The sequence below is a fragment of the Cellvibrio sp. BR genome (assembly GCF_000263355.1).
Lineage (GTDB): Bacteria > Pseudomonadota > Gammaproteobacteria > Pseudomonadales > Cellvibrionaceae > Cellvibrio.
In genome coordinates this window covers 57672-288357 of record NZ_JH668202.1, presented here as the reverse complement: position 1 = coordinate 288357, position 230686 = coordinate 57672, and the positions used below count along the sequence as shown (strand labels likewise).

Below are 230686 nucleotides of genomic sequence, written 5' to 3'. Positions count from 1 at the left end.
GGGTGGCGATACCAGCCTGCACGTACAAATGACCGCCGAACCCGACGGCCACTTCCAGCAGATGGCAACCAACCTGAGTGCGGTGAATGGTCAGGCGTTTGTGCTCGGTCGTCGCGTACATCACACCTCCTTTATTAACGGTGGTCACGACGAGAACCCGGAAAACGGTGTTTTCAGTGAGATGGTGGGTAAATCCGGCACCCGTTATGTGAGTGATCGCTGCTCGCACTGCCATGAACGCAATGGCCGCGCACCCGTGGCGGCGGTAGGTGAGGCGCTGGATCGCTGGGTATTTAAAGTCGGCAATGCGCAGGGTAATCCGCATCCACAAATGGGCCGTGTTTTACAACCGCAAGCCAATGGCGGTGCGACCAGCGAAGGCACTCCGTCCATCGCCTTCTGGACTGAGTCAGGCGGTTTGCGTTCACCCAACTACCAGTTCACCGGCTTGCGCCCCGAGACTTTCTCCGCCCGTTTGGCGCCGCAGTTAGTGGGTATCGGCCTGCTGGAGGCGATTCCCGAATCCACCATTCTCGCCCGTGAAGATATTAACGACGCCAATGGTGATGGTATTTCTGGTCGCGCCCAGCGCATTGCCGATCCGGTCACCGGGCAAACCCGTTTGGGTCGCTTTGGTTACAAAGCCGGCACTACCAGCGTGAAGCATCAAGTGGCATCGGCGTTTAATACCGACATGGGGGTGATGACCAGCGTATTGCCGAACCCCGATTGCGGCAGCAGCCAAACCAATTGTGGCCCGAGTGGTTCGGAACTGGCCAACCAACATTTGGATAATTTGGTCAAATACGTTGCCTTGCTCGGGGTTCGCCCACAGCGCGACTACAACAACGCGCAGGTCATCAATGGTCGCACCGTGTTTAACAATATCGGCTGCGCTGGCTGCCATGTGGAGAGCATGACCACCAGCCAATACCACCCCTTCGCGGAACTGCGCTCGCAAACCATTCGCCCCTATACCGACATGCTGTTGCACGACATGGGCCCCGGCCTTGCCGACAATTTGGGCGAAGGCCAAGCCAGCGGCGCCGAATGGCGTACCGCGCCACTCTGGGGCTTGGGTGTTTCTGCCTGCGTCACCGGCGGTGTGACTGGTCAACCGGGCGGTGTACCTTTTGGGGTGGATGGCAACGAAGTTTGCGTACCTAAAGCCAGCTACTTGCACGACGGCCGCGCCCGCACGATTGAAGAGGCCATCCTCTGGCACGGCGGTGAAGGTCAAAACGCCAAAAACAATTATTCGGCCTTATCCGCCAGCCAAAAACAGGATCTGCTGCGCTTCCTGCAATCGCTGTAAATTTTCTGCTAGTGATTTTCTCCCTTGTGCCCCGGCTTGCCGGGGCTTTTTTATCTGTCTGATTAGCTTTGTTACATTTATCCGCCGCTATCGGTGATTTCTGTCACTCATGTTTTGCTAGGCTGAGGTGGTAAGTTGTTTTCACCCTAAATCACGGAGAGAGATCATGAGTACTGAGAACCCCAGCATCATTTCGCATCTATCCATAGGCACTAACGATTACGAAAGCGCACGCGCGTTTTACGATGCAGTGCTGCCATCACTCGGCATTCAGGTGATTATGGAGCACCCCGGCGCTGTCGCTTATGGGCGACTCTACCCCGAGTTTTGGGTGCAACTGCCACACGACGGCAAACCCGCCACCGTCGGCAACGGCTTCCATATGGGGTTTATCGCCCAAACCAAACAACAAGTGCACGATTTTTACGATGCAGCCATCGCCGCAGGCGCCACTTGCGATGGCCCACCCGGCCCGCGCCCGCTGTACGGTGAACCCTATTACGGCTGTTTCGTGCGCGACCCCGAAGGCCACAAAATTGAAGCCGCGTTTTGGGGTGAGGCGCTTGCAGAAATACTCGCGGGTAATTAATTTTTTGCAGGTGTGATTTTCCGCGATAAATATTTGCACGCATGATCAATAATGTAGCGAGCCGAGTTACATCGCCAAACAAGGCAGCGCCATTCGCATGGATTGGAAACCGCGCGCGCCCGAACACTACGCACTCTATTTCAATTGCAAAACCACACTCGCCGAAACCTTTGAAGCACTTTACGGTAATTTATTTTGCTATGAAGGGAATAGGGCGATCATCTTTGCCCGCCTTGAACTCGTTCCCGTTAAACAGCTAAAACACTGCATCAGTCTCGCCTTGCAGTACCATCGCCTTAAACATTTGCCTCTGCTTGGTTTCAACAGCAATTTGAAACTTTGTTAACCCGAAGCCCCGTACAGTCCCCTATAATGCGCCCCATCAATGGATTACCTAAGGTCGGGTGTAAAAAATGAGATCAATTTATAAATGGGGAGCGGTATGTATGTTGGGCTTTTTAATCAATTCAGTATTGGCAGATCCTGCAGAAGAATATCCCCGGCTTTCGGCAAGCGAGTCGACATCACAGGATTATGAGATCGTCAAATTGATTGACGGTCCTATCGATGCGCTTTACCAAATTAATAACCAATCCCTGTTTATTGCGCAGAGTAATCATGACCTATGGAAGATCAATGCCGCTGGAGAGGTGATAGACCATTTCAGTACCAGCGATTTATATTCATCTGGACTGATATTGGAGGAAGAAGGGTTTATAGATTGGGTTTTTACCAGAGACAAACAGCAAAAAAACTACGGAGAAAAGATTGATGCTTCCGGTTATTCCGAGCAGCAATTGCTGGATGCATTTAACGATGCTGAGATAGTGGAATTTCTAGACAAGAATGACCAAGGCTCGGCCTATCTCTATCAAAACGGGAAGGTAAATTTATTAGATATCTCAAACCAGCGCGAGAAAATTACTGATCTGGTTTATATGTCTCACAACATTCGACGTGAATATAATATTCATCAGGGTGAAACCGAAATCAACGGCAATCGCTTCGAGAACTATAATAAAAAACCGCCGTTATTTGCATTTATCAAATCGCAGTCATCCTTGCCTCGTTATGCAGCAATCACAGGTTACGAAAAAATTGCCTATCACCGGCCATATAGCATTGCAAATACTTTGCTCGAAAACATTTTAGGTGCAATATTTGTAAGCAATCACCGAACTAGAGAGTTTGGCTATGAAGTTGGTTATAGCCATATGGAACTGAAAATCAAAGACCAAGTTTTAAAGTTTTCGGTTTTAAGCGACGAGCAATATAGCTCGGGGCGAAGCCACGACATAAACTGGTTAGATCCGGATTCGGCTGATCCAACGGGATTAAAATTTATGGCGGTGAATTACCGTCGAAAGAACCTGGCAGAGCTTAACGAAAGAAGTTTGCTCCCCTATTATGAAAATGACATCGGGCTTTATGTGTTGCGGGCGAAAACCCCGCATAATCAATTTGCACAGACGGCGTGGCAATTAAGTTATAGCGGCCTGTATTCCTATAATCCGATTTGGGGTTATTTGAAGTTTGTACAAACCGATTTGGCTCCCGCTTACTATTGGTTTCGCAAAAGCCGGCCTCTCCCGTCCTCCGCAATAATGGGTGATTATGGGCGCCGTGCCGATATCGTAAGTCCTATCTTAAAAGCATTGCCAAAATCATTGACCTTCAATTGGGTGGATTTTAAAGATCGCAGCTTCCGTTTGGTAATCAACAGTCGCGATGCATTGTTTTATAATCCTGAAGATACTCTGGTGGCAGTAAAGCTGGAATTTGATTCTGCTGAAATGGAGCAGGCATTCCAGAAACTTGAGAAAATGCCGGGACTTAGCCAGTTAACTTTGCACATGGTTGAAAAGCCTTACGGGGCCGAACTAAAGGTGTACTTACAAAATTCAAGCACACAAGTTCCCTTGAAAAAGATTCACTTCGATTATCAAGAGCAAGCCTACACGCCGAAGTCCCCCCATCTAACGCAAAGTGATGGTCAACTTGAGTTGTTTGCTGCATATGAGGATTCATTACTTACGTCTGAACCCAACGATTTTTTAGAGAAAACCCAAGAGTTAATTGAAAAAGGGGAGTTATCGCAGTTCGCCCCTCAGGTGAGTTATTACTTCGCACAGTTGAGTTATCAGTTCAGTATTAATAATGCATTAGATGAAAATACTGTGTTGATGGATTTTTATTTCGAAAAAATACACTCGCTGATTAATTACAATCAACGGGAGGAATTGCAACACAAGAATCTTATAGTGTTTGCATCACAAGTCATCTATACAGGGTCAAATACAAATAACCCTGTGTTAACAGAAAAGGCAATCAATACATTCGTGGAGCAGGATTTTGATTTGGAGAAGGAAACTGATCGTGCCTTTTTATTTAATGTTGCCTGCTACTACGCCCGCAATCATGTCAAGGACCGAATGTTAAAAATTATTAACAGGGCAATAGCCTTGGGGCGAGATCCGCAGACTTTTTTAAAAGACAGCGACTTTTCGCATTATTGGCAAGATACGGATTTCCTTGATGCGCTCAAACCGGTGGCCGTGACTGCTCCCTGATACGGTTGTATTCACGTATAATGCGCGCCTTTTCCAATTCCCAATTTATCGATTCGCACAAAAGGCCGTTTCATGTCTGAAGTCCGCACCCGTATTGCCCCATCGCCCACTGGCGACCCCCACGTAGGCACCGCCTATATCGCCCTGTTCAACCTGTGTTTTGCCCGTCAACACGGTGGCAAATTCCTGTTGCGCATTGAAGATACCGACCAAACCCGCAGCACCCCCGAATCCGAACAAGCGATTCTGGACAGTCTGCGCTGGTTGGGTCTGGAGTGGGACGAAGGCCCGGACGTGGGCGGCCCGCACGGCCCCTATCGCCAAAGCGAGCGGATGGATATCTACGGCAAATACGCGTTCGAGCTGGTCGAGAAAGGCCATGCCTTTTATTGCTTCGCCACCGCTGAAGAGTTGGACGATATGCGTCGCGAGCAACAAGCACGTGGTGAAACGCCCAAGTACGACGGCCGCGGTTTGAAATTATCGCCCGCCGAAGTACAAGCCAAGTTGGATGCGGGCGAGCCTTATGTGATCCGCATGAAAATCCCGGAAGAGGGCGTGTGTGAAATCGACGATATGCTGCGCGGCAAGATCGAGATCGAATGGTCGCAAGTGGATATGCAAGTGCTGCTCAAAGGCGACGGCATGCCCACCTATCACCTCGCCAACGTGGTGGATGATCACCTGATGCAAATCACCCACGTGATTCGCGGCGAAGAGTGGATCAACTCAGCACCCAAGCATTTGAAGCTTTACGAATACTTCGGCTGGCAAGCGCCCGTGTTGTGCCATTTGCCGCTGCTGCGCAACCCGGATAAATCCAAACTCAGCAAACGCAAAAACCCCACCAGCATCCTCTATTACAAGCGCATGGGCTATTTGCCGGAAGCCATGCTCAACTACCTCGGTCGCATGGGCTGGTCAATGCCGGACGAGCGCGAGAAATTTACCCTCGCCGAAATGCAGGAACACTTTGACCTGCTGCGTGTGTCATTAGGCGGCCCGATTTTTGATGTGGAAAAACTCAACTGGCTCAGCAGCCTGTGGATTCGCGAGAACTTCACCGTCGAACAACTTGCCGAGCGTTTGCACGGTTGGGCACTCAACCAAGAAACCCTGCTGCAAGCACTGCCACACGCCCAATCGCGCATGACAACGTTGAGCGATTTCGCACCACTGGCCGGCTTTTTAGTCAGCGGCATGATGCCCGTGAGCGAAGCGAGTTTCGCCGGCAATAAGCTGGATATCGAAAGGCAAAAAGAATACCTGCAATTCGCCCTCTGGCGCTTGGAAGCCTTGCGCACCTGGGAGCGCGACAACCTGTTTGCCGAACTCAAACTGCTCGCCGACCAAATGGGCATCAAGATCAAAGACGCCCTCGCGCCGGTCTTCGTCGCCATCGCAGGCACCACCGCGAGCTTCTCGGTAGTGGACTCCATGCAGATCATCGGCCCCGACATGAGCCGCGCCCGCATCCGCCACGCAATCAACGCCTTGGGTGGCTTCGGTAAAAACAAACAGAAAGACTTGGAGAAAATCTTCGACAAGTTAGGCACAGCCCAAGAAGAGCCAGCGGTTAATAGTTAACCGCTTGATTTCCCAATAAAAAACCGAAGTACAAGCCCAAAACTTTTGCTTGACACTCCGGAACCGGCTGCATAAAATGCGCGCCACTCAGAGACAGGATGTCAACGATTCTGGGGCTATAGCTCAGCTGGGAGAGCGCAACACTGGCAGTGTTGAGGTCAGCGGTTCGATCCCGCTTAGCTCCACCAATAACTCTTTGATTTTCAAAGAATTTTCAAAAAGGCCGACTCGAAAGAGTCGGCCTTTTTGCATTTGGGGTTAGCTATGGGTTAGCAGATCGCCAAGTCTAATTTGCCTGATCGCCATTTAGTTGTTTGCGGGATAAATTTTTTGGATTGGATGCTTGGGGGGCTCATAAATGGAACGCCAATATTTATGTTGTGCTGTCAGAATATTCCAAAATGTCTCTCCTGATTCTATTGGAGGAGCATAAAAATGTTAAATGATCATTTGTACCTTACTGTGGATGAGCTTGCTCATGTATCAAGACTTTCGCGGCGCACAATCTATAACAAGCTTTCTGCTGGAGGGGTGGGCTTGCCTCCCAGCATAAAATTTGCTGGCAGTCGTAGAGTGCTGTTTCTTGTGGCGGATGTTGAGCGTTGGATTAATCAGTCTCCAAAAAAAACCTCACCAACGATGTAATTTTCTGCTGACTTTATAGTTCTCTTTAGCGGGATTGAATATAGGTTGCATATGCTTGGTCAGAGCTGCGAGTTATTGGAGAGTATTAAAATGTTTTGGTGCGACATTTATAGGTTCTCTCGCCGCGCTTGCCTAGCAACATAAAATGCCAAAATAAATCAAAAAATTGAGAAGCCTATCGGTAGTAATAACCCTTATAAATTAACAACATATAATCATTATGTTGCAGATGATATTTTTGATAGATAGGATTTAATCTGATCTGCTTTTTGCGTTTTATTCGTTTTCACGAATTTTAAAAAAGAGGTGAGATATGTTACATCCCGGCACAGACAAAATTCTGAGCAATACCTATTTGTATGGCGCCACATGGGATGGTGTTGTGTTGCTGCAAGGCAGGCTTACCACTGGCTTGGTATTTAACATCGCGAGAAAAGAAAAGGATGGCAGAAAAGATCGTGAAAAATATTTAGCAAAAGCAAAATATCGCGCTGTTGGTGGGTTTGAACTTGCGATGCAAATTGTTAAAGCTCAAGGTGATTTAAAGTCCTCCGCGCCCTTGATTTTTTCAGCCTGGGCTGATTACGTGGCGCATACCAAAAAATATTACCAGTTAAATGAGTACCGTCACACTGAGGGTGTTCATATTGTTTTTGTAGGGTGGTACGGCCCTGACGGTGCAATACACTTAGAAACTGAAATGGCTTTGCATGATAGAGCGCTTACGAGTGATCAAGTGGGGCATGTCTGTCACTGTACTATGTCAACAATTTCTTGCACTAATCCAGCGATCTTGCCACAAGCTTGGATTTCCTTACCAAGTCCTGGTGGCTCGACTACGCTCTAAAACTCAATTAGTAAAACGCCATAAATCTACTTTAAAAGTCTTTATTGGATGCCGGCATCAGTGTTTACGGTGATTAATTTTTAAAGTTACACGCTTAAATATGGGGATGTTGATTTGGGCCCTAATTTGACCCGCTTTTGCATTGAATTTTGACCCATAGCTAATAGCTGCAAAGCTAAATGAGGTTTGAGTTTCTGCACGTTTTTTCAGGGTCATTTTTTGGATGCATAGGTGGGTCAAATTAAGGTGCAAATCAACACAATGATGAAATGCCTAAGTAATATGAAGTAATTGACATATCAATACACCTGTACCATGTTTAGCCCCAAACCAACCCCCTAATGGAACCATGGAAGCAATGAATGCACTCCGCACTATCCTCAGCTCACTTGTAATTGCACTTCTCTATCTATCGCCCTCTACACAAGCAGCAAACTTGCACGGAAAGGTTGTCGGCATCAGCGATGGTGACACGATTACAATTCTTACTACAGACAAGCAAAGCATAAAGATTCGCTTGATAGAGATTGATGCTCCTGAAAAAGATCAACCTTGGGGACAAAAATCAAAGCAAGCGCTTTCTGACCTAATTTTTTCACGCAACGTCACCGTCGATTCAACAGGCAGCGACAGATACGGAAGAACGCTTGGAACAGTTTTTCTGAGCAACAGAAATATCAATAAGCACATGGTAGAAAATGGCAATGCATGGGCTTACACAGAATATGTCCGAGATCAAAACTATTTTGAACTACAAGAGAGAGCAAAATCAAAACAACTCGGTTTGTGGTCCTTGAGTAAGGAGCAAACAATGGCACCTTGGGAATGGCGAAAAAATAAAAAGTAGTGCTGAAGGTCAGAAACGTGCCCAAAGCGGAAGTTAAATTTTTAATCTGGCCCCAATATTCTAATATGGCACCCTATGAAAAATCATGTTTATAGTCACTCATCGTTATCCAGAAGTTTCAGGGCAGAAGATTTTTACAAGGATGCCCGGTTGCGTGACGATGAGGCGTATAAAAACGAAATTATTGAATCAGCTATCAGCTTAAGCCGCGCGGGAGTTGCTGATATTTCACTTTCAAAAACCATTGCAAAAGGAAAATCGTGCTACTCGACGTCATTACTCAGTGAGAGAATATTATTTAGGTTATGTGCTTCTTACCTCAAGAAAAGTTTTGGTATTTATCAAAAAAACAGAAATAAGATAGTTGACGAATTGGTTAATTATCTCAAGGATGGATCAGCCTGCCGAATCTATAGATTAGATATAAAGTCTTTCTATGAGTCTTGCGATAAGGATAAGGTGTCTAAAGCAGTAGAGGAAAATAGGAGCCTCTCATTTCAAACCAAATACTTGGTGAAGTCATTTCTTGAGCTTTGTAAGAAAAATACTCTTCTCGGCGTTCCAAGGGGAGTGGAAATAAGTTCGATTTTGGCTGACATTTCGATGAAGGAGATAGATTCGATAATAAATAAGAACGAAAGTGTTATCTATTATGCAAGATATGTAGACGACATGCTTATAGTTACCACGTCTTATGAAGATGAGCAGCACTTTGTAAGTGATATTGAGGAGAAAATGTTTATCCATGGATATACTCTAAACACAAAAAAGCAGAAAATTTTATTGTTAGAAAAAATTGATACCGCTGCCGCTCAAATATCTTTCGAGTTTTTGGGTTATGAGTTCAACATTAACAATCCTGGAGGAAATGCAAATCGCAAAAACCCAAGAAATGTAGAGATTGATATATCCGAGGATAAAATAAAAAAACTTAAGCTAAAAATATCAAAATCTTTTTATAGTTTTAATAAAAATAATGATTTTGACATGCTCATTGATCGGCTAACATTTCTTTCAACTAATAGAAAGTTGAAGAAAAATAGAGATCCGCAAGTTCTATCAGGAATATTTTATAATTACGCAAGAATTAATAAATCAGACACCTCAATTAAAATGCTTGATTATTTTGTTTTGCAAAATACTCTATGCGTATCTAGCCGCCTTGCCAAAATGCGCCCCCCGTTCACACCAGAGCAAAAAGAAAAACTACTTAAAATAAGTTTTATAAATGGACACAAAAAAAGAGTATTCAAAGAATTTAGCGCTAATAGAGCTCATAAAATAGGGAAAATCTGGAGATGATACGATTAGATAAAAGCGATTATGCCAGGGCTTTGCTAACGGATACATCTCCGTCAGATGTCCCTATCATTTTTTCAAATGATGGACTCTATATTAATTTCCGAGCCAGTGAATCCAAAGCACCTGGTGTGTTTGACTTTTGCAATTCAGTTTTTGAGAAAATTATAGGTGCTGATGCCATTGCAACAACCCCCTTTGAGTACAAAATTTATAAAAATGAAATAAAGTTCAGATCCTTAGGGTTAATACATCCTTCATCGCAGTTTCGCTACATAAAAATATATAAAGATTATTCTCCCGCCATCATCTATCTTTGCTCAAAAAGTAAGTTTTCAATTAGGCGGCCGAGACGAGTTTCAAATTCACTCTACATCAAGGGGTCGGATTCAAAATTTAAGTATAAGGAATTTAATATAGATACAATCCAAGAAGAAATACACCGTAAGCATGCAAATTCATATTTCTCATACTCTGGTTTTGATCGTGCATATAAGCTTTATCAATCACCTCTTTTTTTGAAACTGGAAAAGACATACCCCATACTATGGAAATTAGACGTATCAAATTGTTTCGATAGCATTTATACCCACTCAATAGCATGGGCAATAAAAAACAGAGAATATATAAAAGCAAATTTACAATCTCCGCGTGCGCATCAATTTTGTAATGATATTGATCAAGCAATGCAGAATAGTAATAACGCAGAAACAAATGGAATACCAATCGGGTCAGAGTTTAGTAGAATCTTTTCCGAGATAATATTTCAATCAATTGATTTTGAAACCGATTATGAAATTGAAAAAAGATACGGTTTTGTATGCAGAGTAGATTACACAATATTAAGGTATGTCGATGATTACTTTCTTTTTTCTAAAAGTGATGATTTAGCCAAAAAAATATCACTGGTTCTCGCCGAGAAGCTATCCGCATACAATCTATATCTTAACGAAGGAAAATTGGAAAAACATGAAAGGCCTTTTATAACAAAAAAGACATCAATACTGGGTGCCGTTGAGTTGGCCGTAAATAAGCTCATGGATAGACTGTACTCACTTGATGATGAACAAGCGATAAATCTTAAAAAAATTAATGATAGATCAAAATTTACAAGTGGATTCATACGAGAAATCAAGAGTACAATTTCTGTCTGGGGTGGGAATTATAGTGATATAGCTTCTTTTTTGATTTCGGTCATATCAAAGCGAATTGAACGGCTTACAAATTCAAAAATTCACATCCATGATGAACATGAAACCCCCTTACAAACAAGGGATTGCATTTGTATTTTGGTCGATATAATTTTCTTCTTCTATACAATATCCCCATCTGTTATGGCATCCAATAGAGTTGCCAGAAGTGTTATTATTGCAGATAAATTTATTGTAAAAAAACATCCAAGACAAAGCTCATACTACAGATCAGAAATTATGAGACATATTCAGGATGTAATGCTGAGTTTTGATAAGGCTGTCCCAGAAAACTATATATTTCTTGAACAGTTAAATATTTTTCTCGCAGTTGCTGAGTTTGGATGCGAACATTCAATACCACCACAACACTTTGAATATATTAAGACATCAAAGGTTAACTATTTTGAAATAATTTCGCTTCTCTACTATTTTAGAGGGAGAGCCAAGTACGGCGAACTGATTGCTCATATCGAAATATTAATTATGGATAAACTATCAAAAATTGATTCTTTAAGGAAATCATCTGAGAAACTGCATCTTTTTTTGGATATTCTTTCATGTCCCCATGTCTCTCAGGTTACAAGATCATACCTCTTAGATAAGTATCTCGCTTTTTACGAGCCGGCCGTTGTGTTGGATGCGGCCGCTAAGGTAGCTATCCTCGATAAAATGCTCCTTAAATATTGGTTCGTAAAATGGAATGAGCTGAACTTACTTCATCTGCTAGAGCGAAAGGAGTTGAGGTCAACATATTAGACTTGTTATAGTGGAGTTGGAAGGTAGAGTGGCAATATTGCTTTTGATTCATTTTCGCGTTAAGTTTTGAGGTCGAAATCAGACCACAAAATTTGAATTGCTGAGGGCGAAAGCCCACACACCTGATGCTGAGCCCTCTACCGACCATTTAATTTTGCCCTTCCTAATTTGCTTCTTCTCTTCGAAAGTTGCGCCCCGACACTTGCTATTTAGCCCTAACCAAAAACAATACTGCTATTCATTGCAACCTCAACTTCCGCTATTGGCCGAACACTGAAGTAAATTTTTTAACCAAACTTTCTATTCGTTACGTAATAAGGATGCGACCCTGGTTGAACGCCAGGGGCCCGAACCACTACGGCAATACCTCCACATCCGACAACACACGTAAAGCCTACCGTTCGGCCATTCGACAATTTGAAAAATGGGGTGGTCGCCTGCCCTCGGATCGGGATACTGTCGTGCGTTACCTGCTGGCCAGAGCCGAATCGCTTAATCCCCGAACCCTGGATCTGCACCTGACCGCTATTAGCCAATGGCACCATTATCAAGGGCTCATCGATCCAGTAAGTGATCCGTTGGTCCGCAAAACCATGGAAGGCGTTCGTCGTACCCATGGCCAACCCAAGCGCAAAGCCAAGGCATTGCGCTTGGAGCACGTCGCCCAAATGGTGAATCATTTGCGGCAACTACCAACCACCAAAAAGAAACTGAGGGATATCGCGCTGGTGTTGACCGGCTTTTTCGGTGCCTTTCGCCGTAGCGAATTGGTGGCCATTCGCTACGGTGATCTGGTGTGGGAACCTGAAGGACTTCTCATCCGGCTGTCTAGTTCCAAGACCGATCAACAAGCCTCCGGCTTAGTGCGAGCATTACCTTTCGGTGCACCAGACTGCTGTCCTGCTACGGCCATGAAAAACTGGATAGAACTGGGTGGCATTAATGAAGGTCCGGTTTTTCGCCCCATTAACCGGTGGGATAAGATTCAGCCTAAAGCGTTGAATCCCAGTGCCATTAATGAATTACTCAAGACTTTGGGTAACGCCTGCCAGTTCGATTTTGTACCGGAATTGAGCAGCCATAGCTTCCGGCGCGGCCTCTCTACATCGGCAGCCCGAGAACGAGTTGATTTTGAGTTGATTAAAAAGCAAGGCGGATGGAAGAGCGATGCCACCGTCTGGGAGTACATTGAAGAAGGACAGCAGCTCTCCAATAACGCTACCCATATATTGATGGAGAAAATGGCGGTTCTTATAGATACCGTTCGGGTAAAAGAGATATGAACATGACAAGAACTATCAGTAAAGTTGCCAAAGAACTGGCTATCAATATAGAAACCGTTCGCTTCTATGAGCGTCGTGGATTAATAGAGCAACCGCCAAAACCCGAGTTGGGCTACCGCCATTATCCCGATGAAACGGTTAATCGCATCCGGTTCATTAAGCGGGCGCAAGAATTGGGGTTTACCCTGGAAGAGATCGCCAACCTGCTAAGCTTGAATGACCGCCCATGTGCTCAGGTGCAGGAGCTGGCCGAGTATAAACTCAGCGCCGTCATGGAAAAAATTGCCGATCTGAAGCGGCTCGAAAGCGCACTCAAGGCATTATTGACGCAATGTCAGAGTAATAACGATGACTCACATTGTCCCATTATCGACTCCCTGCAACCTTAATTAGTTTTACACGGGCATCACAAAAACGTTTGACTCCGTACATCGGTACGGAGATTACACTTGCTCCATACACTGAAATCAGAGGAGTAAGTCGTGTCACAGAAAGAATCCAATCTACCTATTATTGGCGGCGTTATCGCGGCTGTTGGCGCTGGCCTGTGCTGCGCTGGTCCTTTCGTGTTGTTGCTGCTAGGCGTGAGTGGCTCCTGGATTGGTAATTTAACCTTGTTAGAACCTTATCGTCCCATTTTTATCCTGCTGGTTTTAGCCTTATTTGGCTTCGCAGGCTGGAAGGTCTATCGCCCCGTTGAGGACTGTGAGCCAGGCACCGCCTGTGCAGTTCCTCAAGTGCGAAAACGCCGGCAGGTGATCTTTTGGTTAACGGCACTGACTGCGTTGGTGCTAGTCACCAGCAATTATTGGATTGTCTGGTTTGCCTGAATACTTTCTTACCGCTCACTTTTATTAATGACTTAATACGTTACTGGAGAAAATGATGAAGAAAATTGCCTTGTTGTCTTTGCTAGCCTTGACCAGCCTGACCGCTTTTGCTGCGCCGAAAACAGTTACTTTGGAAGTTCCAACCATGAACTGTGTGACCTGCCCCTTTACGGTCAAAAATGCCTTAAAAAATGTTGAGGGTGTGAGTAAAGCTGAAGTCACCTTTGAAACCAAATTGGCAGTTGTCACATTCGACGACGAAAAAACCACAGTAAAAGCACTGACCGAAGCCACCACTAATGCGGGTTATCCATCAACGCTCAAGGAGTAAAGCATGGAAATGCTAATACAGTTACTGACCCGTTTCGGCGATAAGATTAGCTCATTGGGCGCGCTGGTTTCTGCTATGGGATGCGCCATGTGTTTCCCGGCCATCGCCAGCCTGGGCGCTGCGGTCGGGTTGGGTTTTCTCAGCCAATGGGAAGGTTTGTTTGTTAATACCCTGTTACCGTTGTTTGCCTGGATTGCCCTGGTACTCAACGGACTTGGCTGGTTCAGCCACCGGCAATGGCACCGTAGTGCGCTGGGTGTGGTCGGCCCCATTTTATTGCTGTTATCGCTCTATCCGTTTTTCCAATACGGCTGGAGCAGCTATGTCACCTATTCAGCGTTAGGCCTGATGGTTGCCGTATCGCTTTGGGATATTTTTTCACCCGCGAATAAACGCTGTGATGATGACAGCTGTGCTGTTTAACACGACGCAATGCCTGACTACTATTTGAGGAAAACGAATGATCTTACTATCGATAGAAGGGATGACCTGTCCAAGTTGCGTCGCTCACGTTAAAGAAGCGCTCGATGCGATCGAAGGCGTGAATAAGGTTGAAATATCTTATGAAAACGCCAGCGCAACGATCACCACAAACGGTGGGGTCAGCGTAACCGATCTCATTGGAGCGATTGAAGCCCTGGGTTATACCGCAAAAGAAAACCCCTTAGCGGAAAACACAGCACCGAACGCCTACTGTGACAACGAAAATACCAGCAACACAGAAAGCAACCGAACTCAACATGTGGCGATTATCGGTACGGGTTCCGGCGCTTTTGCCTGTGCTATCAAAGCCGCTGAAGGTGGTGCCAAGGTCACTCTTATTGAGGGAGCCGATGTGATTGGCGGCTGTTGCGTGAATGTCGGCTGCGTACCCTCAAAAATTTTGATCCGCGCCGCTCAATTGGCACAGCAGCAACGCAATAATCCCTTTGCCGGACTGGAAAATCATGCGCCCCAATTGAGTCGAGCCTTGTTGGCTCAGCAGCAGACCGCTCGAGTCGAAGAGCTGCGCGCTGCAAAGTATCAGAATATTCTAGAGACAAATCCTGCGCTTAGTTTACTTAAAGGTTGGGCGCAATTTAAAAATGCAAACACCCTGATAGCCAGAAAAAATGATGGCACTGAGCAGGAAATCTTTGCTGATAAAATCCTGATCGCCACTGGCTCCACGCCAACCATTCCTCCCATCGAGGGGCTGGCCGAAACGCCTTACTGGACCTCTACCGAAGCGCTGTTTGCCGAGGAATTGCCGCAGCACCTGGTGGTGATTGGTTCATCGGTCGTGGCGCTAGAAATTGCCCAGGCTTACCGACGATTGGGCAGTGAAGTCACCGTGTTGGCAAGACACTCACTACTTTACAGTGAAGACCCCATAATCGGTGAAAAACTGGCAGGCTGTTTTGAAAAAGAAGGCATTCGAGTTTTAAACAACACGCAAGCCACCCAAGTGACCCACGATGGAAATCAATTCACCCTGAACACTAATGCAGGCGAGCTCAGTTGTGATCGTTTGCTGGTAAGCACCGGGCGACACGCCAATACCAGCCAACTCAATCTGGACGCGGTGGGTGTCACCACCAACAAAAAGGGCGAAATCGTTGTTAACGAACGCATGGAAACCAATGTTGCTGGTATTTACGCTGCCGGTGACTGCTCTAACATGCCGCAATTTGTCTATGTCGCCGCGGCCGCCGGTAGCCGTGCTGGTATCAATATGACGGGCGGCGACGCCAAACTGGATCTGTCCACCATGCCCGCCGTGATCTTTACCGATCCACAGGTGGCTACCGTCGGACTGACCGAGGAGCAAGCCAGGGCTCAGGATATTGAGACCGACAGCCGCGTACTGGGTATGGAAAATGTCCCACGTGCGTTAGCCAACTTTGAAACCGACGGTTTTATCAAACTGGTCACAGAGAAGGAAACGGGGTTGTTGCTAGGCGCGCAGATCCTGGCTCACGAAGGCGGCGAACTGATCCAGAGTGCGGCTTTAGCCATCCGCAACCGTATGACGGTGACGGAATTAGCCGACCAGCTTTTCCCTTACCTCACCATGGTGGAAGGTTTGAAGCTCTGCGCGCAAACCTTTAACAAGGATGTCAAAGAACTGTCCTGTTGTGCAGGATAAGAGAGGGCAGTATGGGAACGGCACCCGCCACGCATTCACTGACAGCCCCAACGGTCAATGCGTTGGCGGATGGATTGAACAAGGGTGAATTCGTTCCTTTTTACCAGCCTCTATGGGATGTTCAACACCAATGCTGGGAAGGCGCTGAAACGCTCATTCGCTGGCAACATCCAACTGAAGGATTGATCCAGTCAGACACCTTTATTCCCGTTGCCGAACAAAGCGGATTAATTCTGGAACTGGGCGCGTTTGTCTTACGGGCGGCCTGTCAACAGATGATGCATTGGCGTCAACGCGGTTTACCCGAGGGTATCATCGCGGTCAACGTCTCTGCCTTACAAATCCACCAACCTGACTTTGTCGAAGACCTTGCCAGGATATTGCGTGATACGGGACTGCCTGCTCCGGCATTGGAACTGGAATTAACCGAAACACTGGCCCTGGAGGATACGCCAATCCTGATCGAAAACCTGCATCGCTGCCAGGCGCTGGGCATTCGCCTGTCCATCGACGATTTTGGTACCGGGAGTTCGTCGCTGGCACGCTTGCAATGCTGCCCAGTGACCCGCCTAAAAATCGACAAAACCTTTGTCACGCATATGACAACCGAGCCAAAGGATCGCGCCATTACCGAAAGCGTCATCACCCTTGGCCATAACCTGAATTTATCCATCGTCGCGGAAGGGGTTGAGACGGCCACTCAACAACAACTTTTAGAGAAGCTTGGCTGTGATGTATTACAGGGCTATCGGCTGGCGCGGCCAGCCGATGCCGAAACGACTGAAGCGTTGTGGCCAGGCCGCAGTGTTTGAAACGAACGGAGACAAACCCATGTCAAAAGCCGCCGTGTCAAAAGATGTGTCACGATACTTTGAGGTGATCCCCGACTTTGCGGCATTCATGGATGCCGATGGGCAGGCACTCGAATTTCCCCTGACGATCTCGCAACTGGCGAAAGCCGCGCAAACCACAGTGCATACCGTCAGGAATTACGTCTTGGAAAATTTGGTACTTTGCCCAGAGCATTCCGCGGGTGGTTTCGGTTTATACAATCAATGCGCTTTAAACCGGCTGCGCTTCATTCGCGCAGCGCGTGCGGCGGGCCTGCTGATCCTGGATATAAAACCCTTGCTCTACGCCATCAACGAAGGCGACCAGCAAGCCTGTGAAGCCGCCATGCGCGAACTGCAAACCAAAATTGATGAACGCCAGGCTTACTTGCAGGCATTGGATTCACAGCTGTCGGAGCTGCGCCAACTGGCCTGATCGCCATAACAAAGGAGTATACGATGTCAGAAAAATGTGAAACCGGCCCCCACGACTGGGTAGCCAATAAAGGCCGATTTATTCTCACCTGGGTATTGCCAGCGATACTCATAGTGATTACCGGCATGATGTGTCGTTTTCAGAAGACGGCTGCACTGAACGTCAGAAGCCGACTGCACTATAGCAGCGGAGGGGTTGGATCCATCAGGCAACGACGGGCTGCTGCCGGCCATCAGCGGACGCAGGGAGGACTTTCCGCAACCGGCCGTTCGATGCGGCACCGATGGCCTTCGCGCAGGGGTAGTGAATCCGCCAGGATTGACTTGCGCTGCCCTACCTCTCACTAGTGAGGGGCGGCAGCGCATCAAGCGGTGAGCGCACTCCGGCACCGCCAACTTTCAGCACATGCGTGTAAATCATCGTCGTAGAGACGTCGGAATGGCCGAGCAGATCCTGCACGGTTCGAATGTCGTAACCGCTGCGGAGCAAGGCCGTCGCGAACGAGTGGCGGAGGGTGTGCGGTGTGGCGGGCTTCGTGATGCCTGCTTGTTCTACGGCACGTTTGAAGGCGCGCTGAAAGGTCTGGTCATACATGTGATGGCGACGCACGACACCGCTCCGTGGATCGGTCGAATGCGTGTGCTGCGCAAAAACCCAGAACCACGGCCAGGAATGCCCGGCGCGCGGATACTTCCGCTCAAGGGCGTCGGGAAGCGCAACGCCGCTGCGGCCCTCGGCCTGGTCCTTCAGCCACCATGCCCGTGCACGCGACAGCTGCTCGCGCAGGCTGGGTGCCAAGCTCTCGGGTAACATCAAGGCCCGATCCTTGGAGCCCTTGCCCTCCCGCACGATGATCGTGCCGTGATCGAAATCCAGATCCTTGACCCGCAGTTGCAAACCCTCACTGATCCGCATGCCCGTTCCATACAGAAGCTGGGCGAACAAACGATGCTCGCCTTCCAGAAAACCGAGGATGCGAACCACTTCATCCGGGGTCAGCACCACCGGCAAGCGCCGCGACGGCCGAGGTCTTCCGATCTCCTGAAGCCAGGGCAGATCCGTGCACAGCACCTTGCCGTAGAAGAACAGCAAGGCCGCCAATGCCTGACGATGCGTGGAGACCGAAACCTTGCGCTCGTTCGCCAGCCAGGACAGAAATGCCTCGACTTCGCTGCTGCCCAAGGTTGCCGGGTGACGCACACCGTGGAAACGGATGAAGGCACGAACCCAGTGGACATAAGCCTGTTCGGTTCGTAAGCTGTAATGCAAGTAGCGTATGCGCTCACGCAACTGGTCCAGAACCTTGACCGAACGCAGCGGTGGTAACGGCGCAGTGGCGGTTTTCATGGCTTGTTATGACTGTTTTTTTGTACAGTCTATGCCTCGGGCATCCAAGCAGCAAGCGCGTTACGCCGTGGGTCGATGTTTGATGTTATGGAGCAGCAACGATGTTACGCAGCAGGGCAGTCGCCCTAAAACAAAGTTAGGCATACCAGATAGCACGCACCTACTAACCAACAAGCCATCATCTAAAAATGCAGGAAACAACGTACCCTAATCGGATTGACATTGGAACGCTCCAAGTTGCGGACACATGGAAGAAAAAATTCCGCGCTCTTGAGCAGGCGGGCGGCCCAAAGCTCCCACACCTCAAGACGCTGCCATTCAAGGAGCGATTCAGCGTTACCTTCAACTTTCTTGGATTCATATTCGGACCGTTGTATTATTTGGCCAAGGGCATGTGGAAGAAGGCGCTATTTCTGTTTGCCGCCTGCGTTGCAGCCGTTCTACTTATCGGCTCAGCCTTAGACATGGCCGGGTTACCCGAGGTGGCCAACTCACTAGGGTATGGGGTCTCAGCATTCTTTGGGGTTCGGTCAAATATCGACTACTACAAAAAAATGGTGTTGGGTGAGAATGGCTGGTGGTAACATTAAAAATATCCGAAACTTTGCCCATGCCTAACTGGGCGTTCAACGTGGACGCCAACAGCGGCCATGCCTTCGGCATTTTATTGGCCGCTGTTGGTGCCCTGCGCCCCTGCGGGGCTCCGGCGCCAGTTAACTAATTCGTTAGACATCATGAGGGTAGCGGTGACCATCGAAATTTCGAACCAACTATCAGAGGTGCTAAGCGTCATTGAGCGCCATCTGGAATCAACGTTGCTGGCCGTGCATTTGTACGGCTCCGCAGTGGATGGCGGCCTGAAGCCATACAGCGATATTGATTTGTTGGTTACTGTGGCCGTAAAGCTTGATGAAACGACGCGGCGAGCATTGCTCAATGACCTTATGGAGGCTTCGGCTTTCCCTGGCGAGAGCGAGACGCTCCGCGCTATAGAAGTCACCCTTGTCGTGCATGACGACATCATCCCGTGGCGTTATCCGGCTAAGCGCGAGCTGCAATTTGGAGAATGGCAGCGCAATGACATTCTTGCGGGTATCTTCGAGCCAGCCATGATCGACATTGATCTAGCTATCCTGCTTACAAAAGCAAGAGAACATAGCGTTGCCTTGGTAGGTCCGGCAGCGGAGGAATTCTTTGACCCGGTTCCTGAACAGGATCTATTCGAGGCGCTGAGGGAAACCTTGAAGCTATGGAACTCGCAGCCCGACTGGGCCGGCGATGAGCGAAATGTAGTGCTTACGTTGTCCCGCATTTGGTACAGCGCAATAACCGGCAAAATCGCGCCGAAGGATGTCGCTGCCGACTGGGCAATAAAACGCCTACCTGCCCAGTATCAGCCCGTCTTACTTGAAGCTAAGCAAGCTTATCTGGGACAAAAAGAAGATCACTTGGCCTCACGCGCAGATCACTTGGAAGAATTTATTCGCTTTGTGAAAGGCGAGATCATCAAGTCAGTTGGTAAATGATGTCTAACAATTCGTTCAAGCCGACCGCGCTACGCGCGGCGGCTTAACTCCGGCGTTAGATGCACTAAGCACATAATTGCTCACAGCCAAACTATCAGGTCAAGTCTGCTTTTATTATTTTTAAGCGTGCATAATAAGCCCTACACAAATTGGGAGATATATCATGAAAGGCTGGCTTTTTCTTGTTATCGCAATAGTTGGCGAAGTAATCGCAACATCCGCATTAAAATCTAGCGAGGGCTTTACTAAGCTTGCCCCTTCCGCCGTTGTCATAATCGGTTATGGCATCGCATTTTATTTTCTTTCTCTGGTTCTGAAATCCATCCCTGTCGGTGTTGCTTATGCAGTCTGGTCGGGACTCGGCGTCGTCATAATTACAGCCATTGCCTGGTTGCTTCATGGGCAAAAGCTTGATGCGTGGGGCTTTGTAGGTATGGGGCTCATAATTGCTGCCTTTTTGCTCGCCCGATCCCCATCGTGGAAGTCGCTGCGGAGGCCGACGCCATGGTGACGGTGTTCGGCATTCTGAATCTCACCGAGGACTCCTTCTTCGATGAGAGCCGGCGGCTAGACCCCGCCGGCGCTGTCACCGCGGCGATCGAAATGCTGCGAGTCGGATCAGACGTCGTGGATGTCGGACCGGCCGCCAGCCATCCGGACGCGAGGCCTGTATCGCCGGCCGATGAGATCAGACGTATTGCGCCGCTCTTAGACGCCCTGTCCGATCAGATGCACCGTGTTTCAATCGACAGCTTCCAACCGGAAACCCAGCGCTATGCGCTCAAGCGCGGCGTGGGCTACCTGAACGATATCCAAGGATTTCCTGACCCTGCGCTCTATCCCGATATTGCTGAGGCGGACTGCAGGCTGGTGGTTATGCACTCAGCGCAGCGGGATGGCATCGCCACCCGCACCGGTCACCTTCGACCCGAAGACGCGCTCGACGAGATTGTGCGGTTCTTCGAGGCGCGGGTTTCCGCCTTGCGACGGAGCGGGGTCGCTGCCGACCGGCTCATCCTCGATCCGGGGATGGGATTTTTCTTGAGCCCCGCACCGGAAACATCGCTGCACGTGCTGTCGAACCTTCAAAAGCTGAAGTCGGCGTTGGGGCTTCCGCTATTGGTCTCGGTGTCGCGGAAATCCTTCTTGGGCGCCACCGTTGGCCTTCCTGTAAAGGATCTGGGTCCAGCGAGCCTTGCGGCGGAACTTCACGCGATCGGCAATGGCGCTGACTACGTCCGCACCCACGCGCCTGGAGATCTGCGAAGCGCAATCACCTTCTCGGAAACCCTCGCGAAATTTCGCAGTCGCGACGCCAGAGACCGAGGGTTAGATCATGCCTAGCATTCACCTTCCGGCCGCCCGCTAGCGGACCCTGGTCAGGTTCCGCGAAGGTGGGCGCAGACATGCTGGGCTCGTCAGGATCAAACTGCACTATGAGGCGGCGGTTCATACCGCGCCAGGGGAGCGAATGGACAGCGAGGAGCCTCCGAACGTTCGGGTCGCCTGCTCGGGTGATATCGACGAGGTTGTGCGGCTGATGCACGACGCTGCGGCGTGGATGTCCGCCAAGGGAACGCCCGCCTGGGACGTCGCGCGGATCGACCGGACATTCGCGGAGACCTTCGTCCTGAGATCCGAGCTCCTAGTCGCGAGTTGCAGCGACGGCATCGTCGGCTGTTGCACCTTGTCGGCCGAGGATCCCGAGTTCTGGCCCGACGCCCTCAAGGGGGAGGCCGCATATCTGCACAAGCTCGCGGTGCGACGGACACATGCGGGCCGGGGTGTCAGCTCCGCGCTGATCGAGGCTTGCCGCCATGCCGCGCGAACGCAGGGGTGCGCCAAGCTGCGGCTCGACTGCCACCCGAACCTGCGTGGCCTATACGAGCGGCTCGGATTCACCCACGTCGACACTTTCAATCCCGGCTGGGATCCAACCTTCATCGCAGAACGCCTAGAACTCGAAATCTAACGTCCGTTCGGGCATCGAGGTCCATGTCGGGGTGGGACGGGCCCGTGGCTTCAAGATCACTTGCAGTCCGACCGCGATGTCTTGGTTGCGCGAGAGGTTGTCGATATCCTCCACTTCCATCATCAACCCTGGATAATGCCGCCGCCGTCATCGCCGCCGACGCCCGTGCCGGGCTTTTCGGGCCTGTCAGGCTTGCTCGGCCTTCAGCCTGCCTGGGCGAGATCTCCGGCGGACGGATTAACGGCGGAGCTTCGCCGCCTTTCGTGCGTGTGAAGGCCGAAGATAGTTCTCTCAAAAACATCCGTTTATGAGAGATACCAAAGCCGACAGTCTGCCGAAGGTTGAAGGTCTCTCAAAACTGCCTCTCGCTTCCGATCTCTCACCGATCTACGTTTCTAAGTGTTTTGAGAGGAGAACAGCATGTTGGTGGGGTACGCCAGGGTTTCGACACGTGATCAAACCCACGCCAGAGCCAGTTGCTCCATTTCCGGCAACCGTGGGCGTGGGCGCAGCGGCGCGCCCATCGCGGCGAGCAGCGCGACGTAGAAGCGGATCACGGACGGCTCGGACGGCATCTGCACGACCAACACCGGGATGTGCTCCTGGTCGGCGTCGGAGCTGGCCGGGTGGGTGCGGCGGAACTTCTCGACGATCATCGACTTGCCATTGTTGGTCGGGCCAACCAGCAGCAGGTTGGGCATGCGTTGCTTGTTTGGCCACGCATAAAGGGCTTCCAGCCGGTTCAGCGCCTCGACTGCGCGCGGATAGCCGATCCAGCGGTCGGCGCGAAGGCGCTGGATGCGCTCGTCCGCCGGAAGACGGGCCAAGCCCTGGGCCGCCGGCAGCAGGTGGGACAGGTCGATGATGGGATATTCGTCCACGGCTACCACTCCTCAATCTGGTCGAACGGTTTGGCGGGTGGCAAGTTGTCTGCCTGCGGGTCGGCAATATCCGTATCCGGCGGAACGGGCTTGTCCGGCCGAGCTGATGTCTTGAGGTGCTGGCGGCGATCCGCGTCACGCCGCGCCTTGCGTGTGGCCTTCTGCGCGCTGGTCACAATCTCACGCATCTGGCCGATCATGCGGAACAGCGCCGACTCATCCACCTGTTCGCGCCCTTGCTGCCGCAGTTTCGCCAGCGCCTGCCGTTGTTCCCAGAGGGTGACAGCCGGATGCGACAAGGTACGGTAGGGAATTTCCAGGTAATGCTGTCCCTCCGGTTCCAGGACCCAGATACGGCTGATGTCGCGCGGATCGCGCCGGATCAGAAAGGACGGCCAGCGTTCACGCCGCGCAATCCACGGCTTGAGCGCATCGGCGTAGTAGTGGATGTGGTCGATGACAAAGCCGGTGCGGGTCAGCGTGCGCCGGAGGATCGGCAGAAAATCGACCAGGAACGAAGTAGCGCGTGTGACGACGGCCGGTACGCCGACACGCGCCACGGCCTCGGCCCAGCGCGCGGCCGGCGGTTGGAGCAGGCCGTTGTGCACCGAACCGTGGTAGGTGCCGACCGCCAATGTGAGCCAGCGCTCTAGCTCGCGCAGCGTCAGGGCGGCCTTGTTTTCGGAATCGTAGTCGCCGCGCTGGTCAGGGTTGGAGAAGGTCGTTCCCGGCAGTTCGTCGTGAATCATCTGCATCGCCGTGCCGATGATCCGTTCCACGATGCCGCCATAGTGCGGCTGTCCCAGCGGGCGATAGTCCAGCCGGATGCCATGCTGCTCGCAACCCCGGCGCAGGGCCTCGCTCTTGAACTCGGCCGCGTTGTCTAGGTAGAGCAGCAAGGGCTTGCCGCTCATCTGCCAATCCATTTCCACGTTCAGTCCTTCCAGCCAAGGGCGCTTGTCGCAGGCGACATGCACGAGGCACAGGCCAACCGAAACGGCAGACGGCGCTTCCAGCGTGACGACCATGCCGAGCACGCAGCGGGTGAACACGTCGATGGCGAGGGTCAGGTACGGGCGGCCAATAGGTTGCCGGTCGCGGTCATCGACCACGATCAGGTCGATGACCGTATGGTCTATCTGCACCTGCTCCAGCGGCGCGGTCACGGCAGGAGGCTCGCCGCCCACACCTTGTAGGTCACGAGCGGCATCCTGGCCTTCCCGCCGGCGGATGACCTTGCGCGGGTCAAGGCTAGCGATCCGTAAGGCCACGGTATTGCGCGCCGGCACTCGCAGTTTTTGAGCCTTGCACACCTGAGTGACTTCGCGGTGAAAGGCCGCTAGGCTGCGCTTCTGCTTGGTCAGGAACCGCTTTTGCAGTAGCTCGTGGATGACGCGCTCGACCGGTTCCGGCAAGCGCCCCTTACCTTTACCTCCACCGGACTGGCCGGGCACCAGATCCGTCACGAGGCCGCTGCCTTGCCGGGCACGCCGGATCAGAACGTATACCTGGCGCCGAGACAAGCCCAGCGCCTGAGCCGCCATATCGGCCGCTTCGTGCCCGACCGTCTCCGACTGCGCCAACGGACTGATGATCTCCGCACGACGGCGCGCACGCTCCCAAGCCTCATCAGGCAGAGTGGCCACGCCTTGTTCTGGAATCCGTGGGGTGTCCGTCGCCATGCTCACCTCGCTTTGGTGCACACGAGTATTGAGCATAGTCGAGATTGGTGCAGATCACTTCTGATATTGAACTGTCAGGAGCTGGCTGCACAACAGCCATTACGCCCAATCAACTGGTGCAGTCGTCTTCTGAAAATGACATGATGCAACTTGCACCGTGGATGACCGGCAGTATCTGGGCGATCGCTTTAAGTTGGATGGGATATGCCTGTTTAAGAAATGCGCGTCAATGTGGGCGAATGCATTGTTTTTTCAGCGGGCCATTTTTTCTGGGTTCCGCCATGTTGGCATTAGGCATTGGGATGCAGTGGATACAATGGCTCACCTTTAACGGATTAGGACTCTTTTTACTGATCGGTACACCACTGGTTTGCGTGTTACCGGAGATGTTCTGGGGAACTTACAAAGTTGCGACAAACGGCAAAGAAGAATGAATGCGATAGTGAAGCGCGCTACAAACTCTATAAAACGCCTCTGGTCACTTGTAGTGTATGCATTTCAATCGCCGGTTCAGGATTCTCACTCAAAACGGCGTACCGCGATCCTCTTTAGTCTGGTGCTGGTCGTCCACTTGGTTGTCCTGCCAGCGCATGAACTGGGTTCCGATATTGGCTTGCGTTCTTTTGCACATCTTAATCTGAGAATCGCGCTATTTGCGTTTTTGTTCGCAACGCTGGAGAGCGTTCTCATCAATTTATGGGTTCAACTGATACGCAAGAAGACCCATTGCAGAACGGCACCAGCGGCGGGCGGCATAGTTATCGGGATTGTAAGCCCCCTGTTGTGTTGTACCCCGCTGCTGCCGACCATCTTAAGTTTTATCGCCATTTTGTTTCCTTCCGCTGTTTCTGGTATGGGTCTCAAAATTCAGTATGCGGTCAATGTGTATCAAACCGAACTGTTGCTGTTGGCGTTGGTATTACTGTTGTTTGCGATTGTTCAAAATGCTTGGCATCTCAATTCAGGCGACGTAATGGCAGGCCATCACAAGGAATAAAGCAATGAAAGCCACTTGCGACTAATCTAGGCATATCCAAATGACGACTAGAAACCTGATAACTATAACGCGATGCTTTTACACAATAATGCATCTATCAGAGAAAATTTAAGTCGATGGCCGCTATCTATCAGACAGCTTATCCACGAATTAAATCTGATATCACCGAAGATGAGTTAGGGGATGTCTATACACCTACGCCGGAAGATCAGAAGTTTGCACTGCGTCACTGTAAACGAACCAGCGCATCCTTTTTGGGGCTCCTGATTCAGCTAAAAATCACGCAGCGATTGGGCCGGTTCGTAAACCTGGGTGAAATACCAAAGGTGATCATCACGCACATTAAAAATCAGTGCCGTTCGCGGGTGACACTGAAGGATCTCCAAACCTATTACACATCGGGCGCGAAGGATCGTCACGTAAAGCTGATTCGGCGCCATCTTAATATAAAAGCCTACGATGCGGCCAAGACCTCTGAATTGGCACAGATTTGGGCACTTGAGGCAGCGACTACCAAAGAAGCATTACCGGATATCATCAATGTCACGTTGGAATATTTGGTCAAAGAGCGATACGAGTTACCGGCGTTCAGTGTACTTGAGCGGATATGTCAGGCGGCCAGGGCCGAAGTCAACACTCGGTATTACGATCAATTGTGTGGCTTTTTAGAGTCTGAAAGTCGCCAATGCATCAACGATATTCTTCGATCTAGCACAGGACTGAATGGTTTTGGTTGGAGCACGCTGAAAAATGAACCCAAACGCCCGACCCCTCGCAATATCCATGCGTACATCCAATACCTGGAATGGCTTACATCCCTGCAAACACTTTTGCCCACGGATTTGGGGTTGCCGCCAGTTAAACACCAGCAGTTTATCAACGAGGCCAAGGCCCTGGATTACGCCGAATTGATGAAACTAAAGCTGAACAAGCGACTCGCACTCGTCATCGTTTTAATCCGGCACCAATACGCACAAACACTGGATAACGCCGCCGATATTTTTATCAAGATGTTGTTAAAAATGGATCGCTCGGCGCAGAAGCTGTTGGAGAAGTACCTTGCAGACCATCAAAAGCAAACCGATCATTTGATTTCTGTGTTGTCTGGGACGGTCAAGGTGTATCTTGATAAACCCGATTCGGTGGCAGCTTTTGATCCGATACTGGGAAAGAACAGTGATCAGCTAATGCAAATGTGCGAACAATATATGGCATTCGCAGGCAACAACTATTTGCCGTTTATGGTTCGACTCTATAAAAAGCAACGATCCACCTTGTTTCGTACGATTGAAATACTCAACCTGGCATCGGCCACGGAAGACAAGGACTTGCTCAATGCGTTCCAGTTTATTTTGACGCACAAAAAGCGTCGCACGGAGTTCCTGTCAATTCAAAGCGATCCGAACGATCCCTCTTCCAGAAATGTCATTAATATTCGCTGGATTCGCGAAAGCTGGTGGAAATTAGTCACGGGAAAATCAACCAAATCAGCACAGGTGTCGGAGGTTAATAAAACCTGTTTTGAGCTGTGTGTGTTTGAACGGATCGCTGAAGAACTAAGTACCGGTGACTTGTTCATTCCCTACAGTGAAACCTTCGATGATTACCGGGAGCAGATGATCACCTGGGAAGAATACGAAGCGCAGTTGCCTACCTATTGCGAGGAGGTAGGGCTCGTCGCCGGTGATACTGAATTTACAACAACGCTGAAGAAGTCCATGGAAACGAGCTGCCGGAAAGCTGACAGCCAATTCCCGGAGGACGAACTGGTTCGTATTGAAAACGGGAATCTGATTATCGGTAAACCAAAGCCTGATCAACCCTTACCTGAAGTCGAAGAAATTGGAGCGCTTTTGCGCGATCGGTTGGACAAAATCAACCTGCTTGATGTGATTATCAATGTCGAAAAGTGGCTGAACCTGAATAAACATTTTGGCCCGTTGTCGGGCTTCGAATCACGTATCAGCGACCCGGAGTTACGTTTTGTCCTGACCGTGTTTTGTTACGGTACCAACATTGGTCCCACCGAAACCGTGCGATCTGTGCAGGGCGTTTCTCGCAAGCAAGTCGCCTGGCTTAACTTAAAACGCACGACGGAAGCGCGTCTCGATAAAGCTATTGCGAAGATCAATAGCGAGTATAAGAAATACCGGCTCATTGAGTGTTGGGGATCAGGCAGCAGTGTGTCCGCTGATGGAAAGCTTTGGGATCTCTACGAAGATAATTTGCTATCTGAATACCATATTCGGTATGGCAGCTATGGCGGCATTGCCTATTACCACGTCTCGGACACCTATATTGCATTGTTCAGCCGGTTTATTCCCTGCGGTGTCTACGAGGCGATTTATATCTTGGACGGCCTACTCAACGATGAATCTGATTTTAATCCGGACACCGTTCACGGCGATACACAGGCGCAATCCACACCCGTCTTTGGCCTGGCGTACTTGCTGGGCATAAAGCTCATGCCCCGTATCCGAAATATCAAAGATCTCAGCTTTTATAAGCCTGATCGCTCCATGGTACTCAAGCATATTCAGTCTTTGTTCAAGGAGCCGATCAAGTGGGATCTCATTGAAAAGCACTATGCGGATATGATGCGAACGGCCATGTCAGTTAAAGCAGGGAAAATCACCGCTTCGACAATCCTGCGCCGGTTCGGCACCAAGAACCGGAAAAACAAGCTGTACTTTGCGTTCCGTGAACTCGGGCGCGTGGTCAGAACCATGTTTTTGCTGAAATACATTACCGACGTTGATCTGCGCAAAACAATCCAGGCAGCGACCTGTAAGAGCGAAGAGTTCAATGAGTTTGCCCGGTGGTTGTTTTTTTGCTAATGGCGGGAAAATTCCTGCAAACTTGAGACACGAACAAAGCAAAATCGTTAAATACAATCATTTGCTGGCCAACTTCGCGATCTTATACAACGTAAACGCGATGACCGAAGTGTTCAATCAATTGAAGTCGGAAGGGTACAATATTACCCGCGACATTATGGCCGAATTCTCACCGTATCATACCGAGCATTTGGGGCGGCTAGGAAGTTTTGGGCTGGATCTAACCAAGCAGGTTAAGCCCATGACTTTTGAACTGCTGGTTGATTAATTCATAATATTCAATCGGTTACGTTAGAAGTGGCTAAATTCAACGCTTTTACCGCCGGACCTCATATTGACGCCTCATGTCTCGAATTTCGCGACATTCTATCTTGTCTCTATTATCGAGACAATGAAATCATCTCCTTATTCCTCTCATTACGAAAAGCTGAGAACCTGGCTGAAAGAGCAACGGGATGAGAGTGGTTTGTCTCTAAGGGATGCTGCCGATGTGCTGGGGAGGCATCATTCCGTTCTGGGGAAAATGGAACAGGACCGTCGCAAAATCGAGATCCTTGAATTTGTGAGGTACTGTCAGGTGATCGGCGCTGATCCCCATGAAGGACTGGATGTCTTAATTCAATCCCTCCAATCCGACCGCTGAGTTCGATCTCTCATTCTCTTCACCGCATATGCTCCCTGACATAGTACATTTCATCCGGGACAATTCCGTCCCGCTCGAATCAGATTCTCCTCATCAATGAGGTTGCCGATGAGTAACCACGCGACCTTATCTCAACATGCCTGAAACGTTTTCGAAATTCGGTTTTCCAAACGAAACCGGACTGCCGGATTACTGCGCCATAGGTGCAAAGCAGCTGTACGCTCTTAGCGACACCATTCAAGGTAACTAACAGCATTCACGTATAAAACTCTACACATTCACACCATTGTCATCACGACAACATTTGATGAGGATACGACTATGTCTCATACCGCCATGCATTCCGATTGCGCTGATATTTGTTCTTCCTGTTCCGCCATTTGTTATTCCACCGCTCTTAATCATTGCTTGGAGATGGGTGGGAAGCACGTCGAACCCGAGCATTTTAAGCTTATGCTTAATTGCGCCAAAATTTGTGAAGCCTCGGCGTGCCTAGAGTTAAGTGGGTCGTCATTCAGCGCACAGTTATGTGGAATTTGCGCCGATATTTGTGAGGCTTGTGCAAAAAGTTGTGAAGAGGTAGGTGAAATGGAAGCTTGTGTGGAAGCCTGTCGTAAGTGTGCAGAAAGTTGCCGGCAAATGGCCGCTTGATGTCATTGAAATAACGGCCTTTTCAATAGATCGTTGTTGGATAAAATTAAACGCTACATCGCATCTTCAAACCAATCCATTTTTTACTAAGTGCTATGTAGCGTTTAATTGACTAAGCGAATTGCTGAAACGTAAGCAAAAACGTTTCCATATCGCGAGGTGGCCAGCGCACAGCCACAGAAACCTCATGGACCATTAATTCAATTTCGCTTTTTCTACCGCATTATTGCGCGTGTTAACCCAGCTAATACCGAAGCCTCCCAAGGCGATTAGGGCAACAATTACCTGTGATGTTAATGTCTCCAGTGTTGGATAGAGTCCGAGCCATTCCACTCGTGGAATCGTAATGAGCGTCACACCTATCCATCCGGCCTCTTGCAAAGCTGATACGCCCTTGCCAGTTAACACTACTGCAAGCACGACCACCAAAATGGATGTGACAGAGAAGAATGTTCCCAACGGCATACGTGCGCTTGTGCGCAACAATACCCACGCGATGACTACTAATAACAATAAGGCTGTGAAAAAACCTGCTATCAATGCGCCGCTATTACCGTCCGCTGCCAGTGCGGAATAGAACAAAACGGTTTCAAAAACCTCGCGATACACCGCGATAAAAGCCAGCGCAAATAATGCCCACGCTGAACGTTGCGACACTGCTAGAGATAATTTTTCTTTCAAATAATCTTGCCATTTGCCAGCGCTACTTTTCTGGTGCATCCACAATCCAACGCTAAGCAAAACGACTGCTGCGAGTAAAGATCCGATCCCCTCAGTCACCTCACGGTTAGCTCCGCTAATGCCGATGAGATAAGTGGCCACGACCCATGTCAGCACGCCAGCAAGCAAGGCGCTTATCCACCCTCTGTGGACATGGTGAAGCACTTCAGGCCTGTCTGTCTTTTTCAAGAAGGTAATCATGCCGATAACAATCAACAACGCTTCTATACCTTCGCGTAGGAGAATCGTGAGCGCACCGACAAACGTTGTCCTAGGGTCGGCCTTAGCGTCTTGCATCAGCCCATCAACTTGCACAAAAAGTTGTTCCAATTGAACTGCCGCCGCCTCCACTTGTTCAATGGTTCCTTTTGCGACTGCCGAGCGATAGGTGAGCATCGCGGTTTCCACGGCAATCAACAAAGATCCGTTGCGGGTATTTACTATCGGCTCAAGCGGCTCGAATCCATCCAGGTATGCTGACAGGCTCAAACGCGTCGCGAGATTCCGGTCTCCGGCTCGCGCAGCGGCCAGGCTTTCTGCAAGGCGCAATCGAGATAACGCCAACCCCACAGGTTTATTTGTTTCTACAACTTTGGGATGACTTCGTAAGTAGGCAGTGACAGAGCGAGCATTATTTTCCGGTATTGTTTCGGCCAGTGCCGCTTCGGTAACTGTAGTAAGCGTGGCCAGATCAGTGAAGCGGCCCTTTATTTGTCCATCATCGTTCCACAAATGCTTACCTTGTTCGCGCATGGATTCGTTGAAGGAAAGCGTACCGATATAAAATGCGAGCGCCCATCGATCTTCTTCAGGTAGAGCTTTAAAACTTACCATTGATGTACCTTCCACGCCTTGGGAAATCACCTGATATAAAGCGATCAAGCTTCGCGTGCGAGCGCGTTCAGGATCTGTAAATGCAATCGGTTTGGGTTCCAGGTTTTCAGCGAGCGGACCGTCACCGTTTCCGGCCACACCATGGCATGTAGCACATTGCGCTGCATAAAGAGTCTGTCCGCGAGCAAGGTCGGGTACGTTTTGTGGAGCGACTGGAAATGGATAGGCAGTTATCAAGGATGCATTAGCCACATGTGCAAGCCGGGAAACTTCGTTGCTTGCCTCTTTACGTAGGACAGCTGCGCGCAACTCGGCAATTTTGTCGGCAATAGTGGGTTTGGATTCATGCTCTGGAAGAGATTGTAATAACGTGCCTGCATTCTCCGTAAAATCCAGCATCTCAGCGTACTCAGCCTCGCTGATGATGGCACCATCGGCTACAGCTCCGCTGTAATCGACCGCAACATAATCAAGCAGCTGCCACAGCTGTTTGACATCTCCCGATCCACCGGGTTGTGCGAATACAGAGCCTGAAATTAAAATCCATGCTGCAACAACACTGATGATTCGTGTAAAGAAACCCTTTTGATTATTCACTTTTATTTTTGGCTCCAAGTTTAGAGATCAAGCGGATATAAATCAGCCCGAGTGATGCATCACTCATAATTTTTTAATAGGTAGGCGCAGGCCTGAAACTGCAACACCACCTTATTTTAATAATAAGATGCGTCTGGCGCCGTTTAATACAATTAGGCTGATGATGATACCGATAACCAAATCGGGTAATTGGGACCCGGTCACCGCCACAAGGATTCCCGCAGTAATGACCCCCACGTTAGCCAGCACATCATTTGCAGAAAATATCCAGCTCGCTTTCATATGAGCGCCTTGGTTACGCGATTTAAAGATCAATAACAAGCACGTAATGTTAGCCATCAAGGCGACCGCACCAATACCCATCATCAGCGTAGAAACGGGTTCGCTCCCATAGATCGCGCGTCTAATCACCTCAAATAGAACGCCAAGAGCAAGCGCTACCTGTAGCCAACCGGAAATATGAGCCACTGTAAGCTTCAGTTTTGCGGCCTTGCCAACCGCATACAAGGACGCGCCGTATACGGCGGCATCAGCAAACATATCCAGCGAGTCAGCGATAAGTCCGGTGGACTGCGCCACAATGCCTACGCCAAACTCTATCGCGAACATCATAGCGTTGATGGCCAGTAACCATCGTAATACACGCGCTTCTTGTACCTCACTGGATTGCGTAGCGTGCTGAGCTTGCTGAACGGCTTCGTGATCCGCCGACTCAGACGACTCCAACTGCGCGCCGAGCCCAACCGACTTCATGATCTGGGTCACTTTCTCTACTGTATCGCGGTGATACACACGCACCTTGCGATTAGCGAGGTCAAACTCGAAGGTAGGTGAGTCCTCAACGGTAGCAAACGCAGTGCGAATCAAGTTCTCTTCTGAAGGGCAATCCATCTGAGGAACCGTAAAGACGCTCACGTAAGTCACGTCAGCCTGCGCACTTGCTTCCGGCCTTTGCCCAATCGGTCCAGCGTTGTTAGGATTAACTTCAGGGCCTGGCTTCAACTCGACTGACATAGACGCCTCCTCCAGATTAAAATCGTACTCGAACGCCGCCATTGATCACACGGCCATCCAGCGGTGCATAGATATCCCGGAAAACCGGATCAGCCAAACTACCGCTATAAATATTTTCATAGCGTGTTTGACGGCTGTCCGTGAAATTCTCAAAGTTCAGGAAGGCCGTGACCTGTTCGCTGAGTGTTTTTTCCATCATCAAGCCGAAGGTCCAATAGCTCCTTCCCGCAGTATCGTTTTCCCGATTCTGCTCGCTGAAATAGTAAGCTTCAAAACCCACCCGAAAATCGTCCTCCCGCTCCCACATAACGACTTGGTTAACACGATGCTGTGAGACAAGTGGTAAATCGACGTCACCTGATGCTGTTTCCTTTCGTGCATCAACATAGGTATATCCAAACAAATAACGCAGTTCGCTGAAGCTTAACGTCAAGTTCAATTCTGCGCCGTCCGTTTTAACGGCAGTATCAAGTTGATTGAATCGATAAATCTCACCACTCTCTACGATTTCCAATGCATCATCAATCTGTGTGTAGAACACAAGGAAGTTGGTGCTGAGACTCAGTTCTTCGGTTATCTCAAGACGATGATTGATGTCAAAGTTCACGCCTTTAGACGTTTCTCCCTCAAACAGTGCTGGATCTATTGGTTCCAGATTTCTGAAGTGTATTTCTTCTGCTTCGGTGATGAACAAGTTAGGCGTTTTGTAACCGTAACCTCCGCCAATGCGCATCGTAAGGTCGTCCATAGGCAACAGGAGAACGGAAATTCGAGGCAATATGAAGCTACCATAATCCGAATGGGAATCGGCTCGCAGCCCACCTTCGAGAACGACGAGCGATGACAATTCGCGCGTATACTGCCCAAAGGCCCCAACAGTTTCCTCTGAATAATCGTGGTTAAATCCGACTTGGGCTTGGTCCTGATCAAACTTTTCGGTGACCGCATTAAGCCCTAAAACCCAGCGTCCTTCGCCCTCATCATTCGCTAACGTTAACTCATTAAAAGTGGATGTCTGCTTTCCAGAAAAGACGAAGTCCGGGATTTCCAAACTACGATCAAACACACTATAGGCACTCTTCAGTGTCAGCCGTAGGCCGCTTTCCAAGGCGTGATTCAGGTTAAGGCGGGAATACATTCTTTGGGTATCGTTGGATTCGAAATACTCATCGGGCGCTCGACCTTCAACGTAATCAATGCTGCCGCCCAGACGACTTTCATCGATAAAACCTATGCCGACATCCAGGTCGGTGTCGTCAGAGACGGTATAAAACCATTGCGGCGTGACAGTGACTCGCTCGAACTCCGGGATGGCCGTCAACCCATTGTCAGCTGGATCATAAGCGTCGCCGCGATTGTAACTTCCAAAAAGGGTAAAACCATGCGAGTCCGATTGACGCGAATGAAAGCCGGAAACATCCAAGCCACGGGCTGAGGTTCCGTTTAGCATCAATGAAGTTTCGGGTGTCTCACCAGGTCGCTTTGAAATCAGGTTTACTAACCCGGCGATAGCGCCCCCACCATAAAGTGTTGAGGAGGCTCCTTTGACGACTTCTACCTGTTGTAAATCCAATGGTGCGATTTGCAGAAGACCAAGGCTACCTGAGAATCCCGAATAGATGGGCAAACCGTCACGAAGCAGTTGTGTATAGCGCCCATCCAGACCCTGGATGCGAATGCTTGAATTAAAGCTGGTGGGAGAAGTTTGCTGTACCTGTATCCCCGTACTCTCGTTAAGCACCATACGGATATCGCCAGGCTTCATATTGGCTTTTTCGTACAGCTCCTCTTCGTTAAGCACTTGCACACGCATCGGTGAGTCGTCGAGTGTAGCCTTCGTGCGTGAAGATATTACGAGAACTTCTTCGATATCATCGTCGTCCGCAGAAGCCATTGGAACATTCATCAAGGTCGCCGCCTGTAACGATGCAAGCAACATCAAATTTCGTAAATTATTTTTTTTAAAGAGAGAATGGGACCGCATCAGTTGATTATTCCTTAGTCAGGTTTTTTGATAATTTAAAACATGAGCCGCAATCACGCATGGCAACATTGTCGTTTGTATTAAATTCAATGACCTCACTATAAACTCTATAGCTACTAGAGGGTCAAGCGAGGTATTCACATGAAAATTGGTGCCCTGGCGAAACAAACGGGCGTATCTGTCCAAACGATCAGATTTTATGAGCAGGAGGGATTGGTATCCGCTCCGCATCGAACGGAAGGTAATTATCGATTGTACGACGCGGAGTCACTACGGCAGTTGGGATTTATCAAACAGTGCCGGAATCTCGGACTCACGCTCGGTGAAATACGTGAATTGATTAAGTATCAGGCAACACCTGAAAAAGCGTGTGAAGAGATCAACCATATCGTTGATACGCATGTACAGGAAGTCGATGCGCGCATTGCCGAACTCACCGCGTTACGGGGACAACTCGTGGGTCTGCGTACCCAATGCAATAACAATCGAGCCGTTAAAGACTGCGGGATTTTACAGGCGCTAACGAAGTTGGAATAACGTTCGTAGTGGCGAAGGACGACGAAAAGCGGGCACCAAGGTGTCCTTGCCACCTCCAATGATGCAGAAGTAACACCTTGTACGTGCCTCTATCGTCTGAAGATGGCGCTGCGTACGATGCTAATCACCTGCGAATTTAAAACTTGGAATAAGGTGGTCGTGCACAGCCAGATTGCCATGTCTGATAAAACCAGTATGGCAATTTTCATTCGTAATATAGCGTTGGCGCTCCCCTCTGAGGTGATTGCGCAATACCAGCGATAATTGGACAATCGGGGCGCTCATTGCCGTGACAATGAGCGACTAGTCCCTGGATAACGTCCCGCATCTGCGTCAGCTCGATAATTTTAGTATTAAGCGCGTCGAGATGATGTTGAGCCAATACTTTCACGTAAAAAGTGCTTTGGAACTTGCCAATCAGGAAGCAGGTACCACTGTTTGGTTTGCGATAAAACTCAGCTCATCCAGATTTGGAATATTTGATGCTTTTCCTGATGAGGCAAGTCGCGAGGCTCACCTTGCTGGCCCCATAGCGGCCGCACTCATGGCGAATGCGACAGAACTCTTAGCGGAGCCTCCAATTATTTAGAAGGCAGACGTACTGGCTGCAAAGCTGACTAAACAGTAAAAGGGCTTGATCTCAATATCCAAGAGAAGTATCAGGCTCAGCAAATTGTCATGGTCTGAATTCGAATATATTGAGGTCCGCTTTTGGCCGAATTCATCAAGAAACTCTAAAAGCTCACTAATTTAATTCGCCATTTGATCGCCTGATGATCTTCGCCTTTTGCCCCGCTACCGGCATGCTTACTCCCCATGGATAAGGCGGATTTTGACCATTTTCATATTGCCAAACAGTTAGCGCCGGAAGGTTGCGCTTATCGTAAATACGACCAAAACGAATAACTACGCTGTTAGGAGCCGCGAGAATCAAATTTACGCGTTTGACGTTCGTACCGCACAACGCACGTGCAGTATTAAAAAATTCTTGAGCGAGAGCAGCTTGTTTTGCTTCCGACCAATGGCCATCTGTCGACGGTATCGTCAACGTCATTGATACGATGGGCTGCCCCGAGAATGTACTGGTTACAGCAGTTAAGTTGGTGTGATATGAAACTGAGGCGCTTAGGACGATTTCTTCAGCTTCACCAACTTTATCCATACCACTTACTACAAAACGACATCCATCATCCTTCCCGTCAAGTGCGCGCCAATAATTTCCGTTGCGATCCCAATCCATAAGTGTCACGCCACTTTCATCATCCAATTGAATGCCCATAAGAAAGCTAAAAGGTACAGGTGCAAGACCACCAGCAACAAATGCAATATCAGTACGATCAACACCGGCTTCGATATTAGCCATTGATGTTGGCAAATGAATAATTTGCTGAAGAGCTTCCTCAGGATCGAGAATGCGGCCATCTGATCGTATGATATTTACCAAGATTTGATCTCTGCGTCCGAGAATGTTGCGCGGAATTTTGTCTTTCAGCGCTTGCCCGGTTGTGTAACGCAGACCCCGCAGTTCTATCGCGATAGCCCGCTTCTTACCAAGGTTACGTTCTTCGAGGATTAGCAGGATTATTCCTACTACAAACAAAATAACAGTAAGTACTAGTGAGACGACAATCAAATATGCTGGTATCCCTTGATTCATATCAAATGCAACTTGAAATGTGCCAGATGGGGATGGAACAATAATTTTCATTGCCCAGCTGGTTCCTAGCAATGCCAGTAGTACGGTGATACTAATTCTTATCAGAGTAAGACCTGGGGAACGTTTGCGCCAAAGCCAATCAATGGCTCCTGCTATAAAGTTGTCTAAATGGCGCTGCATTAAAGCTCCTTGTTAAATCGGTGAAATTTAATAATTGGATTGAATTGCTTCTTGACCATCAAAAATAAGTTCAGGGTTTTCAAACTTTCTTTGGACTACATGACGACCACCACCTGCCCATTTTCCTGTTGCAATCCAAAACTCATAATTTATCAACCATCGTTCTGTCCAAGGAATAGTGGTTTCTGCAATAGAATCTTCAGGCGTCCATTCATTCGCATCAGAATCAAAAAGGCATAAGTATGGCAGCAATGGATTTTCATCGTTTCGATAAACGTGAGGTGTTGGGCCTTCTTCAAAATCGTAGTGTCGTTCCAATATGGGAGACAACACCTGAACACGCGGTTGAATACCCGCAGTAAATATTTCAGGCACTATTGGGGGACGATAATATATGGAAATGCAAAAGGTCTTTTGATTTGGCCGAATCCCTCCGAACCAAATGCAAGCACGATCAGATTGTCGTACAACAGGTAGGTTGGGATAAGCTATTTTCATAGCTTCAATTTGTTGATCCAGGCTTAATATCATGCTGGGAAATCACCTCCCATATTAGTATTAGCCTTGGCTCCTCGCATGAGCGAGGATGTTGTAGCACCCAATAAAATTCCGCCACCAATTTTATGACCCGTTGACCCTGATCTTGTGGCATTACCTACCATTTCTTGAGTTGCACGAATCGCTGCTTTAACTGGAAATTCTCCGAATAAATCAGCGAGCAAATTTTGGATTTGGTCAATTGAGAGTTCAGAGCTCTTTAATTTTTTAAGAGAATCTAATAAATAATTTAAATCCGAAATAAATTGCCGTTGTTCGCTTATCTTCAATGGCCACCGATCAGTAAAACAATCTTCTTCACATGTCGGATTTACTTCATGAATCAACTTGAAAGTACGATCAGCTCCTACAAGTTGCTGACGAATAAAAGTTGTGTGATAAATTAAAGCGTCCACAAGGGAATCCATTGGATTAGCTGCATCATTTACGAACTTTGATAATAATATCGATGGCGGTAGCCGTTCTTCCCGGTTGCTATATTGGATATTTCTAAAACGTTTAATTAACTGTAATGCAACAACATCTGAGGACTTTCTTGAAGGATCTTCCTGAGGATCAACTTCTTCTGTTTCGGCCTTTGCTAAAACATCAAAAGTACGGACACTTCGGCTATATCTGTCAGCAAAGGAGGTGGTATCTGCTGTGTTGGCCTTAAAGAGAGTACAGAACCCCCATGCGTTCATCAGCAATTTTGCCGGTTCTTCATATGGTTTATCTGGATCATCGTGAAAGAGATCGCTTGTTCTCTCTGGGTATGAGCTTTGTAAAATTACCGGTGTTACATCAAGGTGCATTCCATCTTCGTAATAAATGGTCACGCAGCGCGTGCGCCTTTTAACCATATCGTAATACCTGCTGCCCTTCTCCCCCTTTATAGCCGTATACAGGGTATCTAATACGATCTTGGGGGGCGTATCACTGGGCAATAAAAGCTCCCCTACTATGTCAATGTCATATTCTTGGTCATGGCCCCTAGAAGAAATAGTTGCTCCTATAGCCATGCTACCTTGAGGATAAAAGCGTGCAATCTGGTCCTTAAGGGGGCTTCCATCGCGCTCAAGATAATCAGCAATGGTTTTGTAACGCTCGCAGGCAAGTCGGTACTTACTTGGTGGGAGCTGAATGCGAATAGCTATCTCTGTAAATATGTCTTCAAGCATGTTATTTGGGGGCAATTGAGTGCTCATTAGCTCTCCAGGTATGGTCTAAATAGTTGTATATAAGGTGTAATGTTCAAAAAACACCCGTTCTACTATCATTTACTGACGACTTTCAAAAAGTGGCGATTTTTTTTGCCACTTTTCTGATTTCAGGAGTATCACCCTAGGAAAACCAATAAATGAACATGATGGACAAAGATGCACAACAGCATTTTTCGGATATAGAAGTACAGGACAAACTGGCAGAACTCACCGAACTTGAAATAGCCAGAATCTGTCAGATTTATCGCCAGGATGGCTGCGAAGGGAGAGCAGGAATGTCCGACTCAGATGTCATAAGTGAAGTGATAACCAAGGTACTGGCTTGTGAACGACGCTGGCCAGTGGGAGAGCAAATGGTGCCTTTTTTAGTTATGACTGGACGTAGCATCATTAGCAATGAAGAAGAAAAGCGATCACTCATGACATACACGGATAGCATGGAGAATATAATTGATGGCGACATCGAAATGCCTATAGCTCCGCTCATGAAATTGTCCAGTGCACCAGCAGAACAGCCGATAGAAGAAATGGAATCTGCAAAGATCATTTCAAATTGGATAACTAAAATAAATGAAATTTTCGAAACCGATGAAGATGCTATGTGTTATTTAAAAAACCATCTTGATAAAGTGGTTAAATCAAAAATTCTTACTATATGTAACTTTACGGATCAGGTTTATCGCAACGTTGAAAAGCGTATAAAAGACAAAATGCGAAAACGTTTCCCAGAAGGAATTAAATGGTGGAAGATCACATCATGACTAAAGCATATCTTCGCTCATTAAATGAGCTAATTATTCAGTCAACCCTAGAGGCAAGTGATGAAGAGACATCTTCATTAATTAATTCGCCTCATGGCATTTCGTATGAAAAAATTACTGCCATACGTAAGGATATTAATGTTCAAATTAAAAAATATCGCGATGCTCGCCTAGAACAGCTTAAACAAGATTTTATGGAATCACAACGCCAACAACAAAGCTCAGTAGAAAAAGCAGCTGCTAATGTAACGATTGATTCTATGTTAAGAAGTATAGCAGCAGTAATGAATCGCTCAGAAAGTTTACCGGAAGGCTTACTTTTAGCGTTTAGAGAGCAAAGTGGACAGGTAGGTGATGAGGCTATCATTGAAGCTTGGAAAAATTTGGTTGAATTGGGATTGATTGATCCAAACGACATAGAAAATTGATATGCGATATATGCAGAACCCTGAGGATATATTAAAAAGATTGGGCATCTACGAGCCAAGTGATATAGATCTGGATCTAATAGCTTTCTCTTTAAATGCGCAAGTTAAACGAGTCGCTTTAACTGAATGCGAAGGCAGCATTATTGGTACCACAGCAAAGGCCATAATTTCAATTAACAGTAACGCGCATCCTAAAAGGCAAAGATTTTCATTAGGACATGAACTTGGGCACTGGGTAAATGACAGAGGACCCAAAATGCCATTTCGCTGTGATACAAATGCCATGCGGCAGCGAGAAAATCGTCCCGGTGACTTTGGGCAACATAGAGAAGTTAGAGCTAATGCTTTCGCAGCTGATTTAATGATGCCTGTATTTATTTGGAAAAAATATTGCGAAGCGCTAGATGTTACGTCAGATTCAATACGGTGCGCAGCAAATATGTTCAATGTCTCTTTGACTAGTGCTGCTATTAGGCTGGTCGAAAAGAGTATCTATCCGTGTATGATTATTTGTTGGGATAGGTATGGAAAACGCCAATGGTTTTCACGAAATTCAAATGTGCCAGAAAATATTTGGCCGATTGAAAGAGTTATTCATCCGAATAAATATTTCGTTACATCTAATGCTTTACAGATTGATGCAGATAAATGGATAGAATCTGAAAACTCGAATGAATACACCTTAATTGAAAGTGTGTTTACTAATGGAACTGATTTTATCGTTGTTTTGTGGTGGAAGGATGAAAAGCAATTATTAATAGAAATTAATAATTGATAAGCGTTGAAAATCATCCTAAATCTTCCCGCAGCCAGAAAATCACATAACGAATAGTTAAAAAATTAGCCACTGGTGCGCGTCTCGTTGTTCTGCTGTGAGGAAGAATATTATATGCATATCCACTACTACAGCTAAATTGTACAGGCTCAGGTCAGTTCTGAGGCGGGAAAATTAGGGCATTGAACTTCCGCTATTGGCCGATGTCGGACTGTGTCACAAAGCTCTTTTTAGTTCAGATCAGCGCCTAGATTTTTTGATTTAGAGTATTTACGATTAGATTTTGGGGCAAAAACAATCACATTGAAAAGGAGTTCAAAATGCTCGTACTCACCCGCCGCCCGAACCAGGTTATCCACATTCACACCAGTGATGGCTTAATCAAAGTTCATCTCAATGATTGCAATACCTATCAAGCGAAACTTGGTTTTGTAGCGCCCGCCAGCGTGAAAATTTTGCGAGAAGAATTAGACGAACTCCATGGGAGTGCACAGTACGCCAGCAAGCCAGAAGATCTGGTGCAACCTCAAAGAAACACGACGCCTTCCTTGTTGCGAGCATTATTCACTCGCGGATCAACCGGACGCCAGTGAAGCCCTGCTGACTGCCCAAGCAATTCCTGAAGGAGACTTTTGACATCCTCTTCAGGATTCATCCAGCGGGCAATCTGCTCTGCGTTCAGTGACAGAGGCATCCGATCATGGACTTCTGCAAATGACTCACTTGCCGCTTGGGTAATCATTGCGGTACTCCACACCTGGTTCTGCCAGCACTCCCACATCGCGGCAACTGCCAGCGTCTCTCCGGAGGCAGCCTGTACATAGAACGGCTGCTTTTGTTTGTCCTGGGTTTTGAATTCCACAAAGCCAGACACAGGGATTATCGCGCGCCTGTGGCGCACCGGCCCCTGAAATGCGCGGCTTGTTAAAACCGTCTCGATCCTGGCATTAAACATGGCGAACTTCTGATTGGGCCCCTCTGGTGACCAGGATGGGTGCAGCCACCAGCGCATCGGTGAAATATTGAAACTACTGCCATCCCGATAAACCACCGGGGCAGCTTCTGTAGGTGCCAAGTTATTTATCTCAGGCAAGTCCACTCCATTCAGCCCAAACTGCGCCAAAAGTAATTTGAGGGGATTTCCGGGGGTTACAAAGATTCGACTGCACATAATTGCTCCCAAGAGTTCTAAGCATTCGGTTGACTCCCATGGTCAACCTGACGCTATACTGTTGATTTGGGCCCTAATTTGACCCGCTTTTGCATTGAATTTTGACCCATAGCTAATAGCTGCAAAGCTAAATGAGGTTTGAGTTTCTGCACGTTTTTTCAGGGTCATTTTTTGGATGCATAGGTGGGTCAAATTAAGGTGCAAATCAACAATGGGGAATTTGCATGAGTAAATTTAGCTGGCTTACTGATTTTTTTTGTTCAAACCCAGCTCCTTCTGTTTGCGATGATATTTCTGCAGCTGGTAATGAGATTTTTTCTAATACTGGAATAGATTCGCTCGAATCAAATTTTCATGAAGAGTTTACGATAAATCCAGCCAACGGTCTTCCGATGATTGATGGTGCGGGCGGTATAGACATCGAAGGAAATCCTTTCGGTACGGACTTATCGCATGATTATTCTGGTTCGTTAGAAACCGATTGTGGTTGGTCTTCCGATATGCTTCCAGGTGCGGATGATACTTGGGGTTCTAGCGGTGGATTTTCAGACTATTAAGCGGCGCTAAATTAGCAATTCCTTTATTTCTAGTGTTCGTTATGGGTGCCAGATCATTCTGTGACGGCATTTAGTGTACCGTTTTTCACAAAAAAATTATCAAGGCTATCTGCAGCAATGCTCGGTGATTGGTCACCATTATCCATGCCGGCATCAACAAAACGTTTAATCAACTCTTCTGGCGAGATATTCAAACTAGCCGCGCGCTCACAGAGCTGATCATTAATCGTCTCTCTATCGGAATATTCAATAATAAATCTTGCCATAGGTGTTTCCCCCTAAAAAATCGACACATGCTTACGTAAACCAGTATAAGTGAATAGCAAGGTGGTAGGGGGTATGTGTAAGATTTTTTGGTTGGCCGAGTGCAACCCCAAATTATGATGGTTCCAAAGAGTCGGCTATAGTCAAAATTGATAATCAAGAAATGGCTAATAATTAAATGCGCTAAATAAATTAGAATTGGTTCACGCAAATGGTAGAATCGATACCAGCTTGGTGCTGAGTAACCCTAAGGGGCGAATAGAAATCATTGAGATTTAGGTTGAGCGCCGTGTAGCTGGTGGTGGCCATAAAATTTAATGTCCGCCTCTACCGACCCTGCTCAAGTTAACCTCACATTCCAAACTAATAGCCGCTACTCAACCCATGCAAAAAATCCCCTTCGCAATTAATCACGCAACCGGAGAGTTAGTCGAAGTCGGTAGCGTGGTATCTGGCAGGGGTTGTGGGTGTGTTTGTCCCAGCTGTGGGGCATCGGTAGTTGCTCGCAAAGGTGATATAAATCAATGGCACTTTGCGCACGATAAAGATCCGAAAATAAAGGAACATTCGTTTTGCGAAATTTCTTTTTATGTCTGTTGCAAGCGTTTTGTTGTTGAGCAGATGGTTAAGGGCGAGTCTCTTGCGCTAGCAACACCAGATTACATTTTGCATGAGCGGCAGGTCATAAAAACGTCTTTCTCCTTTACGTCCAATCCTATTTCTTTGCCCGTTACACAAGGCAAAATTTTGAGGATTGATCAATACGCAGCAGGGGGCGCATTTGATTTGCAGGCGATGGTAGGCGGTCATTTAATTGATATTTTATTAGATCACCCCGGCAGATCATTGCCTAATGTCATGGGGGCATCGAACGGGGTTTTGTTGGTAGACCTCCTGTACATCGCGGATCAATACGAGGGCGCTCACACTACGCCTGCGCTTATTCAGCAAGCGGTAACGGATTTATTTTCGGAAAATACAACCTCGAAGCGCTGGCTGTATCATCCACGCGAAGTGGAAGTGCGAAAACGATTGCAGCAAAATCTATTCGTGGTTCAGGCTGGTGTCGCGCAGCAAATCGAGGCTCCTACACAAGTTAAGCAACCGCAACCACAAATTCTCGCGTGTAAAATGTGCAAGTCCAAATGGCTCTCGAATTCGGGTGAGCCGATCATGTGCAAAACATGCAATACGCATTTGTATGTCGTAACGGGCATTGAATAGTATTGAGATTAATCTGCCCTGATCATTGTATTATCGCTCCATACGATCAAACCATCCCAATACTATCCCCTGCTTTGCAATACTATTCGCCCCACGCTCAATACAATACTCACCCTTCCGTCGCTTTTTTGCTTTGCCCGCTTTTAAAAAGAGACGTTTTTTGATTGTTGGGTTTTTTTCTAGATAAATCATATTGTTATAAGCGAAAAATGAATGTCTTGGCGTGTCAAATCGTGTCAATTTTGCATTTAAAGCAGATCTGCGGCCATTGTATTTAGCTACTAATTCCAGCTCATACTATGGTGGCGATACTAATTCGTGCGGCGGGTTCATACGATTGGGTCATACAAACCATCCAAGCCATACAATCTTATTGCGTTAATCTACAGGGTTGAATGGTGCTCTGTGCATGATATGTAAAGTAACTTTACTGTATTGATAATTTACATATTTAAAAAGATCATGCAGAATCATTCCATCTAAAAATAGGGTTGTTGGGCATGTCCGAAGAAAAGCACGAAGTACTTCTCCGTCTAAGGGCAATCGAGCTTCTCGCGTATTGGGAGGGGAGGCTTGTCACCAATAAGCTCGTCGCGTGGTTTGGCGTTAGTCGGCAGCAGGCATCGTCCGATATCAAGCGCTACCTTCATAGCCACAATCCTGATTCCCTCGTTCACGATCCCAGCGTTAAGGCTTACGTGCCTGTACCCGGCTTTCGACCAGTGCTAACAACTGGGCACATTAACGAGTACATGGATCTCATCTCAGGTTTGGCCTTTGAGTATCAGGCGGTAACCCTGGAAACGGATACCAATGTCGCAGCCGTACAATTGCCAGATCGGGCAGTTAGGCCAGAAATAGTTAGGGAGATTGTGCGGGCTTGTCGCAGTGGTTCGAGTATTAAAATTCTCTACGCCTCCATGAATAATCCGTCACTGCATGAGCGAATTATCTCTCCGCACACATTGGTGTATACCGGCTTCCGTTGGCATGTTCGCGCCTTTTGCCATACCCGATCAGAGTATCGCGATTTCATTTTGTCGCGGATCGACAGAACCCCTCAGCCTGTAAAACAACTGGCTCCCTTGCCATCCGACGATAAGGATTGGAACAGCAACCTGATGCTGTCGCTTATCCCCAATACACGCCTAACTGAAGCCCAGAAAACCTTGGTCGAAAAAGACTACGGCATGGGTGATGGACGCTTGCAAATTACGGTGCGCAAAGCCTTAGCTCAATACACCTTGCAGCGTTATCAAGCAGCGATAACAGAAGAAGAGGCTGCTAATGCAGCACAGTTCCCCATACAGCTTATGGAGTCTGACCGTAAAAAGTTGAATCCCTATTTATTTGGGGTTGCGGCGGCAGGGGTTGTGGCGATAGTGGGCGCGTAACATGGCTGATTTTTCTTACAACAGCGATTTGAACGGCGGCTCGCTCATGGTTCGTGAAAGCCGCGTAGTGGCTGATTTGTTGCTCAATAATGCGACCGCGAGTGAGTGGCACCAAGCCATTCAAATTGACAACCTACTTCAAAAACGTAGCCCAGCAACTGCCAAGCGCAACGCACAAGCTATTCGCAAACGCTTGGAATTAATTGCACCGGAATTTTGGCGTGCCCTGCGCGATGGGGATGATCAGTTAGCCACTCAAGTGGCATTTTATGCGGCCTTGGAGCGAAACCTGTTATTGGTAGAGTTTATTGAATCGGTAGTACGTGATGCCTATATCACCCAGGCCAATCAACTGGCTTCGTATCAATGGCTAGAATTTTTGGAAGATCGCACCCACAAAGATGAATCCATTAGCACCTGGCAAGATGCCACCAAAAAGAAAATGGGGCAGGTGGTTTTTCGCATGCTCATCGAGGCGGGCTATATGCAGAATAACCGCAACTTGCAGCTACAAAAAGTATTGTTACGGCCAGAAATGAAAGTCATGCTCGAGGATAGCTACAAGCAGCGAATCATCGACTGCATGGAAGTATCACTAAGAACCGGTTAAACGCTTGGATGAAATTTAGCGCCAATAAATAGCAATCAAAAACTCAGGATGAAAAGCTAACGTGAATCAACAATTACAAGATCGTTTAAATCAAATACCCGAAAAAATATTGTCGAGCGAATTTTTGAATAGCCAAGGCTTAGGCAATGAAATTGGCTTTTGGATTTTTGATTACGACCCTGCCGCCGAGTTAGAGGTGCGTGAATATATAAAATTTCTTGAGAATATGCTCACTAAAAAGCACAGCAAAGTCTCCTATGTGCACATTAATTTATTAGAACTATTGGTGCAGTACCTCAATTCACGAGGCTTTGTAGAAAAAGCCATAGCACTACAACAACAGAAAGGTGATGACGCCTTGCTCAAAGCTCTGTCTGGCCCTTTGCATATGGATAAGTTCGCCCCCTATTTGGTGGAAACCACGCAGGCTGCTGCAAAAAATATCGTGTTTATTTCCGGTGTTGGCTCCGTATGGCCATTACTGCGCGCGCACAACTTATTAAATAGCCTTCATTCACTGCTGGGGCAAACGCCCATGGTGCTGTTTTACCCCGGTCATTACGATGGGCAATCCATGCGCTTATTCGGAAAAATCCCCAGCGATAATTACTACCGTGCATTTAAATTAATACCTTAATCGCCTTAAGGAAGAGACAACATGACAATTAAAGATTTATTTATTAAGCCCTTGGATCGCCCCATTAACGGCGTAGTAAAGGCAGATCAAAACGATGATGCAACCGTCCACCAAGAGTTAGATGAATATGTAGTCACTAACGAATTGGAAAAGCACTTCCGTTCGTTTTTTGAATCCTATAGTACGGATTTGAGTGATCCCAGCATTGCAAACCGTGTAGGCGTGTGGATCTCCGGTTTCTTTGGTTCGGGTAAATCGCATTTTCTAAAAACGCTGTCTTATATTTTGGCAAATAAAGATGCGGTAGATAGCAACGGTAATCATAAGCAGGCAGTTCAATTTTTTGATGAGCAAAAAATCCGCGATGCGATGATTCGTGCGGATATCAGCAAAGCAGTAAGTAACACTGCCGATGTCATGCTCTTTAATATCGACAGCAAAGCCAGCTCCAATGACGATGGCAACCCCATTCTCAATGTATTTTTGCGCGTATTTAACGAGCACCAAGGCTTTAGTGGCGATCACCCTCACGTTGCCCACATGGAGCGCCATCTAAGCCAAAAAGGCGCTTATGAAGCTTTCAAAAAAGCCTTTACGGCCTCTAGTGGTTTGCAATGGGAAGTTGAACGCGACGGTTACCATTTCTACCAAGATGATGTAGAAAAAGCTCTTGCAGAATCGCTAAATTTATCGCCAGAAGCCGCCCACAAATGGTTTGAAGAATCTGAAAAAACCTTCAGTGTTTCTGTTGAAAATTTCTGTACCTGGGTAAAAGAATACCTGGATACTCAAAGCCCAAAACACCGCGTACTCTTTTTGGTGGACGAAGTAGGGCAGTTTATTGGCAGCGACACCAAATTAATGCTCACGCTGCAAACCATCACCGAAAACTTGGGCACTATTTGTAAAGGTCGCGCCTGGATTATTGTCACCTCGCAGGCCGATATGGATGCTGTATTGGGTGAGCTCTCCTCTGCCAAAGCCAATGACTTCTCAAAAATCGCAGGCCGTTTTAAAACGCGCTTGTCACTTTCAAGCTCTAATACCGATGAAGTTATTCAAAAGCGTTTATTGCGTAAAACCCCAGAGGCAGAAGCAGAGCTCAAAGCCATTTTTGATAAAATGGGCGATGTACTAAAAAACCAATTGTCGTTTGATCGCTCTGGCCCCACGCTCAAAAATTTTGATGGCCCCGATAGCTTTGTAAAAAATTACCCATTTGCCCCATACCACTTCCAGTTGGTGCAAAAAGTCTTTGAAGAGATCCGTAAGGTAGGTGCTACCGGCGCACACTTGGCCTACGGTGAACGCTCCATGTTAGATGCCTTTCAGATGGCCGCAAATGCCATTGCGGGGCAGCCAGTAGGCGCACTGATTCCCATGCACCGTTTTTACAGTTCGGTAGAGGGCTTTTTGGATACGGCAGTCAAGCGGACCATCGACCAGGCTAAAGAAAATACAACGCTCGACGATTTTGATGTGCAAATGTTGCGCACACTCTTCATGATTCGCTATGTGGATTTAGTAAAGGGCACCTTGGATAACTTAGTCACCTTATCTATAGCGCAAATTGATGAAGACAAGCTCAGCTTGCGTAAGCGCATCGATGAAAGCTTGCAGCGCTTAGAAAAAGAAAGCCTCATTACCCGCAACGGTGATATTTTCCAATTCCTCACCAATGAAGAGCGGGACATCACCCGGAAAATAAAATCGACAGAAATCGCAAGTTCTGACGAAAATAAAGCACTCAGCGAATTAATATTTAAAGATCTGTTACGCGACAAAAACAAATTCCGCTATAACGCCAACAAAATGGATTACGGTATTGGCCGCTATTTAGATGGCCACACGCTGGATGGTCGTTTGGAGACGGATTTAAAGGTAGAAGTTATTTCCTCATTAGGTGCTGATTACAATTTTTATAGTGATGCACAATGCATTACAAAATCGGTTGAGGGCTATGCCATCCTCAAAATGACAGATGAAGTGAGCTTTTTTGGCGAGCTTCGTACTTACCTCAGAACCGATAAATTTATTCGTTTAAATAACGATGGTTCCCAAGCCGACATTACCCGCATTTTGGCAGACCGTGGCCGCGAAAATCAGGAGCGTAAAAAGCGCCTGCGTGCGGCATTGGAAGACATGCTCCTGCAATCTGAAGTCTATGCGCTTGGCCAACACCTAAAACTCAACAGCAACAATATCCACACCAAGTTCGATGAGGTATGCCAATACCTGCTAGAAAACACCTACAACAAGCTTGGTTATTTACGTGTGTTGCAGCAAGACCCTTGGCGTGAGCTCAGTGCTGTATTAAATACAGACGATATAGGCCAGCTCGGATTAACGCTTAATGGTGAAGAAGGCAACCCGCAAGCCACTAAAGAAGTGGAGCAATTTATTGCGCTACGCACCCAACACGACAGTATTATTTTGGCCGAAATTGTGGAGAAGTTCAGCAAAAAGCCTTATGGCTGGTTAGATGCTGAAATCATATTAATTTTAGGCCGCTTAGCAGCAGCAGGGCGCATTAGCTTTATGCTCTCTGGCGCAACGTTGCCACTAAGAGAAGCATTTGATCCTTTACAAAACTCGCGTCGCCGCCGCGAAGTCACGGTTATTCGTAAGCGCCAAACCGACGAAGGTGTATTAAAGCAAGCGCGCAATCTCACGCACGATTTATTCTCTGCTATGGGGCCGGCCACAGAAAAAGAATTGTTTGAATTCTATGTGGCAAAATTTGCAGAATGGCTTAGAAATTTAAAAAGCTACAAAAGCAAAGTGGATGTAGGCCGCTTCCCCGGTAAACGCGTCATTGAAAGTTCAATGCTCACCTTGGAGCGTTTGCTCAATCACAGCGATAGCTTTGAATTCTTCAAACAAGTGGTTGAAAAGAAAAATGACTACCTTGACTTAGAAGAAGACTACCGCGATATACACGAATTTTTTACCAACCAAATTCACACATGGCAGCAGCTGCAAAAAGCCTTGCGCCAATTCGACAAAAACAAATCCGCCCTAGAGGCCGATGCCGGAGCAAAAGCGGCACTTGCTGAACTGCAAACCATAGAGGCGGCCGAATCGCCCTATGGCATGTTGCACAAAGTGGCCGGGCTTATTAACACGGTAGAAACCGTTAACGATTCAATCGTCACCCAGCGGCGCACACAAGCACTCACCGTGTTGGAAGAAAAAATTACACAACTGGAAGCAGAAATTGCTAAAAGTGGTGTGGCAACACCAGAGCTAAGCAATAAACTCTTGCGCCCGTTGCAACAAATAAAAGAAGACTTGAACGATGACAGCAGCATTGCCGGTATCTACATGCTGCAAAGCCAAACCATTGGCGAACGTTTAGATGAGGCACTTTACGAACTGGATCTCGCCATCCAAAAAGCCCAAGAAGCTGAACGTAAAAAACAACTCGCGGCGGAGCAGGCAACTAAAGCAGCGTCAGCCACAACCCAAACTCCAGTGGCTGTGGGCGCAATTAGTGAAACACCTGCGCCTGTGTACGTTCCACCACCAAAACCCGTGGTGGAAATTACGCCAGCCAGCATTTTCAGCAAAGTCAGCAGCAGTATTTATGTAGAAACAGAAAGCGATGTTGAGCAGTTTGTAGCAGCACTCAAACAAGAGTTGCAACAAGCCATAGCCAACAACAAACGTGTGCGCATTCGTTAAGGGAGCTTCCCATGGTATTCACAGACCGCGCTATTCACCACCAACTCCAGCAGCCCGAGGGCAAACAGCTGGAGTTCAAGCGCGATTTATCGTCCCCCAAGCTTGAGCAATGGGGCAGTGGTGTACAGCGCATTTTTGCCGAAGCCCAAGGCCTGCCCGAGCCGCAAATTATCGAAATCGCCAATCGTGTGCGCTTTATTATCCCCTTAGCAGAAGCGCACTTGTTGCCTGCCGCGCTGGACTCAAGGCCCGAGTCACGGCCCGAGTCACGGCCCGAGTCACGGCCTGAGTCAGAATCACAGCTAGAGTCAAAGCTGGCTGCACGGGTAGTGTTGATACTGCGTGATAAGCCACTGGGCAAAGCAGCTATAGCCAATCAGCTAGGCAATAAAACGGTATCGGGCGAACTTAAAAAACAAATTAATCGGCTGCTAGAGGCAGGGCTAATTGAAATGACCCTGCCCGAAAAGCCCAACAGCCGCCTACAACAATACCGCTTAACAGCACTTGGCCAACAACAATTGGCGCAAGCCCAAAAGGATTCCCAATGAACACCAGCAACATCAAACGCTATGCCCCCCAAGCCCGTAACAACTTTATCGCGGCCATTACCAAGCAAGCCGCCAAATACGGCATTACCGAAAGCGGCATAGAACCTTTAGAGCAAAAAGGCGATCTCGCGCTGATAGACGGGCGGCCTTTCCCTGCCAGTATCATCAAGCCCCGCGCGGCGCTCGTACAAAAAATCAAACAACTCGGTTTCACCCAAGTGATCGAGCAAGTCGCCTACAGCTGGTTCAATCGCCTGTGCGCCATTCGCTACATGGAGCTGAAAGATTATTTAGAACATGGCCGCCGTGTGCTAAGCCACCCTGACCAAATCGGCAGCTTTCAAATTCTGGACGACTGTTTAGATATAGACCTCGCAGGCCTAGACCAAACCAAAGTGCGCAACCTCAAGCTAGATGGCACCCAAGATGAATTGCTTTACCGTGAACTCTTGCTCGCCCAATGCCATGCGCTGCACAAAGCCATGCCCTTTTTATTTGAAGCGGTAGACGACGAAACCGAATTACTACTGCCCGAAAACCTCACCAAAACCGATTCCTTAATTCATGAATTGGTCAATGAAATCCCCGAGGAAGATTGGCAAAGCGTAGAAATTATTGGCTGGCTGTACCAGTTTTATATTTCAGAAAAGAAAGATGAAGTTATCGGCAAGGTCGTTAAATCAGAAGATATTCCCGCCGCCACCCAGCTTTTCACACCCAACTGGATTGTGAAGTACATGGTGCAAAATTCGTTGGGCGCGCAGTGGTTGGCCACCTACCCAGAGTCGCCCTTAAAAGCGCAAATGGAATACTACATAACCCCCGCGCAACAAACCGATGAAGTCAACGCACAACTCAAAGCCATAACCCCCAGCGCACTCAACCCAGAAGAGCTAACGCTCATAGACCCCGCCTGTGGTTCTGGCCATATATTGGTAGAAGCTTACGATTTATTTAAAGCCATTTATTTAGAGCGCGGTTACCGCCAACGCGATATTGCGCAATTAATTTTAGAAAAAAATCTGTTTGGTTTAGATATAGACCAGCGCGCCGCACAGCTCACCGGCTTTGCACTTATGATGAAAGGCCGCGACGATGACCGCCGTTTGTTTGAGCAGGATATTAAGCTCAATGTTATGGCGATGGTGGATAGCACAGGGTTTGATGTGGATGCCTTAGTGGGTGGTGTTAATCTTGCGCAATACGGGTTGGAGGTAAATGATTTAATTGAACTAAAAAATTTATTTGAACACGCAACAACCTTTGGTTCGCTAATTCAGGTGCCGAGTGGATTAAAAGAAAAATTGCCAGCGCTGAAACAACTCAGTGAATCCAATAGTGATGATTTATTTGTAAAAGAATCGCTAGAAAATTTGCAGGTTTTGGTAAAACAAGCTGAGTTATTGGCGCAGCAATATGATTCTGTTGTGGCTAATCCGCCGTACATGGGTGGCAAAGGCATGAATACACAACTAAGAGATTTTGCAAAAAATAATTATTCCAACAGTAAGTCTGATCTGTTTGCAATGTTCATCGAACGAAATCTAGATCTTGCAGCGGGGGGCGGCGCAGTAGCCATGATTACCATGCAGAGCTGGATGTTTCTATCCTCATATGAGTCTCTGCGTAGCCGTATTTTAAATCAACACACCATTCTTTCGATGGCGCATTTAGGCGCGCGTGCTTTCGATAGTATTGGCGGTGAAGTCGTTTCTACTACAGCATTCGTGCTTGGGAATGTCCACAAGCCAGATTATCAGGGCGCTTACATGCGTTTGGTAGATGGCAATTCAGAAGCAGAAAAGATGGAGATGATGGCCAAGGCCATCGTTCAAGGTAGAACTGTATGACTACCCTCCAAGACCTTGGTCTGGCCTACCGCAAAGCGAAGGTAGACCTGTACTACTCGTCTCACGCATCGTTGGAAGCGATTGCGGACTACGAAGAAAATCTTCACGCCAATCTCAGCGCCTTGTTGGTCAAACTTGAAGGTGAGGATGAAAGCTGGATCATACAGCCCGAATTCATCGGTAGTTGGACGTTGGCGACCAAGTCGGTGGATATGTCGTGTTGGGAGCAGTACCGCGAACAACATGGAAACGGTCTCATTTTTTCTTCGCCGGCCGAGGAGTGGGCACACGCCTGCGGCTTGCTGGCCGAAGGTGACGAGCCTCAAAAGCCCAAGGCCGAATTCCGAGTTATGGCCCAATGCAGTTTGGACTTCCATGTGTTGTCCTCGCTATGGATGTTGGAGGTCGGCCACCTGTTCGATGCCAAGTTGACGAGCTGTGCCTACGGCAACCGCTTGCGTCGCACGCAAGACGGCAAAGGCATCAACCAGCTCTCGCTTGGCTCCTTCCAGCCTTACCTCAAGCCCTTCCGCGACTGGCGAGACAACGGCATCGAGGCTATGTGTGCCGCGCTGGATGCCAACAAAAAGATCGTAGCTCTTACTGCGGATGTCAGTTCCTTCTACCACGAGCTGAATCCAAGTTTCATGCTCAATCCGACCTTCCTCACTGAAGTGTTGGGATTGGAGCTGGATAAGCAGCAATACCAACTCCATCGCCTGTTTATTCAGGCTCTGCAGGCTTGGGCGGCAGCTACGCCGCTGGAAAAGGGCTTGCCTGTCGGTTTGCCCGCTTCAGCTGTGGTAGCCAACGTCGCTTTGGTCGAACTGGATCGCATCGTTGAAAAGCAGGTGGCACCGCTGTACTACGGTCGCTATGTGGATGACATCCTGCTGGTGATGGAAAACGGTGCCAACTTCCGCTCCACCGCCGAGCTGTGGGAGTGGTTGTTCGCACGGTTCGACGAAAAGTTGGGATGGGCAGATCAAGAGAAAAAGCAGATCGGTTTCCAACCGGTCTACCTGAGTGACAGCCAGATCCGCTTTGCCAACGCCAAGAATAAGGTGTTCATGCTGACGGGTGAGCCGGGCAAAACTTTGGTGGATGCCATCGCCCACCAGATCCACGAACGGGCTAGTGAATGGCGTGCCATGCCTCGTCTGCCTCGCTCAGCCAGCCATGTGGGCACCGACCTGCTGGCTGCTACGCAAAGTGACGGTGAAGCCGCCGACAACCTTCGCAAAGCCGATGCGCTGACAATGCGCCGCGCTGGCTTTGCGATCAAGCTGCGCGACTTTGAAGCCTACGAACGCGACCTGCCACCAGAAGCTTGGCGAGCACACAGGCAAGCCTTCTTCCGCGCTTTTGTTCAGCATGTGCTCATTCTACCCCAGTTTTTTGATCTGGCGGTGTACCTGCCTCGGGTCATCCGCCTTGCTACGGCCTGCGAAGACTTCGAGGCTCTGCGCAAGATGCTGCTGGCGCTTGAGCAACTCTGCACTCAACTCACGCAAGATTGTGAATTGGGCATCAAAGCCTGCCCACCAGAAAATGTGCGGCCTGCCAGCGAACTGATGGATCGCTGGCAAAAGCAGATCTACACCTCCGTACGGGAAAGCATTAGCGCAGCATTTCCACCGCGCCTTTCCAAAGCTGGTAAGCAGGCATGGCAAGAGCACATGGAGGACTACCGGCCAGCGGACGTCGAGGCATTCCTGAATTGGTATCCGGCTTCCAAGGGCTTCCAAGCTCAGCAAGCCCGCTTGTTCTCGTTCGATCTGGCGCACATGCCTTTCCGTTTCATCGGCTTGCCTAAAGAGATGGTGGCTCAGCGTGGCATACCAGCCAGAAAGACCATTACACATTGCGACACAGCGCTCGACTTGTTGCCCGAGGCTGTACTCAGCGGCTGTCTGCACCTCGTGGATTGGATTCGATTGAAGGTTCTACCCTACGGGCTGTTGTTTGCCACCCGTCCGTACAACCTGCCTGAGTTGTTCATCTTGAACAAGGCAGCCTATGAGGCTTCAGGGCGCCAAGCCATGCAAGCCGTCGTGCTCGCCGTTCGTGGATTCAAGCTAGGTGATGCAGCGCCCTCCGTTGACAAACACGGCGTTCTGCAGATTCCCGATGGCAAGTCGCTACGTCGCTGCGGCGTGGCCGTTTCCAGCTGGAAAACCCAGATTGAAAGCTGGACGGCCTCGGTCATGCGCATGCCTGACCCGGATGCGGAACGATACGGCCGCTTATGCCGTTTGCTTGATGGCGTAATCGCCCAGCCGCAGCACAGTCGCTACCTTGTGCTACCAGAGTTGGCATTGCCCGCTCACTGGTTCATTCGAATTGCCCGCAAGCTTCAGGGGCGCGGCATCTCGCTGATCACTGGCATCGAATATCTGCACGCCAGCAAGGCACGGGTGCGCAATCAGGTATGGGCAGCACTCTCGCACGACGGTTTGGGCTTTCCATCGTTGATGATCTACCGCCAAGACAAACAGCGCCCAGCCTTGCACGAAGAGCAGGAACTACAGCGACTGGCTGGGCTGGAGCTTCGGCCAGACCAAGCCTGGAAGATACCGCCCATCCTACAGCATGGCGACCTGCGCTTTGCCTTGCTGATCTGTTCTGAGCTGACCAACATCAGTCACCGCGCCGCTTTGCGCGGTAAGGTGGATGCGCTGTTTGTGCCTGAATGGAATCCGGACACCGAAACATTCAATGCCCTAGTGGAGTCCGCTGCGCTGGATATACATGCTTATATTGTCCAGTGTAACGACCGCCAATACGGAGACAGCCGCATTCGTGCGCCGTTTAAAGAGAGTTGGCAGCGCGACTTGCTGCGGGTCAAAGGTGGTATCACCGACTACTGCGTGGTCGGCGAGATCGACGTGCAGGCACTGCGCCAGTTCCAGAGTAGCTACCGCTCGCCTGCCAAACCGTTTAAGCCGGTGCCGGATGGATTTGAAATTGATTATGGCCGCAAGTTATTGCCGTCGGGAGAGAAAGAATGAGTGAGAATCAAAAAAATAGATGTGAGCAGAGTATGGAAAAATATTTTTTTCAGGCTTCGGCTGAAGATTTCAAAAAAATTCCGGGTGTTTCAATTGCATATTGGACATCTAAATCAATTATTCAATCATTCGAGTCGGGTTCAAGGCTTGGTGACCATTTGGATACCGCACAGGGTATGAAGACTCTTGACAATGAGAGATTTATTCGAAGATGGCAAGAGGTGTCGTTTTCAAAAATTACAAAAAAAACTGTATCGGATAAACAATGGGTTCCTATAAATCATGGCGGTGGATTTAGAAAATGGTATGGCTTTCATGAATCCGTTTTAAAATGGTTTAATGATGGAGAGGAAATAAAATCTCTCGCCAAAGAGAAATACAACTCTGTGACGCGTACTGTTACCGGTATGGGGCATTACTTTGAAAATGGAATAACGTGGAGTGCAATATCGTCGGATCTTATAAGTGTTAGGAAATTTGGTGAAGGTTTTATATTTACGAATGCAGGTATGTGCGCTTTTGGTAGCGAAAAAAAGCAAGATATTTCAATGGCGCTTCTTAATTCGAAAGTTGGAGTCGAAGTCTTAAAAATACTTGCCCCTTCGGTGAATTTTGGCCCCAATCAAATTGGCGAAATTAGAATTATTGATCTTAATGAAAGCGCACACATTGTTCACATTAACTCGAAAAAATTGGTAGTACTTTCAAGCGAAGATTGGGATTTCTACGAAACCTCATGGGATTTCACTAATCCGCCATTATTGAAACTCTATCACAGACAGCACTTAATCAGCGCCACTTATATGAGACTCCACTCTTATTGGCGCGATATGACATTAAAAATGCAGCGCTTGGAAGAGGAAAATAACCGCATTTTTATTGATGCATATGGTTTACAGGAAGAGCTGACACCCGAAGTAGCATCAAAAGAAATCACCCTCACTTGTAATCCCTATTACCGTTACAGCGGAAACAAGAGCGAGGATGAGTTAAGTGCGTTACTACAATCAGACACCATGAAAGAACTGGTGTCCTACACCATCGGCTGCATGATGGGTCGCTACAGTCTTGACGAACCCGGCTTAATTTATGCCCACAGCGGCAACGAAGGTTTTGATCCAACCCGTTACCAAAAATTTAAAGCCGATGACGACGGCATTATTCCGCTCACCGACAAAGAATGGTTTAGCGACGATGCCGCCAATCGCCTAGAGGAATTTATCGCTACCGCATGGGATGCTGCACACCTAGAAGAAAACTTAGGTTTCTTGGCCGATAACCTATCGCCCAAAAAAGGCGAAAGCAGCCGCGAAACTATTCGCCGCTACCTGTGCGACAGCTTCTACAAAGACCACACCCAAACCTACAAAAAACGCCCCATCTATTGGCTATTCACCAGCGGCAAACAAAAAGCGTTTCAATGCTTAGTGTATTTGCACCGCTATAACGAAGGCACCCTAGCGCGCATGCGTACCCAATACGTAATCCCGCTCACCGCCAAGTTAGCCGCCCACGTAAATAAACTAGAACAAGACAAAGACGCCAGCACCAGCACCCCAGAAATTAAAAAGCTGGAAAAAGAAATCGCCACACTCCACAAACAACAAGCCGAACTCAGCACCTTCGACGAAAAACTCCGCCACTACGCCGACCAACGCATCCCCCTGGATCTCGATGACGGCGTAAAAGTAAACTACGGCAAGTTCGGGGATTTGTTGGCGGATGTTAAGGCGATAATGGGAGGGGCGAATGAGTAATCAGTGCCTTGCTCTTTAAATAACAGTAAACTTTGAAGCTTTGTTAATTAAATCGGCGGTCGAAGCATCGCTAAGAAAGATAACGTACCAATCTGGGTTGTAGTGAATTAACCCGCGCCTTTGGAGGCTAACCAATGATTAAGTCTATATGGGTAGACAACTTTAAATCCCTAGTGGATTTCGAGCTGAACTTAGAGAAATTTACCTGTTTGGTAGGGTTAAACGGTGCGGGTAAATCCACTGTGCTTCAAGCAATGGATTTCCTATCGCAACTGATGATAGGTAATTTGGATGATTGGCTCAAGCAGCGTCAATGGGACAGTGCTGATCTAAATTCAAAGCTGACATCTAAAAGCAATATTAATTTTAAGGTTGTAGTTGATCATCCAAATTTTGGTGAAATTATTTGGAGCGGTAGCGTTAATCGTAAATCACTGAATTGTACGAGTGAGCGTGTCGAAGTTAATAAAGCAATGTATTTAAGGGTGGATGATGCGTATTGCACAATCGCAAGAGACATAAATACTACAAAAATATTGAATGAAATCAAGGTTCCCCATATTGCAGAAAAGTTTCCCATCGTTTTTGAGTATCAGGGGTCAATTCTATCTGGCCTTAAAGAAAGTCAGATTAATCCAGCGCTTCAAGCTCTTAAGAATGTCATTGTCGAAATTAGATCTTTGGATCTATTGTCGCCCGAGTTGTTGCGCAGCCGAAATAAATCAGCGGATGGAAAATTAGGTTTAGGCGGAGAGAAACTTTCTGCATTTATACACGAGTCAGGTTTTGCGGTTAAGGAAAAGTTAAAGAGTGAGTTGGTAAGTGTATATACACAACTGGAAAGTGTTGAAACTAAATCTTTGCGTTCAGGCTGGAAGCAATTAGAAATTACCGAGCGCTTTGGAGATCAAAAATTAAAAACAACAGCGCGCCACATGAATGATGGCATGTTGCGTCTTATGGCCGTTCTGGCTCAGTTAGAAGCTGGAAGTGATTTTTTATTGTTTGATGAAATTGAAAATGGAATCAATCCAGAACTCATCGAATATTTAATTGATCATTTAGTTAAGGCTAAGCAGCAGATAGTTGTCACCACACACAGCCCGATGATTCTGAATTATTTGGAAGATGAAACCGCTAAAAAAGGCGTCGTTTGCCTTTACAAAAACACCCACGGCTTAACTCGGGCAATACGACTTTTTGATATTCCCTCTATGGCTAAAAAATTGGAATTTATGGGGCCAGGAGAGGCGTTTATTGATACAGATTTAACTAATTTGCATCAAGAAATTGAAGTAATAAATTTATTGCTTCGCAAGCAATAGGAGATTGCAATGTATTTGTTGCTTAGCGGGGAAGGCCCGAGCGATATCGGGTGCTGCAATCCAGCTATGGATAGTTGTGACTCTGAAAATTTCAAAGCAGGGCCGATGGCTTGGGTTGTTGATAAATTGATTGAAAAATACATAGACACTAAACAATCCTATGAAATATCTCATATCAATACCAGTCGAGTGAGCTTTGTGTCAGAGCATTTTTTAGCAAGTAATCGGCCTGTTTCCATTAAAAAAGCAATGGACTTACGCGGAAAAAAGAAGCCAGCTGAAACCCAATATTATTTTGAAAATGCTCGCACATTGGCAATTGCTGCAAAACAAAAATCTGAAGAAGTTAACGATACTGTTATTGCTGTACTATTTCGTGATGCGGATGGCACTGCCTCCGCAGGGCGAGGCAATTGGCGAGATAAATACGCTTCAATAGTGAAAGGTTTTGCTGCCGAAAATTATGATTTGGGTGTGGCTATGCTACCGAACCCGAAGTCTGAAGCATGGTTGCTATGTGCCGTAAAGCCCAACGCCTACCAACACTGTGAAGCGTTAGAGCAGGAGTCAGGTAATGATCGCGGTGCAAATCCTTTAAAAACACAATTGGCGGATGCACTAAACAATAATGCTTCGACAGATCAGATAAATACACTTGTACAAGCCGATGCAATTGATGTCTTGCGTATTGATATGTCCTCTTACAATACCTTTAAAGCTGATCTTGAAGGTGCTGTCCGGTTAGCTGTTGGAATACCCGAATGAACTTAGACCAACTCAAACAAGGCTTAGAACAAGCTTTCTTCAAAGAAAACCACCGTATTGTTTTCTGGTATGACCCTGAAAATGATTTCGAGGGTGAATTGCCTTCATTGGATTTGCCAAACGTAACTGTCCTTAACATGAAAGGTGAGTCGGTATTGGGTGTAAAACTCAAGCTCGAACGTGAGGACACAACAGGCAAATACCTTTTGTATTTTCCGCAGGCAGAACCTGAACCAGAAAATGATTGGCTGTTAGACATAAAACTCTATTCACGTTCGTTTTATGCCGACCGTTTTTCAATTATTTTTAATGAGTTGGGCTTGCACCAGCAAAGCTTGCGCGAGCATTTGTCGCAACGTGACAAATTCCTTTCGAGTAAAGCGCGTCTTAATGCGTTAAAGCGTTACGTGCAACCTACGTTCAATGAAGCTGAGTTAGATTTGGCGATGATCGCGGCGGTAGTAAAAGCAGAAGCCTGCGATTTACCGCATATTCTCTTTGCGCTTGCAGAGGAAATGGTAAGCGCGCAATCCGGTTTAGAAGAAATTCCTGCCGCCATTACTGAGTTAGAAAAGTTTGGCCTTATTCCGGCATGGGTAACGGCGTTGCAGTTAGAAGTCGGCTACCCAGCGACAGCGGGTGAATTGGCTGGCGAAGAACCCTTTAATTTTGGTCAGTTTTTAGTTCGCCTGCTCGCTACAGGTTTCTGTGAAAGCATTGGCGCGGTTCCCGCATGGGCGCAGAGCTTAGTGATGGCCTCTGGTAGCGCGCGCGCGACTTCACGCGCCTTATTGTCTCGCTGGTGCGATAGCTCGCGTTATTACAAGGCATTTGATGAAGTATCTACTTGGGTGGCCGCAGCGCTACGTGTAAATGAAAAATTAAAAGACCTGGAGTTGTCGGCTATATCGCAGGCGGCAACCTTCGAGCAAATTGAACATCAAATTATTGTAGAGATAGCACAGGCTATTCCAGCCGCAGACCAAGCGACTCTTGGCGAGTTTGCGGCGGTCATCGCCAATCGTCTCGATAACTATTGGGCGTCGCGCCATAAAGACGATGATAAACGCAAAAAATATCGCGTCAGCTACAAGGCTTTGTCGGCTGCTATCGATTTATTTTTATTGCGCCATAGCCATGCTTCGGGGTTTCATTTTAATAGTGTGCAAGCTATTTACCATGCTTACGAAACAGATCTGTATCAATTTGACCAAGCTTATCGACACTATTGCGAAGCGTCCAATCGTGCACAGGTAGACATCCTCAAAAAATTGGATGTCGCGGTCGAACAATGCTACGCCAATTGGTACATCGATAACCTTGCTAAAAACTGGGGCGACAATGTCGATGCAGAAAATAGGCTAACCAATTGGAAATTAGAGGGTGTAGAGAATCAGCAACATTTTTACCGCAAGCAAGTAGCCCCAATTTTTGCTAAGGCGAAGCAGTCTCGGGTCGTAGTCATTATTAGTGATGCCTTCCGCTATGAAGCAGCCGTAGAGCTGCGTGATCGCATAAACGAAAAGCGCTACTGCGAAGCGAATTTGACCTCTCAATTAGGCGTTGTGCCCAGTTACACCGCACTGGGTATGGCGTCGCTGCTACCCCATGAAACCATTGAGTACCGCGAAAACGGCGGGGAAGATGTATTTGTCGATGGTAAATCCACCAAGGGATTAAATTCCCGCAATAAAATATTAACTAAACATGGCGGCATGGCGATTACCGCAGAAGACATTAAAAATTGGTCCAGAGACGACGGCCGGGAAATATTGAAGGATCTGCAACTCGTTTATGTGTACCACAATGTGGTCGATGCTCGCGGTGATGTGGCTGCGACAGAAGCGGAAACTTTTCTTGCGGTAGAGCAGGCCATTGAAGAGCTAACCGAATTAACCCGCAAAATCTTAATGCACTTCAATACCTCTACTGTTGTAGTAACGGCAGATCATGGCTTTATTTTCCAGCAAAGCAAATTGAATGAATCTGATAAAACCGCATTAATGGAAAAGCCAGAAAATGCCATAAAAAGTAAAAAGCGGTATGTGGTTGGTTTTAATTTACCAACGCCAACAGGTGCTTGGTTCGGTTCTACTCAACACACGGCAGGAACAATGTCCGACACCCATTTCTGGGTGCCGAAAGGCGCGAATCGTTTTCACTTTGTGGGCGGTGCTCGGTTTGTGCACGGAGGGATTATGCCGCAAGAAATTGTGGTTCCTGTATTGGTTGTTAAACAGCTTCGCGGCCAAAAGGCGGAGCAACGTACCAAGCGCAAAGTGGGCGTAATATCGCCCAAGCCTGCGTTAAAAATGGTTAACAACATCCAGCGCTTTGAGTTAATGCAAACCGAGGCAGTCAGTGAATTGGTTCAGCCAGTAACTGTCTCTGCTGCAATTTACGATGCAGAAGTATTGGTATCGAGTGAGGAAGTAGTCACCTTCGATAGCGCCACAGATTCCATAGCAGATCGCGTTAAACAAGTTCGTTTGTCATTAAGCGGAAAAGAATTTGATCGCAAAAAAGATTATTTCCTCATCTTAAAAGATAAGGACCTCAATACGGAGATTGAACGCTATAGGGTGACCATAGATTTAGCGTTTACCGACGACTTTTTTTAATAACTCAGCACCCTCTTCTTTTTAAGGGGAGGGCAGGGGTGGGGTTTGCATACAACACCAAGAGAGCAATCAATGGATACTATGAACGATAAAGATTTAGACCAGCTGCTAAACGAGCACTTTGGTGGCAGAGTGGTTCGTAAGGATTTAACTAAGCTTATTAAAGAAGGTGCCAACGTACCGGTATATGTGCTGGAGTATTTGCTTGGTATGTACTGCGCATCCGACGATCCGCAAGTTATTGAGCAAGGGCTGAACAACGTTAAAACTGTTTTGGTTGAAAACTACGTGCGTCCCGACGAATCTGAAAAAGTGAAGTCACTTGTGCGCGAGCGTGGCACCTACAAAGTGATTGATCGCGTGACCGTTCGGTTAAATGAAAAGAAAGATAAATACGAAGCTTTCTTTAGTAATTTGGGCATTAATGCCGAGATTTCAGCGGGCATTGTTAAAGAATACGAAAAGCTTTTAGTGGGTGGTATTTGGGTTATCGCTACATTGAGTTACTACCACGATGAAGGCCAATCATCATCGCCTTTTGGTGTGACGCTGCTAAAACCCATTCAAATGCCCAATATGAACATGGGGGAGCTGTTTGAGGGCCGCGCTGCATTGACTGCCGACCAATGGCGAGAGACCCTCATTAGGTCTATTGGAATGGAGCCTGCTTCACTCGCTAAAGATGTGCAATGGCATTTATTGGCGCGCATGGTTCCTTTCGTAGAAAACAACTACAACGTGTGTGAATTAGGTCCGCGTGGCACGGGTAAAAGTCATATCTATAAAGAGTGTTCACCAAACAGCATTTTGGTTTCTGGTGGTCAAACCACGGTTGCCAATTTGTTTTATAACATGAGTTCGCGCCGCATAGGCCTTGTTGGCTTATGGGATGTGGTGGCATTCGATGAAGTGGCCGGCATATCGTTTAAAGATAAAGACGGTGTGCAGATCATGAAAGATTTCATGGCATCAGGATCTTTTGCGCGCGGCCGTGAACAAATGGAAGCAAATGCGTCAATGGTGTTCGTGGGCAACATCAATCAAAGCGTTGAATCCTTAGTCAAGACGAGTCATCTGTTAGCGCCATTCCCAGAGGCGATGATTGACTCAGCATTTTTTGATCGCTTTCATGCCTACATTCCCGGCTGGGAAATCCCCAAAATGCGGCCCGAATTTTTTACTGACAAGTACGGCTTGATTGTTGATTACTTGGCCGAGTTTTATCGTGAAATGCGTAAGCGTAGTTTTTCAGATGCGATAGATAAGTATTTCAAGCTTGGTAATAACTTAAACCAGCGTGATGTCATCGCGGTTCGAAAAACCGTATCTGGCTTGATCAAATTGTTGTATCCACATGGAAAATTTGAAAAAGAAGATGTGCGTGAATGTTTAGAATACGCATTACAAGTGCGTCGCCGCGTTAAAGAGCAGCTCAAAAAAATCGGTGGAATGGAATTTTATGATGTGCATTTCAGCTATATCGATAATTCCACCTTCGAGGAATATTTTGTATCGGTAAAAGAGCAGGGCGGTGGCGGCCTAATCCCAGAAGGCCCAGGTAAACCCGGTGTTATTCATACCATTGGGTTAAGTAGCAAAGGTATGCCAGGCTTGTACAGGCTAGAACTGCAAGTCACAAAAGGCTCAGGCAAATTGGCAACTTCAGGTTTGTGGAATTCCAGCGCCGCAAAGGAACAGGTGAGAATTGCTTTTGATTATTTCAAAGCCAATGCAAGCCGTATTAGCGGTGCCGCAAAAGTCATGGACCATGATTTCCACTTGCACGCGGTTGAGCTTCAGAATACGGGGCCATTTAATCATTTAGCCTTATCCAGCTTAGTTGCCTTTGCATCGGGCCTATTAGGCAAGCCTATTCAAAACCAAATGGTGGTGATGGGGGATATGAGTCTTGGAGGTAGTGTAACTCCCGTAGAAAGCATTGCAGAATGTTTGCAAGTCGCATTCGATGCAGGTGCAAAACGTGTTGCATTGCCCATGGCGAGCGCGATGGATTTGCCAACTATTCCAGCTGAGTTATTTACAAAATTCCAAACCAGTTTTTATGCAGACCCTGTAGATGCGGTTTTTAAGGGTTTGGGAGTTGATTAGTTAACTAACACACGCGTACACGCTATGTGCGCGTGTGTTTAAAAATATTTTTGGTGTAGTGATATAGAAGTAAATTGCGTGATAAGTGTGTAGCTTGACGTTGCCGACGCAATTGGTATTATGTTTTTGTTGGCGCTGCCATAGCTAGCTGGGCTCAAAAAACAGCATACATTGCAAGACCTGATCCACTTTTGTGGTTCAATCATCCCTAATGATGTTCCTTGGTTATTCGACCAAAAATAATCCCGTCCCCCTCACTGTTAGTCATGCTAATCGAGAATAACTTTTTTTGGTTATTCTCAGCTGCATACCTATCTATCACTAAACACCTTTCGCAGTCGTGATTAGCATGGCCTAACTATTTCTATTTTTCGGAGTTGTTATGAATGCGTTGCAATGCGCGTTGTTTAAAAGTGGTTTTCGTCGGTATGAGTTGAGCCCAAAGCTTTTGGAATTGAAAAGTATCAGGGTGATTGCTTCTTTTGTGCTGGAGCGTGTCCGTGTTGAGTCTACAAAAAAATCCCCTTCTTTAGAGGTTATAGCTGACCTACGTCAGTTTATGTGTGATGTGGTTGCATTGAGTTATGGCAAAAACGTTGAGAGTAATCGATTCTTCAAAAACTGCTCGACTAATGTTTGGTTTGTTATAAGTAGTATGGTTAACACGAAAAACGACAGAGATAGAATCGAGCTTTTAACTGGATTACATGGTGTTGGCGTTAAAGTTGCCACACTCATTCTCAGTGTATTTTATCCATCCCAATGGGGGTATGTCACAGATGCTAGTATTTATTATTCCGCTCAACTAGGTTTTGTGCAGTGGACAAAAACCTATTTTCAGATTATCTCAACCGATGATGCTATCGAGGTTAATAACGCATTAGTAGAAATTTCAAAACAAGCGGGAATTAAAGCTGCTGATTTATCAGCCGCAATGTTCATCATATTTTTTTATCCATACAAAAATGGGTTTAGGAACGGTACTGGAAAAAAGTATGGAGCGCGACATGAATAACAATCTGTTTGAAATAGGCGCAGCTGCGGTTAAACGTGCCGCTCAGCGTTATGGTGGGCGGTATGCGTGGTGTGCTGCTTCGATAACGCGATGGAAAAAGTTCTGTGGTTTTTGCGATGGAATCGGAGTTCAAAGTCCTGCGGGCGTTAATTATGAGGTTTTAGTTTTATATGCGGATTCGATATCTAATTGCGCCATAAGCACAAAACAAAACAGCATATCTACAATCAATGTTGTGATGAAACTTCTGGATTTACATTGGACGCCTGTGTCGCCTAGAAAACTAATCGGTGAAAAGAGAACGCTTGTCAACAGCAATCCGGTGGTAATTGATCGGGGGTTGGTTAACAAAATTACAAACCAATTGACAGAAGCCAATCACCCTCTGCTCGCTGATGTTGTAAATCTAGCTTTCTATTTTGGCCTTCGTCGCCGAGAAGCAGCGCTGCTGGAATTAAAAAATGCGTTACATGAAGCGAAGCAATTTGGGTGGGTTGATATAGTGCGCGGAACAAAAGGCGGTCGCGGTCGGAGCGTGCAGCGCAGGGTTCCCGTTAATCAAAGCCAGCTCGTAGTACTTCAGGGCTTATGTGAGCGATTAGGTGAACGTCGTTGTCTAGTTCCTGAAGATCAAACCTATAAAAAATTCAGTGATTACGTCTCAAACGAATTGTTGCCAATATTGAAGGCAAATGGCGTTTCGCGTCTGCATGATTTGCGAGCTGCCTATGCATGTAATAGGTATCAAGAGATCTCTGGTTACATTGCACCTCGCAATCAGTCAGATCCACTGTTGTTAGCATCCTCCTGCGCGGATACTCATGCACGTGAAATTATTACAGGCGAGCTTGGTCATGGCCGCATAGAAATTGTTTCCAGCTATGTTGGTAGAAAGGTTCGAAAAAAATGAGAAATCATGATCTATCCATTTTAGCTGTGGAGCGAGAGGCCAGATCAATGGCCCGAAAATCTTTTCGCGGATCTCGGTTGGTAGTGCATAAAAAATCCAACCATATTGTTAATGTCGCTGAGGCAATTCGCGTTCGCTGGTCTGCGGCACCGAAAAATTGGCAAGTTAAGCACATTCGATGGTTTCTAGAGCACCATACCCAAAATTTGGCAGACGGAACGAGGTATCGTTATTTTAGATATATCCGAGATGTTCTAATCTATCAAAACCGTTGGGATGACTTTGGCCCTAGATTAAATGGTTCGTGGGCGTTTCCAAAAATAAATGCAGCGGCAGATCTACAAAAAACCTAATTGTTTTTTGCGACGGCTATTTTTGTAAATTAACAAATTCCATGATTTTATTTTCAATTTTAGTTAATGCTATCCGAAGGTCCTCGATGTCAATGGAGCCGGTGTAGTCGTCTGTTACGTCACGACCAGACAAGTGGTTCAACAGGTGTTTTTTTGTTGTTGAACCTATACCAGCTATTTCGGCAATGCCAGAAAATGTGCGCCTTAAGTCGTGCGGAGAAACATGTAAACCGCAAGCCTTCTCTATATGCTTGGTTATCACCTTTGGGTCAAAAAGTGGGAAAAGTTTTTGGCCGTCACCGCGGCTTATCCGCTCTAAAATAATTGTCTTTAGTGTTTCGGTTAGTGGTAGCGTGTGATCAAGTCCATTTTTGGTATTTTTGAACGTAATTGTCCAGCGATGAAAATTTACATCGCTAGCTTCTAAGTTTCTTGCTTCACCTGACCTGCAGCCAATGAGTAGCATAAATTTAAACAGGTCTCGCTGAACTGGGCAGGAAAGGCTTTCTAGCGCTGGCCAAAAGATGCCGAATTCTTCCCTGTGGATGCGGCTTGTTCTCGGTTTCTGATCAACCCACATTTTTAAGCCAGAGCCACCGAGCTCTTCCGCTGGCCACTGGGGTAGGTTCAGTGAGCGATCAAGTGCGCGGTTAAAGTTCAAGATTCTACGCAGCTTCTTCAGCACCTCATTTGCACCAATGCCGCCATCACCTTTCAATCCTTGCGATTGGTTCGAGTTGGCAATTTCTCGCATGATTAGACGGTGCTGCGCAAAAATGCGCTGAGGGGTGCACAGCTCCTTTAGTGGTTTATCTAACCAATTGGCAAGATGGGTCTCAATCGCGCGTCGCCAATTGGTATTCACACGCTCGGTGTTAGTGGAGCCATCAAGATAGTTGTTCAAGGCAATTCGTAGGCTTAGATCTGGGGTGTTGGCTTTAGCCTTTGCCTCATTAGGATTTATCCCCTGATCTAAAAGATTAATAACCTTGTTTGCCTCCGCTCTAATCTGTTGCAGATTTGGCATTGACTCCGTGACTGTAAATGGTAAAGCCACTCTGACTGCCTTTCTCGTTCCTCTTGGGCATCTGTAAACGGAAAGTTTGACAGTGCCGCCAGTGTGATGCGTCGCTCGTAGGTACCTGATCTCAGTATCCTTATATTCAGTCCGTTTTTCAGCCTTAGTTGAGGCCAATTTAACAAGCCACTCTTTCGAAAATTTAACTATATTAGTCATTTTGGGGTTAGCTATGGGTTAGCAGACAACGGTTATTGGTGTGATTTTAGGGTAAACTAAAAAAAGAAAAATGCAATAAAAACCTATATAAAACATATGGTTATTGGTATTGCGTGATCTTGAGTGAAACCGTGTGAAATCATATTCTCAACACTGGCAGTGTTGAGGTCAGCGGTTCGATCCCGCTTAGCTCCACCAAACATACGTTGTAAATCAACGACTTAAAAAGCCTGCTTTCGAGCGGGCTTTTTTGTTTCTGCAATTTAAGTCCATATTAAGTCCAAACAAATTATTGGTGGCGATACTCGTACTACGTCTATAACTCTTAGGTTTACTTTTAGGGTGGATGTGGGCAACTTTGTGCTATTTTGTGTCGAGAGTGTCAGTTCGCTTATAAATACTTGAAATAATAAATTTGAAAGGATCAATGGCATGTATCCCCATCCTCACACAGATTTACCAACATTATCGGATAAGCTTCATTGGCAAAAAGAAGTGGATCGTATCTGTGATCGAATTCAGAACTGCGCGGCTCCACATGTTTTAGGTATTCATGGTGATTGGGGGAGTGGTAAGACTAGTTTTATGCGGCAGGTGCAATACCATTTGGGTGGTGAGATGCCACTGGATGGGTCAGTTTGTAGTGCTAGTGTTCCTAACGTTAAGGTCAGGCGTAAGACTGAAAAAAATAAAAAAATAATTACTATTTGGTTTGATGCATGGCGATATCAAAATGAAAAGGTTCCTGTGGTTGCCTTATTACATGAGATGCGGCATCAAATTGCGATGTTGCCTGCTTTATACAATGCCACGAAGAAGCTTTCTTTTGTTGCGCTCAGTGGCATGCTTAATGGATTTACAAAGGCTGCAAACAAAATAACCCTTGAAGCCATTCCAAGCACGGAAAAAATTCAAAAAATTGGTGAGGAATGGGAGCGGAGGAATTATGCTGAGGAAATTTCCATAAACTCCATTCGTCTTCAGCTTCAGGATACCATTAAGGACTTATTGCCTTCAGATGAAACGTCTGCGCGAGTTGTTGTTTTTATAGATGATCTTGATCGTTGCAATCCAAAATCTGCTAAGCAGTTGTTAGAAGGATTGAAGATATATTTAAGTATTCCTCGCTGTGTATTTGTAATTGGGATGAACGAGAGGGTGCTAGTTGATTTAATTTCAAGAGAGGCTTATAGCGATATCGGCGATAGTGAGCTGAGTGCAGGGCACTATTTAGAGAAAATATGCTCCGATATATATCGACTGCCGTCACCCAGCTCACCATTAAATCTTTTTTTGCAGTGGATTGATGAGCCAACACATCGAGCTTTGTTAAAAGACTCTCTTAATGATATTTCTTGTTTGCCGCAAAATCCTCGTCGTCTCAAATCTCTTGCTAATCAATGGGTTAGATTTTCTAGTTATGACTCCAAACTAACTGATATTAACGTCGATATTGAAATCGGAAAATTGGCAACAATAAAAATCCTCATAGTTGCTTATATTCACCAATTTCATAGAGATATTTGGGAACGCTGGAATTTTAATCTTGACTTTTGGGTTGAAATTAAAGCTTTCTGCTTAGGGCACCGAAACCCAAAAACTCTTGAATGGTGTGCCGACATAAGGCTTCCATACAGTGTTGATGATTATGATGAAGTAACAGGGGCTCCTAATTTTGTAAATAACTTTTTTAATCCTAGCGATTTAAGAAATTTTTGGGTTGCTCCGTTGATTAGACGCTTCGCTGATTATTTAAATCCTAGGGATTTTGAGTTACTTCTAAAAAACATTGGATAGATATATGAGTGATCGTTTAAGTAATAATGAATCGTGCTCAATTTGGGATAATCCAAATTTGCGAGGTTACTTAGGTGAAGTTTCGCGTCGGCATGGTGTCGTGGATTCTCTGGCGTTACCTAACATGCGTGATTTGCCACCTATTCAGCTTGAAAAGCTATTCGTTCAACCAGAGTTATCGCCAATACCTTTTAATTCTCAGGTTAAAGATTGGCCTAGTGGGGAAAGTTTACTTGAGTGTTTAACTTTCAATCGAGCTGTTATTTTGCTTGGTGATCCGGGCTCAGGAAAAACCACCCTCATCAATTGGCTTGCATGGCGTCTTTCTTCGGGGTTGGCTCGGGAACTTCCAAAATTTTTGGATGGATATTTGCCGATTCCATGCGTATTGCGCGAAATCGAGAGTGGTAAATTTAATACCCTTAGAGATATAAATAACTTAGCAGTTACTGTCGCTGGCCGGCTGTTGGGTTCTGTTTTAACAGAAGATATTGAAGTTGCAATTAAAGAATGTATTTCTTCCGGAAAGTATTTTCTTATGCTGGATGGAGTGGATGAAATACCCGTAGAGAATCGTGAAGTTGTTGCTCAATGGATTTTAAAGGCTGAAAGTTGTGGTGCTTATGTAGTCGCCACATCAAGAATTGTTGGATATGAAGAATATCCACTTCATGCAGCTTCTTTTGAAAATATTGTAATCTCTAAAAAAACATTCCAATCAAAATCAAAATCAGAATTAAGCAATTGGCTGAAAGAAGGGGACGGATATCAGGAGGATGTCAATTATAAAAATATAGAAATGATGAAAAGTAATTCTATAGAAAGTGATATTCCTCATGCTTCGCAATGGGCTGTGTTGCGGTATTTAATGCCTTTTAATGATCAGAGAATTGAAAATTTTATCGGTAATTGGTATTTGCAGCGAAGTGGTAGTGATGTGGATGCTAGGGAACGATCATTGGATCTTCTTGCCGCATTAAAACAATCAAAAGCAACCTATGAGTTGGCTCGGACACCTAATTTACTGAGTTTAATATCAATAGTTCATCGCGAGAGAGCGCATTTGCCTGATGGAAGAGCTTTGCTGTATAAAGAAATATCAAATGCATATGTCAACACGATTGACAGTCAAAGAAACATAAAGATAGATAATGAATTGTTGCGACACGATTGGGTTGTGCGAGAGGGCTGGATATCTTATGTCGGATTTAAAATGCAGCTTGAGCGATCATTGGATTTGGGTCAAAAAAAGTTTGGTGTTTTAATCGAAAAAGAAAAGATTTTATTGTGGCTTGGTGAAGTGATGGCGCCATTTTTTCATGGCGACGCTAGTAATCATGCCGAAGTTTTTTTGAATTGGGTTGCTCGTCGTAGTGGGCTTCTGTTGCCAAAAGGGGAAGGGCTGTATGCTTTTGTTCATCTCAGTTTTCAAGAGTATTTCTGTGCGAGATACATTTCTTCTCAAATAGTCACCCCTAAATTTATTATGAATGAATTTTCTGAGAATGACTTGGTGACAGGAGATTCTCTTTTGGGGTGGAGCAGGGATAGCTCATGGTCTGAGAGCTTTATCTATTTTTTTGAGCTAATCTCATCGGAAGTTAATCCGACTTGGATTTCGTTTGTTGTTGAAAAATTGTTTTCTCCTAATGTTCCTGATATTGGATTGTATGGTGCGTCTGGTAGACTTGCTGCTAGAATTTTGGCAAATCCTCATGTGTCTCTTACTGAAAATCATAGGCAAGCCTTGGCTCGTAAGTGCAGTTGCAATGATACTGTTGATGTTGAGAGTGCCTTAGCTAAGGCAGGATTTGCTATCTCTGTTAATAATGCTACCGGACTGCTGGGGGGGGAGGCGGATAGCTTAGATGTTATTTTTGATAAATGTATAAATAGTAAAAATATTTACAAGATTGTGGTTAGAAATGGAAAAATAAAAACGCATCCGAAATTTAAGTCATTTGAAAACATCGAAGCATTGAATTTGATTGATTGTAGAATTTCTGGATTGTCGTTTTTGAGGCACATGAAAAAATTGAAACAGCTAAGGTTGGATGGTGCTAAAGCTAAAAAAAGCTACAGCCACATTTCTGCGCTCTCTGATCTCAATTATCTTTACCTGGGAAGGTCTGATATTTCTGATGTTTCGATAGTAAAAAATTTGAAAAATTTAGTCTCCATTGATTTGGATGATACTGCGGTCAATGATGTGTCTTTTTTGAGCTACTGCCATAATTTGTTAATGGTTTCTCTGCAGAGAACAAAAGTGACTGATATTTCTTTCTTAAGATCTATTAGCGACATTCGATATTGTTATTTGGATGGCTTAAATGTTGATGATTATAGTGCAATAAGTAATTTAAGTAAGGTTAATACCTTGAGCTTGGCATCTTCAAATTTTAATAATTTTGATTATATTTGTGATGTTGTTGATATTGTCGAGTTGAATTTGTCGCACTTGCCAAATCTTGACGTGTCTAATATTTTCAAGCTAAAGAGCCTTCGTAAGTTAATTTTTCATGGCGCTTCGGCGCGGCAGTTGCAATTTTTGAAAGGCTTAGCGTGGCTTGAGGAACTATATATAATGGATTCAGATGCTATTGATTTAGAATTTGCTTCAGATATGCGTGCGTTGAAAAAATTGGTTTTGGATGGCGCCAATACTTGTGATATATCTCCATTAAGAAAGTTGCGCAATTTAGAGTACTTGGATATCGAAAATACGAATGTATCTGATGTTTCAGTTTTATCAAAATTGAAAAATTTAAAAACCTTAATGGTTCGCAATACAAAAGTAAAATCAATCGGGGGTTTAAAAAGTAAGCTTGATTTAACTGTATTGGGTTTGCCGTCTTGATACTATCTCATTTTCTACAGTTATTGACAGAACTCCAAGGGTGGCGCGTTCGCGCCACCTAAAGTAAAGCCCATCCCGAAATCACTTTTCTTCGTTAATAAATCTACTGGGCGAATAATCGATTCGCGGTTGTGGATTGTAAGGCGACCAAAAAAAAGCCGCCTAACTTTCATCAACCCTGCTTTTCAACAAACCCCCTAACCCTAAACAACAAATCCCCCAATCCCGCAATTGCCTGAGCAGGCAATTCCACCTCTTGAGTAATTTTCTCGCAAAGCGATTGCAGTAAAACAATCTGTTCTTGCAGTTGGGTGGTTTGTTCTTCTTGTATTTGTTTTTGGGTGTCATAGCCGATGCTTTCAAGGTGATCGCCATCGGGGGAGTGGATTTCTATGCAGCTTTGCTCGTAGTAGTTGAACTGGAATGGATCGAGCTTGATAGCGCATTGGGATTTGGTGACGGGCACCAAGTGGGTAATATTATCCATAACAAATATCTCACAGCTTGGGTTATTAAACCGCCGCCACGAGTTGAGAGTCATGGAGGCGACTGAACGGGGTTCTCAACACCGGCCCAAACCAACCCGGCCCGCCCGAAGGCGGCCCCGCCCAGCCGCCATAACAGAGGCGTAGCTGTGCGAGGACACAAAGCTGCGTAAAAAACACGCGCCTTGTGCCGATTTGGAGGAACGGGTTGAGAATCCCGACAGCGGATTTTGCCGCTGCGTGGGCAGGTTAGTGGAAGGGGTGTGGGCTGTCAATGTGGTTTAATTGAACCAAGAATTCGGTCAGTTCTTTCAGCTCAATCAAAGTGAGTTCGGTTTTTTCCAAACTATTCTCTGTTTTATTGTAACGTTCACGGTAGAGTTAATTGTTATTTAAAAGCACAATAACTGGCTGCTTGGCATTGGTAGGAAAATGCGTATTGCAATAGAAATATAATGCGTAGGCTCGATCATATTTTAATTGTTATCTGGAGATCATATGAGTAAAGAGGGATACGTAGAACAATTCAAAACTGTAGGTGACTTACAGGAGGCAATCGATAGATTGATTGCTGAGCACCGCATTGCTAAAAAAAAAGAACTTGGTGTGATGTTTCGGGTGGTTGTACCGCCGAATACAGCAACTATTTATGAGGAGGGAAGCCAAGGTCCGTATCAATTAATGCATGGGGTGCGCGTTGGCGATTACACCTTCGATACAACTTTGGAATGGGTACTGCCAGATCCATCTGCGGGTCTATCGTTTTCTAAATCATTTAGTCATTTAAAAAGCACATGGAAAATGTTGCGCAATCATGCGAAAGGAAAGAATCAACCTGGCCCGGCAAATATAGCTTCATGGATATTGGAAAGCCGATCCATCCCGGATGGTATGGCTTTCATGAAAGATCCCAAAAATAATAACCATTATTTCCTGACTGTAACAAAGAGAATGCACATTTCAACCTTGGTAACCAATTTAAAATTAATTGGTCATGGGATGACTATTATGAAAGATCTGACTCTTTAAGGAGCCCAACATGTTAGATTTCAGTGGAAAAGACCAAAAAGCCCAGCAAGTTTGCTTGTATTACGCCAAGCAACTTCGAGCCGATAACTTAATTCCGATCATTGAATGCAAAGATTCAATTACATCCAAAGAAGAAGCTGAAGCACTATCGCGTTTCTTTTGGATGATGTTGGAAGCCTCTGCTGGGGATCGTGATAAAGGAATCGAGGTGTTAGGCGAAAGTGACTTGCAACATTGGATGGGGCGCAGCATGAACATAATAAGCGGCTACCTCAGCAGTATTGGTTATGATGGGGTTTGGGATCGGGTTAGCGATGAGTTTTAACAAACCAAAGTTTGAATCTGGGTTGTTATAAAATAGGTAAACGATATTTTTCGCAGGTTATAGAAGCTGAGGATGGATTAATAAGCACCTCAGCTTCTGTCTGTCTCTGCTAGAAAGCGGTTTATTTAATCTTAATTGTTTGAACAGGACAAAGATAAGTAGATCGGGATATCTGGAAAAATAAGTCGCTTTTGAATGGCAATCGGTAATGCAACGCTTTCTTTGCCTAGTATAGAAAACTGACCAGATAATAAATCAAAGTTATTTCCGTCTTTCTTTTGATATGCCATGTATTTCATGACTGCTGACTTACAGGGACAGTCTGTAGTTGCAGTGTTGATATTGATTAAAGCAGTTGCAAGCACAGGTTCCTTGCTTGTATCCAAGGCAATGTTTTGCAAGGTAAAGCAGCCTTCGACCTGACTTTCCACCTTTATGTTTTTTTCCGCTTGTGAGTGCGCGCAAGCACATAAGAGCAATGCAGCTAAAACGCTAAATCTTGGTGCCGCCATTTGTTGTTCTCCCTGTTACATATTTAACTTTCAGAATTATCGATTGCTTTTTAGTTAAGGCTCAAGCTTTGGTATTTTTCAAGCTGATTAGTGCTTCACTAATATTTTTAAATTTTTTGTCACACTTTATACCGCAGATTCGTCATGGTTGTGTAGCACCCAAAAACATCAAAATGACAGGTAATTCTTGAGGACAGGATGGAAAAGAACGATTGGTTGACAACACAGTTTGAAACAACGAGACACCATTTGCAGGCGGTGGCTTATCGCATGTTAGGTTCGCGCAGTGAGGCGGAGGATGCGGTGCAGGAGGCGTGGATCAGGTTGAATCGGTCTGATTCGGAAAGTATCGAGAACCTTGGCGGCTGGCTCACTACCGTGGTAGCCAGAGTCTGCTTGGATATGTTGCGTGCGCGCAAGGCGGGGCGTGAGGAATCGCTTGAGGAAATGTTGGTTGATCTGCCGGAGGAAGGTGAGGGCGATTTGGAGGAGAAATTATTGATCGCCGATTCAATTGGGCCTGCGTTGTTGTTGGTGTTGGATAAACTCACGGCCGCGGAGCGTATCGCGTTTGTGCTGCATGATTTATTTGATTTACCGTTTGATGAAATCGCGCCGATTATTGAACGCTCGGAATCGGCAACACGACAATTGGCCAGCCGTGCGCGCCGATGTGTGCGCGGTGCCGCTATGCCGCGCAAAGATGCGCAGCGCCAGCAGCAAGTGGTTGCTGCGTTTATGCAGGCGTCGCGGCAAGGTAATTTTGATGCGCTGATCCGCCTGTTACACCCTGAGGTTGTGCTGCGTGCCGATGAAACGGCGATTAAAGTCTCTACGGCGAATAAAGCGCGCGGTGCGCCGCAATTTGCAGCGGAGATCGCGGGCGCCAAGGCGGTGGCAGATACCTTGAATGGCAGTGCGCAGGGGGCGCAGTTGGCATTAGTGAATGGGTTTGCTGGCGCGACCTGGGGGATGAATGGAAAAACGGTGGTGGCGTTTTGCTTTGTGGTTAGCGATGGAAAAATCACAGCCATTGATATCGTTATGGACAAACAGGTTCTTGAAAATTTTGATATTCAACTCATCGACAATACCAGTGGGGTTAACGCATGAATATTTTTTTATGGATTTTGCAAATTCTGCTCGCGCTGCATACCGTGATGGGCGCGGTGTGGAAATTCTCCCACAGCGCTGAACAAACCATGCCGTCGCTGAAAGCCATTCCGTCAGGTGTTTGGTGGGCGCTCGCAGGTGTTGAGCTGTTGTGCGCGCTGTGCTTGATTTTGCCTGCGCTCTACAAACCTGCGGCAGTGTTAGTGCCTGTTGCGGCAACCTGTATTGCGGTGATTATGTTGTCTTTCTGCGCGATACATTTTCTCGCGGGAAATACAGACTTGGGTTCACCGATTTATTGGTTGGTTGTTGCGGCGCTGTGTGCGTTTATTGCTTACGCCAGAGCAGTATTGCAACCCTTGGGATAAACCCGGGGGAGTTGGTGAGGCGAGTGGTTTGATCTTTTAAATCCAGTAAAACAAAACCCGAGACCTTGCGGCCTCGGGTTTTGTTTTTACGCGTTGGGAATTGTGGTTATTCCTGCGAGCAGGAAATTACAGTCCCCAGAGGTCATTCAACAGCTCGGTTTTACGTGGGTCGAAACCAGTCCATTGCCCCCAACTGGTGTTGGCGGAGACAGGGTCCCAAGGGGTTAAGTACCAGCCCATGGTGTCTGCAGACTCGGGGTTGATCGACCAGTAGCAGGCATTGATACCCTTTTTCTTGAAGTAGTTAGCCGCTGTTTGCTGCCATTGTTGATCCACATTGGTGGTGATGTGGCTCCACAGGGCACGGTCTGCCGGGCTGGCTTTTGCCGCTGGCCAATCCATGTTGCCGCCGAACTCACCAATCAAAATGCCGTAACCCAACTCACGCAGGTAACCAAAGTGCTCTTCCCAGCCTTGTTCCAACAGCTCGGGGTTGATCACGATACGGCAGTCGGCGTGGCCCGCTTCATCACCTTCCAAACCTTCACACTCGGTTTGGGTTGGGTCCATGAATTGTTTTTGTACAAACACGGAAGGCCCGTAGGTGTGAGGTGAGAACAAGAGGCGATCTTTAGGAATATTCAGCGGGTTGGTACCAGCTTCGTAGAGGTTTTCACCCCAGTTAGGGTTCAAATCAAGGCTGCCGTGCGGAACAGGAACTTTGGTATCCGGTGTTCCGTCCTGGGTGTTGGCGTTAGCGGAGAGACCTTCAACAATAATGATCATGTTGGGGTTCACTTCGTTAATCGCCTCATAGGCATCCTCAACCAAGCCTTTCCACTCGGCCCAAGTGTAATCATAGGGCTCGTTGAATACATCGATACCGATGATGTTATCTACACCCAACTGCTCGGACAGACCTGCAATCTCTCTCAGGTTAGCCAGCCATTTTTCCTTGTCATAGGCATGGATTTTGGTGACTGAACTTGGGTTGCCGGTGGCAGAGCATGAATACTCTTCGCGGGTAAAGTCATAACCTACGCGGGTGGCATCCACATAGGGTGGACGGGCATCCAAACGGCCTGCGCGCCAGCCAACATAGTTAGAACAGGAGTGGATATCAACGAACAATTGGATGTCATTCTGGTCAGCCAGTTTGATGAAATCCTCCAATGCCTGACGTGCGGTAGTTTGACGTACCGACTGATGGTTTTTCAGGTTGGGGTCCATACCTTGTGGGTTGTTTGCTTCCAATGTCTGGGGTGCAATAGGCAGGCGCAGCATGGTAATACCTTGCTGTTTCAGCTCGGTCATAGTCTGCTGGATGGTACGACCTGAACCCTGGCTGTTGTTGACCCACCACATATTGCCCACATACAACTCCATTGGTGCACCGCTGGGGTTGTTGGCGTCATTCGATGGCTCATGGCGACCTTCAAGGCCGAACCAGTTACCGCAACGCGCTGGCACCAATTCGCCATCTTTTGTCAGGTTCCCTTGGGTATTGATGCGGAACACACCGCTACCCGGAGGTGTTACTGATGACGATGAGCTGGATGACACAGAGCTCAGGCTTGAGCTGCTAATAACCGAGCTGGAGCTGACAACAGAACTGGATGAGCTGCTCGGCACTGATGAACTGCTTGGTGCTAATGAGCTGCTAGGTACAGATGAACTGCTGGGAGCAATGCTGGATGAACTGGACGAACCGGGATTGACCGGGCCCCATGGGTCTGGCTGGGCATCGCAGGTTGAGAAAGAGATACAGCTTCTGTTGTTCTCATAACCCCAACCCGAGGCAGTGCTGGTACACATGGGGTAAAGGGTGCCGTACCAGTTACATTGCGCCCCATTGGCAATGGACGACGAACTGACAACGCTGGAGCTGCTGGAAACGGGGGGGACGCTGCTGGATGAAGGCGCCGAGCTAGCAACGCTGGATGAACTGGAAGAAGGCGTGCCACCAGTACAAGCAGCGCCATTTACAGTGGGGCGCTCAACCGTACCGCCATTGGTAACACCCTGGAAACCAAACTCGACGGTTTGGCCGGGCGGTATAGTGCCGTTCCAACCCAGGTTAGTCGCCGCATAGGGATTGCTACCCGACAGGTTGGCATTCCATAAATTCGTCACGCGGTTAGTGTTGTATTGCCAGCTAACATTCCAGCCATTGATGGCGGTCGAACTGGTGTTCGAAATACGGATCGCCGCAGTAAAACCCGAACCCCAGCTGTTGGTCACAACATATTCACAGCCAGCAGCAGCGGCATTCGAAAATGCGGCCAGCGCAATGCTGACGCCGAGAAGGCTTACCGCTCGTTTCACCGGAGCAGGCATGCGAGTGGAAGGAGATACTCTATGTCCCATTATTCAATCCTCAATTTATTATGGTGACTGCCAATGCGTAGCCCGCCAAGCGCAAGCTAGCGTAAAAACAGCCGAGAAAAAGATCGCAATAAATTTGCGGTCTCCAGTATCTGGACTGGGTAGACACCTCGTCACCCCGGCCCAAAACTTCTTCTCACGTTCTCCTTCGTCACCACATTGTTGTATTGATAATGGCTCACCCGATCATAGAATCCGTTGGTTGAAAATATGATAACCGGGGGAGTAGCGGCACCCTTTATTATGCAAGCGCTGAAACGCGCTTTATAACCGCTGTGCAGGACAATTGATATTTATACGGGAAAAATACTAGTACATCTGTTGACTAGGTCTCATTGACCATTTGTTCGCGGAGGAGTGAAGCGCCAAAAAACACAAAACCTTAAAAGCTGTCGTTTAAGTTTGCAATTTCACTTTTGCAGGCAGTTAAAAATTATTTATCGCAGTGTTATTACCAGGCCCACTGCTAAAAATAATCCCCAAGACAGCACCAGCAATACCCAAGGTAAGCGCGAAGGGTTTTGTACGGCTGCGGTTTCTGTGTGGTTCTCCGGATTTTTTTGTTGTGTTAGTTGAGTTGATAATTGTTTTACTTTTTTAACCCGCTTATCCAATTCTCGCGTTTTCTCACTTTGTTGCCGTAAAAACATTTCCATGCCGCGTTGAATTCCTGTCGCAATCGCTTTGGTTTCCACCGGCGATTGGCCTTCTATTTTTATACTGTTGGCAATTTTTAATGCGTCGGCGCGAATATCGCGCGCGTCTTTTTTCTGTTTGGTTTTTAGGGTGGATGATGCGGGTGATGCGTGTGTCATAGCGTGAATCTCAGCTGGGTGTTGGAAAAATAAATCAAACAAAAATCTGCATTTCGTCGCCAATTTTTTTGCGCATTTCCATCAGTTTGATGGCCGTGGCGTGTTGTTGTTTGTCTGCTTCGGTTTGCGGAACCCATACCGGGACTTTAACTGGCTGGCCGCTTTCGTCCACGGCGACCATGATCACGATGCAGTGGGTGGTAAGGCGACGGTTAAGTGATTTAGGGTCGCAGGCATTTACTTCTATGGCGATGTGCATGGACGTGTTGCCGGTGTAAATAATTTTTGCGCTCACTTCCACCAAATTGCCCACATGAATGGGCGATACAAAACGAATCCCACCGGCATACACGGTGATGCAATAGCGGCTGCTCCAACCGGCGGCGCAGGCGTAGGCGGCGAGGTCGATCCATTTCATTACCGCGCCACCGTGCACCTTGCCACCAAAATTTACATCTTGTGGTTCGGCCAGAAAACGAAGGGTGATATCGCGTTGTGGGCTGCTCATGATTGGCTCTCGCTTTAAATAAAGAGAAGTCGTTGGGGGGACTAGTATTGGTGTGCAGGATAAAGGAGTTCTGCGCTGTTTTGTTGCTACAGCGCGTGTTTTACCCGGGGTTGTTCACATGCATCGATCTGCTTTTATCTATAAAAACAATTTTGTTTGTGATTTGTTTCGCATAATACAGTTTTTGTCGCCTCAGGCATCTTATCCCAAGTAACCCCAAGTCTTATTCAATCCATTACTGGCATAGCATATGGTTCTGCTGACTATTTTGTGAGCGCAGTAGGTAGTTCAAGGCAGATCCTCCCGTGCAGGCGCAGGTATTTCTTGTAGCGGGTCAATAACAAATAACGACAGGAGTACAACTGGATGAATATTTCACGACTTAAATTGTGGGGCGCCGCCGCGCTCCTGGGCATGGGTTTATTCACATCCCAAGTATCGCTAGCGCAGAGCGCCAGCTGTAAATATGTGGTGACCAATAGCTGGGGCAGCGGTGCAACGGCGAATATCGAAATTACCAATACCGGTTCAACAGTGCTCAATGGTTGGAGTGTGAATTGGAGTTATACCAACAACCGTATTAGCAATTTATGGAACGCCAACCTGAGTGGGTCCAACCCCTACAGTGCATCCAACTTGAGTTGGAATAGCACCTTACAACCGGGGCAAACCATCACCTTTGGTATGCAAGTCAATGCAAATGGCGCGATAGAAACGCCGGTAGTAACCGGCGCGATTTGTGGTTCATCTTCTCTATCAAGTGTTAGTCCATCAAGTATTAGTTCATCCAGCGTGAGTTCGTCATCGCGCTCATCCAGCAGTGTGTCACTCTCCAGTTCATCCATGAGTTCCAGAAGCAGTTCATCCTTCAGTTCAGGTCTGAGTTGCCCGCAAGGTAATAGCTGGCCTGATTGCCCGCCACATACCTGGAGCGATGAATACTGTGCGATGCACCCAGGTATTTGTATCAGAAGTTCCTCCAGCCGTTCGATGAGTTCAAGCAGCTCCAGCAGTTCGGTCAGCTCCGGTGTGACCAGTGTTGAGCTGACTCAATTAATGGGCGTAGGTTGGAACGTAGGTAATACGCTGGATGCCGTGGGCGGTGAAACCAATTGGGGCAACCCGTTAATTACCCAGCAATTAATTAATTCGGTAAAAGCCGCCGGCTTTAAAACCATTCGCCTGCCTGTGGCCTGGAGTAAATTTTCTGACCCGCAAAATTTTGTGATTCAAACGGCGTGGATGGATCGTGTTGAGCAAGTAGTGAATTACGCGCTCAATGCCGACATGTATGTGGTGATGAACATTCACTGGGACGGCGGTTGGATGCAACCCACTTATGCGCAGCAAACTTATGTAAACAATCGTCTCAATATTATGTGGACGCAAATCGCCAATCGTTTTAAAAGTTACGATGATCGTTTGTTATTTGCCGGTACTAACGAAGTGATGGTGGATGGCGATTACGGCACGCCAACGGTGGAGTACTACACGGTGCAAAATAGTTTCAACCAAACTTTTGTGGATACCGTGCGTGCGACTGGCGGCAAAAATGCAACGCGGCATTTGGTAGTACAGGGCTTTAATACCAACATTGATCACACGGTCAATTTTGCGGTGATTCCAGTGGATACCGTGAATGATCGCCTGATGATGGAAGTGCATTATTACGACCCTTACAACTTCACCTTGAATACCAACAGCAATATTACCCAGTGGGGTTCAATCGCCACCAACCCGAATGCCACCGAAACCTGGGCGAACGAAGCCTATACCGACTCACAATTCCAAAAAATGAAAACCCATTTTGTGGATCAAGGCATCGGCGTGATTTTGGGTGAATACGGTGTAGTGTCGCGGTTGAATGTGTCGGGCCACGCCACCTATCGCAACTACTGGAACGAGTACATCACCCAGTCAGCCTACGACCGTGGTTTGGTGCCAATTTATTGGGACAACGGTTACTCAGGTGATGGCGGTTTTGCCTTGTTTAATCGCAACACCGGTGCGCAACTTGAGCCCGCGTTAATTCAAGCGATTGTAAAAGCCGACGATTAACCATAGTTTCGTAAATAGTTTCGTAAATTGTGCAGCTAAAACCCCAAGGCGATGTTATTGCCTTGGGGTTTTTAATTTTCAGTGTTATCGCCAATTGTTTGATCGGTCAAATTCAATCAGTTAATATCACATTCGGTCAAATTATCAAATTAAAAACCAGCTGAGCGGTATAACTGAATGAAACCTCTTTTTGGCCTGCGGGCACATGATTTTGGCACCTTTCCTCCACAAGAACTCGCAGCGCGTATTGCCAGTTCCGGCGCAACTTGCGTGCAACTGGCCTTGGCCAAGGCATTTCCCGGTGGGCATTTAATGCCAGCAGAATTTGGCGATGCCGGCTTGGCGGAAATTCGCACTGCGTTTGCAGCGAATGGCATTAGTGTCGCGGTGATTGGCTGTTACATAGATACAGTCGCGCTGGATGAAAGCGCGCGCGAATTTTCGTTCAAACGTTTTGAGGCGCATATCGATGCCGCCGCTGCACTGGGTTGCAATGTTATCGGTACCGAAACCGGTTCACCTATGCCTTATCTTGAACAACCCGACGGGCGCGACATCGCCTTTCGTATTGCGCTACAAGGTTTGCAGCGTTTGGTAAAAGCGGCGGAGCAAAAAGGAATTCGCGTGGGGGTGGAGGCTGTAGCGGAATACCACGCGCTATCCACCATCGAACATATCCGCATTATGATTGAAGAATTTAATTCCCCGGCGTTGGGTATTATTTTTGATCCGGTCAATTTAATTCCACTGGCGGGAGTAACGGATATGGATGCATTTTTGGATGAATGTTTTGCCACCTTTGGTGAGCGCATAGTGGCGATTCACGCAAAAGATTACCAAATGGTGCCCAGCGAAAAGGGCTTGGTGAAACTCGGCGATTTACCCGTAGGCACTACCGGTGTGATGGATTGGGTGGGGGTATTTAAACGGCTAATCGCCGCAGGTAAACACCAGGTGCCAATTTTATTGGAAGACACCAGCCCCGCCCACGCCGTGGATTCATTTGCCTATTTACAGCGCACGTGGGATCAGGCAGTAAAGGAGCTTGAGGTTTAATCACCGGTAAATAATATTAGGAAAACTCTGAAAAAAATAACCCCCGGTGCGAGTCTGTTGTATTACAGGAGCGAATCGGGGGTTAATTGTTTGTGCATAATCGAATGGAAAATAATTGGTAAAAATTATCGCTCCAATTGGCTATTTTCCTATGTGGCTATTTGCCCACATTATTCTTGCCCCACAATTTCTCATAAGGCCAGCCGGATAAATCTTCCACTACGGCGCGGCTCTGTGCGCTGGAAGGTTCGGTGGCGCCAGATTTTAAATGAGCGATTTCGTTCATTAACAATTCGTGGGTGTCTTTATTTAATTTAAAACGGCTCGCCACAAAAAATCCGAAGAGTAATAACAGAATCGGGCCAATTACCATGACCAGTACGATGGTATTAATTGCCTCGGTAGTCTGGGTTTCACTGCCCGACATAAAGCCACCCCATTCAATCACTATGCCCACAAACATCACCGCCACGGCTTGCGCTGCTTTGCGGATAAAGGTCATCACCCCGGCAAAACTACCTTCGCGGCGTTTGGCAGTAACAATTTGATCCACGTCGGCAATATAGTTGTACACGTTCCAGGGAATATAGTTGAGTGCGCCGCGCCCCAAACCAGCCAGCACTACCGCACCGAGTAATAAATACAGCGGCGGCAATTCAGTAAAGGTTAAAAACAAAATCAGTAGCGCAAGAATACCGGCGATATAAAACGATACCGCTAAGCGATAGGTGTACGAAGGGCCTATGCGAATTACCAAGGCAATCGCCAACGCAACGGCAAGCAATTGTGCAATGTAAGTATTGGCGATAAGCGATGAAGCAATCGCCACCGAGCCACCTAATGCAAACACAATAAAATAAGTGAAGGCCGCGTTAAAAATATCCTGGCTAATATAACCACCCAAATACATGCCCAAATGCAAACGGAAGGCGCGAATCCGTAACGTGGAGGATAGGTTCACAAATACCATTTTGAGTGCATTAAACGCGGAGGTTTTGGGTTTGTCCGGCTCTTCTGCTTCTACTACCGGTGCGCGCTCCCAAGTAAATAAATAGGTTACGGTAATGACCAGCATAAATGCCAGCGCAAAAATAATTCCCATAATCAGGAAAGTATCTGAATTTTCTTTGCCACCTACATAGTTAACAATCCAGTTGGGCAAAATGCCGGCAAAAATGGCAGACACTTGCCCGGTTAAAATTCGCGCCCCGGCAAATTTGGCTTTTTTTGCGTAGTCGTCGGTCATTTCGGCAGCAAGGGTTTCGTAGGGAATTAATACCGAGGCATAAACCAATTCAAAAAATACAAAAGTGAAGAGGTAATACCAATAGTGCTGATCGGCAACCCACATAAGGGCGAAGCTGGGCAATAAAGGAATAGCCGCTAATAAAAAAATGCGGCGACGGCCAAAGCGACGGCCGAGTTTGGTTTTATTTAAATTGTCGGAAATATGGCCAATCAACGGACTGGCAACGGCGTCGATAATACGCGCGATCGCAAAAATAGAGGCGGCTTGTATCGCCGATAAACCACAAAAGGTGGTGTAGAAAAAAATTAACCAGCCACTGATAACCGCCATGGAACCGGCACCCAGTACATCGGTGAGGCCATAAGCCACATAATTTCGGGTTTTTATTTCGCGTATAGTCATGGTGATTATCGCTCTTATTGTTATAGGAAGCTGTTATAAAAAGCCCCGCGCTGCGAGTGGCAACAGCGGGGAAGGAGGTTTGAAATTAAATATAGCGATTCATATATTCCACCAGCGCCAAAATCGCCATGGATTGGCCGTAAGGCATGGAGGTCAATGGAATATCGCGATAGCCTTGCAGGTCATCAAATACCGGTGTACCAAACGAAACCTGTTGTAATTCGCCGTCGTCGCTAATGTTGGCGAGCACTGCTTTAATCGCTTTAACGGCCATGGCTTCGTATTTGGAATCCAAATAACCTTTGCGCACCGCTTTCAAAATACCGTAGGCAAAACCAGCGGCGGCAGAGGCTTCCAGGTAGGAAGATTTGTCATTAATCAGCGTATGCCACAAGCCGCTTTCATCTTGATAACCCTCCAGCGCTTTTACTTGCGCTTCCAGGGTTTCAATTAAAAATAACCGGGTGCTGTCGTGTGGTGGTAAATCCAGCAGTTCAATAAATTCCGGAATCGCAATAGTTACCCAGCAGTTGCCGCGCGCCCAGAGTGCATCGGCAAAATTGTGGCGACCATCAAAGGTCCAACCGTGAAACCACAAACCGGTTTTGCGATCTGCCAGATATTTGGTGTGCAACATAAACTGACGTTTGGCTTCTTCGACATAGGCCGGGCGATTCATGAGCAAACCGATTTTGGCGAGCGGGAGCACACACATCATTAAGGTGTCATCCCAAATTTGTTGGTAGTTCACCGAGTTAAACACTATGTGTTGCAAACCGCCTTCTTCAGTGCGCGGCATTTCATTCATTACCCACTCAGCCCAGACATCCAAATAGGGCAGGTAGCTGCGGGTGCCCAAACGCTCGGCCAAATAGGCGAGGGTGAGGAAGGGAGAAACGGTATTAACGTTTTTAGTAGGCGTGCCCGCTTCAAAACGATTTTTAAACCAGTCCTGCATGATGTGTAGCGGTTTTTCGTCGCCGGTAATATCCCACAGCTTTAACAAACCGTAGAGGCCCACACCGTGGGTCCACTCCCAGTCATTCCAACCTTTGGTATCAATCACGCGGCCATCATCCAAACGCAGCAGGAATTCACCGCTGGTGTCTTTAATGTTAACCAGATTATCAATCAGCTTATCAATGGTGCGCGTCAACTCGGTGCGCGCAATACCTTCTACTGTAGCAACCATAAAATACTCACAATTTATTGTTGGCAAAAAAAATGTTGGCAAAAACCGGATTCAGGGATCTTGAAGTGATCATAACAGCGATCTTTCAATGTGTCGATCATATTCAATCATATGTAGTCAATATGATTCAAGTGTGATACAAATAGGACATGCTTCATGTGCAGCTTAGTATCCAATAAACGATAAAAGAGCGCCCTTCAGGGTGCATGCAGTGAGTAGAGTCCATGAACCGCCGAGAACTTTTCAGATACAGCGCTATGGCCGCCAGCCTGCCGTTAATCGCGGGTACCCGCCTGACAGCAGCGCAATCCAGTACCAGCAACCCGCTACTTACCAAATCCAATCAGCTGGGTTGGTTGGATACCGCCGAACCACGCGCACGCTGCGGTTATACCTGGGGGCAGCCCTGGCCGCAGGGTAGGCTCAAAACAAATGATGCACTGCATTTAGTGGATCAAGCTGGTAAATACCAGCCATTACAAACCTGGGTAATGGCGACCTGGCCAGACGGTTCAGTGAAATGGACGGGGCATGCCACAGCTGCCGGGCAAGCGCTGGGGCAAACTTTCCATATCGAAAAAAGTGAATTAAAAGGCCGCGCGCCTAAGGCAAAACACAGCGTAACAATTGGAGAATCCGGCAAAAAATTGTTGATTGATACCGGCGTGATTCGCTGTGTAGTGAATACCCAAGGCGAGGTGATTATTGATGAAATTACCCGCGCGAAAAAAACATTGCTGCAAAACGCGCGATTTATTGGCCAGCGACAAAATCAAGCGGAAGCGGACGGCGAGCAGCCGCTGCAAATAGAACATTTTTCCGCGCAGATAAAACAGGCCGACATTGAACAGCGCGGGCCCTTGCGCGCGGTGGTGAAATTATCGGGCATGCACCGCACGGCAAATGGGCGTGAGTGGCTGCCGTTTTCATTGCGGTTGTATTTTCATGCCGGTGGCGATGCGGTGCGCATCAGTCACAGTTTTATTTTTGATGGCGATGAACAACAGGATTTTATTCGCGCACTCGGTTTACGTTTTGATGTACCGCAGCGTGATGAAACCTATAACCGTCATGTGCGTTTTGTGGGTGAGGGCAGTGGCCTCTGGGCGGAGTCGCCGCAAGGCATTACCGGTTTGCGGCGCGACCCCGGCAAAGCGGTGCGCGAGGCACAAATTAATGGCGTCGCTACTCCTGCACTGAATACCTGGGATAAACGCGTGAGCGAACGCCTGCAATTTATTCCGGTGTGGAATGATTATTCGCTCTCACAATTAAACGCCAATGGCTTCAGCATTAAAAAGCGCACCAAAGCGGGCCATGCCTGGATCGATGTGGATCAAGGCAAACGCGCGGGCGGTGTTGCTTATGTGGGTGGCGCCAGCGGTGGTGTGTTGTTTGGCATGCGCGATTTTTGGCAATTGCATCCCACACAAATTGATATTCGCAAAGCGGGCACACCAACAGCACAAGCGACAATGTGGATCTGGTCGCCCGATGCACCGCCGATGGATTTGCGCTTTTATCACGACGGCATGGGCATGGACACCTACGCCAAACAAATCGAAGGTTTGGAAATCACCTACGAAGATTACGAGCCAGGTTTTGGATCGCCCCAAGGTATTGCGCGCACATCAGACATGATGCTTTACGCATTGGATGCAACTCCATCGCGCGAACAATGCATCGACCTGGCCGATTCCATTCGCACTCCCGCACAAATTATTGCTGCGCCGCAAACCTATTTGGATGCCGGTGTATTTGGTGGTCTGTGGAGCCTGCCGGATCGTTCATCGCCAATTAAAAAAATTCTCGAAGACCGGTTGGATTGGTCGATTAATTTTTATCAGCAACAAATCGACCAACGCCATTGGTATGGCTTTTGGAATTACGGCGATGTAATGCACACCTACGACAGTGATCGCCACGTATGGCGCTACGACGTGGGTGGTTTTGCATGGGATAACTCCGAACTCTCGCCGGATTTATGGCTCTGGTATTCCTTCTTGCGCAGTGGCGATGCACGCGCATTTCGTATCGCTGAAGCCATGACCCGCCATAATCGCGATGTGGATATTTATCACCTTGGTCGTTTTGCTGGTTTGGGTACCCGCCACAATGTGCAGCACTGGGGTTGCAGTGCAAAACAATTGCGCATTAGCACTGCCGCCTATCGCCGCTTCCATTATTTTTTAACCGCCGATGAACGCACCGGCGATGTGCTCTGGGAAGTAGCAGAAGCGGATAAACAGCTGGTGAATTTATTGCCCACACGCAAAGTAAACCCGGAGGCGGCGGCCGATAAAAATACCCATATTGGAATTGGTACGGATTGGGGTTCAGCGGCAGCCAATTGGTTAACTGCCTGGGAGCGCACCGGTGATGCACGCTATAAAACCTGGCTGGAAAATGCGATGCGCACAATTGGCGGTAACGACTTGGGCTTTTTTGCCAAGGGTTACCACTTTGATATAAATAGTAAAGCCATGACCGTTATTCCCGCTGATCCATTAGAATCTGGCCGCCCAAAACGCGTGTCGCACCTCAATGCGGTGTTTGGTTTGATTGAAATCTGTGCCGAGTTAAATCAATTAATTGATGTACCTGAATTCAAAGCGGCGTGGTTACGCTACGGGCGTTTTTATAGTGCACCGGCTGCGCAGCAAGCGGCTGAATTCGGGGTGAGTTTAACGGGCAACAATCTTACCAATGCGCATTCGCGACTCACTGCCTATGTGGCGCAGCAAACTGGTGATACTGCACTTGCAAAACGGGCGTGGGATGAATTTTTCCGCGAGGCGAATCATGTGCCTGAGGTTAAGCGGGTTGAGGGGCCGCTGGTATTAAACCCGGTTGATGAAGCCGCGTGGGTTTCCACTAACGACAGCGCGCAATGGGGTTTGGCGGCAATCCAGAATTTGGCGTTGATTGGTAGCTCGCTGGCGGGTAGTGCGCTGAAAAAATAATTTAATTAACAATATTTTTACCGAGGTGAATCCTTTGATTGCTGCAAACGTTGAAGACTATCGCTTACTGGCTAAACGTCGCTTACCGAAATTCTTGTTTGAATATATTGATGGTGGTTCTTTTAGTGAAACCACCTTGCGCAACAACTGCGCCGATTTACAAACCATTGGTTTGCGTCAGCGGGTGCTGCGCGATATTTCCACTATCAACACTGAAACCGAATTATTCGGCCAGAATTTAAAACTGCCGATTATTCTCGGGCCGGTGGGTATTGCCGGGTTAAACGCGCGTCGCGGTGAAGTATTGGCGGCGCAGGCAGCGCAGGAAAAAGGTGTGCCCTTTTGTTTGTCAACTGTATCGGCTTGTTCGATTGAAGAGGTGCGTTCACAAACACAAGACCCACTCTGGTTCCAGTTATACATGATTAAAGATCGCGGCTTTTTAAATGCGATGTTGGATCGCGCCGTGGAGGCGGGCACTAAAACATTAATGTTCACTGTGGATATGCCGGTACCTTCATCGCGCTACCGCGATATTCGTTCTGGTTTGTCAGGCGGCAGTATGTTCCGCCGTCAAAGTGCGCGCATGTTGCAATCCATGATGAGTCCACGCTGGGCCTGGGACGTGGGTATTTGTGGTCGCCCGCATTCACTCGGCAACGTCGCCCACGTATTGGGCAAGGGCGCAGGCATCGATGAATTCTGGAGTTGGATGAGCAAAAATTTTGACGCGAGTGTGACCTGGAAAACCCTGGAGCAAATTCGCGATAAATGGAAAGGCGATTTAATTATTAAAGGTATTTTGGACCCGGAAGATGCGCTGGAAGCCAAAAAACTGGGCGCCGATGGTTTGATTGTTTCTAACCATGGCGGCCGTCAGTTGGATGGTGCACTCTCCTCCATTCGTGCACTGCCACCGATTGCGGATGCAGTCCAGGGCGATATCAAAATTTTGTTGGACAGCGGTATTCGCACGGGGCTGGATATAGTGCGCGCTATGGCACTCGGTGCTGACGCGGTGGTGATTGGTCGCGCCTGGGTTTATGGCTTGGCCGCGCAAAAGAAACAAGGCGTTAGTAATGTATTGGATATTTTAGGCAATGAATTGCGCGTGGCTATGGCGCTTTCTGGTTGCGCATCGCTCAAAGAAATTACGCCAGATATTTTGGTGAAATAATTTTTTCGTTTCATTCGGTATATCTAATTTATTTGGAGTCATTAATCCACCTCTGGTCATACCCGCGAATGCGGGTATCCATGGCTCAAATTAAAACATGGCTTAAATTAAAATATGGATTAAGTTAAACCTGTATTAAGTTAAAAAGTTACGAGGCTAATAATGAAAATAAATAATCTAACGCGCTGTATTTTACAGCGCGTACTGTGGTTCTTTTTCTTACTTATCAGTACAGCAGTTTGCGCGGATGACAGTGCGCCTAATAAAACGAGTAAAACGAAAATTTTTATCGCCGGTGACTCCACCGCAGCGACTTACAGTCAACCCGATCAGCAAGGCTGGGGGGCGTTATTGGGTGATTATGTGGATGCCGCTAAAGCGGAAGTGATTAATCGCGCGCGCGGCGGCCGTAGTAGTCGCACATTTATCGCGGAAGGTTTGTGGCAAGCCTTAATCGATGACGTTTCCGCAGGCGATATAGTCATCATCCAATTTGGCCATAACGATGCCAGCCCGATAAATGATACAACCCGTGCACGCGGCACCTTGCCGGGTATAGGCACAGAAGCTATCACCATTAATAACCTGCTCACCCAACAGCAGGAAACGGTTTACACCTTCGGCCACTACATTCGCAAGATGGTAAAAGACGTGCGCGCTAAAAATGCTACGCCGATTTTAATGTCGCTCACCCAACGCAATCTATGGCAAGCCGGAAAATTGGAGCGCAATGGTAGCTACGGGCGCTGGGCTTACGAGTTAGCACTGGAGCTGAATACGCATTTTGTGGATCTAAATAATTTGGTGGCCGATAAGTTGGAGGCGCTGGGAGAAGAAAAAACTGCCGCCCTTTATCCAAAAGATCACACTCACTTTAACCCGCAGGGTGCGCAGCTTCATGCAGAAACCGCACTCGCTGCCTTTAAAGGTTTACGTCCCTTTTTATCTAATAAACGCTTATCTGATGAACAGTTATTTAATGATCTGCTCAATGAAAAAGGTGCGGCGGTTGCAGCCGACGAAATGACCTGGCTGCGTTTGCCAATGCCTGCCAACAATAATTTGCGTTCGGTCTTTTTAATTGGCGACTCAACCGTGCGCAACGGCGGTGGTATTGGCGGCAATGGCGAATGGGGTTGGGGCGATTTTTTACAATCGCATTTAAACCCTAAAAAAATCAATGTAGTAAACCGCGCGGTAGGCGGATTGAGCAGCCGTACTTTTTATACTGGCGGTTACTGGCAGCGCACCTTAAATATGATGCGCCCCGGCGATGTATTAGTGATGCAGTTTGGCCACAACGATAACGCTCCCATTAACGACAACAGTCGTGCGCGCGGTACGCTCAAAGGTGTTGCCGACAACTATGAACAAATAGAAAACCAACTGACTGGAAAGCCGGAAACCGTATACAGCTACGGTGGTTATTTGCGCAAATTTATTGGCGAAGCCCGTGCACGCGGCATTATTACAGTCGTCTGTTCGTCGGTGCCGCGCAAAATTTGGGATAGCAAAAAAATCGCCCGCTCACCAGATTCCTATCCCGATTGGGCGCGTCAGGTGGCGCTACAAAGCGGTAGCGCATTTATCGATTTAAACACTGTTATCGCTGCTGAATATGAGCAATTAGGTGCGAAAAAAGTGGATGCCCTTTTTGCTGACAAACATACCCATACCAGCAAAGCTGGGGCGGAATTAAATGCAAGGTTTGTCGCCGCAGAATTAAAACCCTTGTTGGGTCTGTGATTATGGATACCCGCGTTCGCGGGTATGACGAAAAATAAAATTTCACTGCTTTCCTGACGGCTCATTATAAAAATCAACCAGCGAGGTTTTCCAATGCATTTTTTATCCACTAATACTGCTTTCAATAGACTAAAGCTGGTTTTAGCACCTGTGGTATTGGCACTGGCTGTAGTTGGCTGCTCAGAGCAAACGGCGGAAACGGTGCAGTCCGCAGTGATTAGTTCATCTGTTGCTGGGGTAAATTCCCAAGTTGTGGCGGCTACAGATTCCCAGCAAGTTGCGCGGCAAATGGAAGTGCTGGATCGCGGTTTAATCGCTGTGCCTGCCGCAGAAGGTGTGTTGGTTAGTTGGCGAAAATTGTTGGAGGATAACAGCGATTTTGCGGTGGATATTTATCGCGATGGCGAAAAAATTCCCGGAACTGCAGTCGGTAATCGTAGCAATTTTTTGGATACCAAGGGCAAAGCCGGTGCAAGTTACGAATTGCGTGTGGGTAAACAAGTTATTGCCAGTGCGCGTGCTTGGGATCAACCCTACCTAAATATTCCAATCACACCACCGGCCGATGATAAAACCCCCGATGGTCAGATGTATTCCTACACCGCCAATGACGTGAGTGTAGGGGATTTGGATGGCGATGGCCGTTACGAAATTGTATTGAAGTGGGACCCAAATAATTCTAAAGATAACGCTTTTGGTGGTTATACAGGTGTTACCTATTTGGATGCCTATACTTTGGAGGGAAAACAACTCTGGCGAATTAATTTAGGTAAAAATATTCGCTCAGGTGCGCATTACACCCAATTTATGGTGTACGACTTTGACGGCGATGGTCGCGCTGAAATCGCCCTGAAAACCGCAGATGGCACAACCGATGGCGAGGGAACAATCATCGGTGACGCCAAGGCGGACTGGGTGAGTCATGCGGGTGAATTGGAGGTAAGTGATCGCACCGGTTCTGTAGTAACACCGGAGGGAAAATATATGGGGCAATTAGTCGGCCGCGTATTAACCGGGCCGGAATATTTTTCCGTATTTGAAGGCGAAACCGGAAAAGTATTGGATACCGTGCCCTATATTCCCCAGCGTGCACCGGGCAATAACAATCCAACCGCCGAGCAAATGAAAGCTGTATGGGGCGATGGTTACGGCAATCGCTCCGAGCGTTATTTAGCGGGTGTCGCCTATTTGGATGGTGTGCGCCCGAGTGTCATTATGGCGCGCGGTTATTATGCTCGCAGCGTAGTCGCCGCCTACGATTTCCGCGAGGGGAAAATCTCAACGCGTTGGGTTTTTGATTCTGCAGCACATGACGTTCCCGAAGGTTTTAGCGGGCAGGGCAATCATCAATTATCCGTTGCGGATATAGATAGCGATGGTAAAGACGAAATTATTTACGGCGCTATGGCTATTGATCACGATGGTTCACCCAAATGGACAACTAGGTTTGGCCACGGCGATGCGCTACATGTGTCAGATTTGAATTTGGAAAATCCCGGTTTGGAGGTGTTTGGTGTGTATGAATCCCCGCGCAGTAATGGCGGTATAGGTTCTGCGCTAATCAACGCCGCTGACGGGAAAGTGTTGTGGAGTAAACCTACTGAAAAAGATAACGGTCGCGGTTTGGCGGCAGATATAGACCCGCGTCACCCAGGTGCAGAAAACTGGGCATTGAATGCACTGGAATTATTTAATGCCAAAGGCGAAGTTGCGGCACCCGCGCGACCAAAACAGGTGAATTTTGCCATCTGGTGGGACGGCGATTTGCTGCGTGAATTATTGGATGGCACAACCATTTATAAATGGGATTGGATGAATAATACAAGTGTGCCGCTGTTAGTCACCGAAGGTACTAGCTCCAACAACGGCACCAAAGCCAACCCAGCCTTGTCTGCCGATATACTTGGCGATTGGCGTGAGGAATTAATTTTGCGTGCGGAGGACAACAAATCCCTGCGTATTTATTCCACCAACATCCCGACAGACATCGGCCTGACGACACTTATGCAAGACCCGCAATACCGCGTTGCGATTGCCTGGCAAAACACCGCCTACAACCAACCGCCACATCCGAGCTTTTATTTGGGTGAGGATATGAAGTTGCCTGTAAAAACCAGTAAATGAGACTAACGGGAATTTAGGGCATATTGGGACAAAAAAATCCCCATGATTCGAAAATCATGGGGATTTTTTACATTTGGTTATTCAGATAGATAACATAACAACGGTGTTGATAAAAAATATTGTTTACCTCAAAACGACGCCATCAATCGCCCTAAGATTTTCATTGCTTCTTCTATGTGTGGCGTCCAGGTATTGCCGTAGTTTAAGCGGATACAGTGGCGGAAGCGGCGGGAGGCGGAGAATATGGGGCCGGGGGCAATACTGATACCTTGGGCGAGGGCGAGTTTGAAGAGTTGCAGTGAATCTACCTGCGTGGGCAATTCTACCCACAAAAAATAACCACCCTTGGGTTGGGTTACGCGGGTGCCGCTGGGGAAATATTTTTCGATTGCCAGCAACATGTGTTGTTGCTGCGCTTCAAGGGTTTCGCGCAGTTTGCGCAAGTGGCGATCAAAACCGCCGTGCTGTAAATAATCAGCAATCGCTGCTTGTGCAGGCACCGAAGGGGAGATGGTGCTCATGAGTTGCAGGCGATAAATTTTTTCGGCGAACTTTCCACCCGCTACCCAACCGACTCTATAGCCTGGTGCCAGGCTTTTAGAAAAAGAACTGCAATACATAATTAAATTATGTTGATCAAAACTTTTTAAGGGTTTGGCTTGCTGGTTGCCAAAATAGAGTTCGGCGTAAACATCGTCCTCAATCGTGGGAATTTGATGTTGTGCAATTAACTCGCAAAAGGCTTTTTTCTTGTCATCGCTCATGCTGGCGCCGAGCGGATTGTGGTAACTGCTCATCACCCAAATCGCTTTAATTGGTAAGCGCGTGAGGGTGTCGGCCAAAATATCCAGGTCCATGCCTTCGCTTGGATGAACCGGAATTTCTACCGCTTTTAATTTCAACCGTTCCAGCACTTGCAAACAGGCATAAAAAGCGGGCGACTCAATCGCCACCATATCGCCGGGGCTGGTCACGGTTTGCAGCGATAAACTCAGCGCTTCCAAGGCGCCGCTGGTAATAATCAATTCATCGGCGGTGTATTTGTTGTTGGCGGTCATAGCACGCAACAAAATTTGGCGACGCAAATTCGCGTTGCCGCTGGTCATGTCGGTCACTATGGCCTGCGGCGACATATCGCGCAGCGCTTTATTCATGGAGCGCGCCAGCCGTGGCAGGGGGAATAAATCCGGGCTGGGAAAGGCGGAACCCAAGGGAATGGTGTGTGGGTCTTTAATGGAATCCAACACAGAAAAAACCAATTCACTGACATCCACCTCGGTAGCCGCAATTTCATGCCGCGCTTGCGCGTTGTCATTTAATTGCGGTTCGGCGAGCAGGCTGCCCGCATTGTTGCGCACCACATAACCGGAGCGCGCGCGGGCTTCAATGAGCCCGCGCCGCTCCAATAAGTAATAGGCCTGAAAAACGGTGGCGGCACTGATGCTATGGGTGCGGCTGGCGGTACGCACCGACGGAATTTTTTCGCCCGGCTTCAAAGTACCGGTGCGAATCAGTTCGGCGATGTTTTCTGCAAATTGTTCATAGAGTTTCATAAGCGAATGATAAGCCAGCCCCCGGTGTTCCGATAGTGTTGCCCAACTGCCTATTTACTCTGGTAGATAAAACTGGCGGATTGATCAATGGTTTGTTCCGGCTGATTTACATTGCTCATCTGGAAATTAAAATCGATATGGCTACCCTTGTTGTGGACCGGATCATGGTTTTTTAGGGCTACCGCGACCGGTAATTCTACGCGTTCACCGGCGGCCAAAGTCAGATGATAAGTTTTGGTTAAATACAGCGGTTTATCGCTTGCCAAGGTGAGTTGATAGGTCTGTATTTGTTGGGTTTTGTTGGTTAATTTCAGGCGATAAACATTCACTTTTTCACCGAGTGAATTGGTGCGCAATACATTGCGGTCGCGATAAGCACTCAGTGCCATTTGCTCCCGCGCATTTAAGCTCAGCGCAAGAATTGCCAGAAGTGCGGCAATCGCGACGGCATAGGCAATGAGGCTGGTGCGCCAACGAATGCCGGGTTTTATCGCGCTGCGTTGCGTGGGCGGCAGCTCCAATAGGCGTTCACTGGTATAACTCACCAAACCGCGCGCATAACCCATTTTATCCATCACCGAGTCGCAGGCATCCACACAGGCGGCGCAACCGATACAGTCCATTTGTAAACCGTTGCGAATATCAATACCGGTTGGACAAACCTGCACGCACATATGGCAGTCGATGCAATCACCCAAATTTTTTGCGTGATGATCCTCATCTTTTCTGCGTGCTCCACGACTCTCACCACGCTGCGCATCGTAACCGATAATTAATGTGTCTTTATCAAACATCACGCTTTGGAATCGCGCGTAAGGGCACATGTGGGTGCAGACTTTTTCGCGCAGCCAGCCGCCATTGAGGTAGGTCATACCGGCGATAAAAAATACCCAAAATGCGTAATTGCCTTCCAGTTGCACAGTGACTAAATCGCTCACCAAATCGCGCACCGGCATAAAGTAGCCCATAAAGGCGATGCCGGTGGCGAGCGAAGCGAGTAACCACAAACAATGTTTGCTGCTGCGACGAAAAAATTTGTTCAAAGACCAAGGCGCTGCATCCAGTTTCACCCGTTGATAACTGTCGCCCTCGGTGATTTTTTCCATCCACATAAATGCCCAGGTCCAAGTGCTTTGTGGGCAGGCGTAACCGCACCAGACTCGCCCGGCTATTACCGTAACGGCGAGCAATAAAAATGCGCTGATGCTCATGACAAACGCGAGCAGTAAAAAATCCTCAGGTAAAAATGTGGTGCCAAACACATAGAATTTTCGCTCGGTTAAATCCCACAACACTGCTTGGTGTCCGTCCCAGTTAATCCAGGCAGTACCAAAAAATAATAGTGCCAGTACACCGGCGATACTGATGCGCAGGCGGCGAAAAACCCCGTTAAAACTGCGCGTATGAATTTTCCCGCCGCGTTCAGCGGGCGTGGGTTTGTGAGAGGAGGGCAGCTGTTGTACAGGAATATGTTCGCTCATGACGTGCTTCTCTTCGTTTGGTCAGTCATTGTGCAGTCAGTATGCGATTCCATCTGTACTGGTAACAGATTCAGTTTCAGCGAAAAACACCGTAGCAGATGCAGCCGTTCAGATTGGTTCATCGCGTATCTGATCTGTAGAAATTCTGGTTATCTGCAACTGTTCTGCAGTACAGAGCAGGGCTAAGGTAAGCGATCAACCTTGGCTGCCAATCTGGTGCTCTGTTATGTGTGTGGTGCTCTGTTATGTATAGCTACGATGATTATGATTACGCGCTGGTGCGTGAACGGGTGGAACAATTCAGGGATCAAGTTGCGCGTCGTTTGAGTGATGAGCTGACGGAAGAGGAGTTTTTACCGCTGCGCTTGCAAAATGGTTTGTATCTGCAAAAACACGCCTACATGTTGCGTGTGGCGATTCCTTACGGCGTGTTATCCAGTAATCAGTTACGCACGCTGGCGTACATTGCACGCACTTACGATAAAGGTTACGGCCATTTCACCACGCGCCAGAATATTCAATTTAATTGGATTCAATTAGAGCAAGCGCCGGATATTCTGGATTGCCTGGCCGCTGCGCAAATGCATGCGATTCAGACCTCGGGCAACTGTGTGCGCAATGTCACCACCGAAGCTTTTGCGGGTGTCGCGGCGGATGAAATTATCGACCCGCGGCCCTTGGCCGAATTATTGCGCCAGTGGTCAACCATCAACCCGGAATTTTTATTTTTACCGCGCAAATTTAAAATTGCGATTTCCTCGGCTGAACAAGATCGCGCCGCGATAAAAGTGCATGACATTGGCTTGCATGTTTATCGCGCGAATAACGGTGAAATGCTGCTGCGCGTTTATGTGGGCGGTGGCTTGGGGCGCACGCCAATTATCGGTTTGGCGATTAAAGAGGATTTGCCCTGGCGCCATTTGCTCTCCTACGTGGAAGCCATTTTGCGTGTATACAATCGCCATGGTCGGCGCGATAACAAATACAAAGCGCGCATTAAAATTCTGGTGAAGGCGCTGGGTATTGCCGCGTTTGCAGAGGAAGTGCAGCGCGAGTGGCAAGCGATTAATAGTGGCCCGGCGGAAATTACTGATCAGGAATACCAGCGTATTGCCGCCGCGTTTGTTGCACCGGCCTATGAATTTTTACCCGCACAGAATTTTGATTACAACACCCAGTTGTTTAAGCATGCGGAATTTTCCCGCTGGGTTGCGCGCAGTGTAATCGCGCATAAAGTGACGGGTTATGCGGCGGTTATTATTTCCACCAAGCCGGGCATAAGCGCGCCGCCGGGTGATGTTACCGCTGAACAAATGGAGGTGATTGCTTTACTCGCCGAACAATTTGGTTTTGGTGAAGTGCGTGTCGCCCATGAGCAAAATCTGGTGTTACCGGATGTGCGCAAAGCGGATTTATTTGCCTTGTGGCAAGCGCTGGATTTGATCGGCATGGCAACACCCAACGCCGGGCTGCTCACCGATATTATCGCTTGCCCCGGCGGCGATTATTGCTCGCTTGCCAACGCCAAATCCATTCCCATCGCCCAGGCAATTCAACAGCGTTTTGAAGATCTGGATTATTTGCACGATGCTGGTGAGCTTAGTTTAAATATTTCCGGCTGTATGAATGCCTGTGGCCATCACCACATCGGCAATATCGGCATATTGGGTGTGGATAAAAATGGCAGCGAGTTTTATCAGGTCACATTGGGTGGTGCTCAGGGCAATGAGAGTCGTTTAGGTAAGGTGATTGGCCCGGCATTTTCTGCTGCAGAAATGCCAGATGTGATTGAAAAAATCATCACCACTTACAAACATTATCGCGAAGTGGATGAACCGTTCATTGATGTGGTGCAGCGAATTGGTATTGATCCCTTTAAAGAAAGCCTCTACCAAAGCTCAGCGTCACCGCAGCAGCAACCCATGGAGGTTTTGCCATGAATAATATTATTGCACTTGTGCAAGACGGTGCGCACATTGTGGAGCAAGACCCCTGGGTGTTTATTAGTTCTGAAACTGAATTGGTTGAGTTTTCTGCGCACCAAAAACTGATTCTGCCCTTTTCCCTGTGGCAAAAGTGTCAGCCGGATCCCGTACTGCGCGGCGAACAGCAAAGTGTACAGGGTTTTTGGCTCGCGCCTGATGAAGAGGAAGAACCCGTAAAACAATGGTTAGCGGTAGTGCCCATAATTGCGCTGCAATTCCCCAGCTTTCGCGATGGCCGCGCATACACCCAAGCCTACGTATTGCGCACCCGCTTGGGTTGGGCCGGGGAATTGCGTGCAGTGGGCGATGTATTGCGCGATCAGTTGAGCCATATGCGTCAATGTGGCTTCACCAGTTTTGCCATTCGCACCGACAAATCTGTTGCGGATGCGCTCAAAGGTTTATCGGGTATTAGTGTGCTCTATGGCCGCTCAGTCATTCAGCCGCTGCCATTATTTCGGCGGCGATGATTTTTAAACCATCATTGCGATACCCGCGTTAGCGGGTATCCATTTTCAGCCTCAAGTGAAAAATAAATGGCTGAATATTATGGCTGTGAATAATCCACCCAGGGATCAAACATTAAATCTTTTACCGCTTGTTTTTCGGCATTGCGGCGTTGGTCCTCACGCACTTGCTCAGGAGTTGGGTTGGCGGGTAAAGGGCTGGGTGGAATATCGCTGGCGTGATATTCCGGTTTGGGCGGTTTGGGTAATGGCAGCGGTAGTTTAGTAATCGGTTGATTTAAATTGGCAATTTCCAAGCCCGCTAAAATAAAGGCGCCCGAGGCATAAAGCGCGGTAGTTTCACGTTTGGTGGGCACGGGTTGGTCGCCCGCAGATTGCACCTGACCCAATATACCGCTGGGCAAAATATAATTATTTAAACCCGCCCAGCCTTTCAGCACTTGCGGTAAATACTTATCGCGTTCGAGTAAACCGTGATTAATGCCAAAGGCCAGGGCATAGGTAAAAAATGCAGTACCGGAGGTTTCCGGTTCCGGGTAGGCTTCCAGATCCAACAAGCTTGCGCGCCAGAGTCCGTCTGGCTGTTGGAGTTTGGCGATACTAGCCATCATCTCCTGAAATAATTTCACATACTGCGGTCGGCTTGGATAATTCTCCGGCATGGCTTCCAGAATACGGGCGAGTCCTGCCACTACCCAACCTTGCCCGCGCGACCAGAATATTTTTTTACCATTGGCGGAGCGGCGCTCGATAAAACGTTCATCGCGTGCAAATAAATTAACGTCTTTGTCGTAGAGGCGCTCGTATACGCGCCAGAATTGTTTATCCATGGCATCGATATATTTTGCATCGCCGGTAATTGCCGACATGCGTGTTAATACCGGCGGCGCCATAAATAATGAATCGCACCACCACCAGACTAATTTTTTCGGAGCAGGTTCAAGGCTTAAATAGGGCAGGGTGTAATCCAGCCGCTGTTGCAGCGGCATAAGCACGCCGGGCAAACCGGTGCGTAAATAAATAGCTTGATATAAATCACCAATGGCTTGGTCATCAGCATTAATTAAGTGCACCGGCGCGCCGTGGCCTTGGTGGGCGTAGTTAAAACGCTGTGCAGTTTCCATGTTAAATGCGAGCACATCTGGCACATTGGCAACATCCACTAATTTGGCGGTACCGACAAAAAATGTGGCGGAAATCCAGTTGGTGTTAATGTGCCGCCGTTTTAATTCAGGTTTGGTTTCTATTTCTTTTAGTCTTGCCACCTCCGCTGAAGCAAGTTTTTTAACGGTGGTGATAGTTTGTTCTCGCTCAGGGATTTTATTGCTAATGGGTTCTGCCTGAGGTGACGTAAACATCAAGCTACTGCTAATCGTTAGTGCGATGGCGAGTGTTTGTGTGAGCTTCACAATAAATCCTCGTTGTGGTTATAAATGATCGGGCAATAAAAAAATGCCGAGCTGTAAAAAACAGTCGGCATTTTTTTGATGCGGAGTTTTAGTATGTAATGCAGGCTTCCGGTATGGTATTTACCGTGGTGCCATCAGTCATAGTGAGTTTGAACATATACCAATAGGTTGTTCCTGCTACTACGCCGATATCTACTAGCGTTCCCTCTTGCGGAGCGCTAGCGATAACACGGGTTCTACCACTGGCTTGGTTGCGGGTATTGCGATAGATCTCAACTACGCGAATAGATGGGAAGTCTTGCAGCTTCCAGCTCAAATTAATGCCATTGCTAACCTTACTACTCACTAGATTGGTTTTTGGTTCGAGTATTGTGTCGACGTAAGCAGGCGCTGTGCGCACCAATTCGTTTGTTGTCGCGTTATCAAGCTCAACCCAGTAGTAATAATTTTTACCGGCAGTGGCACTGGCATCTTGCCAGCTCAGGCTGTCAGTTGCTGCGCTACCAATTAATTGACTGCTGGAAAAATCCGCCGGTTGTGTATTGTCTGGCGTTTCTGCGCGATAAATATGAATGCTGCGTAATTCCATATTTTCGCTGCGCCAGGTTAGCTGTACTGGCACCATGTTGTTGATAATATTTAATTCCACTTGCGGAATTAAGCTAACTGACAATTGGGTTTTGGATGTTCCAGCATCGAGTTGACGATGTTTTTTACCACCGCGCAGTTCAGCGGAGTAAATATAATTTACATCCGGCACTACATTGGTATCGATCAGTTCACCTTGATCGCCATGAATATAACCAATTCGAATTTTATTGTCTGGTGCGTCCTCAGTGCTGCGGAAAATATGAGCACCGTTAAATTTTGCTTTGTTGCTATACAGGCGCACAGTCACTTTGTTCGTATCGCCTTGCGCGACTAATTTTGCCCAGCGAGTACCTTTAACACTGGTTGTGGCATAGTCGGGCACTGTTTGCATATCGCTACCCAAATAGAAGCTCGGGTGCGGTGGTTGGTTGTAACCTACATTTTGCCAGGCAATCGCTACACGGTATTGCGGGTTTTGCATCAGGGTAGGAATGCGATGATTGGTGGGAATCGGGCTGGAGAAGATCATTAGCTCGCTGCTGTCCGCTTTGGCCCAAACCACTTCTTCGCGCCAATCACCAATAATATCAGCAGAAATAGCAGGTGTGGCTTTGGTACCATTGGCAGACACTGCGCTGTATAAATCGCCATTCAAAATAATATTGGAAACACTATTTTCGTAATCCCATTTATATACTTTGTTACCGTCCAGAATTTCGCGTAACAAATCACCATCCCACCAGAGTGCAAAATTAACTTGGGGTGGGCGAACATCACCAATCAATTGACCATTGGCTGCTACCAATCCAGCAACGGCAGAAGAGCTCCAGTTTTCATTGCCTGCAAAACGGGGGTCTATATCAATACTCACACCGCGACCAATATCGCCACCGTTAGTTGGGCGGCTCCACAATATTTGGCCGGTGGCCGCATCGTGCAATTCCACTCCGTATTCCATACCGTCTTTGGTGTAGCAGGAGGGGCATTCATGCACCATAAAAATTTCCTGGCCGGGGCGAGTAGGGTCTATGTCGGAAACATGCAGTGCATCGCCGTGGCCTAAACCTGTGCTGTAAAGTGCATGTCCGTCATCGTCGATGGTAGCAGCACCGTAAATAATTTCATCGCGACCATCGCTATCCACATCGGCAACCGACAAACTGTGTGCACCCTGGCCGTAAACAATTTCATCGCCATTGGCGTTATTGGTATCAAACACCCAGCGCTCGCTGAATTTTCCATCGACCCAATCAAATGCAGCAACCACCGCGCGGGTGTAATAACCACGGGCCATAAATAAACTTGGTGTTTCACCATTCAAATAAGCAACACCCGCCAGAAAGCGATCCACGCGGTTGCCATAGGTATCGCCCCAGCTGCCGACATTGCCGCGCTGCGGAACATAATCAATAGTGTCCAGCGCTTCGCCCGACAAACCATCAAACATGGTTAAATATTCTGGACCATTTAAAATATAACCGCTGCTGTTGCGATAATCGGCACTTGCATCCCCAATCACTGTACCGCGACCATCGACTGTGCCATCTGCAGTTTTCATCGCGATTTCAGCGCGGCCATCGCCATCAAAGTCGTAGGCGATAAATTGGGTGTAGTGCGCACCGGCGCGAATATTTTTGCCCAAATTAATTCGCCAGAGTTGTTCGCCTTCCAGGGTATAAGCGTCGATAAACACATTACCGGTATAACCGCTTTGGGAGTTGTCCTTGGCGTTGCTGGGGTTCCATTTCACAATTACTTCATAGTCGCCATCACCATCCAAATCGGCAACACTTGCATCGTTCGCGCTGTAATCGTGCATCACACCCAAAATGGAATCACCTTTGGGTTTGTTGAGTGGAATACTTAAATAAGCGTTGCTCCATGCCGTTGCGCTATTCGCTTTTTTATCTTGCAGGTGATGTTCACCTTCAATCATCACATGATATTTATCGCCCGCTTTGCCTTGGGTATCCATAAAAAAGGTGGCGGAGTCCAGCGGCTTTTTGGTTAATTTTTTACCGTTGCGAAATACATGAAAGCCTTTGTTGGTAGGATCTTTTTGCAGTAAACGCCAGCTAATGGCATTGCCGTTTTCGGTTGTAATCACGACTAAACCGCGATCCAGATTCTCCACAGATTTTTTAACTTCACAGGTTTGTGATTCACGGCAATCGGGTTTTTTCTTATCCTGCTGTTGATGCGCTTGGCTCAGCGGGACTGATAAAGCGGTGAGTGCACAAACTGAAAAAACTGCCTTGCGCAACCAAGGCTGCTTTAGGCTATTAAGGGATATGTTGATATAAGAGAGTTTCATTATTGGTTATTCTCCTTAAAGGTTGATAATAAAAAACCCCGAGGATTAGTCGGGGTTTAAGATACTTTAGCCTCCTACATAGACTTGAATTTCCATTTCTCTACATACAGGTCTTGGCTCTGTGCGAATCGGATTTCCCAAGTAGGCTTCGCAGAGTGGGCCAGATCCATTGTAGTCTTGATAGTAATGCGTTTGCTCTATTGTTTCAGGAACAAATACTTCATCACAATACCATCCCGCATTTCCTGAATCGTAACCACCTATATTTGAACGCTCGCCAATAAACCAATTATTACCATAAATTGGGAATATTTTATTTATACATACTCTTTCTTTTTTAGTAACCCATAATACCTCTCCATCTGTCCATTCGTTATGAACTTTTCTGCAGTGATTCCAATTCTCCAGATCAATATTATATCCATACATAGCAAATTCATAATTGAGAAAACAATCATTTCTTTGTACTGCATCATTTATGTTGTCACAGTATTGTCTAGGTTCATAAGGAGCTGGTCCGCAGTTTGATTCTGAAGCGATAGCAAAGTTACTTAAAAAAAATGATAACTGGAAAATTAAGATTATATATTTTGACATGGTTTAATATCCTTGATTGTTTTTGAAAAATATTCTCAATGTTTGGCGCTGAATGCCTACATTTTATAGGTAATACCTATCGCATATTCTCTTCCGGAGTAGTCGTATTGCGACATACGGCCTGTGCCGGAATTGATGTGCACCACTTCACTCGTCAGGTTGCGACCGTCAATATAGAACTTCAAATTTTCGGTAATGTTGTAATTGAATTTTGCATCCAAATAACCAGCATCATCCACTAACAAGGGGTTGCCTGAACGATCAGAAGCTTTTACCAGATATTCACTACGGAAGTTATAAGCTACACGCATGCCCCAAGCCTCTGTTTCGTAGAAAGCAGAGATGTTATAGCTATCTTCAGATTGAGATGGGAAGGGTAACTCTTCTCCTGTAAGGGCGTTAAACAAACCAACATCTTCTGCTTCCATATAAGTGTAGTTAACTGAACCACCAAAACCGTCGAATGGGGCAGGCAACATGGTAAACATAGTGCTGGCTTGCAGTTCTAAACCAGTTGTTTTAGCTCCACTACTATTATATTTCTGGCGTACATCCCACAAGCGGCCATCATTGAAAAAGTCCACATCACGGGTGGTGTCTGGATCAACGATCCAACTATCCATTTCTTTGTTGAATAAAACCGCAGAAACAATAGAGTCCTCATTGGGATACCAAGTTAATGCCAAATCCATTTGATTAGCAACGTAAGGTTTTAGTGCAGGATTTCCTGCAGTACAGGTATCTGGCAGGTCATCTATTTCTGCTTGCGTGTAATCATTAATAATACAGGTAGCATTGACGTTAATATCTGCAATGCGTGGATGCGCCATTACTTTTGCTAGGCCAAAATACAATTCCAGCTCGTTTGGAATTAAACCTAAAGTCAGGTTCAAACTTGGCAGTGTTTCGGTATAGTCTTCTTTAATAGTTTTGCGACCATTAAATGTATCTGGATGATCCAGATCTTCTACTGGCGCTGCAAACGCACCGGTAACGGGGTTAACTACCGGATTTCCATTTGCATCTAATTGATCCACCATCACGCGGATAGTGACATCACCATTGGCTGCAGTTTTAGTGTCCACGACACGTACACCAAAGTTACCTGTCAAGGGTAAGCTACCGATGGCCATTTCAAAGTTTGCTTGACCGTAGAGTGCATTGGTTGCAACCTCTACATCAAAATTACCGCGATTCACATTAAGGTCGGTGCGCGTAGTATTATCAGCACTAATTGCTCTTAGTTCTTCCAGAATTGCCTTAGAATCTATAGCTTGCCAAGAGCTAGGTGCGTAAGTCGAGAGGCTGAAATTTTTAAAGAAATCGGGCGTGCTTTCTGTGCGACCTTCAATCAACGCAATTTGGTCTGCTACAGTCCACATTTGATCGTTGTAGCTGGCACCGACGTTGCGGATAATGTTATAGGCAAATTTAGCATTCACAAATTCCTGGCTGTTGTATTGGTAACCGGTTTGGAATTTGGTAAAAAAGCCACTATCAGGTGAATAGGCAAAATCCAACTTGGTCATATCTTCCTGAGTTTCATCTTGCTCCGGACGATAATTGTAGGATGCACCGCCAGAGTAACTGGCCGGATCATTCACATTGAATTTATTTGATGTGTCAGTTAAGTCATTGGCGTTTCTAATATAGGCATTGCTTAAATCAATATCGGGTAAGCCTTGGCGGTTTAAGTTAACTTCTAAATCAACAATGCCACCTGCCCACACGGTAGTGCCGCGCGAATCAATATCCTGCTCCGAGGTAGAGCGAGCAATAACACCAGATGCTTGGAATTTGTCTAGGCTATATTCAAAACCGGTTTCCACCATGCTGCTTTCTTGATACCAATCAATATCCAGCACACGATTACTAATGGTGGCATTGGCTGTTTTGAAGCCAACTATATTGTGTCTATCATCCCAAATAACACTTTGCGGGTTGACGCGTGCAGCCGAGTTGGTTTCAAACTGTAAGTTTGTGTCATAAGCAGTCTTGTCTCGTTCGTTGTATGTATAACCCACATAGGCTGAAAGGTTATCGGTAAATGCGTATTGCACCATAGTATTGGCGCTCAGGCGTTTTTCACCGCGCTCCCAAATACCATAGCGTGGCAAACTCGGTGAAAATTCGTCCCATTGTGCTAAACAAGTATTTCGGTCAGCAACAACACTAATACCAGCACAACCGGATTTTTCAGTAATGTTTTCGTATTTTGGATTTACTGTAGTTTTTTCTGCCGATTGGTCGTAATCCGCAAAGCGCTGCCATTCAGTATTGCGAATACCGTGCAGTACTGTGTCTTTATCGGCAGCGGTAACGTTTACCAACACACCGAGTTTTTCATTAAATTTGTATACACCAATGAAATTGGTTTTTGGCATGGCATCGCCAATAAGATCGTTGTACTGCACTTCGCCATTAGCAGAAAAAAAGTTTTCTTTAAACTCATTCGGCTTGCGGGTGTTCACTTGAATGGTACCGCCAAGACCGCCTTCAGTTAAACGCGCTTCGGAACCTTTAATAACGTCCAACGATTTAACTAATTCAGAAGCCATATCGCGGAAGTCCACGCCGCGGCTGCCGCCCATACCCATAGCACCAACGCTGTTCAATTCCACGCGCAGTAAATCAGGGTCTACACCACGCACACTTACCGATGAGCCTTCGCCGTTGTCGCGGCCAATTTGTACACCGGGAATCCGTTGCAATGCTTCAGCGATATTTTTATCGGGGAAGGCGCCAATATCTTCGGCTACCAAAGAGTCAGTCATGGTCACTGCCGCTTTTTTGCGATCCAGTGCGCTGCGTTGACTGAAACGAATACCTGAAACCTCTACCTCTTCAATATCCTTATCCGCTGTGGTTGCTGTTGCTGTTGCTGTTGCAGCTTGCTGCGCAAAAGCGCCGTGGCTAAGCACGGCCAAACCGGCACTGGCAACCAACATGGATGCAATACCGCTGGCGAGCAGCTTGCGCGAAAAGGGGATGTTGGTGTTTTCTACTCGTGTTGACTTGATTTGACTGAAGGTGGTCATTTTTCCCTCTCTATTATTGTGTTTAACGATTATTTTGAACGAACCACCGAATACTATTATCATATTAATTCATGGTCAATCATAACCAATCATTTTATTGGTCATTGGTAATCATTTGTGGTCATAGGTAACACTGGCTGTAACCAACGGAAAATTGCGTTCAAAAATGGCGCATTAATCATTAAAAACGGAATGCCTCAAAGCCTGAGGGAGGAGCGAGAGTGCTGACGTTGGAAAAAACAACACAAAAAAGAAGAGGTAATAAAAAGAAAATAAGAAGAGAGAGATGAAAGAGAGAAATAAAAATAAAAAAGCAATAAAAATAAAAGAGTAGTGAAAGAGAAAATAAACATTAACAAGAAAAATACTGGTTTGAACTTTTGCCAAACCAGCAGTACAACAAATACTTAAAGTTCTACGGCGTAGGCGTGGATTGGGCCGTGCATATTGGAGCGGAAGACTAAATATTTTCCATCCGGTGAGAATTGTAAATTGGGTTCTACGCGGTAGTCGTGATTGTGCATATCCACGAGCTTGGTGCTTTTTAATTTTCCCGGGCGAATCAATTGTGCGGCATTGGGTGCACTGACGGCTATATCTTCAATAATTTCCGGTTCAAACAAATAAATGTATTTACCGTCTTCAGCACGTGCGACCATTTCGTGGTCGCCACCATCACCGGCTAATAATGTTCCATCGCGCGATATTTGGTAATGCACTGACCACTCGTTGCGTTCAAGGTGATACCAATGGCGCTGTTGGCTTTCCAGATTGTAGGTGGCTAACCAAAACACTTCGCCGCGCGGGGTTTGCAGATCGTAATACACGGTTTTTCCATCAAACGAGAAAAACTCATGACCGGCGATTTCCATATTCATGCTGCGTTGGTGAATTTTTTGTTTATTTTTGCCGTTGATATCAATCGTCCAGACTCTATCCACCATATGCCAGGGGCCTTCATGGCAATACATTATTTTGCGCGGGTCGGCAGGGGAGAATTGCACATGGTTAAGCCAATCATTGGAGCGGGTAACCACTTTACGTTTACCGGTTTTTATGTCGATGGTAAAAATTTCCATGGGAATATTTTTAGCCAGGCGCTCAGCCATGCGCAGTTCTTTAGCTTCAGCGAAGTTCAGTGGTTTGCCGTCTGCCCCCAGGGCGTTATAGCCACCGTCGGTATTGGCGACTTTAGGGCCGGGTTGCAATTCTACAAATTCAGTGGCGTAGGCGCCTGCCATTAAGGTGTCATCGGCATTGATGGAGGTGATAAAACCTTTAGGGAAAACACCCAGAAACTTTGCATTGCCGCTGGGGATATCAATTGCATAGTACTCGACATTATTAAATAAATTGGTGTTGTCTTTACCTTTGAATTCACCGGTATATTTGCGCGCATAACAAATAGGTTTGGTGTAGGAAACCATAATCACTTCATAGTGGCCTTCGGCTAACAGTGAATGGCTATTAGTTGAAAAATCATAAAGGCCTATACCCTTAGGGGTATTCATGACCATGTAACGGCTGTCATGAGTAAACGCGTTGTCGTGAAAGTAAAGGGATTTTGAATTATCAATTTGCGACAGACGGATAATTTTTTTCTTGCTTATCGGATCAGTCCATTCGGTGGGAATAACTCCGTGGGTGTTAGCGGCAATAGGTGCGCTAGTAGATTGTGAGGAAGGTAAATCTGCAGCCATTGAATGTTTATTCAGCATCAACAGCGCGCTGCCAATAGCGGAGGAAATTAATAAGTCTCTTCGTTTCATAGGTTTTATCCTAACCATTTTTATAGATACCCGCGTTCGCGGGTATGACGAACCTGATAAATGTTAAAGCTGGCAAATGACGAACCTGTTGAAGGTAAGTGCTCTCCGATTACACCAAAGAATTACCGTAGCCGATCACAATGGTGGAGCCCACTAAACAACTGAGGCCAAGGAATACATAATTAAGAGTTTTACGGCTGGAACCTTTCCATTCTTTCAGGGCGAAACCCCAGAGTGATGAAAAAGTAATGATAGAGGCCATGTGCAGTGTCCAGGAGGAAAAACCGTACTCGCCCATTTGGCTTTCGCCCATTACATAAAAGAAAAATTGGAAATACCAGAGCACACCTGCCAATGCACACCAGAGTAAATTAATACCGCTGGTAGCGGGGCGCTCATTCGCTGAACGCATTTTGGGTTGGAGTATTTCCGCTGCGGTTTTATTCTTTGCAATTAAATAACCGCACCACAAAAAATTAGTGGTGGCACCGCCAATCAATACAATACAAATAACCGGTAAACCTTTGAATAGCGGATTAGTTCCTGCGGCGGCTGATAATGCTGCCAGCGGTTCACCAGCGGAAATGCCGAAGGCAAAACAAGAGGACATGAGCCCGCAAAATAACGCGACTAATAAACCTTTTTTTAAATCGAATTCAGCGATATTTTTCTGCCGCTCTTCGGGTGGGCTTTCTTTTTCTTTGCAGATTCCACCTACACCCACAATCGCAATGCCTAGCAAACACATTGCCAATCCGACCAACACAATTTTTCCGTGGGTGGTGGGTAACACCTCCGTAAAAAATACGCCTTTGAGCATAGGTGGAATAATGGTGCCAAAAAATGCACATAGCCCGAGTGCAACTGCCATACCTAGCGACAAGCCCAGGTAGCGCATCGTCAAACCAAAAGTTAAGCCACCCAGCCCCCAGAGGAGACCGTACACAATACATTGAATCAGTGTATTGCTATCGGCAGCGGCAATCACGCCAAATAAATCCTCAGTGCGGAAATAAGCAAAAATCCAGGGGGCGAAAATCCACGAAAAAAATCCGCCCATTAACCAATAGATTTCCCAAGACCAACCGCGCACTTTGCGAAAGGGAACATAAAAGCTGGCAGACGCTAATCCGCCCAGCCAATGGAATAAAACCCCGAGTAATGGATTTGACATAATTATTGTGCCGCTGATCTTAGGTAAGTGATTTCGCCTTTGGTGTTGGCGACATCATCAAAAATAACGGCATCGGAGTCAGTCGTTTCAACGGTTACATTATCAAAACTAAATCCGCGCGCATGGGTGATTGCACCGGAGGCTGCGGCGGTAATGTGCATATTGCTGAAGTGAACATTTTGCAGCGGCGCTTCTGCATAACCCTGCATCAAAAATGCGGCGTTGGCTTCAGCTTTTATATTGCTGATATGAATGTCGCGCAATTTCGGCATACCTTTTTCCTTGGGTACCGGGGTCGCAAGAATTTTCCAATGTTCCGGCACATTTTTAATGCCGGGTGGAATGACCGGGTAGGAATAAACGGGCAGCCAATTTAAATCCACGCGCACCGCGGCTTCGGCATTTTGTACTTTCATATCGCGGATGCGAATGTCAGACACAGTGCCACCGCGTACATGGGCAGATTTAAAAAATATGCCGCTGTACACCGGGCCTTGCACATCCAGATTGTAAACATCGATATTGCGAATACTGCCGGAGGTCTCGCTGCCAAAAGTAACACCAGCCTCGGCGTGGCGAATAATGGAATCGCGGATTACGACGTGTTCGGTGGGGCGGTTCACGCGCAATCCGTCGGCATCGCGCCCGGCTTTTAAACAGAGTGCATCGTCGTTGACATCAATATCGGCTTTTTCTACCAACACATGATGGGATGAATCTATATCGATACCGTCAGTGGATGGGCCTTTGCCATCAGAGTTGTTGCGAATAACTACGTTGGATACTTTAACATCGTTGGAATAGACAATTTGTAGCGTCCAAAAACCGGCGCGCTTCATATGCAAGCCGCCACCCAATTCAATGCGTTTTGAATTATAGACTTGAATTAAACGCGGGCGCTCAGCGTCGTAATCGGCCGCCCAGCGCAAGCCCTTACCTTCATACACATTACGTTTATCCCAAAAGGTTTGCCAAAATACCATGCCATTGCCGTCGATGGTGCCTTCACCATAAATGTGTACATCAGCTTGTTCGTATACATTCAATAGCGCAGAAGGCCATACAATTTCGATCCCGGCGATGCGGGTTTTTTGACGCGGATAGGATTCAATATTCTGTTTGCCGGTAAGCGTTACGCCTTTATCCAAGCGCAGCGCCATATTGGATTTTAAAAATAGCGAACCGGTAAGGTAGGTGCCGGGTTGTAGTACCAGCGTCGCCTTTTTTGCGGCGGTTGCGTCAATCGCTTTTTGTAATGCGTTGGTATCGTCGGTTGTTCCATCACCTTTTGCACCGAAGTCGCTGGCGTTAATTTCAAGAGCGTTAATATTTTTTGGGGCAGCGACTGTTAATTCGGTGCGCTCTAACACTGTGGGATTGGGTCCGGCCTGCGCGGGAAGTGTTATGAGGCTTGCGAGTAAAACGATATAAGCAGGAAGGGTTAAAAATTTCATTGCACCATCTCCATTTATTTTTATGGATACCACGCATTTGCGGGTATGACGAAAGCGTATTTTTAAAGTTTCGTGGGAAATAAAAATCAAGCAATAAAAGTAGGGAATAGAAATTAGAGAATAAAAAAGGCTGCCGGAAAATTCCGGCAGCCAACAGGCCTTGCTATGGTTTGTTAAAACTTGGCACTAACACCAACAGTGAGGGTGCGGCCAATAACGGTTTCAAACAGTGTGTCCTGACGGTTACTGTCGATGTACAAGGTGTTGCGTTCATCGGTGAGGTTTTGTGCTTCCACAATCAACTTCACATTGTCGGTCAGGTTGTACGACGCTGATGCATCCACGAAGAAGGTGGATTTGTTGCCCAATACGTCACTGTCGTTGCCGCCAGAGGGAATTGCGCGCAAATAACCTGAGCGATAGCTACCGGTAGTACGGAAACTGAAGGCGTCATTTTCGTAGTAAATAGTGGTACTGGCCGCATCTTTTGACAAACCAATCAAGTCATTGGTCGTGGTCAGCGTGGGTACACCGTTGGCGCTTTGCAACACGTAATCAATATCTGAAGTTACGTGGGTATAGTTTGCCAATAAACCAAAGTCTTGCCAGAAACCTGGTAGGAACGTAAATGGCAATTGCAGATTTAATTCGTAACCTTTGAGTGGGCCACCTTCGGTATTGGTGGAGCGGTTAACCGTAAACAAATCGGTTGCCGTTGCCGCTGAACCTTCTAAGAGTGTGGTAGGTAGACCCAGTTCGGTGTAGGGCACCAAGCTGGAAATAGATTGAATGTAGGTATCTATATCTTTTTCAAAATAAGCGACGGAGGCTAATGCACCTTCATCAAAATACCACTCCAATCCCGCGTCATAGGTTTTGGCGCGAATCGGTTCCAGGAAGGGGTTGCCCACTGATGCTGTGCGTGTGGTTGGGTTCATCGAACCGCTTGGAATTAACAAACCCAATTCCGGACGCGACATTACTTCTGCAAATGAGAAGCGTGCGAGTAATGACGGATTAATTTCCACCACGATGTTGGTGGATGGCAACAAGTCATCGTATTTACGGCCTACAGTGACCGGATTGGCAACGGTGGGGTAAGCCGAGCCTGCAGGTGCTGCAGTGGGAACAAAGCCCAAGCTCTCTTGATCGGTTTCTACGTAGCGCACACCCAAATCACCGCGTATCGGCATGGCAAGTGTGTCGAAGTTGAACTCGGTCATCACAAAGGCGCTATTAATTTTTTCATTCACTTCTGGTGATTGCGCACCGCACTCAGCGCCACACCACACAAAATCGTCAAAGCCTACTGCTTCTTTCCATTTCTCGTGATCGACACCCACGTAATCACCCAGCGTGCCTGAACCTAACACGTCATTTACACCATTAACACTCAATGTGAAGTCCGACACACTCACACCGGCAGGCAAATTGCGGGTTGCTGTGAATGCGGGTGCAACGATTCGGCTGCGGGTTTTGTAGTCACTCTCGCGGCTTTGTGCACCAAACTTGAGTTTGTAGGTTTCGTTTATTTGCCAAGTGAAATTTGCTTCAGCGGTGGTGTTTTCTGTGGTGCGGGTCAGGTTGCGAGTGTTCCAGTTACCCAGTACTGTGCCGTCTGCCAAACCAGCGCCGTATTGGAAAATGGATGGGTCGTTTACATCCACACCGTATTGCAGCAATGGAATATTGCCGCCGTTGCGGAAATCCATCACGTAGTTGTCGGTGTCGATTGCATCCAGGTTAACTGTCAAACGCTCTGGGTTATCAAACTCGGACATAGAATTGCCGAGCAAAATATTCATTTCAAAGTCATCGCTAAAATTGTGTGTCACATTCAAATTAGTTTGACGGAAGGTAGAGGTAAAGCGATCCACCAAACTCTCTGAGCGCAAATCTACACCATCAAATAAACCGTAAACCAATGAACCTTTATCATCGATTTCCAATTCTTTGACTGACACCATTGGTTGGCCATTGTTGTTGGCGTTACGTGCAAAGGAGAGTGCATCAATATAGTTGTCGCGACGCACTACGTCGTATTTTGAGTGCAAGTTATCCAGAGAAATATTGGTGTTTTCGTTCGGTTCCCATTCAAGGGTAATAGAGCCACCGGTGCGTTCGGCATCCTGTTCGGAATTCAAATAGCGCGGAATACGCGGCATAAATACACCGCCGCCAAAACTGCCGGAAACGCCGGTGGTAGTGCGCATTAATTCATAAGCTTCGATGCTGCCAGTACGCGGGTTGCCAGTGCTGCAGTTAAGTGCATCGGCACCTTTAGCGGCGTTAGTCGCGGGAACTTGTGTACCGGTGTAACCCACAGGTGAACAGAAACCACCGTTCACATAGCTAGGTAAAATATTTACGGCGGAGTAACCCACTTCACGAATATTGCGTTCGGAGTGAGCGAAGGAAACCAATACGCCAAAAGTGTCATCAGCAAATTTTTTGGCAATCAAACCTGACATGCGTGGGTCAGTCGATTCACTCACTTCATTGTAAACACCGCGCAGTGTACCGGTCATGGTGAGTTCATCGCTAAACGACAGCGGTTTTGGCGCTTTTAAATCAACCGTTGCACCCAATGAACCTTCTTCAATATCGGCACTCGGGGTTTTGCGTACGGTTAATTCGGAGAAAATTTCTGATGGAAATACGTTGAAGTCGAAGCTACGGCCCGCGTTACCTGCGCCATAAATGTCGGAAGAACCTGTCTGCGAGGTGCCTTCCATGCCGTTGATGCGCACACGGGTGAATTCTGCACCCAGGCCACGCACTGAAATGTTTTTACCTTCACCGCCGTCGCCACGAGACAAGGCAACACCGGGAATACGCTGCATGGATTCAGCGAGGTTAGAGTCGGGGAACTTACCAATATCTTCAGAAACAATACTGTCTACAGCGGCAGCGCTTTCGCGTTTTTGCATCAGCGCGGTATTCAATGAGGCTCTAAAACCCGTAACAGTCACTTCTTCGAGTTGGTCGTCGCCATTGCCTTGTGCTTGTACTGCCGTGGCAAGGCTCAGGGTGATAACGGCTGCTGCCAATGGGTTGATTGCAAAGCTGGTGTGTTTCATTTGGTTCTCCATTCTTAGAATTAGCGTTGGACAAAACAAAGCACTAAGGAGTTACCCTGTGTTTTTTGGCATCGTAATACAGGTTTTTTTGCAAAACAATCATATTCAATCAATGTCAATCTAAAGGGGTCATTAAGTTCCAATACCATTCGTTACCGGTGACGTAATTTGAGTATTTAGGTAGCAGTAACAGCGTGGTTTGTTAGTTGCCATCCGGTCTCAGGCTGGAAGCCTGTGGGCTAGGTGCCAAAACAAAGTGTTCGACCGGATCTGGTTGTGCGGGGTGGTAAGCCGGTTGATTGGATAGTTGGGCTGCCAACGGCAGTGATGATTGGCGGATGCTCTCTATTACACAGCGCGCCAATTGATAGGCACCATAGTTGTTGTGGTGAGTGGCATCTTTGCCATTGTCATTAAATGCGAGCGGTGCCTTATTTACACCGAGTGCTTCATAAAGCTGCACGCTCATTTTATCCAAATCGATTAAGGTGATATTTTTTTCGCGCGCTACTTCGCGCACGGCTTGCGGATACAAGCCATGGCTATTAACGATTTTTCCCTGGTCATTAAAAGTGCGGCGCTGCATTGAGGTAATTAATACGGGGGTTGCACCGCGCAGGCGTGCTTCAGCAATAAATACGTTTAAATAATCTTTATAAGTGGTAGTGGCCTCGACGTAGGTTTGTGGCCATTGTTTTTTCTGATCGTTGTGGCCGAATTGAATCAATAAATAATCACCGGCTTTCATGCGTTCAAGCACTTTGGCCAAACGCCCGGCAGTGATAAATGATTTCATCGTCTCGCCGGATTCAGCATGGTTGGCGATGGCGATTTCCCCTTTAAATAAAGGTGCTGTGAAGAAGTAGGGCAACATTTGCCCCCAGCTTGCGGCAGGCTCATAGGGTTGATCGGTTACCGTGGAATCACCTACCAAATAAACAGTGGGCACATTGACTTGTTGCAGGCTTATCGAGCGCACCTGCGGTGCTGCGCCATTAAATTCCAGTGTTAATTTATTATCCCAATGTAAACGGTGTTGCTCTAATTCTTTTAAGGTAACCCGAGTAGCACCTGGTGCGTTTAATTCCGGCGCTTGTAATAAACCGTTGCGAATATTGACGATAAAACTGCGCTGGATAAATTCACCGGCAGCCGTTGTTAAATCCTTTACATACAGGCGGCGCAATTCGGCGCGTAGCGTATTGGTGGAGGCGAGTGTGGTATGGCCAAACTCCACAATGACCCGGTAATTTCCTTCAGGTACTGCTACCGAAAAATAAAAAGGATCGTTGTTATTGGTGGGGTGGGTTTGCAAATCAAAACCATAACCGCTTTGTTCTGTGTACTGCTGATCGGGGGAAACCTTGTGTTCACCACTGGCTCCTTGGTGATTATCAAACCGGAAAACTTGCGGTTGAGTGAAATCCAATTCTGCTGCGGGAGAGTGGCTCATAGTGTTGTTTGCTGTCGGTTGGGCGTTACACCCCAGGTTGCCGATGGCTGCCAAGAGGATGAAACACAGTGAAACAAGTGGCTGATTAATGATCATTGGAGCTTAACTCTGCTGTTATTTTTAGGGGTGATAATAACCAAGTGTCATGATTGGTCAATAAAAATTCGATACAAAATAGTCATAATCAATCAATAATGCGCATCCATTAGAAGAATACTTGTCGGAAATGACTGAATTTCACGTAATATAGGATAAACCAGATAATTAAAACGAGAGATAACAATGAATACCACTCGACGTGATGCCATGAAATTCATGGCCTCCGCTGCCAGCCTTACTGCAGCGGCTCCCTACCTCAATGCAACAGCGGCGGCCGGTGCAACTGCTGTAAGCAGTGTTGACTACACCATGAACAAACTTTGGCACGGTGTCTGTTATTACCCCGAGCTTTGGCCGGTGGAGGATATAGCGCGCGATATTGCCGAGATGAAAAAGTTGGGCATTAATGTCATTCGTATCGGTGAATTTACCTGGTCCACACTGGAGCCCCGCGAAGGAAAAATATCGACCCAATTTATGCGTGAGGTGATGGATAAATTTCACGCTGCTGATATCGCCGTGGTGTTTTGTACTCCCACGCCAACACCGCCGGTGTGGTTAACCCACGGTCATCCGGATCGTTTATTTGTGAACGCAGACGGTGAGCGTTTAATTCACGGCGCGCGCCAGCATGTGAGTTATGAGCATCCGGCAGTGCGCAAAGCCTGCTTCCGTATAGTGGAGGCGCTGGCCAAGGATTTGGGCGATCATCCGGCACTCATTGCTTGGCAAATCGATAATGAATTGAAGTGTCATGTCGCAGAGGATTTTAGCCCTGCTGCGATTGCGGCCTGGCACAAATGGTTGAAAAAACGTTATGTCACTATTGAGCGTTTGAATGAAGACTGGGGCACCCATATGTGGAGCACTCACTATCAATCTTTTGAGCAAGTACCTGCGCCGTTAAAAACACCGTTTTTGCACAATGCGTCATTAAGCACGGCGTATAGATTATTTAATCGCGAAAGTATTGCGGAGTTTTCCGATCTCCAGTGCGACATTATTCGCCAATATTCCAAAGCGCCCATTACTCACAATACCAACCCCGCATTTAATGTCAGCCATGAGCGCCTGTTTAAAAATCTGGATTTCGCCGCATACGATGCTTATCCCTCCAGCAAAGAATGGCAGGCACTGGTATTTCGCAGCGATATGTACCGCGCCGCAAAACCAGGCCGTCCGTTTTGGTTAATGGAAACTAGCGTGAGTCACAACGGTTGGCTTGGTAATCACAGTGCCATGCATCCGGACGGTTTTTTAAAAGCCGAAGCCGTTTTAGTTTATGGTTTGGGCGGGGAGGGCGTTAATTATTGGCTCTGGCGCCAGCAGCGCAGCGGTGCGGAAATTAGCCACAGCGCGGTGATGAGCAGTTGGTTTAAGCCCACCACCGGGTACGCACAAGTAAAACAAGTGGAGGCTGCGCGCAAACAGTTAGAGCCATTAATGATAGCGAGTAAACCGCTGGTGCCAGAAATTGCAGTGACCTGGTCTGACCATGCGCGCGCCATGATTGAAACCGAAGCGATGGATAAAGAGCCTGGTTTTCCGGAAACCTACGGCGGCCTGGTGCAGCTGTGGCATGGTTTGTTATTCGAGCAAGGTTACCACCGCGATGTGCGTTTTGAAGGCGCAACTCTGGAAGGGCTGAAGTTATTAATTACTCCCGCTATGCCTTATGTGAGCGAAGAATTTTTGCAGCGGGTAATCGCTTTTGTAAAAGCGGGGGGCGTGTGGTTGATTGCACCCGGCACTGGTACCCGCACCCGCGAACACACAGTGCATACCGACAGTGGCATGGGGCTTTTGGATGCGGTGGCTGGCGTGGAAACCCAATATGTATTTCCGCTCACAGCAACCGGCATCACCGGTACCGCTGGCGATAAAACCCTTAATTTCACCGGTTGGTGCGCTGCAGTCACGGCGGCAACTAGCGATACCAAAGTACTGGGCACACTCAACTCACCGCTGGTTCCTGGCACTGCATTTTTAACCGAGCGCCGTTTGGGGAAAGGCAAAGTTGTGTTGCTATCGGCACATCCCACTGGCGATGAAGGCAAAGTATTTATCAAAAATTTAATTCAAGGTTATGCACAAGCATTAAATATCGCCACGCCCTTTGTCGCGACGCAGGGGACGGTTGTCTGCCCGCGTGTAGACAAACAAGGCAAACATTTATGGGTGATTATTAATATGGATGGTGTAGGTGGAACAGTGAGTATTCCAGCGAATACGCGTGATGCTATTACAGGGCAGATTGTTGCAACTACGCAGTTGCAATTGGGGGCCTATGAGTGGCGGGTAGTTAGTGTGTAAATTCAAAAGACAAGTGAGAAGATACAATGGAAAAAATCGCTTTTGTAATGACCTTAAAACCCGGCTTTGAAGCGGAATATAAAAAACGTCACGACGAACTGTGGCCAGACTTAGCCGTTGAATTAAAAAACGCCGGAATTTCTGATTACTCTATTTATTTGCATCCGCAATCGCTGAAGTTATTTGCAGTATTAAAACGCACAGATAATCACACGATGGATAATTTACCGGCGACGGCGGCGGTAAAAAAATGGTGGGCGTTTATGGCAGATATTATGGAAACCAATCCTGACAACAGCCCGGTAGTAGAATCGCTGGAGCAGGTGTTTCATTTTGAGTAATTTAAATCCCCCCCTTTTTTCAAAGGGGGGGATTCGCTTTTAATCATTTTTCACTGCACAGGCCAATAACAATAATGCGCTATTTAATTATTCTGTTTTCACTTTTTTTATCTGGCTGTGCGGATGTTGCATCGCTAAACCAGAACCAGCAAATCGGTGCGCTCGCCCCCAAACCGCTTTATCGCGACCCTGTGTTCGATGGTGCTGCAGATCCTTCCATTATCTTTAATGCAGCTGAAAAAAAATGGCTGATGTTTTATACCAATCGCCGTGCGAATGTGCCCGGCTTAACGAACGTTAGCTGGGTACACGGTACCCCGATTGGAATTGCGGAATCTGTTGATGGAGCGAACTGGTCTTATCGCGGCACAGTCAATTTTCCTAAGGATATTCCCGGCACTAGCAACGTTGAAACTGCGACCTACTGGGCACCTGCCGTACTTGAGCATGAAGGTATTTATCACATGTACCTCACCATAGTTCCGGGTGTATTTGAGGATTGGAATCACCCGCGCACTATTGTTCACCTCACCAGTGCTGATTTAAAAAATTGGGCTTATCAAAGCACCTTGCCATTAACCAGTGACAGAGTGATTGATGCCAGTGTATTGCAATTGCCCGATGGCCGCTGGCGCTTGTGGTACAACGATGAACTCGCCGGTAAAAAAACATTTTATGCCGACAGTAAAGATCTTTATCACTGGGAAGATAAAGGTTCTGCCAATTTACCCACTGATCGCGGTGAAGCACCGCTCGCTTTTTATTGGAAAGGACATTACTGGTTGATCAATGATTTGCTCGGCAATATCGGTTTGGGAGTTTATAGATCAAGTGATGCGCTCAATTGGCAGCGCCAAAGCAGTAATTTATTGGATATTCCCGGCACAGGTGTTGACGATCAAAATGGCGGCCATCACCCCGAGGTGATTGTGAGTGGCGAGCGCGCATTTCTTTATTATTTTGTGCACCCTGGAGTAAATGCTGAAAGTGTTTATGAGAAAGAACCGGCATTGGATGTCAAACGCAGTTCAATCCAGGTGGTGGAATTGCAGTATGTTGATGGTTGGTTAGTCGCACAACGCAATAATCCTACTTATGTGTCGCTGCTGCCTGGTAGCACACGACAATAATGTTTCCGTGTTAACAATCAGGTCGCCTCACCATGTTGTATAAAAGACTGTTGCTCTGTATTGGGCTATTGTATTTTCTTCTGGTTGCAATCACCTCGCAGGCACAGACGCAAACAAAATTTAACTGGGTTGATAGCCGCGCGCACAGTGGCGATTTCCCTTTGGTTGCAAAAAAACAACCAGCGCCCATTGTGGTGGCAGCAGAAGATTTTAAGGTGGTGGAGATTGCCGCACAGGATTTGGCGCAAGATATCAACAGGGTTACTGGCCACAAACCGCTCATAGTAAGCACAAACCAAAATGCATTACAGGATTTAAAAACCCCGACGGTATTTATCGGCACTTTGGGGCGCAGCCCGTTTATCGATAATTTGGTGGCGACTGGCAAGTTGGATGTGAGCGAGTTGCGCGGCAAGTGGGAAAGTTTTCTTATCACTGTTGTTGAGCAGCCTCATGCAGGAATGAAACGCGCACTGGTGATTGTAGGTAGCGATAGGCGTGGCACCGCCTATGGGGTTTATGAGCTTTCACAGGCAATTGGTGTGTCGCCCTGGTATTGGTGGGCAGATGTGGTACCAGAGAAAAAGCCTGCACTTTATGTAAGTGCGGGAATACGTCAGTTCGGGCCGCCTTCCGTAAAATATCGCGGTATTTTTATTAACGATGAAGGTTGGGGTATTCATCAGTGGGCGGCAAAAACCTTTGAACCGGAAAACGGTGGTATAGGGCCAAAAACCTATCAAAAAATGTTTGAATTAATGTTGCGCTTGAAAGCGAATACGCTCTGGCCAGCAATGCACCCGGTGACCAAACCCTTCAATGATTTTCCACAACATGCACAGCTCGCTGACGACTATGCGATCGTTATGGGGTCATCCCATGCCGAACCCATGCTGCGCAACAACGTGGGCGAGTGGAAGTTGCCGCACGAACACTACAATTATCTGTCTCATCGCACACAGGTGCAGGGTTATTGGGAAGCGCGGATGCAAACCAATGGCAAGTTTGAAAATATCTACACTATGGGTATGCGCGGTATTCATGACTCCTACATGCAGGGCCCCAGAAACGATGCGGAGCGCATTGAGCTGCTGCAGAAAATATTTACTGATCAGCGAACACTAATAAAAAAATACACGCAGCAACCGGTTGACCAAGTACCGCAAATGTTTTGCGCCTACAAAGAAGTATTGGGTTTATATCGCCAGGGTTTACACGTGCCGGACGATATTACTATCGTCTGGCCGGATGATAATTTTGGTTACATGCGCAATTTTTCCAATGCCGAAGAGCGTAATCGTGCAGGCGGATTTGGGGTTTATTACCATCTCTCCTATTTGGGGGCGCCTATGGCGTATCTTTGGTTGAACACCACACCACCTGCATTAATTTGGCAGGAAATGCATAAGTCCTATGCCATGGGTGCCGACCGTATCTGGATCGCCAATGTGGGCGATTTAAAACCGGCGGAAATAGGTACCGAATTATTTTTGCAAATGGCGTGGGATATCAATCGTTGGCAATTACATAACCAGCAAGATTTTTTACGCACATGGGCGGCGCGCGAATTTGGCGATAAATACGCAACAGAGATTGCGGGTTTAATGCGCGACTACTATCAACTCAACTACCAGCGCAAACCTGAGCATTTGCAGTGGTGGTTGCCGCGTAGCTCACCGCGGTTGAGCGATTTAAATGCAACAGAGCGCAGTGAGCGTATAGAGGCGTTTCAGCAACTACGTTTGCGCACTGAACAGCTGCGTAAAAAAATAAGCGATGCAGGGCAGTATGCGTTTTTTCAATTAGTAAGTTACCCGATCAATGGCTCTGCGCTGGCGAATATTCGCTTTCTGCAAGGCGAACGCGGCAATAAAACAGCCGCTTTGGCGGCGGATGCACAGCTGAATGAAGAAACCGCACTGTGGAGTAACTGGTTGGTGGATGGCAAATGGAAACATTTTATGGCGGTGGAACCCGCCAGCAGCGAATGGGATAAATACCGTATCGCCCCGTGGGAAATGCCGAAGGCGCCTCCTCATCGCACCGCCAATACCGAATCAGTTACATCAGCAAAAACACAAAAACCGCGTTACTCATTTGCACTGGAAGCTGAAAACTTTAGCCGCAAACTGGATCGCTCTGGTACTGGTTGGCAAGTAGTTGCAGGGCTGGGGCGCACCGGAAAAGGTGCAGTAGCGCTTTACCCGGTGACTGCCCCCGCGGGCAATATTGATAAGTTGCCACAGCAAGCGCCGCGTTTGGAATACGACGTCAACTTTCCCAAGACTGGTACAGTGACCCTGCATTTTTATTTAATTCCCACTCATCCATTAAGTGGCAATAAATTACGTTTTGCGGTGGCGCTCAATAATCGCCCTGCACAATTGGTGGAACTGGATGTAAACGATGGCAGTACTGAATGGGCACAGGGTGTACTTAATGCTACACGTGTAGTGAGCAGCAACATGGAGGTAACAACAGCCTCACAAACCGGCACACAAACCTTACAGGTTTATGCTGTGGATGCCGGTGTAGTGCTGGATAAAATAGTTGTCGATATTGATGGTTTACCAGCAAGTTATTTAGGTTTGCCGGAAGAATAATGCAGTTTTTATTCAGCTATTAATTAACTGGCATCCATGTGGTTTTCGTAGTCCTTGCGTTCGGTGGTGTAATTAAATACCGGTGCCAGTGAAAAAACCTTATTACAAATAGCGCGGAAGTGCTGCAGGTTTGAATTGGCGCAACCAATTAATAGCCCATCTACGTCGGGCTGGGCGATGAGGTTTAATGCGTTGTCGTGATTGACACTGCCGCCATAAATAATGGCAATTTTATTGGCCTGTGTTGCACCAAGAATATCGCTCAGCAAACGGCGAATATCGGCATGAACTGCTTGTGCAAACACCGGTGTCAATGCCTGGCTACTGCTAATCGCATATGCGGGTTCGTAAACAATGTAAAGCGGTGTGTTATCGCCCAGGGTAATACCTGCAAGGGCTTGGGTTATTTGTTGGTGCAGAACCGTGTAAGTTTTACCGGCTAATTTTTCCTCCAGCGTTTCACCAATACACAGCGCGGGGGAAACACCTGCGGCCATTAATTGTTTCACTTTAATGTGATAACTGTAGTTGCCTTCGTTGAGCGCCGTGCGCCGCTCGGCATGCCCTACCAGGCAGAGTTTGCAGCCCATTGCTTTGGCTGTGTGTGCGGAGAGTTCGCCAGTAAACGTGTGCGGGTCAGTATTAATATTTTTGCAGCCGATCAATAATTTATTGCTGATTTGCATGGCGAGTTGAATCATTTCACCCACGTAAATACTGGGCGAACAAATCGCCAGCGTAAAGTTATTTGCAGCATGATGCGGGTTGATGGCTTGCCCCAACTCCACTAGCGTGTCTTGCATAAGTTGCTTGCTGCCATTGAGTTTCCAATTGCCGATAATAATTTTTTCGCGCTTGTTCATATGACCTGGGTTCCTGTTACGACCATGCCGAAGGTTGACGATGTATGGATAGTTTTTGTTATTGAGTGGCGACCTGGAGTTTTCGGGCGCTGTGTTAGAGTCTACATCTGACCACAAAAGATTGAAAGTGATTAATTTTGCTTGCAAAAGATTGTCTTGTCGCTATGATTGGTCGCACTTACCCTGATATAGCCTGAATTACAGAATCATCACTATGAAAGCTGTCCTCGATATAGGTAAAACCAACGTTAAACTGCAGCTGGTGGACAGTTCCGATCAGCTTTGTGACAGCTATTCCCGTAGAAATATGCCGATAGAGACTGCGCCATACCCCCATGCCGATGTCGCGGGTATTTGGCACTGGCTGGAACAAACGTTGGTGAATTACCCGCGTGTTCACGAAATTAGTGCCCTGGTTGTGACAACCCACGGCGCTACGGCGGCACTGGTTAACAGCAAGCTTTCACCGGCTGATGGCTTAGCTCTTCCGGTATTGGATTATGAATATGCGGGCATCAATGATTGTGATGCGGCCTACCACTCGCTGCGCCCGGATTTTGCCGAAACTCTCTCGCCCGATTTGCCTGCAGGGTTGAATTTGGGGCGGCAGATTTTTTGGCTACAGCAGCAATTCCCCGCGCCATTTGCAACAGCGACACACTTATTGATGTACCCACAATATTGGGGCTGGCGCTTAACCGGCCAATTGGCAGGGGAGGTGACATCGCTTGGTTGCCATACGGATTTATGGGCACCGCGCGCGCATCACTATTCGTCGCTGGTAGAAAAATGCCATTGGCAGGGCTTGATGCCACCGCTGCAATCGGCTTGGGAAACCTTGGGCACTATCAGCCCTCTCGTTGCAGAGAGCATGGGCTTAAGGGCAGATTGCAAGGTCTATGTCGGCCTGCATGACAGTAATGCCAGCTACCTGCGTTATTTGTGTGCCAACCGCACCGAAGCGGCCAGTTTTACCGTGGTATCCACCGGCACCTGGACAATCCTGATGCAAGCTCAGGGCGACCTTAGCAGCTTGCATCGCCGTCGCGACACTCTGGCCAATTGTGATGTCTATGGTGACCCTATTGCCTGCGCCCGTTTTATGGGCGGGCGTGAATACGATGCAATTTGCCAGCGTTTGGGGGGGGATATCAAAACTCCGGTAACACAGCAGGATATACAAGGTGCACTGGATAACCTGTGGATGGTCACGCCGGATTTTAGCATTGGCAATGGCCCTTATGGCGGGCTTGAACCTAAGCTACAGTGCCCGCTGCCCGCACCCTCTGCCGGTGCTATTGCTACTCTTTACTGCGCATTAATGATTGATCAGCGCCTGAGTGATTTACAGGCCAGTGGTGCGATTTATATTGAAGGTGCGTTTCTGAAAAACCCGCTGCTGTGTCAGTTGGTGGCGCAGTTGCGCAGCGAGCAGCCGGTGTATTTATCTGCCGACGATACCGGTACTGTACAGGGCGCATTGTTGCTGACCCGTATTGACGGTTCAGCGGCCGCTAGTCAATCACCCTCCGCTAATCTGGTGTTGGAGGCTTGCGCGCCTGCCCAATTCAACGGCCTGTGGGAATATCGCACCCATTGGTATGCACTAATTACCCAATAATCACCAATTTCCCCCGCAATCAATCAAATACTATGTTATTTGATTGATTATGATTGGTTATCTCAGTATCATCGCTTGACAGCTTATAACACTAGCTACTAAACAAATCGGTTCTGGGTATTCATCATCATTTTTCGGGGCAAGGCATATGCTGGAGAAGCAGCGTCAACAACTTATTTTGGATTTTTTGGAAGAGGCACAATTTGCCAGTGTCCGTGCCCTCTGTGATCAACTCAATTCCTCCGAGGCGACTATTCGCCGTGATTTAAATAAATTGGCCGCATCGGGAAAAATTAAAAAAATTCGCGGTGGTGCAGAAGTTATTCAATCCAAAGTAGTGCCCACGGCAAAAATATCTGGCAAATCCTTTTGGGTTGATAAAGAAAAAAATGTCGATACCAAACGCATGATTGCCAAGCGCGCGGTAGAGCTGTGTGAGGATGGCGAATCGGTCATTATCAATGGCGGCTCTTCTACCTTTATGATGGCGGAATTTTTGCAAGATCGCCGTATGAATATTCTCACTAATTCGTTTGTATTGGCACACGAATTGTTGGAGTCCAGCCAAAATCAAATTACCCTGCCGGGTGGTGAGGTTTATCGCAAGCAGAGTATTATTCTCAGCTCCTTTGAAAATGACACTACGCAAAATTACCACGGTAGCAAGATGTTTATGGGCTGCCCGGGCATTAGCGAAGTAGGGGTGATGGAGACTGATCCGCTGCTGATTTTGGCGGAGCAAAAATTACGTAAGCGTGCAGATAAATTAATTGTGCTCGCGGACAGCACCAAAATTGGTGTTAAAGGCAATTTAATTTTTAGCCCACTTTCGGGTGTGGATGTAGTGATTACCGATAGCAATGCAAACAAGGCTACGCTGGAGCATTTTGAGCGTCAGGGTATTCAGGTTATTGTGGTTGATGCCTGCGATTAATGCGCGACTTGTTGTGCGCTTGGGTTAAATTTTTTACTGCAGTTTTAATATTCTTGTAATGGGTTGTCAGGTTCATTGTGGCCTGACAATTTTTTTTAATTTCATTGCACGCCAATCTCCCCCTCCGCTGTTTGCCTTTTTTCTATCCAGTTTACCCTTCGCTATTTTCTCGCTGCTTTCTTTTTTCTTCCCTCTATACTTTGTTTCTGTGGTTGATGTGCCGTGTTGTTCCGGGTGATTTGCCTGGTATGAGTTGTGCCTATGTTGTGCCGCCGGTTCCGATTTCCCCTGATGTTATGTTGATGTGATCGAAATTAGACTTTGAGGATTAATTATGATTGAAAATGATTGTAAATGCTTCCGTATGTGGTTATATTGACTGCATTGTTAATTGCATAGCAACAAAGCAATCAGTTGTATCCACTATAAATCATAGGAATCATCCATGTCTTACCAGCCAGATGAATATAAACACGTCAATTACCTCTGGGATGATGCAGTTGCCGACAAGCTGGATCCGGTAGAAAACCTGGTGTATCGCTCCAATAAGTTGGGCGAAGACCAGCGCATCACCAATACCGGTGGTGGCAATACCTCGGCCAAATTGATTGAAAAAGACCCGCTCACCGGCGAGAAAGTGGAAGTGTTGTGGGTGAAGGGTTCCGGTGGCGATTTGCGCACCTCCAAAAAAGAAAATTTCTCTTCGTTGTACAGCGGCAAGTTGCAAGCGCTGGACAAGGTCTACCAAAACTATGCCGACAAGGGTTACAAATCTGCCGGTGAAGACCGCATGGTAGGAATGTTCACTCATTGCAATTTTTGTTTGAATCCGCGTGCGTCATCCATTGATACCCCGCTGCATTCCATGATTGCGGAAAAACACGTTGATCATTTGCACCCCAATGCGGTTATTTCGGTAGCCTCCTGTAAAGATCAGGAAAAACTTACCCAGGAAATTTGGGGCGGTAAGCTGGCCTATGTACCCTGGATGCGCCCAGGTTGGGAAGCAGCCAAAGTTTGTGAAGAAACCTACGCTAAAAATCCGGATATTTGGGGAATTTTGCTCGGTCAACACGGCCACACCAACTGGGCCTCCGAGAGCAAAACCTGTTACGACACCTCGCTCTGGGTGATTGAAACCGCCGCGCGTTATATCGAACAACACGATAAAGGTGCTAACACTTTTGGTGGTCAAAAGTACCAAAGCCTGAGCGATGCAGCGCGCACTGAATTACTGCGCGAGTTTTTGCCGGTAGCACGCGGTTTGATTTCTGAAAAAGTAAAATTTATCGGTACAGTGCAAACCGATGAAACCACCTTGCGTTTTGTTAACAGTGTGGATGCACCGCGCCTTGCTGAATTAGGCACTTCCTGCCCGGACCATTTCCTGCGCACGAAAATCAAACCGCTTTATGTTGAGTTTGATCCGCAGAATGACAGTTTGGAAACCTTGATCAGCCGCTTCAAAACCGGTTTGGAAAAATATCGCGCGGATTACGCGGCTTATTATGAAGCGTGCAAACGTGCTGATTCTCCGGCGATGCGCGACCCAAGCCCCACCGTCGTATTAATCCCCGGCGTGGGCATGATTGCCTGGGGCAAAAACAAATCTGAATCGCGCGTGACCGCTGAATTTTATAATTGCGCGATTGAAGTCATGCGCGGCGCAGAAGCGATTTCTGAATACACGGCACTGCCGGTGCAAGAAGCCTTTGATATTGAATACTGGGCGTTAGAAGAAGCGAAATTGCAGCGTATGCCCAAAGAGGCAAATCAAGCGCGCAATGTGGTGGTAGTGATTGGCGCGGGCGATGGTATTGGTAAAGCGGTTGCACATCGTGTTGCAAAAGAGGGTGCACACGTGGTTTGTGCGGATTTACGTTTGGAAGCGGCGGAACAAACCGCTGCTGAACTCACCAAAATTTATGGCCAGGGTATCGGTGTGGCCGGTACGGGTATTTCCAGTTGCGGCCCGGCCATTGCGCTGGCAGTGGACATTACCAAACGCGAAACCGTACAGGAAATGTTTACCCAGGTAATTCTCGCTTACGGTGGTATCGACAATGTGATTGTCACTGCCGGTGTGTTTATCGCCGAAGGTGCCGACATGAATCAAAACGACAAGATTTTTGATTTGAGTTTTGGTGTGAATGTGAAGGGCGGTTATGTAGTGGCATCAGAGGCGCAAACTATTTGGGCCAAACAAAAATTGCCCGGCTCACTGGTATTAACCACCAGCGTTAACGCGGCGGTTTCCAAAAAAGGTTCACTCGCCTACGACACCAGCAAAGCAGCTGCTAACCACTTGGTGCGCGAGTTGGCCGTAACCCTCGCGCCGCTCGTGAATGTGAATGCGCTGGCACCAGCGACGGTAGTGCAGGGCAGCAATATGTTCCCGCGCGACCGGGTGATTTCATCGCTGGCAAAATACGATATTGCGTTTGATGAGAGTGAAAGCACTGAAGCACTGCGCAGCAAATTGGCAGAGTTTTATGCCCAGCGCACCCTCACCAAAAAACCGATTACCCCGGACGATCAAGCCGAAGCCGCTTTCCTGTTAATCTCCGGTCAACTCAGCAAAACCACCGGCCAGGTCATCAGTGTTGATGGTGGTTTGCACGAAGCCTTCTTACGTTAAGAGACAATAATCATGAGACGCATAGATTCAGCTGTATTACACGAGCAAAACGAAAAAGAATTTGCATTTCTGCAAACGGATTTTAATGCGCTGGGTGAAAAACTCAGTCGCGATGGCATCGATATAGAAGCCATCACCAAAGCGGCAGAAGCCTTTCAAATCGCTGTACCGTCCTGGGGAACTGGCACCGGCGGCACTCGTTTTGCGCGTTTCCCCGGTCAGGGCGAGCCGCGCAATATTTTTGAAAAGGTGGAAGACTGCGCGGTGATTAACGAATTATCCGGTTGTACCGACAGCATTTCGCCGCATTTTCCCTGGGACAAGGTGGATGACTTTGCGGAATTAAAACAACATGCCGATGCTTACGGTTTGAAATGGGTATCGGTTAATTCCAACACCTTTCAGGATCAACCCGGCCAAGCGGTCTCTTATAAATACGGCAGTCTGAGTAACACTGAAAAAGCCTCGCGCGATTTAGCCATCCAACACAATCTGGATTGCATCAGCTATGGCCAACAACTCGGCGCTAAAAGTTTAACTGTGTGGGTGGGCGATGGCTCCAACCACCCAGGCCAGCAACATTTCCAGCGCGCCTTTGAGCGCTACCTGGCCAGCGCCGAACAAATTTATAAAGGCCTACCGGCGGATTGGGAAATGCACCTTGAACACAAAATGTTTGAGCCAGCGTTTTACTCCACCGTGATTCAGGATTGGGGTAGCAGCATTCTGGCTGCCATGCACTTGGGGCCAAAATGTAAATCGCTGGTGGATTTGGGGCACCATGCGCCCAACACCAATATTGAAATGATTGTAGCGCGTTTGATCCAATTTAAAAAATTGGGCGGCTTCCATTTTAACGACAGTAAATACGGCGATGACGATTTGGATTCAGGTTCATTGCAACCCTACCAACAATTCCTGATTTTTAATGAATTGGTGGATGCTGAGCATCGTAAAGAATCCGAATTTAATCCGGCTTATATGCTCGATCAATCGCATAATGTAACCGACCCAATTGAAAGTTTGGTGACCTCGGCGATTGAAGTGCAACGCTCTTATATCAAAGCATTGTTGGTGAACCGCGAAGCGCTTTACGGCTATCAGGACGCTAACGATGCGATTATGGCCTCGGGTGAATTAAAACGCGCTTTCAATTTTGATGTGGCGCCTATCCTTGCGATGGCGCGCTATCGCAAAGGGGCCGCGATTAATCCGCTCAAAACTTATCGTGCGGCTAACTACCGCAATGCGATGGCGCCGGTTCGTCCGCGCGATCCTAAAGCGACTGGCTCGGGTATTATCTAAGCCATTAACTGATACAAAAAGAGCGCCAATGCGGCGCTCTTTTTGTTTGTGGGTTAGCGTGCTTATTGGCTAAGCAGATCAGGGTTTGCCGATATGCAAAACAATTTTTCCATCGGCGCGGCCGGATTCACTGAGCGCATGGGCTTTTACAATATCTTCCAGTGCAAACTCGGCGGCAATAATCGGGCGAATTTTTCCGGCGTCAACCAGCGCTGCCAATTCTGTTAAAACCGCGGCGTCGGGTTGAATAAATACAAATGCGCCGCGTGCGGAATGTGCTGCTGCTTTTTCTGCTGCGGGCGGGCTCACTACTGAAACTAAAATGCCACCTTCTTTGAGTGAAGCCCAGGATTTTTCCTGCACTTCGCCGCCAATAGTGTCAAACACTATGTCCATGCCGTGAACCACATGGTCGAATTCCTGGGTGCGATAATCGATAACCTGATCGGCGCCAAGGGATTTCACTAGCGGAATATTTTTTGTGGAAGTAGTGGCTACCACATGAGCGCCAAATGCCTTGGCCAGTTGCACTGCCAGTGAGCCTACACCGCCGGAACCCGCGTGAATTAGTACGCGGTCGCCAGCTTTGATGGCTGCCGTTTTAACTAATACATCCCATGCGGTAATACCGGCCAGTGGCAGTGAGGCGGCACTTGCATGAGTAATGGTTTTAGGTTTGAGTGCGACTTCATTTTCATCAATCGCAATAAATTCGGCATAACCACCATCGCGTAAAATATTGGGGCGTGAATAAACCGCGTCACCCGGTTTAAATTTTGTAACACCACTACCCACGGACTCTATCACACCTGAAATATCCCACCCCAAAATAAGCGGGAATGAGTAGGGCAGCATGTCTTTCAAGTAACCGGCGCGAATTTTCCAATCCACCGGGTTTATTGCACTGGCTACTACGCGTACCAGTACATCCTTTTCTCCTGGTTGCGGCATGGGCGCATCTTCCAGTGTTAATACCTCTTGCCCGCCATAGGCATGAATTCTGACTGCTTTCATCGCATGTGCCTCTTTAATCCTGATGTTTACTACTGTCTGACCATAGCCGTTCAGTGAGTTATATCAAGGGGAATCATTATTTTGTAGTCGAGAGTTAGTGCGCTGGTCATGTTTCGACTAAGCCCATTCATTTTGTGATCTTATGTGATCGAAAAGCGACTTTTTGTTGTTGTTTGTGATTGAAATTAATTGAAAAAGAATTAATATGATCGTATTGCAACAGGAGTAATGAACAAAATCATGATTAGCTTGCGAAAACTTGTCCAACCCGGTGTTGTTACTGGTAGTGATTTACAAACGGTCTATGCCGATGCCAAGGCAAATAACTACGCCATACCCGCCGTAAATGTCATTGGTACCAATTCCATCAATGCTGCACTCGAAGCGGCACGCAATGTGGGTTCGCCGGTTATTATTCAGTTGTCTCACGGTGGCGCTACGTTTTTTGCCGGTAAGGGGCTCAAGCTCTCCGGGCAAGATACGGCGGTGTTGGGGGCAGTCGCGGCAGCAAAGTATGTGCATGAGGTGGCGGCTTACTATGAAGTGCCAGTGGTGTTGCATACCGATCATGCAGCCAAAAAATTATTACCCTGGATTGATGGATTGTTAGTCGCGGGTAAACGCCATCTCGAACAGACTGGCAAACCTTTATTCAGCTCACACATGATTGACTTGTCGGAAGAGTCTCTCATTGAAAATATTGCCATTAGTGCACGCTATCTGGAAAAAATGGCGCCCATGGGTATGGGGCTGGAAATTGAATTGGGTTGTACCGGTGGCGAAGAAGATGGTGTTGATAATAGCCACATGGATAAATCGGCGCTTTACACTCAGCCAGCGGATGTGGCTTACGCCTATCAGCAACTGGCATCCATCAGTAAAAAATTTACCATCGCCGCTTCCTTTGGCAATGTGCACGGTGTTTATAACCCCGGTAATGTGCAATTAAAGCCAACGATTTTGAAAGATTCACAAGTCTTTGTTAGTAAAGAATTTGGCTTGGCAAAAAATGCACTGGATTTTGTATTTCATGGCGGCTCCGGATCTGCCCCGCGCGATATTGCAGAAGCGATTGACTACGGTGTGGTAAAAATGAATATCGATACCGATACCCAATGGGCTTTTTGGCAGGGCGTGTTGAATTTTTATCGCACTAATGCCAATTGTTTGCACAGTCAATTAGGCAATGACAAAGGCCCGGATGCACCCAACAAAAAATTCTATGACCCGCGTGTATGGTTGCGTAGTGCAGAGCAGGCAATGGTCGCTCGTTTAACCGAGTCTTTTGTGCAATTAAATTGTGTTGGACGCTACAAGGCAAACTAATGATTTCGTTTAAAACATTATTGGCGCAAGAAAATGCGGCTCCGGAATTAATTGATCTGGTTGTGGTAATTTTATCCACCTGTCACCACATTGCTGAACAAGTTGGTCACGGTGCCTTGGGTAATACGCTTGGTGTAACCGACGCGGAAAATGTGCAGGGCGAAGTACAAAAAAAATTAGATGTAATCGCCAATGATTTATTAATTGAAGCACTGACTGCTCAAGGCTCGGTAAGAGCAATCGCCTCCGAAGAGGAAGAACATGCGCGGCTTGCTTGCTCCGGTGCGCCCTATTTGGTTGCATTTGATCCACTTGATGGTAGTAGCAATATCGATGTGAATGGCCAAATCGGTACAATTTTTACTATTTTGAAGGCGCGGGATGATGTGCCTGATCATAGCGACGAGCAATTTTTTCAAACCGGTAGGGATCAGCTTTGTGCGGGTTATGTGCTCTATGGGCCTTACACCACATTGGTAATATCTACAGGAGCGGTGGTGCATGAATTCACGCTCAATAAAAGTAATGGCGAATTTATTTCATCAAAAAAAGATATTGTTTTTCAGCAGGGCACGCGTGAATTTTCCGCCAATATGGCGAATTTGTTTTATTGGCCAAAACCGTTTCAGAATTATATAACCAGCTTGATCGCCCCCCAGCCTGCGAATACCCGTTTTAATATGCGCTGGCAGGGGGCGATGGTGGGGGACGTGCACCGTATTCTCACGCGCGGCGGTGTTTTTATTTACCCAAGTGATACGCGCGATGTTGCACAGCCAGCCAAGTTGCGTTTGTTGTATGAGGCGTTTCCTATGGCGCTATTGGTAGAGGCGGCCGGTGGTTGTGGTTACACCGAGGCAGGGCGAATCCTCGACACACCATTAACCCAGTTACATCAGCGTACTCCGGTTATTTTGGGGGATAAAAACTGGGCAAATGCTTGTTTTACTGCATTGTCGATAATCAATACCGCCGCATAATGTGTCAGCTGGGTTAAGGTTTTTTGCTAGGCCTTGGATGCTACATATCCAAGTTGTCGTCGTCGTTTCGCCGGCTTAATTGCCGGCGTTTTTTATTCTGCAAATTGTTTGAGGTAGTGACCATGTTCACTTCGGGATTGCATCGGCTGTTAGTGATTGTTGGATTGCTCGCGAGTCTTTCAGGCTGCGTATCAGGTATCGTTGAAAACAATACATCAAGCAAAACCGCATACTTGTTCACTTACTTCACCAAAAATGGGGAGGACGGTTTACATCTCGCGGTGAGTAGGGATGGTTATCATTGGCAAAAAGTTCCGCGTGCAGAAAATCATTGGCGACCAGCTATCGGCAAATCCAGGTTGATGCGTGACCCAAGTGTGGCGCAGGGGCCGGATGGCACTTATCACATGGTGTGGACATCGGGCTGGAATGAAAACAATATTGGTTATGCATCCACCAAAGATTTTGTAAATTGGACAGCGCAAAAAGAAATTCCGGTAATGGCCCATGAACCCAGTGTGCGTAATACTTGGGCGCCAGAAATTATTTATGACGAGGTCAGCAAAAATTTTGTGATTTTTTGGTCATCGACCATTCCGGGTAAATTTCCGGCAACAGATGGAGCGTCTGAGGATAATTACAATCATCGCCTTTACGTTACTACCACGCAGGATTTTCTAACCTTCACTCCCACCCAATTATTTTACGACCCAGGTTTCAGTGTGATTGATGCGACGTTTTTGCGCTTCAATGGCAAATTGCATTTTATTGTGAAAGATGAAACCCGTTTCCCGCCCAAAAAATATTTGCAGGTCGCCTCCGCTAACAGTTTGCAGGGGCCTTTTGGAACATTGAGTGACCCCATCACCAAGGAAGGGTTGTGGGTGGAGGGGCCAACTGGGGTACAAATTGGTGATAGTGCGGTGATCTATTACGATGCTTATACCACGCATCGATACGGCGCCTTGCGCTCAAGCGATATGATCAACTGGGAAGATGTATCAGATCAGATGCACTTCCCCGATGAAGGTACTCCGGTGCGCATGCGTCACGGCACGGTCATTCCCGTGCCGGTAGCACTGGTTGAAAAATTGATTTCACCCTAACCGTTTTTGATGGAATCTTTTTTGGCTAGAGCGTAAATACCCAAACCGGCGATGGACAGTATCAATCCCACCCAGCCGGTAGATGACCAACCAAGGCCCAAGTCGATTGCCCAGCCACCGAGTAGTGCACCAATGGCGTTGGCAAAGTTAAATGCGGAGTGATTAAGTGCTGCTGCCAGGGTTTGTGCCTTGCCAGCAACATCCATCAGGCGAATTTGCAGGGCGGGGCCAATTGCCACCACTGTGCCGACTAAAAATACATTAATGCAGGCAATCCACAGCACATGGGCAGTCAGCACAAAGGCTCCCAGTACCAACGCTGACCAAATTAAGGTTGCGCGTACAGACCCCATCAAATCCTTGTCGGCCATTTTGGAGCCCACAATATTACTTACCACCATGCCTGCGCCGAACAGAGCCAAGATAAATGGCACGCCCGCTTCGGTGAGCCCCGCCAGCGCCATCAAGCTCGGTTTGACGTAGCTGAACACGGCAAACATCCCCCCAAAACCTATGGCGCCGATTCCGAGCGTCAGCCAAACCTGTTTATTGCCCAGGGCTGCCAGTTCGCTCCGTGGGCTTGCCGACTTATCCCGAGGTATAACCGGTAGCCAGTAAAAAATCATCACCGCTGATAACAGAGCTATTAGCGCCACAAATACAAATGCGAAACGCCATCCCAACCATTGGCCCAGTGCGGCAGCTAGCGGTACACCAATTAATGTCGCAAGTGACAGCCCCAGCATCGCCATAGCTACAGCTTGGGCGCGTTTGTGCACTGGAACTAATGAGGCGGCAACCAGCGCAGCGATACCAAAATAAGTGCCGTGTGGTAAACCACTCATGAAGCGCATTGCCATCATCCACTGATAATCGGCAGCGAATGCACTGGCAAGGTTTCCCGCCGTGAAGAGCGCCATCAGAATAATTAGCATCAAACGACGCGACACCCGTGCGCCGAGCAGCGCCAGTATGGGAGCACCTATCACTACACCCAGCGCATAAGCGCTAATAGTGTGACCTGCTTGGGGGATGCTAATGGCAAGGTCTGCCGATACTTCCGGCAGGAGCCCCATAATCACAAATTCACTGGTTCCCACCGCAAAACTACCCACACCCATCGCCACTAACGGGCGAACCACCTCGGCGCGCGACTTAATTGTGAGCGATACATCACTCTGGGTTACATCTAACATCAAAAACATTCTCAGGGGCAGGGCATAAAAAGGAGGCGCATATTATGGAGGGAGCGGTCTGACTGACAATATTTTTTTGGATTTAATTATCAGCCAGGGGATGTTGCGTTTTTATTGCAGATTTGGGGGGAAGGGGCTGAGTTCAGTAGGGTTTAATCGTAAATGGATTTCTTTTTCCATTTTTCGTTTTCTTCCTCAAACTGTTTCCACTCTTTGCTGCTGGTGCTGTCATCTACCTGCCGTTTGGGAGTGGCAGTTGCTCCATTAGCGGTGGCTGCTTCTCCACTAACATCAGCCTTTTCTTCCAGTTTGGCCATGACAGCATCCAGCTGGGCGATTTGTTTATCAAACAAATGACTGCCGTTACCCGCGGCCAGTGCTTTACGCGCGAGGCCGTAGTGATGGATTGCGAGCCGCACTTTGCCAATTTGTTGTGCTTGGCGGGCGTTAAATACATGACCATCCACAGTAATTTGTAGCGTTAGCCGATTGATTTGATCCGTATAAGCCTCGGTTTGTACCTGATTGATATGGTTTAGCGCGGATTGTTGCAGCACAAACTTGTGCAGCTCTTGCAGTAGGTGATTGGCTTCTTTTATTTGTTGGGGATTGTCCAGCCTGACCTTGTTTTGGCCGCTGGCTTCCTTTTGTGCAGCCAGTAAGTTGGTGTAAAGGCTTAGATTTTCGGCATGGGCAGGGTCATTAGGTTCAAGGCGCGAGAGTTGTTCGCAGCAGTCAATTAATGCGCGATAAAGTAAGCCGGTTAAGTCATTGGAAAGAAAGCCTTGAGGAAATCCTGTGGCCAGGTCGCGAAATGAATTGCGGCGCGCGCGTAAAGCGGTCACCAGTCTTTGTCGCTGTATACGTTTCTTTTCTATTGAGTGGGAGATAAATAGATAGCCTGCCAATAAAATCAGCAAAACAAAAATTCCGGCGATTACATAAGCAGACATGATGGTTTAAGAACCTTATTGATTAAATGCTGGGCAAACTCATGCAACAAGTATAGCACCGATAAAATTGGCGTCAGAATTTGAATAGGCGAACCTGAAGCGATGAGCTAAGTGCTTGTTTCCGCAATGATAAAAAAAGAATTAAAAGTGTTGACACCTGCTGCATCCGACCCTAGAATGCGCCCCACTTCTGACGCAGACGTTAACTTGAAAAAGAAAACAAAAGTGTTGGAAGGTCCGGGGTCCCCTTCGTCTAGTGGCCTAGGACACCGCCCTTTCACGGCGGTAACAGGGGTTCGAGTCCCCTAGGGGACGCCATATAGCGGGAATAGCTCAGTTGGTAGAGCATAACCTTGCCAAGGTTAGGGTCGCGAGTTCGAGTCTCGTTTCCCGCTCCAACTTCCATCTGGAAGTTAAGTTCAATAGAAATTAAGCAAAAGTTTTAAACTGTTAGTGAAGTGTATTTTATTGTTATCGCTCGATAGCAATTGAAATGTCCCCTTCGTCTAGTGGCCTAGGACACCGCCCTTTCACGGCGGTAACAGGGGTTCGAGTCCCCTAGGGGACGCCACATTTAGCGGGAATAGCTCAGTTGGTAGAGCATAACCTTGCCAAGGTTAGGGTCGCGAGTTCGAGTCTCGTTTCCCGCTCCAATTTCTCTAGCAGAAATTCTAAAGTTAAAAATGTGCGTCTTTCTTGCTTGTACCCTCGATCCAGTCTATTCCTTTCCTTGCAAAAAATTTATACGTCTCATGCTCAATAATTAATTATTTGGATTGTCCTTTTATTTGTATTTGTTGATCTATTCCTTTGGTGAAGTAGTTGTTCACGTCCCTGTGTTAAATTTGGTTCGCTTAATTTTTCAGTGCATTCCCATGAGTTTGGCTCGAGCCTCTTTGTAATCAAAGGGTTGCTGCTCACTTTTTGCAATTTCGCGTAACTCATCCAATTGTTGGAATATGCTTATCTCTTCGTCTGGCATGTAATGTAGGCAGTCTCCACCAAAAAACCATAGTAGGTCGCGATAGAGGAGTGGCATCAGGTGAGGGTAAGCGCCCACAATGCGGCACATCAGTAGTTGACCCTTGTCCAGCCAATCAGAGTTATGTGGATTGTTGGCGAGATCATCGAGTGCAGCTAAAAACTCTGCATCATCTGTAGTAGCTTCTTCAAGGTTAAAGGGGGGAAGCTGTTTAATTTGCGCAGTAAACGCATTAAGTAAGTCCAAATGATATATGTAATACTCTTTATCGTATTGGTTCTCTTCGAAACTTGAAATCGACATACTTAGCCTTAAGTTGAGGTTTGGTTTTTTGATCTTCCACTATTTCCGCGAGGGGTTATGACTCCGGCACTCTCAATCAGAAATCTGCGTAAAGTTTACAACGAAAAGTTCGAAGCACTGAAAGGTATTTCACTGGATGTAATGCCCGGTGATTTTTTCGCGGTGCTCGGCCCCAATGGTGCGGGTAAATCTACCACCATCGGTATTATCAGTTCACTTGTGCGTAAAACAGCCGGTACGGTTGAGGTTTTCGGTAAAAATATCGATACCGATTTCTCCGCTGCTAAAAAATATCTTGGCGTTGTTCCCCAGGAGTTTAATTTTAGTATGTTCGAGAAGGTGCAGGACATTGTTCTGCAGCAGGCTGGTTATTACGGCATGGGGCGTAGCAAAGCGCTTGAGCAAACAGAGCGTTATTTGAAGCAACTTAGTTTGTGGGATAAGCGCGACACACCTGCGCGCATGTTGTCGGGTGGGATGAAGCGCCGTTTAATGATTGCACGCGCCTTGGTGCATGGGCCGCAGCTATTGATACTTGATGAGCCTACTGCAGGGGTTGATATCGAGTTGCGCCGCTCCATGTGGGATTTTTTGCGTGAAATAAATGCGGCAGGCACTACGATTATTTTAACTACTCATTATTTGGAGGAGGCAGAAAGCCTTTGTCGCAATGTAGCGATTATCGATCAAGGAATGATAGTGCAAAACACCAGCGTTAAAAATTTACTGCAGCAGCTCAATAAAGAGGTATTTATTTTCGATGTGCAGGGTAGTTTGAACGGTTTGCCAACGATTGATGGTCATAGAGTTGCAAAAATTGATGAACATTCATTTGAGGTAGACGTTGAAAAGGGGCAGTCACTCAATGCGGTATTCGAACAATTAACTGCACAGCAATTCCGTATAGTGAGTATGCGCAATAAGGCTAATCGCTTGGAGGAATTATTCGTTTCCATGGTTAATGCCAATAAAGATGCCGCACAATCTGTAGTAAAAGAGGGGTAAGCATGACAGCACATGAGCAGTGGATTGCGTTTATGACAATCCTGCGTAAAGAAGTTAAGCGTTTCACTCGTATTTGGGTACAAACCTTATTGCCTCCCGCAATAACCATGATTTTATATTTTGTTATTTTTGGAAAATTAATTGGTGGTCGCATTGGCGATATGGCGGGTTTTAGTTATATCGATTTTGTCGCGCCCGGCCTGATTATGATGGCGGTAATTACTAACTCCTATGCAAATGTTTCCTCTTCTTTTTTTAGTGCAAAATTTCAGCGTAGTGTAGAAGAAATTTTGGTGTCGCCTACACCCAACTATATTATTTTGTTGGGCTTCGTGATGGGTGGTGTTGCGCGTGGCATGGCAGTGGGCTTGATTGTCACCTTGATGTCGCTTGGCTTTACAGAGCTGCAAGTGCAGCATTGGTTTATCACTTTGTTTATTGTGCTAATGACATCGATATTATTTTCACTAGCAGGTTTTATCAATGCAGTCTATGCCAATACCTTTGATGATATATCCATCGTTCCTACTTTTATCCTAACGCCACTTACTTATTTTGGTGGTGTTTTTTATTCCATCAATTTATTGCCTGAATTTTGGCAGCAAGTGTCGGTATTTAATCCTATCTTGCATATGGTGAATGCGTTTCGCTACGGAATGTTGGGTATTACTGATGTGCATTTGGGAATGGCATTTGCAGGTTTGACACTGTGTGTTATGACATTATTTGCAGTAGCCTTATACTTACTAAAAAATGGCAAACGCTTGCGTGCCTGAACTATTTCCAAGGTGATTTTATGAATCTTAATCCTCTTGGGCAGCAAACTGAGTATGTATCGGTTTACTCGCCGCAGTTGCTGTTTCCTATTCCTCGTGCGGAATCGCGCAAGCTTTTGGGAATAGGGCGCGCGCTGCCTTTTTTTGGTGAAGATATCTGGACTGGTTACGAGCTATCCTGGCTTGACTCTCAAGGTAAGCCTGTTGTCGCGGTCGCGGAGTTTTTTATTCCCTGTGATAGCGAATTTATGATCGAGTCCAAATCATTCAAGTTGTATCTAAATTCGCTCAATCAAACTCGCTATCAAAGTGCGGCGGAAGTAGAAGAGTTGTTGGTTAAGGATTTGTCAGCTGTAGCGGGTGCCATGGTACGTGTGCATTTATTTCCTCTGCTGCCGTCGCAGATTTCCCATTGGCGGGCGCAACCGGCTCATTTATTAAATGCGGTGACGTTAGAGGGGGTTTTACTCGATGAATTATCGATCACTGTGGACGCCTATCATCCCAAGCCTGAGCTGCTGGTTACTACCGAGGAGCTGGTGAGTGAGTCGCTGATTAGTAACTTGCTGAAAACGAATTGTCCCGTGACGGGGCAGCCGGATTGGGCCAGTATTGTTGTGCGTTATAGCGGTAAGAAAATCGAGCACGAAAATCTGCTGCGTTACATTATTTCTTTTCGTGAACATCAGGATTTTCATGAGCATTGTGTGGAGCGGATTTTTAATGACATCGCAACCTATTGCAAGCCGGTGTCCTTAACCGTCTATGCGCGTTACACACGGCGCGGTGGCTTGGACATTAATCCATTTCGCTCTAGCAGTGCAGAAGAGAAGCCAAACCTGTTGCGTTTAGTTCGTCAGTAGTTGTACTAATTTTGGTGGGTTAATGGTTGGGGAAAACAGGGCATGCGCAAGCATGTCCTGTTTATGAATTAAACAATTACCTTGTCTTTTAGCCTACTGGCTGCCTTTTCGAGTGTCTCAATAACTTTTTGTTTGTCGTAATTACGCACTTTATCCATATCCAGATACATGGAGAAACCTTCGGCCCGATCTTCGAAGTAGCTTTGGTTTTTGCCCATCTCTTTACGTAAATCAGCAACTTGATAAACCTTAACGGGCATAGAAAAACCTTTCACGGTTATTTCGCCTTTATCGCGACACATTACGGTGTCTTTTACCAGTGACCAGGTTTCGTGTGAGATAAGAATTTCATCGGGTTCTGCTGCCGATTCTAATCGGCTTGCCAGGTTCACTTGGGTGCCGAGTACGGTGTAATCCAGATGATTTGATGTACCAAAGGTGCCCACTGTGCAGTAGCCGGTATTGATGCCCATGCGTACCTGCAGTGGTTTCTTAATCCCCTGATTAAACCATTCCACCTGCATGGCTTTAATGCGCTTTTTCATCGCAATGGCCATGGCGACACAACGTGTTGCATCATCTTTAACACCTTTGCTTGCACTATCACCAAACAAAACCATTATCCCATCGCCCATAAATTTATCGATAGTACCGCCGAAATGGGCAACAATTTTGGACATTTCGGTAAGGTAATGATTAAGGAGTTCGGTCAGCGCCTCTGCTTCGATTTCTTCCGAAAGTTGGCTGAAGTCTTTGATATCGGAGAAAAACACACTAATTCGTTTACGCTCGGCTTGTAGGTGTTTGTCGTCGCCGCGGTTAATGGCTTGCCATACGGTTGGTGGTAAATAGCGAGATAACTTATACGCGCGTATTTTGTGCCATTTTTGTTCATTCTCCAGTTGCTTCTGGCTGAGCATTAGTTTGTGGAGTCGTTGATGCATATAAATAGCATAAACCAAAAAATATGTTGCGACGCCAATAAGGCTGGCTGCGCTAATCTGGATATTGCCCGATAAAATTAGCTGTGGGCTGTGTATAAAAAGACTAATGAGTACACCTGCCGCAAAAGCGGTGTTGTCTTCCAGTAGTTTGCGTATGCCGCCGCTGATTAATGCGTTAAATTGAATCATTGTTAAGAACATGACGCAGGGCAGAATACTGAAGTCGGTGAGGCTTAATACAATGCCGATAAGTCCTGCATCTATGTATGAGAGCCAGCGGTTGTTACGTGCAACAAGTTCTGGAATTTGTTTCCGAGTAAAAAAATAGGTGCCATAGGCATAGGCCAGTAACAGCACTATAACGCCAATATATACAGGGCTTGGTTTGTTCCAATTAACAAATGAGGCGAGGGTGCCTGAGGCTGCAAAGCAGATAAGTGCGCGAAAGTAGTACTGTTGGATCGGAGTTTCAGTCTGCAGCGATTCGGAGTCGATCTTACTGGTCATTGGATAAAGCCTTATTGTTTTGTGCAGTAAGGTCTTCCCTGCAGAATGATTAACTCCCTGATGGTGCGGAAGGAATTAAACGGCTTTTCCATCAAAATGTCTACCTGTTGATTTCGATCGGGATTGGTTTTTGTCATATTATTTAAACTTCAGCTCAAGATACTTTGCCTCCAGTTCTGCATATTCTTTACGCAGTTCGACAAGCTCCGTGTGAAAATGGTCGTCAGGCTGTTGGTTACTTTCTTTATTCTGTTTTTGGGAGCTGTTTTTGAGTTGATCGTTTTCCTTTTCAAGTTCCTCGATATTCTCCAGTAGACTCTTACTTTCATGGGTAAAACTGTGGAGAGTTTCTTTGATGCGCAGGTTTTCTTCTTCCAGCTGATGGTCGTTATCTATCTGGCCTTCCTGTATAGCAATTTTTTCGTTGGCTTTGGTGAGTTCTTCCTCCAATAGTTGGACGCAGGTGTCTGATTCTTGGACAAAACGAATTTGCCGCTGAAGTTGTTGTTCCAGTTCTTTAATAACCAGGTCTTTTTCTTCGGCAGTGACTGCTTCTTCCAGTTTGCGTTGCAAGTTGCTGATAACCCGATACTGATCTGCTGCCACATTGCGCAATTTCATTATCTCTTCGGCGGCACGCGGATCCTGACGAACTATATTGATGGTCTTGTTTTCAATGGGGCGACCTGTGATAGCGGCATTGGTTGAGCGTATGTGTTGATTCATGCTGTTATAACTATCGTTATATTGGCCTAATAAATACTCATAGCGCTCTTTATCTGCCATCTCATCTGCCATGGCATAGAGTTCGTTGTAATGCTGTTGTGCATTTGTTTGCGTTTCATCCCAGCGCTTTTCAAGGTCAAAGAACATTTTTTTAAATTTTTCCAGATTTCCAACACGCTTTTTATAGGTGTCCAGCTCCTCACTATTGCTGCCCTCATGCAATTCCTGAGGCCCCTGAAGTAATGGCTCCAATGTTTGTTGAAATATATCCCAATAGCCTTCACTGCCTTGGACGGCTGTTGTACCTAACTCTTCTGCACGCAAAAAAGCATAGCGTAAGGCTACAATCCGCTGATTCAGTGGTACATCGCTAGGCTGTATGCCTGCGATGTCACTGCGCGGTGCCAACAGGTTAAATCTGTCCTGGGTGAGCTCTACCTGCTCATAAATAAATTGTTTGTAAGGTTTGGCAGGGGTGGGTAGGGGGCCGTTGCTGTTTTGGATGGCATCAATAAACTCGCGCAACTTTTGTTGCTGCAGCCGCATTATTTTTTTCTGCCTGACAACGCTCATCAATAGTGCGATGGAGGCAACAAGTAGCAGTAAAAAAGGGGTGATTATTGCGATAATCAAGTTGGTTTGTTGCATATAAACTGCCGATAGTGGACTTATTGTCTGGTCGCATGATGGAGGTAGTTCCCGTTTATTAATTCTACTGGCGGGAATTACTTGAAAGTATGGTACAAATTTCACCAATATTCGAATAGCGCTCGCGTATTAGGAGCGTGTGGCCGTTATTGTTGCCGGTTTCCCAGTTAATGCTTTATTAAATAGATGAGTTTTATGGACGCAATCACCGTTTTACACCACAGAGTTTCACAATCCAAGCTGGCGTCGCCTGCGCCAGATCGCGAACAGTTAGATATTTTGATACGCGCCGCTACACGAGCGGCGGATCACGGCAATCTCCAGCCATGGCGTTTTTTGGTGATAGAGGGAGTGGGGTTGGAAAAGTTGGGTGAGTTGTTTGCTCGTGTTGCTGCCGAAAAAAAACCGGATATCAGCCAGGCAGAGTTGGATAGGTTCAAATCAATGCCATTGCGTGCTCCAATGATTATTGTCGCAATTGCTAAATGTCAGGTTCACCCCAAAATACCAAAAGTGGAGCAGCTCATTGCGGCGGGCGCCGCAGCGCAAAATATTCTCACTGCCAGTTTTGCGTTGGGTTTGGGGGCAATCTGGCGGACGGGTGATATGGCTTATGATGGCGCGATAAAACAAGCGCTCGGTTTAGTCAGTAATGAAGCGCTTGATGAACAGATTGTCGGCTTCATTTATATAGGCACACCTACCGGTAGTGCGCATCTTCCACGCGCAATAAATCCCTCAGACTTTTTTACTACATGGACGGGAGAATAAGATTGCGTTTGCAAGCCTGCTTGTGTAAATTAGCGCGCCTTCGCAGGGGTGACGATGGAGAGTCAGTCTGGCGAAGAACCGCATCAATTGTCGGCGGTAAAATACGGTGAGGTGTCCGAGTGGCCGAAGGAGCACGCCTGGAAAGTGTGTATACCGCAAGGTATCGAGGGTTCGACTCCCTCTCTCACCGCCATTTTAAAACGACATAGCGCCTGAACAGGGCGTAGACTTGCAAGTGGTTCGATATACACCCAAGTCGATTGGTTTTTGTACTTCATTGATTTATAAAGCATTATTTTAAAATTTCACAAAAGAAAAATTAAAAAACGCTTGACGACCTAAAGGTCAATCAATAGAATGCGCGCCAACAAGACGCACTCATAGCTCAGCTGGATAGAGTACTCGGCTACGAACCGAGCGGTCGGAGGTTCGAATCCTCCTGAGTGCACCATATAGAAGTCGCTAAACCCCTGATTATCCTAGAGATTTTCAGGGGTTTTTGCTTTCTGGGGTTTGCAGTGTCGATGAAGTGTCGATGACATTGTTAATCATCGACAGCCGGTCGAAATTTCACTGCTTCTAATAAATGATCTGGCGACAAATGCGAGTAGCGCATGGTCAAATTTATTGAGCTGTGACCAAGAATTCTTTGCAGCGTTAAAATATCCCCGCCATTCATCATGAAGTGACTCGCGTAAGTATGACGCAATGCGTGAGCCGCTTGACCCTTCGGTAATTTAAACGAACATTTTTCGAGCAGCCTACGAAATGCGCTGATCGATGTAGAGAATAATCTGTAATTTCCAGTCGAGTGAACTCGCAAATCATCTTCGAGTTTTTGGGTGATTGGAACTGTCCGGTTTTTTCCTGATTTGGTATCCAGAAACGTTAAGCGCGACTTTCCAATTTGCGATGGCGTTAATTTTTCCGCTTCACTCCAACGAGCACCAGTCTGTAAACAAACTCTTACGATCAAATAAAGGCACGGGTTTTTGGCTGCGTGAATCACTGACAATAATTCCTGGCACTGTTCAGTGGTCAGGTAGGAGAGTTCGCGCTCTTTAACCCTGATTGGCTTTACCTTGATTAGTGGCGACTGGTATTTAATCTGGTCGGTTTGCCACAAGTAGCCGTAAAGTGCATTTAGGTAGCCCAGTTCGTTATTGAGTGTTTTAGCGGAAACGCCATCTTGTGCACGTATCTGCCGGTAATTCAGGTATTGGGCAGGCGTGAGGTTTTTCGCTACAGGATCACCCAGCGCATTGCATAATGCGATCAACGACCGTTTACGGCGCTCAGGATCAGCCAAATGGATTCCGTGGTGCCCATACCACAGGTCGATTAGTTCAGAGAATTTGCGCTTGTCTGATTGAGGCGTGTTCCAGATTTCACCAGTGACTAATTTAGCCCTGATTTGATCTTCAAAACGTATGGCTTCAGTTTTGGTTTTGAATTTCCGGCGAAAGCGTTTGCCTTTTACGGGTTCGATATCCAAAAACCAGCGACCATCTTCAAGTTTTTCAATCGACATTAGATAGCTTTCCCCCAACGAATACAGCGTTCGGTTAGGAGCTTCCTAATGTGATCCCTCAAATCCATATCACCCATGCCTTTGTGTGCGTAAAACTCTTTGATAGTCGGCCAGAAGGGAAGTGATTGCAGTGCTTCTATGGTTTGTTTGGCGGTTAGCCGTTGACGTGCAGCAAGGCTTATAGCGTTGCCTATGAGTAATTCAATATTTTTACCGCTGAATCCTGTGCTGGTTTTGTAATAGCGCTTGTAGTCGGTTTTATCGAGGTGTGACGGCACTGGGACTTGTACCAGTACATCCTGCATTAACAGTGTCCATACGGGATGGAAACGATTAGGTGCGTTCAAAAATTTAAAGCTATCAAAGCCGTACTTTAAAAGCCCATCCAAATGGTGTGAAAGTGCGGTATAGCTTTTGAAGTAACAGGGCACATCACTATCGTGAAATTTACTGCCAGAGGCAAATTGCTCAACTACGGAATGGTGAAAGCGAAACTCAATGCGCCAGACTGGTTTTGTGTCGTCATAGTTGTCTGGTGTGTCTTCAAATGGGTTGTCAGTTTTGCGCCATGTATCTTCCCAAAAGTCGAGTTTATCCGTGGCTTTTGCCTGTTTGGTTTTGTTGTAGATGCACAATTGCATCGATGATGGTGAACCAAACATATAAGTTTCACCGCGACCATAGGTCACTGATAGGTGATCAAAATCGAGTGTTTCTATGGTGTCGAACTGGCGAACAGTACGTGAACGACAGTGCATGCGAGCGACTATATCTGCCGGAGGTTCCCAGCCTTGGACATCTACCGCGATATGTACGGCAGTTTGGTTGTAATCAATATTATCCAGTACAAGGTCAGCGAAGCTATCCATTAGCTCTTGCAGTTGTGCAGGACTGTATTCGTCAATCAGGTGTGGCGAGACTTCGATTTTTAAGTGTGGGCCAACTGACTCAGGTTTAACGTTGAAATTCTTAATCAGTAGGATTAACCCTAAATCCGCATTTTGTAATTTGAATTGATAGCCTGAATCACGACCTATACGACCCGCATGCCATTCATGACCACCAAAAAAGACCAAACCGGTTTTCTCGAACAGATCGAGAACACCGTTTTTAATGTATCCGCGATAAAGTTGGCGAACAGTATCAACACCACAACGCAAAATATTTAATCCGGATAAGTCGCAGAATTTTTTCCCATCAAAAAATAACCGTCCTTTGCTGTCCGGTTGAAAGTCATGGTTCAAACGTTCGTAGTGAGTTGGTTTTTTCATTTTCTTAGCCTTTATAGTGGTCTAATGAGGTGTTCAAGAACTGTTTATAAGACGTGTTACAGGGACGTCTCCGGTGGCGCCGGTGCCGCCTGCCGTGCTCATACTTGCGCGCGTCGGCGGCACCGTTGCCCGCTAATTAATAATTAACATTTGATCAGTAACCGGTTGTGGTGGTGACTGCGCCAGATCGGTTTGGGGACGAGATAACGCAAAGATGACTTCATCCCCGTATTGCAGACGAACAGCGCCCATAGATATGCGCTGATAGGTATAACCAAGGGTTAAAAGGAAGAAGCTATCAACGGAGATAAAACTTTTATCGGGATATTCCACCTGAAACAGTAAGACGTTGTTGATATGGCCGACAAAGTAGATTGTTAAGCCCCTAAAAGGGTTCGGAGCACTGACCCCATTAGGTACAGCACCAAGAGGAAGATTGCCAGACGCTTGAGCAGGTGGAGCAGCAGGTGCGTTGCCAGCTTGAAAATCGGATGGTTTAACACTGCCGCCAAACATGGTTGGAACACCGCCCGCACTGTAGAGAGTAGATCCCATATTCCAAATGCTATAGCCGATAATACAAAGCACGAGTAGGACTTTAGGCTGTTTAAAAAAACTAAAGGACGCGGCGGAATCTTTGGTTTGTCCGGTTGCTGTAGATTGGTAGACATCGAATGCCCTCTTATCGATTTTGCGCAAACTGGCGGAAATCGCGTGACCGATAGCCGAACCAGAATTTTCTGCAATGTGAGTGACGCGCTTGTAACGGCCTTTCATAAAGCTAAAAACAGTCGCCATGTTTTTATGACGAAAACCGAACTCAGCCACAGCACGAATTTCTTTGTGAATTTTGTTGATGTTGGGTGTGCTGATGTAAATATCCCAGTTCATATGCCGGTGTGAGTCAAACGCATCTTCTACGGTGCGCGGGCGTTTATCATCAGTGGGGTTGCGCAGGTCATAGTCTTTAAAATCACGCAGGCGGGTTGGGTAAACGCGCTGGCCTTCATCCATCAAAATCAGGGCACCTTCTGGCACCCAGTGAAAGAAGCGCGCCATGCGCTCGAAGCCTGCTTCATTAAAATCAACCAGTGTGATCTGTGCGCTGTCAGGTAATTCAAAGCCGTATATTTCTGCAACATCCTCCGCCGTTTTCACGCCGCGAATATTGGTCACCACATGGCGACCTTGTTTGATTGCAGGCACCAGATAATCACTGATCAGGGTTGAGGTTTTGTAGGAACCTGGGTCACCGTGAATAATTGCTGTTGTCATTTACCACCCCATAACCCGCAAGGTGACGCGAGTGGCGATAGCTTGAACAATTAAATTCAATGATTCAGGCACACGAAAGAAATTGAGATAACCCATTAGCACAGGGTCAAGGTTAGAAAACCCTTGGTTGATATAATCGCCAATATTGAGATTAACCATGATTTGCTTGGCGACACCCCAACTGAATTCCATCAAAAAAAGCATGCCTTGCAATTTGGCGATCACGAGCCATGCCACAAGCTCTTGCATGACCTCTTCAACAAATTCATAAATACCGGTGTAAAGCCACTCCATCACAAAAAAGATACCATCAAGCAATGCTGTTAGTGTTTCCATGATTAGGTTCTCCCGCTGAGGACAATTGAAAAAGAAATAACACAGGCCACCAAAAATATTGCCGACGAAATGGGGTTAAGCCACTCTTCAAATTTTTTCATTCCAAAGCAGACTTCTTGCCCGCGAATTTGCTTACAAAAATCTTCGATTGATCCAGAGCCTTGAATAGTGCTTGTGAATTCATTTTGTATTTCGAGTTTTATTTCATCGATTTTTTCAGTTAACTCCTCGCCTAACTCTTCGAGGCGCTTTTCAGATGCTTCACCATCAAACTCACCTTTTTCACCGAGCGAAGACATGGAGCCAGAGGACGAGGCACTGCCATTGCCGCCACCCGAACACGGATTGCTGGCAGACGAGCCATTAGGCGCAGCAGAGGCGGAAGAACATGAAGAGTGAGAAGAGGATGTAGAGGATTTGGAGCTGGCAGAACCCTCGGAGCCTGATGCACCATCGGAACCAGAAGATCCGGACGAACCCGCACTGCTTGCAGTAGTGCCGCCGCCACCTCCACCACCGCCAGAGGGAGCCGCACACCACCAATCGCCGGCTTTATCTTGGAATTTATTTACGCAGGGAGAATCTTCGTTAATAGGCAGCCAGCCACCATAAGACGCGTGAGGATTCCAACCGGCACCGCCGTTAACTGATTTTTGATTTATGCAAGAGAAGTAAGTGGAAGCCGTGGGATCACATTCAAGAGCTGCAGCCGATGCAGCAGAACCGGCACTTCCGGTATTGCCCGAGCTAGTGTTGCTAGCACCACCAGCGCACCACCACTGACCGGACATATCTTTATATTTATTCGGGCAGTTGGAATCTGCCGCAACAGGAATCCAGTTGCCATAACCGGCGTAGGGGTTCCATGAATTATTGGTGCCGGAAGCTGAACTAGCGGAAGCAGCGGAAGCAGAACCAGCAGAACCACCGCCGCCATTATCACCACCATTGCCGGGGCCACTGCCACCACCACCTGGAGTGCCACCGCCATCATCATCGCCGCCACCGCCTGCACTACCAGCGCTACCAGAAGAACCCGAATCGGGAGATGAAGAATTGGGGGCAGATGATGCAGGCTCAGATGATGGAGTTGCGCACGTTCCATCTTCATTGAAACCAGTTGGGCAAACAGGGCACTGGCCGTTAACTTTTGGATAACCCGAGGGGCAAGATTCATCATCACCGCCATCACCGTCACCATCAAGGGAACAACCGGCTGTAAGATTGCCTTGAACATCAAAATGGTTATACCACGTAGAGCCCGGGGGGCAAACACAGTTTTGCTGACAGCGATAGGCAGTGAAAATACCGCTCATGCCTTCATTTTTAAAATAATTAGTGGGGTTGCTCAAGCAAGAATTAGAAGCGTCAGCACATGCGGTTGCACCGTTGCAGTAAAGAATTGGCGTTGTTGATGCACAACTAGGTAACGGATTTTCCTGAGCAAAAACCAAATAACTATGCAGCGATAAAAAACAGAAAAATAATAAATACAGATAACGCATGACAATCACCTAAAAAAAATGCCGCCCCGAAGAGCGGCACTGATTAGCCTTGACTGCCTACGTAGGCGCCGGTCATGAACGACACGACGACAAGGGCAGCAAACAGTAGCCCCGCCATTACACTTTTTTGAGCAATGACACTACCAAGCCAACACCCACGATGATGGCGACGATTTGAATCATGCCGGTGGAGGTCAGTTCGACAGAGTTTTCAGCCGCTGTTTGTGCAGCAGTGATGGCGGTGTCATCGATGGCGTGAGCAACAGAAGCACCAAGGGCAGCAGCGGTAGTGGCACCAACGGTCAGCGCTTTACCTACTTTTGAACGCAGAACAGCAAATTGAGTTTTCATAGAAAAATACCTTTGTGAAAGTTAAAAAAATATTCCACCACAGAATTTTATAAACGGCGCAGTAACTTGATGACTACACCGGCACCGAAACCGACGACAAAGGTGGCAAGGCAACTCACAATAATGAGGCCAGCTTTTTCGGGATCGAATTCATTAAGTGCAACCAACTGCGCGTAAACGAGCGATGAATCAGTTGGTTCTACATAAGGAACTACAGACCATGAACCAGAGCAGGCCATAAAGCCCGCAGGGTCAAGAAGCAAATCACCATCACATAACGCTACTTTGGACATGATTAAAAACCTGTGTAGGCGCCCCCTTGCTCTCCTGTGGTGGAGGAATTCGAGCAAGGGGGCTAAAGAGTTAAGCGGTTTTGGCCGGTGTGGCGGTTGGGTTGTTCATCATCTTTTGCGGCACCACGCCAATTACATGCGGTTGGCTTTTACCGCCAGCGGCTTGTTTTAAAATCATGAACAGGGTTTTGTTTGCGGGTTGGCCGTAGCGAACATCATTGAGTTGATCAAACACCGCTGGGTCAGCGGGGATTTTGCGAATGCTAAAACCGTGGCAGTCTTTTTCGCGATCTGGTTCGGGTTGTGCGCCGACGAAAACAAAACAGTAAGGTTTGCCTTCGACTAGCATTCTTGTTACACCGAGTACGGTGGTTGGATATTCGAATTGCATAGTGATTACCTTTGGTTAATAAAACATTGAGTGTTGGTGGAGCGTTTAAAAATCGGTTGAGCTTTTACTGTCAGTCATCTAAGGGCTAAAGCCCTAAGACCGAGATACAGCTTGTGCGCGGTCACACGTTCCCTTCACAAGCTCACTCGGCGCGTGTGCGCGTGACTGAATCGAGTGTGTGCGTGCGGCGGAGACTGTTTTTGGTTGATCAGGAAAGCCGGTGAACTTCGAATAGCCGTTGTTGAGCACGTCGAGTAGGTAGCTATTAACGGCGATCAATTTGTCGCGTGAGTCGGTGTCGCAGGTGACGATTAGGCTGATGCGGCCATCGAACAAGTCAGGGTTGGCACCGTGGGGCATAACGGTAATGGCAAGCATGCCGGTACGTGAATCAAAGTGCGTTGTTGTGCAGGCAATAAGCGATGAACCAATTGAAAAACTGGTTTGGATGCAGGAGAAAATCAGCATTTCAATTTGCAGGCTTAATTGCTTTTTGGTGATGCTAAAAAAATCATTCATTTTCAAAACTCCAGTAGAGCGGCGTCAGTGGCCGAGATAGAAAACAAGTGATCATCAAATGCAAAAACGAATAGGCCGTTTTTGATGAACTTGAACGCAACACGTAAACCGGTTGTGGCGACGGTTAAGCGGGTGCCGGTTTTTAGGTGTTTTAACGCTGATTCACCGACCGGTATGCGGTTGATGAAAAAATCGAGCTGGAAAGGGCATACAGTGCGAATACGGCGGTAGGTGTGGCGAATAGCGCGCGCGGCTTTGTTCACCAGTTCAATATGTTTGCCGAAAAAATCGCACTGCATCATTTGATCAGTCCTCAACAAGCTCTTTGTGCAGCAGTGCGACATTTATCAGGACATGCTTGCCAATGCGGTAGGTGGGCAAGTAACCGCGATCTACCCAACCCCTAACAATGCCCGGCTCTATTTGTATCCAGTCGGCGAACTTCGCCCAAGGGAGTAATGGTGGTGCGCCAGCTAACGAGCTTTTACTTAACTCTTCAAATTCCACTGTCATTCGCTTTGTTCCACTTTATTTATTAAACTCTGTCGATTCGTGTACCTATATTGAGGTACGAACGAAGCAGGTGTTTTAAATTCAGCTTAAGCCAAATTGGCTTAGATTTATAATATTAGCCAATTTGGCTTAAGTCAATAAAGTTTTTTGGAAATGATTAAAGAGCGTTTAATAGAAATCCTGAAACACGAGGAAATTAAAAACCCGAAGCTCGAAGAGCTGACGGGCATAAGCCGCTATACGTGGCAAAACATTCGAAACAAGCCGGAACGGGAAATCAAAGAAGAAGAAATAGATGCAATCGCGAATCTATTTAAGGAGTACCGTTTTTGGTTGATTAGCGGAGAGGAAATGCCAGAGGCGGGGCAGGTTAGTCCAATGACTAAAGCTGCTCAGTCCGAATTAGGAACACAAAGGAAGGCTTGATACTAGCAAGCAAGGTTGCCAAGCGATGGCGGAGGGGAATATGAAAATTAAAAAAATGGAATTGATTACTCTAGTAATCGCAATCGTGTTGGCAAGTACGTCCATAGCAGACGAAGAAAAACCAAAAATAAATCCAGATGCTATACCCCCTGTGATTTCCCCCGATGATCCAGAGTTGCAACTAACTGCACAAGAGCAGTTACGTTTGCTTAATGCGAAAAAAGCAGACCACATAACAAAACATCTAAAAGTTAAAGGCCAGCCTGCACAAAGCATACATAGCAGGCAGCTGGAAAGAATTCAAAAAGAAAAATTCGATGCGAATCCTCGGCAAACAATTCCGTTAAAAGAATGCATTAAGCCGAATGGTGTTATTGATAATGATGTCAATGACTGCATGAATGGCAGAATAAAAAAGACTTGGTAGTGAGTGAGAGTATTGTTTCTTTGAGTGCATAAGAATAATTCACCGGAAAACGCTGTCACGGTGTCAAACAAACTGTTAGGACTAAATCTAATTGAGCGGTGGACTATGATTAATATAGGAACGACGGATTTTTATTTAGGCGTACCAAGTCTTCCTGCTGAAGAATTTGAATCATATTCAACCAAGCTTTTCGATGAATGGGAAATATATGTTGGAGATCTATTAAAGCTCCCTGATTACCATTTGGCACTAGAAGTTCAAGAAGGCTCGATAAGCGCACAAAGTAAAATTCTCGTGAGGGCAACCGCATTGTGTGGTTTTCTTGCAGCTTATGGACCCATATCCTCTGGTGTGAAAGCTATGTATTCCGATATTCAGTCCGTCGGTAACTACCTTGGAGCTATAGCTTCCGCCCCATTTTCTCAAGCTAATGTTCAACCGAAGATACGTAATAGAGGTGAAGCTCTTACTAAATTAGAGTCGCTGTTTGTTCGAGTTGGGAACGGCTCTTTATCTGTAAATGAAGCAATGACACTGGCTGAGAGCATATTAGGTGATGATGTACCGCAATTCATGGAGCAGCTCAAAACCTCACTGGAAAGGACGCCATCTCAAATGCTACTTCCTATGGATGAACCAGAGTTTCAGTTTAATCCACCAATGGAAAAAGATAATAAGAAAAAGCCTGCTGAAAAGAACCGTAAAGTTGAATTGGCTAGGCCTGATCAATATCGAATTGAGATATGGCGAGAATCAAAACAAAGTAAAAAGAATGTGCGTATTAGAAAAGTTTAACCCAAAAAAATACGAGAAACGCATTGCTGTTTGCCTTTTAATTGAGTTGTAAAAAAAGGTATGAAAACTATTTAGGTGAGTGAATATATTCATGAGTGATTTTTTATATATAGCATTATTTATTATTGCAATAGCAGTATTGAGCGCTCTCACCAATAAAGGCAGAGGGCGAAACTTCAAATATAAACCCAGCGAAACATGGCCATTTGAAAAGAAAAAGCTTATGACTGCACCAGAGCAATTGCTCTATTTCCGATTGATTGAGTCATTACCGGAGTTATGTGTTTTCTCCCAAGTACAATTATCCCAATTGGTTTCAGTTAGAAAAGGCCATGACTTTAAGCAATGGTTTAATCGCATTAGCCGAATGAGCGCGGATTTTGTGGTAACTGACCATTCAATGAGTGTGATTGCAGTAATTGAACTTGATGACCGTTCACATTTAAAGGCAGACAGGATTGCGGCTGATCACAAAAAAATAAGGCGCTAACTTCCGCGGGAATAAGAGTAATTCGCTGGAATGTATCAGCAATGCCAACGGTTATTAAAATTAAAGAATCATTTAATCTAACAGAAAAAGTAGTTGCATCTATTGTCGCTGAAGATGTCAAGCCTGAAAAATTACGATGCGAGAGAACCTTGTGAAAGGTAATTTTTATTAATTATTTTTCTATTAAAAATAGATAAAGCTATTAAAAAATGAAAATTTTAAGGATGTTAAATTGAAAAAATTAGAATTAGATTTGTTGATAGAAACGGAAGAAAATGAGATTGATATGCAATATGGATTGGAAACCTTAAAGGGTACTTCCGATGTTGTTAGCATTATTTCAGAGGCAGTCTTAGTTGGAGCGATAAAGAAAACAGGACGAAGAACTCATAAAAGCAATGAAGTAAGAACAAAATTAAAACAATCTTTTTCTGGGTCATTTGGTCAAAGGTTTTCACTTGAAATAGAAGACAAAAAATTAATAAGAAAACTGAATAAAATGGGCGATGATATTTTTCTGGAGGTGTTGTCATATTTTATTCTAGAGGCGCTATATTTGGATTCTGGTAATTTATCCAAAGAGGCGTCCGATGTGCTGGATGGATTGGAGGGTATTTCAGATAATCTGTTTTCTAGAATTATTGAGCCACTAAAGGATATGCATCAGATCTCTAAATATTTTCAACATGATGTAAAACTAAGGTATAGAAAGCGAGGCCATCCAGAAAAACAGCTTGTTTGCTTAACAGATAAAACAGCAGCCAATCTCACGGACGCACAAGTCTTAGCTGAAGAATTTGAGATTGATGCTGTAATAATCAGATATCACTCAAAAACTGGCAATGGACGTTTGCATATTAGAGGAGGCGATAGGTTTTACTCGTTTGGTTATGCAACACAAATTAGCCTTGTTCAGCGTTTGTTGCGAAGAGATATTTCGGAAAACCTTCATATAAATAACGGTATTGATCCCGAAGAAGGTACGTTCATTAAACTCAGAGTTAAAAAGAAGGTATTACCTACAGATGAGGTTGTTAAATACCTTGTTTTAGGAATAGTAAAATGAAACCGGTTAAAATAATATTTATTGCATTTTCTGTGGTAGCTTTAACTTGGTTTTCGTACTGGCTAAATTTTGGATTTTTTCTCAAATATGAAATTTCTAATTCTCAAGAACATTGGGGTCAGCTTGGTGATTTTTTGGGAGGAATTCTAAATCCAATACTAACGTTTTTAACAATATTGATTCTTATACAATCTCTTTCATTGCAAAAAAATGAGATAGAAAAAAATAAAAAATATGAAAAAATGAAATCATTTGAAACTCATTTTTTCAATATGATTGAGTCCCAAAAGAAGTTGTTTGATATTTTTCAGCTGAGTTTTGAAAAAGATGGCTCGATATCTATTGAGAGGTCGGGGGCAGCTGTGGCTGCCCTTGAAGATGAGATCCTTAATCTAAAGGGCTTGGGTTTTAATCAAGCTCAATTGTCGGAAGAAATTAATGAGACTGACAAGGAAGACAAAATTTATTCTGCCGTAAGAACATTTTGCGTCATTGCAAAGCTTATTGATAAAAAGCTTTCAAATGAAAATGGTTTCACAGAATTCGAAAGGAAAGAATATTATGAAGTACTAATTAATTATACCGACTTTTCTTTGGTGCGATTAATTTTGCTGGCATTGAAATATACTTCCTCAGCGCAAATAGATTTTTTAAAACACAATTTAGAATTTATGGATGTGCTGTCAAAGCTGGGGGTTTTAGAATATTTGGATGATATGTGATGAACGGAATTATTTAAACGGATAAGAAATCAGTTTCATGGGAATAAATAATCTTGAGCGATTTTTGTACTTACAAACCTCTTACAATCCGTACTTACGATAAAAACTTTCTGCATTTTCATTTAGGCAATCTACAACTACTGCATAAGCAGGAATGTGTGCGCTGATCTTATGGAAGTATTGCAGTGCATTGACTAAGGCTACTTTGCCTAACACCATACCTTTAAATTCGTTATGCACTGCTAACTGCGCCAGCAGAAATACAGGGGCAAGCTGCTAGATCGTCGGCTTCTAAAAGTTCAGTATCGCCGGTAGCAACTGCATCTTTGAATGTTTTAACTGGGGTGATTTTCAGGTTGTTGAAAATTCGCGGGTTAGTTAATAGGTGCGCGATTGCTGGGTGGGTTTCTGGAGTGTCGTTATCCAGCCATAACTTCAAGAACTCAACATCATGGGGAAGAAATAAGGGAAATGCCTTGTCATGGTATGGCTCAAAGCGTGGATGCGAGTCTCTGGTGATGATTGCCGTGCTGTATAGCTCGCTCGGAAACGCGCGGTACACAGTGCCCAACAGGAGAGGTGTTTCACCTTCCACAAAGTAATGCTTGTTCTTGCCATTAATTGATTTTCCCTCTCCAATCGCAGTTGCTATGGCAATTCCCCTGTGGTGGCGGATTGCTCCTTTCCAGTATGGGCTGGTCAGATTGCGCGCGTTGAAGGTGGTGCGAGAGTTATTTACAACCAAGGTGCCATCTAATTCTGTGCAATCAAACCACCAAGTGGCATCAACTGCTTTTGTCTGCCCCTCTTTTTGAATAATCATTCCCTTAATTTGGCGCGATGCAGCGCCACCAAAGGCCGGATAGAAATGCTCAAGCAAGGGCTCTTCCTGCTCTGGACGATTTTTAAACTGAACTGCTAACTCAATGGTTTTTACGAACTTGTCTAGGTCTCGGTTGCTTATGTGGCGTCGGGCGTATCCGCACATGATTTAAAGTCCTGATAATGTTTGGCGTCAGCGTAATGCAGGATAGACACATTTGCATTTTGTTGGTGTATGGGCCGATCAAAAAATATTGGCGTGGGCTTTCTGGGTGATCAGACTAGCGCAATTCTCGGCAACGCCTTTTAAGGGAAAGTCTTAGGTAATGTCGAAAAAGTGTCGAAATCATTGTGCCGTAAAGCGGTTTTTAGTGGTGATGGCAAAAGGCGAACCCCAGTATTCATGCGGCTTAGCGGGGAGTAGTGGAGCAATGGGAAGCTGGGGGAGGGGGTTCGAATCCTCCTGAGGCACCATATAAAGAAAGGCTTACCAGAAATGGTAAGCCTTTTTTCATTTGCGTTGTTTGGTTTTTTGAGTGAGATATTTGAGTCGAAAATTCAAATTGTTGATTGTATTGATTGTATTGATTGTATTGATTGTATTGATTGTATTGATTGTATTGATTGTGGCTCAGTGCATCAGAAGTCCTTTTCTGTGAAGTGTACTTTTTATTGGTGATTGTTAGTCTGTGTTGCATGTAGCGCCTCGGTAAAACAGGCCTCAATTTCTACTGGTGTGGTTTTACGTTTTATTGCTTCAAAAAATACTTGGGCTTGCGGATATTGCCTACTTAAATACATTAACCATTGTTTTACCCGATTGCCACAGTTGCGCTCGCAGTAGAGTGGGGTGGTGAGTTTGTAGTAGTCATACAGCATTTCACAAATCGCTTGCCAGGTGAGCGGTATGTAATCCTCTCCTTTTACGTGCGCTTTAATTTGTCGTGCGAGGTCGGGGCAGGCGAGTAAGCCGCGCCCGAGCATGACATCGGCGCCTGCCGATTGCTCGCGGCAGCGCAGATAATCTTCCACTGTCCAAATTTCACCATTGCCTACTACCGGAATTTTTAATTCGGCGCGAATGTCGGCAATGTAGTGCCAGTAAGCGGGTGGTTTGTAGCCGTCGGCTTTGGAGCGGGCATGCACGGTGAGTTCATTTGCACCGGCGGCTTCTACGGCGCGCGCGTTATCCAAATAGCTGCTGCGATCTTCAAACCCCAAGCGAATTTTTGCAGTGACGGGAATCTCGCGCGGCACAGCATCGCGTACCGCTTTAATGATGGAATAAACGCGATCCGGCGTGCGCAGTAAGCAAGCGCCACCTTCATGGGAGTTTACGGTTTTGGCGGGGCAGCCAAAGTTCAGGTCGATGGCTTTTGCGCCGTAGTTAACCAGCTCCAGTGCATTGATCGCCATGGGTTCCGGTTTGCTGCCTAGCAGCTGCACGCGTACTGGTGTCCCGTTGGGCGTTTTACAGTCGTTCTCCAGTTCCTGCGCGTACTTATAAAAGACTTTATAGGGCAGCTTTTGATCGGTAACGCGGATAAACTCCGTCACACAACCATCCAATCCGCCAATGCGAGTCAGTATGTCGCGTACATGGTGTTCAACAACGCCCTCCATCGGGGCTAACATAATTCGCATGAATCTACTCTGGCCGGTGATAAAGGTCGGCATTTTAGCGGTTTTGGTTGATAATTGGCGCCGCTCTGCGTAGATTGCGCGGCCTTTTGCGGGTAAAACCTGCCTTTATTGAATGAATTTCGAGGTTCTTGATGACTCAGCCCGGTTTCCACGATCTGATTAGTGACACCCAGTTGCGTAAAGCGATTGACGTTTTGGGCTACGAAGCCCCAACGCCAGTCCAGTTGGCGGCGATTCCCGCTGCGACCGCTGGTAAAAATCTGATTGTGAGTTCCAAAACCGGCAGTGGCAAAACAGCCGCCTTTTTATTGCCTGCAATTCAGACGATGTTAGCGCGCCCGTCCTCCAATCCCAGTTCAACCCGGATGCTGATTCTGACTCCCACGCGTGAGCTGGCGCGGCAGATTGTTAAAAACGCAGAGCAGATTCTGAAATTCACCAGCTTTAAAGTCGGCATGGTGTGCGGTGGTGAAGAGCTGAAATATCAAAAGGCGATGTTGCGCAAGAACCCGGAAATTATCGTCGGCACGCCTGGCCGTTTGGGGGAGCATATTTCCCACAAGTCGACCGAATTTTCCGGCTTGGAATTCTTAGTGTTGGATGAAGCTGATCGTATGCTCGATATGGGGTTGAGCGACGATGTATTAAAAATCACCAATACCTGCAGCACCGAACGCCAAACCTTGTTGTTCTCCGCCACCATGGAACAGAAAGGTTTGCGTCATCTTATTAAGCAAGTGATTTTGGGTGAAGTGGAAGAGATTTATATCGACGAAAAACCCAACGCTATTACCCAGCAAATGTTGATCAGTGACGATTTTAAACACAAAGAAAAACTGCTGCTCGCGTTACTGCAAAAAGCCGATTTTGAAAAAGCGATTATTTTTACCAATACCAAAGCGCGCGCTACACAATTGGATAATTTTTTACGCTACAACAAATTCCGTGTGGGTGCGTTGCATGGCGATATTACCCAGGATCAGCGCAAAATTACCCTCGACCACTTCCGCCAGGGGCGCACCAGTATTTTAGTGGCGACCGATGTAGCGGCGCGCGGGCTGGATATTCCCGGTGTTGAGTTGGTAGTGAACGTTGATATGGCCTATTCAGGCGATGAGTATCTGCATCGCATTGGTCGTACCGGGCGCGCCGAAAAAGAGGGGAGGGCTGTCTCTCTGGTGGACGCCAAAGAGTGGAATCTCACCAAGAGTATTGAGCGTTACCTTGGCGTGACCTTTGAGGTGATTAGCATTCCTGGTTTGAAGGGTAAGTATCAAGGGCCGGATAAAACCAAGTCTTCCGGTAAATCAGTTGGCTCTAAAAAGAAAACCACTAGTAAAGATAAAAAGCCTGAGAGCAAACCTAAGGTCAAGGTGCGTGATCGCGATCAGAAAAATATTGGCAAACGACGTGTGCCAAGTGCGGTTCATAGTGAGCCATTGGTTGATGGTTTTGCTCCACCCAAAAAGAAAGTGGCCAAACAAATCGATGATAGCGATGAATAAGCTGGGAATTGAGCGCTGATAATAAATTATCATGCGTTCAATTTTATTTTAAAGAAGTGATTGATCTTTTCCATAATAAGATTAATATCAAAGTCACAAGGGTGAAAAAGCAAGTAGCTCTTGTGTGCTTTAACAAGTTACGCATCAAAAATTCACTGGCTTTGCCAGCGTAGTCTATCTGTCACACGTTTTTGCTTTACTCAGTTTGTTTTATTGTTTTGAAGTAGCGATTTGTAGTCGATCCTGTTTATCTTGATCTTTTTAAGTCGGTATTCGTAAACCAGTAACAAGGGGGTAATAACATCATTCCACAGCAAGTTTTTTATCCGGGGTAAAATCGATCACGAAGCTGTTGACAGTTTTCGTGTTACTCACAGGCTGAAGGGGATTTTTTTATGGCAAAAAAAACGCATGCCAGACGTAGTGCGAACCACCATTCTTATGACGATACCAGCTTCTCCGGCTCGCGGCATAAATCGCGAAGGAATCAACGAAGTGATGACAATATCGTCGAAATAAAGTCCCGCTCCCAGCAAGTCGAAACCGCTTACTCTCCTCCTCGCTCACCGCAACCACTCCGCGCCAAAACAAAATCCCAGCAGCAATACATCAACGCTATCAACTCACACATGCTGACTTTCGGTATTGGTCCTGCCGGTACCGGTAAAAGTTATTGTGCGGGAGCATTAGCCGCAGAGGCGCTGGAATCGGGCCGGATTGAGCGGATAATTTTAACTCGCCCAGCCGTGGAGTCCGGCGAGAACCTTGGGTTTTTACCGGGCGATCTCGATCAGAAATTCTCGGTTTATATTGATGCCTTCCGCGATATTTTGAATGAGCGCTTGGGTGCGGGTACGGTAGATTATTGCTTGCGCCATGGTCGCATAGTGGCAGCACCGCTGGCGTTTATGCGCGGTAAAACCTTTAACAGCAAAACCTTTGTCATTCTCGATGAAGCACAAAATACCACGCCTGCGCAAATGAAAATGTTTTTAACGCGTATCGGTGAGGATTGTAAAGTGGTTATTAATGGCGATATTTTGCAAAGCGATATTCGCGGCCCCAATGGTTTGGCTGACGCCGTAGAGCGCTTGAAAGGCTTGCCTAATGTGTATCTGCATGAGTTTGAGCGTGAAGATATTGTGCGCAGTGGTTTAGTGCGCGACATTATTGATCGCTACGAAATACCTGACGAAAATTAACTTTGCTGAATACCGCATCTACTTAAATAGGATGCGGTATTTTTTGTGGTTCTTGCGTGACTTGCTTATTGAAGAGTGAGTCGGCATTCTGCGCGTTTGTATTCCCCTCTATTTATTATCAGATGACTACTCATTTATTGATTGGTCGATGTTTCGATCATCAATACTCATTGAATTTCGCCTATGAATGCTTTGTCCTGTCCGCTTTGCCGTCTACCCTTGGTCGTGAATAGCCAAGGAGTAGGGTGTGAAAAACATCATCAATTTGATCGTGCTAAAGAAGGTTATTTCAATTTATTGCCGGTACAGCACAAGCATTCGCTGGAGCCGGGTGATGCAAAAATACAGTTGCAGGCGCGGCGACAATTTTTGCAGGCAGGATTTTTTGAGCCGCTCAAAACCCATTTGCAAATGCTATTACCCCGGTCTACCAAAAACCTGTTGGATATAGGTTGCGGTGAAGGCTATTTCACCGGCGCTTTTGCAGAGGCATTGCCTGCAGCAAGCATCTATGGTGTGGATATTGCCAAAGCGGGCGTAAGGCTTGCCGCCAAAGCAGCCAAATCGGTTGGGCTGGATTCTCGGCTGGTGTATAGCGTTGCCTCCAGTTTTGACTTGCCGGTGGCAGATGGATCTATGGATGTGATTACCCGCATTTACGCACCGAGTAAGGATGCAGAGTTATATCGTGTAATGGCATCAAACGGTCTGTTGGTTATAGTGGCGCCCGGTGAGCAACATTTGCTTGGGTTGCGCCGCCGTATTTACCGCGAGGTGCGCCCGCATCAGACGACGCCGATTCCAGAAGGATTTCGACTCATCGATCAGCAACAAGTCCAGGCTGGGCTGGTGATAGAACAGCCGGAATTGCGGGCGGCGTTACTGGATATGACCCCTTTTGCGTGGCGGTTATCCCCGGAGTTGAGGGGGGATATCGTGCAGAAAGTGGTTACAGATCAGCTGGATTTTGTTGTCACGATATATAACAAAATATGATTAGATTTTTGCTATCAATAGCATTACCTTTGGTTTCTGGCTTTTTTGTGATCTAAATCCCATATTTTATACAGTTCTATAAGCATCGCTCTTGCGATAAACGACGGAAATTTTTCATGACGCTCCTTTTTTCCGGACATCTGTCCCGCGTAGTTCAATCATTCTTGTTGATGTCAGTTTCACTGGTTTCTGCTCAACTTAACGCGCAGGAAGCTCCAAATACTGTTAAGGATGTGGCACTGCAGGCGCTGGAGACCAACCCGGAAGTACAAGCAGCCTGGCATGAATTTAAAGCGGCAGCGCAAGACGTGAGAGTCGCCCGCGGCGGTTATTTACCGACCGTGGATATAGGTGCATCTGCAGGAAAGAGCAATCGTGATTACGACGGTCGTGGCGTTTACAACACGGCACAGGGGCAAATTACCCTTAGCCAAATGTTATTCGATGGTTTTAGTACCTCGGGGCAGGTTGAACGTTTTGATAATGCGCGCCTCGTGCGCTACTACGAATTGCTTAACGTTGTCGAATTGACAGCGCTGGAAGCCGTGCGGGCGTTTGAGGATGTAAAACGCAACCGCGAATTGGTGGAGTTGGCGCGTTCCAACTATGCCAAACACCGCGATGTATTTGCCCAGATTGAAGAGCGCGCTGTTTCTGGTGTTGGTCGTCGTGTGGATTTGGAACAGGTTGCTGGTCGCTTGGCGCTGGCCGAATCCAATTTGTTGACCGAGGCCGCTAACCTGCATGATGTAACCGCCCGTTACCTGCGGGTAGTGGGTCAATTGCCTGCGGAAGACTTAATGCCCACCCAGTTGGCCGAGCAAAAACTGCCCGACTCTATTCGCGCGGCGCTGACCATGGCGTATCAAGGCAATCCGGGTTTCCATGCGGCCATTAAAAATATCAGTGTGGCACAGGCAGCGGTCAAAGTGGATCGTGCCGGTTACTACCCCAAAGCGGAACTGCGTGCACGTCAGGTTACTAGTCGCAATCAAAATGGTTTTGATAACCGCGTTGATCCGAACAGTTTCGGCGATGAAAGCGCAGTTGAATTAGCGATTACCTACAACCTTTACAGCGGTGGTTCTAATCGTGCTGCCGTGCGTCGTTCGTTGGAATTGGTAAATCAGGCCAAGGATTTACGCGATCAAGCTTGTATCGATTTACGTCAAGACACGCAAATTGCCTATAACGATTCGCTGCGTTTACGCGAGCAATTAATCTCCCTGGAGCAGCATCGTCTTTCCAGCGATAAGGTGCGCAGCGCCTACGCGGAGCAATTTAATATTGGTCAACGCACCTTGTTGGATGTGTTGGATGCCGAGAACGAATATTTCCAGGCCAGCCGTGCCTTGGTCATTACGCAGGTGGATTTGGAGTTGGCCTATGCGCGCTCACTCGCGGCTATGGGGAGCCTGTTGCCAGCGCTCGGTATAGTGCGTGACGGTTTGGGTATTTTGCATGACACCCGCGTGGAGGATTCACTAAAAATTTCTGAGTCCGCCTGCCCCGCAGAAGCCCCGGTCGCAATGAGCCGTGACGATTTAATCAGTCAGCTGACCCCTTTGAGTGGCGATACGCTGTTTGATCTTGGCAGCTCTGAGCTCAAAGCCGGTTCATCAGTAACCTTGGATCAACTCATTGCCAGCATCAAAGCAACGCCTGGTGTTGTGCAAATTGCGATAGAAGGCCACAGCGATAGTAGTGGTACCGACGAATTAAATATCCCGCTTTCCAAAGCCCGTGCACAACGTGTGCGCGATTATTTTGTGTTGAATGGCTTGGAAACTATTCCTATGTCAGTTGATGGTTATGGCGCGTCGCGCCCGGTAGCAGACAACAATACCGATGCCGGAAAAGCCGCCAACCGTCGTGTTGATATCACCGTGACACGCAAACAATAAAAACGCCTGCTGGTCTATGCAATCATTTGCTAGGCTTGAGCGAATAGGGCGGCTTGTGTAAACAGTCGCCCGCGTTGTTCGATTTTATGTCCCGGAGCCCCAATGACCCTTGATGTTCAACTCCCCCCGGATACTGCGAGCGTACCAGCGGGCCCTTTGGTTGACTGTTTGTTATTGGTGGCACGCGCGCACCACATCAGCTGTACGCGTGAATCCCTCTTGGCGGGCTTGCCGCTGGATAAGTCCGGTCTGACTCCATCCTTGTTTGCACGCGCCGCCAAACGTGCTGGCTTAACCAGCAAGTTGGTGGCGCGCTCACTCCCTGAGTTAAATAGCGCGTTATTTCCTGCGATTTTATTGCTCAATAATAATCAGGCGTGCCTGTTGCTCGAATTGAGTGAAACGGGTGCGCGGGTGATTTATCCAGAGTTGGGCGAGGCGGTTGTTGAGCTGGGGTTCGATGACTTGGCCGGGAATTACACGGGGCGCGCAATTTACGTGCGCCCGCAAGAGCGCTTTGATGCACGCGCCGCCGATATCAGCAAAACCAGCACACGCAAACATAAAGGGGCGCACTGGTTTTGGAGTGTGATTGGCGAGTACAAATATCTTTATCGCGATGTATTACTCACCGCACTGCTGATCAACTTTTTTGCATTGGTCTCACCGCTGTTTGTGATGAATGTGTACGACCGTGTGGTGCCTAATCACGCGACGGATACGCTCTGGGTATTGTCGGTCGGCATGCTAATTGCCATTAGTGCTGATTTTGTATTGCGCATGATGCGTGCATGGTTTGTGGATCTCGCCGCGAGCCGGGTGGATGTTACCTTGTCGGCGACAATTATGGAGCGCGTGCTGGGCATGAAGTTGTCCGAACGTCCAGCATCGGTCGGTTCGTTTGCTGCTGGCTTGCAGTCGTTTGAATCCATCCGCAATTTTATTTCTTCCGCCACCATTTTGGCCTTGGTGGATTTACCTTTCGTTTTGTTATTTTTATTGGTGGTGTTGTTAATTTCATGGCCGCTGATATTACCTATTGTGGTGGGTGTATTGCTGGTGATTATTTACACCGCTGCCGTGCAGAAAAAAATGCAAATACTCACCGAAAATTCCATGCAAGCATCGGCGCAACGCAATGCAACTTTGGTGGAAAGCTTGTCGGGTTTGGAAACCATAAAAACCTTGGGCGCAGAAGGGCGCATGCAGGTGATTTGGGAAAAATCCACACTGGTGTTATCGCGCGTGGGGGTGAAAATGCGCATGCTGTCCGGTTCGGTGGGCAGCAGTACTCTTTGGATTCAACAAGCAGTATCCGTCGTTATTATTATTGTCGGTGTATATCAAATTATTGAAGGCAACCTCTCGCAAGGTGGTTTGATTGCCGCCTATATGCTCGCTTCACGCATCATGGCGCCGGTGGGGCAAACGGCCGGCTTGCTGATGCAATATCATAGTGCTGCGACCGCCTTGACGGCGCTGAATGAAATCATGGAAAAACCGGTTGAGCGACCATTGGATACGCAGTGGATCAGTCGCCCGCGGTTACAAGGTGCGATTGAATTTAAAAAAGTAGCATTCAATTACCCGCAAGATGAGCGCGAAGTGCTGCGCGATGTCTCGTTCAAAATTAATGCCGGTGAACACGTGGCGATTTTGGGGCGCAACGGCTCCGGTAAAACCACACTGGAAAAATTAATTGCCGGATTGTATGCGCCGAGTGCGGGGACTTTGTTGATTGATGGCATCGATATTCGCCAGCTCGACCCCGCCGAATTGCGCCGCAATATTGGTTGTGTATCCCAGGATGTAAATTTATTTTTTGGCAATTTGCGTGAAAATATTGCCATGGGTGCACCTCATGCCAGTGATGAAGCTATTTTAGAAGCGGTGCGTTTGAGCGGGTTGACCGACTTTGTCAATCAGCACCCTATGGGCTTGGCCATGCCGGTGGGTGAACACGGTCAGTTATTATCCGGTGGTCAACGCCAGTCGGTGAGCATCGCCCGCGCTTTATTAAACGATGCGCCGATTTTATTAATGGATGAACCCACCGGCGCTATGGATCACACCAGCGAAGAAGAATTTAAACGCAACCTGCTGCAATTCGCCGAGCACAAAACCTTAATTGTCATTACCCATCGCACCTCGCTGCTGGAATTAGCGAATCGCATTATTGTGATTGATGCAGGAAAAATTGTGGCCGATGGCCCTAAAGAGCAAGTGGTGGAAGCGTTGCGCCAAGGCAGAATCGGGAGGGCGTCCTAATGAGCCAACCGACAACTGTAACGCCGGTTTCGCGCGATAAAATGTTATTCGAAAAAGTGGGGCGCTGGTTGGATAAATTAGGTCTGCCGGCCAGCCGATTTATCGACAAACTTTATGCCCGTTGGCTCGATCCATTGCATGAGCAGCCGAAAGATTGGGTAACAGATTCCGATTGGGCGCGGCTGCAGCAAGAGCCGATAAAAGCGCGTGCACTACTGCGTGTGATTGCATTCATTATTTTTCTGTTATTGCTCTGGGCTGCTTTTGCGCCGCTGGATGAAGTGGCGCGCGGTGAAGGTAAAGTGATTCCCTCGTCGCAACTACAGGTGATTCAATCCTTTGACGGTGGTGTAGTACAGGAAGTGTTGGTGCGTGAAGGGCAAGTGGTTGAGAAAGGCGATTTATTATTGCGTATTGATCCAACCCGCTTCATTTCAACCTTCCGTGAAAATCGTGCGGAGTTTTTATCGCTGCAAGCACGCGCGGCACGTTTGCAATCATTGACCTCCAATACTCCGCTAGTATTTCCCGATGATTTGTTGACAGACGCACCGGATATTGTGAATCACGAACGCAGTTTGTATGAATCCAATCGCAAGGAATTGGATGAGCAACTTGCAATTGCGCGCAGCCAATTGGATCAGCGCTCGGAAGAATTAAACGAGGTGCGCGCAAAGCTGACGCAAGTGACTCGCGCGCTGGAATTATCCACACAAGAATTGAATGTTACCAAACCGCTGCTGGCGAGCGGTGCGATTTCTGAAGTGGAAATTTTGCGTTTGGAAGGTGAAGTTTCCATGGCGCGCGGTGAACGTGAACAGGCGCTATCGCAAGAGTCCCGTTTATTGCTGGCGGTGGAAGAATCGCGCGGTAAATTGCGTGAAACAGAATTATTAGCCAGTAATAAATGGCGCAACGAATTATCGGAAGTGTTGAGCAAAATTGCTTCCTTATCGGAGTCTAGCACTGGCCTTGCCGATAAAATTAAATACGCGGAAATCCGCTCTCCCGTGCGCGGTACGGTGCAACGGGTATTTACCAATACGGTTGGTGGTGTAGTGCAACCAGGGCGTGAAGTGATCGAGATGGTACCGCTGGATGATCAGCTCATCGTAGAGGCAAAAGTATCACCCAAAGATATTGCGTTTTTGCACCCAGGGCAGGAAGCGATTGTGAAATTCACCGCTTACGATTTTGTTGTTTATGGTGGATTAAAAGGCAAAGTGGAACACATCAGCCCGGATACCATTACCGATGAAAAAGAGCGTACGTTTTATATTGTGCGTGTACGCACTGAGCGCGCAGGTTTTGACCCTACCTTGCCGATTATGCCCGGCATGATGACGCAGGTAGATATTCTTACTGGCAAGAAAACGGTGTTGGCTTATTTGCTCAAACCGGTTTTACGCGCCCAACAAAATGCGATGACGGAACGATAATGCATCAGTTGTTTGTTGCTCCTGCCCACATACGTTCGCCGCACTGGTTGCAGGCATTTCCCCATGCGCAGATTGTTGATGATTTGGCCGGGGTTGATGCACGCGGTTTGGTGTGGTTACTGTTGGGTGGTATGCAAAGTTTTGCACAGATACACACACTGAATGCGGAGGGTTTTAAAGTTATCGCCATGACCGCGATAGAACAAACGGCTGAAGCGCGCAAAGCGCTGGAAGCGGGTGCCAGTGGTTATGTGCATTATTTAGCTGTGCCTTCGGTGCTGGAGCAAATCGCCCAATCGGTCGCGGTGGGGGGCGTGTGGATGGGTGCTGATTTGATGCGCCAATTGATCTTGGGCGCACAACGTTTAGCACCTATTGTTGCGCTGCCCAGCGCAGATTTGAATTTACTGACTGGCCGCGAGCGTGCCGTGGCCGAGTTGGTGGCGGCAGGAAAAACCAATAAAGAAGTTGCGCGTGAACTGGATATTACCGAGCGCACCGTAAAAGCACATTTGGGCGCCAGTTTTGAAAAGCTGGGTGTTCGCGACCGCCTGCAATTGGCGTTGGTCTTCTCCAACAACGCTAAAGCCTGATTTAGTCCTCCTTTCCCTTCCTTATTCCAAAACGGTATCTAAAAAAATACTGTTTATTGTCCTTTAGTCCAATGGCGCTAATTTCAACTGTCGCTAAACTCCGCATATCACCAGTGTTTTGTGAGCTAGTTCACCTTTTATGGATTGGGAGTTAAGTATGAGCAATGCCGTTGCCACTGTAGCCTTTCTTCAAGGACAAGCCTGGGCCAAGTCACCCGATGGCAGCCTCCGCCCCTTAACCGTAGGTGCTGTACTTAACGACAATGAAATTCTGGTAACGGCGGAGGGCGCGCGCGTTGAGTTGGATATTGGCGGTGTAGAAGCACTGGTAATCAACGGTGGGCAGGAAGTCGCCATGAGCCGCGACATGAACCCGCAAAGCGCGACATCGGCCGATGAAGCTTTACTTGACGACGCCAGCGTGCAACAAGTTTTGGCTGCTTTGGAACAAGAAGGCGACTTGCTTGAGGAGTTGGAAGAAACGGCTGCAGGCGACAACTCTGCCACCGGTGGTGGCTCCAACAGCTTTGTACGCTTGGATCGAATTGCTGAAGCAACTAATGACCAGGATTTTGATTATGGGATTTCGGGTCAAGCTGAAATAGCTCAGGTCGTTACTGATGGCGAGTATGTTAATCGTGCTCCACAAATTGCAGATCAGCTCTTCAGCACAGACGAAGACACGCTACTGACCGGCCAAATTATTGCCACAGACGTAGAAGGTGATCTGTTGACCTATATGCTTGCGACTCCGCCTGCCAATGGCACCCTGCAATTAGATCCTGTCACCGGCCAATTTACCTTTACTCCCAACGCGAATTACAACGGTGCAGATAGTTTTGTCGTCACCGTGACCGACAGTAGTGGCAACAGCAGCACGGCGACTATTTCATTGAATATCGCACCCGTTAACGATGCTCCCGTATCTGCCGATCAGACGCTCACTGTGGATGAAGATACCCAGCTTAGTGGTCAAATCGTCGCCAGTGATATAGAAGGCGACGCATTGTCCTATACGGTTACGACCAACCCGTTGAACGGTGCCCTGACCCTGAATCCTGCCACCGGCAGTTTTATCTACACCCCGAATGCGAACTACAACGGCAGCGATTCGTTTGTAGTGACCATCAGTGATGGCAATGGTGGAACGACTACGAGCACCGTGACTATCGGTGTAACTCCGGTTAACGACGCGCCGACTGCTAGCGACTTGAGCTTGACCACCAACGAAGATCTAGCGGTTCCCGGTCAAATCATCGCGAGCGATCTTGATGGCGATACTTTGGCTTACGCCGTTTCCGGCGCGCCGACTAACGGTTCGGTAACACTGAATCCCGCGACTGGCAGTTTTATCTACACCCCGAATGCGAACTACAACGGCAGCGATTCGTTTGTGGTGACCATCAGTGATGGCAATGGTGGAACGACGACGGGCACCGTGACTATCGGTGTAACTCCGGTTAACGATGCGCCAACTGCCAGCAACCTGAGCCTGACCACCAATGAAGATGTCGCTGTTCCTGGGCAAATCATCGCGAGCGATCTTGATGGCGATACTTTGGCTTACGCCATTTCCGGTTTGCCCACCAACGGTGTGGTAACCCTGAATCCCGCTACTGGCAGTTTCATCTACACCCCGAATGCGAACTACAACGGCAGCGATTCGTTTGTCGTGACCATCAGTGATGGCAATGGTGGAACGACGACCAGCACCGTAACGATTGGTGTAACTCCGGTTAACGATGCGCCAACTGCCAGCAATCTGAACCTGACTACCAACGAAGATGTCGCCGTTCCTGGGCAAATCATCGCGAGCGATCTTGATGGCGATACTTTGGCCTACGCCGTTTCCGGCGTGCCGACTAACGGTGTGGTCACGCTGAATCCCGCTACTGGCAGTTTTATCTACACCCCGAATGCGAACTACAACGGCAGCGATTCGTTTGTCGTGACCATCAGTGATGGCAATGGTGGAACGACTACGAGCACCGTGACTATCGGTGTAACGCCGGTTAACGACGCCCCGGTTGCGAGCGACCTGAGCTTGACCACTGACGAAGACGTGGCAGTTCCCGGTCAAATCGTCGCCAGTGATGTTGATGGCGATACCTTGGCTTATGCCGTTTCCGGCTCGCCGACTAACGGTTCGGTGAATCTGGATCCTGTTACCGGCAGTTTCATCTACACCCCGAACGCCAACTACAACGGCAGCGATTCGTTTGTCGTGACCATCAGTGATGGTAATGGTGGAACGACGACCAGCACCGTAACGATTGGTGTAACTCCGCAAAACGATGCGCCAACTGCCAGCAATCTGAACCTGACTACCAACGAAGATGTCGCGGTTCCTGGGCAAATCGTGGCGAGCGATCTTGATGGCGATACTTTGGCTTACGCCGTTTCCGGCGCGCCGACTAACGGTGTCGTAACGCTGAATCCCGCTACTGGCAGTTTTATCTACACCCCGAATGCGAACTACAACGGCAGCGATTCGTTTGTGGTGACCATCAGTGATGGCAATGGTGGAACGACTACCAGCACAGTGACTATCGGTGTAAATCCGCTCAACGATGCGCCAGTCACCATTGCTGACAGTATCACTGTCAATGAAGGCGGCACTGCGACGCTGCTAGAGTCGGGTGCCAGCAGTGTATTGGCTAACGATTCGGATGCTGAAAACAGCCCGCTGTCGGCGATCCTCGTGTCCGGGCCCGCGCACGGCACTCTGACGTTGAACGCGAACGGTACCTTTAGCTACACCCACAACGGCAGCGAAACCACCAGCGACAGCTTTACCTACCGCGCTAACGATGGCACCAGCAATGGCAATATTGTTACGGTACAAATCGCGATTACCCCGGTTAATGATGCCCCTACCGCGGTAAATGACACAGCCAATGTTGACGAAGGTAGCTCGGTCGCCGTGGCCGTGCGTACTAACGATTCCGATCCCGAGGGCGGTATTCTGTCGGTGGTATCTGTCAGTCAGGGCGCCAATGGCTCAGTCGTTATCGACGCGGTTACCGGAAATCCGATCTACACCCCGAACGCCGGTTTTTCAGGTAATGACAGCTTCACTTATACCGTTCAAGACCCATTGGGTGCGACCGCCACCGCGACGGTCAATGTAGTGGTCAAAGCCAATGCCCCGAGCGTGCTTGTGCAAGACCTCGATTCCGGCCCTGAAGATAACGATGTTACTGGCAATGTGCTCACCAACGACACGGACGCAGATGACACCCTGACAGTTGCAAGCTTTCAGGTCTCCGGATTGGGCAGCTTTACCGCAGGCCAAACGGCGGTCATCGCTGGTGTCGGAAACCTGGTGTTGAATGCCAATGGCTCATATGTGTTCGAGCCAGAGGCTAATTGGCATGGTGCTGTTCCCCAAGTGACCTACACAACCAACACTGGTTCTTCCAGCACCTTGGATATCACCGTTACGCCAGTGAATGATGCTCCCGTTGCTGTGGACGATTTCTATACCATCAATGAAGACGAGGCTTGGAGTATGCCTCTACCGGCTTCGGGTCTGGTCACCAATGACTCCGATCCGGATGGCGATTCATTGCGGGTAGTCATCCTGGAGAATGCTGTTAATGGCACATTGAGTGTTGTTTCAGGAAATCTGGTATTCACGCCGACCGCTGAGTTTAGCGGCACAGCGAGCTTTGATTACCGCATCACCGACGACAAGGGTGGAGTGGATAAAGGCACTGTGTTTATCAACGTGGTGGCAGTTGATGATCCAACACAGGCGATTGATGACGTCAAAACCGTTGCCGAAGGCAGCAACGCAATTGGAAATGTGTTGACCAATGATGTTGACCCGGACACTACTCCCCAAGTGGCCAGCTTTGTTATCAATGGCACAACCTACAATGCCAATGAATCGGTGAACCTGGCTGGAGTGGGTACTTTCACCCTGTTGGCCAATGGCGACTACACCTTTGTACCTGCCGACATTAATTTCAACGGCGCAGTACCCACAGTAACTTACACCACCGATACCGGTGCAAGTGCAGACCTGAACATCACCCTGACGCCAGTCAATGACGCACCTGTGGCGGTAGACGACACCTTTACGATCACTGTGAACACCACGCTGTCGCTGCCTATGCCCTTGTCGATTCTGGTCGCCAATGACACAGATGTGGACAACGATACATTGCGGGTGACTACAGTGACCTCTGAAGCCAACGGCACTCTCCAGGTCGTTGGTGGAAACCTGGTGTTTACGCCTACACCGGGTTTCACAGGCGTTGCCAGTTTTACCTACATAGTGACGGATGATAAAGGTGGAGTTGACTCAGGCAGGGTCAATATCAATGTGGTGGCCGCGCCTAACCAAGCACCTGAAACAAACACACTCAATGTTTCTGGCGATGAAGACACCCTGATTACCATCAACCTGGCTGGCAGCGATAGCGATGGTTCGGTCGCGGGCTATGTCATTAAATCTCTGCCAGCGAATGGGCTCCTGTATAGCGACGCCGCTATGACCACCCTGATTGCGGTTGATGATCTGGTAAGTGGGCCGGTCTACTTCAAACCCGATGCTAACTGGAACGGTTCCAGTCAGTTCGACTATGCTGCGCGCGACGACAAAGGTCTGGATGATTCGACCCCAGCTACGGTGAACATTAGTGTTAATGCTGTAGCAGATGCCGCCGTAGTAGGCAGCGGCGCAGGTACTGTGAAAGAAGATTCGCCCGCTCAATCCACTGCGGCAGGAACCCTCTCCATCACAGATCCGGATGCAGGCGAAGAAGGCTTTGAGGTGCAATCCAATACGGCTGGCACCTACGGCAGTTTCTCCATTACCAGCACCGGTGATTGGACTTATAACATCGACAACAGCAAGGCAAATGTCCAACAACTCAAAGAGGGCGAGACCAAAACCGAGACATTCACCGTCAAGAGTATCGACGGCACCACCAGTTCAGTGGTGATTACTGTCAAGGGTACTAACGATGGCCCAACGGCAAATGCCGATACCGCCACAGTGGTACAAAATCAGGTACTCACCCTGACGTCAGCCCAGCTTTTGGCTAACGACACAGACCCTGATTCAGACACCCTCAGCATCCAATCTGTGCAAGATCCGGTTAACGGCAGCGTAAGTATTGTGGGCGGCAATGTGGTATTTACCCCCACCGCGGGCTATAGCGGCCCGGCATCTTTTACTTACACCGTTAATGATGGGCAGGGCGGAACTTCAACGGCGCAGGTTAATATCAATGTGACCGCTGTGAATACACCGCCAGATGCGGTTAACGACAATCCTGTTGGCGGCGGAACGGCTACCGGTTTGCATTCTGAATATTTCGGCTATCGCCAAGGTACCGACGGCTCCAATTTGGCCTCACTGGAACAGGTAAAAGCCTATATTGATGGCCGAGTGCCGAGTGCGACGTTTACCGCCACTACCCTCAATTACAACCCGGGTAATTCATTCGACAGCAACCTGGGTGCTGGCACCAACTTGCAAACCTTCCTGGGTTCCGATGCGGCGAGCTTGAGTACCGATCCTGCAACAACAAGCGATGCGATTATTCGTATGAGCGGTTTTATCGAATTGGATGCAGGTACATACAATTTTCGGGTGTTGGGCGATGACGGTTATCAAATTAAAATTGATGGCGTCACTGTTGCTGAAGTTGCCGCAAACCAAAGCGCCACTACCCGTGTTCACCCGACATTTACCATTGCGACGGGTGGTATTCACACCATCGAGATCGTTTATTGGGATCAGGGTTATTTCGCACGCTTCACTGCAGAGTTGAGTGATGACGGCGGCATGACTTATCAGCCATTCAACAGTTTTAACAGCTACAAAACCGCCAATTTGGTGGCCACAGAGGACACTCCCTTTACCATCACTGCCGCAACCTTGCTCGCGAATGATTCGGATGCAAATAATGACGGTTTGACCTTGCACAGTGTGCAGGGCGCCGTGAATGGTTCTGTGGCTATAGCCGGCGGTAATGTGATTTTTACGCCGAACGCTAACTATGTGGGGCCAGCGTCTTTCACCTACACCAATAGCGATGGTCGCGGCGGCTTTGACACCGCCAGCGTCAATCTTGTTGTGTCTCCGGTGAATGATGCGCCGGTCGCCGTTAACGATAATCTCGTTGCCGCGAGTAACTCCACACTCACCATCACCCCAACCAGTTTGCGCGCAAACGACATAGACGTTGATGGTGATATTTTGCAAATTGTCGAGGTTGATAACGCGGTCAATGGCACCGCCATTATCAATGGTGCAGGCAATATCCTATTTACCCCGACTCTCGGCTTTGAAGGCAGTGCGAGTTTTACCTATACCGCGCGCGACAACGGTGGAATTACCACCACCGCTACAGTGAACCTTGCCGTGGGCAGTGCAAGTGCGCCATCGGTAGTGGTGAGTAAATCGCTGGTAGTGGTTGCACAGGGCACTGGCGGAACCAGCGTGAAATTCCCCATTACTACCAAGTTGGTGGATACCGATGGTTCAGAAACGCTTTCCATCAAAGTCAGTGGTGTACCCACAGGTTTAAGCTTTAATGCTGGCACTAACCTGGGCGGCGGCGTGTGGCAGTTTGCGGCGGCTGATCTTCCCAACCTGATGTTAAATTTACCGGGCAGTTACTCCACTAACTCAACCAGCCTGACAGTGCAGGTCACCTCTACAGAAGCAAATGGTGGATTTACGGCTAGCACAACAAGTGTCGTAAATTTGAAAGCGGCTTATACAACGGTTGATGTCTCAACGACTGAATCGGGTAACTTTACAGGCTCCTCTGCCAGTGAACATATTCAGGGTGGTGCAGGCAACAATACGATTAACGCAGGCAATGGCAGCAATGTTGTTCGCGGCGGTGCGGGTGATGACAACCTGAGTGCAGGTACCGGCACAGACATCATCTACGGCGGTAGTGGCAACGATGTGATCAATAGCGGTAATGGCAATGATCGTCTTATTGGCGGTGCTGGCAACGACACCATGAGTGGCGGTAATTCGAGCGAAAACTTTGTGGATATATTTGCCTGGAGTTTGGGCGATCAAGGCACTGCAGGTTCACCGGCGGTGGACACTATCCAAAATTTTTCGACCTCTGCGGCGGGTAGTAATGGTACAGGCGGAGATGTATTAGACCTGCGCGATTTATTACAGGGCGAGTCTGTTGGTGCATCAAATAGCGCGGGTAACCTCACGGATTATTTGCATTTTGAAGTAACCGGCGGCAGCACTATTGTGCATATCAGTCACACAGGTGGTTATGCCGGTGGTGGTTTTGATAGCGCACAGACAAGCCAGCAAATTGTATTGAGTGGTGTGGATTTGCAATCGCTTTATAGTGGCGCAACAACTGATCAGCAAATTATTACGCAATTGCTCAACAATAATAAATTGATCACCGACTAAAACCCTGCGCTAAAATCCCGCTAGCGATAGCGGGATTTTTTTGCGGTGCTTCTTTACACAGCCACTTTTTTACACAGCCACTTTTTTAGTGGGTTATTTGTTGCAGGGTTTTTTATAGGATTGCTATGTATATTAAACGCAATAACCAAGGTGAGATTGTCGCACTGAGTAAAGTAGCAGCACCGGATTTTGCTGAGCAATTACCAGAAGATGATCCGCAAATCATCGCTTTTTTGCACAGTGCAAAATCTGCCGAGCAGTTGGCGCTGGAGCAAACCGATACTGCTATGGCGCGGGTATTGGAAGACGTGGTGGGTCTGCTGGTAGAGCAGGGTGTTATTCGCTTTACGGATTTACCCTCTGCCGCGCAAGATAAACTACTCGCGCGGCGCGAACTGCGAGGCAAACGCCAAGGTATTGATTTGCTGGACGACGGCGATCATTTGCCACTGTAATTTTTTATCGTTTTAATACCTTAATACACTGGCCGCTATTGCACCTGCGGCCCTGTCACAGCATCAATCCCCAAATTAAACAGCGCTTGCTGTTCTGCATCGGTTTGTACACCCTCTGCGATCATCGTTAACCCAATAGAGTGACCTAATACACACAGGCTTTGTACAAAAGCTTGATTGCTCAGGTGGCTATCAATATTGCGAATAATCGCACTATCAATTTTCAAGAATGCCAAGCCCATTTCTTGTAATTGATCAAAGCGGGTAAATTCAAGGCCCACATGTTCCAAGCCAATATGGCAACCAAATTTACGTAGTTGCGTGGTAAAAATACGTAACTCATCGGCGTGGCGCAGGATACAAGTCTCGGAAAATTCCAACCATAATTGCTGGGAAATGGCGGTGTGTTGTGCAATTAATTCCAGCGCTTGTTCACGGAAGCTCGCACTGCACAATGCCGCTGCCGAGACATTAATTGCCATGGCCTGAGGCGCAGTGCGCGCCATGTTAGTCAACTGTGTCAACGCCATGCGTAATACCGCTAAATCGATATTGGACATAATGCCAAGGCGCACCGCCCAAGGGATAAAATAACCCGCCGGTTTTTGCTCGTTATCCAGTTGTAAGCGCACAGCGGTTTCATCGTGAATTAATTCGCCCTGTGCATTGCGCACTGGAAATTTCACTAATGCGATTTGCTGGCTGGTTAGCGCGTGTTCGATAGAGTCGCGCCACTGGCTTAAATTTTTGGAAACAGAGTTGGGGTGATCGTTATCGCGAATTACCACCGCGCGGTTGCCTTTTACTTCTGCCTGCGCGAGTGCACCGTCTAATTTATGCAGTAGGTCGGCGCGTAGGTCGCCGTGTTGGAAATTGCATAGCGCCATGGGCAAACCAATTTGCGCGTGACCGGTGGCGATTAATTGAAAATTCAATTGTTGGGAAATATCCGCACTTACAATATCAATTGGCGTATCAGTGGGAATTAATAGGCAAAAATCACTGCCATTCAAGCGCCCGGCATAACTGGCTGGATAGCGGCGAGTAATATCGCTAAATACACTGGCAATGGCGCAGAGTAACTGATCCACCTGATGGTGGCCTAATTGACTGTTGAGTTGTTGCAGCCCCATCACTCGTGCAATCACTACTACGCCGTGTTCCTGTGCCTCTTCTTGCGTTAATTGTGCGTCGAACAAATGCAAAAAATGGGTGCGATTGGCAATGCCGGTGAGTGCATCGGTTTGCGATTCGCGGCGCAGCAGCTCCAATTGCCGCGCCTCTTTTTCCAGCATTTGTTTTACGCTGGTAGAGAGGCGGTTCATGGCCCGTACCAAGCGCTGAAATTCTTTGGTTTTTGGCTCTTCCGAGACAATAAAACGGCGCTCGCCAATGGCTTCGGCCTGGCTGACAACCACATCCAGTGGGCGCGAAATATATTTCAAAATCAGGCTGCCAATCAGGCCACTGAGCAAGGTAGCAAATAAAAACCACTCCAATAAATCGCGGGTATTTTTCCACAGTGCTTCCAGTGCGTAACCGGAATGGCTTTTTACTACCAGCGTACCGGCTTGCTGCCAGCCGTCCTGAATTTGCGCAATGCCGGGTGCTGCATCAAAATTAATTTGTTTGGCAAACCATGCGGGTACCCGTGGATTCCCGTTATTTTCGGTGGTTGATGAAGTGTTATTGTTTTCAAAACGCCGCGCCACAATCGCCTGTTTGTTGATGTCCTGAAAAATAATGTATTCGTAGTGGCCTGAATCAAATTGCGCAGTGATCAATAGCTCCAGGGTTACTGGATCTTTATCCGGCATTTGCGATATCGACAGTGCGAGCGAATTGGCATTGTCGATATTTTTCAGTCGCAATTGATCTTGCAAATAAGTTTTTGCGGTGAGGGTGCTAATCACAAAATTTCCGCCCAGTGCTAATAGCAGCAGGGATAAAATCCCGATCCATAATTGTTTAATTAATGACATGCTCATGCCTTTTGTTTTTCAAATACCGTTAGTAAAAGATTCATGTTTGCGTTCATTAAAATCCTTCTTCGCGTACACGCATCAACAGATCGCGCCAGCGCGATAAACGCGCGGTAGGGTCCGCTTGGGATTGCACACTATTGCCTACCCATAATCCTTCACTGTTAAAACTAAATACCGGGTTTAAATCCGGCCGTTTGCTGGCCGGTTCAATACGAGTAATTAAATTATCCAAAATCAGTGGTTCTGCATTCGGGCTGCTGTAATAGCCCAGCACCATATGTGCTTGAAAGCGTTTGCTATGCAGCCCACCAATTTGTGCGCGCACATAAATCAGGCGCAATTGTTCGGTGGGGATTCCCAATTCCAACAGGCTCAGGTATTTGGCGATAGTGAAATCTTCACAGTCACCGGCGCGCAGGCCCAGGGTTTCGAGCGGTGTGGCCCAGTAATCGGATTTCTGCCAGAGGGTTACATCGTCGCTGTAGCGAACGTGGCGATTAAAAAAATCATTTACCTGCGCGATTTTTTCCACATCAGCGAGTGGTTTACTGCTATCCAGCATGCGATTCCAGGCACCGAGCAATGCCACACCATCATCGCCATAACGGCTCTGCATCAGTGTCTGCATTTTTTGTGATTGCAGTTCAGCGACTACCAGTAGTGTGGAGCAGAAGGTAAAAAAAATGACCAAGCAGTAGCGCGCCACCCGTTTAACGGGGTGACCTAAGCGTGTTGCAGAGTGAAGCCAATGGCGGTTAACCCGGAGTACTGGCATGCAGTAGTTCCGCAGGTTGGATGCATATGGAAGTGTTCACTAAAAAATCGGGCATGGTGAGCAGGTATTGGCACAAGTTTCCACCCAGTATAGTCAGCTTTACTGGTTTTATTAAAAAAATCCGGTGCTATGTGTAATCGTTTTCGCGCAAAACACATTGGCGTCGTAAGTTGTTTTGGATGAGTTTTGTGCAAAGGTGCATACGTATTCAGCTAATTTCTTATGCTTGAATACGTATGCAGCAATTTGCCTGTTCAGGCGATATCCCATCAAATGGCCGCTCCAATAATATTAATAACGGATAGGTCACTATGAAACACAAACTCGTTTTACTCTCATTTTTGTTGGCAACCACTGCCAGCGCACAGGCCGAATGGTTTTTGCGCGGCACGCATAATGCGTGGGCAGCAACCCAAATGAACCCTGCGGGCACCAATACGGTGGAACTCACGAATGTGGTTTTTTCCGCAGCAGGCAGTATTAAATTTGATCGCTACGGCAACTGGGCGGAAAGTTATGGAGTGGGCGGCCTTAACGGCAGCAATATTGCCGTGGCCCAAGGTACCTGGAACATCAAATTTTATACCGACACCAAAAACTGGAATATCAGTGCGGTAACACCTCCGGCGGCGTATCACTTGCGCGGCACGTTCAATGGTTGGGCAGAAGGCACCTTGTTAACCCGCGTCGGCACTAGCGATGTGTACGAAAGTTGCCAGCAATTTGTAAGTGGCGACGCCACTGGCGGCCCACGTTTTAAGGTGGACCCGAATGGCGGTTGGGGCAGCGATGCAGTGCCCGCAGCGGATTACACAGTTGCCGCTGGTTGGGTAAAAATCACTTTTAATGCGAGTTCAAAGGCAATCACCACCCAGCAAAATCTTGCGGCCAATTGTGGTAGCGCTACCACGTCGAGTTCGACATCCACCTCAACATCCACCTCAAGTTCATCCTCGTCTATTTCCAGTTCATCCAGCGCACCGCTCATCCCGTTCCACTTGCGTGGCACCCACAATGGTTGGGCTGAAGGCGACCTGTTTGTAACACCAGCGGGTACAAACCAACTGGAAACTTGCCGTAACTTCACTTCTGGCGACGCCAATGGCGGGCCGCGTTTCAAGGTGGATCGCAACGGCGCTTGGGGTGCAGATGCTTTCCCGGCAGCGGATCAAAGCGCGAGCGGTTGGACGCGTATCGTGATCAATACCAACACTAACAGCCTTGTTAGCGTTACCACGAATATGGCCGCTGATTGTGGTGCGGGCAGTTCCAGCTCTGTGTCTTCCTCGTCGTCCAGCAGCTCGAGCAGCAGCGTAGCCGTGGCTGATGATTTCCGTGCACGTACTATGTACTTTGTATTTGTGGATCGCTTTGCCAACGGCAATACCAACAACGACAACGGCACCAACCCTGTTGCGACTTCTTCAGTGAAGGGTGCGGGTGTTCAAAGCGAGTGGAAAAAGTATTGGGGCGGCGATATTGAAGGCTTGATCTCCAAGCTCGATTACTTGCAAGCATTGGGTGTGACCGCGATCTGGGTAACGCCGTTGGTGGATAACATCAATGTGGGCAATGAAGGTGGCTATCACGGTTACTGGGCGCGGGATTTCTACTCAGTAGACGAGCACCTGGGTGACTGGGCGTTGGTTGATGAGTTGGATGCACAAATGGAAGCCCGTGGTATGAAACTGGTGTTGGATATAGCCCTTAACCACTCCAACCAGGACGACCAATACGAATTCGGCGCGCTTTATAAAGAAGGTGCATTTATCACCGATTTCGCCAGTGGTAAAAATACCTGGTACAACGGTAACGGCGCGATTTCCGATTGTGGCGATACCAACCCGGCCACTACCTGTAATGGTGAGTGGGATGATCCCTGGTCGTTCCGTAACAAGAGCCTGTTCAACCTGACCGATTTCAAACACGGCACAACCAGCAATTCATTGGCGGATCAGTACTTGATCGACGCGGCGCTCAAGTGGATGGACCACGGTGTGGATGCCTTCCGTATCGATGCCATCAAACATATTGAGCCAAGCTTCATCAACCGTTTCAGTGCCGCTGTGCGCGCGAAAAAAGCCGACACCTATATTTTTGGTGAGTGGTACAACGCCGGTGCAGGCGATGCAGTTTCGATGGGCTTCCTTAATGAGCGTCGCGGTTCTGAACTGCTCGACTTTAAATTGCGCGATGCGATTGAAAATGCAGTGGCTGGCAATAGCACCATGATCAATCTGAGCAGCCACATCAGTTCACGTGCGGGTGCGATGAATGGGTTTGAAGACTTGCAAGCCATTTTCCTCGACAACCACGATGCCACCCGTACCAGTGTGTACCTGCAAACCTCGGGCATTACCAACCGTGGTCAAGGTAAGGGGATGAGTAAAGCCTTTGCCGATGCACGTCAGGATTTGGGCATGGCTTTGGTAATGACCTTACCCGGTATCCCGACTATTTATTACGGCTCTGAGCAAAACGTTACCTGGTTTACTGCAAACGCCGATGGTCAGGTAGGACACGACCCTTACAACCGCGAGCAGATGCCATCCTTCAGCCAGACCACGGCGGCGTTCAATATGATCAGTGCTTTGTCTGATCTGCGTAAAAATAGCCCCGCTATACAGCGCGGTAGTTATGCTGAGCGTTGGGTGAGTGCCGACGTACTGGTATTCCAGCGTCAGGAGGGCAGTGACTGTGCGGTGGTGGCCGTAAACCGTGGTGTATCTACTACTATTACGGTTCCCAACCTCTGTCTGGCAAACGCTGCTTACACCAGTAAAGTGGGTAGCGATGTGGTGAACGTGACCAGTGGTAGCGGTACGTTTAATCTGTCGCAAAATGAGGTGGTTGTGCTTCACTAAGGTGGTTTAAACCCCGTGAACAGAAAAGGGCGCTCCCTGTGGAGCGCCCTTTTTTTATGCTGTCGCCCTTGCTTCTGCTGATCAATCAGTGCCGATGTAAGTTTTGCCTAAGCTGGCACTCTGTGTTTATTTTTTAGTCTGCACCAATTTGAATTTTTGCGTGTTGTTTCTTTAAGGGACGGCAGGTGTTACTGCGCAAGAAAATAAAAAATAATTGTCACCCCCCTTAACAAATCGCGTATCACTTGGTTTTTTTTGTTACCTCAAAAGTGGGATTTTTTTATTGGCAAAGGTTCGATTATTTTTTTAATTTTTTTGCTACGGTTTTTGGTTTTTTTAAGCGACAAGCCCCCGATTGTAATCGCAGCAGCGCTTTATATACTGGTTCTCGCTGCAGCGACTGAAAGTAATTCCCTTCCTAATTCACGAGTAATAATAATCATGAATAACGTAACTCTATTGAAAAAAAGCGCTTGGGTGGCCTTGGCCTGCCTTGGGTTGTCCACCTCGGCGGGTGCCGTAGTATTTCAAGCTGAAAATTACAACGCTTTTTACGACACCACACCGGGCAATACCGGTGGTGCCTATCGCGGTGATGCAGTGGACATTGAGGCCACTAGCGATACCGGTGGCGGTTATAACGTAGGTTGGATCGCCCAGGGCGAATGGCTTGCCTATAACAACTTAACCATTCCCACCAGTGGCAACTACACAGTGCGTATGCGAGTAGCCTCCGCTTCTGGTGCCACCGCTTCAGTGGATTTGAATGGCGGTGCGATTCAATTGGGCAGTTTTGCTATTCCCGCGACTGGTGGTTGGCAAAATTGGACCACCGTTAGCCGCACGGTAAATTTGAATGCCGGCACTTACAGCCTAGGCGTGTTTGCACAAACCGCGAATTGGAATTTCAACTGGATCGAAGTTGTCGCCGAGGGTACCAATAACCCCAATTTACCCACGGCTTATTCTGGCTATACCGGGGTTTACTCGGGTTATACCTTAAAGTTGGATGAACGTTTCAATAGCCTCAATACCGCAATTTGGGCGAAGGGAGATGGCGCTGTGGGTGGTGAATCTATCTGCCGCTTCCAACCTCAAGGTGTGCAAATCGTAAATGGTAATTTGGAGTTGGTGGTGCGCAATGAATACGTGCCCGGCAGTTATTCCTATGACCACAAATCGGAGAAAGGCCCCTACAACTATTCGTGCGGTGAGTTGCGCACGGTACCTTCCAAACGTATCAAATATGGCCGTATTGAAGCGCGTATAAAAGCACCGGCACGGTCGGTTGCGACGGGCTACATCTCTTCACTATTCACCTATAAACACGAAGGCTCTCCGCGGGAGTGGGAAGAAATTGATGTGGAGCTGGAAGGCGGTCGCCCGGATAAATTTCAAGCCAACCTGATTTACGGTGTCAATGTTGTAGATTGGAACGGTACTCGCCAATGGGGCGCGTGGGAGCACAAAATTGATATAGCACCAGCAGACCAATGGCGCGTTTATGCGATCGATTGGACACCTACAGGTATCAAGTGGTTTGTAGATGGCGTGCTGGTAAAAACCTTGAATCAGGATTGGATCGACTGCAACCCATCCTGTGTGCCGCCCCAGGTTTCTTACACGCCGATTCCCAACGACCTGACCGAACTGATGATGAACTTCTGGATTCCTAACGATGGTATTCAGGATGCGTTTGGTGGTAACAAGTATGGCAACGTTTATCCCATGGTTACCCAGTACGACTGGGTTCGGATTTACCAGTTAAATAGCCATCCACTGACTAATTGGTAACCTGGGTAAAGCGATAAAGATTATTCAATGTATGTAGCGGCACGGGGTATTTACCGCGTGCCGTTTTTTTATGGGTGAAAAAAGTGGGGCAGAGTAGCTATCACTTAGTGTTGTTTGAGTGTTGTTTTGCCGTGGGGAATTCCCACTTAACTGTTTTTGTAGCGATGATTAATAAAAACAACAAAGTGGGACGATTTGTTGTGCAAGCCTAGGTAAGTTTAAGCCTGACTATTTGCTTGTCGCTAACAATAACCTGTAAACCGGATCTCCCTGATGGAAATTACTAACGAATTTACCCCCGAAGAATGCGCCACCATGAGCGATATCCGCACCGAGATTGATGTGCTCGACCGCGGTATTATCAGTTTGATTGGCCAGCGCTCTAAATATTTGGAGGCGGCGGTGAAGTTTAAAACCGCTGATGTAACGGTGCGTTCGCCTGAACAAATCAAAACCATGCTGCAACAGCGGCGCGAGTGGGCGAATGCCGAGGGAGTTAATCCGGATATTATTGAAAAAATCTATACCGATCTGGTTAACCATTTTATCCAGAGCGATTTACAACCTGTGCAGCCGGAGTAACTCCGGCGCTGTGGTGGTAGTGGGGCTTGAGCATGAGGTTTACCGCGAGCTGACCTGAAATTCCCCTGCCAGCTGGTGTAATTTGGTGGCAGTATTTTTCAGGCGATCCGAACTGGTTTGCAGGGCGCGCACCACTTTGCTCATGGTGTTGTTGGCGCTACTCAGTTCACGCACCTGTTCGCCGTGTTGCTGGCTGTTTTGGTCGATATGGTGAATGGTGTTAAACATACGTTCGACAATAGCGTGCAGCGGTGAATTGTCACTCGATGCCTCCTCCGCCAAACGCAAGCTGCGATCTACCCCGGCGACGCTGGTTTCCATATAGGCTGCCGCGCGTTGGGATTCACTGCGAATCGCTTCAATTTTTTCCCCGATTTCTTGCGCTACCCCCGCCGTGCGCGCCGCAAGACTGCGCACTTCATCGGCCACCACCGAAAAACCGCGCCCGTGCTCACCGGCCCGCGCCGCTTCAATGGCGGCGTTAAGTGCAAGCAAATTGGTTTGGCTGGTAATGTCGCTGATCAGCGAAATCATATTGCCAATTTCAGCGGTGCGTTCATTCAGGGTGTGAATGGTGCGCGCGGAGTTATCCACCACATCGCGAATACTCTGGGTGCCGGTGCGCACCGACTCAAATTGGGTGCGCGCCTGCTGCACCACTTGCTCCATCATCTTTTTCATATCAGTCGCGGTACCGGAGGCATTACTGATTTCCTGCAACTGCTCGCTGACTAACAGCAACATTTTATCCATCGCCACCGATACAGAAGTGGATGACTCGTTAGCGTGATTGTTGTGGCTTAACAACCGGTCACTATTTTTCATTACCTCATCAGCCGCGCGAATTACCTCACCGACAATATGATCCAGGTTGTCGATAAAACTGTTGGTCCAGCGCCCTAAGTCTCCGCTCTCATCGTTGGCTAATTTTTTGGTGTCCAGGCGCTGCTGCAAATTGCCACCACCCTCGGCGATGGCGTGAATTACTTCGGTCATTTTCCCCAACCGACGCGCCAGTTTGCGCGGCCCGCGCTGGTAAAAAATAAATCCGCCGATGCTTAATACCAACAGTGTCAGCGCATTAATAAGGCTGTTGGGCAGGTTGCTGAAATAATCCAGTGCCAAATTAGTGGCGACACCGGCACCCACACAGGCGCTGTAAATACTCATCAATTTAAAACCGAGTGAACGGTGGCGATAAGTCTCTTCCAAATCCGCTTCACACATCATGCCCCAGGTGTCGGGCGAGCCTTGCAAATTAAAGGTCACACCTTTGCCTACCACCGGAATATGGCGATAGTCCGAGTAGCCCGGGTAGGTGACAAACAAATTACTGCCTTTGCGAATGGTTTCGCGCACGCCGGGATGAAGTTGGTTGGTGGCAGGGTCGGTAAAACGAATTTCAAATTCGGTGTGCTGTTGGATTTTCACCGCACCCCAATTGGTGTGAATACCGGAGCGAAGGTTTTCACCATGGGAAAAGGTATTGTCTTCAAAACGCGAGCGGGAGAGGGCGGTACCACTTTTGATGGTTGGGTCAAACACCGACTTCACCATAAACAAATAGTTATCGCCGGACTCGCTAAAAATATGCCCCGCTTCGCGCTGGATTAAATCGCCCAATACATCATTGGGAATGCGCGCGCACAAACAGCCTTTATTGCCATCGCTCAGGGTGATAGGCAAATAAAACATCAGTGTGACCTGGTCATGAAACGATGAGCCGCGCTTGCCGATGGTCAGGGTTTGCGGGTCTTTGTAGGGGCCGTGTAAAAAAGCCTGTGACAAACCGGCGCTGACGGCGTTGGGCACCAAATCCTGTGCGCCGATCCGCGCGGCATAACTGGATGCGAGAGTTTTGCCCTGCCGGTCAATCACAAATAATTCGATGCAATCGCCCATAGAAGAAAGGCTTTTGCGCAAAATATTGTCGTAACTGTCATCTAACAATTGCAGCTGGCCACTGCAGGATTCCAATTGTGCCCACTGCCGTTTTACCCATTGCTGCAAAAGTTTAATCCGCGTGCTGGCGATGCTCTCAAAGGTCTGTTCCATGATGGGGTAACGGCTGCGGTTCAACCAGCAGGCCCAGCCCATGGCCAGCTTGCCGGTTTTACCAAACCATGGCAGCCAGGCGCGCTCGGCGGCGGAAAGGGGCATTAAAGCGCTTTGTAAAAAAGTCGGTTTGGACATGAATCGCGTCACTCGTCTTTGGGTAGTAGTAGGTTTTATCGCCGCCCATTACTGGCTTTTTCAGCTCTGACTTTCGAGGCGGTCACTGTCCTTGCAGGTTATTCGATGTGGTATTTGGTGCCATATGCAGAATATGCGCCATCTGACTACAAGCGAGTGATTATGCGAACTTGCCGGATAATTAAGGCTCTTTAATGGGGCGGTTATGGATTTATTTTGGTGCGCTTATTATTTATTTGCACCAAAAGTGTGATTTTTTGGTGGGGTATTTGGTGGGTAAGTACACAAGCCCACTATTAATAGGGCTTGTGTCACGTGGGCTATTTTTTATCTATGGATAAAAATGCCCGTTTATTGTGCTTTAAGTTTTTCGGCTAATGCTTTTAATGCGGGGTTGCTGTTAATCAATTCAACGCTGAGTTTGGTCATCACCTCGGCGCCATTTTTTTGGAAGTGGGTGCCGTCCGGCAATTGTGGGCTGCCGCCCATGGTTTCGGTGTAATAGGGGTTAACACGCTTATCCACCACCAGCCAATAACTTTTCCAGCCGGGGTCGCCAACCTGATTGGCAAACCGGATGCTTGCTGTACCTAAATCAATCAGCGGCAATTGTTCGGTGCGTGCCAAATCCATAATGGTTTGGCGGTAATCGCCTACAAATGCGTAGTTGCTGCCGGGCTTGTGCTGGGTAACATGGCTATGGACTACGGGAGTAGTTTGTTCACCCTTGGCATTTTTAATGCGCGCCGTAGGGGTGAATAACACCGGAATCGCACCGCGCTCGCGGGTGATGTTCACGTAGCGCTGCAGTGAATGATAAAAAGATAATTCTGGTTTGCCCGCAGGATGCTGGATTTTCCCCGTAGCATTATTGGGGTAGGTGCACAGGTTTTGCACATCGGCAATGCCGCGCTCGGGGCGGGCGGAATCGCAACTTTGATCATTGTGGCCGTGGTTGATAAATACATAATCGCCTGGTTGGATAAGTTGCTCCATCTGTGCAAACCAGCGGCCGTTATAAAAATCCCGCGAGCTGCGGCCAGCGCGTGAACCTACAATTACTTTCACATTGGCTTCTGTTTTAAATTCCCGCTCCAGCATTTGCGCCCAACCCATGCGCGGGAAACGCAATTGTTCATACACGGCGGAGGTGGAATCACCCACCACAAAAATACGGATTGCGGCATTGTGGATGGCCTGCTGCTCAGCGCGAGCGTGGGCAAAATCAAAGGGTTCGTAAGCGCCGCTATTCATCAACCCCACCAGCGGGCGAAAGCCCACATCGCTCAACGTGGTGTGCCCGGTTTGGCCGCTGTTGTTGTCATAATTGCGGTTGTGGTTGAGCAAACTGAGCATTTCCACCAGTTGTGCATTGCGGTGGATAGGGTAGGTGGCTGGGTCAAAGTTGGCGGTCTTGTTCACACCGGCAAGCGCCAGTGCCTGAGCAAAAGCCTGCTGCATATAGCTGCGCGCCTGCGCGATAACGGCTGGATCCAGTGCATTAATTTTGGCGCTATCTACCCATTGTTGCGGGCCGATAAAACCTTGTGCGACGGCAACATCCGACGCTATGCGATCAGTCAGTGGGTTAATATTGGCTATTTGAGTTGGTGCCAGTTTTTCAATTACCGCTGCCAGACAAACGGGGCGCAGCTGTGCGTTTTGGCTGCAGTATTTTGCATCGCCACCACTCACCACTGACACTAATAAGGGCGCTTGCAACGCAGTACGTGAAAACTCATATTCACCCTGCATATTGGTGATGGTGTGTAATTGGGTTCCCCTCGCATCAATCAGGGTGATTTTGGCGTTGGCGAGCGGTGTTTTTTCAAAGGCAATACCGCTAATGCGGCTTTCGGGCTGGGTTGATTGGCAGGCAGAAAGGGCGCCGCACAGGGCGAGCAATACAAAAGGCAATCTCTTCATAATGTTTAAATTCATTTATTTTAAAAACGAAAAAGCACACTCACACAGCAAACTCATTTAAAGCCACTGTTGTTGGAGTTGCTAATGATGAAGGAATTGTTAAATACCAGTGCCGAGCGCAGCGATTATTGTTTAGCTACGAGCTATCAGTGATGAGCTGTTTGTTATCGCTTGGGTATAACTTACCAATAAAATCAAAAAAATCCCACCGATAAAGTGTATAGAAAATTTAACAAATACAACTAAACAACAATATCGATGGATTTACTCGCCGAATGATAAATCGAAAATTATCGCGTTACCGGTTGGCGACCAATTCGTCGACAAAAAAGCCCCGCTAAGGCTAGTGAAAATAAAACGAAGGGCACAGGTTCAGGTACAGATCTGGATTCAAATGTCAGGTTGTCGATATAAGGGCCTGTGCGTAAGCTAAAAAGAGAGGAAATGTGCAGGCTTTTTATTCCTTCGGTTGCCGTGAAGGATATTAACTCCCCTGGAATGTAAGGTGTGCTGGTTTCTTCAGTGCCTTGCCATCCCGAACCTACATGAGTAAACAGATAATCATTTTCTCCATAAACTGCAATAAAAATAGCGTCTTCGTTTACGGAAAATGCATTGAAACTAATGAAGTTCGGCAGTGTTCCCACAAAACTCAATGAAATTCCGTTAAATCCCTGCACGCCATTGCGGTTAGTGCCATCGGGTAATACGCCGCCAATTAACCAGCTACTATCACCATTAAAAATTAATCCCTGTGACGCATATTCATTGCTGAGTACATGGCCACAAAGACAACCATCAAATGGTTCTGCTGGGAGCGCAGTAATGTCATCAAAATCGATAAAGACCGCATGTACGTGATGAGAAATTGTACTCATGGAAATGATCAACAGCGCAGATGCGATTGCAGATGATAGCTTGGGGTACAGATACGATTGGGTGAATTGTTTTGCCTTGGATACAAACATAAACGCCTCCTTCAAATTCATCAAAGTTAACAAAAACCAGCGGTTATTCCTGTTCCGGTTTTTGCAAGGTGAAGTACGTCGAAAATACAGCGTGTTCAATTTCTATTTCAGCGGGCGGCAGCTCGTGCCTGTCACAATCTGGCAGATCGTCTTGCCGTTGTATAGCGTTTTGTGTTGAAGGAAATATTTTGGCGGGGAAGTAATCAAAATTTTATTTACTATTGCGATGCAATTGAAATGAAATAATTTTTTTGAAAGTTTAGACGACAACATTACCTTCCTTGGCGTTGTTTTCATGAGCGGTATATTAATAGTTATTCGTTACTGCGCGGGAAATTCTGCGAATTACATGCGCTCCATTACTTCAATACCCAACAAATCCAAACCTTGCGCAATGGTTTTTGCAACCAAATGGCACAAACGTAAACGGCTGTCGCGCAATTCTGGTGCAATGCCATCTTTCAAAATGGGGCAGGCTTCATAAAAACTCATATACAAACTGGCAATGTCATACAGATAAGTACAGAGCAAATGCGGCATAGCTTCGCGCGCCACTTGATCCAATACTTCGCTGAATTGCAGCAATTTAATCGCCAGGGTTTTTTCTTGCTCGGTGCCAATAATCAGCGCCGCTTGCAGCGACTCCGGGCTCACCCCCGCTTTGCGGAAAATACTTTGCACGCGCGTATAGGCGTATTGCAAATAGGGTGCGGTATTGCCTTCAAAGCTGAGCATGGATTCCCAGCTAAATACGTAATCGTTGGTGCGGGTTTTACACAAGTCGGCGTATTTCACTGAGCCAATGCCCACTTTGCGGCCAATCTCGGCCACTTCATCGGCGCTGAGGTCAGTTGTTTTTTCGCTGACCAATGCGGTCGCACGCTCAACGGCTTCGGTTAATAACTCGGCCAGTTTTACTGTGCCGCCGGTGCGGGTTTTAAAGGGTTTGCCGTCGCTACCCATCATGGTGCCGAAGGCTAAATGTTCCAGGCTGACAGAATCATCTACAAATTTTGCTTTGCGTGACAGAGTAAATACTTGCTGCATATGCAGCGATTGGCGCGCATCAATAAAATACATAATGCGCTTTGCTTTTAACGTGTTTACGCGATAACGCAGCGCCGCTAAATCGGTAGTGGCATACAAAAAACCACCGCCTTGTTTTTGAATAATCACCGGCGATGGGTTGCCTTCTTTGTCGGCCAGTTCTTGCAGGAATACGACTTGTGCACCATCGCTTTCTACTGCAAGACCTTGCGTTTGTAATTCATTAACCAGCGGTTCCAAGTCGTTGTTGTAAAAACTTTCACCGCGCACATCGCTGTCTTTTAAGGTGACGTTGAGCTGCTGATAAATCTCGCTGGAGTGATGCAGGGAAATCGTTTTGAATTGTTCCCAGAGTTTTAACATCTGCGCGTCGCCACCTTGCAAACGCACGACATACTCGCGCGCTTTGTTGGCAAAGTTTTCATCGTCATCAAAATGTTTTTTGGCTTGCTGGTAAAACACTTCCAGATCTTTGAGTGCCATGGCGTCATCGCCTTTGGCTCCCAATTGCTCTTCAAGCTCGGCAATCAACATTCCAAATTGGGTGCCCCAATCACCCACGTGATTTTGGCGAATCACATTGTGGCCCTGGAACTCCAGCAGGCGCGCCAGTGAGTCGCCAATAATCGTGGAGCGCAAATGGCCTACGTGCATTTCTTTGGCGAGGTTGGGGCCGGAATAATCGATGACTATGTTTTGGGCATCCGCGACCTGCTCAACCTGCAGGCGTGCGTCGCTTTGCGCTTTGGCGATTTGCTCGCCCAACCACTGTGGGTTGAGGTCGATATTGATAAAACCGGGGCCGGCGATTTCCAGCTTTTCGGCTATGCCGTCTAACTCAAGTGCGGCGACAATTTTAGCGGCCAGCTCACGCGGGTTAGTACCCATCGCTTTGGCTGCGCCCATGGCGCAGTTGGCTTGGTAGTCGCCAAAACCGGCTTTTTTACCGGGTGCAATCAGTGCGGGCAGGCCAGCGGGAACGCCCACGGCAGTCATCGCAGCAAGGACTTTTTGATTCAGTAATTCGCGGATATTCATAAAGTTGGGGAATCGCTAGAGGCTAAAGAATTAAGGGCGAGAATTGTACCCGCCACTGCTGGGGCTTGCCATCTTTTATCCGGGGGAGGCATGAGCGGCCCCCTTGGCTATACTCATCCCTGAACTTATTGCCAGTAATGAACCTATTACTATTGCCGAACATGTTTTTCACAGGATCTGATAATGACAGCCAATAACGACCCCCTAAGCTCTTGTTCACAAATTGCGGCTCAGCTTGACCAGCGGGTGCTTACCCTGAGTTTCAATCGCCCTGAACGAAAAAATGCACTGACCCTGGCGATGTATTCCGCACTGGCGGAGTTAATCACTCATGCGCAAAGCAATGCGCAGGTGCGCGTCATTGTGCTTACGGGCAGCGATGAGTTTTTTACCGCCGGCAATGATTTGATGGATTTTATGAATGAGCCGGATATTCACCCCAATCACCCGGTGGTACGTTTTATCGATGCGTTGCGCTTGTGTAAAAAGCCCGTAGTCGCGGTAGTGCGCGGCCATGCGGTGGGTATTGGCACAACCATGTTGCTGCACTGTGATTTGGTGTATGCCGCTGACGATGCGCGCCTGCAAATGCCATTTGTGAATTTGGGGTTGTGCCCGGAATACGCCAGCAGTTATTTGGTGCCGCGGTTGGTGGGCCAGCAAAAAGCGGCGGAGATTTTTTTACTGGGCGAAGCCTTTAGCGGCGCAGAAGCGGAAGCGATGGGCATAGTGACTAAAGCGGTACCTTGGGACGAACTCACCGAATACGCCCGCGAGAAAATCACGCGCCTCGCGCAACAGCCACCCAGTGCGGTGCAGCGCAGCAAAGCTTTGTTGCGTGCCGGTACGCTCGCCGCGGTAGAGGCATCGCTCAGTGCGGAATATGCCGGTTTTGCGGAGGGCTTGGCTTCTGCAGAATGTAAAGAATCGGTCACCGCGTTTTTTGAAAAGCGTGCGCCGGATTTCTCGCGTTTTTAATGCAATTGGTATTTATCACTGGAAATAATTATGGCTATTTCATTCGATTTCAAACATAAAAATGTACTGGTAGTCGGTGGCACCAGCGGCATTAATCGCGGTGTTGCTGAAACCTTTGCCAAAACGGGCGCACGGGTTGCCGTAGTGAGCCGCTCACAAGAAAAAGTGGATGCGACCATTCAATCGCTAAAAGCCTGCGGCGCAGCTGATGCACGCGGTTTTGCTGCTGACGTGCGCGAAGTTGATGCTATTAAATCCGGTATCGATGCTATCGCCGCCGACTGGGGCAAGTTGGATGTAGTGGTTTCAGGCGCGGCCGGAAATTTCCCAGCCTTGGCGATGGGGATGTCGCCCAATGGTTTTCGCTCGGTAATTGAAATCGACCTGCTCGGCACTTTCCATGTGATGCAGGCTGTTTATCCGCACCTGCAAAAACCGGGGGCTTCCATTATTAATATCTCCGCACCGCAAGCGGAGATTCCCATGGCAGGGCAGAGCCATGTATGCGCCGCCAAAGCGGGCGTGGACATGATTACCCGCACTTTGTGTCTGGAGTGGGGCGCAGAGGGCATTCGTATTAACTCGGTAATTCCCGGCCCGATCGATAATACCGAGGGTATGAACCGTTTGGCGCCGAATGAAAAAATCCGTGCGGCGGTGGTTAAATCTGTGCCTTTACAGCGTATGGGCAGCACGGATGATATCGCCAACGCCTGTTTATTTCTCGCGTCGGATTTTGCCAGCTACATCAGTGGAGCAGTAATCCCGGTAGATGGCGGTTGGGCACAGGGTGGAGCGGCAATGGTAGGGGCAGGCTTAGCGGAGATGCTAAAAAAATCCCCGGCGTGAGCCGGGGATTTTGCATTACCAGGCTGCATTGATGCTAATCATCATCCCCTAAATCCTCATCTTCCAACTCGATTTGACTGGCGTAAAACTCGCCGTTGATTGTATTGCCGCGGACTTCAATTTGCTGGTTGAGGGCGATCAGGTAGAAAGCGGTTGGCGTGAGCGGCTCGCCGTCACCGCCGGTAATTTGTGTGTCTGCGGTGGTGTAAATTTTGCGGCCAAAGAGAATGAAATAATCCGCCCCTATACCGCTAATAACACCTTCAAATTCGCGCCCCTCATCGCCATCATCATCCACGTCACGACGTTCAATTTTGGTGGCGATGAACCCATCGGCAGTGGAATAACCCGTAACCTCCACTAAGTCACCAAGGTTTAGGCTGGCCAGATTAAAACGGCGCACGTCCAATTGTTTATCTTCATAGCGGGTTTGTTTGTTGGTGCTGATGGCGATGCCGTCCACCTCGAGTAACCCGCTGATAATACCGTTGTTGTTGCCTATGCTGCTGCTCAGGTTGATAGCAGTGACGGTACCGTTAATTTTGTTGTTGCTGTCCTGCTCAAACTCCACGTCACTTGCCACCAACGCACCGTTGCTATTTACCGTGCCTTCAACTTCTACCTTGGCGCCTAAACGCAGGTCACTGCGGGTGCCGTTTTCAAAGCGGGTTTGATTGGTGGTGGTGGCGCTTATGCCGTCCACATCAAAATCGGTGGCGGATGCAAAACGGGTAATAAAACCTTCTATATCGGCACTATCCAAATCCCGTGACAGGGTTTTGTTCAGGCCGATCACCAGACTTGCCTGTAATTGGTTGTTGTTCATTACACCAATAACAGTGACCCGTGCGCCGTTGATAAAACGGTTGCCTTCCAAATTGATGAGTTGCGCACCGCTGTAATCCACACTGGTGCCGCTCAGGTTAAAACTAGTACCGGTCAAGTTGGCAATTTGCCCAGTGAGCTGCAGTGATTCGCTGCTGGATAACTCGATGCGGCTAGCGTTGATACTGCCATCGGCAGCCACGGCGCCGCTCACCAGAACGCGTTGCCCCAAGGTGAGGCCAGCGAGTGATGCGGGTTTGATGGCGGCATCAAACAGGGTGTTATTGGTGACCTGAATCGTTTTACCTAACACTACCAGGGTTTTAGCTGCCGGGTTGAGCGCGGTAATTTCACCCACAATACTGGGGATAAATTCAATTTTGTCAGCGCTGGTTTTGCCGTTACGGGTGGTGCCAGTCACGCTCACGCGATAGCCCACTCGCAGTTCACTTTCCGTTGCGCGCTGGCCATTAATCAGCACCTCGGCATTGTCTGATTCATATTTAACGCCGTTGACAATCACGCTGCCAAAACCGTCGATGGTGCCATTGGTATTGCTACTGGCAACCGGGGCGCCGCTACCGTCGATACCGGCGGTTTGTGAGCCGCCTGAACCACCGCAACTCGCCAAGAGTGCGGCAGTGAGCAGGGCAAAAAAGTGTCGGGGTATAAGTTGACGGGATACAAAAATCATTGCTGCTCTCCATCATCGTTTGCATCGCCTTCTGCTGGCGTTTCGGGTTCGATGAGATTGCTAAATAAATAAGCACCTACACCCAGGCGCCAGTGGGGCGCGTCGCTGGGTAGGTCAGTTTGTTCATGCTGGCTGAGCCAGGCGTCGATTCGCTCCAAAAAGGCCTGGCCTTCCTGTTCTACAAATTGCTGGAAATCGACGGCGGTATCCAGTGGCATACGGGTGTTACTGGCGCGCCGTTCAAAGCGCAGCGCCTGTTGCGCGCGCAGTGGGGCTGGCGCGCGCGCCGACAGTTTTTCAGTATTGGCTTTGTAAATATTGTGATGCAGGGTGCTGCCAATATCTTGCAATACGCTGCCCGCACGCAGCAGCGCACCCGGGTCAGATTGCGCAGGCACAAAATAGCGTTTGGTCGCAATCACCTTGTCATCGGCGAGGGTTTCGACCACGCCCACGCGTTTTAATTCTTTTAGCAGTGCACTGGCGGGAAAGTCGCCACCATAGCGCCGCACCAACAGCGCAAAACTCTGCTCTTCTCCTTCTACCTGAAGCGCTTGTGGTTGGTTCTGCGAAGTACAAAAATCCGGGTCTTGGTGCCAGGCGGATAACAGGCGGGTGAGTCGGTCTTGGTGCTGTTGGCTCTGCTCACTTTGCGTGTTGGATTGCATGGCTTCTTTAATGCGTGCGACTTCTTTGCGATCTATGCCGGTGAGCATAGCGACACGGGAGAGGTTGGTATCGCGCCCGCGAATACCAAATTCGTCGGTGGCGACTTGCACATAAAGTTGTTTGCAGATTAACGCCAGGTCTTTGTGGGTCACACCGTTGCGCAGCAATATTCCAATAATCGGCTCCATGAGTTGCCGACAAGCGGATAGTGCTGTGTCTTTGGGTGTGGTCATAAAGTTTTCGCTGGTAATCGTTGGGAATAGGGCTGCGAAATCTACCAGAATTAAACGGAAAAAACCCCCTGCGCCGCAGGTGCAAACGCAGAGGGAAAGGTGTAGTCGTTACAACTCCAGGTTAATTACGCTGCGCTACTACTGCTTGCGCTACTGGTTGAATCGTCATCATCACTGGAACTGCTGCTTTCACTGCTAGCTTCTTCGCTGCTGGCAGAGCTACTGCTCTCGCTGCTAGTTTCTGCGCTGCTACTCTCACTGCTCTCACTGCTCTCACTGCTCTCACTGCTCTCACTGCTCTCACTACTGCTGCTGGAACTACTATCATCATCGTCGTCGTTGATGTCATCGTCTTCCACTTCGATTTTGATGGCGGTAGCCACACCGTTTTGTGTTAAGGCTCTTACTTCTACTTCCAGGCCCAGTGCTGCGGCAAGGAACAGGTCAAGGTTGGCAAAGCCTTCAATATGGGTGAGCGGTGAGACTTGAATCTCCTGGCCTTCTACAGTGATGGAATTGATACCTACGGCTTCAACTACGCCTTCAATTTCCAGCTTCCAATCGTCGTTGCCAAAAGCGTGCGGATTGTGGCGCTCAATACGGCTGGCGATATTACGTTCCGCTGTAGTCGCGGTAGCGGCAATGGTGTAACCACGCACGTGCAACGTGTCGCCGGTCATTAAGTCTTCAAGGTCAAAGAAGCGCACTTTTGAACGGCTGCGATCATTAAAGCTGGTGTCCTCATTGATCTCAAAGGTAATGCCGTTCACCACAATGCTGTTGGCGATCAGGTCAACAGATTCCAGCAAACCCTTGTTGCTGATTTTGGCGCGGTAATTCAGTTCAATTTCTTCTGCGACCAGATTTTGGTTTGCATCCAGTTGGCCTTCTACTTCTACCATTACACCGTCAACCAAATCCGCAGGAACACCATCGTCGAATTCGGTATTAGTATTGATGAGCACCAGAATGCCGTTAATAGTGAAACTGACACCGGGAATTAAATCGGCAACTGGCCCACTCAGGGTGATTTCAATATTGTCGTCATCATCAAAATCATCGCTGCGTTTAAAGCCTAGGTGGCTAGGATGCAAATTGCCGCGGGCGATAAACAGGGTGCCGTCAAAGTCGCCTACTACCCGCAGTTTCAAACCGTCTTCCAAGACCGCACCGCGCAGTGCAGCGAGGGTTGCATTGCTGTAGTCCACCAGGGTGCCGTTGATCAAAAAGGTTTTGTTCACTGTATCCAATGCGCTGATTACACCGGACAGTTGGAATGCGTCGTCGTCATCTTCCCAATCAATACGCGTTGCCACCATCACTCCCTCGCTATTCAAGTAGCTGCTGACTTCGATAATGTCGCCCACTTTCAATTGGCTGGCAGTCATGTCGTCGTCATAAAAAGTGTCGGCGGTGAGCAGGATGGTTTGGCCAAGTGCTACCAAGACGCCGGCTTCCAGGTCGATGCTGGAAATTGGGCCAACCAGTTGGGTCTCGCCTTCAAGTTTGCTCGCTTTACCGCTTTTGCCATCGGCGTTGACTGTGCCGGTGATGCGCACTATTTGGCCTACTTTCAAGTCGGACTCAACCAGTGTTTTGCCGTCCACATCGATATTGGCGCTGCCCACATCGTAGTGCACGCCGTTAACAATCACGCTGCCAAACCCGGTCACCATGCCTTGGGTAACTTCAGTTTTAGCCGCTGCAGGAGCGCTACTACTGCCGTTATTGGCGGCGGGTGTGCTGCTACCACCGCTGCCGCCACCGCAGGCAGCAAGCAATAAGCTGATCATCAGGGGGGAGAGTTTGGTGTATTTCATGGTCGTTACCTCGTTTATAGATGCCCGTTGGCTCAGTTAAATTCCATATTTGGTATGTTATTTACCAATTATGGTTTTTGATGTGAGGTAAGTCAAACTTTTATAAATACAGCAGAATTTATCTAAGGCCCAAAATGACAACACCCACCGGGTTAGCGGCGGGTGTTGTGAGTTTTCAGTCTGGAGGGTTGCGAACTGGTGGTGCCTAATCAGTGCTGATGCGCACTAAGAACATTTTGGGCCAGAGTTTGCCGGTAATCCAAAACGCCTGCTGTTTGTCGTCCCAGGCGATACCGTTAAGCACTTGTTCGCCATTAGTTAGCTTGAGTGATTGTTTGAGGGATTGCAGGTTAATTTCGCCCACCACCTTGCCGCTGTCAGGGGCAATTTTCAGGATACGATCCTGATACCAGATGTTGGCCCAGATAAAGCCTTGGGCATATTCCAGTTCATTAAGCTGGTTCACCGGTTTGCCGTTATCAGTCACCTGCAGTTCCCGTGTTACCGCAAAGTCGCCGGGGTTGTGAAAAAAAAGCCGATCGCTGCCATCGCTGCGAATCAGTTGTTTTCCATCGCTTGCCAAGCCCCAGCCTTCTCCGTCATAGCCCAGTTGCTGTTCCAGTGCAAAACTGGTTTTGTTGTATACCAGCAGTGTTTGTTCCTGCCAGGTGAGCAGATAAAGTTTGTTGTCGAGCAGGGTTAAACCCTCGGCAAAATAGTGTGGTGGCAGTGCGAGTTTACGGGTGAAAGGCGCTGAAATTTTTGCCCAAGTGGTTGCCGGTTCTGCAATCGGGTAGGTGACCAACAGGGATTTGCCATAGAGGCCACTGCTTTCATAAAAGTGATCACCATCCACCAACAAGCCTTGGGTAAATAAGCTGGGCTTGTGGCTGCGCTCCCCAATCAATTCAAATTCAAGGGCAGGTGCTGCGTGGGCCAGCGGGGCACTTGTGGCAAGAAGGGTAGTCGCTATGGTCAGCAGGCTGGTGCACAATAGCGCGCAGAAAAATGATTTCACTCGGGTGTCCCGCTCGGTTTATTAGTTAGTCCAAAAGTTTGTTTAAAAAGGTTTCAATCATGAAGCGTTTGCGTTCGTTTGTCAGCATCACCCTTATTGGCGGTTTTATGGTCATCCTGCCTATCGCCATTTTTATTTGGCTGGTGGAGTGGCTGCTGGGAATTGTGCGCGAGATCATCAAACCCTTGAGTCACTGGCTTGTAGAGCAGACGGCTTTTACCAATTATGTGGCCGATGGTTTGGGCGTTTTATTGCTATTGAGCGGTTGTTTTTTGATTGGGTTGTTTATCAAAACCAACGTGGGTGGTTGGGTGCATGACTTGATTGATGAGTGGTTGACACGTCTGGCGCCGGGTTACAAAACCATTCGTGAAGTGGTGTCTCAGTTGCTGGGTGGGGAGGGAAATACCTCGCTGCTCAAAGGTGAGGTATGCCGCGCCTACATTATGGGGCGTGCGGCGGGGGTGTCGGTTACTGCGATTGTGACTGCCAAACATGCCAATGGCGACCTCACGGTTTACGCACCTACCGCGCCTATCCCCACATCGGGGTTTGTGTATCACCTCTCTGCTGAATGTGTAGATTTCTTGCCTCACGTGAGTGTGGAAGAGGCGATGCGCACAGTCATTGCCTGCGGTAGCGGCTCGCAGGTTATTTCAGAAATACCGGAAGGCACCGCAAAACTGGAATACTCAAAAAATGATAAAGGTCAAAAATAAGACCTAATACTGGCGAGGCCGCCTGTAGGTTGGAAAAACGCAGCGCCTTCCTACACACAAAAATCTACTTTCATATTTGTGTCGGAAGGCGCTGCGCTTTTCCAATCTACGTAATCATATTGGCGATTGCGATCAGGTCTTTTTCTTTGGTGTTTTAGGTTTGGCTGGTGCTTTAGCGGGCTTAGTCGGTTTTTCGGTTTTAGTGGCAGCAGCTTTTTGGGGTTTATCACCACGGGTAGATATCAACGAAACCTCTACCGAAGGCAGTTTAATCTCTTCGCCGCGCTCGCGGCTTTCCACATAATGCAAAGCGTCGGTCACGGCCTGCGACACTTTATTGGCAATTTCCACCATGTCCTGCGGCGACATAAAAAAGGTCATGTCCACATCGTGACGAATGTAGCGCGGCGGCAAACGGTTGAGCGCTACGCAGGCGACATCGGCCAGAAAATCCCGGTCACCCTGTTGCACCCGCTCGCTCTGGTCGTGCACTTCCTGCACCACCAAACGCTCATAGTAGTTATGCAGAAAATCCACTTCATCAGCCAAAATATAGGGGCGGTTGGTCAGCATGGTTTTACCTCTCTGAATGTAATGTTAGAGAGTATAGACAGGGATTCGGTTGGCGCTCGTTCCCCCTCAGTTCTTTCTTTGGTAGTTCTTCAGCGATTTTTAATCAAGTCACGAATCAAAAACCGCGCGGGGTTGAGCGCGTTAGCTAACTCCCGTGGTAGGGGCAGCACTTCATTATTGATCTGTGCGGCGAGTAATTCGGCGCACAGTGGTGTGTAAGCCAAACCGCGTGAACCGTGGCCGATATTGATAAATAAACCTTGGTGATAACAACCCGGCAAATGCACCGGTGCGCGGGCATTTTTGCGTAGCGGTGCAAACCGCTCTCTCATTGCTTGGTCATCGGCAACCGGGCCGACTAGCGGTAAATAGTCCGGCACCGTACAGCGAAAGGCGACGCGGCCTTGCAATTCGTCCAGCGTCAGGTCCTGCCAGTCATCACACACATCTGCCAAAGGCACACGCAAATTATCCAGATTGGTTTGATGATCTACCGCACGCGGCACGCGTTCATCATCATTCAAATTAAACGTCGCGCCAGTGCAGTGCATGCCCTGTTCTGCCGGGGCGATATAACCCTCGCTACAAATCACGGTTTTTAACGCTTGGCTTTTTTTGCCCTGTGGCAAATAAGTCACTTGCCCGCGAATGGCTTTAAGCGGCAGGGCGCTGGTGTAGGAAAATTGTTTTGCATCGCGCGCGTTGGCGATAACGGCAACTGGCGCCTGAGCGATAAGTTCACCCTTTGCATCGCGTGCCTGCCACAAGTTCTCACCGCGCGTGAGATCCATCGCCTCAGACTGATTAAGGATGCGAATCGCCGGGTGATCCACCAAACTCTCACACAAGCGGCGTGGGTTAATCCAACCAGCCTGCGGAAAATATAAGCCTGCATGTTGCAGTGGCACACCCGCAATCACACTGGCTTGTTCGGCGCCAACAAACTCAGCCAATGGACTTGCTTGCGCAAATCGCTCGCGCAGTTGGTGTTGCAATTGTTGCTCAGTTTCACTGTGCGCTAATTGCAAGACTCCACACTGCGCGCCGATTTGTGCCCAGCGCGGTTGATAAAACCCCAGCGCAAATTGCAGCGCACTCAAGTTAAATTCTGCCTGCGTTTCTTGCTTGTGCGAAAGCTTGGCGTACAGCACACCTTGCGGATTGCCCGACGCCTCCTGTGCGAGTTGTGCATGGCGTTCGATAAGCGCCACCTGCCAGCCGCGCTCTGCCAAGGCGCGCGCGCTGGTGCAACCGGCCAAACCGCCGCCAATAATCAGCGCGGTTTTTGGCGAAGGTGTTTGTTCTTTGGTGATAGCCTCGGGGATAGTTTCGGTGAGAGTTTCGGTGAGAGTTTCGACGATAGTCCAGGGCACAGGGAATGACGAATAACTACGTGCCAAGGCCAAGTCAGATACCGGCAGTACAAACGGCTCGTGTTGTATCGCCTTAACCATTTCGCGTTTGCGCCCAAAACCGGGCACTTTTTGAATGGAAAATCCGGCGAGTTTTAGCCCTTGTTTCACAATGCCCGCCGCACTAAACGTGGCGGCGGTGGTGCCTGGTTTACTCAATTGCCCTATGGCTGTAAATAATTCATCGCTCCACATTTGCGGATTTTTGGAAGGCGCAAAACCATCCAGAAACCAGGCATCTATTTTTGCGCAGCGATTGGCAAACAGCGGGTGGCTGGTGGCGAGTAACTGCTGAAAACCCACGGCGGCATCGTTAATGATAAGCGTGAGGGTGATGCGCCCGTCCATGAAACGCAGGCGATGTATACCTGTGCCGACAAATACCGGATAGGCCGCTAGTAGTTGCCTGGATAATTCCGTCAGTTCTGGCCACAAACTTAGCGCGCGCTGCAAATCGGGTTTGGCTAGGGGGAACTTTTCCACCGTCACAAAATGTAATTGCGCCGTGGTGGGCGCAGTTTGCAACCACAACTCCCAAGCCGCCAAAAAATTGAGCCCGGAACCAAAACCGGTTTCAGCGATGGTGAAATGATCGCCTGCTGTTAATTGTTGCCAACGCTCAGTCAGTTGGTTGTGGTGCAGAAAAACATGGCGGGTTTCTTCCAGGCCATTAGCGCGGGAGAAATACACATCGCCAAACGTGCTCGACAGCGGTTGGCCTTCTTCATCCCATTCCAGTTGGGCGTGATGAATGGTGTCGGTCACAGGCCGAACTCGCGCAACACTTGTTCACACCACTGTTGGATGCGCTGTTCGCTCAAGTTAAATTCGTTTTCTTCATCCAATGCTAAACCGACAAAATAGTCACCGTCGGGTGTAAGCGCTTTGGAACCTTCAAATTCATAACCAGCGCGCGGCCAATAGCCGCAGGGCGTTGCACCGCGATGTACCAGCTTGCTGTGCAAATAACCCATGGCATCCAAAAACCATTCGGGGTAGCCGACTTGATCGCCCAAGCCATAAATGGCGATTTTTTTACCGCTGAAATCCAGCTCGTCCAACTCGTCCCAAATTTCTTCCCAGTGCTCCTGTAGTTCGCCGTAGTCCCAGGTGGGAATACCAAAAATCAGGTAATCGTAAAACTGGGTTTGAACAATGGGGGTGTCGGCGATATTAAAAAAATCCACGCATTCTTCGCCCTGCATCTGGTGAAGCGCTTTGCGGATTTTTTCGCCCGCCATTTCGGTGTAGCAGGTGGAGCTGCCATAAAACAGGCCGATGGTGTTGGTATCGCTCATAACACGTTCTTTAATAAAGAGGGTTTTAATCAAAAACTGAAAGTTGTTAAATCAGGGTCGCCCAGTGTTTTACCCAGGTGCGGGCTTCGGTCGCTGCGTCATCGCCACTGCTGGCATCCAGTACCAGCGGTTCACCAATAGGCTGCGCGCCTAAATCTTCAAACGCGGCCGCGAGCATTACACCGGCTTCATTAAAAGTGGTGTAACTGCTATCCCCCAGGTTGATAACACCAAAACGGCGACCGCTGATACGCGGGTAATCGCGGGTCAGATGCAAATACAGTGGTTGGATATTGTCGGGCAGTTCCCCGGAGCCGGTATTGGAGTGGCACAACAGGATAATTTCGTTTGCGTCGCGCGCTAAATCCTCGGCGCGTGCATAGGTATTGAGTGTGACCTCGTGGCCGAGTGAGCGCAGTTCCTCGCCCACCAGTTCAGCCACTTCTTCGGCACCGCCATACACACTGCCAATAAAAATCTGGATCTTGCTCATTAATTCCTCACTATGGCTTGCCTTTTCTGGCTCGCTTTTTTTATTTCGCTCTCTTTGTTTGGCTCTTTATGCTTCAAAAAACAACGAATTTTACAGCGCGCCAGCATACCCCAACTGGCGCCAGGCTTCATAAACCATTACGGCCACTGCGTTGGATAAGTTCATGCTTCTACTATTAGCTGCCATAGGGATGCGCAGGACCTGATCAGCCGGCAGTGATTCGCGAATAGCGGCGGGTAAGCCACGGGTTTCCGGGCCGAACAATAAATAATCGCCCGATTGAAATTGCGCGTCGCTGTGGCAGCGCGTGCCTTTGGTGCTTAGGGCAAAAATCCGTGCAGGGTTTTCCTGTGCGAGAAAATCCTCCCAGCTTTTGTGAAGCCGCACATCCTGAGTTTCTGCGTAATCCATACCGGCGCGCACCACGCTTTTTTCGTCCAACTTGAATCCTAAAGGTTCAATCAGGTGCAGTTGGCAGCCCGTATTGGCCGCCAAGCGAATGATGTTGCCGGTATTGGGGGGTATCTCTGGCTCAAATAGAACTATGTGCAGCATTTGGCGTTTTTTACCTTTATAGTCTATGTTCTTTGTTAAACGTTATGTTTCTGGCGCTAATTATAAACAAGAGTTATTAGCTGCCACCTCGATTTTTCGTTTTTGCATCTGTACCCGGTTGAATAGTGTGTTGAATAGCACTTTGAACAGTGTGGTTTCAAAAGGATTTTTTAGCATCAGTTGGCTAGCGTTTTAGATAGGCTAGCGTGATAAAAATCTGGCATCGAGAACTCCGATTTGAAGTCGATTGTTGAAAAAATAAACAGGCTGCTGCCTGGCTCCAACCGCGTTAACCAAACGATTGGTGTTGAATTTTGCACCGATGGTGTCGCTTTTGCACAGATTCAACGTCATCCCTCCCAGCAACCCTTGTTAATTAATTGTGAATTTATCCCTGCCGAACCCGGTCTGGAATTGGCGGAGCTGCTGCGTGCGCGGTTGTTGAAGCTCGGTGTGCAAACTGTGCCGGTCAATGTGGTGATGAGTGCGGGCAGTTATCAATTAATTTTGGGGGAAGCCCCCAAAGTGCCGGCAGATGAATTGGCCGAGGCGTTGCGCTGGCGGGTAAAAGATTTGGTGCAGTTCCCCATCGCCGAGGCGATAGTGGATGGTTTTTTTCTGCCCGAGGATAGCGCTCGTGGCACCAGCCGTATGGCCTACGCCGTAGTGGCTCAACGTAAGGTTATTGAACAGCAAGTGGCCAACGCCAATGCGGCGGGTTTGAGTTTAAAAAAAATAGATATTCCCGAGCTGGTATTGCGCAATATTGCTGAGACTTGTTGCGACACCAAACGCGGTATTGCTTTGGTAAAACTGCAGCAGGGCGGTGGTAGTTTGCATATTTTCCGCGATGGTAATTTGTATCTGTCGCGCCAGTTTTCACTCTCCTACAACGCTGGTTTGTTAGATGACTTACCGGCAGAGGCTCTTGTATTAGAGTTGCAACGCTCATTGGATTATTTTGAGCGGCAGATGCGCCAAGTGCCGCCCAGCCATATTTATCTTTGTGGTGAAAATGTCACTGCCGACAAACTCACCCCGGCGATTCAAAATGCCATGGCGGTTTCAATTCACTTGTTGGACTTGGCCAATGGTTTACAAATCGCGGATAACATTGCTGAACATAATCTCGCTCTGTGTTTACCGGCGATTGGCGCAGCCTTGCGCCAGGATCAAGTAGGGCAGGGCTGATATGCAACAAATCAATTTATACCTACCCGAGTTCCAACCCAATCGCGAACCCATGCGCAGCATACATATGTTGTGGGGCTTGGTTATGTTTGTGGTTTTATTGGTACTTTTCAGCCTGTTCACGGTTAATACAAATAGTGAACGCGCGCGGGCCTTGGAAAATAATCGCCAACAACTTGAGCAGCGTAAACAGCAGTTACTGCAATTGGAACAGCAGCGTCCGTCGCAAAATCTGGCAGAGTTGGATGCCGAAATTCTTCGGCTACAAGAGGAACTGCAGCGGCGCGAACAAATTTTAGGCATTATCGCCAATAAAAAATTGGGCAATAACACCGGTTACTCAGGTCACTTATATGCCTTGGGTAATCAATCACTGGACACTATCAGTTTGCAGGCGTTTTCACTGCAGCAAGGTGGTAGCTATGTAGAGTTTGCCGGGCAAACCCACGCAGCAGATCAGGTTCCTCTCTATATTCAGCGTTTGCGTACCCAGGCCGTTTTTGCGGAATCTGCCTTTGGTGTATTACAGATCAAACCCGCTCCCGGAGGTGTGTTTGATTTCTCTCTGGCTAAAGACGATCCGCGCAATAGCGCTGTTGCGGAAAAAACGGCCGTACAAATGTTGCTGGAAGTAAATGAAAAAGCAGCGGTTTCCGCTGCGAGAGGGCAAAACTAATGCCAGCTGCACTGCAAAAAATCATGGAACAAATTGATGGCCGTGTGATTCGCGAGCGGGTATTAATTTTTCTCACCTTACTTGCCGTTGTTTTTTTATTGTGGCAATTACTGTTGCAATCGCAGATCGATAAAACAACCAAAGCGTTGGATGCCGAGCACGCAAAAATCAGTAAAGAACAACAAGAGCTGGAAACTAAAATTGCCACTCTCACCTTAGCCATGGCGACTGATCCTGCCATTACCAAACGCAAAGCTATCGAAAATTTACAGGGGAATATCGCGCAAGTGGAAGCACAGCTTTCGGGGTTATCGCAAGGTTTGATCGGCGCCGAACTGCTACCAAAAGTGTTGCAAGACGTACTGGCGCGTACGGCAACTATTCAACTTCTTGCGGTGCGCACTTTACCTGCGCGTGAATTGCAATTGGCGACCCCCATTGTTACTGCACCCGCAAATACTACCGCTACAGGTGCGACACCAGCACCAAGTGGTACGGGTGTTTATAAGCACAGCGTATTTATTCGTGTATCCGGCAGCTATGCAGAGTTGCTAAAACTCTTGCGCGATATTGAAGCCTTGCAATGGAAGTTTTATTGGGAGTCGTTGGACTACACCGTAAAAAACTACCCTAATGCTGAAATTGACATTCAGGTATTTACCCTGAGTTCAGAGGAGGGTTTGTTCGGTGTATAAATCTTTTCTCTTACTATTAAGTATTTTCAACGCTGTTTTTTTTCTCGCGCCTGCATCTTTTGCGCAAACACCGGTTGTCGATGCAGCAAATACCAGCGACATGGTGCGGGATCCAACCACACCCTTGGGGTATGCCGTCGCGCCTGGTATTGCCGCCACTACGAACTACACCTTGAGTTCGGTGTTGATCAGCGCCCAACGTAAATATGTCGTTATTAATGGCGCAACCCTGCGTGAAGGACAAGTTGTTCCTGGTTCAGATGGGGTAATAGTAAAACGTATTTCACCGCAAACCGTGGTGTTGCAACAGCACACAAAAACCTGGGCATTACGACTCTCACCCAGTGTTGTGATAAGACATTAATCGATTTAAAAATATTTGAGGCCGTGACATGTTCACCCACCCTAAAACGCCCAAGCGCTTGTTCCAGTGCTCGCTCTTATCCCTAGCGATAATCTTGTCGGCTTGTAGTACCAATAAAAATGCGGATAAACGCCTGCTGGGTGAGGACGTACTCGACCAAACAGTTTCTCAGCAAGCGGCGCGCACTAATCAGCCCAATAATGTACCTGCCGAAGTTAACAAAGCTTTATTGGATAATCAGTCGCTTAATGCGCCGAGTGCAAAAGGTAGCTACGACCGTTTTGATGTGTCGGTGAGTAATGTTGCGGCGAGGGATTTTTTCCTGGGGCTGGTAAATGGCACCGGGGTGAATGTGGTGGTGCACCCCGAAGTCACTGGCAGCGTAACCCTGGATCTAAAAAATGTCACGGTGGATGATGTGCTGCGCGTGACTCGCGATATTTATGGTTACGAATACCGCAAAGATCGTGGCATTTACACTATTTATGCCAATGCACTGCGCACTGAAGTATTTCAAATTAATTATTTGGATGTGCAGCGGGTAGGGGTTTCCGATACCAGTGTGATGATTGGCCGCGCGCAAACCTCCGGCAACAACAATTCCAATAACTCTGGCGGTAATTCTGGAAGTTCAAACGATACTGCTAACTTGTTGGGCATGATTGAAAGTGCGCAACAGCAGCGCAGTAATCGCAACTCGTCTGGCCTTACACCGGGTTCCCGTGTGCAAACGATGAACCGCACGGATTTTTGGGCATCGCTGGAAAAAACGGTGACCTCTATTATTGGTGGTGAAACTGAAAGCCGACAAGTCATGGTTACACCGCAAGCGGGCATGGTGGTTGTTACCGCTATGCCGCACGAGCTTAGCGCCGTGCGTGATTTTCTGGAGCGCTCGGAACTCAGTGTTAAACGCCAGGTAATTTTGGAAGCAAAAATTATCGAGGTGCGTTTGAGTGAAGGCTTTGAAGCAGGGGTGAACTGGGGGGCAATTAGTGGGCAGATTACTGCTGCAAAAAACCTTCAGGATGGGTTTGATTTAAATACGGATGGCTCTACAGAAGTTGGTGAATTTAGGGAGTTAATCAGAAACAATATTTATACTGACTCAGACGGAAATCTACAAAATCTTGAAGTGCCAGTACGCGAGCGAGTAGGGGGAACTATTGCTGGTCTTATTCAAGTGGGGGATATCACAAAATTACTTTCATTACTTGAAACCCAAGGCACAGTCCAAGTGCTTTCCAGTCCGCGTGTATCGACTGTGAATAACCAAAAAGCCATGATTCGCGTTGGGTCGGATGAATATTTTGTAACTGGTATTTCTAACAACCAAACTTCTAATGCAGCAACTACTACCTCTACCCCGAGTATTGAGCTGTCCTCTTTTTTTAGTGGTATTTCTTTGGATGTAACGCCGCAAATTTCTGAGCGCGGTGAAGTTATTTTGCATATACATCCCGTAGTCAGCGAAGTTACTGATCAACAAAAAGTTTTTACCGTTGGTAATGAGCAATTTTCATTACCGTTGGCACTGCGTGGTGTACGTGAATCAGACAGTATCGTGAAAGCTGCTAATGGACAGGTGATTGTATTGGGCGGGTTGATGACTGAGTCCACTAATAATGTGGATGGTAAGCGCCCGCTACTGGGAGATATTCCGGTACTCAATGCATTATTCAAAACTAAAAACAAAGCCAAAACGAAAACCGAGCTGGTAATCCTGTTGCGCCCGATTGTAGTGGATGACAGAACCTGGGATGAACAGCTGACTGAAGCGCAAAATTCCATGCGCGATATGGGCGATACCTACAGAAGCCAGTAGTAGTTAACAGATCTACCAGGCAACGAGGTTTTACATGTACCGTCAACATTTTGGGTTACGTGAGCATCCGTTTTCGCTCACGCCAGATACCCAATTTTATTTTAATAACCAGAGCCATCGCGAGGTGTTGAGCACTCTTTTGCTTGCGCTGCGCCATAGCGAGGGGTTTATTAAAATTGTGGGTGAGGTTGGCACCGGTAAAACATTGCTCAGCAGAAAATTATTGGCCAGTTTGGGCGATACCTTTATCACTGCGTATATTCCCAATCCTTACCTCACGCCCGATGAATTAAAGTGGTTTCTCGCGGAAGAAATTGGCATTGCCTACTCACCGGATGTCCCTTCTTATCAATTGCTCAAGGATATCAATTTACGTTTGGTGGAATTGGCGCAACAAAAGCGGCAGGTGGTATTGATAGTGGATGAAGCGCAGGCCATGCCACGCGAAACCATCGAAGCGCTGCGTTTGTTAACCAATCTGGAAACGGAAAAAAGTAAGTTGTTGCAAGTCGTGCTGTTTGGTCAGCCTGAGTTGGATGAACTTTTGGATCGCCCGGATTTGCGCCAGTTAAAACAGCGCATAGTGTTTTCTGAATATTTACAAACCATTCCCCAAAAAAGTTTGCCGGATTACTTGGCCTATCGCCTTGCATCCGCAGGCTATAGTCGCGCCTCGCTGTTTTCTAACAGTGCCATCAAATTGTTATACAAAGCATCCGGTGGCGTGCCGCGGTTAATCAATGTTATCGCTCACAAAGCCATGTTGGCTGCTTATGGTCAAGCGGCGGAGCGGGTGAATCGCCAACATATGGTGCGAGCCATTATGGATACCGCCGAAAGCCGCCGTTTTGGACGCTGGTTAGCGCGGCGCGATTATTGGTTGTGGCCAATGCTGGCGGCCGGTGCCGCCGCGGCAATTGCCTTGGCTCCGGGCGTATTGGGCGGTGCAACATGAGTTTGTTAAACGACATGTTGCGTGACCTCTCGCAAGATGTTGCGCGCCCATCATCGCAAAACCTTGAACATAATCTTGCTGCGCATTCTCATGCTCAAGAGGAGCAACGCGAATTATTTTCCCAATCCAGCGCTGCCAAACCACTGCCACGCAGTCTGCTGCCGAGCGTGGTTGTATTTGTGGTGGTATTGCTTGGGGTTTTTGGATGGCGATATTTTTCTGATGGAAAACCGGCCGTCTCTACTACCTCCGAAATGGTGAGTTTTCCTGAACAAGTTCAGTCTGAGAAAATTGACGCTGTACCAGAAAATACCGGTGCAGCGGCAACAATAATTGCATCACCCGAGTTGGATGAGCGTTTGGCCGCATTGGAGTCTGCGGTAACTACGCTAACCAATGTGCTGACCAGTTCAGAACAGACCACTGCAGAACAGACCAGTTCAGAACAGACCACTGCAGAACAGACCAATGTAGAACAAAAAAAAGAGGTGGGATCCTTACAGTCTGATTCGTCGATGAAAAGTGTCGCCGCTGAAGTTGCTTCTGTTGAAAAGCCATTGGATGAAAAAACAGCCGATCAAAAATCAATTGATCAAGAGTCAGGAGCGGAAACGGCTGAGTCAGTCAGTATTAATGAGCCATTTGTCGCTATTGCTGAGAACAATACATCGAGCGAGCCACAGGGTGATCCATCGCTATTTATTGCGCCTAATCCTGCTTGGAAGGATCAGCAATTAGCGCTGCAGGCCCGTGAATTATTTCAAGCAGGGCAGGAGGAGCAAAGCATTGCCCGCTTACAGGATTTTATTACCAGTCACCCGGCGGCACAGGAATCGACCCGCTTGTTGTTGGATATTTTTTGCGAACAAGAAAATAGTACTGCGGCGCAGCAAGTATTAACCCAATCCAGTTTTTTAGCCGTGGCAACAAAAAACTATTACGTAGCAAAAATCAGGTTAATAGAGGGCAATCTCGAAGAAGCTGTTGCGCTTCTCGAAGCGACATTAGTGGAAGCGGAAAATGATGAAAATTATCGCGCATTACTGGCGGGTTTGTATCAGCGCAGTGGTATGAATCAGGAAGCGGCGAGTCATTACCGGCGCCTGCTCAGTGTGTTTGGTGAAAAACCCGCTTATTGGCTGGGGTTTGCATTGGCACAGGATGCACTCAATCAATCGCAGTTGGCTTTACAAGCCTACCAACGTGTCAATCAATATTCCGATTTGCAACCACAAGTGCGCCAGTATGTGGAGCAGCGCTTAGTGGCATTACAGCAGTGAAATGGATTAACCAGTTATGATGAATCTCGCTTCGCAAAAACGTATTCGTATCGGCGATTTACTCGTTGAAAAGAATATTATTTCGGAAACCCAATTGCAGCATGCCCTGCAAGAGCAAAAACTCACCGGCCGGAAATTGGGTGCCACGCTGGTTGAATTGGGTTATGTGGAAGAAAATGCATTGCTTAATCTGCTGTCGGCACAGCTGGATATTCCGTTCGTGGAGCTAAAACAATTTCGTTTTGATCGCACTTTGGTGCAACGTTTGCCGGAAACCAGTGCGCGCCGTTATCGCGTCATGTTATTGCGCGAGGATTTTGATGGCCTGTTGCTCGGCATGGCCGATCCAACCGATATTTTTTGCCTGGATGAATTGCAGCGCTTGCTGCAAAAAAATATTAAACCGGCGGTAGTGCGTGAATCCGAACTACTGGATATTTTGGATATCGCTTACACCCGTGCCAGTGAAATCGCCACCCTAGCCGGTGAATTGGACGAGGAACTGCAGGAATCAGCGGTGGATCTAGCGGAATTTGCGGTGGGTGCTGCCGACAGTGAAGCGCCGGTGGTGAAACTGCTGCAAAAAATATTTGAAGAGGCCATCAATACCAAAGCGTCTGATATTCATATAGAGCCGGATGAAAAAGTATTGCGTATTCGCACCCGTATCGACGGTGTTTTGTTAGAGCAGGTGATGAACGAAAAGCGTATCGCATCGGCACTGGTGGTGCGCTTGAAATTAATGTCGGGCATGGATATTTCTGAAAAACGTCTACCTCAAGACGGTCGTTTTAACTTAAAGGTTAAACACCACAATATTGATGTGCGTATCTCCACTATGCCGGTACAGTTTGGTGAATCGGTAGTTATGCGTCTGCTCGATCAAACTGATGGGGTTAGGCCGTTAGATGCGGTGGGTATGCCGCCTCATTTAATAGAGCGTTTCCGCAAAATTATTACTCGCCCCCACGGCTTGGTATTAGTGACCGGCCCAACGGGCAGTGGTAAAACCACCACTCTTTATGGCGCCTTGTCAGAATTAAATAAGCCAGAGAAAAAAATCATCACCGTGGAGGATCCGGTGGAGTATCGCTTGCCGCGCATTAGCCAGGTACAGCTGCATGAAAAAATTGGTTTAACGTTTGCGAGTGTGCTGCGCGCCACGTTGCGACAAGACCCGGATATTTTATTGGTGGGTGAGATTCGCGATGCAGAATCCGCCGAAATTGCGTTGCGCGCTTCCATGACCGGCCATATGGTGTTATCAACCTTACACACTAATGATGCTGTTACCTCCGCTATGCGTTTAATGGATATGGGAGTCGACGGTTATTTGGTAGCAACTGCGCTCAAGGCGATTGTTGCCCAGCGCTTGGTGCGACGTATTTGCTCCAGTTGTATTCATCCTTATTCACCGGATGCCAATGAGCAGCAATTGCTGGCGGCTATAGGTAAAGGGCGCGATTACAGTCATGTGGTTTTCAAAAAAGGGACTGGCTGCCCCCATTGTCACAATACGGGTTATCGCGGGCGTATTGGTATTTTTGAAATGTTGGAATTAAATCAAACCATGGCGGAAGCTCTGCGCATAAATGACCTCAATGCATTTATGCAGGCCGCTAATGCTGTGCCGGATTTTGTTAACTTAAGCGAGGCCGCATTAGGTTATGCGATAGAAGGGCTAACTACTCTGGATGAAGTGATGTCTATTTCTGCCCAGGTGAGTGAAATTTAAAACCATGAGAAAACTCTAATGGCGGTATATGAATTCAAAGGCCGCAATGCCGAAGGGCGTTTAATTACCGGGCAGGTGGATGCCTCCAGTCAAGATGCTGCTGTAAACCAATTACTTGGGCGCGGCATTACGCCCGTTGATATTAGCGAATTTATTGAACAGCTGAGTTTTTCTGAACGTTTTGCCCGCGCGACTAATCGTGGCCGTGTAGAAAAAGTAGAGCTGATTATGTTTTGCCGACAGATGCATACCATCAGTCGTGCGGGTATTCCGTTAGTAAAAGGGTTGCGTGGTCTGTCGGCATCACTGCGTAACTATGCGTTCCAGCAAGCGTTAAATGATGTGGTCGAGCGTTTGGAGGCGGGTGTAGAGCTGTCTACTGCGATGCGCGCGCACCCCAAAATTTTTGATAATTTATTTGTCAGCTTGGTCAGCGTAGGGGAAAACTCCGGTCGCCTGGATTTGGTATTCAAACAACTTAGCGAATATATGGAGCGTGATCTTGAAACCATCAAGAGCATCAAAACGGCATTGCGTTATCCCAGTTTTGTATTAATCGCCATTTCAATTGCGATAGTGGTTATCAACGTAAAAGTTATTCCGGCGTTTGCCAATTTATTTGCTACCTTTGGCGCTGACTTGCCATTGCCTACCCGTATTTTGATTGGCATTTCCGATTTTTTTGTCGATTTCTGGTTGTATTTGTTGCTGATTATTAGTGCCTTGGTGGCTTGGGTTTATCACTACATAAAAACCCCGGAGGGTAGCCGGGTGTGGGGGCGTAAAAAATTAAAATTGATTGTTGTGGGCGATATTATCGAACGCGCCTCTCTAGCGCGTTATGCGCGCTCATTTGGCTTGATGTTAAATGCGGGGTTGCCCTTATCCAATGCGCTGGAATTAAGTGCGCGCGCTGTGGATAACCCTTACTTGGGCGATAAAATTCGCGGTATTCGTGCAGGGGTGGAACGTGGTGAAGGATTATTTCAAACCCATTTGGTGAGCGGTATGTTTACGCCGCTGGTATTACAGATGATTTCTGTGGGCGAGGAGAGCGGCCAGGTAGATGCGCTGCTCGCCGAAGTTGCTGCGTTTTATGAAAGCGAAGTGGAATACGATGTAAAGCAACTCAGCGATAGAATCGAGCCAATCATGATTGTGATCATGGCGGGTTTTGTCACGGTTCTTGCGCTGGGTATTTTCTTGCCCATGTGGGATATGTATAGCATCCAAAAATGAGGCCGCTGTGATCCGAACCTACCATAATGGACGATTTGAATGGTTTGTGATCGCTACTGTGATCGCGCTAATCAGCGTGGTTGCGCTCAGTCGCTATTGGTTTATGGCAGAAGACGCGCGTATTCTGCGCATGGAAATTCTCGCTCATCGTTTTGTGACCGCCGCTGCGAACGCGCGCATTGAGTTTTTGGTCAGCAGTTTGGCGAGCAAGCACAATGCAGATGAGAGGCAAATTACCATTGCCAATCGCGTGGTATATTTTTCGCCACAAGCCTGGCCAGTGGCGGTGAGTGGCCCGGTTGTGGAGGGTTTTAGTTTGACGGAGGAGGATTGTGCGCAACTATGGGAGCTATTATTGCAAAACCCCGCCGCACTGAGCCGTTCTACACAGCCGAATGAGAGTGCTGAATATCAACTCTATGCTGGCGATTTAGTCTGCCGTTTTGAGTTGGTTAACAGCAATGCATTTTTTGATTATTACCCCATGGATGGCAGAATGCTGTTTACTGCAGGAGGCGAATAGAATTAACTATAAATTATTGGCTTAATAACTGGATTTGTTGTGTTATTTAGCTATATTTGGACTCAATACTATTGAGTTTAGTACGTAAATCCAACCGGGTTTGCGGCAGCAGGGATGTAGTAATAAATAAGCTATGCTTGTGGATACAAACGCTTTTGTTAACTTATCTTTTTTACTGTCGTGGAGTTTGGTTATGAAACAACAATCCGGTTTTACGTTGATCGAATTAATCGCTGTTATCGTTATTTTGGGTATATTGGCGGCAACTGCATTACCACGTTTTGTGGATTTATCTGAAGCAGCACGTGAATCCGCTTTACAGGGTGTTGCGGGTGCTTTGGGAAGTGCGGCAGCTTTGAATCACGCTAACAATATTGCTAGCGATGCAGGATTAACTACAACCTCAACCATAAGAAGTGTAGTCAATTGTACTGATGTTGAAGATTTGTTAGAAGGTGGACTGCCTACTGATATGGTTATTGCCGGCGATACAGGGTTAGGTGAAGGTGATGCTGGTGATTGTACTGTTGGCTATTCAGACGATGATATAACTACAGCCCCTGCGAGTTTTACTGCTTATGGTGTAACTCCTCCTGTTACTGCACCAACTCCGTAACTAGCGAGTTCACTTGAGTGTTCATTAAACGTGATCGCTAATTCACGAGGCTTTTCGCTCATTGAATTAATTACCGTAATGATTTTGCTCGGTATTCTTTCGATCACGCTTTTTTCACGCTTAGGCCCCGTTAACACAGCAGCAGTACAATCAGGCCGCGATGACATCATCGCGGCCTTATTTTTTGCGCAACAAACTGCGATGATGCGTAGCAACGGCGGCAATATTCGACTGGTTATCACCAGTAACAGTGTCAGTGTGACGGAAAATAATAATCCCATTGCGGTGACATCTACTTATTACCCGCTGGTTTTACCTCAAGGCGTTACGGCAACTACAACCGATGTGGACGGCGTGTTTATTTTTGACAAGCTGGGCCGTACTACGGCGGCAAGTATCACGCTTACCGGCTCTGGAAACACAGCAGGTACATCGGCAGTTATTCAGGTGGAGGCAAGTGGTTATGCTTACGCCAACTAAAAAAAATCAGTCAGGTGTGAGCCTGATTGAATTGATTGTATTTATTGTGGTGGTCAGTATTGCGCTCTTGGTGTTAGTGGGTATTTATCGCCAGGCGACCATTAATAATGCTGATCCCATTATTCGTATGCGTGCGCTGGAATCTGCACAATCCCTGCTCGATGAAATTATCTCCCTTAGATATGACGAAGCAACGCCAACAGGTGGTGTTCCTGCATGCTCAACTGTTGGAGCGATTGCTTGTAATAATTTACCTGATGACAATATGAACGACGTCGATGACTATCATAATTTTAGCGATACACCTTATCCAAATTATGTGCGTTCAGTGAGTGTGACAACCGCCAATAACATCAAATTAATTACCGTCAGTGTGACCACACCCACTAGCGAAACCTTTTTGTTATCTGCCGAGCGAGCCAATTTTTAATGCGTAACGTGCGCGCTGATCTGCAGAACTCCTCTGTGCGTGGTTTTACGCTGGTGGAGTTAATTGCGGTGATGGTGATTTTATCCATTATCGCCACCATTGGTGTGGGTTTTGTCGTGCGCGCAACCGAGTCTTACCAGAGCACACAAACCCGCGCCTTACTGGTAAATACCGCTCGACAATCCATTGAACGCATGACGCGGCAATTGCGCGGCGCCTTGCCTTATTCGGTGCGTTTAACCAACGCTGATCAGTGTCTGCAGTTTATGCCGATCGCGGCGGGTGGTAATTATTTCAATGCAGTGCCTGATCAGCAAAATGGCGCAGCACCATCTGCAACTATTCCCGCCTCACCGGTTACGGTGGATTTTGGTACTGCAAACCATGTTGCGATTGGAGCAATGAGCGCAGCAGAAATTTATGGTTCATCGCCCACTTCGTTGGTGGGATATTCCGGTTATACCAGCAGCGCTTTGCAATTATCCACTGCAAAACAATGGCTGCGTAATTCCATCAATAAGCGTTTTTATTTATTGGATGATGCTCAGGCGTTTTGTTTAGTCGGTAATGAATTGCGGTTTTACAGTGGTATTAATCCACAAGCTTCGAATGTAACCTTAACTGATAGCTCCGATATTCTGGCGCGCGGTATTGCTGGTGCAGAGCCATTTACACTTGCTAATGGCTCAGAGAATCGCAATACCCGTGTGACCATAGCATTGGATTTTACCAGCGGTGGCGAAACGATTAATTACATCCAGCGGGTACTTATTCGCAATGTTCCCTAATTCTCGCTCTTTAAAACAGGTGAATTCCCAGCGTGGATTTTTATTGCCGCTGGCGCTGTTTATTATTGTGGTAATGGGCGTCTTGGCATTAACTATTTCTCGTACGGCTACACAATCCCAAACGGCGGTGGTGCAGGAATTTATTAGCCTGCAAAGTTTTTACGCGGCAGAAAGTGGTGCACAGCGGGGTATGAAAGCATTATTTTTTGATGTGAATGGTCGCCAAGCGGCGGATGCTGCGTGCCTAGCTATGAATTTAAATCCGGATTACAGTGGAATCGATGGCCTTAGTGCTTGTACTGTGGCTGTTGATTGTACTTGCCGCTACCAAAATGGGAATGATTGTACGCCTGCAAATGCGACAAACTATTCACCTATGGCAACGGCCGATGTGCTGAAAAGTTTTTATACGGTTACTAGCGAAGGCACCTGTGGGGAAAATGAATATCGCGCTGAGCGTAGTATTCAAGCTGGCGCGTTTTTGGAGCAGGAATGATGAATTATTTCCTCAGTTTCAAATACATAAAATTTATTATTGCATTCTTGCTGTTAACAAATGCTTCTTATGCTTTAGCCGTTGCCTGTTCAGATATTTTCACCAATGGTATTCAGGCACATGCCCCTAATGGGAATATTAGATTGAGGTATCACTCAACTATCACCGGCGGCAGTGCAACTCTTGCTGCGCGAACACTTACGGACGATAGCGCTTGGTTAGCGTGCAGCGGTAGTAGTTGTGTTGTTACGGGAACTGCGGCAACTAAATCGACACCAACATTTTTAACCGGAAATGGTACTAACGGCGCGGTTAATATTGGCTATCAGGGGAGTGCGACAATTAACGCTGGTAGTTATACAGCAATAAATGTGGGTCAAGAGGCAACACTTACTTTTAATAGCGAAAATGGTGTGTATTACACCGGCGCGGTGACGACTAATTTTAAATCCATTTTACGTTTACAATCGGGTGACTACTGGATTAATGGCAATCTCACCATTGCACAGGAAACGGTATTGCGGCGTATTGCATCATCGGGGCCCACTCGTATTTTTGTAAATGGAAGTGTGACTTTTGGTTTTAAGGCGTTCACTGAGGGTTTTGCTTCAAATCAACTCTTAATTTATGCAACTGGATCAATTACCAGCGAGAATGAATTAAATTTTACCGGTTATATGTATGCCGGAGGAAATATATCTCTTGATTTCAAATCAGTTGTTAATGGTGCTGTGTCTGGTGCAAATTTTATTGGTGCAGGTAATGAAGTAACCATTAACTATCAAGGATCGAATTTATCTTCTGCTGATTTTTCCCCATTTTGTAGTGGCGCGACAGTAACACCAGTGCTGCTGGGATCATGGAATATGGACGAGGGGAGCTGGAAAGGTTCCGCCAACGAAGTACGCGACACCAGTGGCAATGGCAATCATGGTCGCGCCGCAATCGCTGCAGGAAGTTCAGTTTTACCTTCCACGTCTTCTGGTAATCCTGCTTATATCAATGGCAACCAAAACACCTGTTATTACGGTGCTTTTGATGGCACAGGTTCCCCTGCACGCAGCCATAGCTATGTTGAACTAACGGGTTTTCCGGCACTGCCGCAAGGCTTTACATTTGCAGCCTGGATTCGTTCAACTAACGCTAGCGCTCAACATCAACGAATTTTAGTCCGCGACGATGCACAAAATGGTTGGGGCTTTAGTTTGGCTGATGGAACAGGACAGCCGAAGTTGCGTTTTTTTAGCAGAAATATTGCTAACAACGGCGCCGTGACCGGCCAAGGCACTAATCCAAACTGCGGTGCATTTTGTGTAGATACCAACCCCGTTATCAGTAGTAACGCTTGGCACTATGTCGCTGCTGCCGTTGATACATCAGCTAAAACTGTGACGCTCTATGTCTATAACCAATCACTGACCTTATTAGCAAAGGCTACGGGGGCTTATACGGGAACATGGTCAGATGGTTCGGGGCTGGCGGCGATTGGTGGTGAAACATCGGCTTCAGCTGAAGGGCGTACATCTTCATTTCATTTTTTGGGTAATATTGATGAAGTCAATATTTATTCGGGTGCATTGCCGCAGGCTAATATTGAAAATCTAATGCGCACGGCCCGGGTATGTTCAGGGCCGGATCATTATGAGATAGAAGTGGCTGCAGAAAGTATTGCCTGCGAGGGAGCCAAGGTGACGGTACGCGTTTGTGCGGATAGTGCTGTGCCATGTAATAGAGATTTCTCAGTTAACACTAATGTGAGTTTATCGGCTACCGCGGGTACATTGAACGCGTCCACGTTAACGCTCTCTGCTGGTGAGGCGTCTACCAAGTTGTTATATAGCAATGCCGTAGAAGATGCGGTTGCTACATTAAACCTGACAAGTGTCGCTACTGCGGCTAACAATTCCACCAAGTGTTGCACTGGAACCTCCAGTTGTTTAGTTGCATCGAGTTGCAGCTCTCGTTTTAATCGTGCGGGATTTATTTTTTCTGAAACAGCTGCAACAACACAGAATATCCCTACTCAAATTTCCGGTGTTACCAATAATAATCTATACCTTCGTTCGGTTAGGACGGATGATAAAACAGGTGCGTGCGCCGCACGTTTTACGTCGCCACAAACAGTTCAGCTGGCTTATAAATGTATAAACCCCACAACTTGTATCGCAGGTCAAACATTAAACTTGGCAGGAACATCAATTATATCTAACGCTGGTGCCGTCGCAGATGGCAGCGTAGTTTATAGCAATAAAGCAGTAAATTTTAATGCAACTGGCGCAGCGAATATTCCGTTTAATTATTCCGATGTTGGTCAAATAAGATTGTTGGCGCGGTTAGCATTAAATGCGGGTGGCGGGGAACCTGCGTATACGTTTACTGGTGTTAGCAATGACTTTGTGGTTAAACCTCATAGCCTTGTTGTTTCTGCAGTAACCACTGCAAGCAATATAAATAATCCCGGTACAACGAGCAGTGGTGCAGGTTTTGTGGCGGCAGGTGAAAAATTTAATGTGAACTTGCAGTCACGAAATGCATCTGGAAATCCCACACCTAATTTTGGTCGAGAAGAAACCCCGGAAATAAATCAGTTAGCCATAATTGAAAACGCATTAAGTTATCCGGCTAGTGGCAGTTTAACTGAGATTACCATTGGCGGGGCGTTTACTACAACCAGCCCAGCTGGCACCTTTATTAATCCAGACATTCAATGGAATCAGGTAGGCAGCTTAACAATTAGACCTTATTTGCTGGACAATGATTACTTGGGGGCTGGTGATATACCTAACAAACCTGCCAGCGGCGTTATTGGTCGCTTTTATCCTAATATGTTCGACTTGATGAATACGGATGCAATAGTAACTTGCAGTGGTTTTTTGTATATGGGAATGCCATTCAATGTTGATTCAACGACTCCTAGTACTAAAGGGTTGGATTTCATGTTGCGTGCTTTGGATAAGGGAGGCAATCCGGTAACGAATTATGATTTAGCCAAGGGTTATGCTGTTGCATCAATTCCATTTTTTATGTTTAACACTGAGATCAATTTTTTGTCTCGCTTGAAAAATAATTCTGTTGCTATCAGTGCTCCTATTTGGATCAATGGTGTTGCTGCTATCAGCGAGCCAAACGCGCAGTTTTCTCGAGCAAACACACCCGATGGTCCATACTCCGGGGTGAAACTTGGTATAGGTGTACAGGATTGTTTAGATAAACGGCAGCTCTCTGATGCCAATCTTACTGTTGATACAACTGGTGGTTGTGGTGCGCCGGAAAATAATGCTTATGAGCTAGCTCAATTTGAGGTGCGTTACGGCCGCCTCCGCTTGGATGATGCCTTCGGCCCTGAAACTGCTAACCTGCCGGTGAATTTTTCCACTGAATATTGGTTGGGTAATCGTTTTATAGACAATCAGGATGACAGCTGCACGAAAATTCTACGCAGTGCAATTACCTATCCAGCGGGCAATATTTCGGTGCCAGCTAACTTAACTGTAGCGCTTAATGGGGGGGGCGACGGTGGGGAATTATGACTCTAGCACTGCCACAGAAATTAATTTTACCAGCGGCAATGCTAATCACTTTTTCTCTGCGCCGGGTGTTGGGGTGACGGGTAGTTTTGACGTAAAAGTTGATTTAACTTCGTACCCGTGGCTTCGTTTTGATTGGAATCAGGATGGTGATTATTCCGATACAACAATTCCTGATGCTGAATTTGGTTTCGGCAGCTATCGTGGTCATGACCGCATTATTTATTGGCGTGAACGTTTTCAATAATTGAGGTTTTACAAACGTATTTTTATGGAAATGACTATTACCACTCCCAGTTTATTGTTTCCTGCCATCTCGTTACTAATGCTGGCTTATACCAATCGTTTTGTGACGCTGGCGAATGTGATTCGGCAGCTGAGTAATCTGGAAAATGCCCCTAGCCGTGATATCGTGATTCGCCAAATCGACAACCTGCGTATTCGCATGACAGTGATCCGATTTATGCAGGCGTTTGGGGTTTTATCGTTTGTGTTTTGTACCCTGTCTATGTTTTCGCTGTTGCTGGCATTTCAGGTGGCAGGTATGTATTTATTTGCGGCGAGTTTGATACTGCTAGTGGTGTCTTTGCTTTTTTCATTTTACGAAGTGAACATTTCTACCAAGGCGATCAATATCGAACTGGAAAAGTTTGATGCGGTGATGCAAAAACACAAACACGACTAGCGATTGCTTCTGCAGCAAGGTCTTTAAGGTTAATAAAAATGGCAGCGAATGGCTGCCATTTTTGTCCGCGCAATAAAGCCCATAAGGAGAGCAGGGGCCTAACAGCATTATCGCTCGGTGGACGATTCCAGGCGTATATCAACTGCCAGTTCATCGGCAATTTTATCCAGGTAGTCATATAGCTCATTCATATCGACCGATTTAGGCACCTCAATCACACCCGTGGCCTCAAACAGCGGTTCGCCGGACCAAGGCATACTTGAACACGCCGTTTCCAGCTCGCCCATGTTAATATGGCGTGCGGCGAAAGCTTGGGCTATTTCGCGTACAATACCGGGCCTATCATTGCCCACGACGCTAAAGCTAAATTCACGGCAATCGGGTTTGCTAATAGTAACGGCGTCTTCGATAACGATTTTCAGCCCTTTTTCGGCCAATTGATTCAGTGCAGTACGCAGCTCCGCCAGATGTGACTCCGCAACGGCAACCTGCAGGATACCCGCGAACTTACCAGCCAAGTGTGCCATACGGCTTTCAAGCCAATTGCCATGGTGTTGGTTAATAGTGTGTGCAAGCAGTTCCACAACACCGGGGCGATCGTCACAAATTACAGTTAAAACAAGTTGTGTATTCACGGCAATTCCTTAATGGTTATTGATTCGGTGTTTTTAGATTATTTATCCATTCGCTAAGCGGTTAATTCGCTGTGTTATCCAGTTTAAGATTACTCTGCTTGTTGTTACTGAACAAGCTGTGAGTGAACCCCTATTGTTAAGTCAGAGATAAGCCGATGATTATTCCCTATGAACAATTATCGAGCGATGCCTTGCAAGGACTGATAGAAGAGTTTATTACCCGTGACGGTACTGATTACGGTGTAGAGGAAGTATCGCTCGCAACTAAAGTTGAGCAAGTTAAAAAACTGTTAAAGCGTCGCGAGGTAGTGGTGGTGTTTGATTTTTCGACCGAGTCCGCCAGTTTGCTTACTCGTCACGATGCTGAGCTTATCGCGCAGAATAATACTGCCGATTAATTTTTTACTCTTTATGATGAGAATATTGTGAATCATTTATTTTTGCATTGTCGCGCAGGATTTGAAAAAGAATGTGCGGCGGAAATATCCGATCTGGCTGCTGGTTTGGGTATCTATGGTTACAGTAAAACCAAAGACAATAGCGCCTATGTACTTTTTATTACCCACGAACCGGATGGTGCGGACAATCTGATGAAGCTGTTGGGGTTTCGCAAATTGATTTTTGCTCGCCAATGGTTCGTGTGCGCTGGTTTAATTGATGATTTACCGGTTACTGATCGTGTGACTCCCCTCTGTGCGGCTGCGGCGGCTTTGCCAAAAACCTGCGAATTAATCATTGAGACAGTCGATACCAACGAAGGTAAAGAGCTGTCGGGTTTAAGTAAAAAAATCACTGCACCCTTTGAGAAAGCGCTGCGTGCTGCCCAATTGGTTTATGCCAAAAGCCCAATGCGTCTGCATTTGGTATTTATTTCCGGTACTCAGGCTTATGTGGGTTTTAGCCCCATTTACAATTCATCGCAGTGGCCTATGGGGATTGCCCGTTTGCGTTTACCCAAAGAGGCGCCTAGTCGTGCCACCTTAAAGCTTGAAGAAGCTTGGCATCATTTTATTCCCGCCGAAGAGTGGGATACTCGCTTGGTATCGGGCATGCGGGCGGTAGATCTGGGGGCAGCACCCGGTGGCTGGACCTGGCAGCTGGTGCAGCGCGGAATGTATGTAGAGGCCGTAGATAACGGGCCTATGGATAAAAATCTGCTGGAAACCGGGCAGGTATTGCATATTTTGACCGACGGTTTTTTATATGAACCAAAAAAGCCAGTGCACTGGTTGGTCTGCGATATTGTAGATAAACCCGCGCGAGTGACCAGTATGATTATTCGCTGGTTCACTAAAAAACATTGTCGCGAAGCCATTTTTAATTTGAAGCTACCAATGAAGCAGCGTTATGCCGAAGTGAAAAAATGTGAAGAGCGGATTCGCGCTGAGTTGGAAAAGGCGGGGTTTAAATTGGATATTCAATTTAAGCAGCTGTATCACGATCGTGAAGAAGTAACAGGATATTTGCGAGTGTATTAATCCTTGTGTGAGTTGGCGATAAGTTGATCGCCAACTCACTAGCTGGTTTTTTGTTAGATGCTTAAAACTTAATGATAAGAGGTGCGGTCATTTTGATCCGCTGCAGTATTTTGCAAAACCCATTCGGTGAGTTGTACCCAATCTTCAATAAGGGTTCGCAGCAGTGTCATGTGGCCCGGAGGAAGATTTTTATCACGCAACGCGCTCTCGCCAATCTCGGTTAATACCGATACTATTTTGCCAATAGTGTGTGCTTTGAGCGAATCCAGAACCTGGGAATTGAGTAACATTTCGCCGGTATAGGCAGATTGCAGATCTTCGTAGGAAACATTGGGTATTGTATCTATTGCTTGTTTGACTGCGTGAGCCAAAAGAGGGTTGTTATTGCGCAGCAAACGAAACGTAAGTTCCAGTGCTTGGCGGCTAAAAAAGTCTGTCGGCATATAATCTACTGCTGGTTTCCGAGACATCGAACCTGGTTCCTCGGTAGTGAAATTTTCTCCTACACTTTTTTCCATTATTGATAGCATAGCAACTTCACTGTTCTTCGCTTGTGTATTTATAGACGATTTAAAACTATGAATTTAGAAATTGATAAAACTTTAGATACCTGCGGTTTACTCTGCCCTGAGCCGGTAATGATGCTTCATAAAACCATGCGCGAAACTGATTCGGGGCGTGTGATAGAGGTGATTGCCACCGATCCTTCAACGCTGCGCGACATTCCAAAGTTTTGTTTATTTTTGGGGCATGAACTTATCGAACAACAGCAAACGGAAAAAAATTATATTTTTTATATTCGCAAAGCGTAGAAAACTATTTTTTCTACGTGTTTGGTTATAATTGCGCCATATCAAAAACAGATAGCCATAAAAAAACGCCGCTAATGCGGCGTTTTTTTTAAGCAGTTACAGCCTTGATGCATTGACTATTTTTTGTCGCAAGCTATCGATCTTTTTATTGCAAACCGTCTACCAGTAAGGAAATAGCGGCCATTGCTTCGGGATCTTCTGCTTTGATCTTGTTTGCTATCTGATGCTGGAAGAAGTAACGGAAATTGTCACTGGCTTGAGCCTCGTAAAGTGAGTCATCGCCTGGTAATACAGGTGTACTGACTACTTTGGTTGGGTCACTGATCATGGCGTATACACTACCGTCGTAATGCAGGCTCCAACTCACCACTTCAACTAGCGTCAAGCGCTTGCTATCCGCAGTTGCCAATACAGCATGAGTACCAATAGTGTCGGGCAATTCCTGAATAACGTCATCGCCACTTTCACACTCTACTTCGTAGTATTCTGCCGCAGTCTCAAGCTCAATCACTTTATGCATTGGTGCTTCAAAGAACAGCTCATCAATACCCGGATCGTAATATCCTTCCCAGTGACCGTTAAGTGGGTCGCACAGATCGGGGCAGGGAACAATATCGTTTAACCAAGGCACAAGCCCAACCACTTCACCATTGGCACGCAGGCCCCAGCAAAGGATTTTAAGGCTGTAGAGTTTGTCGGAGCTGGTATCGTTGGAGTAGAGCATTTCCAGCCCATCCAATTCAGGAGAGAGGCGGATAAAACGCTCGTCGTGCAGCGCGGAGTAAGTCTTCTTCGTGAAGAGATCAACCACATTATCCATGTTGTGGCCTGTGTGCGAGGTCTTCATAATACCACCCCCTAAAGTGAGGCGAGTCACCGCTTTGCAGCGATGCCCAGACGACGGTTTTAAGGTCACCATCACTATATAAGGTATATGCTAAATCCCCAAAGCACAACCGCTATGGGTAAAAATTTTATTCCATCGATTTATGTCAGGCTGATTTTTAAGCATTCTGAATTTATAACCCCCGGTTTCCGATAAGTGAGTTCTTATGAAAATAGTTGCGGATGAAAATATCCCACTGGTTGATGCGTTTTTTAGTCCCTTGGGGGAGGTGGTTCGGTTGCCGGGGCGCACTATGTGTGCGGCAGACGTTAAAGATGCAGATGCGTTAATAGTTCGCTCTGTAACCAAAGTAAATTCAGCTCTGCTAGCGAGCAGCAAAATTTCATTTGTTGGTACTTGCACTATCGGTGTGGATCATTTGGATCAGCAATATTTTGCTGAGCAATCCATTGCATGGTCGAGTGCACCGGGCTGCAATGCCAACTCGGTAGTTGAGTATGTTTATGCTGCCTTGTGTCATTTAAATATCAATTGGTTGCCCGTGACTTTCGGCATTATTGGCTGCGGTAACGTAGGCGGGTTGCTGTATAAACGCCTTAAAGCGCAGGGCGTTCAAGTGCGTTGTTATGACCCCAACCTCAGCCTTGCACAAAACCCTGACCTCACCAGCCTGGAGGCGGTGCTGGCATGTGATGTGATTAGTATGCACACACCGTTGGTAACTAGCGGCTCTCATCCGAGTTTTCATTTGTTGGGTCGCACGGAATTGTTGCAACTAAAACCCGGGGCGGTGTTAATTAATTGCGGGCGCGGTCCGGTGATAGATAACCAAGCCTTGTTGGATGTATTAAATGAGCGTGACGATTTAAATGTTGTGCTGGATGTGTGGGAGCCCGAGCCGGATATTTCACTGGAGTTGCTCGACAGAGTTTTGCTCGGTAGCCCACACATCGCTGGTTATAGTTACGATGGAAAATTAAACGGCACAGAAATGATTTATCAGGCGTTTTGTCAGCACATCGATAAAAAACCAGATGCTTCGCTCGCGCAATTAGTTCCGCCACTGGAAAATAATGTACTGACAGTTGATGAAGCACTGGTGCAACGTGGCGATATTTTTCAAATCGCCCAAGCTCTGATTAAACAGGTTTACGACATAGCGGCCGATGATGCTCGCCTGCGTGATCTTGCCCAACAAGCGCGTTGTGGCGAAGCAAATTTTGCCGAGGGTTTTGATGCTTTGCGTAAGCATTACCCCAAGCGCCGCGAGTTCCACAATTACCAGCTTGCCCTCAGTGGCATCAGTGCTGCCGATAAACAGTGGCTGCAAGTGTTAGGATTTAACTGTGTTTAAACTTGGTGTGATTATTAACCCCTACGCTGGTTTGGGCGGTAGTGTCGGTTTAAAGGGGTCCGATGGTGAGGCAATTCGCTCTGAAGCTTTGGCGCGCGGTGCCGAACAGCGTGCGCCAGCGCGTATGCAGCGCACCCTGGAAAGCATTAGTGAATTAAATCAGCAAATCGAAGTTATTTGTTTTGCGGGCGATATGGGTGAAGTTGCGGCAAAAAATGCCGGTTTTATTCCGCGTATTATCGGCGTCGCAAAAAATAACCCAAGTGAAGCGGAAGATACTTGCGCCGCTGCGCAGGCGCTGATGAATGAACAGGCAGATTTGATTTTGTTTGCCGGTGGCGATGGTACCGCACGTTTAATTGCCGATGTGGTGGGGATAGCCCAGCCAGTATTAGGGGTTCCCTCCGGGGTAAAAATGCACTCAGGTGTCTATGCAATTTCGCCTGAAGCCGCGGGGGAAATTCTTAAACAATTGTTGACTGGCAAGCTGGTCAATATTGCCGAGCGCGATGTAAAAGATATAGACGAGGAAGCGTTTCGCAACGGCCAGGTGCGCGCGCGTTTTTACGGCACTTTGTTGGTGCCGGAGGATTCACAGAATCTACAGCTAGTAAAAAATGCCGGAACCGAGCGCGATGAATTGGCGCAGCTGGATGTTGCCCAGGAAATGATCGATCAATTGCAGCCAGATACCCTGTATTTGGTTGGCCCAGGTTCAACTACCCATTTATTTTTGCAGGAGCTGGGGCTTGAGGGTAGTTTGCTGGGGGTAGATTTATTGCTTAATAATAAATTAATTGCGCTGGATGTCAGCGCACCACAAATAGTGCAGCAGCTCGACAACTTTACCGGCCAGGTAAAAATAATTATTACCGCGATTGGTGGTCAGGGGCATATTCTCGGACGTGGCAACCAGCAATTTACGCCCGCGATTGTGCGGCGCATCGGCAAAGACAATATTTACATTATTGCCGCGCGTGGAAAAATTCTGGCGCTCGATGGTCGCCCCTTGTTAGTAGATACCAATGATCCGCAGTTGGATAAACAGCTGGTAGGTTATTGGCCCGTGATTACCGGTTATCGCGATACGATTATCTACCCAGTGGGTTATACAACAGAAGGTGCAGGTTAATGCAAATTATTGTGGATCGCCTTGCACTGCTTGCAGAAAAAATTCGCACCGCAACAGATATAGATAGCCATCGCGTATTTCATGGCCGTGGCCGCTGTTATGCCGGGTTGGAATTTGTCACAGTGGATTATTTTCAACCTGTTATTTTAATAACTTTATTTGTTGCGCCACCTGTCGCCTGGTTGGAGCAATTCATTCTTCAAATTCAGCCGCTATTTAACAGTAAACACACGGTGCTGCTGGTCCAGCATCGCTATTTGCCACAAGCGCCCAGTGAACTTATATCGGGTGAGTTGCCCGAGGTGATTTATGCGCGTCGCCGTGGTTCGCTATTTAATTTGCATTTGGCGCAACAACAAAATAGCGGTTTTTTTCTGGATATGGAGCCGGGCAGGTTGTGGCTGGAACAATACGCCAGCAACCGACGTGTACTGAATTTGTTTGCCTATACCTGTGCCTTTTCTGTAGTGGCTATTGCGGCGGGTGCAGAAAAAGTCGTGAATGTGGATATGAGCAGCCCGGCATTAAATTTGGGGCGCGCCAACCACCAGTTAAATGGCTTGGCAAAAAATAAAAGTGAGTTTGTGGCGGAAAATATTCTTAAATCCTGGAGTCGGGTTAAAAAGCCCGGGCCTTATGATTTGGTGATTATTGATCCGCCCTCCTACCAAAAAGGTAGTTTTATAGCGGAAAAAGATTACGCGAAGGTGATTCGCCGCTTGCCGGAATTAATGCCTGAGGGTGGTTTGGTACTGGCTTGTTTAAATGCGCCGGAGTTGAGTGAGGGGTTTTTAAAGCAGCAGTTTAATGAGCAGTGCCCACAGGCGGTATTTATTGAACGGTTACAGCCCCATGCAGATTTCCCCGATGTTGACCCAGAGCAGCAACTGAAACTGCTGATTTATAAAATTCCCACTGCGTAAACTGCAGCCATAAAAAAAACCAGCGCGCAGCTGGTTTTTTTATGGCTGCGATTTTACTGTCAATTATTGCGAGTAGCGCGACAGGAAATCGCCAAAACGATGGATGGCTTTGGTCAGGTCATCTTCACGCGGCAGGAACACTATGCGGAAGTGATCGCGATTGGGCCAGTTAAAGGCCGTGCCTTGTACGAGTAATACTTTTTCCTGAATCAAAAAGTCCAACACCATCTGTTGGTCGTCTTTGATTTTGTACATATCCAAATCAATTTTTGGAAAGAGGTACATGGCGCCGCGTGGTTTTACGCAAGATACGCCGGGAATATCGGCCAGCGCATTCATCGCTGCATCGCGCTGATCGCGCAAACGACCGCCGGGCACAATTAATTCATTGATGCTTTGGTAGCCGCCCAGCGCGGTTTGCACAGCGTACATAGCTGGCACGTTAGCGCACAAGCGCATGGATGCCAGCATTTCCAAGCCTTCAATATAACTGCGGGCGCGGTGTTTAGCGCCGCTGATCACCATCCAGCCGGAGCGGAATCCGGCCAGGCGATAGGCTTTGGACAGGCCGTTAAAGGTGACGCAGAGTACGTCCTGCGCCAGCCTGCCCATAGGGATAAACTCGGCGTCGTCGTAAAGAATTTTGCTGTAAATTTCGTCGGCAAAAATAATCAGGTTGTGGCGGCGCGCCAGTTCTACAATCGCTTCCAGCACCGCTTGGCTATAGACCGAGCCGGTGGGGTTGTTGGGGTTAATCACCACAATACCGCGGGTTTTATCGGTAATTTTGCTCTCGATATCAGCGAGGTCGGGGAACCAGTCGGATTGTTCATCGCACAAGTAGTGACGTGCTTTGCCGCCCGCAAGATTTACGGCGGCAGTCCAGAGAGGGTAGTCGGGCGCGGGCACCAGAATTTCATCGCCGTTGTTAAGCAATGCCTGCATGGCCATCACAATTAATTCACTTGCGCCATTGCCGAGGAAAATATCTTCAATTTCCACGCCCGGCACTTGAATGCGCTGGCACTCTTGCATAATCGCTTTGCGCGCGGCAAACAGGCCTTTGGAAGCGGTGTAACCCTCGGCGTTGGGCAGGTTGTAAATAACGTCCTGAATAATTTCGTCGGGCGCCGCGAAACCAAAGGGGGCGGGGTTGCCAATATTCAGTTTAAGAATGCGGTGGCCTTCTTCTTCAAGGCGGTAAGCGTGCTCCAGTACGGGGCCGCGAATGTCATAACAAACTCCATTGAGTTTGTCGGATTTCTTAATCGGGTTCATTTGCAGTAAGATGCCTTGGATGCGGTCGTGCGTGATTGCGGTGGAAAAACACCCAAATAATCGACCTTAACTAGTTGATCTGTCAAGGAAATCCTTATGGCTGATAACGAAAAATACAACGACGACCATTGGCGTGAAAAATTAACGCCGGAGCAGTATCGCATTTGCCGTGAAAAGGGCACCGAGCGCCCCTTTACTGGTGAGTATTGGCAGGAATTCAGCGCGGGCGATTATCGCTGCCGCTGCTGCGGTGAATTGCTGTTTGATGCAGGCACCAAGTTTGACGCCGGTTGCGGCTGGCCCAGTTTTTACGCACCGGTCAACAAGGTGGCGATTCGTGAATACTTGGATACCAGTCACGGTATGCATCGCACTGAAGTGGTTTGCCGTCATTGCGATTGTCATTTGGGGCATGTATTTACCGATGGGCCTGCACCTACCGGCTTGCGTTACTGTATTAATTCTGCGTCGATT

General features: G+C 47.6%; 190 protein-coding genes, 7 tRNA genes and 4 pseudogenes (2 of these 201 only partly in view). 132 read left to right on the top strand and 69 right to left on the bottom strand.

Annotated elements, in window-relative coordinates; translation table 11 throughout:
* From O59_RS11550 to O59_RS11460, 19 genes are all read left to right on the top strand, one after another.
* Positions 1 to 1315: the 3' portion of a di-heme oxidoredictase family protein gene (locus O59_RS11550; RefSeq protein ID WP_157152560.1), read on the top strand. Its footprint begins 1502 nt before the window's first position; 1315 of the gene's 2817 nt are visible here — the last part of the coding sequence; its start codon lies off the left edge, out of view; it ends in the stop codon at positions 1313 to 1315.
* Between the two features lie 166 nt (positions 1316 to 1481).
* Positions 1482 to 1904 carry a VOC family protein gene (locus O59_RS11545; protein WP_007642860.1) on the top strand — a complete coding sequence of 141 codons (423 nt, stop codon included), beginning with the start codon at positions 1482 to 1484 and terminating at the stop codon, positions 1902 to 1904.
* Between the two features lie 97 nt (positions 1905 to 2001).
* Positions 2002 to 2250 carry a hypothetical protein gene (locus O59_RS11540; protein WP_007642858.1) on the top strand — a complete coding sequence of 83 codons (249 nt, stop codon included), beginning with the start codon at positions 2002 to 2004 and terminating at the stop codon, positions 2248 to 2250.
* A gap of 100 nt (positions 2251 to 2350) precedes the next feature.
* Positions 2351 to 4474, top strand: coding sequence for a hypothetical protein (locus tag O59_RS11535; RefSeq protein ID WP_007642856.1), 2124 nt, complete (start codon positions 2351 to 2353; stop codon positions 4472 to 4474).
* A gap of 72 nt (positions 4475 to 4546) precedes the next feature.
* Positions 4547 to 6061 (top strand): glutamate--tRNA ligase, encoded by a 1515-nt coding sequence (gene gltX / locus O59_RS11530; RefSeq protein ID WP_007642855.1) that lies wholly within the window; start codon positions 4547 to 4549, stop codon positions 6059 to 6061.
* 112 nt (positions 6062 to 6173) lie between these two features.
* A tRNA-Ala gene (locus tag O59_RS11525) sits at positions 6174 to 6249 on the top strand.
* A 247-nt stretch (positions 6250 to 6496) separates the two neighbouring features.
* Positions 6497 to 6706, top strand: a complete 210-nt coding sequence (locus tag O59_RS11520) for an AlpA family transcriptional regulator (RefSeq protein ID WP_040392265.1) — start codon at positions 6497 to 6499, stop codon at positions 6704 to 6706.
* Positions 6707 to 7019: 313 nt separating this feature from the next.
* Complete coding sequence (locus O59_RS11515) at positions 7020 to 7553, top strand: hypothetical protein (protein WP_007642852.1); 534 nt, start codon at positions 7020 to 7022, stop codon at positions 7551 to 7553.
* A gap of 358 nt (positions 7554 to 7911) precedes the next feature.
* The gene (locus O59_RS11510) at positions 7912 to 8400 is read left to right on the top strand and encodes a thermonuclease family protein (RefSeq protein WP_040392470.1); all 489 of its coding nucleotides are present in this window, start codon (positions 7912 to 7914) and stop codon (positions 8398 to 8400) included.
* 75 nt (positions 8401 to 8475) lie between these two features.
* Positions 8476 to 9702, top strand: coding sequence for an antiviral reverse transcriptase Drt3a (gene drt3a / locus O59_RS11505; RefSeq protein ID WP_007642849.1), 1227 nt, complete (start codon positions 8476 to 8478; stop codon positions 9700 to 9702).
* Positions 9699 to 11648 (top strand): antiviral reverse transcriptase Drt3b, encoded by a 1950-nt coding sequence (gene drt3b, locus O59_RS11500; RefSeq protein ID WP_007642848.1) that lies wholly within the window; start codon positions 9699 to 9701, stop codon positions 11646 to 11648. Before drt3a ends, drt3b begins: the two co-directional genes overlap by 4 nt.
* A 461-nt stretch (positions 11649 to 12109) precedes the next feature.
* On the top strand, positions 12110 to 12931 hold the full coding sequence (locus tag O59_RS11495) for a site-specific integrase (protein WP_232283079.1): 822 nt from the start codon (positions 12110 to 12112) through the stop codon (positions 12929 to 12931).
* Positions 12932 to 12933: 2 nt separating this feature from the next.
* Positions 12934 to 13320, top strand: coding sequence for an Hg(II)-responsive transcriptional regulator (gene merR, locus O59_RS11490; RefSeq protein WP_040133151.1), 387 nt, complete (start codon positions 12934 to 12936; stop codon positions 13318 to 13320).
* Positions 13321 to 13413: 93 nt separating this feature from the next.
* A complete protein-coding gene (locus O59_RS11485; RefSeq protein ID WP_007642845.1) occupies positions 13414 to 13761 on the top strand; it encodes a mercuric transporter MerT family protein in 348 nt (115 codons plus the stop codon).
* 55 nt (positions 13762 to 13816) lie between these two features.
* On the top strand, positions 13817 to 14092 hold the full coding sequence (gene merP / locus O59_RS11480; RefSeq protein WP_011711647.1) for a mercury resistance system periplasmic binding protein MerP: 276 nt from the start codon (positions 13817 to 13819) through the stop codon (positions 14090 to 14092).
* Positions 14093 to 14107: 15 nt separating this feature from the next.
* Positions 14108 to 14515, top strand: coding sequence for an organomercurial transporter MerC (merC, locus tag O59_RS11475; protein WP_198284797.1), 408 nt, complete (start codon positions 14108 to 14110; stop codon positions 14513 to 14515).
* 37 nt (positions 14516 to 14552) lie between these two features.
* Positions 14553 to 16220: a mercury(II) reductase gene (gene merA, locus O59_RS11470; RefSeq protein WP_081489704.1), complete on the top strand. Its 1668-nt coding sequence runs from the start codon at positions 14553 to 14555 to the stop codon at positions 16218 to 16220.
* An 11-nt stretch (positions 16221 to 16231) separates the two neighbouring features.
* Positions 16232 to 17032: a bifunctional diguanylate cyclase/phosphodiesterase gene (locus O59_RS11465; RefSeq protein WP_020833625.1), complete on the top strand. Its 801-nt coding sequence runs from the start codon at positions 16232 to 16234 to the stop codon at positions 17030 to 17032.
* A gap of 19 nt (positions 17033 to 17051) precedes the next feature.
* Positions 17052 to 17486, top strand: a complete 435-nt coding sequence (locus O59_RS11460) for a MerR family transcriptional regulator (RefSeq protein ID WP_011711644.1) — start codon at positions 17052 to 17054, stop codon at positions 17484 to 17486.
* A 333-nt stretch (positions 17487 to 17819) separates the two neighbouring features.
* On the opposite strand, the gene intI1 is transcribed toward O59_RS11460, so the two are convergent.
* Positions 17820 to 18833, bottom strand: a complete 1014-nt coding sequence (intI1, locus tag O59_RS11455) for a class 1 integron integrase IntI1 (protein WP_000845048.1) — start codon at positions 18831 to 18833, stop codon at positions 17820 to 17822.
* A 188-nt stretch (positions 18834 to 19021) separates the two neighbouring features.
* Between intI1 and O59_RS11450 the strand changes: the two genes are divergently transcribed.
* The 5 genes and pseudogenes from O59_RS11450 (at position 19022) to O59_RS11430 (ending at position 22331) form a co-directional block, all read left to right on the top strand.
* Positions 19022 to 19417, top strand: a complete 396-nt coding sequence (locus O59_RS11450) for a DUF2628 domain-containing protein (RefSeq protein WP_040392261.1) — start codon at positions 19022 to 19024, stop codon at positions 19415 to 19417.
* Between the two features lie 150 nt (positions 19418 to 19567).
* Positions 19568 to 20406 (top strand): annotated as a pseudogene (locus O59_RS11445) (AadA family aminoglycoside 3''-O-nucleotidyltransferase).
* A 116-nt stretch (positions 20407 to 20522) separates the two neighbouring features.
* Positions 20523 to 20870, top strand: coding sequence for a quaternary ammonium compound efflux SMR transporter QacE delta 1 (locus O59_RS11440; RefSeq protein WP_000679427.1), 348 nt, complete (start codon positions 20523 to 20525; stop codon positions 20868 to 20870).
* Positions 20864 to 21703, top strand: coding sequence for a sulfonamide-resistant dihydropteroate synthase Sul1 (gene sul1 / locus O59_RS11435; protein ID WP_000259031.1), 840 nt, complete (start codon positions 20864 to 20866; stop codon positions 21701 to 21703). Before O59_RS11440 ends, sul1 begins: the two co-directional genes overlap by 7 nt.
* A 127-nt stretch (positions 21704 to 21830) precedes the next feature.
* Positions 21831 to 22331 (top strand): GNAT family N-acetyltransferase, encoded by a 501-nt coding sequence (locus tag O59_RS11430; protein ID WP_000376623.1) that lies wholly within the window; start codon positions 21831 to 21833, stop codon positions 22329 to 22331.
* A gap of 464 nt (positions 22332 to 22795) precedes the next feature.
* On the opposite strand, the pseudogene O59_RS11425 reads toward O59_RS11430, so the two are convergent.
* Positions 22796 to 23212: pseudogene (locus tag O59_RS11425) on the bottom strand (TniB family NTP-binding protein); the annotation flags it as partial.
* A 2-nt stretch (positions 23213 to 23214) separates the two neighbouring features.
* Positions 23215 to 24894, bottom strand: a complete 1680-nt coding sequence (locus O59_RS11420) for a Mu transposase C-terminal domain-containing protein (protein WP_000179844.1) — start codon at positions 24892 to 24894, stop codon at positions 23215 to 23217.
* 44 nt (positions 24895 to 24938) lie between these two features.
* Here O59_RS11420 and O59_RS22305 point away from each other — a divergent pair, with 44 nt between their 5' ends.
* The 4 genes and pseudogenes from O59_RS22305 to O59_RS11400 all read left to right on the top strand — a co-directional run bounded on the left by O59_RS22305 (position 24939) and on the right by O59_RS11400 (position 29371).
* Entirely contained in the window at positions 24939 to 25328 is a 390-nt protein-coding gene (locus O59_RS22305; protein ID WP_157152559.1) for a hypothetical protein, read from the top strand.
* Entirely contained in the window at positions 25325 to 25891 is a 567-nt protein-coding gene (locus tag O59_RS11410; RefSeq protein ID WP_040133153.1) for a hypothetical protein, read from the top strand. The genes O59_RS22305 and O59_RS11410 overlap by 4 nt, the downstream gene beginning before the upstream one ends.
* A gap of 116 nt (positions 25892 to 26007) precedes the next feature.
* Positions 26008 to 28996: pseudogene (locus O59_RS11405) on the top strand (Tn3 family transposase).
* 66 nt (positions 28997 to 29062) lie between these two features.
* Positions 29063 to 29371 carry a helix-turn-helix transcriptional regulator gene (locus O59_RS11400; RefSeq protein ID WP_081489703.1) on the top strand — a complete coding sequence of 103 codons (309 nt, stop codon included), beginning with the start codon at positions 29063 to 29065 and terminating at the stop codon, positions 29369 to 29371.
* An 846-nt stretch (positions 29372 to 30217) separates the two neighbouring features.
* On the opposite strand, the gene O59_RS11395 is transcribed toward O59_RS11400, so the two are convergent.
* The 3 genes from O59_RS11395 to O59_RS11385 form a co-directional block, all read right to left on the bottom strand.
* Entirely contained in the window at positions 30218 to 32191 is a 1974-nt protein-coding gene (locus tag O59_RS11395; protein WP_007642726.1) for a cytochrome c/FTR1 family iron permease, read from the bottom strand.
* A 93-nt stretch (positions 32192 to 32284) separates the two neighbouring features.
* Positions 32285 to 33187: a cation transporter gene (locus O59_RS11390; protein ID WP_040392467.1), complete on the bottom strand. Its 903-nt coding sequence runs from the start codon at positions 33185 to 33187 to the stop codon at positions 32285 to 32287.
* Positions 33188 to 33203: 16 nt separating this feature from the next.
* Positions 33204 to 35171, bottom strand: coding sequence for a TonB-dependent siderophore receptor (locus tag O59_RS11385; protein WP_007642724.1), 1968 nt, complete (start codon positions 35169 to 35171; stop codon positions 33204 to 33206).
* Positions 35172 to 35312: 141 nt separating this feature from the next.
* On the opposite strand from O59_RS11385, the gene cadR reads away from it, so the two are divergent.
* Both cadR and O59_RS22300 read left to right on the top strand, forming a co-directional pair.
* A complete protein-coding gene (gene cadR / locus O59_RS11380) occupies positions 35313 to 35708 on the top strand; it encodes a Cd(II)/Pb(II)-responsive transcriptional regulator (protein ID WP_040392252.1) in 396 nt (131 codons plus the stop codon).
* Between the two features lie 397 nt (positions 35709 to 36105).
* Positions 36106 to 36297 (top strand): annotated as a pseudogene (locus O59_RS22300) (putative quinol monooxygenase); the annotation flags it as partial.
* Between the two features lie 156 nt (positions 36298 to 36453).
* On the opposite strand, the gene O59_RS11370 reads toward O59_RS22300, so the two are convergent.
* Genes O59_RS11370 through O59_RS11360 form a run of 3 tightly spaced genes read right to left on the bottom strand, consistent with a single transcriptional unit; the run spans position 36454 to position 39290 of the window.
* On the bottom strand, positions 36454 to 37545 hold the full coding sequence (locus tag O59_RS11370; RefSeq protein WP_007642718.1) for an SAVED domain-containing protein: 1092 nt from the start codon (positions 37543 to 37545) through the stop codon (positions 36454 to 36456).
* 27 nt (positions 37546 to 37572) lie between these two features.
* Positions 37573 to 38076, bottom strand: a complete 504-nt coding sequence (locus O59_RS11365; protein ID WP_050977051.1) for a hypothetical protein — start codon at positions 38074 to 38076, stop codon at positions 37573 to 37575.
* Entirely contained in the window at positions 38073 to 39290 is a 1218-nt protein-coding gene (locus O59_RS11360) for a nucleotidyltransferase (RefSeq protein WP_007642714.1), read from the bottom strand. The genes O59_RS11365 and O59_RS11360 overlap by 4 nt, the downstream gene beginning before the upstream one ends.
* A gap of 152 nt (positions 39291 to 39442) precedes the next feature.
* On the opposite strand from O59_RS11360, the gene O59_RS11355 reads away from it, so the two are divergent.
* The 4 genes from O59_RS11355 (at position 39443) to O59_RS22295 (ending at position 41862) form a co-directional block, all read left to right on the top strand.
* Entirely contained in the window at positions 39443 to 40066 is a 624-nt protein-coding gene (locus O59_RS11355; protein WP_007642712.1) for a hypothetical protein, read from the top strand.
* Positions 40063 to 40494, top strand: coding sequence for a hypothetical protein (locus tag O59_RS11350; RefSeq protein WP_007642710.1), 432 nt, complete (start codon positions 40063 to 40065; stop codon positions 40492 to 40494). The genes O59_RS11355 and O59_RS11350 overlap by 4 nt, the downstream gene beginning before the upstream one ends.
* A gap of 10 nt (positions 40495 to 40504) precedes the next feature.
* Positions 40505 to 41269: an ImmA/IrrE family metallo-endopeptidase gene (locus tag O59_RS11345; protein WP_198284791.1), complete on the top strand. Its 765-nt coding sequence runs from the start codon at positions 40505 to 40507 to the stop codon at positions 41267 to 41269.
* A gap of 320 nt (positions 41270 to 41589) precedes the next feature.
* Positions 41590 to 41862, top strand: a complete 273-nt coding sequence (locus tag O59_RS22295) for a carbon storage regulator (protein WP_081489701.1) — start codon at positions 41590 to 41592, stop codon at positions 41860 to 41862.
* Here O59_RS22295 and O59_RS11340 read toward each other — a convergent pair.
* Positions 41796 to 42440, bottom strand: a complete 645-nt coding sequence (locus O59_RS11340; protein WP_081489700.1) for an SOS response-associated peptidase — start codon at positions 42438 to 42440, stop codon at positions 41796 to 41798. The genes O59_RS22295 and O59_RS11340 overlap by 67 nt on opposite strands.
* Before the next feature lie 224 nt (positions 42441 to 42664).
* Here O59_RS11340 and O59_RS11335 point away from each other — a divergent pair, with 224 nt between their 5' ends.
* Complete coding sequence (locus O59_RS11335; protein WP_040392249.1) at positions 42665 to 42997, top strand: hypothetical protein; 333 nt, start codon at positions 42665 to 42667, stop codon at positions 42995 to 42997.
* 53 nt (positions 42998 to 43050) lie between these two features.
* On the opposite strand, the gene O59_RS11330 is transcribed toward O59_RS11335, so the two are convergent.
* Complete coding sequence (locus O59_RS11330; protein ID WP_007642704.1) at positions 43051 to 43263, bottom strand: hypothetical protein; 213 nt, start codon at positions 43261 to 43263, stop codon at positions 43051 to 43053.
* A 382-nt stretch (positions 43264 to 43645) separates the two neighbouring features.
* Between O59_RS11330 and O59_RS11325 the strand changes: the two genes are divergently transcribed.
* From O59_RS11325 to O59_RS11250, 16 genes are all read left to right on the top strand, one after another.
* Positions 43646 to 44485 carry a hypothetical protein gene (locus O59_RS11325; protein ID WP_007642702.1) on the top strand — a complete coding sequence of 280 codons (840 nt, stop codon included), beginning with the start codon at positions 43646 to 43648 and terminating at the stop codon, positions 44483 to 44485.
* A 752-nt stretch (positions 44486 to 45237) separates the two neighbouring features.
* Positions 45238 to 45879 carry a WYL domain-containing protein gene (locus tag O59_RS11320; RefSeq protein ID WP_007642698.1) on the top strand — a complete coding sequence of 214 codons (642 nt, stop codon included), beginning with the start codon at positions 45238 to 45240 and terminating at the stop codon, positions 45877 to 45879.
* Between the two features lies 1 nt (position 45880).
* Entirely contained in the window at positions 45881 to 46489 is a 609-nt protein-coding gene (locus tag O59_RS11315) for a DUF1819 family protein (protein ID WP_007642696.1), read from the top strand.
* 61 nt (positions 46490 to 46550) lie between these two features.
* Positions 46551 to 47126 carry a DUF1788 domain-containing protein gene (locus O59_RS11310; RefSeq protein WP_007642694.1) on the top strand — a complete coding sequence of 192 codons (576 nt, stop codon included), beginning with the start codon at positions 46551 to 46553 and terminating at the stop codon, positions 47124 to 47126.
* 21 nt (positions 47127 to 47147) lie between these two features.
* Complete coding sequence (gene brxC, locus O59_RS11305; protein WP_007642692.1) at positions 47148 to 50810, top strand: BREX system P-loop protein BrxC; 3663 nt, start codon at positions 47148 to 47150, stop codon at positions 50808 to 50810.
* A gap of 11 nt (positions 50811 to 50821) precedes the next feature.
* Entirely contained in the window at positions 50822 to 51361 is a 540-nt protein-coding gene (locus tag O59_RS11300; protein ID WP_007642689.1) for a Fic family protein, read from the top strand.
* Positions 51358 to 53211, top strand: a complete 1854-nt coding sequence (gene pglX, locus O59_RS11295; protein WP_007642687.1) for a BREX-1 system adenine-specific DNA-methyltransferase PglX — start codon at positions 51358 to 51360, stop codon at positions 53209 to 53211. Before O59_RS11300 ends, pglX (O59_RS11295) begins: the two co-directional genes overlap by 4 nt.
* On the top strand, positions 53208 to 56222 hold the full coding sequence (locus O59_RS11290; protein ID WP_040392247.1) for a reverse transcriptase domain-containing protein: 3015 nt from the start codon (positions 53208 to 53210) through the stop codon (positions 56220 to 56222). Before pglX (O59_RS11295) ends, O59_RS11290 begins: the two co-directional genes overlap by 4 nt.
* Positions 56219 to 57979 (top strand): BREX-1 system adenine-specific DNA-methyltransferase PglX, encoded by a 1761-nt coding sequence (gene pglX, locus O59_RS11285; protein WP_157152558.1) that lies wholly within the window; start codon positions 56219 to 56221, stop codon positions 57977 to 57979. Before O59_RS11290 ends, pglX (O59_RS11285) begins: the two co-directional genes overlap by 4 nt.
* Positions 57980 to 58113: 134 nt before the next feature.
* Positions 58114 to 59304, top strand: a complete 1191-nt coding sequence (locus tag O59_RS11280) for an AAA family ATPase (protein WP_040392246.1) — start codon at positions 58114 to 58116, stop codon at positions 59302 to 59304.
* Between the two features lie 9 nt (positions 59305 to 59313).
* A complete protein-coding gene (locus O59_RS11275; protein ID WP_050977049.1) occupies positions 59314 to 60069 on the top strand; it encodes a hypothetical protein in 756 nt (251 codons plus the stop codon).
* Entirely contained in the window at positions 60066 to 62690 is a 2625-nt protein-coding gene (gene pglZ / locus O59_RS11270) for a BREX-1 system phosphatase PglZ type A (protein WP_007642677.1), read from the top strand. Before O59_RS11275 ends, pglZ begins: the two co-directional genes overlap by 4 nt.
* A 72-nt stretch (positions 62691 to 62762) precedes the next feature.
* Positions 62763 to 64799: a protease Lon-related BREX system protein BrxL gene (gene brxL / locus O59_RS11265; RefSeq protein WP_040392245.1), complete on the top strand. Its 2037-nt coding sequence runs from the start codon at positions 62763 to 62765 to the stop codon at positions 64797 to 64799.
* Between the two features lie 382 nt (positions 64800 to 65181).
* Positions 65182 to 65814 carry a hypothetical protein gene (locus O59_RS11260; protein ID WP_040392244.1) on the top strand — a complete coding sequence of 211 codons (633 nt, stop codon included), beginning with the start codon at positions 65182 to 65184 and terminating at the stop codon, positions 65812 to 65814.
* Positions 65807 to 66724, top strand: a complete 918-nt coding sequence (locus tag O59_RS11255; protein ID WP_040392243.1) for an integrase domain-containing protein — start codon at positions 65807 to 65809, stop codon at positions 66722 to 66724. The genes O59_RS11260 and O59_RS11255 overlap by 8 nt, the downstream gene beginning before the upstream one ends.
* A complete protein-coding gene (locus O59_RS11250; RefSeq protein ID WP_040392241.1) occupies positions 66721 to 67077 on the top strand; it encodes a hypothetical protein in 357 nt (118 codons plus the stop codon). Before O59_RS11255 ends, O59_RS11250 begins: the two co-directional genes overlap by 4 nt.
* A gap of 16 nt (positions 67078 to 67093) precedes the next feature.
* On the opposite strand, the gene O59_RS11245 is transcribed toward O59_RS11250, so the two are convergent.
* The gene (locus O59_RS11245; protein ID WP_157152557.1) at positions 67094 to 68134 is read right to left on the bottom strand and encodes a tyrosine-type recombinase/integrase; all 1041 of its coding nucleotides are present in this window, start codon (positions 68132 to 68134) and stop codon (positions 67094 to 67096) included.
* 612 nt (positions 68135 to 68746) lie between these two features.
* Here O59_RS11245 and O59_RS11240 point away from each other — a divergent pair.
* Both O59_RS11240 and O59_RS11235 read left to right on the top strand, forming a co-directional pair.
* Positions 68747 to 70111, top strand: a complete 1365-nt coding sequence (locus O59_RS11240) for a P-loop NTPase fold protein (RefSeq protein WP_007642670.1) — start codon at positions 68747 to 68749, stop codon at positions 70109 to 70111.
* A 4-nt stretch (positions 70112 to 70115) separates the two neighbouring features.
* Positions 70116 to 72968 carry a leucine-rich repeat domain-containing protein gene (locus tag O59_RS11235; protein ID WP_007642668.1) on the top strand — a complete coding sequence of 951 codons (2853 nt, stop codon included), beginning with the start codon at positions 70116 to 70118 and terminating at the stop codon, positions 72966 to 72968.
* A gap of 172 nt (positions 72969 to 73140) precedes the next feature.
* On the opposite strand, the gene O59_RS11230 is transcribed toward O59_RS11235, so the two are convergent.
* Positions 73141 to 73455, bottom strand: a complete 315-nt coding sequence (locus tag O59_RS11230) for a hypothetical protein (protein ID WP_007642666.1) — start codon at positions 73453 to 73455, stop codon at positions 73141 to 73143.
* 496 nt (positions 73456 to 73951) lie between these two features.
* Between O59_RS11230 and O59_RS11225 the strand changes: the two genes are divergently transcribed.
* Both O59_RS11225 and O59_RS11220 read left to right on the top strand, forming a co-directional pair.
* Positions 73952 to 74482: a hypothetical protein gene (locus tag O59_RS11225; RefSeq protein ID WP_007642664.1), complete on the top strand. Its 531-nt coding sequence runs from the start codon at positions 73952 to 73954 to the stop codon at positions 74480 to 74482.
* Between the two features lie 10 nt (positions 74483 to 74492).
* Positions 74493 to 74807, top strand: coding sequence for a hypothetical protein (locus tag O59_RS11220; protein WP_007642662.1), 315 nt, complete (start codon positions 74493 to 74495; stop codon positions 74805 to 74807).
* Positions 74808 to 74938: 131 nt separating this feature from the next.
* On the opposite strand, the gene O59_RS11215 is transcribed toward O59_RS11220, so the two are convergent.
* Entirely contained in the window at positions 74939 to 75319 is a 381-nt protein-coding gene (locus tag O59_RS11215; protein WP_040392237.1) for a DUF2195 family protein, read from the bottom strand.
* Between the two features lie 198 nt (positions 75320 to 75517).
* On the opposite strand from O59_RS11215, the gene O59_RS11210 reads away from it, so the two are divergent.
* Both O59_RS11210 and O59_RS11205 read left to right on the top strand, forming a co-directional pair.
* Entirely contained in the window at positions 75518 to 76432 is a 915-nt protein-coding gene (locus O59_RS11210) for a sigma-70 family RNA polymerase sigma factor (protein WP_040392235.1), read from the top strand.
* Positions 76429 to 76800 carry a DoxX family protein gene (locus O59_RS11205; RefSeq protein ID WP_007642658.1) on the top strand — a complete coding sequence of 124 codons (372 nt, stop codon included), beginning with the start codon at positions 76429 to 76431 and terminating at the stop codon, positions 76798 to 76800. The genes O59_RS11210 and O59_RS11205 overlap by 4 nt, the downstream gene beginning before the upstream one ends.
* A gap of 126 nt (positions 76801 to 76926) precedes the next feature.
* Here the strand turns inward: O59_RS11205 and O59_RS21450 are convergent, their stop codons facing one another.
* The 3 genes from O59_RS21450 to O59_RS11185 all read right to left on the bottom strand — a co-directional run bounded on the left by O59_RS21450 (position 76927) and on the right by O59_RS11185 (position 80508).
* Positions 76927 to 79167, bottom strand: coding sequence for a cellulase family glycosylhydrolase (locus tag O59_RS21450; RefSeq protein WP_081489699.1), 2241 nt, complete (start codon positions 79165 to 79167; stop codon positions 76927 to 76929).
* Between the two features lie 455 nt (positions 79168 to 79622).
* Complete coding sequence (locus O59_RS11190; RefSeq protein WP_157152556.1) at positions 79623 to 80000, bottom strand: DUF2956 domain-containing protein; 378 nt, start codon at positions 79998 to 80000, stop codon at positions 79623 to 79625.
* A 34-nt stretch (positions 80001 to 80034) separates the two neighbouring features.
* Positions 80035 to 80508, bottom strand: coding sequence for an acyl-CoA thioesterase (locus tag O59_RS11185; RefSeq protein WP_007642650.1), 474 nt, complete (start codon positions 80506 to 80508; stop codon positions 80035 to 80037).
* A 366-nt stretch (positions 80509 to 80874) separates the two neighbouring features.
* On the opposite strand from O59_RS11185, the gene O59_RS11180 reads away from it, so the two are divergent.
* Complete coding sequence (locus O59_RS11180) at positions 80875 to 82566, top strand: cellulase family glycosylhydrolase (protein WP_007642648.1); 1692 nt, start codon at positions 80875 to 80877, stop codon at positions 82564 to 82566.
* 177 nt (positions 82567 to 82743) lie between these two features.
* Positions 82744 to 83622, top strand: a complete 879-nt coding sequence (locus O59_RS11175; RefSeq protein WP_007642644.1) for a sugar phosphate isomerase/epimerase — start codon at positions 82744 to 82746, stop codon at positions 83620 to 83622.
* A gap of 157 nt (positions 83623 to 83779) precedes the next feature.
* Here O59_RS11175 and O59_RS11170 read toward each other — a convergent pair whose 3' ends face one another.
* Positions 83780 to 85273: an MFS transporter gene (locus O59_RS11170; protein WP_007642642.1), complete on the bottom strand. Its 1494-nt coding sequence runs from the start codon at positions 85271 to 85273 to the stop codon at positions 83780 to 83782.
* A gap of 85 nt (positions 85274 to 85358) precedes the next feature.
* Positions 85359 to 86465, bottom strand: a complete 1107-nt coding sequence (locus O59_RS11165) for a glycoside hydrolase family 105 protein (RefSeq protein WP_007642641.1) — start codon at positions 86463 to 86465, stop codon at positions 85359 to 85361.
* Between the two features lie 224 nt (positions 86466 to 86689).
* On the opposite strand from O59_RS11165, the gene O59_RS11160 reads away from it, so the two are divergent.
* From O59_RS11160 to O59_RS11145, 4 genes are all read left to right on the top strand, one after another.
* Entirely contained in the window at positions 86690 to 89428 is a 2739-nt protein-coding gene (locus tag O59_RS11160; RefSeq protein ID WP_040392233.1) for a hypothetical protein, read from the top strand.
* A gap of 25 nt (positions 89429 to 89453) precedes the next feature.
* The gene (gene lldD, locus O59_RS11155) at positions 89454 to 90605 is read left to right on the top strand and encodes an FMN-dependent L-lactate dehydrogenase LldD (protein WP_007642638.1); all 1152 of its coding nucleotides are present in this window, start codon (positions 89454 to 89456) and stop codon (positions 90603 to 90605) included.
* 162 nt (positions 90606 to 90767) lie between these two features.
* Positions 90768 to 92351, top strand: a complete 1584-nt coding sequence (locus tag O59_RS11150) for a GDSL-type esterase/lipase family protein (protein ID WP_007642636.1) — start codon at positions 90768 to 90770, stop codon at positions 92349 to 92351.
* Positions 92352 to 92444: 93 nt separating this feature from the next.
* Positions 92445 to 94475: a rhamnogalacturonan lyase gene (locus O59_RS11145; RefSeq protein WP_007642635.1), complete on the top strand. Its 2031-nt coding sequence runs from the start codon at positions 92445 to 92447 to the stop codon at positions 94473 to 94475.
* Between the two features lie 128 nt (positions 94476 to 94603).
* Here the strand turns inward: O59_RS11145 and O59_RS11140 are convergent, their stop codons facing one another.
* Both O59_RS11140 and ccoG read right to left on the bottom strand, forming a co-directional pair.
* Complete coding sequence (locus O59_RS11140) at positions 94604 to 96028, bottom strand: PLP-dependent aminotransferase family protein (RefSeq protein WP_007642634.1); 1425 nt, start codon at positions 96026 to 96028, stop codon at positions 94604 to 94606.
* 50 nt (positions 96029 to 96078) lie between these two features.
* Entirely contained in the window at positions 96079 to 97509 is a 1431-nt protein-coding gene (gene ccoG / locus O59_RS11135; RefSeq protein WP_007642633.1) for a cytochrome c oxidase accessory protein CcoG, read from the bottom strand.
* Positions 97510 to 97754: 245 nt separating this feature from the next.
* On the opposite strand from ccoG, the gene O59_RS11130 reads away from it, so the two are divergent.
* Positions 97755 to 99449 carry a nitrite/sulfite reductase gene (locus O59_RS11130; protein ID WP_007642632.1) on the top strand — a complete coding sequence of 565 codons (1695 nt, stop codon included), beginning with the start codon at positions 97755 to 97757 and terminating at the stop codon, positions 99447 to 99449.
* Complete coding sequence (locus tag O59_RS11125; RefSeq protein ID WP_007642631.1) at positions 99446 to 99964, top strand: DUF934 domain-containing protein; 519 nt, start codon at positions 99446 to 99448, stop codon at positions 99962 to 99964. Before O59_RS11130 ends, O59_RS11125 begins: the two co-directional genes overlap by 4 nt.
* Positions 99965 to 100041: 77 nt before the next feature.
* On the opposite strand, the gene O59_RS21035 is transcribed toward O59_RS11125, so the two are convergent.
* From O59_RS21035 to O59_RS11080, 9 genes are all read right to left on the bottom strand, one after another.
* Positions 100042 to 101370 carry a glycoside hydrolase family 105 protein gene (locus O59_RS21035; RefSeq protein ID WP_007642630.1) on the bottom strand — a complete coding sequence of 443 codons (1329 nt, stop codon included), beginning with the start codon at positions 101368 to 101370 and terminating at the stop codon, positions 100042 to 100044.
* A gap of 88 nt (positions 101371 to 101458) precedes the next feature.
* The gene (locus O59_RS21030; protein ID WP_007642629.1) at positions 101459 to 104275 is read right to left on the bottom strand and encodes a rhamnogalacturonan lyase; all 2817 of its coding nucleotides are present in this window, start codon (positions 104273 to 104275) and stop codon (positions 101459 to 101461) included.
* A gap of 66 nt (positions 104276 to 104341) precedes the next feature.
* Positions 104342 to 104872, bottom strand: a complete 531-nt coding sequence (locus O59_RS11110; protein WP_040392229.1) for a hypothetical protein — start codon at positions 104870 to 104872, stop codon at positions 104342 to 104344.
* Between the two features lie 56 nt (positions 104873 to 104928).
* A complete protein-coding gene (locus O59_RS11105) occupies positions 104929 to 107910 on the bottom strand; it encodes a TonB-dependent receptor (RefSeq protein ID WP_007642628.1) in 2982 nt (993 codons plus the stop codon).
* Between the two features lie 407 nt (positions 107911 to 108317).
* Positions 108318 to 109679, bottom strand: a complete 1362-nt coding sequence (locus O59_RS11100; protein WP_007642626.1) for an oligogalacturonate lyase family protein — start codon at positions 109677 to 109679, stop codon at positions 108318 to 108320.
* Positions 109680 to 109788: 109 nt separating this feature from the next.
* Positions 109789 to 110853 (bottom strand): L-rhamnose/proton symporter RhaT, encoded by a 1065-nt coding sequence (rhaT, locus tag O59_RS11095; protein ID WP_007642618.1) that lies wholly within the window; start codon positions 110851 to 110853, stop codon positions 109789 to 109791.
* 2 nt (positions 110854 to 110855) lie between these two features.
* Positions 110856 to 112307, bottom strand: coding sequence for a glycoside hydrolase family 28 protein (locus O59_RS11090; protein WP_157152555.1), 1452 nt, complete (start codon positions 112305 to 112307; stop codon positions 110856 to 110858).
* Between the two features lie 173 nt (positions 112308 to 112480).
* Positions 112481 to 115387: a TonB-dependent receptor gene (locus O59_RS11085; RefSeq protein WP_040392227.1), complete on the bottom strand. Its 2907-nt coding sequence runs from the start codon at positions 115385 to 115387 to the stop codon at positions 112481 to 112483.
* Between the two features lie 202 nt (positions 115388 to 115589).
* On the bottom strand, positions 115590 to 116840 hold the full coding sequence (locus tag O59_RS11080; protein WP_157152554.1) for a rhamnogalacturonan acetylesterase: 1251 nt from the start codon (positions 116838 to 116840) through the stop codon (positions 115590 to 115592).
* Positions 116841 to 117122: 282 nt separating this feature from the next.
* On the opposite strand from O59_RS11080, the gene O59_RS11075 reads away from it, so the two are divergent.
* The 4 genes from O59_RS11075 to O59_RS11060 all read left to right on the top strand — a co-directional run bounded on the left by O59_RS11075 (position 117123) and on the right by O59_RS11060 (position 123326).
* Entirely contained in the window at positions 117123 to 119252 is a 2130-nt protein-coding gene (locus tag O59_RS11075) for a beta-galactosidase (protein WP_081489697.1), read from the top strand.
* 26 nt (positions 119253 to 119278) lie between these two features.
* Positions 119279 to 119593 carry an L-rhamnose mutarotase gene (gene rhaM, locus O59_RS11070; protein ID WP_007642598.1) on the top strand — a complete coding sequence of 105 codons (315 nt, stop codon included), beginning with the start codon at positions 119279 to 119281 and terminating at the stop codon, positions 119591 to 119593.
* Positions 119594 to 119667: 74 nt separating this feature from the next.
* A complete protein-coding gene (locus O59_RS11065) occupies positions 119668 to 120723 on the top strand; it encodes a family 43 glycosylhydrolase (RefSeq protein WP_007642596.1) in 1056 nt (351 codons plus the stop codon).
* A 32-nt stretch (positions 120724 to 120755) separates the two neighbouring features.
* Complete coding sequence (locus O59_RS11060; protein WP_007642594.1) at positions 120756 to 123326, top strand: glycosyl hydrolase 115 family protein; 2571 nt, start codon at positions 120756 to 120758, stop codon at positions 123324 to 123326.
* A 23-nt stretch (positions 123327 to 123349) separates the two neighbouring features.
* Here the strand turns inward: O59_RS11060 and O59_RS11055 are convergent, their stop codons facing one another.
* A complete protein-coding gene (locus tag O59_RS11055; protein WP_007642593.1) occupies positions 123350 to 124189 on the bottom strand; it encodes a triose-phosphate isomerase family protein in 840 nt (279 codons plus the stop codon).
* Positions 124190 to 124403: 214 nt separating this feature from the next.
* Between O59_RS11055 and O59_RS11050 the strand changes: the two genes are divergently transcribed.
* From O59_RS11050 to rhaI, 4 genes are all read left to right on the top strand, one after another.
* Positions 124404 to 125810 (top strand): FGGY-family carbohydrate kinase, encoded by a 1407-nt coding sequence (locus O59_RS11050; protein WP_007642592.1) that lies wholly within the window; start codon positions 124404 to 124406, stop codon positions 125808 to 125810.
* Between the two features lie 148 nt (positions 125811 to 125958).
* On the top strand, positions 125959 to 126744 hold the full coding sequence (locus O59_RS11045) for a DeoR/GlpR family DNA-binding transcription regulator (protein ID WP_007642591.1): 786 nt from the start codon (positions 125959 to 125961) through the stop codon (positions 126742 to 126744).
* 445 nt (positions 126745 to 127189) lie between these two features.
* On the top strand, positions 127190 to 129382 hold the full coding sequence (locus tag O59_RS11040) for a bifunctional rhamnulose-1-phosphate aldolase/short-chain dehydrogenase (RefSeq protein ID WP_007642588.1): 2193 nt from the start codon (positions 127190 to 127192) through the stop codon (positions 129380 to 129382).
* A gap of 12 nt (positions 129383 to 129394) precedes the next feature.
* Positions 129395 to 130687 (top strand): L-rhamnose catabolism isomerase, encoded by a 1293-nt coding sequence (gene rhaI, locus O59_RS11035; RefSeq protein WP_007642586.1) that lies wholly within the window; start codon positions 129395 to 129397, stop codon positions 130685 to 130687.
* Between the two features lie 78 nt (positions 130688 to 130765).
* Here the strand turns inward: rhaI and O59_RS11030 are convergent, their stop codons facing one another.
* Positions 130766 to 131701: an NADP-dependent oxidoreductase gene (locus O59_RS11030; RefSeq protein WP_007642584.1), complete on the bottom strand. Its 936-nt coding sequence runs from the start codon at positions 131699 to 131701 to the stop codon at positions 130766 to 130768.
* Between the two features lie 240 nt (positions 131702 to 131941).
* On the opposite strand from O59_RS11030, the gene fbaA reads away from it, so the two are divergent.
* The 3 genes from fbaA (at position 131942) to O59_RS11015 (ending at position 135113) form a co-directional block, all read left to right on the top strand.
* Entirely contained in the window at positions 131942 to 133027 is a 1086-nt protein-coding gene (gene fbaA / locus O59_RS11025; protein WP_040392421.1) for a class II fructose-bisphosphate aldolase, read from the top strand.
* Positions 133027 to 134007 (top strand): class 1 fructose-bisphosphatase, encoded by a 981-nt coding sequence (locus O59_RS11020; RefSeq protein WP_007642580.1) that lies wholly within the window; start codon positions 133027 to 133029, stop codon positions 134005 to 134007. Before fbaA ends, O59_RS11020 begins: the two co-directional genes overlap by 1 nt.
* Positions 134008 to 134129: 122 nt before the next feature.
* Entirely contained in the window at positions 134130 to 135113 is a 984-nt protein-coding gene (locus O59_RS11015; RefSeq protein WP_157152553.1) for a family 43 glycosylhydrolase, read from the top strand.
* Here the strand turns inward: O59_RS11015 and O59_RS11010 are convergent.
* Both O59_RS11010 and O59_RS11005 read right to left on the bottom strand, forming a co-directional pair.
* The gene (locus O59_RS11010) at positions 135110 to 136309 is read right to left on the bottom strand and encodes an MFS transporter (RefSeq protein WP_232283078.1); all 1200 of its coding nucleotides are present in this window, start codon (positions 136307 to 136309) and stop codon (positions 135110 to 135112) included. The two genes, O59_RS11015 and O59_RS11010, sit on opposite strands and share 4 nt — an antisense overlap.
* Positions 136310 to 136461: 152 nt before the next feature.
* Entirely contained in the window at positions 136462 to 137262 is an 801-nt protein-coding gene (locus tag O59_RS11005) for a hypothetical protein (protein ID WP_007642577.1), read from the bottom strand.
* A gap of 242 nt (positions 137263 to 137504) precedes the next feature.
* On the opposite strand from O59_RS11005, the gene O59_RS11000 reads away from it, so the two are divergent.
* From O59_RS11000 to O59_RS10985, 4 genes are all read left to right on the top strand, one after another.
* Positions 137505 to 137580: transfer RNA gene (locus tag O59_RS11000), tRNA-Glu, on the top strand.
* 4 nt (positions 137581 to 137584) lie between these two features.
* Positions 137585 to 137660 (top strand) — tRNA-Gly (locus O59_RS10995).
* 97 nt (positions 137661 to 137757) lie between these two features.
* Positions 137758 to 137833: transfer RNA gene (locus O59_RS10990), tRNA-Glu, on the top strand.
* 6 nt (positions 137834 to 137839) lie between these two features.
* Positions 137840 to 137915, top strand: a tRNA-Gly gene (locus O59_RS10985).
* Between the two features lie 209 nt (positions 137916 to 138124).
* Here the strand turns inward: O59_RS10985 and O59_RS10980 are convergent.
* Positions 138125 to 138547 (bottom strand): PA2817 family protein, encoded by a 423-nt coding sequence (locus tag O59_RS10980; protein WP_198284790.1) that lies wholly within the window; start codon positions 138545 to 138547, stop codon positions 138125 to 138127.
* Positions 138548 to 138604: 57 nt separating this feature from the next.
* Between O59_RS10980 and O59_RS10975 the strand changes: the two genes are divergently transcribed.
* From O59_RS10975 to queF, 3 genes are read left to right on the top strand one after another with little or no spacing between them, the layout of a single operon-like run.
* Positions 138605 to 139552 carry an ABC transporter ATP-binding protein gene (locus tag O59_RS10975; RefSeq protein WP_007642575.1) on the top strand — a complete coding sequence of 316 codons (948 nt, stop codon included), beginning with the start codon at positions 138605 to 138607 and terminating at the stop codon, positions 139550 to 139552.
* Positions 139553 to 139554: 2 nt separating this feature from the next.
* Positions 139555 to 140328 carry an ABC transporter permease gene (locus O59_RS10970; RefSeq protein ID WP_007642574.1) on the top strand — a complete coding sequence of 258 codons (774 nt, stop codon included), beginning with the start codon at positions 139555 to 139557 and terminating at the stop codon, positions 140326 to 140328.
* Positions 140329 to 140348: 20 nt separating this feature from the next.
* On the top strand, positions 140349 to 141191 hold the full coding sequence (gene queF, locus O59_RS10965) for an NADPH-dependent 7-cyano-7-deazaguanine reductase QueF (protein ID WP_007642573.1): 843 nt from the start codon (positions 140349 to 140351) through the stop codon (positions 141189 to 141191).
* A gap of 68 nt (positions 141192 to 141259) precedes the next feature.
* Here the strand turns inward: queF and O59_RS10960 are convergent, their stop codons facing one another.
* Complete coding sequence (locus O59_RS10960; protein ID WP_007642569.1) at positions 141260 to 142642, bottom strand: adenylate/guanylate cyclase domain-containing protein; 1383 nt, start codon at positions 142640 to 142642, stop codon at positions 141260 to 141262.
* 138 nt (positions 142643 to 142780) lie between these two features.
* Positions 142781 to 144016, bottom strand: coding sequence for a hypothetical protein (locus tag O59_RS10955; RefSeq protein WP_007642568.1), 1236 nt, complete (start codon positions 144014 to 144016; stop codon positions 142781 to 142783).
* A gap of 195 nt (positions 144017 to 144211) precedes the next feature.
* Here O59_RS10955 and O59_RS10950 point away from each other — a divergent pair, with 195 nt between their 5' ends.
* The 3 genes from O59_RS10950 (at position 144212) to O59_RS10940 (ending at position 145238) form a co-directional block, all read left to right on the top strand.
* Complete coding sequence (locus tag O59_RS10950; RefSeq protein WP_040392224.1) at positions 144212 to 144787, top strand: nitroreductase; 576 nt, start codon at positions 144212 to 144214, stop codon at positions 144785 to 144787.
* Positions 144788 to 144892: 105 nt separating this feature from the next.
* A tRNA-Ser gene (locus O59_RS10945) sits at positions 144893 to 144980 on the top strand.
* 181 nt (positions 144981 to 145161) lie between these two features.
* Positions 145162 to 145238: transfer RNA gene (locus O59_RS10940), tRNA-Arg, on the top strand.
* A gap of 93 nt (positions 145239 to 145331) precedes the next feature.
* Here O59_RS10940 and O59_RS10935 read toward each other — a convergent pair.
* The 11 genes from O59_RS10935 to O59_RS10885 form a co-directional block, all read right to left on the bottom strand.
* Entirely contained in the window at positions 145332 to 146318 is a 987-nt protein-coding gene (locus O59_RS10935; RefSeq protein WP_007642566.1) for a tyrosine-type recombinase/integrase, read from the bottom strand.
* Complete coding sequence (locus tag O59_RS10930) at positions 146318 to 147589, bottom strand: hypothetical protein (protein ID WP_007642564.1); 1272 nt, start codon at positions 147587 to 147589, stop codon at positions 146318 to 146320. The genes O59_RS10935 and O59_RS10930 overlap by 1 nt, the downstream gene beginning before the upstream one ends.
* 132 nt (positions 147590 to 147721) lie before the next feature.
* The gene (locus tag O59_RS21025) at positions 147722 to 148864 is read right to left on the bottom strand and encodes a zonular occludens toxin family protein (RefSeq protein ID WP_007642562.1); all 1143 of its coding nucleotides are present in this window, start codon (positions 148862 to 148864) and stop codon (positions 147722 to 147724) included.
* Complete coding sequence (locus O59_RS10920) at positions 148865 to 149200, bottom strand: DUF2523 family protein (protein WP_007642560.1); 336 nt, start codon at positions 149198 to 149200, stop codon at positions 148865 to 148867.
* A gap of 2 nt (positions 149201 to 149202) precedes the next feature.
* Positions 149203 to 150705 carry a hypothetical protein gene (locus tag O59_RS10915; RefSeq protein ID WP_007642559.1) on the bottom strand — a complete coding sequence of 501 codons (1503 nt, stop codon included), beginning with the start codon at positions 150703 to 150705 and terminating at the stop codon, positions 149203 to 149205.
* A 117-nt stretch (positions 150706 to 150822) separates the two neighbouring features.
* Positions 150823 to 151056 (bottom strand): hypothetical protein, encoded by a 234-nt coding sequence (locus O59_RS10910; protein ID WP_007642558.1) that lies wholly within the window; start codon positions 151054 to 151056, stop codon positions 150823 to 150825.
* Positions 151057 to 151103: 47 nt separating this feature from the next.
* Complete coding sequence (locus O59_RS10905) at positions 151104 to 151349, bottom strand: hypothetical protein (protein ID WP_040392223.1); 246 nt, start codon at positions 151347 to 151349, stop codon at positions 151104 to 151106.
* Between the two features lie 70 nt (positions 151350 to 151419).
* Positions 151420 to 151740: a hypothetical protein gene (locus O59_RS10900; protein ID WP_007642554.1), complete on the bottom strand. Its 321-nt coding sequence runs from the start codon at positions 151738 to 151740 to the stop codon at positions 151420 to 151422.
* Positions 151741 to 151833: 93 nt separating this feature from the next.
* Complete coding sequence (locus tag O59_RS10895) at positions 151834 to 152259, bottom strand: hypothetical protein (protein WP_007642548.1); 426 nt, start codon at positions 152257 to 152259, stop codon at positions 151834 to 151836.
* Positions 152260 to 152261: 2 nt separating this feature from the next.
* Positions 152262 to 152561 carry a hypothetical protein gene (locus O59_RS10890; RefSeq protein ID WP_007642546.1) on the bottom strand — a complete coding sequence of 100 codons (300 nt, stop codon included), beginning with the start codon at positions 152559 to 152561 and terminating at the stop codon, positions 152262 to 152264.
* Positions 152562 to 152565: 4 nt separating this feature from the next.
* Entirely contained in the window at positions 152566 to 152772 is a 207-nt protein-coding gene (locus O59_RS10885) for a hypothetical protein (protein ID WP_007642544.1), read from the bottom strand.
* A gap of 153 nt (positions 152773 to 152925) precedes the next feature.
* On the opposite strand from O59_RS10885, the gene O59_RS10880 reads away from it, so the two are divergent.
* The 6 genes from O59_RS10880 (at position 152926) to O59_RS10855 (ending at position 156698) form a co-directional block, all read left to right on the top strand.
* Positions 152926 to 153198 carry a helix-turn-helix transcriptional regulator gene (locus O59_RS10880; protein WP_007642543.1) on the top strand — a complete coding sequence of 91 codons (273 nt, stop codon included), beginning with the start codon at positions 152926 to 152928 and terminating at the stop codon, positions 153196 to 153198.
* 40 nt (positions 153199 to 153238) lie between these two features.
* Positions 153239 to 153625, top strand: coding sequence for a hypothetical protein (locus tag O59_RS10875; protein WP_157152552.1), 387 nt, complete (start codon positions 153239 to 153241; stop codon positions 153623 to 153625).
* 105 nt (positions 153626 to 153730) lie between these two features.
* Positions 153731 to 154420, top strand: a complete 690-nt coding sequence (locus O59_RS10870) for a hypothetical protein (protein WP_040392221.1) — start codon at positions 153731 to 153733, stop codon at positions 154418 to 154420.
* A gap of 91 nt (positions 154421 to 154511) precedes the next feature.
* Positions 154512 to 154910 (top strand): DUF2726 domain-containing protein, encoded by a 399-nt coding sequence (locus O59_RS21695; RefSeq protein ID WP_007642537.1) that lies wholly within the window; start codon positions 154512 to 154514, stop codon positions 154908 to 154910.
* 232 nt (positions 154911 to 155142) lie between these two features.
* Complete coding sequence (locus O59_RS10860) at positions 155143 to 155976, top strand: hypothetical protein (protein WP_040392219.1); 834 nt, start codon at positions 155143 to 155145, stop codon at positions 155974 to 155976.
* Positions 155973 to 156698 (top strand): hypothetical protein, encoded by a 726-nt coding sequence (locus O59_RS10855; RefSeq protein WP_040392216.1) that lies wholly within the window; start codon positions 155973 to 155975, stop codon positions 156696 to 156698. The genes O59_RS10860 and O59_RS10855 overlap by 4 nt, the downstream gene beginning before the upstream one ends.
* Before the next feature lie 232 nt (positions 156699 to 156930).
* Here O59_RS10855 and O59_RS10845 read toward each other — a convergent pair whose 3' ends face one another.
* Both O59_RS10845 and O59_RS10835 read right to left on the bottom strand, forming a co-directional pair.
* Complete coding sequence (locus tag O59_RS10845) at positions 156931 to 157686, bottom strand: SOS response-associated peptidase family protein (protein WP_007642527.1); 756 nt, start codon at positions 157684 to 157686, stop codon at positions 156931 to 156933.
* A gap of 503 nt (positions 157687 to 158189) precedes the next feature.
* Complete coding sequence (locus O59_RS10835; RefSeq protein ID WP_040392212.1) at positions 158190 to 159164, bottom strand: tRNA-dihydrouridine synthase; 975 nt, start codon at positions 159162 to 159164, stop codon at positions 158190 to 158192.
* Between the two features lie 131 nt (positions 159165 to 159295).
* Between O59_RS10835 and O59_RS10830 the strand changes: the two genes are divergently transcribed.
* The 9 genes from O59_RS10830 (at position 159296) to O59_RS10790 (ending at position 176940) form a co-directional block, all read left to right on the top strand.
* Positions 159296 to 160669, top strand: a complete 1374-nt coding sequence (locus O59_RS10830) for a DEAD/DEAH box helicase (protein WP_007642522.1) — start codon at positions 159296 to 159298, stop codon at positions 160667 to 160669.
* A gap of 395 nt (positions 160670 to 161064) precedes the next feature.
* On the top strand, positions 161065 to 161871 hold the full coding sequence (locus O59_RS10825) for a PhoH family protein (protein WP_040392210.1): 807 nt from the start codon (positions 161065 to 161067) through the stop codon (positions 161869 to 161871).
* A gap of 183 nt (positions 161872 to 162054) precedes the next feature.
* Positions 162055 to 162867 (top strand): putative RNA methyltransferase, encoded by an 813-nt coding sequence (locus O59_RS10820; RefSeq protein ID WP_040392208.1) that lies wholly within the window; start codon positions 162055 to 162057, stop codon positions 162865 to 162867.
* 116 nt (positions 162868 to 162983) lie between these two features.
* On the top strand, positions 162984 to 164771 hold the full coding sequence (locus O59_RS10815) for a TolC family outer membrane protein (protein WP_157152551.1): 1788 nt from the start codon (positions 162984 to 162986) through the stop codon (positions 164769 to 164771).
* A gap of 102 nt (positions 164772 to 164873) precedes the next feature.
* Positions 164874 to 167039 carry a type I secretion system permease/ATPase gene (locus O59_RS10810; RefSeq protein ID WP_050977041.1) on the top strand — a complete coding sequence of 722 codons (2166 nt, stop codon included), beginning with the start codon at positions 164874 to 164876 and terminating at the stop codon, positions 167037 to 167039.
* Positions 167039 to 168478, top strand: a complete 1440-nt coding sequence (locus O59_RS10805; protein ID WP_007642510.1) for an HlyD family type I secretion periplasmic adaptor subunit — start codon at positions 167039 to 167041, stop codon at positions 168476 to 168478. The genes O59_RS10810 and O59_RS10805 overlap by 1 nt, the downstream gene beginning before the upstream one ends.
* A complete protein-coding gene (locus O59_RS22235; RefSeq protein ID WP_007642509.1) occupies positions 168478 to 169071 on the top strand; it encodes a response regulator transcription factor in 594 nt (197 codons plus the stop codon). Before O59_RS10805 ends, O59_RS22235 begins: the two co-directional genes overlap by 1 nt.
* Before the next feature lie 157 nt (positions 169072 to 169228).
* Entirely contained in the window at positions 169229 to 176485 is a 7257-nt protein-coding gene (locus tag O59_RS21690) for a retention module-containing protein (RefSeq protein WP_040392205.1), read from the top strand.
* A 125-nt stretch (positions 176486 to 176610) separates the two neighbouring features.
* Positions 176611 to 176940, top strand: a complete 330-nt coding sequence (locus tag O59_RS10790) for a hypothetical protein (RefSeq protein WP_007642507.1) — start codon at positions 176611 to 176613, stop codon at positions 176938 to 176940.
* A 35-nt stretch (positions 176941 to 176975) separates the two neighbouring features.
* Here the strand turns inward: O59_RS10790 and O59_RS10785 are convergent, their stop codons facing one another.
* Both O59_RS10785 and O59_RS10780 read right to left on the bottom strand, forming a co-directional pair.
* Positions 176976 to 178922 (bottom strand): EAL domain-containing protein, encoded by a 1947-nt coding sequence (locus tag O59_RS10785; RefSeq protein WP_040392203.1) that lies wholly within the window; start codon positions 178920 to 178922, stop codon positions 176976 to 176978.
* A 55-nt stretch (positions 178923 to 178977) separates the two neighbouring features.
* Positions 178978 to 179700: a transglutaminase-like cysteine peptidase gene (locus O59_RS10780; RefSeq protein ID WP_198284789.1), complete on the bottom strand. Its 723-nt coding sequence runs from the start codon at positions 179698 to 179700 to the stop codon at positions 178978 to 178980.
* Positions 179701 to 180011: 311 nt separating this feature from the next.
* Between O59_RS10780 and O59_RS10775 the strand changes: the two genes are divergently transcribed.
* The 3 genes from O59_RS10775 to O59_RS10765 all read left to right on the top strand — a co-directional run bounded on the left by O59_RS10775 (position 180012) and on the right by O59_RS10765 (position 184940).
* Positions 180012 to 182564, top strand: coding sequence for an alpha-amylase family glycosyl hydrolase (locus O59_RS10775; protein ID WP_007642500.1), 2553 nt, complete (start codon positions 180012 to 180014; stop codon positions 182562 to 182564).
* A gap of 441 nt (positions 182565 to 183005) precedes the next feature.
* Positions 183006 to 184358: a carbohydrate-binding protein gene (locus O59_RS21020; protein ID WP_081489711.1), complete on the top strand. Its 1353-nt coding sequence runs from the start codon at positions 183006 to 183008 to the stop codon at positions 184356 to 184358.
* Positions 184359 to 184631: 273 nt separating this feature from the next.
* Entirely contained in the window at positions 184632 to 184940 is a 309-nt protein-coding gene (locus O59_RS10765) for a chorismate mutase (protein WP_007642494.1), read from the top strand.
* A gap of 39 nt (positions 184941 to 184979) precedes the next feature.
* On the opposite strand, the gene O59_RS10760 is transcribed toward O59_RS10765, so the two are convergent.
* From O59_RS10760 to argS, 4 genes are all read right to left on the bottom strand, one after another.
* Entirely contained in the window at positions 184980 to 187133 is a 2154-nt protein-coding gene (locus tag O59_RS10760; protein ID WP_007642493.1) for a methyl-accepting chemotaxis protein, read from the bottom strand.
* Positions 187134 to 187484: 351 nt separating this feature from the next.
* A complete protein-coding gene (locus O59_RS10755; protein ID WP_157152550.1) occupies positions 187485 to 189059 on the bottom strand; it encodes a GDSL-type esterase/lipase family protein in 1575 nt (524 codons plus the stop codon).
* 290 nt (positions 189060 to 189349) lie between these two features.
* Complete coding sequence (locus O59_RS10750; RefSeq protein ID WP_040392201.1) at positions 189350 to 190027, bottom strand: hypothetical protein; 678 nt, start codon at positions 190025 to 190027, stop codon at positions 189350 to 189352.
* 345 nt (positions 190028 to 190372) lie between these two features.
* On the bottom strand, positions 190373 to 192112 hold the full coding sequence (gene argS, locus O59_RS10745) for an arginine--tRNA ligase (protein ID WP_007642489.1): 1740 nt from the start codon (positions 192110 to 192112) through the stop codon (positions 190373 to 190375).
* 183 nt (positions 192113 to 192295) lie between these two features.
* Between argS and O59_RS10740 the strand changes: the two genes are divergently transcribed.
* Together O59_RS10740 and O59_RS10735 are read left to right on the top strand one after the other, a co-directional pair.
* Entirely contained in the window at positions 192296 to 193090 is a 795-nt protein-coding gene (locus tag O59_RS10740) for an enoyl-CoA hydratase (RefSeq protein ID WP_007642486.1), read from the top strand.
* A gap of 30 nt (positions 193091 to 193120) precedes the next feature.
* Entirely contained in the window at positions 193121 to 193939 is an 819-nt protein-coding gene (locus O59_RS10735; protein ID WP_007642485.1) for an SDR family oxidoreductase, read from the top strand.
* 34 nt (positions 193940 to 193973) lie between these two features.
* Here O59_RS10735 and O59_RS10730 read toward each other — a convergent pair whose 3' ends face one another.
* The 4 genes from O59_RS10730 to O59_RS10715 all read right to left on the bottom strand — a co-directional run bounded on the left by O59_RS10730 (position 193974) and on the right by O59_RS10715 (position 199198).
* The gene (locus O59_RS10730) at positions 193974 to 195458 is read right to left on the bottom strand and encodes a DUF5666 domain-containing protein (protein ID WP_007642483.1); all 1485 of its coding nucleotides are present in this window, start codon (positions 195456 to 195458) and stop codon (positions 193974 to 193976) included.
* On the bottom strand, positions 195455 to 196360 hold the full coding sequence (locus tag O59_RS10725; RefSeq protein ID WP_151057039.1) for a DUF6502 family protein: 906 nt from the start codon (positions 196358 to 196360) through the stop codon (positions 195455 to 195457). Before O59_RS10725 ends, O59_RS10730 begins: the two co-directional genes overlap by 4 nt.
* A gap of 125 nt (positions 196361 to 196485) precedes the next feature.
* On the bottom strand, positions 196486 to 198180 hold the full coding sequence (locus O59_RS10720) for a DUF5666 domain-containing protein (protein WP_007642481.1): 1695 nt from the start codon (positions 198178 to 198180) through the stop codon (positions 196486 to 196488).
* A 205-nt stretch (positions 198181 to 198385) separates the two neighbouring features.
* Positions 198386 to 199198 carry a glutaminyl-peptide cyclotransferase gene (locus tag O59_RS10715; RefSeq protein ID WP_007642480.1) on the bottom strand — a complete coding sequence of 271 codons (813 nt, stop codon included), beginning with the start codon at positions 199196 to 199198 and terminating at the stop codon, positions 198386 to 198388.
* A 59-nt stretch (positions 199199 to 199257) separates the two neighbouring features.
* Here O59_RS10715 and O59_RS10710 point away from each other — a divergent pair, with 59 nt between their 5' ends.
* Positions 199258 to 199917 carry a DUF502 domain-containing protein gene (locus O59_RS10710; protein ID WP_007642479.1) on the top strand — a complete coding sequence of 220 codons (660 nt, stop codon included), beginning with the start codon at positions 199258 to 199260 and terminating at the stop codon, positions 199915 to 199917.
* Between the two features lie 132 nt (positions 199918 to 200049).
* On the opposite strand, the gene O59_RS10705 is transcribed toward O59_RS10710, so the two are convergent.
* The 5 genes from O59_RS10705 to trmL form a co-directional block, all read right to left on the bottom strand.
* Positions 200050 to 200490: a late competence development ComFB family protein gene (locus O59_RS10705; protein WP_007642478.1), complete on the bottom strand. Its 441-nt coding sequence runs from the start codon at positions 200488 to 200490 to the stop codon at positions 200050 to 200052.
* 89 nt (positions 200491 to 200579) lie between these two features.
* Positions 200580 to 202667 (bottom strand): FAD-dependent 5-carboxymethylaminomethyl-2-thiouridine(34) oxidoreductase MnmC, encoded by a 2088-nt coding sequence (mnmC, locus tag O59_RS10700; RefSeq protein WP_007642477.1) that lies wholly within the window; start codon positions 202665 to 202667, stop codon positions 200580 to 200582.
* A complete protein-coding gene (gene fldB, locus O59_RS10695) occupies positions 202664 to 203200 on the bottom strand; it encodes a flavodoxin FldB (RefSeq protein WP_040392199.1) in 537 nt (178 codons plus the stop codon). Before fldB ends, mnmC begins: the two co-directional genes overlap by 4 nt.
* A gap of 46 nt (positions 203201 to 203246) precedes the next feature.
* Positions 203247 to 203693 carry a flavodoxin domain-containing protein gene (locus O59_RS10690; RefSeq protein WP_007642474.1) on the bottom strand — a complete coding sequence of 149 codons (447 nt, stop codon included), beginning with the start codon at positions 203691 to 203693 and terminating at the stop codon, positions 203247 to 203249.
* A 90-nt stretch (positions 203694 to 203783) separates the two neighbouring features.
* The gene (gene trmL, locus O59_RS10685; RefSeq protein WP_007642473.1) at positions 203784 to 204248 is read right to left on the bottom strand and encodes a tRNA (uridine(34)/cytosine(34)/5-carboxymethylaminomethyluridine(34)-2'-O)-methyltransferase TrmL; all 465 of its coding nucleotides are present in this window, start codon (positions 204246 to 204248) and stop codon (positions 203784 to 203786) included.
* Between the two features lie 237 nt (positions 204249 to 204485).
* Here trmL and O59_RS10680 point away from each other — a divergent pair, with 237 nt between their 5' ends.
* The 18 genes from O59_RS10680 to O59_RS10595 all read left to right on the top strand — a co-directional run bounded on the left by O59_RS10680 (position 204486) and on the right by O59_RS10595 (position 221753).
* Positions 204486 to 205439: a hypothetical protein gene (locus O59_RS10680; protein ID WP_007642470.1), complete on the top strand. Its 954-nt coding sequence runs from the start codon at positions 204486 to 204488 to the stop codon at positions 205437 to 205439.
* A gap of 1 nt (position 205440) precedes the next feature.
* Entirely contained in the window at positions 205441 to 206115 is a 675-nt protein-coding gene (locus tag O59_RS10675) for a hypothetical protein (RefSeq protein ID WP_007642468.1), read from the top strand.
* A complete protein-coding gene (locus O59_RS10670; RefSeq protein ID WP_007642467.1) occupies positions 206115 to 206810 on the top strand; it encodes a hypothetical protein in 696 nt (231 codons plus the stop codon). The genes O59_RS10675 and O59_RS10670 overlap by 1 nt, the downstream gene beginning before the upstream one ends.
* Positions 206803 to 207174, top strand: a complete 372-nt coding sequence (locus tag O59_RS10665) for a hypothetical protein (protein WP_007642466.1) — start codon at positions 206803 to 206805, stop codon at positions 207172 to 207174. The genes O59_RS10670 and O59_RS10665 overlap by 8 nt, the downstream gene beginning before the upstream one ends.
* A gap of 28 nt (positions 207175 to 207202) precedes the next feature.
* Positions 207203 to 208999: a pilus (MSHA type) biogenesis protein MshL gene (gene mshL / locus O59_RS10660; protein ID WP_007642465.1), complete on the top strand. Its 1797-nt coding sequence runs from the start codon at positions 207203 to 207205 to the stop codon at positions 208997 to 208999.
* Positions 209000 to 209033: 34 nt separating this feature from the next.
* Positions 209034 to 209954, top strand: coding sequence for an ExeA family protein (locus O59_RS10655; RefSeq protein ID WP_007642464.1), 921 nt, complete (start codon positions 209034 to 209036; stop codon positions 209952 to 209954).
* Positions 209951 to 211234 (top strand): lipopolysaccharide assembly protein LapB, encoded by a 1284-nt coding sequence (locus tag O59_RS10650; protein ID WP_007642462.1) that lies wholly within the window; start codon positions 209951 to 209953, stop codon positions 211232 to 211234. Before O59_RS10655 ends, O59_RS10650 begins: the two co-directional genes overlap by 4 nt.
* A 16-nt stretch (positions 211235 to 211250) precedes the next feature.
* A complete protein-coding gene (locus O59_RS10645; RefSeq protein WP_007642461.1) occupies positions 211251 to 212969 on the top strand; it encodes a GspE/PulE family protein in 1719 nt (572 codons plus the stop codon).
* Between the two features lie 18 nt (positions 212970 to 212987).
* Positions 212988 to 214208 (top strand): type II secretion system F family protein, encoded by a 1221-nt coding sequence (locus O59_RS10640; protein ID WP_007642460.1) that lies wholly within the window; start codon positions 212988 to 212990, stop codon positions 214206 to 214208.
* 7 nt (positions 214209 to 214215) lie between these two features.
* Entirely contained in the window at positions 214216 to 214731 is a 516-nt protein-coding gene (locus tag O59_RS10635) for a hypothetical protein (protein WP_040392196.1), read from the top strand.
* Between the two features lie 193 nt (positions 214732 to 214924).
* Positions 214925 to 215347: a type II secretion system protein gene (locus O59_RS22230; RefSeq protein ID WP_007642458.1), complete on the top strand. Its 423-nt coding sequence runs from the start codon at positions 214925 to 214927 to the stop codon at positions 215345 to 215347.
* A 30-nt stretch (positions 215348 to 215377) separates the two neighbouring features.
* Positions 215378 to 215827, top strand: coding sequence for a type II secretion system protein (locus O59_RS10625; RefSeq protein ID WP_007642457.1), 450 nt, complete (start codon positions 215378 to 215380; stop codon positions 215825 to 215827).
* Positions 215811 to 216257, top strand: coding sequence for a prepilin-type N-terminal cleavage/methylation domain-containing protein (locus O59_RS10620; RefSeq protein WP_007642456.1), 447 nt, complete (start codon positions 215811 to 215813; stop codon positions 216255 to 216257). The genes O59_RS10625 and O59_RS10620 overlap by 17 nt, the downstream gene beginning before the upstream one ends.
* Positions 216257 to 217045, top strand: a complete 789-nt coding sequence (locus O59_RS10615; protein ID WP_007642455.1) for a type II secretion system protein J — start codon at positions 216257 to 216259, stop codon at positions 217043 to 217045. The genes O59_RS10620 and O59_RS10615 overlap by 1 nt, the downstream gene beginning before the upstream one ends.
* Positions 217035 to 217541: a pilus assembly PilX N-terminal domain-containing protein gene (locus O59_RS10610; protein WP_157152549.1), complete on the top strand. Its 507-nt coding sequence runs from the start codon at positions 217035 to 217037 to the stop codon at positions 217539 to 217541. Before O59_RS10615 ends, O59_RS10610 begins: the two co-directional genes overlap by 11 nt.
* Positions 217538 to 221071: a LamG domain-containing protein gene (locus tag O59_RS10605; RefSeq protein WP_007642452.1), complete on the top strand. Its 3534-nt coding sequence runs from the start codon at positions 217538 to 217540 to the stop codon at positions 221069 to 221071. Before O59_RS10610 ends, O59_RS10605 begins: the two co-directional genes overlap by 4 nt.
* On the top strand, positions 221058 to 221315 hold the full coding sequence (locus O59_RS10600; protein WP_007642451.1) for a DUF6701 domain-containing protein: 258 nt from the start codon (positions 221058 to 221060) through the stop codon (positions 221313 to 221315). The genes O59_RS10605 and O59_RS10600 overlap by 14 nt, the downstream gene beginning before the upstream one ends.
* A 24-nt stretch (positions 221316 to 221339) precedes the next feature.
* Positions 221340 to 221753 carry a DUF2721 domain-containing protein gene (locus O59_RS10595; protein WP_007642444.1) on the top strand — a complete coding sequence of 138 codons (414 nt, stop codon included), beginning with the start codon at positions 221340 to 221342 and terminating at the stop codon, positions 221751 to 221753.
* A gap of 107 nt (positions 221754 to 221860) precedes the next feature.
* On the opposite strand, the gene O59_RS10590 is transcribed toward O59_RS10595, so the two are convergent.
* On the bottom strand, positions 221861 to 222388 hold the full coding sequence (locus tag O59_RS10590) for a glycine cleavage system protein R (RefSeq protein ID WP_040392189.1): 528 nt from the start codon (positions 222386 to 222388) through the stop codon (positions 221861 to 221863).
* Between the two features lie 155 nt (positions 222389 to 222543).
* Between O59_RS10590 and O59_RS10585 the strand changes: the two genes are divergently transcribed.
* Entirely contained in the window at positions 222544 to 222786 is a 243-nt protein-coding gene (locus O59_RS10585; protein ID WP_007642442.1) for a YheU family protein, read from the top strand.
* Between the two features lie 27 nt (positions 222787 to 222813).
* A complete protein-coding gene (gene rlmM, locus O59_RS10580) occupies positions 222814 to 223866 on the top strand; it encodes a 23S rRNA (cytidine(2498)-2'-O)-methyltransferase RlmM (protein WP_007642441.1) in 1053 nt (350 codons plus the stop codon).
* A gap of 68 nt (positions 223867 to 223934) precedes the next feature.
* Here the strand turns inward: rlmM and O59_RS10575 are convergent, their stop codons facing one another.
* Positions 223935 to 224336 carry a hypothetical protein gene (locus tag O59_RS10575; protein ID WP_151059407.1) on the bottom strand — a complete coding sequence of 134 codons (402 nt, stop codon included), beginning with the start codon at positions 224334 to 224336 and terminating at the stop codon, positions 223935 to 223937.
* A 108-nt stretch (positions 224337 to 224444) separates the two neighbouring features.
* Here O59_RS10575 and tusA point away from each other — a divergent pair, with 108 nt between their 5' ends.
* A complete protein-coding gene (gene tusA / locus O59_RS10570) occupies positions 224445 to 224678 on the top strand; it encodes a sulfurtransferase TusA (protein ID WP_007642439.1) in 234 nt (77 codons plus the stop codon).
* A gap of 145 nt (positions 224679 to 224823) precedes the next feature.
* Here the strand turns inward: tusA and O59_RS10565 are convergent, their stop codons facing one another.
* On the bottom strand, positions 224824 to 225525 hold the full coding sequence (locus tag O59_RS10565) for a hypothetical protein (RefSeq protein ID WP_040392187.1): 702 nt from the start codon (positions 225523 to 225525) through the stop codon (positions 224824 to 224826).
* Positions 225526 to 225730: 205 nt separating this feature from the next.
* Between O59_RS10565 and O59_RS10560 the strand changes: the two genes are divergently transcribed.
* Genes O59_RS10560 through O59_RS10550 form a run of 3 tightly spaced genes read left to right on the top strand, consistent with a single transcriptional unit; the run spans position 225731 to position 228934 of the window.
* Positions 225731 to 226879 (top strand): 4-phosphoerythronate dehydrogenase, encoded by a 1149-nt coding sequence (locus O59_RS10560; protein WP_007642437.1) that lies wholly within the window; start codon positions 225731 to 225733, stop codon positions 226877 to 226879.
* Positions 226872 to 228011 carry an ATP-NAD kinase family protein gene (locus O59_RS10555; RefSeq protein WP_007642436.1) on the top strand — a complete coding sequence of 380 codons (1140 nt, stop codon included), beginning with the start codon at positions 226872 to 226874 and terminating at the stop codon, positions 228009 to 228011. Before O59_RS10560 ends, O59_RS10555 begins: the two co-directional genes overlap by 8 nt.
* A complete protein-coding gene (locus tag O59_RS10550; RefSeq protein WP_007642435.1) occupies positions 228011 to 228934 on the top strand; it encodes a class I SAM-dependent methyltransferase in 924 nt (307 codons plus the stop codon). Before O59_RS10555 ends, O59_RS10550 begins: the two co-directional genes overlap by 1 nt.
* A gap of 63 nt (positions 228935 to 228997) precedes the next feature.
* On the opposite strand, the gene O59_RS10545 is transcribed toward O59_RS10550, so the two are convergent.
* On the bottom strand, positions 228998 to 230212 hold the full coding sequence (locus O59_RS10545; RefSeq protein WP_007642433.1) for a pyridoxal phosphate-dependent aminotransferase: 1215 nt from the start codon (positions 230210 to 230212) through the stop codon (positions 228998 to 229000).
* 96 nt (positions 230213 to 230308) lie between these two features.
* Between O59_RS10545 and msrB the strand changes: the two genes are divergently transcribed.
* Positions 230309 to 230686 carry the 5' portion of a peptide-methionine (R)-S-oxide reductase MsrB gene (gene msrB, locus O59_RS10540; protein ID WP_007642428.1) on the top strand. 24 nt of this gene lie beyond the right edge of the window, so 378 of the gene's 402 nt are visible here — the first part of the coding sequence; the start codon lies at positions 230309 to 230311; its stop codon lies off the right edge, out of view.

Coding starts and splice junctions, on each gene's coding strand:
- O59_RS11545 (WP_007642860.1), top strand. CDS start 1,482: ATGAGTACTGAGAACCCCAGCATCATTTCGCATCTATCCATAGGCACT.
- O59_RS11540 (WP_007642858.1), top strand. CDS start 2,002: ATGGATTGGAAACCGCGCGCGCCCGAACACTACGCACTCTATTTCAAT.
- O59_RS11535 (WP_007642856.1), top strand. CDS start 2,351: ATGTTGGGCTTTTTAATCAATTCAGTATTGGCAGATCCTGCAGAAGAA.
- gltX (WP_007642855.1), top strand. CDS start 4,547: ATGTCTGAAGTCCGCACCCGTATTGCCCCATCGCCCACTGGCGACCCC.
- O59_RS11520 (WP_040392265.1), top strand. CDS start 6,497: ATGTTAAATGATCATTTGTACCTTACTGTGGATGAGCTTGCTCATGTA.
- O59_RS11515 (WP_007642852.1), top strand. CDS start 7,020: ATGTTACATCCCGGCACAGACAAAATTCTGAGCAATACCTATTTGTAT.
- O59_RS11510 (WP_040392470.1), top strand. CDS start 7,912: ATGAATGCACTCCGCACTATCCTCAGCTCACTTGTAATTGCACTTCTC.
- drt3a (WP_007642849.1), top strand. CDS start 8,476: ATGAAAAATCATGTTTATAGTCACTCATCGTTATCCAGAAGTTTCAGG.
- drt3b (WP_007642848.1), top strand. CDS start 9,699: ATGATACGATTAGATAAAAGCGATTATGCCAGGGCTTTGCTAACGGAT.
- merR (WP_040133151.1), top strand. CDS start 12,934: ATGACAAGAACTATCAGTAAAGTTGCCAAAGAACTGGCTATCAATATA.
- merP (WP_011711647.1), top strand. CDS start 13,817: ATGAAGAAAATTGCCTTGTTGTCTTTGCTAGCCTTGACCAGCCTGACC.
- merA (WP_081489704.1), top strand. CDS start 14,553: ATGATCTTACTATCGATAGAAGGGATGACCTGTCCAAGTTGCGTCGCT.
- O59_RS11465 (WP_020833625.1), top strand. CDS start 16,232: ATGGGAACGGCACCCGCCACGCATTCACTGACAGCCCCAACGGTCAAT.
- O59_RS11460 (WP_011711644.1), top strand. CDS start 17,052: ATGTCAAAAGCCGCCGTGTCAAAAGATGTGTCACGATACTTTGAGGTG.
- intI1 (WP_000845048.1), bottom strand. CDS start 18,833: ATGAAAACCGCCACTGCGCCGTTACCACCGCTGCGTTCGGTCAAGGTT.
- O59_RS11450 (WP_040392261.1), top strand. CDS start 19,022: ATGCAGGAAACAACGTACCCTAATCGGATTGACATTGGAACGCTCCAA.
- O59_RS11440 (WP_000679427.1), top strand. CDS start 20,523: ATGAAAGGCTGGCTTTTTCTTGTTATCGCAATAGTTGGCGAAGTAATC.
- sul1 (WP_000259031.1), top strand. CDS start 20,864: ATGGTGACGGTGTTCGGCATTCTGAATCTCACCGAGGACTCCTTCTTC.
- O59_RS11430 (WP_000376623.1), top strand. CDS start 21,831: ATGGACAGCGAGGAGCCTCCGAACGTTCGGGTCGCCTGCTCGGGTGAT.
- O59_RS11420 (WP_000179844.1), bottom strand. CDS start 24,894: ATGGCGACGGACACCCCACGGATTCCAGAACAAGGCGTGGCCACTCTG.
- O59_RS11410 (WP_040133153.1), top strand. CDS start 25,325: ATGAATGCGATAGTGAAGCGCGCTACAAACTCTATAAAACGCCTCTGG.
- O59_RS11390 (WP_040392467.1), bottom strand. CDS start 33,187: ATGTCAGTCGAGTTGAAGCCAGGCCCTGAAGTTAATCCTAACAACGCT.
- O59_RS11385 (WP_007642724.1), bottom strand. CDS start 35,171: ATGCGGTCCCATTCTCTCTTTAAAAAAAATAATTTACGAAATTTGATG.
- cadR (WP_040392252.1), top strand. CDS start 35,313: ATGAAAATTGGTGCCCTGGCGAAACAAACGGGCGTATCTGTCCAAACG.
- O59_RS11370 (WP_007642718.1), bottom strand. CDS start 37,545: ATGCAGCGCCATTTAGACAACTTTATAGCAGGAGCCATTGATTGGCTT.
- O59_RS11365 (WP_050977051.1), bottom strand. CDS start 38,076: ATGATATTAAGCCTGGATCAACAAATTGAAGCTATGAAAATAGCTTAT.
- O59_RS11360 (WP_007642714.1), bottom strand. CDS start 39,290: ATGAGCACTCAATTGCCCCCAAATAACATGCTTGAAGACATATTTACA.
- O59_RS11355 (WP_007642712.1), top strand. CDS start 39,443: ATGAACATGATGGACAAAGATGCACAACAGCATTTTTCGGATATAGAA.
- O59_RS11350 (WP_007642710.1), top strand. CDS start 40,063: ATGACTAAAGCATATCTTCGCTCATTAAATGAGCTAATTATTCAGTCA.
- O59_RS11345 (WP_198284791.1), top strand. CDS start 40,505: ATGCAGAACCCTGAGGATATATTAAAAAGATTGGGCATCTACGAGCCA.
- O59_RS22295 (WP_081489701.1), top strand. CDS start 41,590: ATGCTCGTACTCACCCGCCGCCCGAACCAGGTTATCCACATTCACACC.
- O59_RS11340 (WP_081489700.1), bottom strand. CDS start 42,440: ATGTGCAGTCGAATCTTTGTAACCCCCGGAAATCCCCTCAAATTACTT.
- O59_RS11335 (WP_040392249.1), top strand. CDS start 42,665: ATGAGTAAATTTAGCTGGCTTACTGATTTTTTTTGTTCAAACCCAGCT.
- O59_RS11330 (WP_007642704.1), bottom strand. CDS start 43,263: ATGGCAAGATTTATTATTGAATATTCCGATAGAGAGACGATTAATGAT.
- O59_RS11325 (WP_007642702.1), top strand. CDS start 43,646: ATGCAAAAAATCCCCTTCGCAATTAATCACGCAACCGGAGAGTTAGTC.
- O59_RS11320 (WP_007642698.1), top strand. CDS start 45,238: ATGGATCTCATCTCAGGTTTGGCCTTTGAGTATCAGGCGGTAACCCTG.
- O59_RS11315 (WP_007642696.1), top strand. CDS start 45,881: ATGGCTGATTTTTCTTACAACAGCGATTTGAACGGCGGCTCGCTCATG.
- brxC (WP_007642692.1), top strand. CDS start 47,148: ATGACAATTAAAGATTTATTTATTAAGCCCTTGGATCGCCCCATTAAC.
- O59_RS11300 (WP_007642689.1), top strand. CDS start 50,822: ATGGTATTCACAGACCGCGCTATTCACCACCAACTCCAGCAGCCCGAG.
- pglX (WP_007642687.1), top strand. CDS start 51,358: ATGAACACCAGCAACATCAAACGCTATGCCCCCCAAGCCCGTAACAAC.
- O59_RS11290 (WP_040392247.1), top strand. CDS start 53,208: ATGACTACCCTCCAAGACCTTGGTCTGGCCTACCGCAAAGCGAAGGTA.
- pglX (WP_157152558.1), top strand. CDS start 56,219: ATGAGTGAGAATCAAAAAAATAGATGTGAGCAGAGTATGGAAAAATAT.
- O59_RS11280 (WP_040392246.1), top strand. CDS start 58,114: ATGATTAAGTCTATATGGGTAGACAACTTTAAATCCCTAGTGGATTTC.
- O59_RS11275 (WP_050977049.1), top strand. CDS start 59,314: ATGTATTTGTTGCTTAGCGGGGAAGGCCCGAGCGATATCGGGTGCTGC.
- pglZ (WP_007642677.1), top strand. CDS start 60,066: ATGAACTTAGACCAACTCAAACAAGGCTTAGAACAAGCTTTCTTCAAA.
- brxL (WP_040392245.1), top strand. CDS start 62,763: ATGGATACTATGAACGATAAAGATTTAGACCAGCTGCTAAACGAGCAC.
- O59_RS11260 (WP_040392244.1), top strand. CDS start 65,182: ATGAATGCGTTGCAATGCGCGTTGTTTAAAAGTGGTTTTCGTCGGTAT.
- O59_RS11255 (WP_040392243.1), top strand. CDS start 65,807: ATGAATAACAATCTGTTTGAAATAGGCGCAGCTGCGGTTAAACGTGCC.
- O59_RS11250 (WP_040392241.1), top strand. CDS start 66,721: ATGAGAAATCATGATCTATCCATTTTAGCTGTGGAGCGAGAGGCCAGA.
- O59_RS11240 (WP_007642670.1), top strand. CDS start 68,747: ATGTATCCCCATCCTCACACAGATTTACCAACATTATCGGATAAGCTT.
- O59_RS11235 (WP_007642668.1), top strand. CDS start 70,116: ATGAGTGATCGTTTAAGTAATAATGAATCGTGCTCAATTTGGGATAAT.
- O59_RS11230 (WP_007642666.1), bottom strand. CDS start 73,455: ATGGATAATATTACCCACTTGGTGCCCGTCACCAAATCCCAATGCGCT.
- O59_RS11225 (WP_007642664.1), top strand. CDS start 73,952: ATGAGTAAAGAGGGATACGTAGAACAATTCAAAACTGTAGGTGACTTA.
- O59_RS11220 (WP_007642662.1), top strand. CDS start 74,493: ATGTTAGATTTCAGTGGAAAAGACCAAAAAGCCCAGCAAGTTTGCTTG.
- O59_RS11215 (WP_040392237.1), bottom strand. CDS start 75,319: ATGGCGGCACCAAGATTTAGCGTTTTAGCTGCATTGCTCTTATGTGCT.
- O59_RS11210 (WP_040392235.1), top strand. CDS start 75,518: ATGGAAAAGAACGATTGGTTGACAACACAGTTTGAAACAACGAGACAC.
- O59_RS11205 (WP_007642658.1), top strand. CDS start 76,429: ATGAATATTTTTTTATGGATTTTGCAAATTCTGCTCGCGCTGCATACC.
- O59_RS21450 (WP_081489699.1), bottom strand. CDS start 79,167: ATGGGACATAGAGTATCTCCTTCCACTCGCATGCCTGCTCCGGTGAAA.
- O59_RS11190 (WP_157152556.1), bottom strand. CDS start 80,000: ATGACACACGCATCACCCGCATCATCCACCCTAAAAACCAAACAGAAA.
- O59_RS11185 (WP_007642650.1), bottom strand. CDS start 80,508: ATGAGCAGCCCACAACGCGATATCACCCTTCGTTTTCTGGCCGAACCA.
- O59_RS11180 (WP_007642648.1), top strand. CDS start 80,875: ATGAATATTTCACGACTTAAATTGTGGGGCGCCGCCGCGCTCCTGGGC.
- O59_RS11175 (WP_007642644.1), top strand. CDS start 82,744: ATGAAACCTCTTTTTGGCCTGCGGGCACATGATTTTGGCACCTTTCCT.
- O59_RS11170 (WP_007642642.1), bottom strand. CDS start 85,273: ATGACTATACGCGAAATAAAAACCCGAAATTATGTGGCTTATGGCCTC.
- O59_RS11165 (WP_007642641.1), bottom strand. CDS start 86,465: ATGGTTGCTACAGTAGAAGGTATTGCGCGCACCGAGTTGACGCGCACC.
- O59_RS11160 (WP_040392233.1), top strand. CDS start 86,690: ATGAACCGCCGAGAACTTTTCAGATACAGCGCTATGGCCGCCAGCCTG.
- O59_RS11150 (WP_007642636.1), top strand. CDS start 90,768: ATGAAAATAAATAATCTAACGCGCTGTATTTTACAGCGCGTACTGTGG.
- O59_RS11145 (WP_007642635.1), top strand. CDS start 92,445: ATGCATTTTTTATCCACTAATACTGCTTTCAATAGACTAAAGCTGGTT.
- O59_RS11140 (WP_007642634.1), bottom strand. CDS start 96,028: ATGAAACTCTATGAACAATTTGCAGAAAACATCGCCGAACTGATTCGC.
- ccoG (WP_007642633.1), bottom strand. CDS start 97,509: ATGAGCGAACATATTCCTGTACAACAGCTGCCCTCCTCTCACAAACCC.
- O59_RS11130 (WP_007642632.1), top strand. CDS start 97,755: ATGTATAGCTACGATGATTATGATTACGCGCTGGTGCGTGAACGGGTG.
- O59_RS11125 (WP_007642631.1), top strand. CDS start 99,446: ATGAATAATATTATTGCACTTGTGCAAGACGGTGCGCACATTGTGGAG.
- O59_RS21030 (WP_007642629.1), bottom strand. CDS start 104,275: ATGAAACTCTCTTATATCAACATATCCCTTAATAGCCTAAAGCAGCCT.
- O59_RS11110 (WP_040392229.1), bottom strand. CDS start 104,872: ATGTCAAAATATATAATCTTAATTTTCCAGTTATCATTTTTTTTAAGT.
- O59_RS11105 (WP_007642628.1), bottom strand. CDS start 107,910: ATGACCACCTTCAGTCAAATCAAGTCAACACGAGTAGAAAACACCAAC.
- O59_RS11100 (WP_007642626.1), bottom strand. CDS start 109,679: ATGAAACGAAGAGACTTATTAATTTCCTCCGCTATTGGCAGCGCGCTG.
- rhaT (WP_007642618.1), bottom strand. CDS start 110,853: ATGTCAAATCCATTACTCGGGGTTTTATTCCATTGGCTGGGCGGATTA.
- O59_RS11090 (WP_157152555.1), bottom strand. CDS start 112,307: ATGAAATTTTTAACCCTTCCTGCTTATATCGTTTTACTCGCAAGCCTC.
- O59_RS11085 (WP_040392227.1), bottom strand. CDS start 115,387: ATGAAACACACCAGCTTTGCAATCAACCCATTGGCAGCAGCCGTTATC.
- O59_RS11080 (WP_157152554.1), bottom strand. CDS start 116,840: ATGAGCCACTCTCCCGCAGCAGAATTGGATTTCACTCAACCGCAAGTT.
- O59_RS11075 (WP_081489697.1), top strand. CDS start 117,123: ATGAATACCACTCGACGTGATGCCATGAAATTCATGGCCTCCGCTGCC.
- rhaM (WP_007642598.1), top strand. CDS start 119,279: ATGGAAAAAATCGCTTTTGTAATGACCTTAAAACCCGGCTTTGAAGCG.
- O59_RS11065 (WP_007642596.1), top strand. CDS start 119,668: ATGCGCTATTTAATTATTCTGTTTTCACTTTTTTTATCTGGCTGTGCG.
- O59_RS11060 (WP_007642594.1), top strand. CDS start 120,756: ATGTTGTATAAAAGACTGTTGCTCTGTATTGGGCTATTGTATTTTCTT.
- O59_RS11055 (WP_007642593.1), bottom strand. CDS start 124,189: ATGAACAAGCGCGAAAAAATTATTATCGGCAATTGGAAACTCAATGGC.
- O59_RS11050 (WP_007642592.1), top strand. CDS start 124,404: ATGAAAGCTGTCCTCGATATAGGTAAAACCAACGTTAAACTGCAGCTG.
- O59_RS11045 (WP_007642591.1), top strand. CDS start 125,959: ATGCTGGAGAAGCAGCGTCAACAACTTATTTTGGATTTTTTGGAAGAG.
- O59_RS11040 (WP_007642588.1), top strand. CDS start 127,190: ATGTCTTACCAGCCAGATGAATATAAACACGTCAATTACCTCTGGGAT.
- rhaI (WP_007642586.1), top strand. CDS start 129,395: ATGAGACGCATAGATTCAGCTGTATTACACGAGCAAAACGAAAAAGAA.
- O59_RS11030 (WP_007642584.1), bottom strand. CDS start 131,701: ATGAAAGCAGTCAGAATTCATGCCTATGGCGGGCAAGAGGTATTAACA.
- fbaA (WP_040392421.1), top strand. CDS start 131,942: ATGATTAGCTTGCGAAAACTTGTCCAACCCGGTGTTGTTACTGGTAGT.
- O59_RS11020 (WP_007642580.1), top strand. CDS start 133,027: ATGATTTCGTTTAAAACATTATTGGCGCAAGAAAATGCGGCTCCGGAA.
- O59_RS11015 (WP_157152553.1), top strand. CDS start 134,130: ATGTTCACTTCGGGATTGCATCGGCTGTTAGTGATTGTTGGATTGCTC.
- O59_RS11010 (WP_232283078.1), bottom strand. CDS start 136,309: ATGTTAGATGTAACCCAGAGTGATGTATCGCTCACAATTAAGTCGCGC.
- O59_RS11005 (WP_007642577.1), bottom strand. CDS start 137,262: ATGTCTGCTTATGTAATCGCCGGAATTTTTGTTTTGCTGATTTTATTG.
- O59_RS10980 (WP_198284790.1), bottom strand. CDS start 138,547: ATGTCGATTTCAAGTTTCGAAGAGAACCAATACGATAAAGAGTATTAC.
- O59_RS10975 (WP_007642575.1), top strand. CDS start 138,605: ATGACTCCGGCACTCTCAATCAGAAATCTGCGTAAAGTTTACAACGAA.
- O59_RS10970 (WP_007642574.1), top strand. CDS start 139,555: ATGACAGCACATGAGCAGTGGATTGCGTTTATGACAATCCTGCGTAAA.
- queF (WP_007642573.1), top strand. CDS start 140,349: ATGAATCTTAATCCTCTTGGGCAGCAAACTGAGTATGTATCGGTTTAC.
- O59_RS10960 (WP_007642569.1), bottom strand. CDS start 142,642: ATGACCAGTAAGATCGACTCCGAATCGCTGCAGACTGAAACTCCGATC.
- O59_RS10955 (WP_007642568.1), bottom strand. CDS start 144,016: ATGCAACAAACCAACTTGATTATCGCAATAATCACCCCTTTTTTACTG.
- O59_RS10950 (WP_040392224.1), top strand. CDS start 144,212: ATGGACGCAATCACCGTTTTACACCACAGAGTTTCACAATCCAAGCTG.
- O59_RS10935 (WP_007642566.1), bottom strand. CDS start 146,318: ATGTCGATTGAAAAACTTGAAGATGGTCGCTGGTTTTTGGATATCGAA.
- O59_RS10930 (WP_007642564.1), bottom strand. CDS start 147,589: ATGAAAAAACCAACTCACTACGAACGTTTGAACCATGACTTTCAACCG.
- O59_RS21025 (WP_007642562.1), bottom strand. CDS start 148,864: ATGACAACAGCAATTATTCACGGTGACCCAGGTTCCTACAAAACCTCA.
- O59_RS10920 (WP_007642560.1), bottom strand. CDS start 149,200: ATGGAAACACTAACAGCATTGCTTGATGGTATCTTTTTTGTGATGGAG.
- O59_RS10915 (WP_007642559.1), bottom strand. CDS start 150,705: ATGCGTTATCTGTATTTATTATTTTTCTGTTTTTTATCGCTGCATAGT.
- O59_RS10910 (WP_007642558.1), bottom strand. CDS start 151,056: ATGAAAACTCAATTTGCTGTTCTGCGTTCAAAAGTAGGTAAAGCGCTG.
- O59_RS10905 (WP_040392223.1), bottom strand. CDS start 151,349: ATGTCCAAAGTAGCGTTATGTGATGGTGATTTGCTTCTTGACCCTGCG.
- O59_RS10900 (WP_007642554.1), bottom strand. CDS start 151,740: ATGCAATTCGAATATCCAACCACCGTACTCGGTGTAACAAGAATGCTA.
- O59_RS10895 (WP_007642548.1), bottom strand. CDS start 152,259: ATGAATGATTTTTTTAGCATCACCAAAAAGCAATTAAGCCTGCAAATT.
- O59_RS10890 (WP_007642546.1), bottom strand. CDS start 152,561: ATGATGCAGTGCGATTTTTTCGGCAAACATATTGAACTGGTGAACAAA.
- O59_RS10885 (WP_007642544.1), bottom strand. CDS start 152,772: ATGACAGTGGAATTTGAAGAGTTAAGTAAAAGCTCGTTAGCTGGCGCA.
- O59_RS10880 (WP_007642543.1), top strand. CDS start 152,926: ATGATTAAAGAGCGTTTAATAGAAATCCTGAAACACGAGGAAATTAAA.
- O59_RS10875 (WP_157152552.1), top strand. CDS start 153,239: ATGAAAATTAAAAAAATGGAATTGATTACTCTAGTAATCGCAATCGTG.
- O59_RS10870 (WP_040392221.1), top strand. CDS start 153,731: ATGATTAATATAGGAACGACGGATTTTTATTTAGGCGTACCAAGTCTT.
- O59_RS21695 (WP_007642537.1), top strand. CDS start 154,512: ATGAGTGATTTTTTATATATAGCATTATTTATTATTGCAATAGCAGTA.
- O59_RS10855 (WP_040392216.1), top strand. CDS start 155,973: ATGAAACCGGTTAAAATAATATTTATTGCATTTTCTGTGGTAGCTTTA.
- O59_RS10845 (WP_007642527.1), bottom strand. CDS start 157,686: ATGTGCGGATACGCCCGACGCCACATAAGCAACCGAGACCTAGACAAG.
- O59_RS10835 (WP_040392212.1), bottom strand. CDS start 159,164: ATGCGAATTATGTTAGCCCCGATGGAGGGCGTTGTTGAACACCATGTA.
- O59_RS10830 (WP_007642522.1), top strand. CDS start 159,296: ATGACTCAGCCCGGTTTCCACGATCTGATTAGTGACACCCAGTTGCGT.
- O59_RS10825 (WP_040392210.1), top strand. CDS start 161,065: ATGGCAAAAAAAACGCATGCCAGACGTAGTGCGAACCACCATTCTTAT.
- O59_RS10820 (WP_040392208.1), top strand. CDS start 162,055: ATGAATGCTTTGTCCTGTCCGCTTTGCCGTCTACCCTTGGTCGTGAAT.
- O59_RS10815 (WP_157152551.1), top strand. CDS start 162,984: ATGACGCTCCTTTTTTCCGGACATCTGTCCCGCGTAGTTCAATCATTC.
- O59_RS10810 (WP_050977041.1), top strand. CDS start 164,874: ATGACCCTTGATGTTCAACTCCCCCCGGATACTGCGAGCGTACCAGCG.
- O59_RS10805 (WP_007642510.1), top strand. CDS start 167,039: ATGAGCCAACCGACAACTGTAACGCCGGTTTCGCGCGATAAAATGTTA.
- O59_RS22235 (WP_007642509.1), top strand. CDS start 168,478: ATGCATCAGTTGTTTGTTGCTCCTGCCCACATACGTTCGCCGCACTGG.
- O59_RS21690 (WP_040392205.1), top strand. CDS start 169,229: ATGAGCAATGCCGTTGCCACTGTAGCCTTTCTTCAAGGACAAGCCTGG.
- O59_RS10790 (WP_007642507.1), top strand. CDS start 176,611: ATGTATATTAAACGCAATAACCAAGGTGAGATTGTCGCACTGAGTAAA.
- O59_RS10785 (WP_040392203.1), bottom strand. CDS start 178,922: ATGTCATTAATTAAACAATTATGGATCGGGATTTTATCCCTGCTGCTA.
- O59_RS10780 (WP_198284789.1), bottom strand. CDS start 179,700: ATGCCAGTACTCCGGGTTAACCGCCATTGGCTTCACTCTGCAACACGC.
- O59_RS10775 (WP_007642500.1), top strand. CDS start 180,012: ATGAAACACAAACTCGTTTTACTCTCATTTTTGTTGGCAACCACTGCC.
- O59_RS21020 (WP_081489711.1), top strand. CDS start 183,006: ATGAATAACGTAACTCTATTGAAAAAAAGCGCTTGGGTGGCCTTGGCC.
- O59_RS10765 (WP_007642494.1), top strand. CDS start 184,632: ATGGAAATTACTAACGAATTTACCCCCGAAGAATGCGCCACCATGAGC.
- O59_RS10760 (WP_007642493.1), bottom strand. CDS start 187,133: ATGTCCAAACCGACTTTTTTACAAAGCGCTTTAATGCCCCTTTCCGCC.
- O59_RS10755 (WP_157152550.1), bottom strand. CDS start 189,059: ATGAAGAGATTGCCTTTTGTATTGCTCGCCCTGTGCGGCGCCCTTTCT.
- O59_RS10750 (WP_040392201.1), bottom strand. CDS start 190,027: ATGTTTGTATCCAAGGCAAAACAATTCACCCAATCGTATCTGTACCCC.
- argS (WP_007642489.1), bottom strand. CDS start 192,112: ATGAATATCCGCGAATTACTGAATCAAAAAGTCCTTGCTGCGATGACT.
- O59_RS10740 (WP_007642486.1), top strand. CDS start 192,296: ATGACAGCCAATAACGACCCCCTAAGCTCTTGTTCACAAATTGCGGCT.
- O59_RS10735 (WP_007642485.1), top strand. CDS start 193,121: ATGGCTATTTCATTCGATTTCAAACATAAAAATGTACTGGTAGTCGGT.
- O59_RS10730 (WP_007642483.1), bottom strand. CDS start 195,458: ATGATTTTTGTATCCCGTCAACTTATACCCCGACACTTTTTTGCCCTG.
- O59_RS10725 (WP_151057039.1), bottom strand. CDS start 196,360: ATGACCACACCCAAAGACACAGCACTATCCGCTTGTCGGCAACTCATG.
- O59_RS10720 (WP_007642481.1), bottom strand. CDS start 198,180: ATGAAATACACCAAACTCTCCCCCCTGATGATCAGCTTATTGCTTGCT.
- O59_RS10710 (WP_007642479.1), top strand. CDS start 199,258: ATGAAGCGTTTGCGTTCGTTTGTCAGCATCACCCTTATTGGCGGTTTT.
- O59_RS10705 (WP_007642478.1), bottom strand. CDS start 200,490: ATGCTGACCAACCGCCCCTATATTTTGGCTGATGAAGTGGATTTTCTG.
- fldB (WP_040392199.1), bottom strand. CDS start 203,200: ATGAGCGATACCAACACCATCGGCCTGTTTTATGGCAGCTCCACCTGC.
- O59_RS10690 (WP_007642474.1), bottom strand. CDS start 203,693: ATGAGCAAGATCCAGATTTTTATTGGCAGTGTGTATGGCGGTGCCGAA.
- trmL (WP_007642473.1), bottom strand. CDS start 204,248: ATGCTGCACATAGTTCTATTTGAGCCAGAGATACCCCCCAATACCGGC.
- O59_RS10675 (WP_007642468.1), top strand. CDS start 205,441: ATGCAACAAATCAATTTATACCTACCCGAGTTCCAACCCAATCGCGAA.
- O59_RS10670 (WP_007642467.1), top strand. CDS start 206,115: ATGCCAGCTGCACTGCAAAAAATCATGGAACAAATTGATGGCCGTGTG.
- mshL (WP_007642465.1), top strand. CDS start 207,203: ATGTTCACCCACCCTAAAACGCCCAAGCGCTTGTTCCAGTGCTCGCTC.
- O59_RS10655 (WP_007642464.1), top strand. CDS start 209,034: ATGTACCGTCAACATTTTGGGTTACGTGAGCATCCGTTTTCGCTCACG.
- O59_RS10650 (WP_007642462.1), top strand. CDS start 209,951: ATGAGTTTGTTAAACGACATGTTGCGTGACCTCTCGCAAGATGTTGCG.
- O59_RS10645 (WP_007642461.1), top strand. CDS start 211,251: ATGATGAATCTCGCTTCGCAAAAACGTATTCGTATCGGCGATTTACTC.
- O59_RS10640 (WP_007642460.1), top strand. CDS start 212,988: ATGGCGGTATATGAATTCAAAGGCCGCAATGCCGAAGGGCGTTTAATT.
- O59_RS22230 (WP_007642458.1), top strand. CDS start 214,925: ATGAAACAACAATCCGGTTTTACGTTGATCGAATTAATCGCTGTTATC.
- O59_RS10620 (WP_007642456.1), top strand. CDS start 215,811: ATGCTTACGCCAACTAAAAAAAATCAGTCAGGTGTGAGCCTGATTGAA.
- O59_RS10615 (WP_007642455.1), top strand. CDS start 216,257: ATGCGTAACGTGCGCGCTGATCTGCAGAACTCCTCTGTGCGTGGTTTT.
- O59_RS10610 (WP_157152549.1), top strand. CDS start 217,035: ATGTTCCCTAATTCTCGCTCTTTAAAACAGGTGAATTCCCAGCGTGGA.
- O59_RS10605 (WP_007642452.1), top strand. CDS start 217,538: ATGATGAATTATTTCCTCAGTTTCAAATACATAAAATTTATTATTGCA.
- O59_RS10595 (WP_007642444.1), top strand. CDS start 221,340: ATGGAAATGACTATTACCACTCCCAGTTTATTGTTTCCTGCCATCTCG.
- O59_RS10585 (WP_007642442.1), top strand. CDS start 222,544: ATGATTATTCCCTATGAACAATTATCGAGCGATGCCTTGCAAGGACTG.
- O59_RS10575 (WP_151059407.1), bottom strand. CDS start 224,336: ATGTCTCGGAAACCAGCAGTAGATTATATGCCGACAGACTTTTTTAGC.
- tusA (WP_007642439.1), top strand. CDS start 224,445: ATGAATTTAGAAATTGATAAAACTTTAGATACCTGCGGTTTACTCTGC.
- O59_RS10565 (WP_040392187.1), bottom strand. CDS start 225,525: ATGAAGACCTCGCACACAGGCCACAACATGGATAATGTGGTTGATCTC.
- O59_RS10560 (WP_007642437.1), top strand. CDS start 225,731: ATGAAAATAGTTGCGGATGAAAATATCCCACTGGTTGATGCGTTTTTT.
- O59_RS10550 (WP_007642435.1), top strand. CDS start 228,011: ATGCAAATTATTGTGGATCGCCTTGCACTGCTTGCAGAAAAAATTCGC.
- O59_RS10545 (WP_007642433.1), bottom strand. CDS start 230,212: ATGAACCCGATTAAGAAATCCGACAAACTCAATGGAGTTTGTTATGAC.